The 225,157-nt window shown below is 72.6% G+C and carries 210 protein-coding genes, 3 pseudogenes and 1 riboswitch (1 of these 214 cut by a window edge); of the genes and pseudogenes, 121 read left to right on the top strand and 92 right to left on the bottom strand.

The window, feature by feature from the left end; genetic code table 11:
- Positions 1–1,187, top strand: partial view of a cytochrome P450 gene (locus KIT14_01065; GenBank protein ID MCW5889119.1) — the 3' portion only. 70 nt of this gene lie to the left of the window's left edge; the window shows 1,187 of its 1,257 coding nt (coding positions 71–1,257); its start codon lies off the left edge, out of view; it ends in the stop codon at positions 1,185–1,187.
- 6 nt (positions 1,188–1,193) lie between these two features.
- Here KIT14_01065 and KIT14_01060 read toward each other — a convergent pair whose 3' ends face one another.
- Positions 1,194–1,601: an ester cyclase gene (locus tag KIT14_01060; protein ID MCW5889118.1), complete on the bottom strand. Its 408-nt coding sequence runs from the start codon at positions 1,599–1,601 to the stop codon at positions 1,194–1,196.
- 130 nt (positions 1,602–1,731) lie between these two features.
- On the opposite strand from KIT14_01060, the gene KIT14_01055 reads away from it, so the two are divergent.
- The 9 genes from KIT14_01055 (at position 1,732) to KIT14_01015 (ending at position 11,946) form a co-directional block, all read left to right on the top strand.
- Positions 1,732–2,673 (top strand): triacylglycerol lipase, encoded by a 942-nt coding sequence (locus tag KIT14_01055; GenBank protein ID MCW5889117.1) that lies wholly within the window; start codon positions 1,732–1,734, stop codon positions 2,671–2,673.
- Complete coding sequence (locus KIT14_01050) at positions 2,670–3,665, top strand: lipase chaperone (protein MCW5889116.1); 996 nt, start codon at positions 2,670–2,672, stop codon at positions 3,663–3,665. The genes KIT14_01055 and KIT14_01050 overlap by 4 nt, the downstream gene beginning before the upstream one ends.
- 134 nt (positions 3,666–3,799) lie before the next feature.
- A complete protein-coding gene (locus tag KIT14_01045) occupies positions 3,800–5,314 on the top strand; it encodes an aldehyde dehydrogenase family protein (GenBank protein MCW5889115.1) in 1,515 nt (504 codons plus the stop codon).
- Positions 5,315–5,320: 6 nt separating this feature from the next.
- A complete protein-coding gene (locus KIT14_01040; protein MCW5889114.1) occupies positions 5,321–6,895 on the top strand; it encodes an FAD-dependent oxidoreductase in 1,575 nt (524 codons plus the stop codon).
- Positions 6,896–6,943: 48 nt separating this feature from the next.
- On the top strand, positions 6,944–7,348 hold the full coding sequence (locus tag KIT14_01035) for a hypothetical protein (protein MCW5889113.1): 405 nt from the start codon (positions 6,944–6,946) through the stop codon (positions 7,346–7,348).
- Positions 7,349–7,422: 74 nt separating this feature from the next.
- The gene (locus KIT14_01030) at positions 7,423–8,091 is read left to right on the top strand and encodes an MgtC/SapB family protein (GenBank protein MCW5889112.1); all 669 of its coding nucleotides are present in this window, start codon (positions 7,423–7,425) and stop codon (positions 8,089–8,091) included.
- Positions 8,092–8,133: 42 nt separating this feature from the next.
- Positions 8,134–8,246: riboswitch (TPP riboswitch) on the top strand.
- A gap of 34 nt (positions 8,247–8,280) precedes the next feature.
- Entirely contained in the window at positions 8,281–9,861 is a 1,581-nt protein-coding gene (gene thiC, locus KIT14_01025; GenBank protein ID MCW5889111.1) for a phosphomethylpyrimidine synthase ThiC, read from the top strand.
- Between the two features lie 203 nt (positions 9,862–10,064).
- Positions 10,065–11,627 (top strand): DUF3300 domain-containing protein, encoded by a 1,563-nt coding sequence (locus tag KIT14_01020; GenBank protein ID MCW5889110.1) that lies wholly within the window; start codon positions 10,065–10,067, stop codon positions 11,625–11,627.
- Positions 11,628–11,661: 34 nt separating this feature from the next.
- A complete protein-coding gene (locus KIT14_01015; protein ID MCW5889109.1) occupies positions 11,662–11,946 on the top strand; it encodes a hypothetical protein in 285 nt (94 codons plus the stop codon).
- Between the two features lie 9 nt (positions 11,947–11,955).
- Here KIT14_01015 and KIT14_01010 read toward each other — a convergent pair whose 3' ends face one another.
- Positions 11,956–14,319 (bottom strand): hypothetical protein, encoded by a 2,364-nt coding sequence (locus KIT14_01010; protein MCW5889108.1) that lies wholly within the window; start codon positions 14,317–14,319, stop codon positions 11,956–11,958.
- Positions 14,320–14,642: 323 nt separating this feature from the next.
- On the opposite strand from KIT14_01010, the gene KIT14_01005 reads away from it, so the two are divergent.
- The 16 genes from KIT14_01005 (at position 14,643) to KIT14_00930 (ending at position 36,184) form a co-directional block, all read left to right on the top strand.
- The gene (locus KIT14_01005; GenBank protein ID MCW5889107.1) at positions 14,643–15,068 is read left to right on the top strand and encodes a hypothetical protein; all 426 of its coding nucleotides are present in this window, start codon (positions 14,643–14,645) and stop codon (positions 15,066–15,068) included.
- Positions 15,069–15,192: 124 nt separating this feature from the next.
- Positions 15,193–15,642 carry a CBS domain-containing protein gene (locus KIT14_01000; GenBank protein MCW5889106.1) on the top strand — a complete coding sequence of 150 codons (450 nt, stop codon included), beginning with the start codon at positions 15,193–15,195 and terminating at the stop codon, positions 15,640–15,642.
- A 113-nt stretch (positions 15,643–15,755) separates the two neighbouring features.
- The gene (gene acnA / locus KIT14_00995; protein ID MCW5889105.1) at positions 15,756–18,422 is read left to right on the top strand and encodes an aconitate hydratase AcnA; all 2,667 of its coding nucleotides are present in this window, start codon (positions 15,756–15,758) and stop codon (positions 18,420–18,422) included.
- Positions 18,419–19,192 carry a histidinol-phosphatase gene (hisN, locus tag KIT14_00990; protein ID MCW5889104.1) on the top strand — a complete coding sequence of 258 codons (774 nt, stop codon included), beginning with the start codon at positions 18,419–18,421 and terminating at the stop codon, positions 19,190–19,192. The genes acnA and hisN overlap by 4 nt, the downstream gene beginning before the upstream one ends.
- Before the next feature lie 415 nt (positions 19,193–19,607).
- Positions 19,608–20,414 (top strand): hypothetical protein, encoded by an 807-nt coding sequence (locus tag KIT14_00985; GenBank protein MCW5889103.1) that lies wholly within the window; start codon positions 19,608–19,610, stop codon positions 20,412–20,414.
- Positions 20,415–20,589: 175 nt separating this feature from the next.
- Complete coding sequence (locus KIT14_00980; protein ID MCW5889102.1) at positions 20,590–23,241, top strand: tetratricopeptide repeat protein; 2,652 nt, start codon at positions 20,590–20,592, stop codon at positions 23,239–23,241.
- A gap of 3 nt (positions 23,242–23,244) precedes the next feature.
- Positions 23,245–24,129, top strand: coding sequence for a ChbG/HpnK family deacetylase (locus KIT14_00975; GenBank protein MCW5889101.1), 885 nt, complete (start codon positions 23,245–23,247; stop codon positions 24,127–24,129).
- Positions 24,122–25,204 carry a GNAT family N-acetyltransferase gene (locus KIT14_00970; GenBank protein MCW5889100.1) on the top strand — a complete coding sequence of 361 codons (1,083 nt, stop codon included), beginning with the start codon at positions 24,122–24,124 and terminating at the stop codon, positions 25,202–25,204. Before KIT14_00975 ends, KIT14_00970 begins: the two co-directional genes overlap by 8 nt.
- The gene (locus tag KIT14_00965) at positions 25,182–25,907 is read left to right on the top strand and encodes a glycosyltransferase (GenBank protein MCW5889099.1); all 726 of its coding nucleotides are present in this window, start codon (positions 25,182–25,184) and stop codon (positions 25,905–25,907) included. Before KIT14_00970 ends, KIT14_00965 begins: the two co-directional genes overlap by 23 nt.
- Positions 25,904–26,317 carry a hypothetical protein gene (locus tag KIT14_00960; GenBank protein MCW5889098.1) on the top strand — a complete coding sequence of 138 codons (414 nt, stop codon included), beginning with the start codon at positions 25,904–25,906 and terminating at the stop codon, positions 26,315–26,317. Before KIT14_00965 ends, KIT14_00960 begins: the two co-directional genes overlap by 4 nt.
- Positions 26,314–27,915 (top strand): hypothetical protein, encoded by a 1,602-nt coding sequence (locus KIT14_00955; GenBank protein ID MCW5889097.1) that lies wholly within the window; start codon positions 26,314–26,316, stop codon positions 27,913–27,915. Before KIT14_00960 ends, KIT14_00955 begins: the two co-directional genes overlap by 4 nt.
- A complete protein-coding gene (locus KIT14_00950) occupies positions 27,912–28,796 on the top strand; it encodes an NAD-dependent epimerase/dehydratase family protein (protein ID MCW5889096.1) in 885 nt (294 codons plus the stop codon). The genes KIT14_00955 and KIT14_00950 overlap by 4 nt, the downstream gene beginning before the upstream one ends.
- Positions 28,797–28,803: 7 nt before the next feature.
- The gene (locus tag KIT14_00945; GenBank protein ID MCW5889095.1) at positions 28,804–31,008 is read left to right on the top strand and encodes a glycosyltransferase family 39 protein; all 2,205 of its coding nucleotides are present in this window, start codon (positions 28,804–28,806) and stop codon (positions 31,006–31,008) included.
- 143 nt (positions 31,009–31,151) lie between these two features.
- Positions 31,152–32,597 (top strand): sulfatase-like hydrolase/transferase, encoded by a 1,446-nt coding sequence (locus KIT14_00940; GenBank protein ID MCW5889094.1) that lies wholly within the window; start codon positions 31,152–31,154, stop codon positions 32,595–32,597.
- 25 nt (positions 32,598–32,622) lie between these two features.
- Positions 32,623–35,241 (top strand): hypothetical protein, encoded by a 2,619-nt coding sequence (locus KIT14_00935; GenBank protein ID MCW5889093.1) that lies wholly within the window; start codon positions 32,623–32,625, stop codon positions 35,239–35,241.
- Between the two features lie 34 nt (positions 35,242–35,275).
- Positions 35,276–36,184 (top strand): prolipoprotein diacylglyceryl transferase, encoded by a 909-nt coding sequence (locus tag KIT14_00930; GenBank protein ID MCW5889092.1) that lies wholly within the window; start codon positions 35,276–35,278, stop codon positions 36,182–36,184.
- Here KIT14_00930 and KIT14_00925 read toward each other — a convergent pair.
- From KIT14_00925 to KIT14_00910, 4 genes are all read right to left on the bottom strand, one after another.
- Positions 36,181–37,719, bottom strand: coding sequence for a hypothetical protein (locus KIT14_00925; protein MCW5889091.1), 1,539 nt, complete (start codon positions 37,717–37,719; stop codon positions 36,181–36,183). The two genes, KIT14_00930 and KIT14_00925, sit on opposite strands and share 4 nt — an antisense overlap.
- A 30-nt stretch (positions 37,720–37,749) precedes the next feature.
- Positions 37,750–38,988, bottom strand: coding sequence for a hypothetical protein (locus tag KIT14_00920; GenBank protein MCW5889090.1), 1,239 nt, complete (start codon positions 38,986–38,988; stop codon positions 37,750–37,752).
- Positions 38,989–39,093: 105 nt separating this feature from the next.
- Positions 39,094–40,644 (bottom strand): acyl--CoA ligase, encoded by a 1,551-nt coding sequence (locus KIT14_00915; protein ID MCW5889089.1) that lies wholly within the window; start codon positions 40,642–40,644, stop codon positions 39,094–39,096.
- Between the two features lie 36 nt (positions 40,645–40,680).
- The gene (locus tag KIT14_00910; GenBank protein ID MCW5889088.1) at positions 40,681–41,556 is read right to left on the bottom strand and encodes an isocitrate lyase/phosphoenolpyruvate mutase family protein; all 876 of its coding nucleotides are present in this window, start codon (positions 41,554–41,556) and stop codon (positions 40,681–40,683) included.
- A gap of 89 nt (positions 41,557–41,645) precedes the next feature.
- Between KIT14_00910 and KIT14_00905 the strand changes: the two genes are divergently transcribed.
- From KIT14_00905 to KIT14_00890, 4 genes are read left to right on the top strand one after another with little or no spacing between them, the layout of a single operon-like run.
- Positions 41,646–42,926 carry a hypothetical protein gene (locus KIT14_00905; protein ID MCW5889087.1) on the top strand — a complete coding sequence of 427 codons (1,281 nt, stop codon included), beginning with the start codon at positions 41,646–41,648 and terminating at the stop codon, positions 42,924–42,926.
- 1 nt (position 42,927) lies between these two features.
- Positions 42,928–44,094: a lipid-transfer protein gene (locus KIT14_00900; protein MCW5889086.1), complete on the top strand. Its 1,167-nt coding sequence runs from the start codon at positions 42,928–42,930 to the stop codon at positions 44,092–44,094.
- 5 nt (positions 44,095–44,099) lie between these two features.
- The gene (locus tag KIT14_00895) at positions 44,100–44,507 is read left to right on the top strand and encodes a Zn-ribbon domain-containing OB-fold protein (GenBank protein ID MCW5889085.1); all 408 of its coding nucleotides are present in this window, start codon (positions 44,100–44,102) and stop codon (positions 44,505–44,507) included.
- Complete coding sequence (locus tag KIT14_00890; protein ID MCW5889084.1) at positions 44,504–45,592, top strand: hypothetical protein; 1,089 nt, start codon at positions 44,504–44,506, stop codon at positions 45,590–45,592. The genes KIT14_00895 and KIT14_00890 overlap by 4 nt, the downstream gene beginning before the upstream one ends.
- A gap of 4 nt (positions 45,593–45,596) precedes the next feature.
- Here the strand turns inward: KIT14_00890 and KIT14_00885 are convergent, their stop codons facing one another.
- From KIT14_00885 to KIT14_00870, 4 genes are all read right to left on the bottom strand, one after another.
- On the bottom strand, positions 45,597–46,466 hold the full coding sequence (locus KIT14_00885) for an IS1 family transposase (GenBank protein MCW5889083.1): 870 nt from the start codon (positions 46,464–46,466) through the stop codon (positions 45,597–45,599).
- 219 nt (positions 46,467–46,685) lie between these two features.
- Complete coding sequence (locus KIT14_00880; protein ID MCW5889082.1) at positions 46,686–47,195, bottom strand: winged helix-turn-helix domain-containing protein; 510 nt, start codon at positions 47,193–47,195, stop codon at positions 46,686–46,688.
- Positions 47,196–47,297: 102 nt separating this feature from the next.
- Positions 47,298–47,558, bottom strand: coding sequence for a histone H1 (locus KIT14_00875; protein MCW5889081.1), 261 nt, complete (start codon positions 47,556–47,558; stop codon positions 47,298–47,300).
- A complete protein-coding gene (locus KIT14_00870) occupies positions 47,555–47,842 on the bottom strand; it encodes a hypothetical protein (protein MCW5889080.1) in 288 nt (95 codons plus the stop codon). The genes KIT14_00875 and KIT14_00870 overlap by 4 nt, the downstream gene beginning before the upstream one ends.
- A 90-nt stretch (positions 47,843–47,932) precedes the next feature.
- Between KIT14_00870 and KIT14_00865 the strand changes: the two genes are divergently transcribed.
- Both KIT14_00865 and KIT14_00860 read left to right on the top strand, forming a co-directional pair.
- Positions 47,933–48,211, top strand: coding sequence for a hypothetical protein (locus tag KIT14_00865; GenBank protein ID MCW5889079.1), 279 nt, complete (start codon positions 47,933–47,935; stop codon positions 48,209–48,211).
- 90 nt (positions 48,212–48,301) lie between these two features.
- Positions 48,302–49,114 carry a sugar phosphate isomerase/epimerase gene (locus KIT14_00860; protein MCW5889078.1) on the top strand — a complete coding sequence of 271 codons (813 nt, stop codon included), beginning with the start codon at positions 48,302–48,304 and terminating at the stop codon, positions 49,112–49,114.
- Positions 49,115–49,129: 15 nt separating this feature from the next.
- On the opposite strand, the gene KIT14_00855 is transcribed toward KIT14_00860, so the two are convergent.
- From KIT14_00855 to KIT14_00845, 3 genes are all read right to left on the bottom strand, one after another.
- Positions 49,130–49,522: a hypothetical protein gene (locus KIT14_00855; GenBank protein ID MCW5889077.1), complete on the bottom strand. Its 393-nt coding sequence runs from the start codon at positions 49,520–49,522 to the stop codon at positions 49,130–49,132.
- A gap of 61 nt (positions 49,523–49,583) precedes the next feature.
- On the bottom strand, positions 49,584–50,663 hold the full coding sequence (locus KIT14_00850) for a dienelactone hydrolase family protein (protein ID MCW5889076.1): 1,080 nt from the start codon (positions 50,661–50,663) through the stop codon (positions 49,584–49,586).
- A gap of 33 nt (positions 50,664–50,696) precedes the next feature.
- Complete coding sequence (locus KIT14_00845; GenBank protein ID MCW5889075.1) at positions 50,697–52,265, bottom strand: MFS transporter; 1,569 nt, start codon at positions 52,263–52,265, stop codon at positions 50,697–50,699.
- Between the two features lie 119 nt (positions 52,266–52,384).
- Between KIT14_00845 and KIT14_00840 the strand changes: the two genes are divergently transcribed.
- Together KIT14_00840 and KIT14_00835 are read left to right on the top strand one after the other, a co-directional pair.
- Positions 52,385–53,554 carry an amidohydrolase gene (locus tag KIT14_00840; protein MCW5889074.1) on the top strand — a complete coding sequence of 390 codons (1,170 nt, stop codon included), beginning with the start codon at positions 52,385–52,387 and terminating at the stop codon, positions 53,552–53,554.
- Positions 53,555–53,684: 130 nt separating this feature from the next.
- Entirely contained in the window at positions 53,685–54,704 is a 1,020-nt protein-coding gene (locus KIT14_00835; GenBank protein MCW5889073.1) for a hypothetical protein, read from the top strand.
- Positions 54,705–54,778: 74 nt separating this feature from the next.
- On the opposite strand, the gene KIT14_00830 is transcribed toward KIT14_00835, so the two are convergent.
- Positions 54,779–55,159, bottom strand: coding sequence for a VOC family protein (locus KIT14_00830; GenBank protein MCW5889072.1), 381 nt, complete (start codon positions 55,157–55,159; stop codon positions 54,779–54,781).
- 131 nt (positions 55,160–55,290) lie between these two features.
- Here KIT14_00830 and KIT14_00825 point away from each other — a divergent pair, with 131 nt between their 5' ends.
- Genes KIT14_00825 through KIT14_00800 form a run of 6 tightly spaced genes read left to right on the top strand, consistent with a single transcriptional unit; the run spans position 55,291 to position 61,472 of the window.
- Entirely contained in the window at positions 55,291–55,953 is a 663-nt protein-coding gene (locus tag KIT14_00825) for an NUDIX hydrolase (GenBank protein MCW5889071.1), read from the top strand.
- A 59-nt stretch (positions 55,954–56,012) separates the two neighbouring features.
- Entirely contained in the window at positions 56,013–57,515 is a 1,503-nt protein-coding gene (locus KIT14_00820; GenBank protein ID MCW5889070.1) for an AAA family ATPase, read from the top strand.
- 48 nt (positions 57,516–57,563) lie between these two features.
- Positions 57,564–59,288, top strand: a complete 1,725-nt coding sequence (locus KIT14_00815) for a hypothetical protein (GenBank protein MCW5889069.1) — start codon at positions 57,564–57,566, stop codon at positions 59,286–59,288.
- Positions 59,289–59,295: 7 nt separating this feature from the next.
- Positions 59,296–60,018 (top strand): queuosine precursor transporter, encoded by a 723-nt coding sequence (locus KIT14_00810; GenBank protein MCW5889068.1) that lies wholly within the window; start codon positions 59,296–59,298, stop codon positions 60,016–60,018.
- Positions 60,019–60,030: 12 nt separating this feature from the next.
- Entirely contained in the window at positions 60,031–60,756 is a 726-nt protein-coding gene (locus KIT14_00805) for an SDR family oxidoreductase (protein MCW5889067.1), read from the top strand.
- Positions 60,757–60,767: 11 nt separating this feature from the next.
- Complete coding sequence (locus KIT14_00800; GenBank protein MCW5889066.1) at positions 60,768–61,472, top strand: SDR family oxidoreductase; 705 nt, start codon at positions 60,768–60,770, stop codon at positions 61,470–61,472.
- An 82-nt stretch (positions 61,473–61,554) separates the two neighbouring features.
- Here the strand turns inward: KIT14_00800 and KIT14_00795 are convergent, their stop codons facing one another.
- A complete protein-coding gene (locus tag KIT14_00795; GenBank protein ID MCW5889065.1) occupies positions 61,555–62,424 on the bottom strand; it encodes a TIGR03619 family F420-dependent LLM class oxidoreductase in 870 nt (289 codons plus the stop codon).
- Between the two features lie 156 nt (positions 62,425–62,580).
- Between KIT14_00795 and KIT14_00790 the strand changes: the two genes are divergently transcribed.
- Complete coding sequence (locus tag KIT14_00790) at positions 62,581–62,976, top strand: cupin domain-containing protein (protein ID MCW5889064.1); 396 nt, start codon at positions 62,581–62,583, stop codon at positions 62,974–62,976.
- Between the two features lie 40 nt (positions 62,977–63,016).
- The gene (locus tag KIT14_00785) at positions 63,017–64,492 is read left to right on the top strand and encodes a PAS domain-containing protein (protein ID MCW5889063.1); all 1,476 of its coding nucleotides are present in this window, start codon (positions 63,017–63,019) and stop codon (positions 64,490–64,492) included.
- 161 nt (positions 64,493–64,653) lie between these two features.
- On the opposite strand, the gene KIT14_00780 is transcribed toward KIT14_00785, so the two are convergent.
- A complete protein-coding gene (locus KIT14_00780) occupies positions 64,654–64,899 on the bottom strand; it encodes a hypothetical protein (GenBank protein ID MCW5889062.1) in 246 nt (81 codons plus the stop codon).
- 204 nt (positions 64,900–65,103) lie between these two features.
- Here KIT14_00780 and KIT14_00775 point away from each other — a divergent pair, with 204 nt between their 5' ends.
- Together KIT14_00775 and KIT14_00770 are read left to right on the top strand one after the other, a co-directional pair.
- Positions 65,104–66,267 carry a phosphoserine transaminase gene (locus KIT14_00775; protein MCW5889061.1) on the top strand — a complete coding sequence of 388 codons (1,164 nt, stop codon included), beginning with the start codon at positions 65,104–65,106 and terminating at the stop codon, positions 66,265–66,267.
- Positions 66,268–66,281: 14 nt separating this feature from the next.
- Positions 66,282–67,160 carry an alpha/beta hydrolase gene (locus KIT14_00770; GenBank protein MCW5889060.1) on the top strand — a complete coding sequence of 293 codons (879 nt, stop codon included), beginning with the start codon at positions 66,282–66,284 and terminating at the stop codon, positions 67,158–67,160.
- A gap of 46 nt (positions 67,161–67,206) precedes the next feature.
- On the opposite strand, the gene KIT14_00765 is transcribed toward KIT14_00770, so the two are convergent.
- Positions 67,207–69,444 (bottom strand): hypothetical protein, encoded by a 2,238-nt coding sequence (locus tag KIT14_00765; protein MCW5889059.1) that lies wholly within the window; start codon positions 69,442–69,444, stop codon positions 67,207–67,209.
- A 130-nt stretch (positions 69,445–69,574) separates the two neighbouring features.
- Here KIT14_00765 and KIT14_00760 point away from each other — a divergent pair, with 130 nt between their 5' ends.
- Positions 69,575–70,609 (top strand): Dyp-type peroxidase, encoded by a 1,035-nt coding sequence (locus KIT14_00760; GenBank protein ID MCW5889058.1) that lies wholly within the window; start codon positions 69,575–69,577, stop codon positions 70,607–70,609.
- Positions 70,610–70,627: 18 nt separating this feature from the next.
- On the opposite strand, the gene KIT14_00755 is transcribed toward KIT14_00760, so the two are convergent.
- The 6 genes from KIT14_00755 to KIT14_00730 form a co-directional block, all read right to left on the bottom strand.
- The gene (locus KIT14_00755) at positions 70,628–70,927 is read right to left on the bottom strand and encodes a hypothetical protein (GenBank protein MCW5889057.1); all 300 of its coding nucleotides are present in this window, start codon (positions 70,925–70,927) and stop codon (positions 70,628–70,630) included.
- 20 nt (positions 70,928–70,947) lie between these two features.
- Positions 70,948–72,027: a tetratricopeptide repeat protein gene (locus KIT14_00750; GenBank protein MCW5889056.1), complete on the bottom strand. Its 1,080-nt coding sequence runs from the start codon at positions 72,025–72,027 to the stop codon at positions 70,948–70,950.
- Between the two features lie 36 nt (positions 72,028–72,063).
- A complete protein-coding gene (locus KIT14_00745) occupies positions 72,064–72,573 on the bottom strand; it encodes a hypothetical protein (GenBank protein MCW5889055.1) in 510 nt (169 codons plus the stop codon).
- 773 nt (positions 72,574–73,346) lie between these two features.
- Positions 73,347–74,267 carry a DUF222 domain-containing protein gene (locus KIT14_00740; protein ID MCW5889054.1) on the bottom strand — a complete coding sequence of 307 codons (921 nt, stop codon included), beginning with the start codon at positions 74,265–74,267 and terminating at the stop codon, positions 73,347–73,349.
- A 253-nt stretch (positions 74,268–74,520) separates the two neighbouring features.
- Positions 74,521–76,146 (bottom strand): AMP-binding protein, encoded by a 1,626-nt coding sequence (locus tag KIT14_00735; GenBank protein ID MCW5889053.1) that lies wholly within the window; start codon positions 76,144–76,146, stop codon positions 74,521–74,523.
- A gap of 39 nt (positions 76,147–76,185) precedes the next feature.
- Positions 76,186–76,677 (bottom strand): AMIN domain-containing protein, encoded by a 492-nt coding sequence (locus KIT14_00730; protein ID MCW5889052.1) that lies wholly within the window; start codon positions 76,675–76,677, stop codon positions 76,186–76,188.
- 111 nt (positions 76,678–76,788) lie between these two features.
- Here KIT14_00730 and KIT14_00725 point away from each other — a divergent pair, with 111 nt between their 5' ends.
- From KIT14_00725 to KIT14_00710, 4 genes are all read left to right on the top strand, one after another.
- A complete protein-coding gene (locus KIT14_00725; protein MCW5889051.1) occupies positions 76,789–78,279 on the top strand; it encodes an aldehyde dehydrogenase family protein in 1,491 nt (496 codons plus the stop codon).
- Positions 78,280–78,363: 84 nt separating this feature from the next.
- On the top strand, positions 78,364–79,248 hold the full coding sequence (locus KIT14_00720) for a siderophore-interacting protein (protein ID MCW5889050.1): 885 nt from the start codon (positions 78,364–78,366) through the stop codon (positions 79,246–79,248).
- A gap of 146 nt (positions 79,249–79,394) precedes the next feature.
- Positions 79,395–79,853 (top strand): SAM-dependent methyltransferase, encoded by a 459-nt coding sequence (locus KIT14_00715; GenBank protein ID MCW5889049.1) that lies wholly within the window; start codon positions 79,395–79,397, stop codon positions 79,851–79,853.
- 81 nt (positions 79,854–79,934) lie between these two features.
- Positions 79,935–80,585 carry a response regulator transcription factor gene (locus KIT14_00710; GenBank protein ID MCW5889048.1) on the top strand — a complete coding sequence of 217 codons (651 nt, stop codon included), beginning with the start codon at positions 79,935–79,937 and terminating at the stop codon, positions 80,583–80,585.
- Here the strand turns inward: KIT14_00710 and KIT14_00705 are convergent.
- Genes KIT14_00705 through KIT14_00685 form a run of 5 tightly spaced genes read right to left on the bottom strand, consistent with a single transcriptional unit; the run spans position 80,566 to position 86,625 of the window.
- Complete coding sequence (locus tag KIT14_00705; GenBank protein MCW5889047.1) at positions 80,566–82,419, bottom strand: ATP-binding protein; 1,854 nt, start codon at positions 82,417–82,419, stop codon at positions 80,566–80,568. The genes KIT14_00710 and KIT14_00705 overlap by 20 nt on opposite strands.
- Entirely contained in the window at positions 82,416–83,519 is a 1,104-nt protein-coding gene (locus KIT14_00700; protein MCW5889046.1) for an adenylate/guanylate cyclase domain-containing protein, read from the bottom strand. The genes KIT14_00705 and KIT14_00700 overlap by 4 nt, the downstream gene beginning before the upstream one ends.
- Before the next feature lie 33 nt (positions 83,520–83,552).
- Positions 83,553–84,863 carry a hypothetical protein gene (locus KIT14_00695; GenBank protein ID MCW5889045.1) on the bottom strand — a complete coding sequence of 437 codons (1,311 nt, stop codon included), beginning with the start codon at positions 84,861–84,863 and terminating at the stop codon, positions 83,553–83,555.
- A 42-nt stretch (positions 84,864–84,905) separates the two neighbouring features.
- Positions 84,906–86,072: a hypothetical protein gene (locus KIT14_00690; protein ID MCW5889044.1), complete on the bottom strand. Its 1,167-nt coding sequence runs from the start codon at positions 86,070–86,072 to the stop codon at positions 84,906–84,908.
- Between the two features lie 7 nt (positions 86,073–86,079).
- The gene (locus KIT14_00685) at positions 86,080–86,625 is read right to left on the bottom strand and encodes a hypothetical protein (protein MCW5889043.1); all 546 of its coding nucleotides are present in this window, start codon (positions 86,623–86,625) and stop codon (positions 86,080–86,082) included.
- Between the two features lie 113 nt (positions 86,626–86,738).
- Here KIT14_00685 and KIT14_00680 point away from each other — a divergent pair, with 113 nt between their 5' ends.
- The 8 genes from KIT14_00680 (at position 86,739) to KIT14_00645 (ending at position 91,503) form a co-directional block, all read left to right on the top strand.
- Positions 86,739–87,161: a VOC family protein gene (locus KIT14_00680; protein MCW5889042.1), complete on the top strand. Its 423-nt coding sequence runs from the start codon at positions 86,739–86,741 to the stop codon at positions 87,159–87,161.
- Positions 87,162–87,228: 67 nt separating this feature from the next.
- Positions 87,229–88,167, top strand: coding sequence for an ABC transporter ATP-binding protein (locus tag KIT14_00675; protein ID MCW5889041.1), 939 nt, complete (start codon positions 87,229–87,231; stop codon positions 88,165–88,167).
- Positions 88,164–88,937, top strand: a complete 774-nt coding sequence (locus KIT14_00670; protein ID MCW5889040.1) for an ABC transporter permease — start codon at positions 88,164–88,166, stop codon at positions 88,935–88,937. Before KIT14_00675 ends, KIT14_00670 begins: the two co-directional genes overlap by 4 nt.
- 39 nt (positions 88,938–88,976) lie before the next feature.
- The gene (locus KIT14_00665; protein ID MCW5889039.1) at positions 88,977–89,225 is read left to right on the top strand and encodes a hypothetical protein; all 249 of its coding nucleotides are present in this window, start codon (positions 88,977–88,979) and stop codon (positions 89,223–89,225) included.
- Positions 89,226–89,321: 96 nt separating this feature from the next.
- Complete coding sequence (locus KIT14_00660) at positions 89,322–89,876, top strand: PadR family transcriptional regulator (GenBank protein MCW5889038.1); 555 nt, start codon at positions 89,322–89,324, stop codon at positions 89,874–89,876.
- Complete coding sequence (locus KIT14_00655; GenBank protein MCW5889037.1) at positions 89,873–90,667, top strand: SDR family NAD(P)-dependent oxidoreductase; 795 nt, start codon at positions 89,873–89,875, stop codon at positions 90,665–90,667. Before KIT14_00660 ends, KIT14_00655 begins: the two co-directional genes overlap by 4 nt.
- A gap of 27 nt (positions 90,668–90,694) precedes the next feature.
- Positions 90,695–91,096 carry a nuclear transport factor 2 family protein gene (locus KIT14_00650; protein MCW5889036.1) on the top strand — a complete coding sequence of 134 codons (402 nt, stop codon included), beginning with the start codon at positions 90,695–90,697 and terminating at the stop codon, positions 91,094–91,096.
- 14 nt (positions 91,097–91,110) lie between these two features.
- A complete protein-coding gene (locus tag KIT14_00645; protein MCW5889035.1) occupies positions 91,111–91,503 on the top strand; it encodes an SgcJ/EcaC family oxidoreductase in 393 nt (130 codons plus the stop codon).
- Between the two features lie 68 nt (positions 91,504–91,571).
- Here the strand turns inward: KIT14_00645 and wrbA are convergent, their stop codons facing one another.
- A complete protein-coding gene (gene wrbA, locus KIT14_00640) occupies positions 91,572–92,186 on the bottom strand; it encodes an NAD(P)H:quinone oxidoreductase (GenBank protein ID MCW5889034.1) in 615 nt (204 codons plus the stop codon).
- Positions 92,187–92,316: 130 nt separating this feature from the next.
- Between wrbA and KIT14_00635 the strand changes: the two are divergent.
- The 3 genes and pseudogenes from KIT14_00635 (at position 92,317) to KIT14_00625 (ending at position 96,958) form a co-directional block, all read left to right on the top strand.
- Positions 92,317–92,618 (top strand): annotated as a pseudogene (locus KIT14_00635) (low affinity iron permease family protein).
- 82 nt (positions 92,619–92,700) lie between these two features.
- A complete protein-coding gene (uvrA, locus tag KIT14_00630) occupies positions 92,701–95,619 on the top strand; it encodes an excinuclease ABC subunit UvrA (protein MCW5889033.1) in 2,919 nt (972 codons plus the stop codon).
- Between the two features lie 202 nt (positions 95,620–95,821).
- Positions 95,822–96,958, top strand: a pseudogene (locus tag KIT14_00625) (DEAD/DEAH box helicase).
- Positions 96,959–97,255: 297 nt separating this feature from the next.
- Here KIT14_00625 and KIT14_00620 read toward each other — a convergent pair.
- The 3 genes from KIT14_00620 to KIT14_00610 form a co-directional block, all read right to left on the bottom strand.
- Entirely contained in the window at positions 97,256–99,163 is a 1,908-nt protein-coding gene (locus KIT14_00620) for a peptidoglycan-binding protein (protein MCW5889032.1), read from the bottom strand.
- Between the two features lie 1,160 nt (positions 99,164–100,323).
- The gene (locus tag KIT14_00615; GenBank protein ID MCW5889031.1) at positions 100,324–101,559 is read right to left on the bottom strand and encodes an aminotransferase class III-fold pyridoxal phosphate-dependent enzyme; all 1,236 of its coding nucleotides are present in this window, start codon (positions 101,557–101,559) and stop codon (positions 100,324–100,326) included.
- Positions 101,556–102,428, bottom strand: coding sequence for an alpha/beta hydrolase (locus KIT14_00610; GenBank protein ID MCW5889030.1), 873 nt, complete (start codon positions 102,426–102,428; stop codon positions 101,556–101,558). Before KIT14_00610 ends, KIT14_00615 begins: the two co-directional genes overlap by 4 nt.
- Positions 102,429–102,786: 358 nt before the next feature.
- On the opposite strand from KIT14_00610, the gene KIT14_00605 reads away from it, so the two are divergent.
- Entirely contained in the window at positions 102,787–103,125 is a 339-nt protein-coding gene (locus KIT14_00605) for a P-II family nitrogen regulator (protein MCW5889029.1), read from the top strand.
- 54 nt (positions 103,126–103,179) lie between these two features.
- On the top strand, positions 103,180–103,899 hold the full coding sequence (locus KIT14_00600) for a gamma-glutamyl-gamma-aminobutyrate hydrolase family protein (GenBank protein MCW5889028.1): 720 nt from the start codon (positions 103,180–103,182) through the stop codon (positions 103,897–103,899).
- Between the two features lie 565 nt (positions 103,900–104,464).
- On the opposite strand, the gene KIT14_00595 is transcribed toward KIT14_00600, so the two are convergent.
- The gene (locus tag KIT14_00595; GenBank protein ID MCW5889027.1) at positions 104,465–105,952 is read right to left on the bottom strand and encodes an FAD-dependent oxidoreductase; all 1,488 of its coding nucleotides are present in this window, start codon (positions 105,950–105,952) and stop codon (positions 104,465–104,467) included.
- Positions 105,953–106,036: 84 nt separating this feature from the next.
- Here KIT14_00595 and KIT14_00590 point away from each other — a divergent pair, with 84 nt between their 5' ends.
- From KIT14_00590 to KIT14_00580, 3 genes are all read left to right on the top strand, one after another.
- On the top strand, positions 106,037–107,011 hold the full coding sequence (locus tag KIT14_00590) for a deoxyribodipyrimidine photo-lyase (protein MCW5889026.1): 975 nt from the start codon (positions 106,037–106,039) through the stop codon (positions 107,009–107,011).
- A gap of 475 nt (positions 107,012–107,486) precedes the next feature.
- Positions 107,487–108,095 (top strand): carbonic anhydrase, encoded by a 609-nt coding sequence (locus KIT14_00585; GenBank protein MCW5889025.1) that lies wholly within the window; start codon positions 107,487–107,489, stop codon positions 108,093–108,095.
- The gene (locus KIT14_00580) at positions 108,092–108,889 is read left to right on the top strand and encodes a class I SAM-dependent methyltransferase (GenBank protein ID MCW5889024.1); all 798 of its coding nucleotides are present in this window, start codon (positions 108,092–108,094) and stop codon (positions 108,887–108,889) included. The genes KIT14_00585 and KIT14_00580 overlap by 4 nt, the downstream gene beginning before the upstream one ends.
- Positions 108,890–108,896: 7 nt before the next feature.
- On the opposite strand, the gene KIT14_00575 is transcribed toward KIT14_00580, so the two are convergent.
- The 3 genes from KIT14_00575 to KIT14_00565 form a co-directional block, all read right to left on the bottom strand.
- Positions 108,897–109,271 carry a hypothetical protein gene (locus tag KIT14_00575; protein ID MCW5889023.1) on the bottom strand — a complete coding sequence of 125 codons (375 nt, stop codon included), beginning with the start codon at positions 109,269–109,271 and terminating at the stop codon, positions 108,897–108,899.
- A 65-nt stretch (positions 109,272–109,336) separates the two neighbouring features.
- Positions 109,337–110,548: a CoA transferase gene (locus KIT14_00570; protein MCW5889022.1), complete on the bottom strand. Its 1,212-nt coding sequence runs from the start codon at positions 110,546–110,548 to the stop codon at positions 109,337–109,339.
- Between the two features lie 69 nt (positions 110,549–110,617).
- The gene (locus tag KIT14_00565; GenBank protein MCW5889021.1) at positions 110,618–111,262 is read right to left on the bottom strand and encodes a glutathione S-transferase family protein; all 645 of its coding nucleotides are present in this window, start codon (positions 111,260–111,262) and stop codon (positions 110,618–110,620) included.
- Positions 111,263–111,393: 131 nt separating this feature from the next.
- On the opposite strand from KIT14_00565, the gene KIT14_00560 reads away from it, so the two are divergent.
- Positions 111,394–111,831: a response regulator gene (locus KIT14_00560; protein ID MCW5889020.1), complete on the top strand. Its 438-nt coding sequence runs from the start codon at positions 111,394–111,396 to the stop codon at positions 111,829–111,831.
- An 11-nt stretch (positions 111,832–111,842) separates the two neighbouring features.
- A complete protein-coding gene (locus tag KIT14_00555; protein ID MCW5889019.1) occupies positions 111,843–112,445 on the top strand; it encodes a DUF938 domain-containing protein in 603 nt (200 codons plus the stop codon).
- A gap of 4 nt (positions 112,446–112,449) precedes the next feature.
- Here the strand turns inward: KIT14_00555 and KIT14_00550 are convergent, their stop codons facing one another.
- Positions 112,450–113,862: an HDOD domain-containing protein gene (locus KIT14_00550; GenBank protein ID MCW5889018.1), complete on the bottom strand. Its 1,413-nt coding sequence runs from the start codon at positions 113,860–113,862 to the stop codon at positions 112,450–112,452.
- Positions 113,863–113,943: 81 nt separating this feature from the next.
- Here KIT14_00550 and KIT14_00545 point away from each other — a divergent pair, with 81 nt between their 5' ends.
- Entirely contained in the window at positions 113,944–114,615 is a 672-nt protein-coding gene (locus KIT14_00545; GenBank protein MCW5889017.1) for an enoyl-CoA hydratase/isomerase family protein, read from the top strand.
- Here KIT14_00545 and KIT14_00540 read toward each other — a convergent pair whose 3' ends face one another.
- The 11 genes from KIT14_00540 to KIT14_00490 all read right to left on the bottom strand — a co-directional run bounded on the left by KIT14_00540 (position 114,616) and on the right by KIT14_00490 (position 123,122).
- Complete coding sequence (locus KIT14_00540; protein MCW5889016.1) at positions 114,616–114,879, bottom strand: hypothetical protein; 264 nt, start codon at positions 114,877–114,879, stop codon at positions 114,616–114,618. It abuts the gene before it with no gap.
- Between the two features lie 2 nt (positions 114,880–114,881).
- The gene (locus tag KIT14_00535) at positions 114,882–115,502 is read right to left on the bottom strand and encodes a heme-copper oxidase subunit III (GenBank protein MCW5889015.1); all 621 of its coding nucleotides are present in this window, start codon (positions 115,500–115,502) and stop codon (positions 114,882–114,884) included.
- Between the two features lie 3 nt (positions 115,503–115,505).
- Positions 115,506–115,763, bottom strand: coding sequence for a cytochrome C oxidase subunit IV family protein (locus tag KIT14_00530; GenBank protein MCW5889014.1), 258 nt, complete (start codon positions 115,761–115,763; stop codon positions 115,506–115,508).
- Positions 115,760–116,299: a cytochrome c oxidase subunit 3 gene (locus KIT14_00525; protein MCW5889013.1), complete on the bottom strand. Its 540-nt coding sequence runs from the start codon at positions 116,297–116,299 to the stop codon at positions 115,760–115,762. The genes KIT14_00530 and KIT14_00525 overlap by 4 nt, the downstream gene beginning before the upstream one ends.
- A 53-nt stretch (positions 116,300–116,352) precedes the next feature.
- Positions 116,353–118,158, bottom strand: coding sequence for a cbb3-type cytochrome c oxidase subunit I (locus tag KIT14_00520; protein MCW5889012.1), 1,806 nt, complete (start codon positions 118,156–118,158; stop codon positions 116,353–116,355).
- Positions 118,092–118,793 carry a hypothetical protein gene (locus tag KIT14_00515; GenBank protein MCW5889011.1) on the bottom strand — a complete coding sequence of 234 codons (702 nt, stop codon included), beginning with the start codon at positions 118,791–118,793 and terminating at the stop codon, positions 118,092–118,094. The genes KIT14_00520 and KIT14_00515 overlap by 67 nt, the downstream gene beginning before the upstream one ends.
- A gap of 104 nt (positions 118,794–118,897) precedes the next feature.
- Complete coding sequence (gene hemG / locus KIT14_00510; protein ID MCW5889010.1) at positions 118,898–120,259, bottom strand: protoporphyrinogen oxidase; 1,362 nt, start codon at positions 120,257–120,259, stop codon at positions 118,898–118,900.
- Between the two features lie 14 nt (positions 120,260–120,273).
- The gene (gene hemH, locus KIT14_00505) at positions 120,274–121,170 is read right to left on the bottom strand and encodes a ferrochelatase (GenBank protein ID MCW5889009.1); all 897 of its coding nucleotides are present in this window, start codon (positions 121,168–121,170) and stop codon (positions 120,274–120,276) included.
- Positions 121,170–122,192 carry a uroporphyrinogen decarboxylase gene (gene hemE / locus KIT14_00500; protein ID MCW5889008.1) on the bottom strand — a complete coding sequence of 341 codons (1,023 nt, stop codon included), beginning with the start codon at positions 122,190–122,192 and terminating at the stop codon, positions 121,170–121,172. The genes hemH and hemE overlap by 1 nt, the downstream gene beginning before the upstream one ends.
- Positions 122,192–122,716, bottom strand: a complete 525-nt coding sequence (locus tag KIT14_00495) for a hypothetical protein (GenBank protein ID MCW5889007.1) — start codon at positions 122,714–122,716, stop codon at positions 122,192–122,194. The genes hemE and KIT14_00495 overlap by 1 nt, the downstream gene beginning before the upstream one ends.
- A gap of 34 nt (positions 122,717–122,750) precedes the next feature.
- Entirely contained in the window at positions 122,751–123,122 is a 372-nt protein-coding gene (locus KIT14_00490) for a hypothetical protein (protein ID MCW5889006.1), read from the bottom strand.
- Here KIT14_00490 and KIT14_00485 point away from each other — a divergent pair.
- The 10 genes from KIT14_00485 to KIT14_00440 are packed head-to-tail and all read left to right on the top strand — an operon-like array spanning position 123,121 to position 130,152.
- Positions 123,121–123,531, top strand: a complete 411-nt coding sequence (locus KIT14_00485; protein MCW5889005.1) for a DNA gyrase inhibitor YacG — start codon at positions 123,121–123,123, stop codon at positions 123,529–123,531. The genes KIT14_00490 and KIT14_00485 overlap by 2 nt on opposite strands.
- Positions 123,528–124,343: an acyl-ACP--UDP-N-acetylglucosamine O-acyltransferase gene (gene lpxA / locus KIT14_00480; GenBank protein ID MCW5889004.1), complete on the top strand. Its 816-nt coding sequence runs from the start codon at positions 123,528–123,530 to the stop codon at positions 124,341–124,343. Before KIT14_00485 ends, lpxA begins: the two co-directional genes overlap by 4 nt.
- A gap of 58 nt (positions 124,344–124,401) precedes the next feature.
- Positions 124,402–124,836: a cytochrome c maturation protein CcmE gene (locus tag KIT14_00475; GenBank protein MCW5889003.1), complete on the top strand. Its 435-nt coding sequence runs from the start codon at positions 124,402–124,404 to the stop codon at positions 124,834–124,836.
- Positions 124,837–124,842: 6 nt separating this feature from the next.
- Positions 124,843–126,831 carry a heme lyase CcmF/NrfE family subunit gene (locus KIT14_00470; GenBank protein ID MCW5889002.1) on the top strand — a complete coding sequence of 663 codons (1,989 nt, stop codon included), beginning with the start codon at positions 124,843–124,845 and terminating at the stop codon, positions 126,829–126,831.
- Positions 126,828–127,325, top strand: a complete 498-nt coding sequence (locus tag KIT14_00465; protein MCW5889001.1) for a cytochrome c-type biogenesis protein CcmH — start codon at positions 126,828–126,830, stop codon at positions 127,323–127,325. The genes KIT14_00470 and KIT14_00465 overlap by 4 nt, the downstream gene beginning before the upstream one ends.
- The gene (gene metG, locus KIT14_00460; protein MCW5889000.1) at positions 127,315–127,941 is read left to right on the top strand and encodes a methionine--tRNA ligase subunit beta; all 627 of its coding nucleotides are present in this window, start codon (positions 127,315–127,317) and stop codon (positions 127,939–127,941) included. Before KIT14_00465 ends, metG begins: the two co-directional genes overlap by 11 nt.
- Positions 127,942–128,658, top strand: a complete 717-nt coding sequence (ccmA, locus tag KIT14_00455; GenBank protein ID MCW5888999.1) for a heme ABC exporter ATP-binding protein CcmA — start codon at positions 127,942–127,944, stop codon at positions 128,656–128,658.
- On the top strand, positions 128,655–129,323 hold the full coding sequence (locus tag KIT14_00450; protein ID MCW5888998.1) for a heme exporter protein CcmB: 669 nt from the start codon (positions 128,655–128,657) through the stop codon (positions 129,321–129,323). The genes ccmA and KIT14_00450 overlap by 4 nt, the downstream gene beginning before the upstream one ends.
- Positions 129,323–130,018: a cytochrome c biogenesis protein CcsA gene (gene ccsA / locus KIT14_00445; GenBank protein ID MCW5888997.1), complete on the top strand. Its 696-nt coding sequence runs from the start codon at positions 129,323–129,325 to the stop codon at positions 130,016–130,018. The genes KIT14_00450 and ccsA overlap by 1 nt, the downstream gene beginning before the upstream one ends.
- Positions 130,015–130,152: a CcmD family protein gene (locus KIT14_00440; GenBank protein MCW5888996.1), complete on the top strand. Its 138-nt coding sequence runs from the start codon at positions 130,015–130,017 to the stop codon at positions 130,150–130,152. The genes ccsA and KIT14_00440 overlap by 4 nt, the downstream gene beginning before the upstream one ends.
- Before the next feature lie 3 nt (positions 130,153–130,155).
- On the opposite strand, the pseudogene KIT14_00435 reads toward KIT14_00440, so the two are convergent.
- Positions 130,156–130,308, bottom strand: a pseudogene (locus KIT14_00435) (VapC toxin family PIN domain ribonuclease).
- Between the two features lie 251 nt (positions 130,309–130,559).
- Positions 130,560–130,970 carry a Uma2 family endonuclease gene (locus KIT14_00430; GenBank protein MCW5888995.1) on the bottom strand — a complete coding sequence of 137 codons (411 nt, stop codon included), beginning with the start codon at positions 130,968–130,970 and terminating at the stop codon, positions 130,560–130,562.
- A 177-nt stretch (positions 130,971–131,147) separates the two neighbouring features.
- Here KIT14_00430 and KIT14_00425 point away from each other — a divergent pair, with 177 nt between their 5' ends.
- From KIT14_00425 to KIT14_00415, 3 genes are read left to right on the top strand one after another with little or no spacing between them, the layout of a single operon-like run.
- Complete coding sequence (locus KIT14_00425) at positions 131,148–131,888, top strand: hypothetical protein (GenBank protein MCW5888994.1); 741 nt, start codon at positions 131,148–131,150, stop codon at positions 131,886–131,888.
- On the top strand, positions 131,825–132,037 hold the full coding sequence (locus KIT14_00420; protein MCW5888993.1) for a hypothetical protein: 213 nt from the start codon (positions 131,825–131,827) through the stop codon (positions 132,035–132,037). Before KIT14_00425 ends, KIT14_00420 begins: the two co-directional genes overlap by 64 nt.
- Complete coding sequence (locus KIT14_00415) at positions 132,003–132,404, top strand: PIN domain-containing protein (GenBank protein ID MCW5888992.1); 402 nt, start codon at positions 132,003–132,005, stop codon at positions 132,402–132,404. Before KIT14_00420 ends, KIT14_00415 begins: the two co-directional genes overlap by 35 nt.
- 8 nt (positions 132,405–132,412) lie before the next feature.
- Here KIT14_00415 and KIT14_00410 read toward each other — a convergent pair whose 3' ends face one another.
- Both KIT14_00410 and KIT14_00405 read right to left on the bottom strand, forming a co-directional pair.
- On the bottom strand, positions 132,413–133,123 hold the full coding sequence (locus tag KIT14_00410; protein ID MCW5888991.1) for a glycosyltransferase family 2 protein: 711 nt from the start codon (positions 133,121–133,123) through the stop codon (positions 132,413–132,415).
- Between the two features lie 53 nt (positions 133,124–133,176).
- Positions 133,177–134,118: a class I SAM-dependent methyltransferase gene (locus KIT14_00405; GenBank protein ID MCW5888990.1), complete on the bottom strand. Its 942-nt coding sequence runs from the start codon at positions 134,116–134,118 to the stop codon at positions 133,177–133,179.
- Between the two features lie 109 nt (positions 134,119–134,227).
- Here KIT14_00405 and KIT14_00400 point away from each other — a divergent pair, with 109 nt between their 5' ends.
- Positions 134,228–134,509, top strand: coding sequence for a ribbon-helix-helix protein, CopG family (locus KIT14_00400; GenBank protein ID MCW5888989.1), 282 nt, complete (start codon positions 134,228–134,230; stop codon positions 134,507–134,509).
- Positions 134,496–134,840, top strand: a complete 345-nt coding sequence (locus KIT14_00395) for a type II toxin-antitoxin system PemK/MazF family toxin (GenBank protein MCW5888988.1) — start codon at positions 134,496–134,498, stop codon at positions 134,838–134,840. Before KIT14_00400 ends, KIT14_00395 begins: the two co-directional genes overlap by 14 nt.
- Here KIT14_00395 and KIT14_00390 read toward each other — a convergent pair.
- Entirely contained in the window at positions 134,837–135,742 is a 906-nt protein-coding gene (locus KIT14_00390) for a GTP-binding protein (protein ID MCW5888987.1), read from the bottom strand. The two genes, KIT14_00395 and KIT14_00390, sit on opposite strands and share 4 nt — an antisense overlap.
- A 100-nt stretch (positions 135,743–135,842) precedes the next feature.
- On the opposite strand from KIT14_00390, the gene KIT14_00385 reads away from it, so the two are divergent.
- The 6 genes from KIT14_00385 (at position 135,843) to KIT14_00360 (ending at position 142,710) form a co-directional block, all read left to right on the top strand.
- Positions 135,843–137,762 (top strand): tetratricopeptide repeat protein, encoded by a 1,920-nt coding sequence (locus KIT14_00385; protein ID MCW5888986.1) that lies wholly within the window; start codon positions 135,843–135,845, stop codon positions 137,760–137,762.
- A gap of 43 nt (positions 137,763–137,805) precedes the next feature.
- Positions 137,806–139,608 carry an FAD-binding protein gene (locus KIT14_00380; protein ID MCW5888985.1) on the top strand — a complete coding sequence of 601 codons (1,803 nt, stop codon included), beginning with the start codon at positions 137,806–137,808 and terminating at the stop codon, positions 139,606–139,608.
- 198 nt (positions 139,609–139,806) lie between these two features.
- Positions 139,807–140,709, top strand: coding sequence for an FAD-dependent oxidoreductase (locus KIT14_00375; protein ID MCW5888984.1), 903 nt, complete (start codon positions 139,807–139,809; stop codon positions 140,707–140,709).
- A 90-nt stretch (positions 140,710–140,799) separates the two neighbouring features.
- Positions 140,800–141,321: a sigma-70 family RNA polymerase sigma factor gene (locus KIT14_00370; GenBank protein MCW5888983.1), complete on the top strand. Its 522-nt coding sequence runs from the start codon at positions 140,800–140,802 to the stop codon at positions 141,319–141,321.
- A complete protein-coding gene (locus KIT14_00365) occupies positions 141,296–142,018 on the top strand; it encodes a methylated-DNA--[protein]-cysteine S-methyltransferase (GenBank protein MCW5888982.1) in 723 nt (240 codons plus the stop codon). Before KIT14_00370 ends, KIT14_00365 begins: the two co-directional genes overlap by 26 nt.
- Complete coding sequence (locus tag KIT14_00360) at positions 142,015–142,710, top strand: 2OG-Fe(II) oxygenase (protein ID MCW5888981.1); 696 nt, start codon at positions 142,015–142,017, stop codon at positions 142,708–142,710. The genes KIT14_00365 and KIT14_00360 overlap by 4 nt, the downstream gene beginning before the upstream one ends.
- 3 nt (positions 142,711–142,713) lie before the next feature.
- Here KIT14_00360 and KIT14_00355 read toward each other — a convergent pair whose 3' ends face one another.
- Positions 142,714–142,917, bottom strand: coding sequence for a hypothetical protein (locus KIT14_00355; GenBank protein MCW5888980.1), 204 nt, complete (start codon positions 142,915–142,917; stop codon positions 142,714–142,716).
- Positions 142,918–142,998: 81 nt separating this feature from the next.
- Here KIT14_00355 and KIT14_00350 point away from each other — a divergent pair, with 81 nt between their 5' ends.
- Entirely contained in the window at positions 142,999–144,297 is a 1,299-nt protein-coding gene (locus KIT14_00350; protein ID MCW5888979.1) for an ABC1 kinase family protein, read from the top strand.
- 3 nt (positions 144,298–144,300) lie between these two features.
- Here the strand turns inward: KIT14_00350 and KIT14_00345 are convergent, their stop codons facing one another.
- Together KIT14_00345 and KIT14_00340 are read right to left on the bottom strand one after the other, a co-directional pair.
- Positions 144,301–144,981, bottom strand: a complete 681-nt coding sequence (locus KIT14_00345; protein ID MCW5888978.1) for a riboflavin synthase — start codon at positions 144,979–144,981, stop codon at positions 144,301–144,303.
- Between the two features lie 10 nt (positions 144,982–144,991).
- Positions 144,992–145,309, bottom strand: coding sequence for a zf-TFIIB domain-containing protein (locus KIT14_00340; GenBank protein MCW5888977.1), 318 nt, complete (start codon positions 145,307–145,309; stop codon positions 144,992–144,994).
- Between the two features lie 87 nt (positions 145,310–145,396).
- Here KIT14_00340 and KIT14_00335 point away from each other — a divergent pair, with 87 nt between their 5' ends.
- Together KIT14_00335 and KIT14_00330 are read left to right on the top strand one after the other, a co-directional pair.
- A complete protein-coding gene (locus KIT14_00335) occupies positions 145,397–145,975 on the top strand; it encodes a TetR/AcrR family transcriptional regulator (GenBank protein ID MCW5888976.1) in 579 nt (192 codons plus the stop codon).
- 55 nt (positions 145,976–146,030) lie between these two features.
- A complete protein-coding gene (locus KIT14_00330) occupies positions 146,031–148,028 on the top strand; it encodes a hypothetical protein (GenBank protein ID MCW5888975.1) in 1,998 nt (665 codons plus the stop codon).
- Between the two features lie 128 nt (positions 148,029–148,156).
- Here KIT14_00330 and KIT14_00325 read toward each other — a convergent pair whose 3' ends face one another.
- The 5 genes from KIT14_00325 to KIT14_00305 all read right to left on the bottom strand — a co-directional run bounded on the left by KIT14_00325 (position 148,157) and on the right by KIT14_00305 (position 154,455).
- Positions 148,157–148,891, bottom strand: coding sequence for a hypothetical protein (locus KIT14_00325; GenBank protein MCW5888974.1), 735 nt, complete (start codon positions 148,889–148,891; stop codon positions 148,157–148,159).
- A gap of 140 nt (positions 148,892–149,031) precedes the next feature.
- On the bottom strand, positions 149,032–150,456 hold the full coding sequence (locus tag KIT14_00320; GenBank protein MCW5888973.1) for a thrombospondin type 3 repeat-containing protein: 1,425 nt from the start codon (positions 150,454–150,456) through the stop codon (positions 149,032–149,034).
- Positions 150,457–150,977: 521 nt separating this feature from the next.
- The gene (locus tag KIT14_00315; protein MCW5888972.1) at positions 150,978–152,351 is read right to left on the bottom strand and encodes an MmgE/PrpD family protein; all 1,374 of its coding nucleotides are present in this window, start codon (positions 152,349–152,351) and stop codon (positions 150,978–150,980) included.
- Positions 152,348–153,811 (bottom strand): glycerol kinase, encoded by a 1,464-nt coding sequence (locus KIT14_00310; protein MCW5888971.1) that lies wholly within the window; start codon positions 153,809–153,811, stop codon positions 152,348–152,350. The genes KIT14_00315 and KIT14_00310 overlap by 4 nt, the downstream gene beginning before the upstream one ends.
- 47 nt (positions 153,812–153,858) lie before the next feature.
- Positions 153,859–154,455, bottom strand: coding sequence for a Uma2 family endonuclease (locus tag KIT14_00305; GenBank protein ID MCW5888970.1), 597 nt, complete (start codon positions 154,453–154,455; stop codon positions 153,859–153,861).
- 146 nt (positions 154,456–154,601) lie between these two features.
- Between KIT14_00305 and KIT14_00300 the strand changes: the two genes are divergently transcribed.
- The 4 genes from KIT14_00300 to KIT14_00285 all read left to right on the top strand — a co-directional run bounded on the left by KIT14_00300 (position 154,602) and on the right by KIT14_00285 (position 159,301).
- Positions 154,602–155,735: a 3-deoxy-7-phosphoheptulonate synthase gene (locus KIT14_00300; protein MCW5888969.1), complete on the top strand. Its 1,134-nt coding sequence runs from the start codon at positions 154,602–154,604 to the stop codon at positions 155,733–155,735.
- Between the two features lie 64 nt (positions 155,736–155,799).
- Positions 155,800–156,018 (top strand): hypothetical protein, encoded by a 219-nt coding sequence (locus KIT14_00295; protein MCW5888968.1) that lies wholly within the window; start codon positions 155,800–155,802, stop codon positions 156,016–156,018.
- Between the two features lie 51 nt (positions 156,019–156,069).
- On the top strand, positions 156,070–157,725 hold the full coding sequence (locus KIT14_00290; GenBank protein ID MCW5888967.1) for an OB-fold domain-containing protein: 1,656 nt from the start codon (positions 156,070–156,072) through the stop codon (positions 157,723–157,725).
- A 40-nt stretch (positions 157,726–157,765) separates the two neighbouring features.
- Positions 157,766–159,301 carry a tannase/feruloyl esterase family alpha/beta hydrolase gene (locus tag KIT14_00285; GenBank protein MCW5888966.1) on the top strand — a complete coding sequence of 512 codons (1,536 nt, stop codon included), beginning with the start codon at positions 157,766–157,768 and terminating at the stop codon, positions 159,299–159,301.
- Positions 159,302–159,339: 38 nt separating this feature from the next.
- On the opposite strand, the gene KIT14_00280 is transcribed toward KIT14_00285, so the two are convergent.
- Both KIT14_00280 and KIT14_00275 read right to left on the bottom strand, forming a co-directional pair.
- On the bottom strand, positions 159,340–159,867 hold the full coding sequence (locus tag KIT14_00280; protein MCW5888965.1) for a DUF1254 domain-containing protein: 528 nt from the start codon (positions 159,865–159,867) through the stop codon (positions 159,340–159,342).
- Entirely contained in the window at positions 159,864–160,454 is a 591-nt protein-coding gene (locus KIT14_00275; protein ID MCW5888964.1) for a DUF1214 domain-containing protein, read from the bottom strand. Before KIT14_00275 ends, KIT14_00280 begins: the two co-directional genes overlap by 4 nt.
- Positions 160,455–160,571: 117 nt before the next feature.
- Here KIT14_00275 and KIT14_00270 point away from each other — a divergent pair, with 117 nt between their 5' ends.
- Positions 160,572–161,501, top strand: a complete 930-nt coding sequence (locus tag KIT14_00270; protein MCW5888963.1) for a GNAT family N-acetyltransferase — start codon at positions 160,572–160,574, stop codon at positions 161,499–161,501.
- Here the strand turns inward: KIT14_00270 and KIT14_00265 are convergent.
- Together KIT14_00265 and KIT14_00260 are read right to left on the bottom strand one after the other, a co-directional pair.
- Positions 161,486–162,676 carry a transporter substrate-binding domain-containing protein gene (locus KIT14_00265; GenBank protein ID MCW5888962.1) on the bottom strand — a complete coding sequence of 397 codons (1,191 nt, stop codon included), beginning with the start codon at positions 162,674–162,676 and terminating at the stop codon, positions 161,486–161,488. The two genes, KIT14_00270 and KIT14_00265, sit on opposite strands and share 16 nt — an antisense overlap.
- Positions 162,673–163,491 carry a hypothetical protein gene (locus KIT14_00260; protein ID MCW5888961.1) on the bottom strand — a complete coding sequence of 273 codons (819 nt, stop codon included), beginning with the start codon at positions 163,489–163,491 and terminating at the stop codon, positions 162,673–162,675. The genes KIT14_00265 and KIT14_00260 overlap by 4 nt, the downstream gene beginning before the upstream one ends.
- Before the next feature lie 108 nt (positions 163,492–163,599).
- Between KIT14_00260 and KIT14_00255 the strand changes: the two genes are divergently transcribed.
- Positions 163,600–164,202 (top strand): hypothetical protein, encoded by a 603-nt coding sequence (locus KIT14_00255; GenBank protein ID MCW5888960.1) that lies wholly within the window; start codon positions 163,600–163,602, stop codon positions 164,200–164,202.
- On the opposite strand, the gene KIT14_00250 is transcribed toward KIT14_00255, so the two are convergent.
- Genes KIT14_00250 through KIT14_00235 form a run of 4 tightly spaced genes read right to left on the bottom strand, consistent with a single transcriptional unit; the run spans position 164,148 to position 168,666 of the window.
- Positions 164,148–165,008 (bottom strand): methyltransferase, encoded by an 861-nt coding sequence (locus KIT14_00250; GenBank protein ID MCW5888959.1) that lies wholly within the window; start codon positions 165,006–165,008, stop codon positions 164,148–164,150. The two genes, KIT14_00255 and KIT14_00250, sit on opposite strands and share 55 nt — an antisense overlap.
- Positions 165,005–166,405 carry an FAD-binding oxidoreductase gene (locus KIT14_00245; GenBank protein ID MCW5888958.1) on the bottom strand — a complete coding sequence of 467 codons (1,401 nt, stop codon included), beginning with the start codon at positions 166,403–166,405 and terminating at the stop codon, positions 165,005–165,007. Before KIT14_00245 ends, KIT14_00250 begins: the two co-directional genes overlap by 4 nt.
- Positions 166,402–168,009, bottom strand: coding sequence for a glycerol-3-phosphate dehydrogenase/oxidase (locus KIT14_00240; protein ID MCW5888957.1), 1,608 nt, complete (start codon positions 168,007–168,009; stop codon positions 166,402–166,404). The genes KIT14_00245 and KIT14_00240 overlap by 4 nt, the downstream gene beginning before the upstream one ends.
- A 15-nt stretch (positions 168,010–168,024) precedes the next feature.
- Positions 168,025–168,666, bottom strand: coding sequence for a hypothetical protein (locus KIT14_00235; GenBank protein MCW5888956.1), 642 nt, complete (start codon positions 168,664–168,666; stop codon positions 168,025–168,027).
- A gap of 327 nt (positions 168,667–168,993) precedes the next feature.
- On the opposite strand from KIT14_00235, the gene KIT14_00230 reads away from it, so the two are divergent.
- The 4 genes from KIT14_00230 (at position 168,994) to KIT14_00215 (ending at position 175,060) form a co-directional block, all read left to right on the top strand.
- Positions 168,994–171,870, top strand: coding sequence for a GAF domain-containing protein (locus tag KIT14_00230; GenBank protein ID MCW5888955.1), 2,877 nt, complete (start codon positions 168,994–168,996; stop codon positions 171,868–171,870).
- Between the two features lie 107 nt (positions 171,871–171,977).
- Positions 171,978–172,895 (top strand): hypothetical protein, encoded by a 918-nt coding sequence (locus KIT14_00225; GenBank protein ID MCW5888954.1) that lies wholly within the window; start codon positions 171,978–171,980, stop codon positions 172,893–172,895.
- A 186-nt stretch (positions 172,896–173,081) separates the two neighbouring features.
- A complete protein-coding gene (locus tag KIT14_00220) occupies positions 173,082–173,888 on the top strand; it encodes a hypothetical protein (GenBank protein ID MCW5888953.1) in 807 nt (268 codons plus the stop codon).
- A gap of 356 nt (positions 173,889–174,244) precedes the next feature.
- Positions 174,245–175,060: a hypothetical protein gene (locus KIT14_00215; protein MCW5888952.1), complete on the top strand. Its 816-nt coding sequence runs from the start codon at positions 174,245–174,247 to the stop codon at positions 175,058–175,060.
- Positions 175,061–175,133: 73 nt separating this feature from the next.
- On the opposite strand, the gene KIT14_00210 is transcribed toward KIT14_00215, so the two are convergent.
- The gene (locus KIT14_00210) at positions 175,134–175,793 is read right to left on the bottom strand and encodes an alpha/beta hydrolase (GenBank protein MCW5888951.1); all 660 of its coding nucleotides are present in this window, start codon (positions 175,791–175,793) and stop codon (positions 175,134–175,136) included.
- Between the two features lie 92 nt (positions 175,794–175,885).
- On the opposite strand from KIT14_00210, the gene coaE reads away from it, so the two are divergent.
- From coaE to KIT14_00190, 4 genes are all read left to right on the top strand, one after another.
- Positions 175,886–176,491 carry a dephospho-CoA kinase gene (gene coaE / locus KIT14_00205; protein MCW5888950.1) on the top strand — a complete coding sequence of 202 codons (606 nt, stop codon included), beginning with the start codon at positions 175,886–175,888 and terminating at the stop codon, positions 176,489–176,491.
- Positions 176,467–177,594: a hypothetical protein gene (locus KIT14_00200; GenBank protein ID MCW5888949.1), complete on the top strand. Its 1,128-nt coding sequence runs from the start codon at positions 176,467–176,469 to the stop codon at positions 177,592–177,594. The genes coaE and KIT14_00200 overlap by 25 nt, the downstream gene beginning before the upstream one ends.
- Positions 177,595–177,842: 248 nt before the next feature.
- Positions 177,843–180,389, top strand: a complete 2,547-nt coding sequence (locus KIT14_00195; GenBank protein ID MCW5888948.1) for a GAF domain-containing protein — start codon at positions 177,843–177,845, stop codon at positions 180,387–180,389.
- Between the two features lie 9 nt (positions 180,390–180,398).
- Positions 180,399–181,805 (top strand): sigma-54-dependent Fis family transcriptional regulator, encoded by a 1,407-nt coding sequence (locus KIT14_00190; protein ID MCW5888947.1) that lies wholly within the window; start codon positions 180,399–180,401, stop codon positions 181,803–181,805.
- A 16-nt stretch (positions 181,806–181,821) separates the two neighbouring features.
- Here the strand turns inward: KIT14_00190 and KIT14_00185 are convergent, their stop codons facing one another.
- On the bottom strand, positions 181,822–183,888 hold the full coding sequence (locus KIT14_00185) for a GAF domain-containing protein (GenBank protein MCW5888946.1): 2,067 nt from the start codon (positions 183,886–183,888) through the stop codon (positions 181,822–181,824).
- Positions 183,889–184,240: 352 nt separating this feature from the next.
- Between KIT14_00185 and KIT14_00180 the strand changes: the two genes are divergently transcribed.
- Positions 184,241–184,753: a Spy/CpxP family protein refolding chaperone gene (locus tag KIT14_00180; GenBank protein MCW5888945.1), complete on the top strand. Its 513-nt coding sequence runs from the start codon at positions 184,241–184,243 to the stop codon at positions 184,751–184,753.
- Positions 184,754–184,804: 51 nt separating this feature from the next.
- Here the strand turns inward: KIT14_00180 and KIT14_00175 are convergent, their stop codons facing one another.
- Entirely contained in the window at positions 184,805–186,142 is a 1,338-nt protein-coding gene (locus KIT14_00175; GenBank protein ID MCW5888944.1) for a beta-ketoacyl-[acyl-carrier-protein] synthase family protein, read from the bottom strand.
- 147 nt (positions 186,143–186,289) lie between these two features.
- The gene (locus KIT14_00170; GenBank protein MCW5888943.1) at positions 186,290–188,368 is read right to left on the bottom strand and encodes a GAF domain-containing protein; all 2,079 of its coding nucleotides are present in this window, start codon (positions 188,366–188,368) and stop codon (positions 186,290–186,292) included.
- A 223-nt stretch (positions 188,369–188,591) separates the two neighbouring features.
- Here KIT14_00170 and KIT14_00165 point away from each other — a divergent pair, with 223 nt between their 5' ends.
- Positions 188,592–189,311, top strand: a complete 720-nt coding sequence (locus tag KIT14_00165; GenBank protein MCW5888942.1) for a GNAT family N-acetyltransferase — start codon at positions 188,592–188,594, stop codon at positions 189,309–189,311.
- A gap of 1 nt (position 189,312) precedes the next feature.
- On the top strand, positions 189,313–191,676 hold the full coding sequence (locus KIT14_00160; protein MCW5888941.1) for an MMPL family transporter: 2,364 nt from the start codon (positions 189,313–189,315) through the stop codon (positions 191,674–191,676).
- Positions 191,677–191,807: 131 nt separating this feature from the next.
- On the opposite strand, the gene KIT14_00155 is transcribed toward KIT14_00160, so the two are convergent.
- The gene (locus tag KIT14_00155; protein ID MCW5888940.1) at positions 191,808–192,572 is read right to left on the bottom strand and encodes a hypothetical protein; all 765 of its coding nucleotides are present in this window, start codon (positions 192,570–192,572) and stop codon (positions 191,808–191,810) included.
- 227 nt (positions 192,573–192,799) lie between these two features.
- On the opposite strand from KIT14_00155, the gene KIT14_00150 reads away from it, so the two are divergent.
- The 7 genes from KIT14_00150 (at position 192,800) to KIT14_00120 (ending at position 199,241) form a co-directional block, all read left to right on the top strand.
- On the top strand, positions 192,800–193,171 hold the full coding sequence (locus KIT14_00150; GenBank protein MCW5888939.1) for a helix-turn-helix transcriptional regulator: 372 nt from the start codon (positions 192,800–192,802) through the stop codon (positions 193,169–193,171).
- A 41-nt stretch (positions 193,172–193,212) separates the two neighbouring features.
- A complete protein-coding gene (locus KIT14_00145; GenBank protein ID MCW5888938.1) occupies positions 193,213–193,797 on the top strand; it encodes an ImmA/IrrE family metallo-endopeptidase in 585 nt (194 codons plus the stop codon).
- Between the two features lie 794 nt (positions 193,798–194,591).
- Positions 194,592–195,563 carry a transposase gene (locus KIT14_00140; protein ID MCW5888937.1) on the top strand — a complete coding sequence of 324 codons (972 nt, stop codon included), beginning with the start codon at positions 194,592–194,594 and terminating at the stop codon, positions 195,561–195,563.
- A gap of 113 nt (positions 195,564–195,676) precedes the next feature.
- Positions 195,677–196,657 (top strand): hypothetical protein, encoded by a 981-nt coding sequence (locus KIT14_00135; GenBank protein ID MCW5888936.1) that lies wholly within the window; start codon positions 195,677–195,679, stop codon positions 196,655–196,657.
- Positions 196,658–197,415: 758 nt separating this feature from the next.
- Positions 197,416–198,360 (top strand): SDR family NAD(P)-dependent oxidoreductase, encoded by a 945-nt coding sequence (locus KIT14_00130; GenBank protein ID MCW5888935.1) that lies wholly within the window; start codon positions 197,416–197,418, stop codon positions 198,358–198,360.
- A gap of 2 nt (positions 198,361–198,362) precedes the next feature.
- Positions 198,363–198,857: a low molecular weight protein arginine phosphatase gene (locus tag KIT14_00125; GenBank protein ID MCW5888934.1), complete on the top strand. Its 495-nt coding sequence runs from the start codon at positions 198,363–198,365 to the stop codon at positions 198,855–198,857.
- A gap of 3 nt (positions 198,858–198,860) precedes the next feature.
- On the top strand, positions 198,861–199,241 hold the full coding sequence (locus KIT14_00120) for a hypothetical protein (GenBank protein MCW5888933.1): 381 nt from the start codon (positions 198,861–198,863) through the stop codon (positions 199,239–199,241).
- A gap of 77 nt (positions 199,242–199,318) precedes the next feature.
- On the opposite strand, the gene KIT14_00115 is transcribed toward KIT14_00120, so the two are convergent.
- The 15 genes from KIT14_00115 to KIT14_00045 form a co-directional block, all read right to left on the bottom strand.
- A complete protein-coding gene (locus KIT14_00115; protein MCW5888932.1) occupies positions 199,319–200,041 on the bottom strand; it encodes a PadR family transcriptional regulator in 723 nt (240 codons plus the stop codon).
- Positions 200,042–200,075: 34 nt separating this feature from the next.
- Positions 200,076–200,615: a hypothetical protein gene (locus tag KIT14_00110; GenBank protein ID MCW5888931.1), complete on the bottom strand. Its 540-nt coding sequence runs from the start codon at positions 200,613–200,615 to the stop codon at positions 200,076–200,078.
- Between the two features lie 177 nt (positions 200,616–200,792).
- Positions 200,793–201,212, bottom strand: a complete 420-nt coding sequence (locus KIT14_00105; protein MCW5888930.1) for a hypothetical protein — start codon at positions 201,210–201,212, stop codon at positions 200,793–200,795.
- A 5-nt stretch (positions 201,213–201,217) separates the two neighbouring features.
- Complete coding sequence (locus tag KIT14_00100) at positions 201,218–202,507, bottom strand: DUF1329 domain-containing protein (GenBank protein MCW5888929.1); 1,290 nt, start codon at positions 202,505–202,507, stop codon at positions 201,218–201,220.
- Positions 202,504–203,100, bottom strand: coding sequence for a DUF4340 domain-containing protein (locus KIT14_00095; protein MCW5888928.1), 597 nt, complete (start codon positions 203,098–203,100; stop codon positions 202,504–202,506). Before KIT14_00095 ends, KIT14_00100 begins: the two co-directional genes overlap by 4 nt.
- Positions 203,097–204,446 carry a GldG family protein gene (locus KIT14_00090; protein ID MCW5888927.1) on the bottom strand — a complete coding sequence of 450 codons (1,350 nt, stop codon included), beginning with the start codon at positions 204,444–204,446 and terminating at the stop codon, positions 203,097–203,099. The genes KIT14_00095 and KIT14_00090 overlap by 4 nt, the downstream gene beginning before the upstream one ends.
- Positions 204,443–205,186 carry an ABC transporter permease subunit gene (locus tag KIT14_00085; protein MCW5888926.1) on the bottom strand — a complete coding sequence of 248 codons (744 nt, stop codon included), beginning with the start codon at positions 205,184–205,186 and terminating at the stop codon, positions 204,443–204,445. The genes KIT14_00090 and KIT14_00085 overlap by 4 nt, the downstream gene beginning before the upstream one ends.
- Positions 205,183–206,103, bottom strand: a complete 921-nt coding sequence (locus KIT14_00080) for an ABC transporter ATP-binding protein (GenBank protein MCW5888925.1) — start codon at positions 206,101–206,103, stop codon at positions 205,183–205,185. Before KIT14_00080 ends, KIT14_00085 begins: the two co-directional genes overlap by 4 nt.
- Positions 206,100–208,655: an MMPL family transporter gene (locus tag KIT14_00075; protein MCW5888924.1), complete on the bottom strand. Its 2,556-nt coding sequence runs from the start codon at positions 208,653–208,655 to the stop codon at positions 206,100–206,102. Before KIT14_00075 ends, KIT14_00080 begins: the two co-directional genes overlap by 4 nt.
- A gap of 121 nt (positions 208,656–208,776) precedes the next feature.
- A complete protein-coding gene (locus KIT14_00070; GenBank protein MCW5888923.1) occupies positions 208,777–211,335 on the bottom strand; it encodes an MMPL family transporter in 2,559 nt (852 codons plus the stop codon).
- Entirely contained in the window at positions 211,332–212,339 is a 1,008-nt protein-coding gene (locus tag KIT14_00065; protein MCW5888922.1) for a hypothetical protein, read from the bottom strand. Before KIT14_00065 ends, KIT14_00070 begins: the two co-directional genes overlap by 4 nt.
- Before the next feature lie 178 nt (positions 212,340–212,517).
- Complete coding sequence (locus KIT14_00060) at positions 212,518–214,377, bottom strand: hypothetical protein (GenBank protein MCW5888921.1); 1,860 nt, start codon at positions 214,375–214,377, stop codon at positions 212,518–212,520.
- Between the two features lie 131 nt (positions 214,378–214,508).
- Positions 214,509–215,477 (bottom strand): MBL fold metallo-hydrolase, encoded by a 969-nt coding sequence (locus KIT14_00055; protein MCW5888920.1) that lies wholly within the window; start codon positions 215,475–215,477, stop codon positions 214,509–214,511.
- A gap of 50 nt (positions 215,478–215,527) precedes the next feature.
- Entirely contained in the window at positions 215,528–216,409 is an 882-nt protein-coding gene (locus tag KIT14_00050; protein MCW5888919.1) for an LLM class F420-dependent oxidoreductase, read from the bottom strand.
- Between the two features lie 32 nt (positions 216,410–216,441).
- Positions 216,442–217,215, bottom strand: coding sequence for an SDR family oxidoreductase (locus tag KIT14_00045; GenBank protein MCW5888918.1), 774 nt, complete (start codon positions 217,213–217,215; stop codon positions 216,442–216,444).
- Between the two features lie 171 nt (positions 217,216–217,386).
- Between KIT14_00045 and KIT14_00040 the strand changes: the two genes are divergently transcribed.
- Together KIT14_00040 and KIT14_00035 are read left to right on the top strand one after the other, a co-directional pair.
- Positions 217,387–218,457: an MFS transporter gene (locus KIT14_00040; protein MCW5888917.1), complete on the top strand. Its 1,071-nt coding sequence runs from the start codon at positions 217,387–217,389 to the stop codon at positions 218,455–218,457.
- A gap of 49 nt (positions 218,458–218,506) precedes the next feature.
- Complete coding sequence (locus KIT14_00035) at positions 218,507–220,294, top strand: DNA mismatch repair protein MutS (protein MCW5888916.1); 1,788 nt, start codon at positions 218,507–218,509, stop codon at positions 220,292–220,294.
- Positions 220,295–220,365: 71 nt separating this feature from the next.
- Here the strand turns inward: KIT14_00035 and KIT14_00030 are convergent, their stop codons facing one another.
- The 3 genes from KIT14_00030 to xth form a co-directional block, all read right to left on the bottom strand.
- A complete protein-coding gene (locus KIT14_00030; protein ID MCW5888915.1) occupies positions 220,366–221,388 on the bottom strand; it encodes an alcohol dehydrogenase catalytic domain-containing protein in 1,023 nt (340 codons plus the stop codon).
- 80 nt (positions 221,389–221,468) lie between these two features.
- Positions 221,469–222,110 (bottom strand): TetR/AcrR family transcriptional regulator, encoded by a 642-nt coding sequence (locus KIT14_00025; GenBank protein ID MCW5888914.1) that lies wholly within the window; start codon positions 222,108–222,110, stop codon positions 221,469–221,471.
- Positions 222,107–222,883, bottom strand: a complete 777-nt coding sequence (gene xth / locus KIT14_00020) for an exodeoxyribonuclease III (protein ID MCW5888913.1) — start codon at positions 222,881–222,883, stop codon at positions 222,107–222,109. Before xth ends, KIT14_00025 begins: the two co-directional genes overlap by 4 nt.
- Before the next feature lie 86 nt (positions 222,884–222,969).
- Here xth and KIT14_00015 point away from each other — a divergent pair, with 86 nt between their 5' ends.
- The 3 genes from KIT14_00015 to KIT14_00005 form a co-directional block, all read left to right on the top strand.
- Positions 222,970–223,578 carry a TetR/AcrR family transcriptional regulator gene (locus KIT14_00015; protein ID MCW5888912.1) on the top strand — a complete coding sequence of 203 codons (609 nt, stop codon included), beginning with the start codon at positions 222,970–222,972 and terminating at the stop codon, positions 223,576–223,578.
- Between the two features lie 103 nt (positions 223,579–223,681).
- Positions 223,682–224,680 (top strand): glutathione S-transferase family protein, encoded by a 999-nt coding sequence (locus KIT14_00010; protein MCW5888911.1) that lies wholly within the window; start codon positions 223,682–223,684, stop codon positions 224,678–224,680.
- Positions 224,681–224,916: 236 nt separating this feature from the next.
- A partial coding sequence (locus KIT14_00005) for a hypothetical protein (protein ID MCW5888910.1) occupies positions 224,917–225,157 on the top strand: 241 nt, incomplete at its 3' end.

Here is a 225,157-nt window from a genome sequence, read left to right as displayed (position 1 = left end):
TGCCCCACGAGACCTTCCGCCGCCTGCGCGCCGAGGCGCCCGTCTTCTGGCATCCCGACACCAGTCCGCCCCGGGCCGCCGAGCTCGCGCGCGCGGGGCGTGGGTTTTGGGTGCTGACCAAGCACGCCGACGTCTGGAAGGTGTCGCTCGACGCCAAGACCTTCTCGTCCGAGCGCGGCACCGCGCTCCTCCCGGAGTTCACCGAGGAAGAGATGGTCCCCCAGCGCGAGCTGATGCTGAACATGGACCCGCCACGGCACACCAAGCACCGCCGGCTGGTCAACATGGGCTTCTCGCCGAAGGTCCTGAACCAGGCCGAGATCGCGATCCGCAGCCGCGCCAAGGCGATCGTCGACGCCGTCGCCAGGCGCGGCACCTGCGACTTCGTCACCGAGGTCGCCGCGGAGCTGCCCCTCCAGGTCATCGTCGAGATGCTCGGCGTGCCGCACGAGGATCGCCACAAGTTCTTCGAGTGGAGCAACACGATGGTCGGGGCCGAGGACCCCGAGTACGCCACCAGCCCCGAGGTCGGGCAGATGGCGATGATGCAGCTCTTCGCCTACGCGAACGAGCTGGCCGTCGACCGCAAGGCGTGCCCGCGCGAGGACCTGACGACGCTGCTCCTCCAGGCCCAGGTCGACGGCGAGCACCTCACCGAGTCGCAGTACGACTCGTTCGTGATGCTGCTGTCGGTCGCCGGCAACGAGACGACGCGCAACCTCATCTCGGGCGGCATGCTGGCGCTCTTCGACCATCCCGAGCAGCGCGCGCGCCTCCAGCGCGATCCGTCGCTCCTGCCGACGGCGGTCGAGGAGATGCTGCGCTGGGTGTCGCCGGTGATGGCCTTCCGCCGCACGGCGCAGAAGGACACCGAGGTCCGCGGCGTGCGGATTCGCGAGGGCGACCGCGTCTGGATCTGGTACGCGTCGGCGAATCGCGACGAGGAGGTCTTCCCCGACGCCGACGTCTTCGACGTCGGCCGCACGCCCAACGACCACCTCGGCTTCGGCATCGGGCCGCACTTCTGCCTCGGCTCGCACCTCGCCCGCATGGAGATCCGGATCATGTTCGAGGAGGTGCTGCGACGCCTGCCCGACATCCAGCTCGACGGCGAGGTGCAGCGGCTGCGCTCGAACTTCATCAACGGCGTGAAGCACATCCCCGTGCGCTTCACGCCCGAGCGCTGAGCGGCGCTACGCCCGGCGCGCCAGGCTCGCGAGCAGCGCGCCCTGGTTCCAGGTGTCCCAGGCCTCGACCAGGCGACCGTCGGCGACGCGGAACCAGGTGGTGCCGCGCGCGTGGATGGCGCGGTTCGTGGGCGGGATGTCCTGCAACGCGGCGGTGTGCGTGCCCGTGAAGCTCCAGCGCACCGAGACGCGGTCGCCGTCGACGAGGACGTCCTCCACGGTCGCCCTGAGGTCCGGCATCGCGGCGATGAAGGCGTCGAACATCGCGCGCCAGGCGTCGATGCCCTCGAGACGGCCGTTCTCCGAGTGGCCGACGCAGTCCGGGTCGGCCAGCTCGTCGATGGAGGCGAGGCGACGCTGGTTCCACACCTCCTCGAACCAACGGCGGACGAGGACGTCGTTCGGGTGGCTCATGAAGGCCTGGATGGCATCGCCGCGGGAACGCCGTCAAGACGGCGCGGCGCGCCTTGACGGTTGACCTCTGCCTGGTAGTGCGCGCACATGCGATCGCAGGCGGACGGTGATCGCCGAAGGGGGGACCACCATGAAGGGACGCATCCGCTTCGCGCACCTCGCCGCCGTCGTGCTGGGGCTCGCCGTCGCCGCCCCGCGCCCCGCCGCGGCCTGGCCGTGGGATCACACGCAGACGAAGTACCCGATCGTCCTCGCGCATGGGCTCGGCGGCTTCGATCGGCTCTTCGGCGTGTACGAGTACTGGTACGGCATCCCGTTCGCGCTCACCTCGGGCGGCGCCCGCGTCTTCGTCACGACGGTGAGCCAGCTGAACTCGACCGAGGCGCGCGGTGAGCAGCTCCTCGCCCAGGTCCAGCAGATCGTCGCGCTGACCGGCAAGCCCAAGGTGCATCTCATCGGCCACAGCCACGGCGGGCTCGACGTGCGCTACGTGGCGGCGGTGCGGCCCGATCTCGTCGCCTCGGTGACCAGCGTCGGCAGCCCGCACAAGGGCGCCGACCTCGCCGACTTCCTGCGCGCCAACGTCCGCAACGGCTCCTTCACCGAGAGCGTGGTCGCCTACTTCGCGAACGCGCTCGGCACCGTGCTCGGCCTCCTCACCGGGCACACGAACCCGCAGGACGGCGTCGCCGCGCTCGACTCGCTCACCAGCGCGGGGATGGCGAGCTTCAACGCGCGCTACCCGCGCGGCGTGCCGACGACGGCCTGCGGCGAGGGCGCGGCGTCGGTGGGCGGCGTGCGCTACTACTCCTGGTCGGGGACGGGCATCCTCACAAGCGCGCTCGACGTCTCCGACGCGGCGATGGCGCTCATCTCGCTCTTCTACGATCAGGCGAACGACGGCCTCGTCGACCGCTGCAGCTCGCACCTCGGCGACGTCATCCGCGACGACTACTTCCACAACCATCTCGACGAGGTGAACCAGGTGCTGGGGCTGGTCTCGATCTTCGAATCGAATCCGACGACGCTGTTCCGCAACCACGCCAACCGTCTGAAGAACGCCGGCCTGTGAGACGCGGCGGCCTCGTCCTCCTGGCCCTGCTCGCGCTGGCGGGCTGGCTCGTCGTGCGCGACGCGCCGCCCGCCGGCGAGGTGGCCGGCGACGCCGAGGTCGAGCCGGAGGCGGGCGGTACGAAGCCGTCGCCGCGGGCGGCGCGCGCGCCGTCCCCGACGCCGCCCGGGAAGCGGCCCGCGTCGCTGCGCGGGACACGGCCCGACGGCAAGCTCGAGCTCGACGCGCAGGGCCGCTTCCGGCCGTCGCCGCTCGCGCGCCTCTACTTCGACTACTGGCTCAGCGTCGCCGGCGAGGAGCCCGCGGCGCACACCCGTCGCCGCATCGTGAACGGCATCTGGCGGCGCCTGCCGCCGGCGGCCGCCGCCGAGGCCGAGGCCTTCCTCGATCGCTACCTCGCCTACCGCGCGAAGGCGCGCGACCTGCGCCTCCCCGACGGCACCGACCCGGCCGCGCTCGAGGCCCGTCTCGCGGCGGTGCAGGCGCTGCGCGTCGAGGTGTTCGGGGCCGGGGACGCGGCGGCGACGTTCGGCGACGAGGAGGCGCGCGATCGCGCCGCGCTGGCGCGCCGGCGGGCGCTCGACGATCCGACCCTGGATCCGGCCGCGCGTGCCGAGGCGTTGGCGGCGGCCGACGCCCTCCTGCCCGAGGACGCGCGCGCCGCCCACGACGCCGCGACCCTGCCGTCGCGCCTCGAGGCCGTCGAGAAGGCGATTCGCGCCGTCGGCGGTGACGCCCAGGCGTTGCGGCGCGCCCGCGAGGAGCTGGTGGGGCGCGAGGCGGCGTCGCGGCTCGCCGCCCTCGACCAGGAGCGCGCCGCGTGGGACGGCCGGCTGGCGGCGTTCCGGGCCGCGCGCGCGGCGATCATGGGGGAGCGCGGCCGCCCCGTCGCCGAGCGCGAGGCGATGGTCGCGGCGCTGCTCGAAGAGTCGTTCAGCGAGGGCGAGCGCGTCCGCGTCGAAGCGCTCGATCGCGTCGCCGCGGGCCGCTAGGCGGGGGCGCCCCGGCCCTCCCTCCCGGGTCGGTGGTCGACCGATCGGCCCGTCGGATCGTCGGTGCGCTGACGCGGCGGCGCCGAGGGGCGCCGCTTCCCAGCCGACCCGAACCCGCGCTAAGGAACCTCCCCATGACGACCACCGCCCAGCCGCTCGGCGACGCGTCCGACGTCCGTCGCTATCAGCTCTTCATCAACGGCAAGTTCGTCGACGCCCAGTCGGGCAAGACGTTCGAGACGATCTACCCGCACGATCGCTCGGTGCAGGCCGTGGTCGCCGAGGGCGACAAGGCCGACATCGACGCCGCCGTCACCGCGGCGCGCGCGTGCTTCGACGAGACGTGGTCGACGATGCTGCCGCAGGAGCGGGCGAAGCATCTCCACCGCATGGCCGACCTCATCGAGGAGCGCGCCTTCGACCTGGCGCGGCTCGAGTCGCTCGACGTCGGCATGCCGTCGTTCCTGGCGACCGGCATGATCATGCAGGCGGCCGAGGTGTTCCGGTACTGGGCCGGCTGGGCGACGAAGATCCACGGCTTCACCAGCCCGTCGATGCAGCCGGGCGAGTTCCTCGGCTACACCCAGCGCGAGCCGCTCGGGGTCGTCGGCGGTATCACGCCGTGGAACGGACCGTTCATCATGGCGGCGTGGAAGACGGCGCCGGCGCTGGCCTGCGGCAACACCGTCGTGCTGAAGCCCGCCGAGCACACGCCGATGACGGCGATGGAGCTGGCGCGCATCGCCGCCGACGCGGGGCTGCCCGCCGGCGCGCTCAACGTCGTCCCGGGCTTCGGCCCCACGGCCGGCGCCGCGCTCGCGCAGCACACCGGCATCGAGAAGATCGCCTTCACCGGCGAGCACGTGACCGGCCGTCTGGTCGTGCAGGCGTCGGTCACCAATCTCAAGACCGTGACGCTCGAGCTCGGCGGCAAGTCGCCGCACATCATCTTCGACGACGTCGACCTCGACACCGCCGTCGCCAACGCGATGTTCGGCCTCTTCATGAACACCGGGCAGATCTGCTCGGCCGGCACGCGGCTCCTGGTGCAGCAGTCGATGTACGACCGCTTCGTCGAGAAGCTGGTGGAGCGCGCGAAGGGCATCGTCGTCGGCGATCCGCTCGACTTCGCCACCCGCATGGGCCCGCTGGTCTCCGAGGAGCAGCTCATGAAGGTGAAGCGCTATGCCGAGATCGGCCAGCGCGAGGGCGCCAAGCTCGAGTGCGGCGGCGGCCAGCCGAAGGACCCGGCACTGGCGAAGGGCTTCTACTTCGAGCCGACGATCTTCAGCGGCGTGAACAACGAGATGCAGATCGCGCAGGAGGAGATCTTCGGGCCGGTGGGGGTCGTGATCCCGTTCAGCGACGAGGACGACGCCGTCCGCATCGGCAACGACGTCATCTACGGCCTCGCCGCGGGCGTGCAGACGCGCGACATCAAGCGCGCGCACCGCATCGCGAAGAAGCTCCAGGCGGGCACGGTCTGGATCAACACCTGGCACAAGATCGAGAGCAACTCGCCGTTCGGCGGCTACAAGCTCTCGGGCTACGGCCGCGAGAACGGGCCGACGATGATCGAGCATCTGACCCGCCTGAAGCAGGTCTGGGTGGACTTGAACGAGTTCACCATGGACCTCTTCGCGATGTAGCCCGTCGTGCCGAAGACCACGCTCGCCCACCTCCTGGCGCGACTCGTCGCCGAGGAGGAGGCGGCTGCGGGCCTGCCGTCCCTGCCGCTGCTGTCGCGGCGGCAGGTGCTGCGGGGCGCGGCGGCCACGCTCGCGCTCGGCGCCGTCGCTCGTCCGCGGCGCAGCATGGCGCAGACACCCCCGCGTACCGCCGTCGTCGGGGCCGGGCTCGGCGGCCTCTGCACCGCGGCGGCGCTCAACGAGGCGCTGCTGCCGCTCACCGTGTACGAAGCGTCCGACCGCATCGGCGGTCGCACGCGCACCGACACCGACTCCTTCACCGGTGGTCAGTTCAGCGAGCACTGCGGCGAGTACATCGATTGGGTGCACATCCAGATCCGGACGCTGATCCGCAACTTCGGCCTCAAGGTGGCGCGGTCGCGGCGCGACCAGCCCGCCGGGGCGAAGCCGATCTTCATGCTCGACGGCACGCCCTACCTGGCGAAGCAGGCGCGGCGCGACATCAAGGCCGTGATGAAGGCCGCGCGCGCGGATCGGCGCGCGGCGAAGGCGACGACGACGTACGACGAGTACACCGACGCCGGTCAGGCGCTCGACCAGATCAGCGTCTGGGATTGGATCGACACGCGCGTCCCCGGCGGGCACGGGTCGCCCATGGGGCGGCTGCTCGACGTCGTCTTCACCAGCGAGCTCGGGCTCGACACGCGGGAGCAGAGCGCGCTCAACGCGGTCTACTTCCTCGTCAACCGGCCGAACCCCAACGGCATCGGCTATCTCGGCCGGCCGGACGAGCGCTTCGTCTGCGCCGGCGGCGTGCAGCGACTGGTCGAGGCGCTCGCCGGCGCGCTGCCCGACGGCAGCGTCGAGCTGAACGCGCGGCTCACGGCCATCACGCGGTTGGACGACGGCACCTATCGCCTCTCGTTCGACGGCCGCGACGCCGTCGTCGTCGATCGCGTCGCGCTGACGCTGCCGTTCTCGGTCCTGCGCACGATCGACTTCGGCGCGGCGGGCTTCGACGAGCGCAAGACCGCCGCCATCAACGAGCTGGGCTACGGCACGGGCACCAAGCTGACGCTCCAGTTCACGTCGCGCCCCTGGCGCAAGAAAGGCCCATGGGGCAGCCCCAACGTGGCGCGCATCCTCAGCGACGCCGGCTTCCAGAGCACCTGGGAGGAGACGCGGGGGCAAAAGGGCAGCGAGGGCATCCTCGCGTGCGTGAGCGGCGGCTCGGCCGGCGCTGCGCTCGGCGACACGTCGCCGGCGGGCGTGCGGGCCGCCGCCGAGGCGTTCCTCGCCCGGCTCGAGACGGTGCTCCCCGGCGTTGCAGCGACGTGGAACGGCCGCGCCACGCTGTCGGCGCCGGCCGAGGATCCCCTCCAGCGCGGCTCGGTGTCCTGCCACCGCGTCGGACAGTACGTGAAGTTTCGCGGCGTCGAGGCGGAGCGCTCGGGCAACTGCCATTTCGCCGGCGAGCACACCTCGCTCGACTACCGGGGCACGATGGAGGGCGCCGCCGTCGAAGGCGTCCGCTGCGGGCTCGAGATCATCGGCGACTTCGCCGGCAAGACCGGCACCTGACGCGCGCCGTCGTTGCGCGGAGCGATGCGGAGTGGAATCGTGGCGGTCATGCGGCCGCTGCGCGTCCTCGCTCTGGCCGCGTCGTTCGTGCTCGCCTCGGCCCCGGCGCCCGCCGTCGACTTCGTCCGGCCCGGCAATGCGCCGGCCGTGGTCCCGGTGCCGCAGCAGCCGTCGCCGTTCGTGCAGCCGGCGCCGTCCTGGTGCTGGCTGAGCGTCCGCCTGTTCGACACCCTGCGCCACGGCCCGTTCGACTACTGCCGGCGCAAGCTGCGCTACACCCCCGGCAAGCTCGAGTGCTACACGTTCACGGACCAGGTGTGCTCGGTGCTGCTGCCCTCGGGCGAGTGGACGGAGACCCGGAACGTGGTGCAGCGCCAGCCGATCCCGTGTCCTCGCGGCCCCGAGCCGCCCGTCTGCCGTCGGCTCGACCTGATGGGGGTCGGTCCGCCGTAGCGTTCGGGTCGGACTTCGGCGCGGGGTGCTCGGCGGGTATCGCCAGCCGCGCCGCGTTGCGCCAGACTCACCGCGTGATCGCGGAGGAGCAGATCATCCTCCGGCTCGCCGTCGCGGCATCGCTCGGGGCGCTCGTCGGCGCCGACCGCGAGCGGCGCGAGCGGGCTGCCGGCCTGCGGACCCATGCGCTGGTCGGTGTCGGCGCTTGCTTGTTCATGCTGGTGTCGTCGTTCGGCTTCGGCGACGTCGTCGGTGAGAACGGCGTCACGCTCGATCCGTCGCGCGTCGCGGCCCAGGTCGTGAGCGGTATCGGCTTCCTCGGCGCGGGCGCGATCATCGTCCGCCGTGACAGCGTGCGCGGTCTCACCACCGCGGCGAGCGTGTGGGTCTCCGCCGCCGTCGGACTGGCGATCGGCGGCGGCCTCTTCATCGCCGGGGGGGCGACCACCGCGCTCACGCTGCTGGTCCTGGCGGCGCTCAAGCCCATCGAGCGCTGGTTCTTCAAGCGACCACTGATGCTGGCGGTCGTCGTCGGTCCGGACATGCCATCGGTCGCGACGCTGCGCGCCGCCGCGGAGGACACGGGGCTCGCGGTCGAGCAGGTCGACGTCCGCCCGGGCCGCGGGGGGCACACGCAGGTGCGGATGAGCCTCGGCCAGCGTACTCCGGAGCGTGACACGGCGGTCGTCGATCGGCTCCGCGCGCTGCCCGGGGTGCGCCGTGTGAAGCTGCGCTCTTCGTGACGCCGGCGGCCCTTGACCCCTCCTCGTGCCCGGACCAATGTCGGCTCCTGCTGGGGGAGTCGTCCGGAGACGACTGAGAGGGCAGGAAGCGGTCCTGCCGACCCCTCGAACCTGACCCGGGTCATGCCGGCGGAGGGAAGCGCGATGACACAGCTCGAATCGGCCCGTGCGGGTACCGTCACCCCCGAGATGCGCCGGGTGGCGCAGCGCGAGGGCGTCTCGCCGGAGACGATCCGCGACGAGGTCGCCCGCGGGCGGCTCGTCATCCCGGCCAACGTCCACCACCTCGCGGGCTCGGCGGGCGCGACGCCCGCAGGAGCGGCGCACGGCTACCCGGACGCCGCCGTCGGGCACCCGGGCGCGCGCGACGAGGCGCGGCTGTGGGTGAACCAGACGGTGGCGCAGCGCCTGGCCGTCATCCAGGACCCCGACGTGCTGCGCGGGGAGCGCGCTCCGAAGCGGCTCGACCCCACCGGCATCGGGCGCATGATCACCACCAAGATCAACGCCAACATCGGCGCCTCGCCGGTCTCCTCGAGCACCGACGCCGAAGTCGAGAAGCTGCGCTGGGCGCAGCAGTACGGCGCCGACACCCTGATGGACCTCTCGACCGGCGGCGACCTCGGCGCCACCCGGCAGGCGATCCTCGACCATGCGACGATCCCGATCGGCACGGTGCCGATCTACTCGATGATCGTCGGCCGCCGCATCGAGGACCTCACCTACGACGTCATCCTCGCCGAGATCGAGCGCCAGGCGCGCCAGGGCGTCGACTACTTCACGATCCACGCCGGCGTGCTGCGCGAGCATCTCTCGCTGGTCGGCCCGCGCGTCTGCGGCATCGTCTCGCGGGGCGGCTCGCTGCTCGCGAAGTGGATGATCCACCACGGCCGGCAGAACCCCATGTTCGAGCTGTTCGACGAGATCAGCGCGATCATGCGCGAGTACGACGTCACCTACTCGCTCGGCGACGGGCTGCGTCCCGGCTGCCTCGCCGACGCCAGCGACGCCGCGCAGCTCGCGGAGCTGCGCACGCTCGGCGAGCTCGTCCACCGCGCCCGCGACAAGGGCGTGCAGGTGATGGTCGAGGGTCCGGGGCACGTGCCGCTCGACCAGATCGGCTGGAACATGCGCCTCCAGCAGGAGCTGTGCGACGACGCCCCGTTCTACATCCTGGGGCCGCTCGTGACCGACGCCTTCCCGGGCTACGACCACATGACGAGCGCGATCGGCGCCACCGAAGGCGCCCGCCACGGCGCCGCCATGCTCTGCTACGTGACGCCGAAGGAGCACGTCGGCCTGCCGAAGGCCGAAGACGTCAAGGCGGGCTGCATCGCCTACAAGATCGCGGCGCACGCGGGCGACGTCGCGCGCGGGGTCACCGGCGCGCGCCAGTGGGACGACGACATGTCGCGTGCCCGTGCGGCGCTCAACTGGCCGAAGCAGTTCGAGCTCGCCTTCGACGGCGAGACGGCCCGTGCCCTGCACGACGAGGATCTCGAGGTCGACACCGACTTCTGCGCCATGTGCGGCCACGACTGGTGCAGCATGCGCATCTCGAAGGAGATCGTGGCCTTCGCGAGCGGCAAGGACAGGGCCTTCCAGCCCGAGAAGCGAGCCGCCCGCAGCCCGGGCGTCACCGCGGCCGGCCGCGCGATGCTGGCGAAGCGGGCCGAGGTGCTGCCGGTCGTCGGCGGCAAGCACGCCTGCCACTCCGACCACGTGCCGGAGCCGGAGCGCGCCCGGTCGGTGCAGGACGCGACGCGCTGACCCTGCCGAGCTCGGCCTGATGCGGCGGCGGCCGGGCGCCCGCTCGGGCGCCTGGCCCGGCGGATGCGCCGCTTCGCCGCGGTGTCAGGAAGGATGCCGGGCATCAAGGTGTCTATCGCTCGCGGGCGGCGCCCGCTATGTCGATCGCAGCGAGACCGCCGCGAGCGTGACCTTCGCGCGGCTTCCCTGTTTGGGAGAGTGCGATGACGGACTATCGGCTCCGATCCCCGGCCTGGATGCGTGCCACCGCGCGTGCCGTCCTGCTGACGTTCAGCACGGCGTCGCTGGTCGCGTGCGGCGGCGGCGCGAGCGAGCCTCCCGCGACCGACGCCACGCACGCCCAGGCGGCGCCCCAGGAAACGGCGACGACGCTTCCGGCGGCTCCCGAGCCCCCGCCTCCGCCGGCGGCTGCGGCGCCGCCTCCCACGCTGCCTGCGCAGCCGCCGCAGACGCTCGGCAAGGACGAGCTGCGCGAGCTCGTCGCGCCGGTGGCGCTCTACCCCGACGTCGTGCTCGCGTCCCTGCTCCCGGCGACCACGTTCCCGGATCAGGTGCACGACGCGGCCCAGTACGTCGGGCAGGCGGCGCAGGTCGACGCCATCCCGCAGGATCGCGGCTGGGACGGCAGCGTCACGGCCCTGCTCCAGTTCCCGGACGTCGTGCGCTGGCTCGACGCGAACCCGGCGTGGACCGACGAGATGGGGCAGGCCGTCACCTTCCAGCAGGCGGACGTCCTGCAGGCGATCCAGGACTATCGGCACCAGGTCGCGAACGCGGGCAACCTGAAGACGAACCAGTACCAGAAGGTCCGTACGGTCGCCGATCGCGACATCGTCATCGAGCCGGCGCGGCCGGACGTCGTGTACGTGCCGTCGTACGATCCGGTCGCGGCGGTGCAGCCGCAGCCGGTCATCGTGCAGGAGAGCAGCCCGGGCATCAATCCGTGGATCGCCTTCGGCGGCGGCGCCCTCGTCGGTGCGCTCGGCGCGTGGGCGCTCTACTCGATCTTCGACGACGACAACGTCCGCGTCACCAACAACTACTACGGCGGCCGCCGCATCCGCGGCTACGACAACTACTACTACAACCGGGGCCGGCGCCCGCCGGGCGCGGCATGGAACCCGCGGCCGCGTCCGTGGCGTCGCGCCAACGACGATTGGCGCCGGACGCAGCGTCTCCGCTACGCGTCGGCGCAGCCGAATCGGCGTGCCCGCGCGCTGCGGCCTCCGCTCCAGGCGACGACGGCGCAGGCGCCGACGCCGGCCCAGGTCCGCAAGCAGCAGCGCCAGGAAGCCCAGCAGCTCCAGCGCCAGCAGAAGCAGGTCCAGCAGCAGCAGCGCCAGGAGCAGAAGCAGGCGCAGCAGACGCAGAAGCAGCAACGGCAGGCGCAGCAGCGCGAGCAGCGCCAGCAGAAGCAGGCGGCCCAGCAGCAGCGCCAGCAGCAGCAGCGTCAGCAGAAACAGGCGGCGCAGCAGCAGCGCCAGCAGCAGCAACGCGATCAGCGCCAGCAGAAGCAGGCGGCTCAGCAGCAGCGCCAGGCCCAGCAGCGCGAGCAACGCCAGCAGAAGCAGGCGGCGCAGCAGCAACGCCAGCAAGCGCAGCGCGAGCAACGCCAGCAGCAACAGCAGCAGCGCCAGGCGCAGCGCACGCAGCAACAGCAGCAGCGCCAGGAGAACCGCCAGCAGCGGCAGGAGCAGCGGCAGGAGAAGAAGGGCGGCGGCGGTGGCGGCGGCAACAAGAACAACAAGAAGAAGAGCAACGACTGATCGGCGCGACCCCGTCGTGCCCGGAGGACCGTCCATGGCCGCCCGCGCCTTCGTTCCGGGTGCCGTCGCGCTGGCGACGGCACTCGCCACGCTGCCGCTCGCCGGCTGCGCGACGCAGGAGCCGCAGCCCGTCTACTATCCCCCGCCCCCGCCGCCGCGCGCGCTCACGATCACCGCGCAGCGCAAGCAGAGCCAGCAGCAGCAGGACCGCGACAAGGCCGACTGTCAGGAGATGGCGAGCGGGCAGGCGACGTCGAGCGACACCTGGGCGCAGATCTTCACGGCCTGCATGGGCGGCCGCGGCTACATGGTGCGCTGAGCGGGCTGCTCAGCCGCCGGGGCAGACGATCGACTGGCGCAGGACGTTCACCCGTTCCTGCACCGGGCGCAGGCCGGCGGCGAGCACGTCGATGCGCAGCGGCGACACGCCGGCCCTGGGCGCGCGCTTACGCAGCTGGGCCTCTGCCGTGCGCAGGAGACGACGGGACTGGGCGAGGCGACGGCGGGTCGGCGCGCGCTTGCCGAGCGCGCATGAGCCCTGGGCGCCGACCAGCGCCGCCCGCGCCTTGTCGAGGCGGCTCGCGACGGGCGACGCGGCGGTGCCGAGGTCGGCCGCCGAGGCGACGACCGTCCGTTGCTCGTCGAGCCGGCAGATGACCGCGGCGACGGTCGGCGCGTCGGTGCACCCCTGTGCGAGACAGGCGGGGTGGCCGAAGCAGTCGAGGTCGTCGCAATCGACGTAGCCGTCGCCGTCGTTGTCGATGCGGTCGCCGCAGACCTCGGGGATGGTCGTCGTCGTGGTCGGCGGGCCGGGGAGCGTCGTGGTCGTCGTCGTGGTCGGGCCGACGGTGGTCGTGGGGCGCTTCGTCGTGGTCGTCGTGCTCCCCGGCGGCCTGGTGGTCGAGGTGGTGACGACGGTGGTCGTGGTGGTCGACGCGGCCGCGTTGGTGCAGGCCGACAGCTCGGACGTGCTGCCGTTCGGCGCCGTCGCCGTCGCCGTGAGCACCTGGCCCGGCGGCACGGGCTCGGCGAGCGGGACCACGAAGGTCGCTACGCCGCCCGCGTTCGTGGTCGTCTGCACCGAGCCGAACGGCTGCGTGGCCTCGCCGTGGCCCGACGGGTCGCACGCAGGGTTCAGGTAGACGTCGATGGTGAAGGTCGTGTTCGGCGTGCTCGACAGCGTCCCGCCGGCGGTCGTTGCGCCGATCGGAACCACCGCGTTGAGGACGGGGAAGTTCTGCAGGTCGTTCGGGCCGGTGTCGGCGTCGCCGTCGTCGTTGGGGTTGACCACCTGGAGCGGTGCGAGGTCGATCGCGAGGCCGGTGTTCGAGTAGATGCGGTTGCTGCGGATCGTGTTGCCGGTTCCGCTGTCGACCGCGACGCCGATCTGCCCGTTGTGCGCGATCAGGTTGCCGGCGACGACGTTGTTGCTGCCCTGGATGCTGACGCCGTTGAGGACGTTGCCGCCGATCGAGGTGCCGTTCGGGCGCAGGCCGATCTGATTGCCTTCGATGCGCTGGTTGCTGGCGTTGCCGGTGAGGAAGATGCCGGAGGCGCTGTGCCCGACGATGACGTTGCCCGCGCCGGGCTCGAGACCGCCGATCCGCGTCGGGCTGAACGCGAGGCTCACGCGGATGCCGGTGCCGTTGCCGGTGACGATGCCGGTGTCGAGCGCGTTGGGGCCGATCCAGTTGCCGAAGATGCGGTTCGCCTGCCCGCCCACGCTGTTGATGACGAGGTTGATCTCGTTGCCGGAGATGACGTTGCGCTCGGCGGCGGTCGTGCCGCCGATCAGGTTGTTCACCGCCTGGTCGATGACGATGCCGGCGCCGTTCAGACGGCGCTGGACGCCGCTGGCGTCGGTGCCGATGAAGTTGCCGAGGACGGTGTTCTCCTGCGTCGTCGGGCCGACGATCTCGATGCCGACGCCGGTGTTCGTGCCCGCCCAGTTCTGCGAGACGACGTTGCGCCCGGCCGCGTTGGTGCTGCCGATGCGCGTGCGCCGCGCGCCCCCCGCGAGGACGATGCCGCGCGAGGTGTTGCCGATCGCCGTGAGCCCGTTGGCCGCGAGGCCGACGTAGTTGCCCTCGACGACGTTGTCGGCCGCCGTCGTGCCGGTGACGCGCAGACCGACCTGGTTGCCCGCGATCACGTTGCGGGCGGTCGTCGAGGCGCCGCCGATGCGGTTCTGGCCGGACCGGTCGACGAGGATGCCGGTCGGCATGGCCGGCGACGCGCCGGTCAGGCGTCCGGCGTCGGTGCCGATGAAGCACCCCTCGATCGTGCTGCCGCCGCCGGGCGTCTGGAGCACGAGCCCGGCCTGGCTGAAGCGGTTCACGATCAGGCCGCGCAGCGTGCTGCCGCCGCCGGTGACCACGAGCCCGTTCGCCACCGCGCCGGCGCCGGTGATCTCGACGAGGCGGGAGGTGGGCTGGGTCGTGCCGTCGATGACCACCGGGGCGGTGATCTCGGGGAGCGGCGTCGAGAGCGTGATCGTCGGGACGGCGTCGCCCGGGAGCGCGAAGGCGATGCTATCGGGGCCCGGGTTCGTCGTCTCGTCGTTCGCCGCCGTGATCGCAGCCCGCAGCGAGCCCTCGCCGGCGTCGTCGGCCACGGTGACGGTGAAGGTCGCGGCATCGCCGCGCGCGGCGAGCAGCAGCAGGGCCAGTAGTGGAATGAGGAGACGAAGCACGGAAGCGGGATCGAGGCTCGTGTGCCGAGCGCGCCGGGACGCTATCGACGGTCGCGGCGCACCGTCAAGGCAGGGCCTCGACGGCGCACTTGCCCATGCGGCTGCGGGGCGCACCCGGAAAGTAGGAGCAACCGCCGTGCCCGCGCGTCGCTGCGTGTGCGGTCCGACGCGCGATGGTCCGACTCGCATGCTCGACGCGATCGGGCATCGATGCACGGCGCCTCCGCCGCGCGGGCAGATGCGCAACCATCTGCGCGCCGCCGTGTTCCCGGGGGCGCACCACCGGCGTACGGTGGACCGCAGCCACCAGAGGAGAAGCACCGATGTCCCACCGTACGAGCCCTGCCGCCGTCGCCATCGCCGTCCTCGTGGCGCTCGCCGCCGGCGGCTGCGCCGCCCGCCGTCCGGTCCTCTACCAGGACGCCGCCGTCAACGCCGATCTCGCCCGTGCCGACGCGCAGGTGGGCGAGTGCGAGTCCCTGGCCTCGACCCACGAGGAGCCGAATCCTGCGCCGCAGGTGGCACAGGAGACGCTGATGGGTGCCGTGATCGGCACGGTCGGTGGGGTCGTCGGCGGGGCCGTGTGGGGCAACCCGGGCGTCGGGGCCGCGGCAGGCGCGGCCGGCGGCGCCGCAGCGTCGCTCTTCAACGCGGTCGTCTTCCGGCCGCTGGAGCCGAGCCCGATCTATCGCAGCGCGGTCGAGACCTGCCTCGCCGACCACGGCTATCGCGTCGTCGGCTGGCGCTGACGCCGCCGCGCCTGCCTGCCACGGTGCGGCATCTGCGGCCTGCATTTGGGGCTTGGCCGATCGGTGTGACCGGGACTATGACGGGTCATCTCGGGTCTTCCCCAGGACAAGCGAGGTGGTCGCCATGAAGATGGTAGAGACGATCGCGACGTTGCTCGGGAGCAAGTCCGCTGAGGTGTGGGCCATCGCTCCCGACGCGTCGGTGTACGAGGCCGTCGCGGAGATGGCGCGCAAGGGCGTGGGTGCGCTCCTCGTGATGGAGGACGGCGGGCCGGTCGGCATGCTCTCCGAGCGCGACTACGCCCGCAAGGTGGTGCTGAAGGGGCGCTCGTCGCGCGAGACGCGCGTGCGCGACATCATGAGCAGCCCCGTGATCTCGGTCGCGTCCGACTACACGGTCGACGAGTGCATGTCGCTCATGACCGCGCACCGGATCCGGCATCTTCCCGTGGTCCAGGACGACGAGGTGATCGGAATCGTCTCCATCGGCGATCTGGTGAAGTGGACGATCTCCCTCCAGGAGGAGACGATCCAGCACCTCGAGAACTACATCACGGGAAAGTATCCGGGCTGACGCGGCGCCGGTCGCGGCGGCGCTCGACGCGGCGGCGTCGAGCGCCCGCCGCGCGTCGTCGCAGGGGCGTGCATCGGCTTGGACGGGGGCCGGCGGCGTACTAAACCTCGCCCATGGCCACCCCGGACAGCTTCAAGACCCGCAGCAGCCTCGAGGTCCACGGCAAGACGCTCGCGTATCACCGCCTCGAGGCCCTGGGCGCGCGGGCCGCGCGCCTTCCCGTCTCCCTGCGCATCCTGCTCGAGAACCTCCTGCGGCGGGAGGACGGGCGCTCGGTCACGAAGGAGCACGTCGAGGCCGTACTGGGGTGGGACCCCAAGGCCGATCCGAGCCGCGAGATCCCGTTCATGCCGGCGCGGGTGATCCTCCAGGACTTCACCGGCGTCCCCTGTGTCGCCGACCTGGCCGCGATGCGCGACGCGATGGCGCGCATGGGCGGCGATCCCGCGAAGATCAACCCGCTCCAACCCGTCGACCTCGTCATCGACCACTCCGTGCAGGTCGACGCCTTCGGCACGCCGGCGGCGTTCCAGGAGAACGTCGCGATCGAGTACGAGCGCAACCGCGAGCGCTACCTCTTCCTGCGCTGGGGCCAGGGCGCCTTCTCGAACTTCCGCGTGGTCCCGCCGGGGACGGGCATCGTCCACCAGGTGAACCTCGAGTACCTGGCGCCCGTGGTGGTCGACCGCGACGGCATGGCCTTCCCCGACACCGTGCTCGGCACCGATTCGCACACGACCATGATCAACGGGCTCGGCGTCGTCGGCTGGGGGGTCGGCGGCATCGAGGCCGAGGCGGCGATGCTGGGCCAGCCCACCGTCATGCTCGTGCCGCAGGTGATCGGCTTCAAGCTCACCGGCACGCTCGCGCCCGGCGCGACCGCGACCGACGCCGTCCTCACCGTCACGCAGATGCTGCGCAAGAAGGGCGTGGTCGGGAAGTTCGTCGAGTTCTACGGCACCGGCCTCGCCGGCCTCTCGCTCGCCGATCGCGCGACCATCGCCAACATGGCGCCGGAGTACGGCGCAACCATCGGCTTCTTCCCGGTCGACGACGAGACGCTCGCCTACCTGCGCCTCTCCGCACGCCCGGTCGAGCAGATCGCGCTGGTCGAGGCCTACTACGAGGCGCAGGGCCTCTTCCGCACCGCGAGCACGCCCGACCCCGAGTTCACCGACACGCTGACGCTCGACCTCGGCACCGTCGAGCCCAGCATGGCCGGCCCGAAGCGCCCGCAGGACCGCGTGCCCCTCAAGACCAGCAAGGCGGCGTGGAAGACGGCGCTCGACGACTACCTGAAGGGCAAGCCGGCCGACGCTGCGCAGCCGGTATCCATGAACGGCCAGAGCGGCGAGCTGAAGCACGGCTCGGTCGTCATCGCGGCGATCACGAGCTGCACGAACACGTCGAACCCGTCGGTGATGCTCGGCGCCGGGCTGGTCGCGAAGAAGGCGGTGGCGCGCGGGCTGCGCGTGAAGCCGTGGGTGAAGACGAGCCTCGCCCCGGGCTCGAAGGTCGTCACGCGCTACCTCGACGATGCCGGCGTGACCAAGGACCTCGAGACGCTCGGCTTCAACCTCGTCGGCTACGGCTGCACGACGTGCATCGGCAACTCGGGCCCGCTGCCCGAGCCGGTGGCGAAGGCCGTCGAGGGCGGCGACCTGGTCGTCGCCGCGGTGCTGTCGGGCAACCGCAACTTCGAGGGGCGCGTGAACCCGCTGACGCGCGCCAACTACCTCGCCTCGCCGCCGCTCGTCGTCGCCTACGCGATCGCCGGCACGATGGACTTCGATCCCGCCACCGACCCGATCGGCACCGATCCGCAGGGCAAGCCCGTCATGTTCGCCGACGTCTGGCCGACACCCGACGAGGTGAAGACGGCGCTCGGCGCCGTCTCGGCCGAGCGCTTCCGCGAGGAGTACGCGCGCGTCTTCGAAGGCGACGAGCACTGGCGGAGGCTGCCGGTGCCGACGGGCGACCGCTACGCCTGGGACGAGGCCAGCACGTACATCAAGTCGCCGTCGTTCTGCGCCGAGATCACGCGCGAGGCGTCCCCGGTCACCGACGTTGCGGGCGCGCGCGTCCTGGCGCTGCTCGGCGACTCGATCACGACCGACCACATCTCCCCCGCCGGCTCGATCAAGGCGGACAGCCCCGCCGGCCGCTACCTCGTCGGCCTCGGCGTGCAGCCGAAGGACTTCAACTCGTACGGCGCGCGGCGCGGCAACCACGAGGTGATGGTGCGCGGCACGTTCGCGAACATCCGCATCCGGAACCAGCTCGTCCCAGGCGTCGAGGGCGGCGTCACGACGCACATGCCGTCGGGCGAGCGCATGGCGATCTACGACGCGGCCGTGCGCTACCAGCAGGACGGCGTGCCGCTCATCGTCATCGCCGGCAAGGAGTACGGCACGGGCTCGTCGCGCGACTGGGCCGCGAAGGGCACGCTGCTCCTCGGCGTGAAGGCGGTCCTCGCCGAGAGCTACGAGCGCATCCACCGCTCGAACCTCGTCGGCATGGGCGTCATGCCGCTCGAGTTCCTGCCGGGCGAGAGCGCGGCGTCGCACGGGCTGACGGGCCGGGAGACGTTCGACGTCGCCGGCCTGGCCAGCGATTTGAAGCCCAAGAAGAAGGTGACCGTCACCGCGACGGCGGAAGGCGGCACGACGAAGACGTTCCAGGCGATCGCGCGCGTCGATACGCCGGACGACGTCGAGTACTACCGGCAGGGCGGCCTCATGCCGTATGTGCTGCGCGGGCTGCTCGGGGCGTCGCGGTGAGCGATCCGGCGCTGAGAGGCCTCCTCGCCACCGCGCAGGAGGCGGCCTTCGTGGGCGGGCGGCGCACGCTCGCCTACTTCCGCACCGGCACCATGGGCGCGGAGACGAAGGCGGACCGGACGGAGGTCACACGCGCCGACCGCGAAGCCGAGCAGCTGATCCGCGACGTCATCGCGCGCCGCTTCCCGAAGCACACCGTGCTCGGCGAAGAGCAGGGCGAGACGGCGGGCACGGAGCCGTGGCGGTGGATCGTCGACCCGCTCGACGGCACCCGCACGTTCGTCCGCGGCGTGCCGCTCTACGGCACGCTCGTCGCCGTCGAGCGCGAGGGCGTGCCGGTGGTCGGCGTCTGCTACCTGCCGGCGCTCGACGAGATGATCGCCGCCGCGCAAGGCCTCGGCTGCACCTGGAACGGCCGCCCGTGCCGCGTGTCCGACGTCGACCGCCTCGACCGCGCGCTCCTCTGCCTTACCGACGAGGCCACCGCCCGCGCCCGCTCCGACGCCTTCGCGCGCCTCGCGGCCGAGGTCGGCATGCGCCGCACGTGGGCGGACTGCTACGCCTACGTGCTGGTCGCCACCGGCCGCGCCGAGATCGCCCTCGACCCGCTGATGAACGTCTGGGACTGCGCCGCGCTGCTGCCCATCGTGGAAGAAGCGGGCGGTCGGTTCACCGACTGGAAGGGCACCCGCACGATCCGCGGCAACGAGGCGGTGGCGACCAACGGCCGGCTGCACGACGCGGTGGTGGCGCACCTCGCGGGCGGCTGAGCGGGTGGTTCGACGGCGCGCGGCGGGGCCGAGGCGCGCAGCCTCGCGTATCACCGCCTGGTTCGCCGGCGCTCTCGATCCGCGAGAGCGTTGGCAGCTGTGGCGTTCCGCGGGGGCGGGCACGTGACCCGCGAGTAGCTCGATCATCTGATCCGGGTCGCGGCGGACCTAGCGCAGGACGACGCGATCGTCGTCATCGGAAGCCAGGCGCTCCTCGGACAGTTCCCGGAGGTGCCGATCGCTCGGCCACCGCTTCGCGGGCATGTCGTTCCGCCGCGCTCCGTCGCCTCGCGACCGCGGAGCCGGACTCGGCTGGACACCCTTCGATTCGCACGGAGATCTGCTGCTCGTATCGACCCGCCACCGGCGTCGCGGTGGCTTTGATTTTCGGCCGACTCGTGCAAGGTGCCTCGCCATGCGCTCACCCTTCCTCGTCTTTGGCGCCCTGCTGCTCGCGGTCGGGACCGCCGCGGCCGGCACCATCAGCATCAGCATCGTCCCGACCGCGACGCTCGAGGGCGACGATCTCACGGTCAAGCTGCGGGTGAACAACTCCGGGGACGAGGCCGCGCTGTCGGTGACGCCGAAGCTCGTGTTCCGCGACGCCGAGGTGCGCGGCAAGGGGACGCCCCGCCTCGAGCCCGGCACGGACTTCGAGGAGACGCTCAGCATCCCGGCCGGGCAGCTCACCGACGGCCGCTGGCCGTACAAGGTCGCCGTCGACTACACCGACCTGAACCAGTACCCGTTCCAGGCGCTCCAGGTGCAGAGCCTCGTCATCGGCAACCCGCCGCCGGCGAAGGTCGCGGTGGCGCGCCTCGAATCGGACGGCATCGCCGGCTCGGGATCGGTCCGCGTGCAGCTGAAGAACCTGACCGCCGACGAGCGCAAGACGACGGTGAGCATGCTGCTGCCCGAGGGACTCGAGACCGGATCGCCCCGGCAGGAGATCACGCTCGACGGTTGGGAGGAGCGCGCAGTCGACGTGCCGGTGACGAACCGCACGGCGCTGCCAGGCAGCCGCTATCCGGTCTTCATCGCGGTGGAGTACGAAGACGGCAACGTGCATCAGGGGCTCGTCTCGCAGGGCGTGGTCGCGATCGAGGTCGGGGAGACCTTTCTCGATCGACATCGCTCGAAGTTGCCGTGGATCGCCGGCGGCTTCGTGCTCCTATGGTTGATCCTGGTGACGGCCCGGGCGATGCGCCGGCAGCCCGCCTAGCGAGGCTGCGGCGCGCGTACGGCGCCGCACAAACCGGGTTTTCCTTTCTGGGCGTCTCGTGTCAGGCTGAGCGGCCGATGGCCGTCATCCTGCTCCGTGCCCCCGGGACGATCACGGCAGTGTCCGCACGCCGCGGCGTCGCGCGCCGGGCTCGCGATCGGGTGTCTCGCCGCTGATGCCCGGCACGCGAGCGTTCCGCTGGTTGCGGAACCTGATCGATCTCGCCGCGGTCGCGACCGCTGTTGGTTTCATCGCGGGCTACTTCCCCGCGGACATCATGTTCGCGGACACGCTCACGAACGGCGGGGACATGGCGTCGCACTATCCGGCCGCCGAGTTCCTGCGCGACGTGCTCCTGCCGCGTGGCGAGATGGTGGGCTGGTACCCCGGCAACTACTGCGGCTTCCCCCTGTTCCAATTCTATTTCCCGCTGCCGTTCGTGATCATCGCCCTCCTCGGCGACGTCATCCCGCTGCCGATCGCCTTCAAGCTCGGCACCGTGCTCGGCACGTTTCTCCTGCCGATCTGCACCTATCTCAGCCTGCGCTGCATGCGTACGCCGTTTCCCGGTCCGGCTCTCGGGACGCTCGGCACCCTGTGCTTCCTCTTCATGGAAGCGAACAGCATGTGGGGCGGCAACATCCCTTCCACCCTGGCCGGCGAGTTCGCGCTCTCGCTCGGCCTGGCCCTCACGATCCTCTTCTTCGGCACGCTGCGCCGCACGATGGACACCGGCCGCGGCGTCCTCGCCAATGGCGTCCTCGTCGGCCTGATCGGCCTCTCCCACGGCTACACGTTGCTCTGGGCGGGGTTCGGCTCGTTGGCAGAGCTCGTGGCCGCACGCGGATGGTGGCGCCGTTTCGGCATTCTCACCGTGGTGCACGGACTTGCGATCCTTCTGATCGCGTTCTGGCTGGTTCCGCTGATTGGGTACTCGCCGTGGACGACCGCCTACAACCACAGCTGGCCTATTCGCGGATGGCGCGAGGTCTTCCCCCCGATCCTGTGGCCCGCCGTCATCGCCGCGGTCGCGACAGGGCTCATCGAGGCGGTCGTCGCGGCGGTGAAGCGGCGTCCATATCCGCGTGACCTCGCGACGCTGTGGGCGGTGATGACCGTCGCTGCGCTGTTCTGGTTCCTCGCCTTCTCGTTTCACGTCGTCGACATCCGCTTCGTGCCGTTCGTGCAACTCGGCCTCTGCATCACGGCGGGCGCAGGCCTCGGTCATCTACTCGGTCGGTTGCCAGCCGCGGAGATATGGCCGGTGGTCGGAGCGTGCGCCGTCGTGGCCTACGTGCAGAAGCAGGTCACGTTCATCCCCTCGTGGATCCGTTGGAACTACTCCGGCTTCGAGCGCAAGGCGACATGGCCGGTGCTCAAGGGCATCGGCGAGGCGCTGCGCGGAACGTACAAGGACCCACGCGTCGTCTACGAGCATTCGCCGGACAACGAGCAGCTAGGGACGGTGCGCGCCTTCGAGAGCCTGCCGATGTTCGCGGGTCGCTCGACGCTGGAAGGCCTCTACATGCAGGGGTCGCCGACGGCGCCGTTCGTTTTCTACATCCAGTCGGAGATCGGCAAGGCGCATTCGTGCCCCTTTCCGAACTGGGGGTGCTCGCGCTTCGATCTCGACCGCGGGCTCGAGCACCTTCGCATGCTGAACGTCTCCGACTTCATCGTGCGCAGTTCCGATACGAAGGCCGCCGCGGCGAAGAACGTCGGTCTTGAGAAGGTGCGGTCGGTCGGCAACTACGATCTCTACCGCATCAGGGGGAACGATCCGCGCTACGCGGTGCCGCTCACTCAGAAGCCGCAGCTGATGCAGGTGCCGGACTGGAAGCTGACGTCGTACCAGTGGTTCAAGACCGCGGGGCCGAACGACGTCGTGCCGGTCTTCGCGAACGAGGTAACGCGGCAGGAGCGCGAGCTCTTCTCGGCGACCTCCGACGGCCTGCCCGAGTCCTTCGTGAGTGTACCGCTGCCGGATCCGCCGGCGCTCACCGAGGAGATGACGACGGACCGCATCACGGTTCGCGGCGCAAAGCCGGGGCACCCGGTGCTGATTCGCATCTCGTACCACCCGCGCTGGCAGTCGGCGACCGGCGAGCGGGTCTGGCTTGCGGGGCCGAGCTTCATGCTCGTGTTTCCGAAGGGCGAGGAGTTCGAGCTCGTGTTCGGAGCTGGGCCGCCAGTGATCATCGGGCGGGCGATGACCCTGCTCGGCTTGCTCGCTCTGGTCGGCGCGCTGCTGCCGCCGGGACGTCGCTTCGGGCGCCGCGTCGCCTCGGCGGCGCGACGCCGGCGCGCGCTGCCGCCGCTCCAGCCAGTCGATGCCATGCTCCGCGCCGCCGACGCCTGGTCGCCCGGGCGCCGGCGCGCCGCGGTCGCCGTCGGGTTGGTCGTTGTCGGTGTCGGTGTCGGTGTGTTCAGCGTCGCTGCCCGTTCGGTGCCGGCGGAGCAGGTTTATCGCGACGCACAGAACCTCTACAACGCGGGCAAGCTCCGCGAGTCCGTACCCGGCTTTCAGGAGGTGCAGCGCCTGGCGCCGTTGTCGATGACTGCGATCCACGCGCGGTACTTCGAGGCAATCGTCTACTACCGCGAGCAGGACTGGAAGAAGGCCGAGGAGCTGTTCGCGAACATCGTGCGGCAGTTTCCCGACGGCGTGAACGCCCCCGAGGCGCAGTACCACATCGGACTCTGCCGCCGAAGCCTCGGCGACGTCGCCGGCGCCATTGCGGCTTTCGAAGCGACGCGGCGACGCTATTCCGACAGTGTCTGGGCCCGACACGCCGGAGAGCGGCTCGCCGAGATACAAAAGGATTGACCGGTGCGCGTCGTGTTCCACGCCGACGATTTCGGGTTGTCGCGCGGGGTGAACGCGGGCATCGCGGAGGCGTGTGTGCGCGGTGTCCTGCGCAGCACGTCGCTCATGGTCACCGCCGATGCTGCGGAGGACGCCGTAGCGATCGCCCGCGCTACGCCCGGTCTCGACGTGGGGTTGCATCTCACCCTGGTCGAGGAGCGTCCGGCTGCACCAGCGGCGCGCATCCCGACGCTTCTGCGCGACGGGCGGCTGCTGCCGTCGCATGCCGCCGTCGCGTTACGTTGGATCACGGGACACTGGCGCGCTGCCGAGGCGCGCGAGGAGTTGGCTGCGCAGTGGGCACGCGCCGACGCGCTCGGTATCGTGCCGTCGCACGTCGACGGGCACCAGCACCTGCATCTACTCCCCGACGTGCTCCCGTCGGTGGTGGCCGAGGCGCGGCGGCGCGGTATCCGTTTCGTGCGCGCCGACTTGTATGAGCCCTCCGACCGCGGCGCGGGTCTGGTCCGGGTCGCGTCCTATGCTGCGTTGCGTGGCATCGCGTGGCGCGCTCGCCGGGCGGCGGGGACGACGGGCCTCCATCCATTCTGGACGGTCGGGTTTCTGCGTGCCGGCGGCGCGCTCGACAGGGACGGGCTGCTCACGCTGCTCGACCGAGTGCGGGCGCGGGCGGCGCCGGACGTCGTCGAGGTGATGTTGCACCCCGGCCAGCGCGACGCGGACACCGTTCGCCGTTACGGCCATTGGCGCTACGCCTGGGAGCGTGATCTCGATCTGCTCCTCGACCCGCGTTTGCCCGAGGCGCTCGTCGCCCGCGGCATCGCGGTGACGTCGTTCGGCGCACTCGCCGCGCAGGCGCCGTCCGCCGCCGAGGGCGCGCATGGCTGAACGCCCATGGCGAAGTCGTCCGGGCGGTCAGGCCGACGCGGGCGCGATCCTGGCCCTGCGCCGGGAGGTGTTCGGCGACGTCGATGCGCACAAGCTGCGCCCCGACGTGTGGCGCTGGCAGTTCCAGGACAATCCCGCGGGGGCGGGCTGGATCCGACTCGCCGACCACGAGGGCTACGTCTGCGGGCAGTATGCGGCCATCCCCACGCGTTTCCGCGTCCGCGGGACGGAGCGCACCTTCGCGCTCTCGTGCGACACGATGACCCATCCACGCTACCAGAAGCAGGGCATCTTCGTGCAGCTCGCGCGCGACCTCTACGATGACGTCGCGCGCGAGCACGGCGTCGACGTCGTGTGGGGTTTCCCGAACGACAGCTCGCGCCCCGGCTTCGTCGGCAAGCTCGACTGGTTCGACGTCCATACGTTCCCGATCTACGTGAAGCCGATCGAGAGCCGCCACGTCCTGCGGCGCTACCTCCCGAGCGACGGCCTGGCGCGTGTCCTCGGTGCGGTCGGCGATGCCGTCTACCGCACGGTCGCCCCGAAGCCGCGGCCGCCGCGCCGGGCGACGATCCGCCGCCTCACCGGATTCGACGACCGCTTCCAGGCGCTCTGGGAGCGCCATCGCGACATCGCTCCGGTCGCCCAGGTGCGCGATCCTGCGTACCTCCACTGGCGCTACATCGCGATGCCGCTATTCGAGTACGAGCCATACGAGGTGGTCGTCGATGGGCGCCTCGAGGGTTTGCTCGTGCTGCGGACGCTCACTCTCTTCGACCTGCCGTTCACCGCGCTGGTCGATCTGTTCCCGCTACCGCTCGTCGATCCGGAGGTGACACGCGAGGTGTTGGGCTTTGCGCAGCAGCGCGCAGTAGAGCGCCGGAGCGCGTTTCTCACGGCACTCGTGAGCCCGGCGCATGCGCAGTACTTGACGCGCTTCGGGTTTCTCCGCATCCCCGACTCGCTGAACCCCCGGCGCTGGTACCTGGGTGCCCGTTGCCGCCCTGACGACACTTCACTGCTCCGGGACATCGGGAGCTGGCACATCACGTATGGCGACGCCGACATCGTCTGATGCAAGGAAGCCGTTCACCATCGGGATCCCCGTCTACAACGAGGAGGCCATCCTGGTGGCGAACACGGAGCGCCTGATCGCGTTCCTCGACGGCCTCGGCCGGCCGTACGAGATACTGATCGGCTCCAACGGCTCGACCGACTCGACCACGGCGCTGGGTTTCGATCTCAGCCGCCGCTTCGCCCACGTGGAGTTCTTCCACGGGCCGCAGCGCGGGGTCGGCTTCGCATTCCGCGAGTTCGTGCGCCGCGCGCGGCACCCGTATCTCGTCTCGGTCGACATGGACCTCTCGATCGATCTCGACTTCATCCCTCGCGCGCTCGACCTGCTCGAGACCCACGATATCGTCGTGGGTTCGAAGCGACTCGGGAAACAGAAGCGGACGTTCGTGCGAAAGCTCGCGTCGGATACCTTCCTGGCCATCGCACGCGTGCTGCTCGGCATGAACTACGACGACTACTCGATCGCTGCGAAGGCCTACCGCGTAGAGACCGTGGGCAAGTTTCGCGAGCGCATCAACGAGGGCTCCTCGTACGTGATCGAGATATGCTACCTGACGAAGCGCGCCGGCGGGAAGATCGTGCAGATCCCCGTCGAGTGTGAGGACTGGCGGAAGTCGAAGTTCAACCTGTTCCACGAGGCCGTCTACAAGTACAGCCATCTCTTCGGCCTGTGGGCACGGAGCCTGGGCTCGCGCTCGTGAGCACCGCGGACGAGGCGACGCTCGCCCGCGAGGGCTCGCTACTCGGCCGCTATCTGGTGGGACGCGAGCCGTCGCCGGCACTGGTCGCGCGCTATGTCGATGCGGCGCGCACCCTCTTCGCGCCCGTGTCCGACGAACCCGTCGTCGCATGGATGCGTCGGCACCCGTGGAGTCTGCCGTTCCTCGACGCGGCCGCCGCGCTGCGCGCGCCGACGGGGCTGCTGCGCGGCAAGGTGCTCATTATGGCGGCGATCCTTGAGACCTCGCCGGAGCACGCCGACGAGTTCCTGCCCGCGGTCGTCTCGCCCGTGCGGCTCGTGTGGCAGCTTGCGCTCTCGGGCACGTCGGCGGTGCTGCAGGCGCTGATCGGGCTGCCGCTGTGGGCGATCGCGGCGCGGGGGCGCGTGTGACCGACGTCCTCGTCGTCGGCTCGGGGCCGGGCGGCGTCAACGCGTCCGCCGCGCTCCTCGCGGCCGGACGGCACGTGACCATGCTCGACTTCGGCAACCGCGACACCCACTACGCGCCGCTCGTGCCCGACGCGCCCTTCACGACGACGCGGCGGACCGACCCGAACCAGCACCGCTACTTTCTCGGCGACCGCTTCGAGGGCGTGCCCTTCGGCCCGGTGCGGGTCGGCGCACAGCTGACGCCGCCGCGCATGTACATCACCGCCAACGCGTCCGACTGGATGCCGTTCGACGCCCCGGGCTTCGCGGTGTCGATGAGCCTCGCGCGCGGCGGTCTCGGCGCCGGATGGAGCGCGGGTGTCTTCCCGTTCTCGGACGACGAGCTGCGCGACATGGGCATCGGGCTGCGCGACATGCAGCCGCACTACGACGCCGTGGCCGAGCGGATCGGCGTCTGCGGCGACGACGACGATCTCGCGCGCTTCTTCCCCAAGAGCCCGTCCATCATGCCCCCGCTCGACATCGACGGCGGCGGCGAGGTGCTGCTCGCGAAGTACCAGCGGCGACGCGCCGAGCTGAACGCCAAGGGCTTCTTCCTGGGACGCCCTCGCGTCGCGGCGTGCACGCGCCCCCACCGCGGCCGAGGGCCGTACGGCTACCAGGACATGGACTACTGGGCCGACCTGGGCCGTGCGATCTACCGCCCACAGTGGACCCTCGCGGAGCTGCTGGAGACACCCGGCTTCACCTATCTCGACCGTCGCTTCGTCGAGCGCTTCGAGGAGACGCCCGACGGCGTCCGCGTCCGGACGACGCACGCCGACACCCGGGCGGCGGAGTCGCACGACGCGCGCGCTCTCGTGCTCGCCGCGGGCACCATCGGCACCGCACGCCTCGTGCTCCGCTCGCTCGACCTCTACGACCGCTCGATTCCGATGCTCTGCAACGCGTACGCCTACGTCCCGACGCTGAACCTCGGGCTCATCGGCCGCTCGGCGCGCGACGCGCGCTACAGCCTCGGGCAGCTGACGGCCGTCGTCGAGCGGCGCGGCGCGGGCCGCGGCGGGATCCTCCAGGCACAGGTCTTCTCGTACCGCTCGTTGCTCACCTTCAAGCTCATGAAGGAGACGCCGCTCGCGTACCGCGAGGCGCGGCGCCTGCTGCGCGTGCTGATGCCCGTGTTCACGATCCTCGGTATCCATCACGAGGAGCGGCCGGCGCCCGGCAAAACGTGCGCGTTGCGGCGTGACGGCGCGTCCGATCGGCTCGACGTCGTCTACCGCCCCTCCGCCGAGGAGGAGGCGATCCAGCGCGACGACGAGCGCACGCTGCTCCGCTTCTTCCGCGGCTTCGGCTGCATCCCGCTGAAGACGATCCGCCCCGGCCACGGCGCGAGCCTGCACTATGCCGGGACGTTCCCCATGACCCCGGAGGAGCGTCCGCTCACCTGCACGCCCGAAGGGCTCCTGCGCGGCACGCGCGCGGTGTATCTGGCGGACGGTTCGATCTTCCCCTGGCTTCCCCCGAAGGGGCTCACGTTCAACATCATGGCCAACGCGGATCGCGTCGGCACCCGCCTGGGAGAGCGTCTCCGATGAGCACACGCGTCGCGGTCGTCACCGGAGCGAACGGGTTCGTGGGCAGCGTGCTCTGCCGCCACCTCGCGGCGGACGGCTGGGAGGTCCGGGCGCTGGTCCGCGACCCGGCCACCGTCGCGGGACGCGCCGACGTCGCGCGCGGCGGGCGTGCCGAGCTGCCGGACGTCCTCGACGAGACGCTGCTCGACGGCGCGTCGGCGATCGTCCATTGCGCTTACGCCACGAAGGAGACCGATCTCGCGAAGGCGAAGCGCGTGAACGAGGGTGGTACGCGGCGCCTGCGCGAAGCCGCGCGCCGGGCGGGCGTTGCGCGCTTCGTCTTCGTGTCGACGATCGCCGCGACGCCCGATGCGCCGAACTACTATGCGCGCAGCAAAGCGGAGCTGGAGCGGGTGCTCGATCCGCAACGCGATCTTGTCCTGCGTCCCGGGCTGGTCATCGGCCGAGACGGCCACGGCCTCTTCCGCCTGCTGATGGACCTCATGCAGAAGTTGCACCTCGTGCCGCTGTTCGACGGCGGCCGACAGCCGTTGCAGACGGTACACGTCGACGACGTCGGCGAGGCGCTGGTGCGGGCGTTGCGTCTGGGTGTCACCGGTGCGGTCAACGTCGCCGAGCCCGATCCGCCGACGATCGGCGCATTCCTGCGTAATGCGGCCAAGCGGCTCCGCATCCGCGTCGTCTTCCTGCCCCTGCCGTTCGGCCCGGTGCTGGCGGGCGTGAAGGCGTGCGAAAAGCTCGGGGTGCCCTTCCCGCTGCGCTCCGAGAGTCTGCTCGGCCTGGCTGGCCTACGCCGCGTGCCGGTCGAGGACGACCTGCGCCGCCTCGGGATGCACGCTCGCTCCGCGGACGAGAGTCTGGCTGCCGTGCTCGGCGGGTGAGGCGGCGGTGACGCGTCGCGAGGCGGCCGCGGTGTTGGGCGTCCTCGCGGCGGGCGCAGCCCTCCGGCTGGTCCTCTGGTCCGGCTACGGCCTCGGCGACGATCCCGGCTACTGGCATAGCTACCACGACATCTATGCCTCCGGCATCTGGAACGAGGATCGCGCCTACGACCTGCGCTTCGCGTTCTCGCTTCCGGTCGCGTGGACGATGCGCCTCCTCGGCGACGGTGAGGTCGGCTTCATCGGCTTCGTCACGTTCTGCAGCCTCTTGAATCTCCTTCTCGCGTACGGCCTGGCGCGCCAGGAGTGGGGGCACCGCTGGGCGCTGGTCGCAATGGCGATCCTCGCGACGCTGCCGCTCGACGTCCTGTCGAGCACGCTGTTCGTGATCGACATCCCGCTCGCCACCTGGTGCTTCGGGGCGTTCTGGCTCTACCGGCAGGCGTGCGCCGCACCGCCGGGGGGCGCCCGGGTCGCCTGGGGGGTGGCTGCCGCCGTCGGCCTCTTCCTCGGCTACTCGACCAAGCAGTGGGCGGCCATCGTCGGTGTCCTCTTCGCGCTCGAGGCCTTGCGCGATCCGCGCCGCACCTGGCCGGCGACGGCGGTCTGCGGCGGCGGCTTCGTCGCGCTGGTCGGCGCCTACTTCGGTTGGCAGTGGCTGCGCTTCGGCGATCCGCTGCACGACGTCACGGTCGTGCGCCGGGTGGCGGCGTTCCTGCCGCATGACTGGCACAACCAGCTCGACTACGCGCGGATGCTCTTCCTCCCCAACGAGTACGGCACCCGCTTCGCGGGCTTCGTGCCGCACCTCGCGATCGCGTTGGGCGTCCTCGTCGGCTGGCGGCGGCCGGGCTCGTGGCGCTGGCTCGCGTACTTCCTGCTCCTCTTTGTGGCCCTGACGTCGGCGCCGTCGCACCGCGAGAAGGGGCAGTGGGTCATCCTCGTGCCCCACATCTTCCGCTACCTCTGTCTGCTCGCGATTCCGATGTGCCTGGCCCTCGCGGGCGGGCTGCGCGCGCTGGCGTCGTGGTCGGTGTCGATGGCCGGCGCCGCCGTCGCGGTGAGTCTCGTTCTCGGCGTGTGGCAGTCGATCGGGCTGACGGCTCCGACGCGCGATGCGTATGCCGAAGGACGCGCGGCTGTCGCGCTCCTCGCGCAGCATCCGGACGACACGGTCCATCTCGATTACGATCTCGCCTGGCGCTGGATCGCTATGGGCCTGCGTCGGCCGGGCAGCGCGCGCGTGCGCATCCTGCGCGGGGAGACGCCCGGGGCGCGCGCCGCGGAATACCGGGCGATCGCCGACGGCATCCTCGTGACGGGTGGGGCGCGCCTACCGTGGTACGGATGCCATCGCTGTACGGCGAACCTCGACGAATACCCGATCCCCGGCACGTGGCGGCTGCTGGAGGAGCGCGCCGGAGCGCCGGCGCTCTACCGTCGCGAGCCGCTGCGCGTGTGGCGCGTCGATACGGTTGGGCCTCGGGCCGAAGACCTGCTGAGCAGTCAGCGCGACTGGCAGATGCGTGCGCGCACGTTGGCGACGCTGCTTGCGGCGAACGAGGTGGAGCTCGCGGCCGTCATGGGCGAGCGCATGCTCGTTGTGCGGCCGCCGGCGTGGCTGCCGGGGGTGCGCGCTGACGTCGCGCGTGCCTGCTTGCGCGTCGACCGCCCGCACTGCGCGCGCCGCGCGTTCGAGGATCGGCCCGCGCTGATCCTCGATCGCGATGCCCTCGTCCTGCTCGTCGAAGCGACGCAGCGCACGGCTGCCTTCGACGAGGCGCGTGCGCTCGTGACCTTGCTCCAGCGTCGCTTCCCGGACGTCCCACTCGAGCCCGCGATGACGGAGATCGCCACCGGGGTCGCCGCGGGCATAGCCCAGTATCAGGTGGGCCGCCTGTGCGACGCGCGCGCGACGCTCGAGGACGTGTGGAGCGATCCCGAGGTACCGGACGCGCTGCGCCGGCGCGCGGCGCATCACCTCGGGCTGACCCTCTACCGGCAGCGCGATCTCGCCGCAGCCGACACGCTCGCGGACGCCTACGCAGCGACGTGGGGGCGCGACGACGTCTGGATGGAGCTGCGGTACCGGCGCGGCGAGGCCGTCGCGCGGAGTGATCCGGCGGCCTCGCGAGCAGCGTTCGAAGCGATTGTCGCGGAGGCCCCGGAGTCCGTGTGGGCAGGGCTGGCGCGGCAGCAGCTCGGACGGTGAGCGCAGAACGTCGGCCGATCCGTCGGCGGATTCTGTCTGCCGGCGATTATCTCGCGTCGTGCGCTGAATCTAATTGACTGCGAGGAAGCTTTCAGGGTACCGGCGGTGCCGGATCGCCATGAAGGCGATCATGGGGGGCGACCATGGACGGCGTCCGGAAGGCGAGGGGTCGCGCGCGAAAGCTCGACCTCCTCCTCGTCATCGTCGATTCGCTGCGGGCCGACGCGATTGATGCGACGGTGACGCCGTTCCTCCATGCCCTTGGCAGGCGCACCGTCTGGTTTCGCCGCGCGCATGCGACGGAATGCTGGACGCTCCCGACGCACCTCTCGATGTTCACGGGGGCCCTGCCGTCACAGCACGGGGCACACTTTCGGGCGATGGCGTACTGGGCGAGCGGCCCCACGATGGCCGAGCTTCTGGCCGCAGAGGGCTACCGGACGACGCTCGCCACTCGTAACTCCGTGTTCGACGGCACGCTGCCCGGCGTCACGCGGGGATTTACGCACGTACTGCGGCCGCTCGGCGAGCTTACCGGATCCGCACGACCTCTCGCGACGATGCTCGCGCTCGCCAAGCCCCGAGTCCGGCGTCTCGTGCGAGAGAGCGGGTTCTTCCACGCGCTCCAGAAGGAGAACCGGGAATTTCTCGTCACGCTGGCGCGTCTCGCCGTTCCCGCCGACCACCTCGTCCTGGAGCACGCGGCGGGGCGCTTGACCAGCGGACGCGGACCGCGCCGCCCCGAGTTCCTGTGCCTCAATCTCTACGACATGCACGCCCCGTACCCGCCGACGGCGTCCTCGCCGTTGCGCTCGTGGAGGTCGCCAAAGGGGGCGATTGAGAACGTGATGCTGCCGTTCGTGCTTCCGCGCATCGCGAGCCACGCCTACCTGCGCCCGGGCTTTCGCTTGCTGCCAGGGGCTCGGTCTATGCTTCGTGCACGCTATCGCGCTGCCGCGGCGATGATCGATGTGCGGCTGGCGGAGTTCTTTTCCCACCTGCAGGCGCAGGGAGCTCTGGAGCACACGCTAGTCGTCGTCACAGCGGACCACGGCGAAGCGTTCGGCGACCACGGACTCTGGCTGCACGATGCCTCGACTTACCAGTCCCATCTGCACGTGCCTCTCTGGATCCACCATCCGGGTGTGGCGCCGGCCATCGTCGACGACGTCGTCAGCACGCGCGATCTCTTCGGGCTGCTGACGGCGGTGGGTCGGGGCCAGGGGCTGCTGGACACGATCCTCGACCCCAAACGCCGTGTGCGACGTGCCGTCGCGCTCGCCGAGCACTTTCACTATCCGCACGCCGGTCCGGTCCATGCACGATTCCGCAGCGATCAGGCCGCAGCGATCGTCGGGCGACGAAAGGTGGTGCTGCGCGACGACGGAGCTCTTGCCTACGACCTCATGTCCGACACGGCAGAGGAGTGGCCGCAGCGGGCCGACATCGAGGAGTTCGAGCGAGTGTGCCGCGCGGACGGCCATCCACCCGAAGCGATCCAGGTGGCCATGGACCATCTCCGCGGCTGGAGAGCGCGCTTCCGGTCGCGGGCAGGCGGCGATCCGGTCCGGCGTGTGGCGTTTGCATGATCCGATCCAGGATGGAGGGAAGACGATGCGTGATTTCGGTGAGCGGATGGCGATGTCGTTCGCGACCGCCCTGCTGTGCGCAGCGCTGTGCTCGGCATTTCCGGGAGTTCGTGTAGCGTCGGCGGCGCTCTCACCGACGGATGCGACGAACCTGACCGCCGCTCTGGAAACCCTGACGACGACCTGGGACAACGGCGCACTCGCGACGGCGAGCGGCATCATCGAGGACACCGACTACGATGCGTCGGACTTCGAGGCGTTCTTCGAGACCTACTTCAACACACAGGACCATCCCGTCACCGCAACGCTGGCGTTGTATCTTGAATCCAAGTCCTTCTTCTGGCCCACGGAGACGAGTCGCCAGGTGCTGCAGGAGGCGCTTATCGACCCATTGTGGACGCGGGTGACAGACATCGTGGCGGCGCACCCCTCGGACCTGGGAACCCTGATGCGTACGAACGCGAACGAGCGCGAGACGCTCTTCGAGGTCCATCGGTGGTTCGCGAAGCTGGCCAAATACGGCACGATAGATACGCCAACGCGGGAGACGATCTTCGATCGCTACGAGAGCCACATCACCACGTACCCGCAATACTGGAGCGACGAAACGACCATCGTCGCGACCCAACAGCCTCTCGTACCGCAGCTGCGTCTGCAGGTCTGGCTGAGCTTTGTGGGGATTCTGCCGCTCACGCCGACCCGGAAGACGGACATCGCGACCGCCCTTGAGCTGGGGGGCGTGTCGGCTCCGAAGCTGGACATCTGGGACGACCACTCTGTGCTAGTGGTAGAGAACAACGGCTTCAGCACGGATCAGCTCATCGCGATCGACGATCTACTCAGCGCCGTCGATCCCGACCTGCACAATCTTGGGCACATCAGCTCGATGGACACGTTCTACGCGGCGGGGTCAGCGCGGCCGATCGTCGCGAAGGGTCAGACGGGAAATCTGATCAACTACTACTTCACACTCGCCGGGAATCAGGTGGCGTTCGGCTTCGATCGCAGCAGCGGCGGACTCGTGATGGTAACGTCGTCCGCCCCCGTGGTGTCCGGCGCTTGGAACCACGTCGTCGGAACATACGACGGATCAGCGCTTCGCGTGTACGTCAACGGCGTCGCCGCCGGCAGTACGGCACTGGCGATCGGTCCCGCGACGAGTTCGACGCAGCCGGTAGCGATCGGCGGGTCGATGTTCGGGACGCACATGTTCGGCGGGATCGATGGTGTGAAGATATACTCCCGTGCGCTCTCAGGGGCTGAGGTTCTCGACGCCTTCAACGGTGATCCCGTATCGACGACGGGACTCGTCGCCCACTGGGCGTTCGACGAATCGAGCGGGACGAGCGTCGCCGATTCGTCGGGCAACGGGCATACGGGCACGAACTCCGGGGCGACCATCACCAGCGGGCAGCAGGGGAACGCGCTCCTCTTCGATGGCGAGGACGACGTCGTCAGCATTCCCGATGCGGTGGCGCTGCGTGTCTCGGGCGACATGACCATCGAAGCATGGGTGCAGGTGCTCAACGAGGTGATCTTCCCGGTCACGGCGACGGACGGGGTCAACGTGTTCGACACTGCGGTGGGAGTGCCCAGTAACCCGTTCCCGCCGGACATCTCTCCATTCTACACGGACGCGTTCACGAACGTATTAGCCCATGAGCTGAATCACGTCGTCGATGCGTTCACGGTGGTTCCCGATACGGCGCTCCAGAGCCGCAAGACCGCGCTCATCGCGCAGGCCGATGACGTGGTGCTCGAATGGCTTCGGAGCAACGTGCTGACCGGAACCGGCAACGACGCATACTTCGTGCAGTTCCCACAGGAGGTCGTCGCCGGGCTGGCCTCGGACATGTTCGCCTCCAGCGCGCATTCCCTCGCGCTCGCGCTGTTGCGCTTCGACAACGGCTATCACGAGCCGCTGAATCAGGTCCTCTACTTCCTCGATATCTACTCGCGCGGGACGAACGTCACCAAGTTCTACACCATCGACGACGAGGCCGCGGTGACGGTCGACGACGTTCCGGTAACGCGCGACGCGAACGGACATATCGACTCGCTGCGCGTCGGCGGACTGCTCTACCAGTTCACCACCGAGCCCGACGGCGACGTGACGGCCTACAACGTCTGCGGCAACGGCGACGTCGAGGCGGGCGAGGAGTGCGACGACGGCAACCTCGAGGATGATGACTGCTGCTCGTCGACCTGTGTCGCCGAGACGCTCTGTGACGACGGCGACGCATGTACGCTGGCGTCCGTCTGTCACGAGGGCGTCTGCGTCCCGGTGGCCCCGCAGTCGTGCAACGACGGGAATCCCTGCACCAAGGATACCTGCAATCCGACGACGGGATGCGAGTCCACGGCGCAGACGTGTCCAGCCGCCCAGTGCGGCAACGGCGTTCTCAACGCGGGCGAGGAGTGCGACGACGGCAATAACTACGACGGGGACTGCTGCTCGTCCCGGTGTACCTACGAAGCGTCCGGAAGTGCTTGTTTTGACGGCAGCTTCTGCTCGATCGGCGACACCTGCAACGGCAGCGGCAGTTGCGTGCCCGGCACATGTTCCGTGCCGGGGATGGCGTGCGGCGCCGTCTGCGGGCTCGACCTGACGTGCGGTGGGATGGGCGGCTGCGTGTGCCAGTGATCCGCCATCCCGGTGCCCGTGAGCGGGATGGGTCGTGCAGCGCACGCTGATCGACCTGCCGCAGTTCGGGGTCGTCGTCTCCGGCTATGGGGGCCTCTTGGCGCTCGCCGCCGCGGTCTGCCTTCTGGTCGGCCCGTGGTGGGCGGCGCGCCTCGAGGGCCTCGATCGGCGGGCAGTGCGTCGTGCGCTGCTGCTCGTTGCGGTGGCGCCGTGGATCGGCGGACGCCTGCACTTCGTACTCAACAACTGGGCTCTCTTCGCCGAGCGCCCGAGCCGGATGCTGGCGCTTACCGACGGCGGACTGCACGCCGCCGGCGCCATTCTCGCGCTCGCGCTCGCCCTCCCGCTGGGGGCACGATGGGCGGGCGTTCCGCTCCTTCGCCTTGCCGACGGTCTCACGCCGATGGTCGGGATCGGCGTCGCCATCGCTCGGATCGGATGCTTCCTGAACGGCTGCTGCTTCGGCACCCCGTGCGACCACGGGTGGTGTGTGCGCTTTCCGTCCGACACCTTCGTTTTCCGCCAGCATCTGTTCAGCGGGCTCTTGCCGCCGCGCTCGACGATGTCGCTGCCCGTTCATCCGCTCCAGCTGTACTTCGCGGCAGTCGGGCTTCTCGTCGCGATCGTCGGCATGCGGGTCCACCGCAGGAAGCGGTTCGACGGACAGGTCGCCCTCGTGGGTCTCGTCATCTTCTCGGTCGGAGCGGCCGCCCTCGAGACGCTGCGTGCGAATGCTGCACCCCGTACCTACTGGGGACCGCTCCCGGCCCTCGAATGGGTCGCGCTCGGTATGACCGCGGCGAGCCTCGCCGTGCTCGTTTTCGCGCTCGCGCAGTGGGGCGTCGTCGGGCCGGGCTCGGCGATCCCCCGGCATCGCGCGGCGAGCGGGCGCTCGAGCGGCGAGTCCACTCGCACGCAGGGTGCTTCGCACGCCGAGGTCTAGCGGGCCACTCGTGGGCTCGGTGTTCGATCGTCGGGGCGCCAGGTTGCGGGCTCGATCTCTGGTCTGCATGGCAGCGCGACGTCCAGCAGCTCGATACGGTTCAGCTGTGCGATCGCAACGGTCCTGCCCCGGGCGCCGAGCGCTGCTACGCCGAACGGATCGAGCGGCGTGATCGGGCTCAATGGGACGTCGCCGAGCGGGCGGCCGTCGAGGCCGTAGAAGGCGAGTCGGCCACGGAACGCGTCGAGAGCCACGACGAAGTCGTCGCCGAGGGCGATGGGTGGGCAGTCGCCGCGCCGGTGTGGCATCGGCGGTGTGATGCGGGCCGGAAAGCGCCGCCGTACGGCGCCGCTGCCGGCGTCGAGGAGCACGAGCTCGCCGTCGCCCGCGAGCACGAGCGTGTCGTCCACCCCGGCGAGGCCGGTCCACCGGCCTGGCGGTAGGGTGAACGGGGCGGGCGGGTCGCTGTGCAGCGCACCCGAGAGACCGTCGACGGCGAACCAGCGCCCGGCGGCCGCGGCCGCGCAATGTCGCCCGACCGGGGGCAGTCCCGCGAGCGCCCGGCGGCCCGTCTCGGCGCCGTGCTTCAGCGTGACCTCGTGCGCGTGGCGGTCGAGCACGCGCACGTCGTCGTCGGCGAGACGGACGGCGACCGGCTCCGCAACGCTGGCGCGCGTCTGGCCGAGCCATGCGAACGCGTAGCTACCGATCGTCCAGGTGTCCGCGTCGTCGGCGTCCGCTGCCGACGTCGGGCCGATCACCGTGAGCGCGTGGTTGTCGATCGTCCGGACGCTGCGCTTCGCCGCCGTGGCGCACGATGCCCACGCGATCGGTGGCTCGAGCCAAGCGCGCAGCGCCGCGAGCGCGGCGCCGCGTTCGTGGAGGGGCGTGACGATCTGGAACGGCGGTGCACCGTCGCCGGCGGGTCGCATCCTCGGATACGGTGGGATGTCGGGAAGGTCGAGCGCCCGGCGGATGCCTCCGGCACGCTCCAGACGGTCGGCGAGCGACTGCTCCCACGCCGTGGGATGGCGGAATTCCCAGACGATCGCCGCGTCGCCCGCGGCGGCAAGGCGGGTTTCGAGGTGCACGAGGCCGTTCGTCCGGGTCGCGTCCCAGCGCTGGAGGACGCGTGGGGGATCATCCTCGCGCTCGACGTTCTGGAGCACGGCGTACAACTCCAGGAAGGCCTCGGGACGACCGGCAGCGCGGGCGCCGATGCGTCCATACATGGGCACGCCGGCAGGAGAGGTCGCGTCCTCGCGCTCGCAGTCGGAGTCGAACAGCACGATGACCTCGCCTCCCGCGATCGCGCGCTGCCAACGCCGTCCCTCCTCGACGCATTGCAGGCAGGCGAGGCCGTCGCCGAAGCCGCTCTCACCGAACGGGATGGGAACGCGGCCGGCCCGCGGCAACGCCGCGGCGAGTGCCGCCAGGGTCCCGCCGCTCCACGCTCCGAGTGCGAGCAGCAGCCCGGCGGCGACGGCGAGACGCCGCGGGCCGCCTCGACGCGCGACCTCGGTTCCACGCCCCATCAGCAGGAGCCCGTGGGCTGCGAAGGCGCACTAGGCCAGATCGAGCAGGACGAAGCGCCGCGCAGACGGTGTGCTCAGCGCCGGCAGCAGGAGGCCGCCCGCCGCGAGCAGGAGCCAGATTGCATTGCGCCAGGGGTGGCGGAGGCACGCCAGCATCCCGAGCACACCGAGCAGGGCGATGGGCAGCAGGACGAGGCCGCCGTGCAGCAGGCCGGGATCGAGACCGCCGCCGACCGGCGCCGCGGGCAGACCCCAGAGGGCGCGAGGATCGGCGGCGCGTGCGGTCCAGAAGTACCGGCTGAGTGTGTGCGGCAGCTCGCGTACGACCGTCTCCCAGGCACCTTCCAGAGCCGCGAGCATCGTGGCCTCGCCGCGCGTACCGAGATACCCAGGATAGCGCGGCCAGAGAGTGAAATCGCCCGCGTGGTATGCGGCCCAGGCGGCAGCCTCGCACGCGAGGCCGGCGAGCGGTGCGCAGAGCCAGCCCCGCCGCCCGAGTCGGCCCGGTCCGCGCGTGAGACCCGACACGAGCGCGACTGCTCCGAGTAGCGGCGCGATCCGGGCGGGGAAATAGTGCCACAGGCTCGCGAAGGCGAGCAGCCCGCTCAGCACGGACAAGAGGAGGCTGCGGCGGCGGCCCGCCGCGAAGGCGACCCAGACGACGAGCAGTGTGTGGGTGACAGCGGGAATCTGCAGCCCGCCGATGCGCGCCCACGTGACCTGGAGTGGCGCGATCGTGACCAGTGCGGCGAAGGCGAGGCCGAATCCGGGCGAGACGATCGCGCGCCCGGCCGCCCAGGCGAGGAGCGAGGTGGTGACGCCCCAGGCAGCGCCCACGACGCCGGGCAGGCCGGCGAACGGCCCGAGCAGATGCTGGAAGGCTGCGTGCACGCCGAAGAGCACGGGCGATTCCTGGGCCCAAGCGACTTGCGTGTTCGTCGCCAGGCGCCGCACGCTCGCGAGAAACCCGGCGTCGTCGAGCATGCGCCCCGCCACCTGCACGGTCGACTCGGAGAAGTAGAACCGGGGCTGCTGGGGTGCATCGAGGGCGATCAGGCGCAGGCCGAGTGCGATGAGGATCACGATGGCGAGGAGCGTCGTCTCCTCGCGTGCGCCGAGCTGTGCGACCGTCCGCCCGCGCCGAAGGCCGCGGACGAGCGCGATGCCGGCGAGGATCGCCAGCGGTGGTCCGAGGTGGATGTCGATGGTCGCGCTCGCGTCGATCCATCGCAGTGCGGCGATGGCGCCGGGGCCGATCTCTTCCTGCATCGTGTGCCGGAGCCCGATAGCACCGTGCGAGCTCAGCTGAGAAGCCTCGGCGTGTGAAAGCTTGCATCTTGGCTCTTCGGTCGAGATGCAAGACCGAAGCGGGGCTCACCCCGCCCGCCCGCGCAGCGCCTGCTTGTCGACCTTGAACATCGGCGTCACCGGCAGCTCGGGCAGCACCGTCAGCCGGTCGGGTCGCTTGAAGCTCGCCAGCTCTGCGCCGACGAAGCGGCGCAGCTCGCCCAGCGTCGGCGGATCGTCGGGCCGCCGCGGCGCGACGAAGGCCCAGCCGATCTCGCCGAAGATCGCGTCGGGCATGCCGAGCACCGCGGCGCGCGCGACCTTCGGGTGGCGCGCGAGCACGTCCTCGACCTCGGCGGGGTACACGTTGAAGCCGCCGCGGATGTACATCTCGCTGCGCCGGCCGCGCAGGCGGAGGTAGCCGGCGTCGTCGAGCCAGCCGAGGTCGCCGGTGTGGACCCAGCCGTCGGCGTCCAGCACCGCCGCCGTCTGCTCGGGGTCGCGCCAGTAGCCGCGCATGGTCGCGGGCGAGCGCACGAGCACCTCGCCGACCTCGCCCGCGGCGCACGGGCCGCGCTCGGAGTCGACGATGCGCAGCTCCACGCCCGGCGTCGGCTTGCCGACCGTGGTCGCGAGCAGCTCGGGGGCATCGTCGGGCAGCGAGCCGGTCGCGATGCCGACCTCGGTCGACGAGTAGCGCACCTGCACGCGGACGCCGAGCACGTCCTGCACGCGGCGGATCAGCTCGGGAGACGACGGTGCGCCGCCGAGCAGCACGGTGCGCAGCGAGGAGAGGTCGCGTCGCGGGCGGTCGGGGTGCTCGAGGAGCAGGATCGCCTGCGTCGGGATGGCGCCGAGGTGCTCGAGGCGCTCGTGCTCGATCGTCGCCAGCACCAGCGCCGGATCGAACGTGTCGTGCACGAGCGACGACCAGGCGTTGCCGACGTGGATGGCGATGCGCGCCATCGTGCCGACGTGGGCGAACGACAGGCCTGCGGCGAGGTGGCGCAGGAAGCGCGGCGGGCCGCCGGGATGTCGGCGGCCCTCGATGTCGGCGAGCGCCAGCAGGCTCGCGTGGGCGTACCAGGCGCCCTTCGGGACGCCGGTCGTGCCGCTCGTGAAGACGATGGCCGCCGGATCGTCGGCCTGCGCGGCGACCGGCGGCGGCGGCGCGTCGGGAGCGAGTGCGGCGACGGCGTCGCGCGTGCCCGCGGCGAGCGTCTCGGGCTCGACCCACAGCACCTCGCGCAGGTCGGGCAGCTCGGCGCGCAGCGGCGCCAGCAGCGCGCGGAAGTCGGCGTCGTGCCAGCGGGTCACGGCGACCAGCAGGCGGGCGCCGGAGCGGCGCAGCAGATGGCCGATCTCGGTGCGCCGGTAGCGGACGTTGATGCCGGTCGTGACCGCGCCGAGATGCGCCGCGGCGAGGTAGCAGATCTGGTAGCAGGGCGTCGACGGCAGCAGCAGCGCGACGACGTCGCCGCGGCGGGCGCCGTGCGCGGCCAGCGTCGCGGCCACGCGGCCGGAAAGCCCGGCCCAGTCGGCGTAGGTGAGGCGCTCGTCGCGGTAGCGGAACGCCTCGGCCTCGGGATGGGCGGTGGCGACGGCGTCGAGCAGCGCGGGCAGCGTGGTCGCGGGCACGGCGTGGCTTAACCCGGGGCGATCGACGCGGTCCAGTCAGCCGCGCGGCGTGTCCGTGAGCAGCGCCGCCTCGCGTGCGTAGAGCGCGTCGAGCCCGAGCACGCCGTTCAGCGCGTCGAAGCCGAGCAGGCGGTCGCCGACGGCGGCACTCGTGCCGTCGCGGGCGAGCGCGGCGTATGCCGTCTGCAGCGCGTGCGCCGCGGCGAGGATGCCGGTCACCGGCTGTACGACGAGGCGATGGCCGGCGGCGCCGAGCGCGGCGGTGTCGCGCACCGGCGTGCGGCCGCCCTCGACCATGTTGGCGACGAGCGTCGTCGCCGCGGGCACGGCGGCGCGCACGCGCGCCATCTCGTCGACCGACTCGGGCGCCTCGACGAAGACCGCGTCGGCGCCGGCGTCGGCGAAGGCGCGCGCGCGGGCGATCGCCTCGTCGAGGCCGACCGCGGCGCGCGCGTCGGTGCGGGCGGTGACGTGGAATGCGGTGCCGTCGCGAGCCCGCAGCGCCGCCCGCAGCTTGGGCAGATACTCGTCCAGCGGCACGACGCGCTTGCCGCGCATGTGGCCGCAGCGCTTCGGGAAGACCTGGTCCTCGAGGAAGCAGCCGGCGGCGCCGGCGCGGATCAGCTCGGTGACGACCGCCTCGACGTTGAAGATACCGCCCCAGCCCGTGTCGACGTCGACGATCACCGGCACCGACACCACGGCGCACACCTGCCGCGCGGCGTCGAGCATCTCGGCGCGGCCGAGAAAGCCGAAGTCGGGCCGCCCGAGACGCGCCGCCGACACCCCGAAGCCGGAGAGGAAGAGCGCGCGAAACCCGGCCCGCTCGGCGAGCCGCGCGGACAGCGCGTCGTAGACGCCGGGCAGCGCGAGCGCGCCCTCGGCAGCGAGGAGCGAAGCGATGGAGGCCATCGCCGCATCGTCTCGGGAGCAACGGGGCGGTGTCAACGTCGCGCTGCGTGGTTGCCGCCTACGGTGACCCCTGGCAGGCTGCGGCGCCGATGCCCTCGGTGCGAATCCAGCTGCCGCACTGCTATCGAGAGCTCGACCCGGCCGTCCGCCGCGAGATCGTCGATCATCCCGCGGCCGACGGCTTCCCGCTGAGCGGGGTGCTGTATCGCCCGGCGGAGACCGATCCCGACGTCGCGATCCTGGCGATGCATCCGCGCGTCGACTTCTCGCGCCATTACCTCGTGCCGTATCTGGTCGAGGGCGGCTACGCCTTCTTCGGCGCGACCACGCGCTACCTGAACCACGACGCCGACGCGCTGCACGAGCGCCTGCTGATCGACGTCGCGGGCTCGGTCGCGTGGCTGCGCGAGCGGGGCTTCCGCACCGTCGTGCTGCTCGGCAACTCCGGCGGCGGCTCGCTGTCGGCGTTCTACCTCGAGCAGGCGGCGAAGGAGCCGCAGGCGCGCTTCCTGCGCGCGCCCTCGGGCGATCCCGTGCCGCTGCACGAGACCGCGATGCCGATGGCCGACGGCCTCGTGCTGCTGGCGGCGCACCTCGGCGAGGGCCGCTTCCTGCTCGATCGGCTCGATCCGTCGGTCCTCGACGAGAACGATCCCATCGCGACGCATCCGGCGCTCGACATGTACGACCCCGCCAACGGCTACCGTCCGATGCACGAGGGACCGTCGGCGTACTCCGCCGACTTCCTCGCCACGTATCGGGCGGCGCAGCGCGAGCGCTGCGCGCGGCTCGACGCGCGGGCGTTGGCCTGGTGCGAAGAGGTGCGCTGGCACCGCAAGCGGCTCGGCGCCATCGACCAGGTGGCGAAGCTGCCGCAGGGCGAGCGCGCCTGGCTGTCGCGCAGTGCGTTCCAGCGGCGCTACTTCCTCATCTACCGCACGCTCGCCGAGCCGCGGAACCTCGACCCGGCGCTCGATCCGTCGCAGCGGCCGCTGGGCTCGATCTTCTCGTTCGGGCGCGATCCCATCGTCGGCAACTACGGCGAGGGGCTGGCGCGCGTCATGAGCGGGCGCGGGTGGCTGTCGACGTGGTCGGGGCTGTCGTCGAAGGCGTCGCTCGAGCGCACGCTGCCGGCGGTGCGCGTGCCGACGCTCGTCGCCTGCCCGCTCGCCGACCTCGACATCTACCCGTCCGAATGTCGCGCCACCTACGAGTGGTCGGGGGCCGAGGACAAGCAGTACGCGGAGATCCCATGGGCCGGGCACTACCTCTACCCGGCCGGCGTCGAGGGCGCCGCCCTGCCGCACCCGCAGGAGCGCTGCGCGCGCGACGTCCTCCTGCCCTGGCTGCGCGAGCGCTGGCCCGTCTGACGTGGCGCCGCCCGCGGCGATCGTCGGCATCGGCCAGACGCGCTTCGCGAAGCACCTCGGGATCAGCGAGGCGCAGGTCGCGGCCGAGGCGATCCACGCGGCGCTCGCCGATGCGGGCCTCGCGCCGCGCGACGTCGACGGCCTCTGCCTCTTCGACATCGAGTCGAACACGGTGGGCGACGTCGCGGCCATGCTCGGCCTCGGCGACGTGCGCTTCTTCTCGACCCACAGCCACGGCGGCGGCTCGTACTGCGCCGTCGTGCGCAGCGCGGCGACGGCGCTCGCGGCGGGGCACGCGTCGGTCGTGGTCGCGTTCCGCGCCCGCAACCGCGGGCGCCGGTCGTCGTTCGGCAAGGGCTACACCGAGGGCGGCCGGCCGTGGGAGAAGATCGCGCCGCGCATCGCCGGCTTCTACCAGTGGCAGGTGCCGTTCGGGCTCGTGTCGCCGGTGCAGGAGATGGCGCTGATCGCGCGCCGGCACATGCTCGATCACGGCACGACCGAGGACCACCTCGGCGAGGTCGCGGTCGCGATGCGCCATCACGCGACCCGCAACCCGAACGCCCTCATGCGCGAGCCCATGACGCTCGCCGACCACCGCGCCTCGCGCTTCGTCGCCGAGCCGCTGCGCCTCCTCGACTGCTGCCTCGAGACCGACGGCGGCTGCGCGATCGTGCTGGCCTCGCGCGAGCGGGCGCGCGACACCGCCCGGCGTCCCGTCTGGATCCTCGGCAGCGCGCAGACGAACGGCCCGGCGCACCATCACCCGCACGACTGGTTCGCGTACGAGCGCCGGCGCTGGGTGACGGAGGCCGCCGCGCGGCTGTGGGGCGAGGCCGGCGTGCGCCCGTCGGACGTCGACGCGGCGATGTTCTACGACCACTTCACGCCCATGGTGCTGCTGGCGCTCGAGGACTGGGGCTTCTGCGGTCACGGCGAGAGCGGCGGCTTCGTCGCCGGCGGCGGCATCCGCTGGCCCGACGGCCGGCTGCCGGTGAACACGCACGGCGGCCAGCTCTCCGAGGCGTTCATCCACGGCTTCAACAACTGGACCGAGGCGGTGCGCCAGCTGCGCGGCACCAGCACGGCGCAGGTGCCGGACGCCGAGCTCGTGCTCGTCGCCGCGGCGTCGAGCGACCCGTACGGCGCGGTCCTCCTGGCGCGGTGACTACGATGGCCGACGTGCTCCCTCCGCTTCCCCAGCCCAATCCCGACACGCAGGAGTTCTGGGACGGCTGCCGTCGCCACGAGCTGCGCCTCCAGCGCTGCGACGACTGCGGCACCGCGCGCTTCTCGCCGCGGCCCGCCTGCCCGCGCTGCGCCTCGCTGCGTCACACGTGGTTCACCGCCGCGGGGCGCGGCACGGTCTACTCGTGGACGATCGTGCACGCGCCGACGCTGCCCGCGTTCGCGGCGCGCGTGCCCTACGCGATGGCCCTCGTCGAGCTGGAGGAGGGGCCGTTCCTGGTCGGCCAGCTGCGCGACTGCGAGCCGGCGAAGATCCGCGCCGGGCTGCGTGTCGCGGTGCGGTTCGAGGACGTCGCCGAGGACGTCGCGCTGCCGCACTGGCGTCCGGCGTGACGGCGGCCATCGCCGGCGTCGGCCAGACGCGCTTCGCGCGCCGCGGTCGGGTGACCGAGGCGGCGCTCGCCGCGCAGGCGATCGCGCGCGCGCTCGCCGACGCCCGCCTGCGCCCGGCTGACGTCGACGGCGTGGTGCGCTTCGACCGCGAGGCGATGTGGGAGTTCGATCTGCCCGGCGTTCTCGGCATGCCGAACCTCGACTGGTACGCGGCGGTGCCCTACGGGCCGGGGAGCGCGCCGGCGCTGGTGCGCCTGGCGGCGATGGCCGTCGAGCAGGGGCTCGCGCGCACCGTCGTCGCCTACCATGCGCGCCACGGCGCGGAGCGGGCGGCGGCGGCCGTACCGGCCCTGCTGCCCGGCGTCGAGCAGATGCAGATGCCGTTCGGGCTGGTCACGCCGGCGCAGGCGGCGGCCCTCGTGCTGCGGCGGCGGGGGATCGACGCGGGCGTCGTCGCCGCCGCGACCCGCGCGGCCCACGCCGCGGCGGCGAAGAACCCGCGGGCCATCGTCCGGCGCGCGCTCGACGCCCGCACGTACGCCGCCAGCCCGTTCGTCGCCGAGCCGCTGCGGCGCGCGGACTGCGCCGAGCCGGCGGTGGGCGGCTGCGCTTTCGTGGTGACCCGGCTGGAGGCGGCGGGCGGGCGTCACGCCCCGGTGCGCGTGCTCGCGACCATGCAGGCGGCGGTGCCGTCGGCGACGCGGTTCGCCGGCGAGTGGGTGCGCGCCGACGCGCCGGCGGCGATCGCGCGCGCGGCGAAGGCGATGTACCGCGCGGCGGGCCTGCGGGCCGCGGCGGTCGACGTCGCGTGCCTGCACGACGATCCCGCGGGGCTGGTCGCGCTCGGGCTCGTCGCCTATGGCCTGTGTCGGCGTCCAGCCGATGCGCGCGGCCTCGCACGGCCGCGGGTGAACCCGCACGGCGGGCAGCTCGGCGAGGCGGCCCTCGACGGCATCAACGACGTCGTCGAGGCGGTGCGCCAGCTGCGCGGGGACGCGGCGCGCCCGGTGCGCGGCGCCCGCGTCGCGTTGGTGGCGGGGTCGCTGCTCGAGCCGACGTCGGCGGCGCTGCTCGGCCGCCGGTAGTGGGTCAGTTTGAATCCGTCCCGGTCGGGCGGACCTGAGCCTCGCGCTCCTCAAGCAGCGCCACGATGTCTTTGACCGACCAGAGCCGGTCCGTGACGCCGGCCTCCATCGCAGGCGAGCACCGGATCGACTGGTGGATGCGCGCGAAGTTGTAGTGGAGGAAGTGCAGCGCGACCGAGTGCTCGTGGTTCTCGATCTTCTTGGAGAACGCATTGGTCAGGCGGGTGAAGCGACGGATGCTCATGCGCATCGTCAGGTTCTGGCGCTCGACGTAGCTCGTGCTGATGTGCGCCGGATCCGGGTTCCCCGCGATGATCTTGACGTCGGTCCCGATGCACGTCGGCGGGCTGTAGCGCGCTTCCTCGGCACGGGCCTCGCCGTAGATCTTGATGAGCATGGCGTAGTCGATCTGGTGGTTCCCGATCGCCGTGTCGACGGCATCGAGATAGGCCCGATGACCATCGGTCGTGAGCTGGATGCGCTTGCAGAGCCGGCCGGCCAGGTCGTTCATGAACTCCCAGGCGCAACCTGCGTCGCGCGTGCCGATGTGGAAGCTCGGGACGAGCTTGGTGTCGGCGCAGATCGCGGTCCACGTCCAGATGGAGCCGACGCCAGGCTTGTGGCGCATGGAGTCGGGAAGATTCTTGTCCTTCGCGTAGCAGAAGCTCCAGATCTCGTCGCACTGAATGCGCGTGCAGGGCAGGTTCCGCAGCGTGCGGTCCTGATACTCGCGAGCCGCCTCGCCCAGGTCGGCCACCAGCTTGAGCACGGTGCCCTTGGCGACGCCGGTCATGCGGCACGTCGCCCGGATGCTGTTGCCCTCCACCAGAGCCGCCACGACTTGAGCGCGGCGCTTGCCGTCCAGCCGATTCATGTTGACCCTTATGCTTGATCGATCATGCTACGTCAATCCGAAACTGCTCCCTACGAAAACCTATGTCATGGGCTGTGTCATTGGTCGTGCGTGCGCACGCACGAAGTGGATCTTGAGCCTGAGATCTGCCATCTGTTAGGCAGATCCGTGCGTCAGTGACGCAACGGGCGCAGCGCAGGGACCGCCTGGGTTTTGGACGCCCGGGCGGTCCCTACGCCGCTAATGCCGAGCGGCCCAGCCGGCGCCGGGAGTGGACTCCGACGTCGGGTTGCCACGGGAAAGCTCGGCACTACTTGAGCCACCGTTTCCGACCTGGAGCGGGAGAGTCGGCGGTCCGCCGGCCCACTCCAACAGCCCGAAAACGTTGGGCCGCTTACGCACAAACACGCGCTTCTCGTTCACAAGTCGCGCGAGGCTGCCGACGAGGGACGCCTTCTTCACGGAGCCACCGCGGTCCATGATACGCCGCATGATCTCGGTGACGTGAAGGGGGCTGCCTGCGTCCCGCAGTACGGCGATCGCAAGTCCGACCTGCGAAGTAGGCGCGAAGTGATTCTTGGCCTGCGCGCCAGTGAGGCGCTTCTCCGGGGTCAGAACAACGCGTCGAGGGGAAGGCTCAAGGCTATCGCCCTCCAGGAGGGCTTGGGCACGCTCAAGGACATCGATCTCGGCCTGCAAACGCTGAAGCGCATCCCTCTTGGCCTTAAGCACCATGCGAATGTCCTGCATCGCAGCCTCCCTAGACTGGGCTCCATTAACCACAGTAGCGACTGCGCGGCAAGCCGGTCGCGCCACTGTTCGTGGCGGATCTGGCTAGTGGCCGACCACTAGCTATTTTTCGCCGCGCTTTCGCCAGCGCGCACTTGCGGCTTTCTTGGCTATTTCACGGCGTTTCCTGGCGCTGAGGCTGGCCGCCCTGGCCTTTCCCCCCTTGAGCCCACCCAGTCGACCGAGGGCGACGGCGGCCGGGTTCTTTCCGTCGTCGCGCGGCGCGAGGTCGTCGCGGGGGGCCTCGCCGGTCGCCATGTCGACGATGAGCTTGGCGAGCTGGTTCGGGTCGCGCGGCCGGCGTGCGGGCTTCTTGGCCTTCACGGCTGCTCCCCCACGGCCGCCGGGTAGATGTGATCTGCCGGAACGCACCGGGCACCCGAGGCGGCGGCCTGCATCCGCGCCTGGAGGTCGACGTGGACCGGCATCGCATCACTCCCTTGCGCCTTCCCGAGATCGTCCATCGTTCGGACGATCGCCGCTTCGCACTCGGCGGCCGTGTCGAACGCGCCCTCCTGCTTCCATTTTGAGACGGGCACGCTCAGATCCTGCCCGTAGCTGCCGAGTCCCGGCGCCGCGCCCTCGCGCTTCTGCGGCGGCGGCGACATCAAAAGCCAGCCTGCGAGCAGCGCCGTGACCGTGCTTGACCGCTTGTGCATGGCTGAACTATGCCACGTGCTTCAAGGAGGCGGAAGCCGATGGCAGCGAAGTACATCACGACCGCGATCGAACTGAATTCCGGCGAGCAGATTAAGGTCTACGCCAGCCCCCGAATATCCGCCGCACTCAAAGAGATCATGGACGACATGCCCCTGTTCCATGGCGTGAAGCTACTCCAGGTTCTGGAAGCGGTTTACGAGCAGGGCAAGAAGGACGGCGCCGCAGGCGCCTTCGATGCCATCGAGATTGGAGTGTCGGCCGCTAGGGCAGAGGTGCCGCATCGCAACCCGGGGCGCCCGCGCAAGAAGAAGAAGTAGTAGTAGCCGTCAGACGGGGATCAAACTGACCCACTACCCGGCCGCCGGGGTGATTGACGCCTGCGTATCCGCGGACCTATCCCCCACCCGATGCCCGCCGCGATCCTCGACCGGCTGACCGTCGGCCACTACATGCTGCGGCGCTGGACGCTCGAGGAGGACGTGCGCGGGCTCGAGCGGCTCGGGTTCCGGGCCATCAGCCTCGCCAGCACGAAGCTCGACGCCTACGGCCGCGAGCGCGCGGCGGGGCTGCTGCGGGCCTCCGGGATGCGCGTCGCCCATCTCGGGTCGTACGGCAGGTTCGGCACCGAACCGGGCACGATCCGTCGCGGGGTCGACGAGGTGCGGCGGGCGTTGGCCTGGCTGCACGAGGTCGGCGGCGAGGTGCTGGTCGTGATTCCCGGCGGTCGGAACGGTGCGACCTGGGAGCGGGCGGCGGCGGCCTACGGCGACGCCTACGCGCGGCTCCTGCCCGAGGCCGCGGCCGCGAACATCCGCCTGGCCGTCGAGGTGATCCACCCGCTGCGCCAGGACCTGTCGTTCGTGAACACGCTGGCCGACGCTCGCGAGATCGCCCGCCGTGCCGGCCGCGGCGCCGGCTACGTGCTCGACGTCTGGCACTCGGGGTGGGAGCGCCGGCTGCTGGAGACGATCGCCGCGGACGCGCCGCGGCGGATCCACGCCGTGCAGCTGTCGGACTACAAGCGCGACACCATGCGCACGCTGGACCGGGCGCTGCTCGGCAAGGGCATCCTCCCGCTGCGCGAGATCGTGCAGACGCTCGAAGCCCGCGGCTACCGCGGCTGGTACGAGCTCGAGATCGTCAGCGACGACGTCGACGCGATGGGCTACGAGCCCGTGCTGCGCCAGGCGCGGCGGGCGATGGCACGGCTGGTCGCCTGAGCATGCGCGCCGCGCTCAGCTGGCGGTGACCCGGAGGGCGCGGAAGCGCCGGCCCGGCTCGGCCTCGCCCGCCACGACCACGCCGTCGGCCGCCTCGCAGCCGGGCGCGAAGCGGAGCCGGATGCGCAGGCGGTCCGTGCCGGCGCACGCCTTCCAGCTCGTGCGCACCGCGGTGACGCTGCGCGCCGGGTGGGCGACCGTCATGCGCGCCGCCGGGCAGCGCCCCGGCAGACTGGCCCGGTCACCGTCGAGGAGCAGAACCCCGCCGGGTACCGCGTCGCCTTCGACGCGGAAGCGGCCGCCGGGGCAGGGGAGGGGCGAGGAGCGGAGCGGAGGCAGGGTCCACGCTGCGAACAGTGCCGCGCCGAGTATGCATCCGGCGAGCGGCAGCACAGGCTTTCTTGCCATGATGCCCTCCTGGGTGCCGCCGAGCATGCAAGACGCTCGGCTTCCCGTCAAGGAAAAGCGATCAGGGCAGCGCGTGTTCGGTCGCGCGGACGCCCCGATCGGCCAGGAGGGCGCCGAGATCGGCGGCGAGTAGCTGCGCCGCAGCCACGTGACCGGCGAGCGTCGCGTCGAAGTGCGCCAGGCCGAGGCCGCGCACGGCGAGCTCCGCCCCCGCCGGCGGCGCCAGCTCCGCGATCGGCGGGACGCCGCCGGCCAGGCGCTCGAACAGACCCGGCGGGGGCATCGCGCGGAAGAACTCGTGCACCTGCTCGGCGCGGTCGCAGAAGTGCATGTGGTCCGTGTTCTCGAGCGCCACCAGACGGCGCGGCGCCGGCACGAGGCCGGCGAGATGCGTCGTGCTCGCGAGCGGTAGCAGCGAGTCGCGGTCGGCGACGATGAACAGCGACGGCACGGGTCGCGTCCAGTCGAAGGCGAGCTGGCCGAGCAACGGCTCGTCGGGCAGGCCGACGGGGCCGCCGGCCGGCGCCAGGGGCAGCGTCGCCGTGATGCGGCGATCACGCTCCGCGGTGGCGAGGCTGGTCCAGCCGCCGAAGCTGTGGCCGGCGATGCCGACGCGGCCGGCGTCGACGTGGCCGGCGACGTCGCCCGCCGTGCCGTCGAGGACGCGGTCGAGGAGGAAGCTCGCGTCGGCCGGGCGCAGGGGCGCGAACGCGCGCAGCTCGGCGAGCGTGTCGGGCGTCGGGCCCCCGTTGCGCTTCGCCAGCATGGCCTGGAGGACGTCGAGCACCGCGTTGCCGGTGTGGTCGCAGGCGGCGACCACGTACCCGTGGCTCGCGAGGTGGGTGCAGAGGAAGGTGCTCTGCCGGCGGTGCGAGCCGAAACCGTGCGAGAAGAGGACGACCGGGCGGCGACCGGCGCGCGGGGTGGCGTCGCGCACGGCGGCCTGGGGGATCGGCGGCAGGCCGGGCAGGAACTCGTAGGCGTCCTGGGCGGCGGGGTCGAGGTCGCGGCCGGCGTGGGCGTCGATCGCCGGGTACCAGACCTCGGCCGGCAGGGAGCGGTCGCCGCGGCGCGTGTCGGTGAGCACCGTCGAGCGCACTCCGACGGGGAAGGGGCCGCGGGCGAAGGGGTCGTACGACATCGCGGGCAACCTGGGCGGTCGCCGCGGTGCGAGTCAAGGCTGGGCGTCGGCGACCTCGGCCGTCGCGCCGTGCCGGGCCGCGGCGATCGCCGCGACGAAGAGGCCGCACGCGAGCGCCGTCACCACGATGCCGGCGAGCGTCAGCCAGTCGCCCACCTCCGCCGGCTGCGCGAGGGCCCACAGCGGCGGGCCGAGGTCGAAGCTACCGCTCGTGCGCAGCGCCTTGAGCGCCGCCAACGCCGCGACCGTCAGCGCCGTGAGCGCCGCTGCGACGACGCCCCCGAGCACCCCGCGCCAGGCGAGCCCGGCGCGCGACAGCGGCGCGCGCGCGTGCGGCGGCTCGACGGTGAACACGGGCTCGCGCACGCCCGGCGGCACGAAGCGCCACAGCAGCGCGAGGCCCGGGATGCCGGCCACCATCGTCAGCCAGAAGAACGTCCGCCAGCCGAGGGCGTCGACGAGAAAGCCGCTCACCGGTCCGGAGATCAGCCGCGGCAGGCCGAAGAGGCTCGAGAAGAGCGCGTACTGCGTCGCCGAGAAGCGCTTCTGGGTAAGGCGCAGGAGTAGGACGGAGAACGCGCCCGTGCCCATGCCGCTGGTCAGCGTTTCGAACGCGGTCGCCCCGTACATGAGCGGCCGGTTCACCGGGCTGCCGGCGATGAGCACGTAGCCGAGGTTCGAGAACAGCTGGAGCAGCCCGAATATCCAGAGCGCGTTGCCGAGGCCCATGCCCGTCGTCATGACGCCGCCGAGGAAGGTGCCGACGAGCGTCGCGCCGAGGCCGACGCTGGCGAGCGCGACCCCGCGGTCCCACTCGTCGTAGCCCATGTCGACGAGGAACGGTCGGGTGAGCGCGCCGGCGAGGTTGTCGGCCAGCTTGTAGCAGAGGACGAAGGCGAGGATCTCGAGCGCGCGGTGACGTGAGAGGAAGCCGAGGAACGGCAGCCACACCGCCTCGCGCAACGTCGCCGGCGCCGGCGGCACGTCGGCGGGCTCGGGCGCCCGCCAGGTGACGAGCAGCATCGGCAGGTAGAGCGCCGCGAGGCCGACGTTCACGAGCGGCCACGAGTACTGCCCGGCGAGCGTGATCGAGAGCCCGCCCGCGACGAACATGGCGGCGCGATAGAGCGCGGTGCGCGCGCCCACGGCGACGCCCTGCTCCTCGGGCCGCAGCACGTCGACGGCGTAGGCGTCGATGGCGATGTCCTGGGTCGCGGCCGAGAAGGCGATCGCGAGCGCCAGCGCGCCGACGATCCACGGCGCGTCGGGATGCCCGCCGACGCCGGCGAGCGCCAGCGTGCCGGCGAGGAGGCCCACCTGCGCGACCATCGCCCAGCCGCGCCGCCGGCCCATGCCGGGGAGCTGCCAGCGGTCCATCAGCGGCGCCCAGAGGAACTTGAACGTCCACGGTGCCTGCGCGAGCGTCAGCAGGCCGACGATGCGGATGTCGACGCCGATGCCGCGCATCCAGTCGGGGATCGCGATCCACACCAGCCCGAGCGGTAGACCCGACGAGAACGAGAGGAGCGCGACCGCGGCGGTGCGCCACGAGGCGAACGCTCGCCGGATGCTGCCCCACGTCCCCACTCGCTCCGACCCCACCCGCACCGGCTCGTACCAGAGCGACCCGAGCCCACCAAACGGCCCTTCCAATCCACGCCGCGTTTCTGTTAAGCGACCAGGGTCTAACGAACGATCGTTCGCTTCCTCGGAGGACCCGCATGGAGCCCGTGAACACCGACTCGCTCATCTCCGCCGACTCGCACAACGTCGAGCCGCCCGAGCTCTGGCAGAAGTGGCTGCCCGAGCACCTGCGCTCGCAGGCCCCCCAGCTCGTGAAGGACGAGGAGGGCGGCGACGCCTGGCTGTACAACGACGGCGGCGCGCCCGCGCCCCTCGGCCTCGTCACCGTCACCCGCAGCCGCCCGCGCGAGGAGCTGCGCTGGTCGGGTGCGAAGTACGCCACGATCAACCAGGGCAACTTCGAGGGCAGCGCGCGCGTGAAGGAGATGCTCGAAGACGGCGTCGTCGCGGAGGTGATCTACTCGCCCCAGCGCACCATGCGGCACTTCATGCAGGGCACCGAGGACGAGCTGCACCTCGCCGGCGTGAAGGCCTACAACGACTGGCTCGCGAAGGACTTCTGTGCCAAGGGCGAGGGCCGCCTGATCGGCGTCGGCCAGATGCCGGCGATCGGCATCGACGCGGCCATCGCCGAGATGCGGCGCTGCAGGGAGATGGGCCTGCGCGGCGTGCTGCTGTCGGCGTGGCCGAGCGGCAACGCCAGCCTGTCCGAGGCCGACGATCCGTTCTTCGCCGAGGCCCAGAAGCTGAAGCTGCCGATCAGCCTGCACATCGGCCTCGCGTCGAAGACGAAGGCGCCGCCGAAGCCGAAGAACGCGATGGAGGAGAAGTCGCGGCGCGGCGAGGGCACCGGTGGCCGTCAGGTGTCGACGCTGTCGGGCGCGGGCCTCGACTCGATGCCGCTGCTGCTCGGCGAGATCATCCTGACGGGCGTCCACGATCGCTTCCCCGATCTCAAGTTCGTCTCCGTCGAGGCCGGCATCGGCTGGGTGCCGTACTTCCTCGAGCAGATGGACGATCGCTACGAGCGCAACCGTCACTGGGCCAAGGTGAAGCTCGATCGCAAGCCCAGCACGTACGTGAAGACGAACTGGTTCTTCACCTTCGTCATCGATCACTACGGCGTAAAGAACCGCCACGCGATCGGCGTCGACAACGTGATGTGGTCGACCGACTACCCGCACCACGGCTGCGACTGGCCGCACTCGCGCAAGACCGTCGCCGACATGTTCGAGGGCGTGCCGGCGGACGAGCGCCGGAAGATCACGCACGACAACTGCGCCGGGCTCTACGGCATCACCGTCTGACTTGCGCGGAGCGGCGGGCCGTCCGGGCCGGCCCGCCGCTCCATCCCCTGCGGCGCCCAATCGGCCTTTTCGTGGTGGACCCGGTGCCGCGCCCCGTGGTAGCGCCCCCCCTCGCCCGAGGAGGGATCGCATGTCCAAGCGCGCACTCACGCTCGTCTCGCTGCTGCCCGTGGTGGTGGCCGCACAGCTCCAGGTCGCCTCGCCGGTCTTCGCGGCGGAGGGCTGCACCCCCGCACCGTCGGCCTGCCGGCTGCCGCTCGAGGCACGGCGCTCGTCGATCCTGCTGAAGGACAAGAGCCCCGACACCGCCGACGGTCTCACCTGGAAGTGGACGCGCGGAGCCGCCACCGCGAAGGCGGACTTCGGCGATCCGCTCGCCACCACCGACTACGCGCTCTGTCTCTACGCGGGCGGCTCGCTCGTGCAGGGCTGGGCGATGCCGGCGGGCGGTACGTGCGCCGGCAAGCCGTGCTGGCGCGAGTCGGGCAAGGGCTTCTCGTACGCCGACAAGGAGCTCACGCCCGACGGCCTGCAGATGCTGAAGCTCACCGAAGGTGCGGCGGGCAAGGCGAAGATCATGCTGAAGGGGAAGGGCGCGTCCCTCGGGCTCAGCGGGCTGGCGACCCTCGCGGGCACCCTCGACGTGCAGCTCCAGCGCAGCGGCGGTGGCCCCTGCTGGGGCGCCGCGTTCACGCCTCCGTTCCAGAAGCAGGACGCGACGCAGCTGAAGGCGTCGTCCGCGGCGCCGCCCCCGACCACGACGTCGACGACCACCACGACCTCGACCACCACGACGACGATGGCGCCGTCGTGGAGCGTCATCCATGCCCAGGTGATCGGCGCCACCTGCGGCGGCTGCCACGGCGGCGCGGCCGGGCTCAATGGGCTCGGCGGCTGCAACACGGGCTATGCGGCGCTCGTGAACGTGGCCGCGACCGAGATCCCGACCATGGCCCGCGTCGCGCCCGGCAACCCGTCCGCGAGCTGGCTGATGCACAAGCTCGACGGCACGCACACCGCCTTCACGGCGTCCTGCGTGAGCGGATTCTGCGGCGCGCAGATGCCGCTCAACGGCCTGCCGCTGTCGGCCGCGGTGCGCGACGCGCTGCGCCAGTGGATCAGCGACGGCGCGGTGAACGACTGCCCGTGACGCCGGAGTGAGCGCTGGCCTCGGCCGGCCGGCGCGCTGGCGCGGGGGCTGCGGTCAGCCCCCGCGCGCGCGGCTCACATGCGGTGCAGGGCGCAGAGCTTGTTGCCGGACGGATCGCGGAGATAGGCGAGATACATCTTGCCCAGCCCGCCTTCGCGCACGCCCGGCGGGTCTTCGCAGGTCGTGCCGCCGTTCGCCACGCCGGCCGCGTGCCAGGCGTCGACGGTGGCCGGGTCGGCGACCACGAACCCGACGGTCCCGCCGTTCGCCGCCGAGGCGGGCGCGCCGTCGATCGGGATGCTGACGGCGAACGCGGCGCCGGCCGGCGACAGGTAGAAGATGCGCCGGGCGTCGTCGATGAAGCCCGGTCCGATGCCGAGCGTGCCGAGTACGGCGTCGTAGAACTTCTTCGACGCCTCGAGATCGTTGGTGCCGACCATCACGTGGCTGAACATCGCATTCCTCCTTCGCGACCGCAGTCTGGCCGCCGCTGAGCGACGGTCGTTCCTCATGCCCCCGCGGTGCCGCTCGTTCAATCGTCGCGGGGCTTGCCCACGGCCCCCGACGTGACGACACTCCGCTGGCCATGAGCGAAGCCATCCCGGCGGCCACGGTCGTCCTCGTGCGCAACGGCGCCGCGGGTCTCGAGACGCTGCTCCTCCGGCGCAACTCGAAGATCGCGTTCGGCGGCATGTGGGTGTTCCCGGGCGGCCGCATCGACCCCGCGGATCACCACGGCCACGCGCCCGCCGACGAGCTGATCACCGCCCGGCGCGCCGCGGTGCGCGAAGCCCGCGAGGAGACCGGGCTCACCATCCCCGAGGCGACGCTCGTGCCGCTGTCGCACTGGAGCCCGCCGGCGATGGCGCCGAAGCGCTTTCTCACCTGGTTCTTCATCGCCCCCGCGACGGCCGCCGCGGTGACGATCGATCGCGGCGAGATCCACGAGCACGTCTGGCTCCGTCCCGCCGACGCGCTCGCGCGCCGCAACGCGCTCGAGATCGAGTTCGCGCCGCCGACGTGGGTGACGCTCGAGTGGCTGCGCGCGCACGCCGACGTCGCCGCCAGCCTGGCCGCAGCCGCCGCGCGCGACCCGGAGCGCTTCGTGACGCGCATCGCGGCCGGTCCCGAGGGGCCGGTCGCGCTGTGGCACGGCGACGCCGCCTACGACGCCGACGCGATCGACGGCGCCGGCCCGCGCCATCGCCTGTACATGCGCGCGAGCGGCTGGGTCTACGAGCGCGGCTGACGGGGGCGCGGCCGGCCCGGGTTGACAGGACGGCCCGCGCCCCTCGGTATGGACGGTCGATGACCGCCCCCAACGAGAGCCGCGCCATGCGCGTGCTGAGAGACATCGTCGAGTCGGGACGCCCGCTCGCCTACTTCCGGACGGCCGAGGAGCATCGGATCGTCGAGCTGCTGCGCGAAACGGCGTCGACGCTGTTCTCGCCGCCGGCGCCGCTGTTCGTCTGGAGCCTCACCGAGGGGCTCCGGCGCGACGGCGAGTCGGGTCGCGGCGAGCAGCTCGGGCCGCGCGCCGTGCTCGACACCATCATCGCGTCGAGCGGACCCGGCGTCTATCTCCTCAAGGACTTCCACGAGCCCATGCGCGAGGCGGCCGACGTCCGGCGCCGGCTGCGCGACCTCTACGACGCCTGCCTCGACCGGCAGAAGCTCGTCGTGATCTCGTCGCCGGTGAAGTACATCCCCGACGAGATCGAGCGCGCCGTCGCCTACGTCGAGCTGGCGGTGCCGGACCTGGCCGAGCTGACGAGCTTCCTGCGGCGGCAGGCGGAGCAGATCACGGCGTCGGGCGGCACGGTCGACGGCAGCGACGAGACCATCACTCAGCTCGGCCGCGCGCTCCAGGGGCTCACCATGGACGACGCCCAGCACGCGGTCCGCCGCGCGCTCGCCGAACGGCGCCGGCTCGACGCCGAGTCGGTGCCGGCGCTGCTGGAGGAGAAGCGGCTGGTCGTCAACCGCAGCGGCATGGTCGAGTACGTGCCGATCCAGACCGACCTCGGCGACGTCGGCGGGCTGTCGGTGCTGAAGGACTGGCTCACGGCCCGCCGCAAGCTCTTCCAGATGCGCGATTCGCTGAGCGCCGAGATCGTGCCGAAGGGCGTCCTCATCATGGGCATCTCGGGCTGCGGCAAGAGCCTGTCCGTCAAGGCCATCGCCTCGTGCTTCGAGCTGCCGCTCTACCGCATCGACATGATCGAGGTGTTCTCCGGCCGCCACGGGACCCCGGAGGGCGCCTTCGTGCGCGCCTGTCGCATGCTCGAGTCGATGGCGCCCGCCGTGGTGTGGTTCGACGAGATCGAGGCCGGCATCACCACGCAGTCGAAGGAGAGCGACGTCGGCCGCATCTTCAGCTTCTTCCTCACCTGGATGCAGGAGAAGACGGGCGGGCTCTTCGTCGGCGCCACCGCCAACCGGATCGATCTCCTGCCCGCGGAGATGATCCGCAAGGGCCGCTTCGACGAGGTCTTCTTCGTCGACCTGCCGCTCGACGACGAGCGGCTCGAGATCTTCAAGGTGCACCTCGACCGCCGCGGCGTCGACGCCGGCGGCTTCGAGATGGAGCCGCTCAAGAAGATGACCAGGGGCTGGACCGGCGCCGAGATCGAGCAGTGCGTGGTGTCGGCGCTCACCACGGTGCACCTCGAGGGGCGGCCGCTCAAGATCGCCGATCTCTACGCCGCCACCTCGCGCGTGGTGCCGCTCTCGAAGACGATGAAGGAGCAGGTCGAGCTGATCCGCAACTGGGCGTTCGATCGCGCGGTCCGGGCGTCGCCGCGGGCGTGAGGGCGGCAAAGCTGGTCATCGTGCGGGCGGAAGCATAGCTTCGCGCGGATGCCTGCTGCCGCCGGCCCGACCCGGAGATCCGCGACGTCGACACGTCTGCGGGGGGCGGTTCTGTACGCCCTCTATCTCGCGGTCTTCGTGGTCGGCGTCGCCTGGGTCGCGTACCTGCGCTACGTCCACGCGATCCGGCCGGCGCACTTCGAGGGCAACGTCGCCATCCCCGGCATCGACGCGGCGCTGTCCTCGCAGCTCGGCGCGATCCCTGCGCCGGACGAGCGCGCCCGCGCCTTCGGCAACTTCCCGCGGGAGAAGGCGCCGGGGCGGATCCGCATCGGGTGCTTCGGCGACTCCTTCACCTGGGGCTCCGAGGTGGCGGACGGCAACGACTACCCTGCGGTCCTGCAGCGGCTCGCCGACGAATCGGGCCGCAGCGACATCGAGGTGCTGAACTTCGGCAGCCCGGCCTTCGGGCTCCATCAGGCGGCGCTCCTGTGGGACCGCGTCGGCCGCGACTACGCCCTCGACCGCGTGGTCCTGCTCGGCTGGGCCCGGATGTGGACGGGCCGCGACAGCACGTTCCACTACTGGTCGCCGCCGGCGAAGAAGCTCGGCTTCCACGCCCGCTACGTCCTCGCCGGCGACGGCCTCGCGCTCGCCGAGGTCGTCGGCCTCACCGAGGAGGAGCGCTTCGACGCCTACATGCGCTTCGTGCCGCGGCTGCGCTATCTGCGCTGGGATCGACGTTCCCCGGCGTTCCTGGAGGCCTGGGTGCCGCCGTCGCGCACGCTGCCGAACCCGTTCTACTACCGGGACGACGTCACCCAGGAGATCCACGAGACGTATCGGCGCCTGCTCGGGTGGATCGGGCGCGAGGGGCCGAACGCCATGCTGATCGACATCGACGGCCTGCTGGCGTCGCTGGCCGACTCCTGTGCGGGGCCGTGCCTGCCGGTCGTGCGCCTGCCGCCGGATCTCGTGTTCCCCTACCGTATGCCCAACGAGCACTTCAGCCCGCTCGGAAACCTGCTCGTGGCGACGACCGTGCTGCACTCGCTCGATCCGGCCGCCTTCCCGTCGCAGGGCGTGATCCGCATCGGCCGGGAGCCCGTCGCGCCCGATCCGGCGCAGCCGGTCATCGCCTTGCGCGACGCGGTCGAGATCGACGTCGCGCTGAACGATCGCATCGTGGCCGGCCTGTACGCGCGTCCCAAGCAGCTGCTCGTGGAGCGCGTGAAACGCGTCGATCGTCTCCCGCCCGAGGTCCGGCGCCTCTTGGCCGTGGTCGGCAGCGACCAGACGCTGCTCGATGCGCCGCTCCTCCCGCTGCCGTCCGACGCCGGCGTTCCCGCGCTCGCGCTCGAGGCGGACGGGACGACCGTGGCGCTCGACGTCGAGGTGACGCCGGTCGGCCCCCCCGAGGTCGGGATCCTGCGGGCCCATCTGTGCGACGCCGCCGGCTTCCGTCGCGCCCTCGGCGTCGACGCGGGCGCCGCCTGCAAGGTGGTGGGGCGGATGCGGGAGCTGCCCTCGGGGCGGCGCACGCAGGTGCGCGTCGACGGCAAGCCGGCGATCGCGGTGGTCGTGAACGCGTTCGGCGCCGTGACCATGGCGCTCCTCGACGACGCGCACTACGCCGTCCTCCCCGACGGCGACCGCCGCCCCGGCGATCCCGGACCGGGCGGCGTCGTCGACCTGCGGATCGCCGACGGGGCGGGACGCCGCAGCCGGGTGCACGTAGCTCCGTTTACGCGGGTGCCGTGGACGGCGCGCTGAGGCGGCGATGACGACGCAGGCGGCGCGGGCAGCGCATCCGGCCCCGATTCGGCACCGGCGGGCGTACAAGTACTACGACCTCGTGATGGCCGCGTTCGTCACGGTGCTGCTGACGGCGAACCTGATCGGCGCGAGCAAGGTCGTCACCGTCGGCGGCTTCACCTTCGGCGCGGGCATCCTGTTCTTCCCGCTCTCGTACATCTTCGGCGACGTCCTCACCGAGGTCTACGGCTACGCGCGCTCGCGCAAGGTCGTGTGGGCCGGCTTCTCGGCGATGATCTTCGCGTCGGTCGTCAGCTGGGTGGTGGTCGGGCTGCCGCCGGCCGAGGGCTATCCGCACCAGGCCGCCCTCGAGCAGGTGTTCGGCAACACGCCGCGCCTGGTCGCCGCGTCGCTGCTCGCGTACTTCTGCGGCGAGTTCGTGAACTCCTTCGTGATGGCGAAGATGAAGGTCTGGAGCGAGGGCCGCTTCCTGTGGATGCGCACCATCGGCTCCACGCTGGCGGGCGAGGCGGTCGACTCGCTGATCTTCTACCCGGCGGCGTTCCTCGGCATCTGGGAGCCCGCGCTGGTCGTGCAGGTGATGATCGCCAACTACTTCCTCAAGTCGGGCTGGGAGGTCGTCATGACGCCGGTCACGTACCGTGTCGTGGGGTTCTTGAAGCGCGCGGAGCACGAGGACTTCTACGACCGCGACACCGACTTCAATCCGTTCACGCTGAAGGTCTGAGAAGGGCGGGACATGGCACTCGAGGGACGGGTGGTGATCGTCACCGGCGCGGGCCGCGGCATCGGCGCGGCGACGGCGTCGCTGCTGGCCGACGCGGGCGCGCGCGTCGTGCTGGCCAGCCGCACGGCGGGCGAGATCGACGCCGTCGCCGCGGAGATCGCGGCGCGCGCCGGCGCCGATCGGGTGCTGGCCGTGCCGACCGATCTCGCCGATGAGCAGGCGATCGTGCGGCTGGTCGCAGCCACGCTGTCGCACTTCGGCGACCTGCACGCGCTCGTGAACAACGGCGCCACGTTCCGTGCCGCCCCGGCCGAGGAGCTGACGGCGGCCGACTGGGACGCGGTCATGGACGTCAACGCGCGCGGCACGTTCCTCGCCAGCCGCGAGGCGCTGCGTGCCTTCCGGCGTCTCGGGCACGGCGGCGCGATCGTGAACCTGAGCTCGCTCGGCGGGTTGCGCGGGACGCCCAAGTTCGCCGGCTTCACGGCCTACTCGGTGAGCAAGTTCGCCGTCGTCGGGCTGACCGAGTGCCTCGCCGTCGAGGGCCGGCCGCTCGGCGTGCGCGTCAACTGCGTCGCGCCGGGCGCCGTGGAGACGCGCATGCTGCGCGAGGCGGCGCCGTTCCTGCGCACCGAGACGTCGCCCGCGCAGGTGGCACGGACGATCCGCTTCCTCTGCGACGACGAGGAGTCGGGCGCGGTGACCGGCGCGGTGCTCGAGATCCACAGCAACCTGTGACGGAGGCACGTATGGACTTCACCGATCGGGTGGTCGCGATCACGGGCGCCGCGGGTGCCCTCGGGCGGGTGGTGGCGCAGGCGTTCGCGGCGCGCGGTGCGCAGCTCGTCCTCGTCGACCAGCGCCGCGAGGCCTTGACCGACGTCTTCGGCGCCGCCGCCGCGGGCCGTCTCCTCGCGCCGACCGATCTGCTCGACGCGGCCGAGGTGGAGCGCACGGTGCGGGAGGCGACGGCGCGTTTCGGGCGCCTCGACGTGCTGTGCAACGTCGCCGGCGGCTTCCGCATGGGCGATCCCGTCCACGCCACCGACGACGCGACCTGGCGCTTCCTCTTCGACGTCAACGTCACCACGCTCGTGCACGCCGTGCGCGCCGTGGTCCCGGTGATGCTCCAGGGCGGCGGCGGGCGCATCGTCAACGTCGGCGCCTTCGGGGCCCAGCGCGGCGCCGCCGGCATGGGCGCCTATACGGCGGCGAAGAGCGCGGTGCAGCGGCTCACCGAGGCGATGGCCGCGGAGCTGCGCGAGCAGGGCATCAACGTCAACTGCGTGCTGCCGAGCATCATCGACACGCCCGCCAACCGCGCCGCGATGCCCGACGCCGACCCGCGCCGCTGGGTGGCGCCCGAGGACCTGGCGGCGGCGATCGTCTTCCTCGCCTCGCCGGCGGCGCGCGCCATCCACGGCGCGGCGCTGCCGGTGACGGGGCTCGTGTGAGCCTCACTCGCCGTCGCGCGAAGCGGCGAGCGCCTCGAGCTCGGCGTGGGCGGCGCGAATGCGCGCCGGGCTCCGTTGGCGCCTACCGGGTCGAGGCGATCACGTCGTCGGCGTAGCGGCGCAGGTAGTCGATCTTCTCGCCCACCGGCGTGTCCGGCATGTGGTAGGGATCGCGGAAGCCGACGATGACGTCGGTCACGCCGAGGTCCTCGAGCATGCGGATGCCGTCGGCGGTGTAGGCGTGCAGCGAGATCACGTGGATCTCGAACGGCTCGCGCTCGCGCCCATACTCGCGTCGCAGCTCCGCCAGCCGGCGGAGATATCCGACGAGGAGCTCGTGATCGCCGCCTGCGTGCATCCAGCCGTCGCCCAGGCGCGCCGCGCGGCGCAGCGCCGGCTCCGTGTGCCCGCCGATCAGGACCGGGACCGGCGAGGGCGGCACCGGACAGATCTTGATGCTCGGCACCGTGTAGTGCGCGCCCTCGAACGCGAAGTACCCGCCGCGCAGGAGTCCGCGGACGATGGCGATCATCTCGTCCATGCGCTTGCCGCGCGTCTTCCACGCGGTGCCGGTGACGACGAAGTCCTCGGGCCACGGGGAGAGGCCGACGCCGAACCCGAAGCGGCCCTGCGTCATCACCGCCACCGACGCGACGGACTTCGCCACCAGCACCGGCTGGCGGATCGGCAGCTTGACGACGAAGGTCGTGAAGCGGAGCCGGCTCGTCACCGCCCCCATCGCGGGGATCAGCGAGAACGGCTCGATGAACGGCTTGTCCTCGAGGAACTCGCGGTTGCCGTCGGGGGTGTACGGATACCGGCTGTCCGAGACCTCCGGGTAGCAGATGCTGTCCGGGACGATGAACGTGTCCCACCCGGCGTCTTCGACCGCCCGCGCGAGCGGCAGGTAGTGGGCGGGGTCGCAGAGGGCTTCGGCGTAGGAGAACCGCATCGTCGACGTCCGTAGCGCGGCCGTGGCAGCGGCGCCAGGCGTGTCGCCCCCGGGTGCCGGGGGCTCCCGGGCCCTGTCACGAAATGCCGTGCTGGGTGGTCCTGCGTGCAGCGAACGGCGATGCGCCTCCCGCACTCGCCGGAGAACGGAGGAGCCATGGACGCACGCCTGCTCGCCGCGCTCGTCGTCGCCTCGTCGATCGCCGCTGCCGGCGCCGCCGAGCCGGGGCGGGTCACCGATCTGCTGACCCGGCCGCTCGCCGGCGTGCCCGGCAAGGAGGTCACCATGATCACGGTCGACTACGCGCCGGGCGCGGTCGACCCGGTGCATCGTCACGACGCGAGCGCGTTCATCTACGTGCTCGAGGGGACGATCGAGATGCAGATGGAGGGCGGGGAGATGGTCACGCTCCGCCCCGGCGAGACGTTCTACGAGGACCCGACGCGCGTGCACCTCGTGGGGCGCAACCCGAGCGCCACCGCCCCGGCGAAGTTCGTGGTCTTCCTCGTGAAGGACCAGGGGGCGCCGATCCTGATCCCGGTGGAGCGCTGATCTGCTCGTGGTCCGGTCGAGCGTCGAGGAGCGGGCGAGCGTGTTCGATCAGCACAGGCCGCCGTCCGGCGACGGGCCGGCGAGCGCGGTGCTCGACGCGCTGCCCATCCTCGCCTGGCAGCTCGACGTCGATGCGACGGCGCGGTCGTTCAACCGGCGCGCGCTGGACTACCTCGGCCGGTCGCCCATGCCGGCGGTGACGCGTGACTGGCGCGCGGCCGTTCACCCCGGCGATGCCCCGTTGCTCGACGCGTTCCTGGCCGCGCTGGCCACGAGCCGCGAGCCGCGAGAGATGGAAGCGCGGCTGCGCCGGCACGACGGCGCGTATCGCTGGTTCCTGGTGCGCGCCGCGCGCGCGGAGGGAGGACGCGGCTGGTGGGTCGCGGCGACGGACGTCGACGAGCGACGTCGCACCGAAGACGACCTGCGCGCCAGCGAACAGCGCTCCCGCCGGATCATCGATCGCATCCCCGGCTGGGTCTGTACGATGACCGGGGCGGGCGAGCTGGAGCTCGTCAATCGCCGCATCGCCGACTACTTCGGGCTCGAGCGCGAGCAGCTGCGCGACTGGGGTGCGCTCGTGCATCCCGACGAGCGTGCGGGCGTGCTGGACGCGTGGACCCAGGCCGTGCGTACGGGCGACCCCTACGAGACGGAGCATCGTCTCCTCGGCGCCGACGGCGCGTATCGGTGGTTTCTCGCGCGGGGCCTGCCCGAGCGCGCCGCCGCCGGTGCCGTGGTCCGCTGGTATGTCCAGCTCACCGACATCGAGGACCGCAAGCGCGCGGAGCACGCGCTCCAGGCGCGCGAGCGCGAGCTCACGGCGTCGATCGCACACGAGGTGAACCAGCCCCTCGCCGCGGTGGTGAACAACGCCGAGGTCTGCCAGATGCTGATCGCGGCCCCGACGCCGGACGTTGGCGAGATCGGCGGCGCGCTGACCGACATCCTGCGCGATGCGCGGCGTGCGTCCGCGATCGTCGCGCGCGTCCGCCAATTGGCCATGACGGCGCCGTTCGAGCCCGCGGTGCTCGACCTGCGTGACGTCGTCGCCGACGTCCTCGGGCTCGCGGGGCACGAGACGCGGTCGCGCCGCGTGCGCATCGAGGCGACGCTGCCGGACGACGCGCCGCTCGTCCGCGGCGACCGCGTCCAGCTCCAGCAGGTCCTGCAGAACCTGATCCTGAACGGGCTGGACGCCGTGAGCCAGCTCCCGGAGCCCCGGCGCCGGCTCGCCATCCACGTCGGCCGGGAGACGATCGACGGCCGCCCCTGCGTCGTGACCGCCGTCGGCGACGCGGGCGTCGGTGCCGGTCCCGCGACGCTCGCGCGTCTGTTCGAGCCGTTCTACACGACGAAGACGCGCGGCATGGGCATGGGACTCGCCGTCAGCCGTTCGATCGTCGCGGCGCACGGCGGCGATCTGTGGGCGGAGGTGAACGACGGGCCCGGCATGACGTTCTCGATGCGGCTGCCGGTGGTGGACGCCTCGATCGGTAGCCGTGAATCGCGCTGACGCCACGATCCGCGCGCCGTACCGCCCTCGTCCTCCACGATCTTCTTCGCGGTGCCGTTCGACGAGATCGGTCACCTCGAGGGCGCTCGCCGGGTTGGGCCAGGCGGCCCCTTTCTCCCCCTGCCTGGCTGCAAGCCACGTTCCGGACGCGCCTTCTCGGCTCAGGTCGGAGCGTAGAAGACGACGACGAGCGCGACGATGGCGATCGCCACGAGGCAGGCGATCACCATGGCCGTGGGGACGCGCGGCGCGTCGGACGCTTGCTGGTCGCGATCCAGCAGCGGGCCTTCCGCGGACTCGCCGCCCACGGCGAGCGTGTCCTCGGGACGCGTGAAGCTGCCCTGCGTGCCGGCGTCGTCGGGCGGCGCCGCGCGCGGATCGACGGGGGATGGCGTGCGCTGCGGCATGACTTCCTGCGCGTGCAGGCCCCATGCCGGCACGCCATGCCCGCGGATACTGCGCCCGCCCACGCGGCGGCGGCTCGGATTCTACAAACTGCGCCGGGCGCGCGGATCACGGCGACCACCGGTTGGTCGCGACGCAGCGGCCGCCGTTGCATGGTCCTGGCCGGGATCGTAGGCCTGTCCTTTTCCGACGGAGGACGCCCCGCGATGAGCACGCCGCCCAAGCCCGAGCACAAGCCGACCAACCCCTGCTTCTCGTCGGGGCCCTGCGCGAAGCGTCCGGGATGGTCGCTGGCTGCGCTCGCCGACGCGCTGACGGGACGCTCGCATCGTTCCAAGGCCGGCAAGGCGAAGCTCGGGCGCGTGATCGAGCTCAGCCGTTCGATCCTGGGCATCCCGGCGGACTACCGCGTCGGCATCGTGCCGGCGTCGGACACGGGCGCGGTCGAGATGGCGCTGTGGTCGCTGCTCGGGCCGCGCGGCGTCGAGCTGCTCGCCTGGGAGAGCTTCGGGCAGGAGTGGGTGACCGACGTCACCAAGCAGCTGAAGCTCACCGACGTCACGGCGCGCGTGGCGGGCTACGGCGAGCTGCCCGATCTCGCGGCCACCGACTGGTCGCGCGACGTCGTCTTCACCTGGAACGGCACGACCTCCGGCGTGCGCGTGCCCGACGGCGCGTGGATCCCGGCCGACCGCGGCGGCCTCGCCATCTGCGACGCCACCTCGGCCGCGTTCGCGATGGAGCTGCCGTGGAGCAAGCTCGACGTCGTCACCTGGTCCTGGCAGAAGGTGCTCGGCGGCGAGGCCGCGCACGGCATGCTGGTGCTCTCGCCGCGCGCGGTCGCGCGGCTCGAGAGCGCGCCGCCGCCGCGCCCGCTGCCGAAGATATTCCGGCTCACCAAGGGCCAGAAGCTCATCGAGGGCATCTTCCAGGGCGACACCATCAACACGCCGTCGATGCTCGCCGTCGAGGACGCGCTCGACGGCCTCACCTGGGCGCAGGGCATCGGCGGGCTGCCGGCGCTGCGCGCGCGCAGCGAGGCGAACCTGGCCGCCATCGTCGCATGGGTCGATCGCACGCCGTGGGTCGACTTCCTCGCGGCCACGCCGGCGACGCGCTCGTGCACCTCGATCTGCCTCGCGATCACCGACCCGTGGTTCACGGCCCAGCCGAAGGAGGCGCAGGCGGAGGCGGCGAAGAAGCTGGCGTCGCTGGTCGAGAAGGAGGGTGCCGGCTTCGATCTCGCGTCCTATCGCGACGCACCTCCCGGCATCCGCGTCTGGGGCGGCGCCACCGTCGAGACCGCGGACGTCGAGGCGCTGCTGCCCTGGCTCGACTGGGCCTTCGCGACGGTGCGGGGCCAAGCGTGACGGCGGACGCCGACGTGACGGGGATCCTCACCGCCCGGGACGGCCGGCATCTCGCCTACTGCGAGGTCGGGGACCCGCAGGGTCGCCTCGTCCTGCACAATCACGGCGGTCCGAGCAGCCGGCTCGAGGCGCGGCTGTTCGCGGCCCCGGCGGCGAAGCACCGCGTGCGCTTCGTGTGCGTGGATCGGCCCGGCATCGGGCAGTCGAGCCCGCAGGAGGGACGCACGTACGCCGGCTGGGCGGACGACCTGACCGCGGTCGCCGACGCCCTCGGGCACCGGGAGTTCGGCGTCACCGGGTGGTCGGAGGGCGGTCCCTGGGCGCTCGCGGCGGCGGCGTACATCGACCCGGCGCGGCTGCGCCACGTCGCCAGCATCGCCGGCGGCAGCTACGGTGCGTTCGGCGACGACTGGGCGGCGCGGCACCTCTCCGCAGCCGACGCGCTCGGCGGCTTTCTCGCGCTGCACTTCGAGCCCGGCTTCCGGCTCATGTACGCCGCCATCGGGCTGACCGCCGAGCACCTCCGCGCGACCTACATCGCGCAGCTGCGGAAGGCGGTCGGCGACTACGATCGCCGCATTCTGCTCCGCCCGGACGTCGAGACGGCGTTCTCCGAGGCGAGCGCCGAGTGCTTCGCGCAGGGCAGCGAGGGGCTGGTCCGTGACGCCGAGCTGCTCTATCGCCGCTGGGCCTTCGAGGTGACGGCCATCACGCGTCCGGTCCACGTGTGGCAGGGGCTCGCCGACACGCTCGTCCCGCCCGCCGTCAATCGCGAGGTGGCCGAGCGGATGCCCGGCGCGGTGTGGCATCCCGTCGAGGGCGCCGGGCACTTCGTGGCCGTCGGCGCGGCCGACGAGGTGCTCGCCGTCGCGGCCGCGGAGCTCGGCGCGTAGCCGGCGCTCGGCACCGTGCCGGGTACGTGGGCGTGCTCGGACCTCGTCACGGGCATCGCATCGTCGCCCCGTTCGTCGTCGTCCGGCAGCCCGCGAACGCCGTGACGCCGCACTGGCCGGGCGCCGCCGCCGGCGCCCCGAACGCGAGCCGCGCCACCAGCGGCGCGCCGGCGGGGGCGGCGCCGAGCGCGAGGCCGCGGGCCTTCAGCTTCACGCGCAGCGTGCCGGCCGGCTTGATCGCCTTCACCGTCGCATTGACGATGCCGCTCGCCGCCGACGGGGCGCGATACTTCCACGCCGTGCCGCCGCCCTTCGCCGACCAGGCAGGGCCCGCGGGCGCCGTGAGGTCGGCGAGGACGACGCCGGTGCCGGTGGTGAGGACGAGGTTCATGCCGCGTGCGACCAGGTCGAGCGGCGGGGGCGTCGTCACCGCGACCGTGCCGCCGAGCTTGAGCTGATCGTCGCTCGCCGGCGTCTGCAGCTTGGTCAGGGTGAGCCGCGCGCCGCCGAACGTCGACGGGTCGGGGCAGGCGCTGGTGTCGGCGCCGCGCTCGATCTCGAGCAGCATCACCGCGTAGGGGGCGAGGTCGACCTCCTGGATCTGTGCGAGATTCGACACCAGCTGCGTGTCGAGCTGCCGTAGCCGCTCCGCCGCGATCGCCGCGTTCAACCCTCCCGCGACCCAGGCCCCATAGGCGTTGTTGTTGGCGGCGTCGATGAGCCAGCGCCGCACGCGGTAGCCGCCCGTCGAGGAGAAGCCGTCGACGGCGAGCGTCACGCGGCTCCGCTCGGTGACCAGCGCGCGCTGCCGGTAGAAGACGACCTTCATGCGCTCGAGGTGCGCCTGCTCCGAAGGCACCGCCGTGAGCGCGCTCACCGCGATGGCGTTGCCGAGGTAGGCCGCGAGTCGCGTCTGTCCACCCCAGCGCGCGAAGTCGGCGGGGCCGTACCCCATGTCGCGGAGCACCTCGACGGCCTGACGACCGGGGCTGGTCACGTAGCTCCACAGGAGCACGCTCATGCGGTCGCCCTCGACGCCAGCCATCGCGTACACGTGCGGGAAGTGCTCGTCGGCGCCGTCGGCGTGCGTGAGCCCGACGGACACGAGGGTGCGCGGCATGCGGCCGACGATGGTCTGCGCGTGATAGATGGCCTTGCGCAGGCCGTGCTTGTTCTTGTTGGTGCGCAGCCCCCAGTCGTGCGGGAACTCGAGGCTTCCGCCCCAATCGGCGTCGTCGAGCTGGTACATCGCCTGGTAGCCGCCCTCGCCGCCGTCGGCGAGGTGCGCCATGAAGGCCAACGAGTAGCTCGCGCCCATCTCGTTGTCGGTCTGCCAGCAGCCGAGAGGCGACGGCGGCGACGGCCAGCTCGGGTCGTCGCGCTGCTCGTTGGGCTCCCAGCAGGCGGACAGCGGGTTCCAGCTGCCCACGATGATCGGCAGGGGCGGAAAGCCGTTGGCGGCGAGCAGCTCGTGCACCTGCCGGTTGGCGCGCCGGCCCTGCTCGGGCGCATTGCCGAACAGATGGTAGCTGACGAAGTCGGGCCGGATGCCCTCGGCCGCCGAGAACTCGAGGAATGCCTGCATGACGGGCACCGACTCGCCGGGCTTGATGCTCTCGGGTCCGCCCGCCGGCTCCGGTCCGCCCACGCGCGCCGCGGGATCGGCGCTGCGCGCCCCCGCGACGAAGTGACGCCAGGTCTCGAGGAAACTCGCCTGGGTGTCGGTCCAGAAGCACGGGGCGTCCGGCTCCTCCCAGAACTGATACCAGACGTTGGTGAGCCCGTGGGTGACGTTGAAGTGCGTCACCGTGGCGGCGATCGCCGCCTCCCAGAGGGCCCACTTGGTGGGGTCGGGGGCGACGGTCTGGTAGGTGGGCCACTCCTCCTCGCAGCCCGGCGGCATGGCGGTGACCTGTGACTTCGAGATCCACCGCGGCATGCCGTGCACCTGTAGGAGGAACTGCGCTCCGCTCTCGGCGGTGAGCCTCGCCACGGTAGCGAGCCCGCTCTGCTGGAGGCGGTTCTGGTAGTCGGCGAGGCTGGTCGATGGGCCGAGGAGCAGCTGCGTCGACTCGACCACCAGGCCGTGGGAGCGTCCCGCGTCGACCGCAAAGTCCTGCTTCATCTGGTTGCTCGTCCAGCCGAAGAAGGCGGAGGGCTCGAACCAGGTCGGCAGCGTGCCGGCGGCCGTGTCGCCGCGCACGGTGAGCGTGATGTGCTCGGCGCGCGCCGGCAGGGCGAGGAGCGGCGCGACGAGCAGGACCAGCATGCAGTGTCTCAGCATCGTCGAAGGCCTCCTGCAGTGTCGTCGCGATAGTCCGAGACGGCGGGGCTGCCGGTCAAGGAGTTTTTTCGCGGTCGCGTTTGGCGTCCGGCGGTGCGGCGGCATTGCAACATGCCCACCGTTGCGTACGATGCCGCCGCCGATGGCTCCACCGCAAAGTGCGATTCAAGCTGGCCCCGGGCGTAGCGCCCGCTTCATCGTCCTCGAGGTGCGCCCCGACGGCGAGGAGCGGGTGCGGGAGGCGCTCGCCGCGGTGCCGAACCTGGTGCGCGCGGTCGGCCACCGCGACGAGGCGATGGGGCTCAGCTGCGTGGTGGGGATCGGCGCCGACGCCTGGTCACGCCTCCAGCCCGGGTACAGCCGACCGGCGCAGCTACATGCCTTCCGGGCGCTGGCCGACGGCGGGCGCGTCGCCCCCTCCACCCCCGGCGACGTTCTGCTGCACATCCGCGCCGAGCGCGAGGACTTCTGCCACGAGCTCGCCCGCCTGCTCCTCGAGCGTCTCGGCGACGCGGTCACGGTGGCCGACGAGACCCACGGCTTCGGCTACTTCGACAGCCGCGACCTGATCGGCTTCGTCGACGGCACCGAGAACCCGACGGGCGACGAGCGCGGCGCCTTCACGATCGTCGGCGAGGAAGATCCCGACCACGCCGGCGGCAGCTACGTCACCGTGCAGCGCTACGTCACCGACCTCGGCGCGTGGCAGGCGACCTCGACCGAGGCCCAGGAGGGCGTCATCGGGCGCACGAAGATCGACGACGTCGAGCTCGAGGACGAGCGCTGCCTGCCGACGGCACACAAGGAGCGGGCGAAGATCGTCCGCGACGGTGCCGAGCAGAAGATCCTGCGCCACAACCGCGCCTACGGCTCGGCCCGTGAGGCGGGCACGTACTTCATCGCCTACGCCCGCGACCTGTCCGTCACCGAGGGTATGCTCGAGCGCATGTTCGTCGCCGACGCCGACGGCAACTACGACCGCCTGCTCGACTTCTCGCACCCGGTGACCGGCGTCCACTTCTTCGCCCCGTCGCAGGACGCGCTCGAAGCGCTCGCCGATCCGGGGCCGGCCCCGGAAGCGGAGGCCGCCCTGGCACCGGAGGCCGTTGCGGCGCCGCCGGCGGGCGACACCTCGCTCGGGATCGGCAGCCTGCGCCCGCGCTGAGACGCGGGCGAGCCCCGACTAGCCGCTGATCCGACGGCTCACGAGGGCGGCGATCTCGCTCGCGACAAGCGACAGCTGATCGGGCGCGCTCGGCACCTGGAAGCCGAACACCGTCGTCTCGGTGGGGGCGTCGACGACCTGATACTCGCCGTCGTGGCCGCCGTCGTGGACCAGCCCGACGCGCCCAGATGTGCGGCCGAAGCGCAGTCCCTCCGTGTCGACGAGGTCCGATCCGACGGTGCCGACGGACAGCGACAGGACCATGAGTCCCGCCGCCGCGAGGCCGCGTGCACGAAGCTGCGCTGGTCTCGGCGCCATCCGGGTCGCCGACGCTCGGCTCAGCGCCCGGGGCGCACCTCGCCGAGCGACATCATGCGAAAGCCGTCGCGCGGCCAGTCACGCTCGCGGGCTCCCTTGCACAGCACGCGCGACCACGCGACCCACGCTTCCCACGAGAGGCGCTTGTCCCACGGCGTCGCCCACTGCACGAGGACGCCCTGCGCCGCCGACGCCTCGTGCGCCGCCTCGTCCCAGGCCTGCCGGTCGACGAGGAGCTGGGCGAGCAGGACGTGCGGCTCGGCGATGAACGGGTTCGCCGCGATCGCCTCGCGCAGCGCCCGCTCGGCACGCTCGCCGTCGTCCTGCAGCGCCATGTCGCACGACACCTGCCAGTAGAGATCCCGCGCCGTGACCTCGGCGTCGCGCGAGATCTCGACGCTGCAGCGCTCGAACACCGGCGGCAGCGGCGCCACGCCGCAGTGCGCCGCCCGCCGCCCGAAGCGCGAGCTCATCGCCATCCAGAGCCCCGGGCGGAAGTCGCCGGGCCAGAGCGCGTGCGGACCGCCGCGGCTCGTGCCGTCGGCCTCCGGCGTGCCGAACAGGCGATCCTGCCAGCCGAAGAACTGCTCCGCATAGTCGGCCATGGTGACGATCAGGAACACGCCGAGGTCGTGCCGCGAGAGCTGCACGCTCTCGTCACCGCCGTGCAGCCCGACACGGATGCCCTCGGCCGGCGTTTCGAGATCGCCGAAGAGCAGCTCCTCACGCCGGATCGAGCAGAACAGATGGACGAGCCGCTCCGCTTCGTCGCCGATCAGCCGGCGGAGGTCGGCGCGCTCGCCGTGCGCGGCGTCGAACACCTTCATGCGCACGACGCTGTTCGAGTAGACGCTGTGCATGAGCCCGAGCCGACGCACGTCGGGCGGCTGCCCCCAGGCGGCGAGGATGCGCCAGACCCCGAGCAGGTGCTCGTAGAACGTTCCGTGCTTGTGCCAGATCTCGTGCGCGCCCTGCCGCCCGAGCACGGCGAGCATCTCGTCGAGCCGCGGCTCCAGGCGGGCGTGGTCGTGGCGCAGGAGGTCGAGGATGTGTGGGGGGAGCTCGCCGGTGTCGACGGCGACGACGGGGGCGTTGGTCACGGGCGACGGCTCGCACGGGGGCTGGCGCCGGTCAAGCTACGGCGCCAAGCGGCGGCTACCGCTGCGGTGCGTACCGCATCGCGACCAGTCGGGCCGTATCCCGTCCGCGCCACCGCCCGCCGCTAGACGGCGGCCGAACCTGACGAGAACTACGATGACGACGAGAACTACGATGACGAAGAGCTGAAGAACCGGAGCGATAGCGAACATGCCCTGGCCGCTCGGCACGTAGCCGAGGATCAAGAGAACACCAACGGCAACGGCCATCGTCACTGCTAGTGCCACGATGATGGGTGCCCCGAGGCGTACAAGACCAGGCAGGCGGAACTCGCCTACGAGCAGACTACCGTTCGTACCGTTGGGTCGTATGACCCCTTCAAAGACGGCCCCGAACGACGAATGCGTCCCCGGCCGTTGGCGCCAGGCGTTGACGCGGCCATCGACGATGGTACCGACCGCGCCGCCGGTGACGTAGCAGTCGCGCCCGCTTCGCTTCAGGTTTACGCCGAGGCGCGAGGATGCCTCCCCGGGCGTGAGCGACGTCACCAACTGCCAAGGTACGCGTGTGCTCAACGCGTCAACGGCCCAGCGACGGCGCCCGCGGGGGCAGTGAGGCGACCGGGGTGCTCCATGGCCTACCTTCTCGGGAACACGCTGGGACCAGTCGCTTCCTGCGACGTCCCCTGACAAAAATGCATCTACCCGATCCCAGCGATTCTCGCATTCGGACCATAGCGAACTCCTCGCGCGCACCGTGAGGCAGTAGGCAACGTAGTACTGTCCCGCGGCGCCAACGAACTGCGAACGCCCCTTCATTACACTCTCGCGCTAGGCATCCCGGTTCGCGGCCCGACAACCAACACCCGGCACGCCGGCCGGCTCGCCACCGAGTCGCGAAGCATTCCAGCTTGCATACTGCCGGGGAACGTCCCTGGACAAGGGCCGCGGCGTGGCTCGCCACGCCGGATCGACGCGGTGCCGAGGGGCCTTCGCCCGCCGCGGCGCTGCGCCGGGGCCGGCGGCGTGGGCAGCAGCGCCCACACGATGTGCGCATAGTCGGGCCGCCGCCCGTCCCACTGCGAGGCCCCCGTCATCGCATCGATCGCGACGCCGGCATTCCCCGTCCGCAGCGCGGCGACGGCCTCCGCGCCGCCGCCGGCCCGCTGGTCGCACGCCGGCATCGGCGTGCCGTCCCGCCGCAGGAACTGCAGCGTCCCCGCCTCGCCCGCCACGACCGGCATCCCGTACTCGTGCACGAAGGTGTGGTGGCGCCGGCAGAGCGACACGAGGTTCGGCAGCGACGTGGATCCGCCCCGCGATCACGGCACGATGTGGTGGCCGTCGACGCGGCGGTTGGTGCAGCCCGGGAAGCGGCAGCCGCCGTCGCGCAGGTGCAGCGCGCGGCGCAGCAGGGTCGGGATGGTGCGGCGGCGCCGGCCGACGTCGAGGACGTTCCCGCGGGAATCCTCCGTCACCGCGACGACGGTCGCGTCGCACGCCAGGCGCGCGCCGGTCGCGTCGGGCAGCACCGTGCCGTCGTCGAGGGTCGTCCCCGCGTCGACGTGCACCACCAGCTCCACCGGCGGGGCGGCGTCCGCGGAGCCCGCGAGGTACGACTCGAGGACGGCCACAGCGCGTCCGCCCGTCGACATGGCGCCCCAGGGCTTTTCCGCGGAAACGTCGCCGCGCGACCAACCGCGCGACGCCGCGACCTCCAGCGCCCGCCGCAGCAGCGCCGCCTCCTCCGCCCGCACCTGGATGTCGAAGCGCACGAAGCCCGTGCCGGTCTCGCCCTCGCGGAACCAGCGCACGTCCTCCTCGTCCTCGGGCCCGGCGTCGTCGACCTGTGTCACCCGGCGGTAGCCGCGGCAGATGCGCTCGAGCTGCGACGCGGTCGATGCGCCCGCCATGGCGAGCAACGCGGCCTCGGTCTCGGGGGTGGCGACGCGCGTGAGGGCGCGTACCTTCGAGTAGCTGACCTGGCCGCGGCGGAGCGCGTCGGCGATCTGCGGGAGGTCGCGCAGCCCGCGCGCGACGCGGACGTGCTCGCGGGCGGCGCCGAGCTCGAGGCCGATGCGCCAGCCGAGCCAGTGGGCGCAGCTGAGCGCGCCTTGATCGGCCCAGGCGCCGGCGGCGTCGAAGTCGCCGATCAGGACGAGGAGGCGATGGGTGGCGGCGTCGAGGTGGGCGGCGAGCTCGGCGATCTCGTCGCCGAGGCGCTCCTCGTCGGCGTAGGTCATGCACGAGGCGTAGCATGGGGTTTTCGGACGCCGTCCGATGGCGCGAGCGGGGCACAGGCGGCCGGACGGATCGCGCCAGCGGCGCTACGCGAGGGCGCGTGTAAGCGACGCGCTGCGTGCGCGAGAAGGGACGTCTGGTGTGAGGACGGGCCGCGAAACAGGCGCCCGGCGAAAAGCTGTCGATACCTTCGTGCGGAACATGCTCGAGCGCCGGCGCGGCGGGCGGCGAACACGCGGCGCGCCGCGCCCGTCGTCACGCCCCGGCCGCGTCGCGGAGCCGCGCGCGCAGCTGGTCCTTGCGCACCTTGCCCGTGGCGTTGCGCGGCAGCTCCGCCAGCAGCTCGAGCTGCTCCGGGATCTTCTGCCGCATGACCCCGCGCGCCTCCATGTGCGCGCGCACCTCGGCAAGCGTCAGCCCGCCGGCGTCGGGCTTCAGGACGACGCACGCGCACACGCGCTCGCCGCTGGCCGCGTCGGGCACGCCGACGACCGCCACGTCGGCCACCTTCGGGTGCGCCGCCAGATCGTCCTCGATGCTCTTCGCCGAGAGGTTCTCGCCCTTGCGGATGATGACGTCCTTGCGCCGCCCGGTGATGCGGATGGCGCCGCGCGCGTCGGCGACGCCGAGGTCGCCGCTGGCGTAGAAGCCGTCGGCGGTGAAGGCGGCGTTCAGGGCCGGGTCGAGGTAGCCGACGCAGAGCTGCGGGCCGAACACCAGGATCTCGCCCTCGGTGCCCGGCGGGACGGGATTGCCGGCGTCGTCGACGAGGCGCGCCGTGGCCCCGGGGACGGGGCGGCCGTCGGTGCCGTGCAGCGTCTCCGTCGGGTCGTCGCGGCGGCCGCAGCTCAGCATCGGGCACTCGGTCATGCCGTAGGAGCGGTAGACGAAGGCGTCGCCGCCGAAGCGGGTCTGGATCTGCCGCATCAGCTCGGGCGAGACGTCGGCCGCGCCCGAGCCGCTCGTCTTCACCGTGCGCACCTTCTCGGGTGTGAAGCTCGGGGCGGCGAACATGCCCTGGAGGATCGCAGGCGGGCCGCCGGCGGTGGTGACGCCGAGGCGCTCGATCAGCTCGACCGCAAGCGCCGGGTCGTAGCCGTCCATGTAGACGACGTGCGAGCCGCGCGCGATCGGCAGCATGACGTACATGAGCAGGCCGCCGATGTGGGTCAGCGGGAACTGGAGCAGGCTGACGTCGTCGCCGCCGGTGCCGAAGATCTCGGCGTGGTAGTGCAGCACCGAGCCGAGCGTCGACGGGGTGTGGAGGACGCCCTTCGGGTCGGCCGTCGTGCCGGAGGTGTAGAAGATGGCCGACACGTCGTGCGGCCCGTGCGGCGACGGCGGCAGCGGCGTCGCCGGGTCGGCCTCGAGCGATTCGAGCCCGCGCTGGCCGTCCAGCGGCTCGGCGCGCAGCGTGACGACGTGCTCCAGCGACGGCGTCGTCGCCTGCACCGCGCGCGCCATCGCGCGATGGTCGACGCCGCGTACGACGCCGGGCACGACGAGCACGCGCGAGCGCGTCTGGCGGCAGACGAAGCCCACCTCCTGCTCGCGGTAGATGGTGATGATCGGATTCGATATCGCGCCGAGGCGGTCGATGGCCGCCGCGAGCGCCGCCGCGCAGGCCCAGTTCGGCACCTGCCACGAGACCACGTCGCCGGCCGCGACGCCGAGGCGCTGGAGCGCGACGGCGAGACGCTCGGCGCGCCGCGCGACCTCGGCGAACGTGAAGCGGCCGCCCGCGCTCTCGGTGACGAAGACGCGATCGGGCGTGCGCGCGGCGCGGTCGGCGAGCAGCGTCGAGAGGGGCGGCTGCGGCCAGGCGCCGGTGGCCTCGTGCTGCGCGCGGCGCTCGGGGGTGGGCGGGCGGGTCGGGCGCATGCCGCTGCGTAGCGCACCCGGGCGGCGCGGCGCCAATCGTCAGTGACGCCAGTCGCCGGGCAGCGTCGGGAGCGGCTGCATGTCGGCGTCGTCGTAGTCGAGGTAGGGCGCGGCGCCGGGCTTCGGCAACGTGCGGGCCGGCGCGTCCGCGGCGGGCGGGTGGCTCGCGAGGCGGATATCGAGCACGCCGCCGTCCTCCGTCAGCGTGAAGGTGGTGGGGGCGGCGAGGTCGAGCACCACGCGCGTGGTGCTCGTATCGAACTGCCCGACGCGCACCCGCCGGAGCGGCCCGGCACCGGCCGCGCCGCGCACGCCGGCGGCGAGACGCGTGCCGGGCAGGTCGACGACGATGCGTGCCGGCTGGCCGTCGCGCGGCGGCAGCTCCTCGCTGCGCGCGACGACGGCACCGTCGAGGCGCAGGCGTACCACCGGGGCGTCGCCGCCCAGCACCTCGACGTGCTGGAGCGTCGCGGCCGGGGCCGCCGTGGCCGAGACCAGGAACGCGAGCGCGCAGAGGGCACGGGCGGGCATGCCCCTTCTGGCTTAACGGGCGCCCGTCCGGGTTGCGATCACCCGTCGCAGGCCGACGAGCGGGTTGCGACCACGGCCCGCGGGTGTGGACGGCTCGCGGCGGTGCGGGCTATGCGTCCCGCCCGGAGGGATCCCGCCGTGCAGACCGCTCGCCAGCTCATCGACGGCCGCCAGGCCGACGCGTCCACCGGAGCCACGTTCGACGTTCCCAACCCCGCCACCGAGGAGATCATCGGCAAGGCGTCCGACGCGTCGGTCGAGGACATGCAGCGCGCCATCGCGGCGGCGCGCACGGCGTTCGACGAGGGGCCGTGGCCGCGGTCGTCGAAGGCGGAGCGGGCCAGGGTGCTCGAGCGCATCGCCGACGCGATGGAGCGCCGCAAGGAGGAGATGCGGCAGATCCTGATCGCCGAGGCGGCGGCCACCTACGTCACGCACGGGATGCAGGTGGAGACGCCGATCGAGGCGCTGCGGCACTGGGCCGAGCTGGCGCGCAGGTTCGAGTTCGAGGAGCCGCTGCCGCAGCGCATCTCGCAGGGGCACATGGGGCCGCAGCTGAACTCCGGCGTCGTCTACCGCCAGCCCGTCGGCGTCTGCGCGATGATCCCGACCTGGAACTTCCCGGCCTACGTCTTCGTGCAGAAGCTCGGCCCGGCGCTGGCGACGGGCTGCACGTCGGTCTTCAAGCCGTCGCCGTGGAGCGCGCTGATCTCGCAGTTCCTGATCGAGCTGATCCAGGAGGCGGACCTGCCGCCCGGGGTCGTCAACGTCGTCCTCGGGCAGTCGAACGCGATCGCCGAGACGCTGGTCTCCGATCCGCGCATCGACAAGGTGAGCTTCACGGGCAGCGTCGCCAACGGCCGCAAGATCATCCACGCGTCGGCCGAGAACCTGAAGCGCGTACACCTGGAGCTCGGCGGCAAGTCGGTCGGCATCTACCTCGACACCGACGACGTCGAGATGAACGCCATGATCGCGAGCGGCCCGGCGATGTTCCACGCCGGCCAGGGCTGCGCCATGGCGACCCGCGTCCTCGTGCACGAGTCGGTGCACGACCGCTTCGTCGAGAACATGGTCGGGTTCTGCCGCAACGTCGTCGCCATCGGCGACCCGGCCGACCCGTCGTCGATGCTCGGCCCCGTCATCCGTCCCGAGCGGCGGGCGTCGATCGAGCGTCACATCGAGATGGGCAAGGCCGACGGCGCGACGCTCGCCACCGGCGGCGGGCGGCCGAAGGACAAGCCGAAGGGCTGGTTCGTCGAGCCGACGGTGTTCTGCAACGTCCGGAACTCGCACCGCATCGCGCAGCAGGAGGTCTTCGGGCCGGTGGTGTCGGTGATCCCGTTCAAGGACCCCGACGAGGCGGTGCGCATCGCCAACGACTCGAGCTACGGCCTCGCCGGCGCGATCTACGCCAAGGACGTGAGCGCCGCGGTACAGCTCGCGAAGCGCATCCGCACCGGCGTGGTGTGGATCAACAACGGCATCAACATGCTCGACGGCCCGTTCGGCGGCTTCAAGGAGAGCGGGCTCGGCCGCGAGGGCGGCAAATGGGGCATGGAGGAGTACACCGAGATCCAGCAGATCGCCTGGAGGGTGTGACGACGCCGGCCCTGCGAAGTAGGTGCAAGCCTTTCGAGAATTCGCCAATCCCACCCACCGCGCCGCGGTGCCACGATGGGCATCATGTCGGGAGCCGTCGCCTATCGCCTCTTCGACGTGCAGGTCGTGCGTCGCACGCCGCTGTCGCCGTCGCTCTGCCGGTTGACGTTCACCGGGGACGCCGTCGCCGACATGGGACGGCGCGCCCCCGATCAGCGCATCAAGATATTCTTCCCTACCCCCGACGGCCGGCCCCCGGCACTGCCGCCGGACTGGCTGCGCGTCTATCCGACGCTGCCGCCGGCGGCGCGGCCGCCGCGGCGCACCTACACGATCCGCGCGCTGCGGCCGGCCGCGGCGGAGGTCGACGTCGACTTCGTGCTCCACGGCGACACCGGGCCGGCGTCGGCGTGGGCGACGAGCGCGGCGCCCGGCGATCGCGTCCAGATGGTGGCGCCCGACGGCCGCTTCGATGGGGATCCCGGCGGCTACGAGTGGCGTCCGCCGCCGCGGCTCGAGCGGGTCCTGCTCATGGCCGACGAGACGGCGCTCCCGGCCCTCGCCGGCATCCTGGAGGAGCTCGCCGCCATGCTCGCGCCGCCGCGCACGGAGGCCTTCGTCGAGGTTCCGTCGGCGGACGATCGCATCGCGCTGCCGATCTGGCGCGGGCTGTCGCTCGCGTGGACGGCGCGGGGGCACGCCGAGCCCGGCGCGGCGCTGGTCACCGCGGCCGCGCGCGCCGAGCTGCCGTGCACGGCCGCTCCAGCGTCGCCGCTGCCGGACGAGAACCTCGACGTCGAGCTGCTTTGGGACAGGGCTGCGCCAGCGGACGGCGGCTTCTACGCCTGGATCGCGGCCGAGGCGGGCGCGGTGAAGACGATCCGCCGCATCCTCGTCGCCGAGCGCGGCGTCGAGCGCAGCGCCGCGGTGCTGATGGGCTACTGGCGTCGCGGTCGCGCGCTGGAGTGAGGCGCGCCGGCCGGCCGGGTGGTGCGAGGGGTCGTGCTCGGCCAGGAACAGAGCGCTCGAGCGATCCGCGGTGATCGGAAGGAGCCCCTGCTACGCCGGAGGCGTGACGGGTGGCGCCGCCGGGATCGGCGGGCTACCTGGCTCCCATGATCACGATCGCTCCGGTCGCCCACGTCCGCGGCAGCCGCACCGACCTCACCGACGACGCCTGGGGCGACGTCCGGTCGCGCATCGAGCTGGTCGACGACCTCCCGGCCGAGTCGCTCGACGGCCTGGACGAGTTCTCCCACGTCGAGGTGCTCTTCCACTTCCATCGGGTGGCGGAAGACGCGGTCCACCGCGGCGCGCGTCACCCGCGCGGCAACCCGGCCTGGCCGCGCGTGGGCATCTTCGCGCAGCGGGGCAAGGATCGCCCGAACCGCCTCGGCAGCACCATCGCCCGCATCGTCGGCCGGGAGCCGCGCGCGCTCCTCGTCGAGGGGCTCGATGCCGTCGAGGGCACGCCGGTGGTCGACCTGAAGCCGGTGATGGCGGAGTTCCTGCCGCGCGGCGAGGTGCGGCAGCCGGCCTGGTCGCAGGAGCTGATGGCGCGCTACTGGCGCTGAGGCGATCCCGTACGGGACGCTCCCATCGTCAAAACATCCGATGGTCGGCGCGGGCCGGTTCGCGCTAGGGTTCTCGCCCGGATGGTCCATACGGTTCTGATCGTGGAGGACGAGGCCCGGACCCGGCAGCGCCTCGAGCGGGCGGTCGGGCGCGTGCCGGACCTCGCGCTGATCGCGGCCGTCGGGTCGGTACGCGAGGCCCGGGCGGTCCTCCCCGAGCAGGTGGACCTGATGCTCGTGGATCTGGGCCTGCCCGACGGCGACGGCGTCGACCTCATCCGCGAGGCGCGCCGGCTCGCTCCGGGTACGCGCACGATGGTGATCACGGTCTTCGCCGACGAGCAGCACGTCATGCGGGCGATCCGGGCGGGCGCGCAGGGCTATCTCCTGAAGGACGGCTCCGCACAGTACCTGGCCAATGCGATGCTCGAGCTGCTCGCCGGCGGCTCGCCCATCAGCCCGGCGATCGCGCGGCACCTGCTGCAGAGCGTGCAGCAGGCCGCGCCGCGGCTGCCCGACGGGCCGGTGCCGCAGCTGAGTGCGCGCGAGCTCGAGATCCTGTCGCTGATCGCGAAGGGGTTTCGCGTGCCGGAGGTCGCCGAGCTGCTCAAGATCGCCGACCGCACGGTGACGACCCACGTCCAGCACATCTACCGCAAGCTCGAGGTCTCCTCGCGCAGCGAGGCGATCTACGAGGCCGTGAATCTGGGTCTCATCGACCTGAAGGGCTGAGCCCCGCGCCGAGCGGCAGGCGCAGGGCGACCGTCGTGCCGCCCTCGCCGGAGCGCACGCGCAGGCGGCCGCCGAGCTCGTGGGCGCGGCGCTCCATGTTGTCGAGGCCGCGGCCGCGCCGGACGATCGGGCCGAAGCCGCCGCCGTCGTCGCGCACCGTGATGGTGAGCGCACCGTCGTCGACCACCGTCGTCACCTCGATGGTCGTCGCGCGGGCGTGCTTCACGGCGTTCGTGATCGCCTCCTGGAGGATGCGGAGCACGCTCAGCATCTGCTCGGGGCCGAGGTGCTTCGGCGTCGGCGCCTCGCCCACGCCCCAGCGGAAGCGGATGCCCTGACGCTCGAGCGCGGGCTCGAGCCGCTCGCGCAGCGACGCCAGCAGCGTCGGCACCTCGGTGAAGCCGGCGTCGAGGGAGAGGATGACGAGGCGCAGCTCCTCGAGGCCGTCGCGCAGGGCGGCGACGATCTCCGGGTCGGCGTCGTCGGCCGATTCGGCCAGCGCGAGCGACGAGACGAGGTGGCCGCCGAGCCCGTCGTGCATCTCGCGCATGAGCCGCTGGCGCTCGCGGCTCAGGATGTCGCGACGCTCGAGCTCGCGGCTGCGGTCGAACTGGCGTGACAGCTCGGCCTCGCGCTCGCGCACGCGCTGCTCGAGCGTCTCGTTGAGCGCCAGCGCCTGGCGTAGCGTGCGCACGTAGCGCAGGGCCAGCGTCGTGCCGAAGGCGAGCATCATGCACGACACGGTGTAGGGCAGCGTGTAGCCGCCGCCGCGCCAGAGCCCGAGCTGGATGCCGAGGTCGTGCGCGCTGAACGCCAGCTGCGCGAGCCAGGCGCCGAGGTAGATGCGCGCCTCGAGCGGCGACAGCGACCTGCGGTAGATCCACGAGAGCGCGGTCACGTAGGCGCCGATCAGCGTGATGGCGCAGTGGGTGACCATCATGGTCTCGGCGAACCAGGCGCGTGGCGTGAACGCCGCCGCGAGCGCCGCCACGATGCCGAAGACGACGAGGCTGCGCTCGGTGCGCGGTCGCCGCACGCCGAGCAGCCGATGGAAGAACAGCGCCAGGAACACCGCGAACTGGTCGAGCGCCCCGTTGACGAGGCGGTCCCACGCCCAGTGCGACATCGGCAGGTCGCGCACCCAGTAGTTGAGGCTGTTCACCGTCCAGGCGGCCGTCGACGCGAAGAAGCAGCCGTAGAGCGGGGCGAAGCCGGTGCTGACCCACACGGTGCCGATGCCGAGCGCGGTGACGACGGCCGCCACCGTGCCGATCTTGGCGAGCGTGACCTGGCGGAAGTACGCCCACTCGTACCGGCGCACGAGCGCGTCGTGCGGGCCGACCCAGATCGGGCCGAGGCGCCCGAAATGGTCGGCGTAGGCGTAGAGGAGGACGTCGATGGTGCTCGCCGCGTCGCCGAGTCGCGCGGCGGGGAAGGGGAAGTACAGCGGCCGGTTGAAGTTGTGCGCCACCGGCTCGGTGAACGAGCCGCCCTCGCCGATCCACTCGCCGTCCACCCAGACGGCGGCGTTCATGTTGACGTCCGGCAGCAGGATGCCGCAGCGCCCCTGCTCCCCGTCCTGCGCGGGCAGCGTGAAGCGGTACCAGGCGAAGCCGCCGGCGTCCGGAATGCGCGCCCGCCAGGCGTCGGGGAGCTGCACCGGCGTCAGCACGGCGTCGGCGGGGAGCGGTCCGCCGGTCGGGCTCGGCGCGAAGCCCGCCTCGTGCAGCTCGATCGCCGTACGCGGGCAGCCGCCGGCGCCGGCATGGGCGGCGAGCCCGAGGACGGCGAGGCAGGCGGCCAGCAGCAGGGCGCGCGTGGGCACGGGGGTCACGCGGCCGGCGCCCGCTCCACCGTCAGCAGCGACACCGGCGCGTCGAGGCCCTTCACCATGCGCTTGCCCGCGGGCGCGAAACGCAGCCCGGCGCCGCCGTGCGCGGCGACGTCCTCGGTGACGAGCAGCTCGGACGGCACCGCGAGGTCGGCGACGCGGGCGGCGAGGTTCACGATCGGGCCGTAGTAGTCGCCGCCGCGCACCAGCACCTCGCCGACGGCGATGCCGCCCCGGGGCGTGACCGACGCGTCGCCGGTGAAGCGCTCCACCAGGGTGAGGGCGACGTCGCCCGCGGCGGCGGGGTCGACGGTGATGAACATCACCGCGTCGCCGATCACCTTGACGAGCCGTCCGCCGCCGGCGGTGACGACGTCGTGCGCGGTGTCCTCGAAGCGCTCGACCACGTCGCGCAGCTCGCGCGGCGACATGCGGGACGCGAGCGGCGTGAAGCCGACGAGGTCGACGAAGCCCACCGCGAGCCGGGCGGTGTCGACCGACGCGCGCGGCCGCGCTTCGCGCAGGCGCCGCGTCGCCGCGGCCATGTGCGAGCGGAAGAGGAGCTGCATCAGGGCTTCGACGTTGCCGAGCGACTCGACGGCCCGGAGGTTCTGCTGGGCGAGCTCCAGCTCCGGGCGGCCCTCGTCGCGCATCGGGCCTTCGACGTTCACCTGGAAGAGCGACACCGCCGCTTCGGCGATGGTCGCCAGCGACGCCCCGAGCGTATGCGTGAAGCGCCGGATCGGCCCGTCGCCGAACAGGGCCTCGCCGCCGTCGAACGCGGTGAAGAGCAGGGTGTCCGACTCGGTGTAGGCCTTCTCGTGCGGGCGCACCCGCAGGCCCGCGGCCTGGCTGAGGCCGATGACGCGGTCCTCGGGCCAGCCGACCCGCGCGCCGAGTTCGGCGGCCGTCATGCGTGCTCCGGGGCTGAGCGCGAGGTCACCCGCCAGACCGGTGAGCGACGCTTCGCGGTCCGCGCGCACCATCTGCGCGATCGTGATGCCGCGCGCCGCCAGCCACTCGAGCAGCGCGAGGCGGCCGCCGGCCCCCGGCGCCGCGGGGTCGTAGAGCCCGGCGGCCTGGTACGACGCGGGATCTCCCATGTCTGCCGCGATTAGGGGCCGGCGTGGCGGGGGTCAAGGCGTGCGCCGCGGGTCGTCGAGCGTGACCGCGACCACGCCCGGCAGATGACGCGCGATCGCCGCCGCGACGAGGGGCTCCAGCATCTCGCCCGGCATGACGCAGGCCCCGGTGGCACACTCGGCGTCGCCCAGCGCGAGCCGCAGCGCGATGCGGCCGCCGCTGCGCTCGACGAGGAGCAGGTCGGCGCCGTCGCTGCGCACGAGCGCCCGGGCCGCGTCGAGCGCGGCGGCGAGCGCGGCGTCGGTCCAGGCGACCTCGCGCACGGCGGCGGCGCTCTGCATCTCGCTCTGGCACCAGCTCGGCAGCACCATCGCGTGCAGGCCGCCGAGGCCGCCGCAGACGATGGGGACGAGCTGCTCGGGACGGCTCACGAGGTGGACGCGGCCCTGCGCGTCGACCCGCCGCTTGCGACGCAGCACCGCCTGGTTCGCAGGCCGCCAGAGGTCGATCGGCTGCCAGGCGTGCTCGCGCAGGTAGGTCTGGAACGACTCGAGGCGCGGGAAGGCGCGCGCCAGCCGCTCGGCCCAGATCGGGTTCACCGCCAGCACGATCTGCCCGCAGTCGCCGGTGAGCTCGAGGTAGTAGTTGCTCATCGGGTAGGCGATGCTCTTCGCGAGCATGTAGGCGAGGTCGTGCGGGTCGTCGTTGTTGGTGTCGGCGAGCGGGAAGTTGCCCTTGCTGGCGTGGACGGTGACGACCTCCTCGCCGCGGGCGAAGCCCCGGCGCGCGGCGAGCGTCGGCCAGGGCGAGCACTCCTCCCATTCGCCGAGGCACTGCCCGAAGCGCGCCGCCTGCCCGAAGACGCTGCGCGAGGTCGCGCCGACGCGCTGCCCGCCGACGTTGCGCAGCGCCAGCGCCACCGCGCGCCCGATGGTCATCGAGCCGCGTCCCGCTGCGCCGCCGAAGCAGCCCGCCTGATGGTCGATGCCGAGCGCCGCGCGGGTCGGCCCGTTCACGAGCAGCACCGGGAAGACGCTCGAGGTCGTCGTCGTGATCGCGACCGCGTTCCACTCGGGACGCAGGAGCGCCTCGATCGCGGCGAGGACCAGCGGGAAGGCGCGCGGCTCGCAGCCGGCCAGGACGGCGTTGATCGCGAGCAGCTCGACGCTGGCCGCGCCGTGGCGCGGCGGCAGGGCGCCGAGCACGTGGTCGGGCGGCAGCGGCGTCGCCGCGAGCATGGCGAGGACGCGCGCGTCGGTCGGGGGGACGAGCGGCGCGCCGTCGCCCCAGCCCTCGGCGAGCGAGCGCGCGAGCAGCGCCTCCGGGTCGTCGTCGACGACCAGGGTGGGGCGGGTCAGCGTCATGCGCCGCTCGGCTAACACGTGCCGCCGACGGCGGACAACGCGTCAGCGCGCGAACCAGCGCCGGCGCGGTGCGGGCGGCGGCGCCAGGGCCCGGCCGAGGGCATGGGCGAGGTCGGCGTGGGCGCGGGCCAGCGCGGTGGCGTGCAGATCGCGGACGATGTCCGCGCGGCTCGCGAGTGTCGTCGGCAGGGCGGCGACCTCGTCCAGCGTGCAGCGGTCGGGGAACGCGGGCACGTCGGCGAAGCCCGCCAGCCAGAACGCCGCCTGGGTGACGATGCACTTGAAGCAGTGGCCGCAGTTGCGATCGAGCCGGCCGCCCTCCCAGCACACCCGCAGCGTCCGGCGCACGACTTCGTGCGAGGCGATGGCCAGGACCTTCTCGACGCGCGTGAAGGCGCTGCCGTCGTGCCACAGCGGCACCGCCGCGGAGCCGAGCAGCGGGTCGGTGGTGGGGTTCGAGCCCCACGGCGTCACGGCGCGCGGATAGCCGTAGGTCGAGGGGACGACGAGGTGGGTCGCGAGCGGCTCGTAGCAGGCGAGCGCCGCGGCGACCGCGATGCCGTGCGTCTCGGTCTCCCAGTCGCAGCCGAAGCGCGCCTCGAGTGCGCGCACGTCGGTCCGGAGCCGGAAGGCGCGCAGGCCGAACGCGTCGAGGCAGGTGCGCGCCGACTGCCAGGCGCCCGCGAACTCGCCGGCGCGCTCGAGCGCGATCTCGAAGCCGTGGACGAGGACGCCCGCGACCAGGGCGGTGCGGCGGTAGGTCGCCTCCGGCGGCGCGGTCGTGTGGCGCACCACGGTGAAGCAGCTGTCGGCGCCGCCCGAGAAGGCCGCCAGCGCGCCGCCGAGGTGCGGCGACGGCACGGGCGTGGGGTCGACCTCGGCGCGCAGCGGCACGGGACGGAGGTGCGGGCGCCAGCACGCGAACGCCTCCTGCCACTCCATGAGGTTCGCGAGCGTGGTCGCATCGACCGGCCGGGGGATGCGCAGCGGCGCCCCGACGCGCATCGCCGGCACCAGCGCGGCCAGGAGGAAGGGACGGGGCGACGCCGGCAGCGGCGCGCCGTCGGGGTACGTGAAGGCGAAGCCGATCGGGGCCTCGTCGCCGCCGTCGGCGGGGACGAAGGCGCCGCGCCAGCGGACCCCAGGGTCCGCGCCGGGCGCCGGCGCCGTGCGCACCGGGGGGTCGAGACGGAGGTGCGATTCCTGCACGGCCGGATCAGCCGTCGCGCGTGACGCCGAGCAGGTCCAGCATCTTCGGGTACCAGGCGTCGGCGATCGCGCGCAGCTCGGCTTCGGGCCGCGCCTCGAGGGGATAGGGCAGGACGAGCACCTTCAGGCCGTGATGGCCGAGGAACTCCGCCGTGGTGCGCGCGTGGGCGACGAACTCCTCGCAGACGCCGACGACGACCGGCTTGTGCGCCCGCTCCACGCCGATGGCGTCGCGCACGCTCCACATGGTGCACGAGCCGCAGGTGCCGAGCCCGACCACCGCGCAGTCCACGGCGTCGATCCAGACCGCGAGCTCGGCGCGGGTGCGCTCGCCCTCGGCGCCGGTCCGCTCGCCCGTCTGGAGGAGGACGGGCTCGGCGCCGTCGCCGCGCAGCCGCTCCAGCCAGACGGCCACGATCACCTGCCAGGAGCGCCACGTACCGTCCTGGCGCACGCCGACGCGCAGCCCGCGCAGGGGGCGGCCGACGCGGAACGACTCGGCCGCCGGGGCGTCGAAGGTGGCCGTCGGGCGGCGGATGGTCAGGGTCGCCATGGGCGGAAGCCGAGCGATACGACGCGGTCGCGGCGACGGTCAACGCGCATGTCGATTCCCGCCGCCGTGGATCGTCGTCGCGGCAGAACCCCGAACGAGGAGCCCGGACGAACATGACCACCCCCAAGCCCCGCAAGCTGTTCGTGAACCTGCCGGTGCGCGATCTCGAGCGCTCGGTCGCCTTCTTCACGAAGCTCGGCTTCACCTTCAATGCGCAGTTCACCGACGAGCACGCGACCTGCATGGTCGTCAGCGACGAGGCCTTCGTCATGCTGCTCGCCGAGGCGCGCTTCCGCGACTTCACGAGGCAGCCCATCGCCGACGCCACCCGGGTGACCGAGGCGCTGTTCTCGTATTCCTGCGACAGCCGCGAGGAGGTCGATCACATGGTGACGATCGCGGTCGCCGCCGGCGGCCGGCATGCCATGGACAAGCAGGACTACGGCTTCATGTACGGCTGGAGCTTCTACGATCCCGACGGCCACCACTGGGAGGTGATGTGGATGGACCCGAGCCACCTCCGGCCGCAGCCGTAGCCTTTCGGTCCCCATGCTCCGCCGTGGTTCCGTCAACCCCGCCGGCCGGGCAGGGTGCGGGCGAACGATGGCTGAACCGGGACGGCCCGTGGTCGCGATCAGGGGCCTCAGCAAGACATACGCGTCCGGCCTGCGGGCCCTCGGGCGCATCGACCTCGACATCCACCGCGGCGAGATCTTCGCGCTGCTCGGGCCGAACGGCGCCGGCAAGACGACGCTCATCAGCATCGTCTGCGGTATCGTCACGCCCACGTCGGGCACGGCGGTCGTCGACGGCCACGACGTCGTCCGCGACTACCGCGCCGCGCGTGCGACGATCGGTCTCGTGCCGCAGGAGCTGACGACCGACGCGTTCGAGACCGTCCTGGCCACCGTCAACTTCAGTCGCGGGCTCTTCGGGCGGCCGCGCAATCCGCCGTTCGTGGAGCAGCTGCTGCGCGACCTGGCGCTGTGGGAGAAGCGCAACGACCGCATCATGACCCTCTCGGGGGGCATGAAGCGCCGCGTACTGATCGCGAAGGCGCTCTCGCACGAGCCCGAGGTGCTGTTCCTCGACGAGCCCACGGCCGGGGTCGACGTCGAGCTGCGGCGCGACATGTGGGCGCTGGTCCGTCGCCTGCGCGAGCGCGGCGTGACCATCATCCTGACCACGCACTACATCGACGAGGCGGAGGACATGGCCGATCGCGTCGGGGTCATGCGCGGCGGTGAGCTGATCCTCGTCGAGGAGAAGCGGGCGCTCATGCACAAGCTCGGCAAGAAGCGGCTCGTCCTCCGCCTCGCGCGGCCGCTCGACGCCATTCCGGCGGCGCTGGCCGCCTGGCGCCTGGCGCTGAACGCCGGCGGGCGCGAGCTCGAGCTCACCGTCGCCGGCAACGACGGCGACGCCCACGTCGGCGAGCTGCTGCGTCGCATCGGCGACCTGCGGCTCGACCTGGCCGACGTGCAGACCCGCGAGACGTCGCTGGAGGAGATCTTCGTGGACCTGGTGAGCCACCACGCATGACGATTCCGTTCAACCACCGCGGCGTCTGGGCGATCTACAAGTTCGAGATGGCGCGCGCGCTGCGCACGCTCCTCCAGAGCCTGGCGACGCCCGTCATCACCACGTCGCTCTACTTCGTCGTCTTCGGCTCGGCGATCGGCTCGCGCATGAATACCGTCGACGGCGTGCCCTACGGGGCCTTCATCGTCCCGGGGCTCATCATGCTGTCGCTCTTCACGGAGAGCATCTCGAACGCATCGCTCGGCATCTACTTCCCGAAGTTCACCGGCACGATCTACGAGCTGCTGTCGGCGCCGGTGTCGACGGCCGAGGTGGTGCTCGGCTACGTCGGCGCCGCGGCGACCAAGTCGATCGCGCTCGGGCTCGTCATCCTCGCGACGGCGACGCTCTTCGTCTCGGTGGAGATCCGCCATCCGGGATGGATGCTCGGCTTCCTCGTCCTCACCGCGGTCACGTTCTCGCTCTTCGGCTTCATCCTCGGCGTGTGGGCGAACGGCTTCGAGCAGCTCCAGGTCGTGCCGGCGTTGATCGTGACGCCGCTCACCTTCCTCGGCGGTGCGTTCTACTCGATCGACATGCTGCCCCCGGCGTGGCGCACCGTCGCGTTGCTCAACCCGGTCGTCTACCTGATCAGCGGCTTCCGCTGGAGCTTCTACGGGACGTCGGACGTCGCGGTGGGCGTCAGCCTCGGCATGACGCTGGGCTTCCTCGCCGCGTGCCTGCTCGTCGTCGTGTGGATCTTCCGCACCGGCTATCGGCTGAAGAGCTGACCGCCTTGACCCGGGGTGTCCGCGTGCTAGCGGCGCCGGATGAGCGTCGAAACCCTACGCGAGGTTCTCCTGTGGTGCGCCATCGTCAATTACGGCGTCCTCCTGGTCTGGTTCGCGGCCTACACGGCGGCGCACCACCAGGTGCAGCAGCTGTGGGCGCGCTGGTTTCACCTGTCGCCGGCGCAGCTCGACGCGCTGTGCTTCGGCTCGATGGCGGCCTACAAGCTGGCGGTGCTGGTCTTCAACGTCGTGCCCTGGCTGGCGCTCGGGATCGTGGGCGCGACGTGAGCGAGGCCTCCCGCCGCCTGGGACGGGGCTGACGGCAGGTAAATCAACGACGGTCCGGTTGCGTCATATGACACTGATGGCATATGGTGTGGGCCGATGTCGTTGCGCGGGGCGATTCTCGGCTTCCTCTCCCTCGAGCCGTGCAGCGGCTACACCCTGAAGCAGCGCTTCGACGGCTCGGTGGGCTCGTTCTGGTCGGCGACCCAGAGCCAGATCTATCGCGAGCTGCACACGCTGGAGCGCGAGCGGCTCGTCGAGCCCGAGCGCCAGCCCGGCGAGGGCAAGCCGGACCGGAAGGTGTATGCCCTCACCGCCGGCGGCCGCGCGGCGCTCGACGCCTGGCTCGCCGAGCCGCTGGAGCCGCTCCAGCTCCGCCATCCGCTGCTCTTGAAGGTCGTCTTCGCGGCGGCTGCCCCGCCCGCGGCGGTCGACGCATTGCTCGCCCGCTACGCCGAGGGCATCGAGGTCACGCGGCGCGACTACGCCGCGCGTCTGAAGAGCCCGGGCATCTTCGCGCTCGCACGCTCGGCGCGCGAGCGCACGCTGTGGATCCTGGCGATCGAGCACGGTCTCGACTGGTGCGACATGGAGCTCGCCTGGATCCGCCGCAGCCGCCGTGCGCTGTCGCGCGGCAGAGGAGAGCGCACGTGACGGTGGTCATCCGCGGCAAGGTCGTCGTGGTGACGGGAGCGTCGAGCGGCATCGGGCTCGCGAGTGCGCAGGCGCTGGCGCGGGCCGGCGCGCGCGTGGTGCTCGCCGCGCGCTCGGAGGACAGGCTCGCCGCCGCCGTCGCCGCGATCACGGCCGCCGGCGGCGACGCCTTCGCGGTGCCGATGGACGTGACGTCGGACGCGTCGGTCGCCGCGGCCGTCGCGACGATCGTCGCGCGCCGGGGCCGCATCGACGTCCTCGTCAACAACGCCGGCAACGCGGGACCGCTCGGCTTCTGGGCGGCGCGCGATGGCGCGGCCACCCGCGCCATGTTCGAGGTGCACCTCTTCGGCATGGAGCGCGTGACGCGCGCCGTCCTGCCGGCGATGCTCGCGCAGGGCGGCGGCACCGTCATGAACATCGCCTCGACGCTCGCCTGGGTACCGATGCCGTCGGCCGCCGCGTACTGCTCGGCGAAGGCTGCGGTCGTGGCGCTGTCGGAGGCGCTGCGCGGCGAGCTCGCGGGCAGCGGCGTGCGCATCATGGTCTTCGGCCCACCGCACACCAGCACGGAATCGGCGATGCCGCTCGAGGGGCCGCGCGTCTTCACGCCGGACTGGGTCGGCGAGGAGCTGGTCCGCACGTTGCGGCGGGGGCGGCCGAGCTTCCTCGCGGGCGCGTCGAATCGCCTGCTGCTCTACATCCAGCGTGTGTCGCCGCGTCTCGCCGCGAAGATCATGACCGACATCGGCCTGCGCGCGGGGGAGAAGGCGGCGCGCGGTCTTGCATGACCACCGGTTCCGGCGCACAAGCCGGACATGCCGCGCGCCAACGTCGAGCTCGTCGCCCGCATCTACGACGGCTTCCGCACCCGCGACGTCCCCGGCGTCCTCGCGCTCCTCGCCGAGGACGTGACCATCGAGCAGTCCACCGAGGTGCCGTGGGGCGGGTCGTACCGCGGGCACGAGGGCGCGATGCAGTTCTTCGCGACGCTGAGCGCGAACATCGCGTCGGCGGTCACCGTCGATCGCTGGATCGACGCCGGCGACCAGGTCGTCGCCGTCGGTTGGACGCGCGGCACCGTGCACGCCAACGGGGCGTCGTTCGACGTGCCGGTCGCGCACTTCTGGCAGCTACGCGACGGCCGCGTCGTCGCCCTGCGCTTCTGCATCGACAACCCGACCATGCGTGCCGCGCTCGACGCGAAGGCGCCCGGCTGATCGCAGGAGGGTCCATGACCACGCGCGAGAAGGCGCAGGCTCCCACCGACGTCGACCGGCTCTTCGCCGAGCGCGTCAACGCGGGCGACGTCGACGGCGTCGTCGCCCTCTACGAGCCCACCGGCACGCTCATCCGGCAGGATCGCTCGTCGGCGACCGGCCACGCGGCGATCCGCGACGAGATCGCGGCGCTGGTCGCGATGCGTCCGGCCATGGTGATGAACGTGCACCACGTCGTCACGGGTGGCGACGTCGCGCTGCTCTACAATGCCTGGCAGGCGACGCTGACGCCGCCCGGCGGCGGCGAGCCGATCACGCTCGCGGGGCGGGCGCGCGAGGTGGTGCGGAGGCAGGCGGACGGGACGTGGCTCTTCGTGATCGACGACCCGGATACGAACGCGGAGTGAACCCCGCCCCGCGTGCGCGATGCCGCACGGGCGGCGGGCCGTCGCGACCGTCCCCCTGTCTGGTGGCGTTACTGCGCCACGAGCTTCTTCGCGATCTCGGTGACGTGCGTGCCCTGGTAGCGGGCCATGGCGAGCTCGTTGTCGCTCGGCTGGCGGGAGCCGTCGACCCCGGCGATCGTGGAAGCGCCGTAGGGAGAGCCGCCGGTGATCTCGTCCATCGTCATCTGGCGCTGCTCGGAGTAGGGCAGGCCGACGACGACGAAGCCGTGGTGGAGGAGCGTCGGGTGGAAGGTGAGGATGGTCGATTCCTGCCCGCCGTGCTGGGTATTCGACGACGCGAAGACGCTGCCGACCTTGCCGACGAGGGCGCCCCGGGCCCAGAGCTTGCCGGTCTGGTCGAGGAAGGCGCGCATCTGGCCGCACATGTTGCCGAAGCGGGTGGGGGTGCCGAAGATGATCGCGTCGGCGTCGGCGAGCCTATCGGCCTCGGCGACGGGGACGTGCGCGAACGTCGCGCGCGCTCTGCTGGCGCCCATCTTCTCGAGCACGTCGGCCGGGAGCGTCTCGGGCACCTGCAGCAGCGTGACCTCCGCGCCCGCGACGCGCTTCGCACCCTCGGCAACGGCCTCGGCCATGCGCCAGACGTGTCCGTACGTCGAGTAGAAGACCACCTGAACCTTCACGCCCATCGCTCGTGCCCCTCCCGTCGGCGCCGCCGTCGTGGCAGACCGCTGCGACCCTACTACGCACGGTGCGCCTGTCGAGTGGCCGACCGGTCTGTGCGCGCCGGGCAGTGCGCGCTATGGCCTCGGCATGCGGCCGTCGAAGAGCCACTCCTGGTTCACGCAGCTCGCGAAGTGGACGTCGCGGGCGGCGGGGCGGCCGACGACGTTCGTGGGCGCCGTCGGCATCATCGTCGTCTGGGCCGCCAGAACCGCGACACCGAGGCGCTCCAGGTGAAGCTCGACGAGCTGATCCGCGCCATCCGCGAGGCCGACGACGCGCTGCTCGACCTCGAAGAGCTCGACGAGAAGGAGCTCGATGCGGTCCGCGACGCGTACCAGAAGCTGGCGTCGGTGGCGCGCGACGCGAAGGTCCCCAGGGAGGACGAGTGATCGCCCGTGGGGCGGCGCCGGCGTGCGGCGCAGGGCGGTCTTGCCGCATCCGGGCGGACGCACCACACTCCCTCCCCGCATCATGCCGCCCAAGCGCGAGTTCCTCGAGGTCCGCGGCGCCGCCGAGCACAACCTGAAGAAGGTCTCGGTCCGGCTCCCGAAGCACCAGCTCGTCGTCTTCACCGGGCCGTCGGGCTCGGGGAAGTCGTCGCTGGCGTTCGACACGATCTACGCCGAGGGCCAGCGGCGCTACGTCGAGTCGCTGTCGGCGTATGCGCGCCAGTTCCTCGGCCAGATGGAGAAGCCGCGCTACGACCACATCCGCGGCCTCTCGCCGACGATCTCGATCGAGCAGAAGGCGGCCAGCAACAACCCGCGCTCGACGGTCGGCACCATCACCGAGGTCGCCGACTATCTCCGCGTCCTGTGGGCGCGCATCGGGCGCCAGCACTGCCACCAGTGCGGCGCACCGGTCGAGCGGCTGTCGGCGGCGGAGATCGTCGACCGGCTGGCGGCGCTGCCCGCGGGCACGCGTTTCCTGCTGCTCGCGCGCCTCGTCGACAACCGTAAGGGCGAGCATCAGGGGCTGATCGACGAAGCCCTCGGCGCCGGCTTCGCACGCTTCCGCATCGACGGCCAGGTGGTCGCGCAGGACGAGCTGCCCGTCCTCGACAAGAAGCGGAAGCACACGATCGACGTCGTCATCGACCGCCTCGCGATCGGCGTCGACGGCGCCTTCCCGCGCGCCCGCGTCACCGACTCGGTCGAGACCGGCCTGCGACGCGGCAACGGCCGGCTGTGGTGCCAGATCGTCGGCGGCGACGAGCGGCTCTTCTCCGAGGCGCTGTGGTGCCATGCCTGCGACCAGGGCTTCCCGGAGCCGACGCCGCAGAGCTTCTCGTTCAACTCGCCGCTCGGCATGTGCGCCGACTGCAACGGTCTCGGCACCAAGCCGGAGATGGATCCGGCGCTGGTCGTGCCGGACCCGACGAAGACCGTGCGCGGCGGCGCCATCGAGCCCTGGGCCAACGTGATGAAGGCCGACAGCTGGACCGGCGGCATCATCGCCAAGGTCGCCGCCGAGTTCGGCATCGACCTCGACCGGCCGTGGAGCGAGCTGCCGGCCAGGCATCGCGACCTCCTGCTGCATGGCTCGCGCGGCAGGAAGATCGCGATGACGATGAAGTTCGCGTCGGGCAAGCTCGAGTGGCAGCGCTCGTTCGAGGGCGTGCTGAACGAGCTCTACCGTCGCTTCCGGCAGACGAAGAGCGAGGGCATGCGCCGCTGGTACATGCAGTATCTGTCCGAGGCGCGCTGCTCGACGTGCGACGGCCGGCGGCTGCGGCCGGAGTCGTGCGCGGTCACCGTCGGCGGGCGCTCGTTGCCGGAGGTGTCCGGGCTCACGATCGCGGAGGCGCGCGACTTCGTCCTGGGCCTCCGGCTCGGCGCGGCGGAGCGGCAGATCGCCACCGAGGTGCAGAAGGAGATCGACGCGCGCCTCGGCTTCCTCCTGAACGTCGGCCTCGGCTACCTGAGCCTCGACCGGCCCGGGCCGTCGCTCTCCGGGGGGGAGAGCCAGCGCATCCGCCTCGCGAGCCAGATCGGCAGCGAGCTGACGGGCGTCCTCTACGTGCTCGACGAGCCGTCGATCGGCCTTCACCAGCGCGACAACGACCGCCTGCTCGCGACGCTGCGCCGCCTGCGCGACTTCGGCAACACGGTGCTGGTCGTCGAGCACGACCGCGACACCATCGAGGCGGCCGACTACGTCGTCGACTTCGGCCCCGGCGCCGGCACGGCGGGCGGCGAGGTCGTGCACGCGGGCACGGTCGCGTCGCTGCGGCGCGCGGCGTCGCTCACCGGGCGCTACCTTTCGGGCCGCCTCGCGATCCCGACGCCCGCGCGCCGCCGTGCGGGCAGCGGCAAGACGTTGCGCCTCGAGGGCGCGCGCGAGCACAATCTGAAGGACGTCAGCGTCGACCTGCCGCTCGGCACGCTGATCGCCGTCACCGGCGTCTCGGGCGCCGGCAAGAGCACGCTCGTAAACGCCGTCCTGCGCCCGGCGCTGGCGCGCGCGCTGCACGGCGGTCAGGACGTTCCCGGCGCGCACGACGCGCTCCGCGGCGTCGAGCACGTCGACAAGATCATCGGCATCGACCAGCGCCCGATCGGCCGCACACCGCGCAGCAACCCGGCGACCTACACGAAGGTGTTCGACGCCGTCCGCGACGTCTTCGCGATGACGACCGAGGCGCGCACGTTCGGCTACGGGCCCGGCCGCTTCTCGTTCAACGTCAAGGGCGGGCGCTGCGAGGCGTGCGAGGGCGACGGCGTGCGCCGCATCGAGATGCATTTTCTCGCCGACGTCTTCGTGCCCTGCGAGGTCTGCCGCGGCCGCCGCTTCAACGACGCCACCCTGCGCGTGCGCTTCAAGGGCCTCGACGTCGCCGAGGTGCTCGACCTGCCGGTGACGCAGGCGCTCGAGGTCTTCGCGAACCAGCCGCGCGTGCTGCCCGGGTTGCGCACGCTCGCCGAGGTGGGGCTCGGCTATCTGAAGCTCGGGCAGCCGTCGCCGACCCTGTCCGGCGGCGAGGCGCAGCGCATCAAGCTGGCGCGCGAGCTGTCGAAGCCGATGACCGGCCGCACCGTGTACGTGCTCGACGAGCCGACGACCGGCCTCCACTTCGACGACCTGCGCAAGCTGCTCCACGTGCTCGATCGGCTCGTCGACGCCGGCAACACGGTGGTCGTCATCGAGCACCACCTCGACGTCATCCGCTGCGCCGACCACGTCGTCGATCTCGGACCCGAGGGCGGCGACGCGGGCGGGCGCATCGTCGCGACCGGCACCCCGGAGGAGGTCGCGCGCGTCGCCGGCAGCCACACGGGACGCTTCCTGCGCGAGGCGCTGCGGCAGGCGAAGCCGGCCGCAACGCCCCGGGCTCCGCGGCGTCCGGCGCCGCCGCCTCGGGCGGCCGTCGCGGCGGGACACCTGGGGTAGGGCGTCGGCCCGTGACGCCGCGCATTGCACCGGAGGGCCGGGCCACGTAGGGTGGCGCCTGTTTCGTGGGCCCCGCCTCCCGTCGATCGGACGAGAGTGTTCTGCGGCGGAGTTTCGCTTCTCCCCTTCAGTCCGGTGCCTGCCTCATCGCTCGCCACTCAGGGCACCGATCCGGAGCAGCGACCTCAACCCAGGAGTACCCTTGTCCACTTTCGACACCTTTGCGCTCGACCGGCGCCTCGCCGGCTCGGTGCGCGAGCTCGGCTACGAGAAGCCGACCCCGATCCAGCAGCGCGCCATCCCGGTCGTGCTCGACGGCCATGACGTCATCGGCCTCGCCCAGACCGGTACCGGCAAGACGGCGGCGTTCGTGCTGCCGATCCTGCAGCGCCTGCTGCCCGGCCCGCGCGGCCGCCTGCGCGCCCTGATCCTGGCGCCGACGCGCGAGCTCGCCGAGCAGATCCACCAGTCGATCGTCGCGCTCGCCGGCCGCACCGGCCTGCGCAGCGCCACCGTCTACGGCGGCGTGCCGATGTTCTCGCAGCGCAAGAACCTGCGCGGCGCCGACATCGCGGTGGCGTGCCCGGGTCGTCTTCTCGACCAGATGGCCGGTCGTGCCGTCGACGCGCGCGCCCTCGAGGTGCTCGTCCTCGACGAGGCCGACCGCATGCTCGACATGGGCTTCCTACCCGACATCCGCCGCGTCGTGCGGCAGCTGCCGACGCAGCGTCAGACGCTGCTGTTCTCGGCGACCATGCCCGACGAGGTCCGCCAGCTGACGCGCGAGCTGACCACCGATGCGGTCACGGTCGAGGTCGATCGCCCGAAGCCGGCGAGCACGGTGTCGCACGCGGTGTACCCGGTCGAGGGGCATCGGAAGACGGATCTGCTGAAGGTCCTGCTCGACCGCCTCGACGTCGGCTCGGTGCTCGTCTTCACGCGCACGAAGCACCGTGCGACGCGGCTCGCGCACCAGCTGAAGGCCGTCGGCCACGCCACCGCCGCCCTCCAGGGCAACCTGAGCCAGGGCCAGCGCCAGCGTGCCATCACCGGCTTCCGCGACGGCAGCGTGCGCATCCTGGTCGCGACCGACATCGCCGCGCGCGGCATCGACGTCTCCACGGTCTCGCACGTCATCAACTACGACGTGCCGGACACGGTCGACGCCTACGTGCACCGCAGCGGCCGCACGGGCCGCGCGGAGCGGACGGGCGACGCGTTCACCTTCGTCACCCGCGAGGACGGCGGCACAGTGCGCGCGATCGAGCGCGCGCTGGGTGCGCCGCTGGCACGCAAGCGCGTCGAGGGCTTCGACTACGGCGCGCCGCCGCCGGAGCCGGAGCCGCTGCACCATGCGGCGGGGCGGCATCACGCGCCGGCCGGCGCTCGCCGCGGCGTGGCCGCAGCCGCGCTCGTACGGCGGCCCGCGCGCGCGGTGGACACGGCGGACCGCGGCCCGCCGGGAACGGATACGCGGGGCCGCGTCCGAGCGGCAGCGGCTACGGCGGCCCGCGGCCGGGCGCCGGCGGACATGCCGGGCCGCGCCACGGCGCCAGCGGCTCGCAGCCGGGCGCCGAGCCGCGCGCCGCAGCGAACGGCCCGCGCCGCCGCCGCAACAACTGGGGCTGACACCCGTTCAGTCGCGGGCCCGGACGGTGAAGCGCTCGCCGTTCCAGCTCAGCTCGGCGCGATCCGGAAGGATGCGCTCGACGACCACACCGGACGCCTCGTCACCCTCGTGCAGGGTGGCGAGGCTGCCCTCGATCTGCAGCGCGACGCTGCGCCGCTCGGCGCTCGACGAGTAGAGCAGGAAGCTCAGCCGCACCGCGGGCGCGCCGCTCGGCGCGCGCGAGCGGGTGACGGGCTCGATGGCGTCGTCGAGATCGGGCCGGGGCATGGCGGTGCGCGGCACGAGCGCCACCGCGAGACGGCCGTCGGGGGCGTCGGTGGTCGCGACGTCCGGCGTCGGGTGTGCCCACGGGCGCTCCGCCATCGCCGGCACCTGCACGGGCGGTGGCACGGGCAGCGGGGTGGCCGCCTCGGCGGGCGGATCGGGCGGTGGCGCGCCGGACGCGAACGCCGGTGCGGCGGGCGCGGCCGATGGCGCCGCGGGCGGTGCCGGCGCGGCGGCGGCCGTCTCTGACGGGTCGCCGGCGGGGCTCGCCGCGGCCGCGCCGCTCCCCGGAGTGCGGCGCTCGCGGGCGCCGTGGCGGGCGCCGGCGCGGCGCGCGCGCTCGCCGCGCCGGCCGTCGCTGCCGCGGCCGGCGGAGCGCCGCGGTCCGCGTCGCCCGTTGCGGCCGCGACCGTCTTCGCGGGCTCGCCGTCGCGCCGTGCCAGCAACGCGGCGATGCCTGCTCCCGCCACGAACGCGCTTCACCACGAGCCCGATCACGAGCGGGCGGCGGCCGCCGCGCGACGGGGCGGCAGCGGGGCGCCCGGCGCCGCGATCGGGGCCGCGTCGCCGGAGCGCTCGAGCTTCGCGAGCGCGTCGAGGATCGAGCTCACGACGCGTCCTCCTGCGCGCCCTCGGCGGTAGGCGGTGCGGCGACGCCGCCCGGCGGCGCGGCCGCGTCGTGCGCCGGTTCCGCAGCCGGTTCTGCCTCGGCCAGCGCCGGCACGTCGGCGGCGGGCGGGGCGGGTGCGCCGGTCGATGCGGCCGCCTCCGGCGTCGCCCGGCGACGGCCGCCTCCACGGCGACGGCGGGCTCCGCGGGCGCCGTCGCCTCGAGGCCCGGCGCGGTTCCGGGTTCGGCCGGCTCCTCCGCCGCGGGCACGCCGAGCAGGGACGGGCGCGGGTATCCGCCGGCGGCGGCGTACAGCACGACGCGGGTGAGCGGGCCGACGATGCCGTCGGCGACGACGTAGCGCGAGCGCTGGAAGTCGACCACCGCGGCCTGGGTGCGGGCGTCGAACTGCCCGTTGTCGGCCCCCGCGTAGTGGCCGATGCGCGCGAGGAGCGACTGCAGGCGGGCGACGCGGACGCCGCGCGAGGTCGCGTCGAGGGGCGTTGGGCCGAGGGCCTCGAAGTCACGCCAGAAGACGTGCGCCTGGCCGTACCACATGTGCTCGAGCGTGCCGGTGCCGACCGGCTCGGGTGCGCCGCCGCCGCCGCTGATGAGCGGCACGCCGTCCCGCAGGCTGACCATCGCCGCCCAGCGCGGCGCGCCGGTGCCGGGCGGGTTCAGCTCGAGCAGCGCAGGCACGTCGAGCAGCCGCAGCATGCCGAGGTTGCCGGTGATCGCCAGGTGCTCGAGGCCGCGGCGCTGGGCGACGGTGGCGAGATCACCGGTCGTCACGGGCTCGTCGGCGGCGAGCGGGCGGAGCCGCCACGCGGCGAGCACGGTGCCGAGCGCGGCGCGCGCGCTGGCGTCGGGCGTCATCGCGACCAGCCGCTCGACGAGGTCGGCACCCGGGGCCTGCGGATGCGCCGGTGCGAGCGCGACGGCGAGCATGCCCGCCGGTGCCGCGCCGGCCGCGGGTGCGGGCTGCTCGGGCGCCGTCGCCGGCTCGGCGGCTCCAGCGGCGATGGTGGTGGGCGCCGACACGGTCCCGCCCGCTGCGGCCGGGGGAGGCCTCCGCAACCGCGCCGCCCGCATCCGCGACGGCGCCCCCGGCGTCCCCGCGGCGACGACCGGCGCGCCGGCGGCCGCCCGTCTTCGCCGCCGGCGACCCGCGCTGCCGGCGGTGGGTCGTCCGACGCCACCGCCGCGATCTCGGTCGCCTCCGGTGCGCGCCAGGCGTCGAGGCCGCCGGTGGCGATCCACGCCAGCGCGGCGACGCCCGCCGCCGCCGCGAGCCCCCCCGGCACCATCCACGGGCGCGACGTGCGCCGCACCGGCAGGGGCACGCTCGCGACCTCGCGATACGCGCGCCGCACCGCGGGGAGGCCGACGGTGCGCTCCTCGCGCGCGAACGCGGCCAGCATCGCGCGATGGCAGAGCATGTTCACGAGCCTCGGCACGCCCCCCGAGCGTCGGTGGATCGCGGCCAGGGCGAGCGGCGAGAAGAGCTGCGTCACCTGGCCGCGGCTGGCGACGTGCAGCCGGTGGCGGACGTAGGCGGCGGTCTCGGCGCGGTCGAGCGGACCGATGTGCCAGCGCAGCGTGATGCGCTGGTTCAGCTGCACGAGCTCGGGGTGCAGCAGCAGCGTGCGCAGCTGCGGTTGGCCGACGAGAATCACGCGCAGCAGCTTCTCGGTGGTGGTTTCGAGGTTCGACAGCAGCCGCAGATGCTCGAGGACGTCGATGCCGAGCGCCTGTGCCTCGTCGACCACGACCACCGCGACGCGGCCCTCGCCGCGCTGGCGCAGGAGGTGCGCGTTCAGCGCGTCGATCAGCTCCTTGCGGCTGTGGCTCGACGACGGCAGACCGAACTCGGCGTTGACGGTCTGGAGCAGCTCGAGCGGCGTCAGCGTCGGGTTGACGACGTAGGCCGCGCGCACCTCGGGGGCGAGGTCGGAGAGGAAATGGCGCAGGACGGTGGTCTTGCCGGTGCCGACGTCGCCGGTGATGCAGACGAAGCCGCTCGACTCGGAGAGGCCGAGGCGCAGGTGGGCGAGCGCGTCCGCGTGCTTCGCGGAGAGGAAGAGGTAGCGCGGATCCGGCGTCAGCCGGAACGGCGCGTCCACGAGCCCGAAGAACCGCTCGTACATGCCCGGGGGAGGAGTACCATCCGTCCGGGGCGCGCGCGAACCTGACGGCGCGGGCTACGCGGGGTCGCGCGCGATCGCGGCGAACGCCTCCTCGGTGACCTCGAGCGTGCGCGCGAGCTCCGCGTCGCCGAACGCGGCCGACACGAACCAGTTGTGATGCGGATGCAGATAGACGCCGCCGAGGGCGCAGGCGGCCGCGAAGCGCCGGCTGCGCTCGAAGCTGCCCGCGTCGGCGTCGAAGGTGAGGAAGGGCAGCTGCGGCGGCCCGGTCTGGGTGATCGCCAGCCCATGCGCCGCGGCCTGGCGGGCGAGGCCGTCACGCAGGCGGGTGCCCATCGCGGCCATGCGGGCGATGGCGTCGCTCGCCTCGATCTCGGCCAGGCAGGCGAGGGCGGCGGCCATCTCGACCGCGCTGAACCAGTACGAGCCGGTGAAGAACACCCGCTGCGCCGCGGGGCGGAGGGCGTCGGCGCCCACGGCGGCGGCGATCGGGTAGCCGTTGCCGAGCGCCTTGCAGTAGCAGGCGACGTCGGGCCGCAGGCCCATGGCCTGGCCCGAGTCGCCGAGGTGCAGGCGGAAGCCGGCACGCACGTCGTCGAGGATCAGGACGGCGCCGAGCGCGTCGCAGCGGCTCCGCAGGCCGTCGAAGAAGCCGGGGACGGGCAGCTCCTGGTCGTGGAAGGCGTCGTGGCGGAACGGGGTGACCATGATCGCGGCGACGTCGCCGTCCGCGGCGGCGAGCGCGCGGTCGACGTCGGCGAGGTCGTTCCAGCGGAACCTGACGACGTTGGCCCGATCCTCCGGCATCGTGCCGCTCGGGATCGGCGCACACCATGCGTGCGTGCCGTGGTACGCGCCCTCGGCGACCAGCACCTTGCGCCGGCCCGTGGTCTCGCGCGCGACCTGCACGGCCCAGGTGCAGACGTCGGACCCGTTCTTCGCGAACACGGCGAAGCCCGCCCACGGCGACAGCGCCACCAGCCGCTCGGCCAGGTCGACCCACGCAGCGCCGGGTCCGTTGAAGCAGCTGCCCTGCGCCGCCTGCCGGCGCGCCGCCTCGTCGACCTTCGGGTGGTTGTGGCCGAGGACGATCGGCCCGTACGAGCACATGAGGTCGACGTACTCGTTGCCGTCGACGTCCCAGATGCGTGCGCCCGCGCCGCGCGCGAAGAACGCGGGGTAGGCGTCGGGGACGAGCATGCGCGGCGACTGGTGGCCGTAGATGCCGGACGGGACGACGCGCTTCGCGCGCGCCATGAGGGCGCGGCTGCGGGCGTAGCGCTGGCTCATGAGGCGGCGGCGACGCGCGACGTGCCGACGAGGTGGCGGGCGAGGAAGGCGTCCATGGCGGTGTTGGCGCGCCGGTTGGCCTCGCCGCCCCAGTCGATCTGGAAGGCATGCGGCGCGCCCTCGAGGATCAAGATCTCGCTGTCGCGGCCGGCGGCCTGGAGGGCGTCGTGCATGCGCTGCGACTCGCGCCAGGAGACGACCGTGTCGGCCGTACCGTGGACGAGCTGGACGGGCGCGGTGGCGGCGGCGGCGTGGACGACCGGGGACACGAGCCGCGTCGTGGTCGCGTCGCCGGCGCGCTGGCCGAGGAAGGCGTCGATGGTGTCGTTGCGCCGCCGGCCGAGGTCGTAGGGGCCGTAGTGCGCGATCACGCAGCGCACGTCCTCGCCGACGTCGCCCAGCTCCGCCTCGAGCCCCGCGGGCAGCGTCGGGTCGAGGGACGGGACGGCGCGGCCGAGGTGCGCCAGCATGACGAGGTGCGCGCCGGCCGAGAGGCCCAGCAGCGCGAGCCGGCCCGGATCGACGCCGAGCTCGTCGGCGTGGCGTCGCACCCAGCGCAGCCCGGTGCGGACGTCGTCGAGCGCGGCCGGAAAGGGATGGCCCGGGGCCAGGCGGTAGGAGAGGGAGACGGTCGCGATGCCCTGGCGGGCGAGGTGGAGGGCGTTGCCCGCGGCCTGGCTCGGGTCGCCCGCCGCCCAGCCGCCGCCGTGCACGAAGACGACGCACGGTGCGGGCTCGGTCGTGCCGAGCGGGCGATAGTGGTCGAAGCGCAGCGGCTCGCCCCCGGCCTCCCCGAAGACGACGTCGGTGCGCAGCTCATGGTGCGCGGAGCGGGAAGGGATGCCGGGGATCTGACGCGGGAAGCTCATCGGCGGCCCTCCTACCATGCGACCCGCGCCTTGTCCCCGGAGCCGAGGGGAGGTGCCCGGTGACTGGGCGGTGCTGCCGGCCGTACGGGCATTCCCGGGCGGCGTGCTGCTCGCCGCCGCGCCAATCCAACCGCCCGCGGTGGCACATGACTTGCCTGTCGGGACGGGAAGGAGCGATCCTCGTGTCCCAACCATCCGCCACGTCGACCGTCATCGTGTTCCCCCAGGTGCGCCGGCAGCGCACGCTGCTGGGGCGGCTGCTGACGTGGTTGCGGATCGGAGGAACGGTTCGCGAGTCCCGCCCGGCACGCCGCAGGCGGCGTCCGCGGCGGCATGTCCGCCGGGAAGGGAGAGCGTCATGAAGAAGATCGAAGCCATCATCAAGCCGTTCAAGCTCGACGAGGTGAAGGAAGCGCTCGCGAAGATCGGTATCGCGGGCATGACCGTCACCGAGGTGAAGGGGTTCGGCCGCCAGAAGGGCCATACCGAGCTGTACCGCGGTGCCGAGTACGTCGTGGAGTTCCTGCCCAAGATGAAGCTCGAGATCCTGGTCTCCGACGAGAAGGTCGCCGCCGTGACCGAGGCCATCGTGACGGCGGCGCGATCGGGCCAGATCGGCGACGGCAAGATCTTCGTCCTGCCCGCCGACGAGACGATCCGCATCCGCACCGGGGAGCGCGGGCCGGACGCGCTCTGACGGGCGGGTTCGTCCCGATTGGAACCGAGGCGGCCGGCGGGTAGGTTCGAGCTCGTGCGGCCGCTGATCGGCATCTCCAGCTACGGCAGAGCGGGAGAGCGACAGACCTTCTCCGTCCCCTGCGAGTACGTGGACGTGGTCCGGCTCGCAGGGGGCGTCCCGCTCATCCTGCCGCCCGTCGAGTGCGAGGTGCCGGAGGGGCTCGACGCCATCGCCGGCCTCATCCTGCCCGGCGGCGGCGACGTCGACCCCGCGCACTACGGCGGCGGCCACCACGACGCCAACTACGGCATCTCCGCGGAGCGCGACCGCTTCGAGCTGGCGCTGGCCCGCGCCGCGCTCCAGCGCCCCGGCCTGCCGGTGCTCTGCGTCTGCCGCGGCATGCAGCTCCTCAACGTCGCCCTCGGCGGCACGCTGATCTCGCACATCCCCGATCACTTCGGCGAGCAGGTCGTCCACCGCGCCCCGCAGCTGAAGCCCATCCAGCACGGCGTCCGCATCGACGCCGAAAGCAGGCTCGGCCGCCTCTTCGGCGAGGACCGCATCACCGTCCAGTCCGTCCACCACCAGGCCGTCGGCACCCTCGGCCGCGGCCTGCGCGCCGTCGCCTGGGCCGAGGACGGGGTCGTGGAAGCGGTCGAGTCCGAGCGGCATCCGTTCGTGCTCGCGGTGCAGTGGCACCCGGAGCTGGACGCGCTGTCGGATCGGCGGCCGCTGCGGCTCTTCGAGGAGCTGGTGTCGCGGGGGGTCGCGTACGCCGCGCGGGCGGCGTGAGGTTCCTCGCCTCGGCGCGGTCGCGTCGCCTCGGTCGGGGGGCGGGTCGCGGGGGCGACACGCCGCGCTTGGCGCCTGTCGCCCGCGTGCGGCGCGTGCTCGGGCGGCGGTCGGTGCGGGCGAGCAGCCGAGAGCGCTCCGCGTGCCGCCCCGCCGTCCCCACCCCGTCACCGACGGTCGTGCTCCCGCCCCGCCCGCTGCGCCGAGGTCCCGACCTGCACTGCGTCCGCACGCCCGCAACACGGGCGCCACCGCCGATCCGATCTCGAGACGGCAACCCCACCGGGGGTGCTGCGCGCGCATCGTGACGCCGGAAGACGTGCGCGCGCGACGTAGGGGCGGGAGAGACGTCGCGACGGTCGGCGCGCACGCGCCCCAGCGACGGGGAGGCGCCGTGAGCCCGTTGCGAGGTCGGTGGGGCGGGCGTGGGGTCGCCGCTGGAGCGACTCTGCGTTACCGGAACGCGCCGCTACGGTCTGGGCGACGCCGCCGCGGCCGGAACGCAGCCGGAGCGGAAGCGGCGGCCCCACGCCTGCCCCCACCCCGGCCCCGCACCCGCCCCCCCTCACGCCGCATCCAACCGCGCCAACACCGCAGCCCGCGGCACGAACTCGAAGTCCCCCCCCGGCCCCACCCCGAGCACGCTCCGCGCCAGCACCGGCACCGTCCGCAGCAGCATCTCCGGATCCCGCAGCAGCACCTCCGGCCCGTCGAGCATGTGGAAGATGCGCAGCAGGCCGCGGAAGACGACCGGGTCGACGCGCGTCGCCGGCAGGATGCCGCGCTCGAGGACGAACTTGACCGCGGCGGCGGAGAGGTCGGCGAGGAAGGCGGTGTCGCCGTTCGGGCTCGCCGTCTCGCCGCGCATGCGGCGGTCGGAGGCGACGGCGGCCTCCCAGAACGGGCGGATCTGCTGCTCGCTCAGCGCGTGCAGCCCGGCTGCGGCGGCGACGAGGTCGCGCGGGTGGCGGCCGAGGACCTCGTCGAGGAGGCTCGCCTGCACCATCGCGCTCGGGCAGCCGCGGCCGTAGATCGGGTTCGAGTGGTAGGCGGCGTCGCCGACGACGAAGAGGCCGGCGGCGAGCGGGCCGCCGTCGTCGACGAAGTGGCGCATGCGGTTCTTCAGCTGGCCCATGACGCGCACGGGGCCGGCGTCACCGCCGATCGGCTCCGAGACGCCGCGGGTGCGCCACGGCGCCAGCTGCGGGAAGGCGGCGACGAAACGCTCGAACTGGACCGGGTCGGCGAGGCGCTTCAGCGCCGCGTCGTCGACCGGGGTGCCGACCGTGATCGAGAACGTGTCGGCGTCGCCGGGGAAGATCGCCAGCTTCACCCAGCCGGCGTCGCCGGCGACGAGGCCGGTCGTGCCGCGCGGCGCTTTGTGGCGGCGCAGGCGGTAGAAGCGCGTGTAGTAGAAGATGCCGGTCTCGGTGGACTGCTCGCGCGGCGTGCCGGCGCCGAGCGACGCCAGCCACGCCGGCGCCGGCGAGCGGCGGCCGAGCGCGTCGACCACGAACGACGCCGGCACGACGGTGCCGTCGTCGAGGCGTACGCCGGTGATCCGCGGGCGCGCCTGCGGGCCGGGCACCGCCACCAGCCCGGCGGCGAACATGCCTTCGCGCAGCTCGACGTTCGGCAGCGCGCGCACGCTCTCGCGCAGCGCCCACTCGAAGGTCGAGCGCCGGCAGGCGAGCAGGACGACGTCCTCGTCGGCGGCGTCGGGGGTGACGAGGAGGCCGGGCGGTGCGGTCTCGGCGAGCGTGATCTCGCGCACGCCGATCTCGCGCAGGCGCTCGAGCACCTCGGGCATGTGCGCCAGCAGGACGAGGCGCAGGCGGGCGAGGAAGGCGTGCGAGTGCCGGAACTGCGGTACGCCGGGGCGCTCCCAGTCGCGGAACGCGAGCTCGGGCTCGGCGGCGTCGCTGCGCACGTCGCGCTCGAGCACGACGACGCGGGAGACGTGTCGGGCCACGAGCCGCGCCGCCGCCAGGCCCGCGACGCCGCCGCCGAGCACCACGGCGGGAGCCCCGCCGGACACGGTCGTGACCGACACGGGCGGGACGATAGACGATCGTGCCGGGCGGTGCGACGGCGCGCCGACCTTGCATCGACGGCGGCAAAGCCCGACCACCGCCGTATGGCGTCCGGCGATCCGGTGTCGCTGCATTGGTTCACCTCCGATCTGCGGCTCGACGACAATCCCGCGCTGGCGGCCGCCGCGGGCGCGGTCGCCGGCGCCTTCGTGCTGGTGCCGGCGGTGCTCGCGCGCCACGCCGCCGCGCGCCGCCGGATCGCCTTCCTGCACGCGACGCTGCGCGCGCTGGACGCCGCATTGCGGGCGCGCGGCACGCGTCTCGTCGTGCTCGAGGGCGATCCCGCCGCCGTGCTGCCGCCGCTCGCCGCGCGCCTCGGGGCGACGGTGCTGACGTATGCCGCGAGCCACGAGCCGGCGGCGCGGGCGCGCGCAGGCCGCGTCGCCCGCGCGCTCGAGCGCGACGGCGTCACGGTGCGCGCGGCGGAGGCCGCCCTCGTGCAGCCGGCCGGCTCCGTGCGCAGCGGAGCGGCGGCGCGTATCGCGTCTACTCGGCGTTCGCGCGCACCTGGGCCGAGCTGCCCGTGCCGGCGGCGGTGCGGGCACCGGCGCGCTGGGTGCCCGCGGCGGCGCTCCGTGGGGTCGGTCGCGACCTGCCCGAGCCCGCCCCCGCGTTCGTGCTCCCGCCCGCCGGTGAAGCGGCGGCGCGCCAGCGCCTCGCCGACTTCCTCGCGCACCAGGTGGCGGCCTATCCCGCGGCGCGCGACCTCCCGGCGCTGGATGCGACCTCGCACCTCTCGCCGCATCTGCGCTGGGGGACGCTGGGCGGCGCCGAGGCGGTGCGCCGCGCCCGCGCCGCGGCGGCGCGCGATCCCTCCCGCGCCGCCGGCGTACGCGTGTGGGTGCGCGAGCTCGCCTGGCGCGACTTCTTCGCCCACCTCCTGCACGCCGAGCCGGGCGTCGTCCACACGCCGCTGCGCCCGCTCGCGATCCGCTGGCGCCGCGACGAGGCGGCGCTGCGCCGCTGGCGCGAGGGGACGACGGGCGTCCCGCTCGTCGACGCCGGCATGCGCGAGCTGACCGCGACCGGCTTCATGCACAACCGCGTGCGTATGATCGTGGCGTCGTTCCTCACGCGCCACCTGCTCCTCGACTGGCGCCTGGGCGAGGCGCACTTCATGGCCGAGCTGCTCGACGGCCAGCTCGCCCAGAACGACGGCAACTGGCAGTGGGTCGCCGGCACCGGCGCCGACGCGCAGCCGTTCCACCGCATCTTCTCGCCCACCCGCCAGGGCGAGCGCTTCGATCCCGACGGCGCCTACGTGCGTCGCTGGGTGCCGGAGCTGTCGCGGGTCGCGGGCGGGCGCGTCCACGCGCCGTGGGCGTTGCCGCCGCTCGAGCGCCGCGGCCTCTGTCCCGACTATCCGTCGCCGGTCGTCGATCTGGCCGAGGGCCGGGCGCGCGCGCTGGCGGCGTTCGAGCAGGCGCGGGCGCGGCGCGGGCGTTGAACGAAACGGTGGGACTTGCCCCCGCGGCTCGGGGTAGACTCGGGCCGATGCAGCGCTTCGAAGACCTTCTCCGCGGGTTCGCCCGCTTCCGCACCAAGCACTGGGCCGAGCCGCGCTTCCGCGACCTCGTCGAGCACGGCCAGCAACCCGCGATGCTCGCCATCGGCTGCTCCGACTCGCGCGTCGACCTGGCGCTGCTCTTCGACACCGCGCCGGGCGACCTCTTCACGATCCGCAACGTCGCCAACATCGTGCCGCCGCACGCGCCCGACGCCAAGCTGCACGGCGTCTCCTCGGCGATCGAGTTCGCGGTGACGCAGCTGAAGGTGCGGCACGTCGTCGTCGTCGGGCACTCGGGCTGCGGCGGCATCCGCGCGCTGGTCGAGGGACGGCCGCTCGACACCACGCTCTACCTCGACCGCTGGGTGCACATCGCGGAGGACGCGCTCCGCGGGCTGCCCGACGGCACGCTCGCCGAACGCTGCACCGCGTGCGAGCGCGCCAACGTCGCGCTCTCCATCGAGCGCCTGCGAACCTTCCCGTTCGTCGCCGAGGCGCTCGCGGCCGGCACGCTGTCGCTGCACGGGCTGTGGGTCGACCTGCCGGGGGGACGCCTGCACCGCCTCGGAACGGACGGCTGGGACGAGGCGGGATGAGCGGCGCGCTCAAGTCGTTCGACCGCGTCGTCGACTGCTACGACGCGACCCGCGCGATGCCCGCCGACGCGGCCGTGCGGGTGACGGACGGGCTCGCCGCGGCGGTGCGCACCGTCGCGGAGTCGCCGCGCGTGCTCGAGGTCGGCGTCGGCACGGGCCGCATCGCCATTCCGCTGCGGCGCGCGGGCGTACGCGTCGCCGGCATCGACATCGGCCGCGCCATGCTGGCGCGCCTGCACGCGCACGATCCGACGGTGCCGGCGGCGATCGCGCTGGCGTCGCAGCTGCCCTTCCACGACGCCACCTTCGACGCCGCGCTGTTCGTGCACGTGCTGCACCTCGTCCCGGACGCGGCGGCGGCGCTCGCGGCCGCCCGCGCCGCGGTGCGCCCCGGCGGCATCATCATCCGCGGCCACACGCGGTACGACGACAGCCCGCGCCGCACGATCCATCGGCGCGGCAAGGAGATCGTCGCCGAGCTGCTCGGCCGCGCGCCGGAGCGGCGAGCGCCGCACGAGATCGCCGCGGTGAGCTTCGACGCCGCGGCACGGGCACTCGGCGTCGCGCCCGAGGTGACGGAGCTGGCGCGCTGGCGCGAGGCGACGACGGCCCGCGAGGCGCTCGACGCGCTGTCGCGCCGCCTCTACTCGGACACCTGGGACATCCCCGACGCGGTGATGCCCGAGCTGCTCGCGCGGCTGACGCCCGAGGCGGAAGCGCTCGGCGGCGCGCTCGACGCGCTGCTCGTCTCGGGGGTCGCGTTCGAGATGGCGGTGCTGCGCCTGCCGGGCTGAGGCTCGCTCAGGCGACGCACGCGCGCAGCGGCAGCACGCGCATGGGCTGCACGCGGCGGCTCAGCGGGTCGATCATGAGGCCGAGCGTCTCGAGCCTGACCATGCCGAGCAGCGGGGCGTCGTCGCCCTCGCCGAGCACGGCCGGGGAGACCGCCGTTCGTCCGGCGATCTCGAAGCGGCACTCGCCCCAGCTGCCGCGAGATCCCGGTGCCGTCGGCGAGCGCGAACTCCTCCCGCCGCATGGGCTGGAGGCCCATCGCCTGCCAGACGGCTTCGGGGAGGACGGTGTAGATCGCACCGGTGCGAGGAGCATCGGCAGCTCGACGGTCTCATCCGGCGCCGCGAGCGGCGCGATCTTCACGCCGACACGGGTCATCCCCATGGCCCGCGACCCTACGCCGGCCCGGCGGACGCGTCGACCCGCTGCGGATGCCTTGTCCCGCACGATCACGAGATGGCGCCCGACTCCTTCAGCGCCGCCAGCTCCTCCCACGACAGCCCCAGGGACAGCAGCACCTCCTCGGTGTGCTGCCCGCAGTCCGGCGCCGGGGCGAGCGTCGGCCGGTGCTCGTCGAACTGCACCGGATTGGCGACCAGCGTGAAGCGCGTGCCGTCGCCGCGGTCGACCTCGGGCAGGTAGCCGTTGGCGATCGCCTGCGCATCCTGGCCGATCTCCTTCGCCGTCAGCATCGGCGCCCACACGCCTTCGACGTCGGCCAGGCGTACGCGCCACTCGGCGAGCGTCTTCGCGGCGAACGTCTTCGCCAGCTCGGCGACGCACTCCTGGCGGTTCATGAAGCGGGCCATGCCGCTCGCGAACCTCTCGTCGGCGATCATGTCGTCGCGGCCGATGTGGGTGCAGAGGTCGGCCCAGAATCTGTCGGGCTGGAGCATGGAGAGGAACAGCCAGCGGCCGTCCTGCGTCGCGTAGCTGTTGACGATCGGGTTCGGCGCCTCGGTGCGCGGGAACTTCGGCATCTCCTGCTCGGTGAGCTTGGCCATGACGATGTCGGGCGCCAGGATCCACATCGCCGTGCCGAGCAGCGAGACGTCGACCACGGGCGGCGCCCCGCCGCGCTCGCGGTGGAGGAGGGCGGCGGCGATGCCGCCGGCGACGGTCATGCCGCCGGCCGAGTCGCCGAAGGCGGCGCGCTGCATGATCGGCGCCTCGGCGCCGGGCGGCGTCAGCGCGTGGCCGATGCCGCCGCGCGACCAGAACGACGCCGCGTCGTAGCCGCCCTTCTCGGCGTCGGGGCCCTGCGCGCCCTGGCCGTGGCCGCGCACGTAGACGATGCGCGGGTTCACCGCGCGGACGTCGTCGACGTCGATGCCGAGGCGGCGGCGCGCCGGCGGCAGGAAGTTGGTGAGGAAGACGTCGGCGGTGGCGACCAGCTTCATGAGCGCGTCGCGGCCGCCCGGGGTGGCGATGTCGATGCCGACGCTGCGCTTCCCGCGGTTCGACTGCTCCATCATGAAGTTCACCCCGCCGGTGTCGGGAAAGAACCCGGAGGTGACGAGCCCGCGCTGCGGGTCCCCCATGACGGGATGCTCGACCTTGATGACGTCGGCGCCCCAGTCGGCGAGGACGGCGCCCGCCGACGGTACGAACCACCACTGCGCGACTTCGACGACCCGGATGCCCGCGAGGACCTGGCTCATGCGGCGGGTCGCTAGCACGCGGCCGCCGCGGCGGGGAAGCCGCGCCGCGGCGGCCGTGCCGCGCGCGGCTCAGCCGCCGAGGAAGCCCTTCTCCTCGGCGATGCAGGCCGCGAACGAGGGGCGCGCCTGCATCGCGTCGAGGTGCTTCGCGAGCTTCGGGTAGCGCTTCGGGTCGACGTCGTAGCCGGCGTGGCGCAGGTTGGTGAGCGGCGAGGCGACGGCGACGTCGGCGATGGTGAGGGCGTCGCCGACGAAGTGGCCGCTGCCGCCGAGCTGGCCCTCGAGGTACTCGAGGCGCGGGGGCAGCTGCTCGGCGAAGGCCTGGTCGGCGCGGGCACGGTCGGGCTCCTTGCCCATGAAGCGCGGGTTCACGACCAGGTTGAAGAAGATCGGCAGCCCGATGCTCTCGACCAGGCCGGTGTCGGCGAACTCCTCGATCCACAGCGCGCGGGCGTGGTCGTAGGGGTCCTGCGGGTACAGCGCCGGCGTCGGGTGCGTGCGCTCGACGTAGGTGCAGATGATCGAGGAATCGCAGAGCGTGCGCTCGCCGTCCTTGAAGGCCGGGATCTTGCCGAGCGGGCTCATGGTCTTCCAGTCCGGCGGCGCCTGCGGGCCGAACACCGGGACCAGGTCGTAGGGGATCTGCTTCTCCGCGAGGACCACGCGGACCTTGCGGACGAAGGGCGAGAGACCGACGCCGAAGACGGTAGGCATGTGCGCGGATTGCTCCGCGATCCCCGCCGAGTCAACGATCGATCCCCGTTTGTAGAGTCGTCCGAGGGGCATCCGGCCCCGGACCGCTGCGGCAAGGGCTGCGATCGGGCACGGAAGCTGCTGAGGTGGGCATGCCGACCGTTCTCCTCATCGACGACGACCCCGAGAGCGCGCGACGCGTGTCCTCCGAGCTGGAGCATCGCCGACTGGACGTTCTGCGCGTCCGCTCGCTCGCCGCCGCCCGCCCGCTCCTCGCCCGCGGTCGCTTCGATCTCGTCGTGTGCAACCTCTTCATGCCCCAGAAGGACGGGCTCGACGCCGTGCGCGAGATCCGCGAGCACGACGCCGACCTGCCGGTCGTCGGCCTCTGCGGCGGGCCGTCGTGGAGCGGCCCGTCGCAGCACGAGGCCTCGGAGGGGCCGCTGGCGAACGACGTGGTCGCGCTGGCGCTCGACCTCGGGGCCACGGCCGTCGTCGGCGCTCCGTTCGACTGGCTCGAATTCGCGCGGGCGGTGGAGGCGGCGCTGCGCGGCGAGGGGGCGCCGTTGCGCCGGACCGGCACCCGGTAGAACGTCGGCGGGTGGATCCGTCCGCCTGCCGTCACGCCCCCGCCACGACGCGCAACCGCGACCCGCTGCTCGCGGTCCTGCGTCGCCTGCTGCCGCCCGCCGGCACCGTCGTCGAGATCGCGAGCGGGACGGGGGAGCACGCCGCCTGGTTCGCGGCCGCGCTGCCGGGCCTCGTCTGGCAGCCGAGCGATCCCGATCCCGAGGCCCGTGCGAGCGTCGCCGCCTGGTGCGACGGGCTCGCGAACGTGCGGCCGCCGCTCGCGCTCGACGCGCGGGCGCCCGACACCTGGCCGGTCGCCGCCGCGGACGCGCTCCTCTGCGTGAACATGATCCACATCGCGCCGTGGGCCGCGTGCGAGGGGCTCGTCGCCGGGGCGGGACGCCTGCTTCCGGCCGGCGCCCCGCTGGTCCTCTACGGACCCTACCGCGTCGGCGGCGCGCACACCGCGCCCAGCAACGCCGCCTTCGACGCCGATCTGCGCGCGCGCAACCCGGCCTGGGGCGTGCGCGATCTCGACGACGTGGTCGCGGCCGCGGCGCCGCACGGGCTGCGGCTCGAGGAGACCGTCGCCATGCCGGCGAACAACCTCACCGTCGTGCTGCGTCGCGCGTGACGGCTCAGTTCGCGGCGCGGTCGAGCGCCAGACTCGCCTGGCTGCAGAACAGCTGCACGAGATGCATGTCGGCCGTCGATGCGGCCGGCGGCTGCGTGCGGCCCGCGACGAGGACGCCGATGGCCCGCCCGCGCACGACGAGGGGCAGGGCCAGGAACGACGTCACCGCCGACAGGGCCGGCGTCGGCGTGCCGCTGCCGAGGCACGGCTTCGAGCCCAGCACGCACTCGGCGAGGACGCCGGCGTCGGGACGCAGCGGCACGTCGAGAGCCGCGAGCCAGCGCTTCACGTCCTCGCCGTAGCCGAGGCGGCCGACGAGACGGTCGCGCCCGGCGTTCAGCAGCGCGAAGAAGACGACGTCCCAGCGGCCGGCGCGCGCGACGCCTTCCAGCACCATGGCGAGGGTCTCGTTGATGTCGTCGTGCTCGACGATGGCGCGCGTGATCTCGGAGATGATCGAGAGCGCCGCCTGGAGGTTGGCGGCCGGCGCGTCGGCAGGCACGTCGCTCGGGGACGCGGCCGGATCGTCGGGCTCGAGGCCGAAGAGCGGCGCCTGATGGCGGAAGGCGTCGCGCGCGCTGCGGGCGGCGTCGAGGAACGGCTCGGGGGCGAGGCCGAAGAGGTTCTGGAAGCGCTTCAGCACCGAGGCGCCGACCTCCGCACCCATCTCGCCCTGCGGCGCCGTGAAGTCGGACGCCAGGTTCACGATCGCGAGCAGGCGGCCCTCGTCGGAGCGCGTCGCCAGGCGCTCGCGCTCCGACGGCGTCTCGCGGAAGTACTCCGCGAACGCGGGGGGGAAGCGCCACTTCTCGAGCACGCCCGCGGCGAGCGCCGTCGGCGGCACGCCGAGCACCTCGGTGGCGGCGTCCTCGATGCGCAGCCCGCGCCGGCGCGCGAGCCGCTGCGCCTTCTCGAAGTCGTCCGGGAAGTGGGTCGCCACCCACAGCATGCCCCAGTCGGCGAACAGGCCGAGCAGGTACGCCTCTTCGGGCATCGGATAGCCGACCTTCGCGGACAGCGCCTGCGCCAGCAGGCCGCAGTACAGCGAGCGGCGCAGGCCCTCGCGGATGTACTCGCTGGTCTGGCCGCGCTTCACGAGATCCTCGAGCAGGAGGAGCCCGGTCGTGACGTCGCGGATGGTCTCGAAGCCGAGGATGATCACCGCGCGCGTCACCGTGGAGATCGGCTCCGTCTGGTGCCGGTAGTACGCCGAGTTGACGACGCGCAGCACCTTCGACGAGAGGCCCGGGTCCTTCAGGATGATGCGTACGACGTCGAGCGCCGCGCAGTTGTCCTTCTGCACGGCGGCGTGGATCTGGCGGATGATCTGCGCGTGCGCGGGAAAATCGGAGCCGCTGCCGGCGCGGGTCAGCAGGCTGTGGAGACGGCCGTCGGTGTGATCGCCGGGAGCTGGCATGGGGCGGGATGGTCAGGGCGTATATCGGCACCCGGATGGATGGACTTGAGTCGGCCGGGTCGGGCGGGAATGACGGCCCGCATGCTGGACCTCACCCGCGACGGCGACGTCTCCATCCTGCGGCTCGACGGCGGCGAGAACCGCTTCACGCCCCCGCTGATGGAGGCGCTGGAGCGGGCGCTGGACGCGATCGAGGGCGGCGCCGGCCCGGCTGCGGTCGTCCTCACCGGGACCGGCAAATTCTTCTCCAACGGCCTCGACCTCGAGGAGATGATGCGCGCCGGCCAGGAGGGCGCGACCGCCTACGTCGGCCGCGTGCTCGGCATCGTCGGACGCCTCTTCACCTGTCCGGCGCCCACGGTCGCGGTGGTGAACGGGCACGCGTTCGGCGCCGGCGCGCTGCTCGCCCTCGCCGCCGACGTCCAGCTGATGCGCGCCGACCGCGGCTACTTCTGCATGCCCGAGGTCGACCTCGAGGTCGCGTTCCATCCCGGCATGGCCGCGCTGCTGCTGGCGCGCGTGCCGGCACGGGTGGCGCACGACCTCGTCGTCACCGGGGCGCGGATCGGCGGCGCCGAGGCGGCGGCGCGCGGCGTCGTCGACGAGGCGCTCGACGAGGCGGCGCTGCTGCCGCGTGCCATCGCGATCGCCGCGGCGCGGGCGTCGAAGGCAGGTCCCGCCATGGGCGTGCTGAAGAGGAGCCTCTACCCGCAGGTGGTGGAGGCGCTGGCGCGGCCGCTCGCGCTCGGCTGATCAGCCGGCGACGCCGCCGCGCACGAGGCGCAGCCGGCGGCGCTGGCGCCGGCGTGCCGCGGCCGGGCCGGTGCTGCGGCCGTACCACCACACGGTCGCCGCGATCGCGCCGATGATGCCGAAGGGGAGCAGCGAGAGCCCGACGGCGGTCGCGAGGTAGGCGCCGAGCACGTCGTCGCCCAGCGTCTGATAGCAGCCGGGGCAGGCGATGGCGGCCGGCGCGGCCACCAGCACGAGCCCGCCCGCCGTCGCCGCAGCACGCATGGTCACAGGTATACCAGCGTGAAGAGGAGCGGCCATATCCCCACGACGAAGTACCAGAACAGCGCCGCGGCATCGACGCCGTCGTGGCTCGTCGCCCGGTAGCGACCCGCGCGGGCGCGCCACCAGACGAAGAGGAGCAGCGCGATGCCGCCGAGCACGTGCGCGCCGTGCGTCGCGATGACGGTGTAGAACACCGCTCCGTACAGGTTCGCCGTGGCGTCGAGCCCGAACGCCAGCATGCGGATCCACTCGGTGCCCTGGACGAGCACGAACACCGCACCGAGCGTGACGGTGACGCCGAGCCACTGCGCGAGCCCGTGGCGGTCGTCGGCGCGGACGGCGCGTTGCGCGCGCCACATCGTCCACGCGCTCGCGAACAGGACGAGGGTGTTCGCCAGCGTGAGCCCCATCGGCAGGCGGGGCTGTCCCGGCGGCGGCCAGCCGCCCGCGCCGGCGCGCAGCACGAGAAAGGCGCTGATGAGCGCGGCGAAGAACATCACCTCGCTGCCGATGAAGACGAGCGTCCCGAAGACGATGCTCGGGATGCCCGGCCGCTCGGCGGGAGGCGGAGCCGGCTCGCCCGGGCGGCCGCGGCGCAGGCGGGGAGTGGCGCGCGTCGCCATGGCTCAACGGTACGCCACGTCGGGCAGCAGGACGACCCCGAGGACGATCGCCAGCACGACGGGTACGAGCGCGACCGCGTAGAGCATCGCCGGCTGACCCTTCAGGTGCATGTAGTGGCGCGCGACGAGGAACGCCTTCACCGCCGCGATGCCCATGAGGATCGCGGTGATCAGCTCGTGCGACAGCGGCAGCAGGAAGAGCGCGAGACCGGCGCCCACGAGGACGACCAGCCAGACCCAGACGGCGAGGGGGCTCGTCACGACAGGTAGAGGAGGGGGAAGAGGAAGATCCACACGAGGTCGACGAAGTGCCAGTACAGGCCGACGTACTCGACCCGGTGTCGCAGCGCCGCGGCGCCCGGCCGGCCGAGGCCGATCCACAGCCACGCCAGCGCGACGATGCCGCCCAGGACGTGCAGGCCGTGCAGCCCGGTCATGAGGTAGTAGTACGACCAGAACGCGCCGCTCCACGGCGCATGGCCCGCGCGCAGCTCGAGCAAGTACTCGACCGCCTTCAGCCCGAGGAAGCCGAGGCCGAGGCCGATGGTCGCGACCAGGAAGCGGCGCGTGCGCGCGGTCGTCGCGTCGCGCTCGGCCTGGAGCGCGAGCACGACCGTGAGGCTGCTGGTCAGGAGGAGCAGCGTGTTCACCGCGGCGATGCGCGCGTTCACGTGGGCGCGCTCCGCGCCCCAGCCGCCGGCCGCGATGCGGTTCACGACGTAGGTGATCATGAGCGCGCCGAAGACCATCACCTCGGAGGCGAGGAACCACCACATGCCCGCACGTCCGAGCGGCATGCGCGCGAAGGCGCCGCCCTCGACGTCGCGCCGCTCCGCGGCGGCGGGGGCGCTCACCGGCCGCCTCCGGCGGGGGCGTGCTGCGGCAGCCAGTCCTCGGCGTAGCCGGGCGGCGAGTACTCGTACGGATCGCGGTGCACCGCGGGCGGCGCGGCGAAGTTGCCGTGCGGCGGCGGCGACGTCGTCGCCCACTCGAGCGTGTTCGCCTGCCACGGGTTGTCGGGCGCCTGCCGGCCGCGCAGGAGCGTCCAGACGACGTTCACCAGCAGGAGGACCTGCGCGAGCATGAGGACGATCGCCGCCCTGGTGACGAGCGCGTGCTGGCCCATGAACGGCTGCAGGAAGTCGTACTGGGTCGGATCGTAGATGCGCCGCATGTGGCCCGCGGTCCCGACCAGGAAGAGCGGGACGAAGACGACGTTGAAGCTGACGAACGTGATCCAGAAGTGCAGCTTGCCGAGCGGCTCGTTCAGCAGACGGCCGAACATCTTCGGGAACCAGTAGTAGAGCCCGGCGAGCCCGCCGAAGATCACCGCGGGGAACAGCGTGTAGTGGAAGTGCGCGACCACGAAGTAGGTGTCGTGCAGGTAGACGTCGACCGCCGCCGAGCCGAGGAAGATGCCGGTGACGCCGCCGACGAGGAAGGTCGCGAGGCCGCCCAGCGCGAACAGCATCGGCGTCGCGAGCTGGATCGCGCCGCCCCACAGCGTCGCCAGCATCGCGCCCACCATGACGGCGAACGGCACGGAGATGAGGATGGTGGTGATGGTGAACGGGTTGGCGAGCCGCGGGTCGATGCCCGAGACGAACATGTGGTGTGCCCAGACGATGAAGCTGAGCGCGCCGGCGACGATCACCGACCAGACCACGGCGCGATAGGCGAAGAACGGCTTGCGCGCGAAGACGGGCAGGATCTCCATGAAGATGCCGAACCCCGGCAGCATGATGACGTAGACCTCGGGGTGGCCGAAGAACCAGAAGAGGTGCTGCCAGAGCAGCGCGTCGCCGCCGCGCCCGGGCAGGAAGAACGCCGTGCCGAGCGTGCGGTCGGCGAACAGCATGAGGCAGGCGGCGACGAGCGGCCCCACCGACAGGAGGAACAGCACCGCCGCCACGAGCTGCATCCACACCAGCAGCGGCAGGCGCCAGAGCGTCATGCCGGGCGCGCGCATGTTGACCACGGTGGTGAGGAAGTTGACGCCGCCCATGAGGAACGATGCGAACTCGAGCGCCAGCGCGACCAGCCACAGGTCGATGCCGAGGCCCACGCCCGTGTAGGCCGCGTCGGCGGACAGCGGCGCGTAGCTCGTCCAGCCCGCCGACGCCGCGCCGCCCGGGACGAAGAACGACGCCAGCAGGACGACCGACGCCAGCGCCAGCGTCCACACCGAGAGGCGGTTGAGACGCGGGAACGCCATGTCCGGCGCGCCCACCATGAGCGGCAGGAGGAAGTTGCCGAAGGCGCCGAGCAGGATCGGCATGGCGACGAAGAACACCATGATGGTGCCGTGCATCGTTACCAGCGCGTTGTAGACCTCGGGCGGGACGATGCCGTCGAACATCGTCGGCTGCGGCACCCAGCCGAAGCCGGGCACGGCGGTCTCCGGCCACGCCAGCTGCCAGCGGATCATGTAGGCGAGGAGCCCGCCGATCACCGCCATCAGCACGCCGATCGCGAGGTACTGCTTGCCGATCGTCTTGTGGTCGAGCGAGAAGACCCACGTCGTCCAGAAGCCCTGCGGCGCGGCGGGCGTGCCCGCCGGGGCGGCGCCGTGGGAATGCGTCGCATGGCTCACGAGCCGCCCCCCGCCGGGGCGGCGGCCGCCTGCGGCCACTGCTCCTGCGTCCAGAGGTCCCATTCCTCGGGCGTGTGGACGATGAGGAATCCGCGCATCGTGTAGTGCCCGAAGCCGCACAGCTCGGCGCACGGCAGCTCGAAGCGTCCCGGCCGCGTGGCGTTGAACCAGCCGCGGATCGTGCGTCCCGGGAGCACGTCCTGCTTCAGCCGCAGCACGGGGACGAAGAAGCTGTGCACGACGTCCGCCGACTCGAGCGTGAAGACGACGTCGCGGTCCTGCGGGACGTGCAGCTCGTTGTCGAGCTGCTTGTCGTCGGCGGTGCCGAAGACGCCGTCGGGGCCGGGATAGGTGAACTGCCAGTTGAACTGCTTCGCGAGCACCTGCACCCGGAACGCGTTCGCGGCCGGCACGTGCTGCTTCACGTTGGCCCACACCGGCGCGCTGCGCAGGTCGATCCAGAAGTCGAGCCCGAGCACGACCGCCGTCGGGATCAGGATCCACGCCAGCTGTCCCCAGGTGTCGCCGCGGAAGTAGAGCGCGCGGCGCCCGGGGCGGCGTCGGAACCACAGCAGGGAGAGCAGGATCAGGCCCTCCGTCACGAGGAACCACGGCGCGACGCACCAGTAGATGAGCGCGTAGACCGAGTCGATGTCGGCTCCGTACGTGGAGATGTTCTCCGGGAGCCACGAGAGCATCACGTCCTCCTGCGAGACCGGCCGCGAAACCGCGCGGGCGGATACCACGGGCCCTGCGGAGGTTCCAGCGATCCCACGGCGACCGGGATGCCCCCGGGCCGGCGCTAACGGAAGCCGAGGGCGTCGGCGGCGGCTTCGCCGCTGCGTACGCAGTCGGGGATGCCGACGCCGCGATAGGCCGCCCCCGCGAGCGCCAGCCCCGGCAGCGTCGCGAGGCGGGCCTCGAGGGCGGCGACGCGGTCGAGATGGCCGACGGCGTACTGCGGCATCGCGCGCCGGTGGCGCGCCACCCGGGTGAGCACGGGCTCGATGGGGACGCGCAGCAGCGCCTCGAGCTCCCCCCGCGCCGTGGCGACGAGGGTCGCGTCGTCGGCGTCGACGATGCCGGGATCGCGCGCCCCGCCGACGAACGCGCGCAGCAGCTCGTAGCCGTCGGGCGCCCGCCCGGCCCACTTGCGGCTCGCGAACGTGCAGGCGACGAGCCGCCGGCCCTCGGCGAAGGGCACCACGAAGCCGAAGCCGCGCAGCGCGTCGCGCACGGGCCCGGCGCGCACCGCGAACGTGACCGTCGCCGACGAGGCGTAGTCGATGGCGGCGAGGTCGGCGGCGAGGCTCGCGTCGAGCGGGGCGAGGAGCGGCGCCGCCGCCCACGCCGGGACGGCGACGATCACCGCGTCGGTCTCGACGACGGCGTCGGCGAGGTGCACGCGCCAGCCGGCCACGCCCGGCTCGAGCCCGCGCACGGGCGTGCGGAGGTGCAGCGCGCCGGGCGGCAGGCGTGCGACCAGCGCGTCGACCAAGCCGCCCATGCCGTCGCGATGGCTCGCGAAGAGCCCGTAGCGTGCACCGGCGGCGTCGCGCGCGTCGGCGGCGTGGCGAAGCCCGTGGATGACGCTGCCGTGCACGCGCTCCATCTCCTGGAAGCGCGGCATCGTCGCGGCGAGCGACAGCCGGTCCGGGTCGGCGGTGTAGATGCCGGAGACAAGCGGATCGACGACCCGCTCGAGCGCCTCGCGCCCGAGCCGGCGGCGGACGAAGGCGCCGAGGCTCTCGTCGCGGACCGGGTGCGCGGGCAGGATGAGGTCGAGCGCCATGCGCAGCTTCCCGGCCCACGAGAAGAGCGGCGAGGTGACGAGCGGCCACGGCGCCGTCGGCGCCATCATGAGGAAGCCCTCGGGCAGCGGGGCGAGACGGCCGTCGCGCACCACCCACGTGCGGCGCTCGCCGGGTCGGGTGGCGATCAGCGCGTCGGCGAAGCCGAGCCGCTCGCACAGCGCCAGCGCCCACGGCTTGTCGGTGATGAACGTGTCGGGGCCGAGCTCGATCGCGAAGCCGTCGACGTGCTCCGTGCCGATGGGGCCGCCGGCACGGGGGCCGGCTTCGTAGAGCACGACCTCGACGTCGCGCGCCGGGCGCGCGAGCAGGCGGTGGGCGGCGGCGAGCCCGGCGACGCCGGCCCCCACCACGACCACCCGGCGCGTCACCCGCGGCTGCTCCGCACGACGTCCGCGAGCATGCGCACGAAGTGCGGATGGTCGTTCGGCGTCGACGCGCGCACCAGCGTGACGCCGGCGGCGCGCGCCGTCTTCTGCGCGGCCACGTCGAGGTCGTAGAGCACCTCGACGTGGTCGCACACGAAGCCGATCGGCGCGACGACCAGGTGTCGCACGCCGTCGGCGCCCAGCTCGCGAATGACGTCCTCGACGTCGGGCTCGAGCCACGGGTCGCGCGGGTTGCCGCTGCGGCTCTGCCACGCGAGCCGCCACGGCCGGCCGCCGAGGGCCGCCGTCACCGCCGCGGCGCTGGCCTGGATCTCCTGCACGTAGGGCGACGCCGCCGCGGCCGCGAGCGGGATGCTGTGGGCCGTGAAGACGAGCGGCGCGCCGGCGGGCACGGCCGCGAGCGCCGCCCCGACCATGTCGACCCAGGCGGCGACGAAGTCGGGATGGACGTGCCAGCTCGGCGCCCAGGTGAAACGCGGCGCGCGCCCGCCGAGCGCCGTGCAGCCGGCGGCGACGGCCTCGACGTAGCGCTCGCGGCTGGCCTCGCTCGCGTGCGGCGACAGGATCAGACCGAGCGCGTCGCCGACGCCGTCGCGCGCCATCTCGGCGACGACGTCGGCGAGATACGGGGCCCAGTTGCGCATGCCGACGTAGACGGGGACGCCGGGCAGCCGCGCGCGCAGCGCGTCGGCCTGGCGGAACGTGAGCGCGTTCAGGGGCGAGCGACCGCCGATCTCCTCGTAGTGCCGGACCACCGCCTCGAGCCGTGCCGGCGGGATCGGCCGCCCGCGGGTGACGTTGGCGAGGAAGGGACGGATCTCGTCGGGACGGGTCGGGCCGCCGAAGGCGATCAGCAGGACCGCGGGTGCGGGCATCAGGCCCGCGAGGATAGCTCGTGGACGGCGTCGACGCAGGCGCGCACGTGGTCGACCGGCGTCTGCTGGAGCACCCCGTGGCCCAGGTTGAAGACGTGGCCGCGGCGCCCGCCGGCCTGGCCGAGGACCGCGGCGACGCGGCGGCGGATCTCGGGGATCGGCGCCAGCAGGGCGACCGGATCGAGGTTGCCCTGGACGCCGATGTCGTCGCCCAGCCGCGCCCAGGCGGCGTCGAGGTCGACGCGCCAGTCGAGCCCGATGACGTCGCCGCCCGCGGCGCGCTGGCACTCGAGCAGGCCCGCGGTGCCGGTGCCGAAGTGGATCACCGGCACGCCGGGCCGCAGCGCTCCGACGATGGCGCGCACGTGCGGCAGGACGTGGGCGCGATAGTCGTCGGGGGCGAGGCAGCCGACCCAGCTGTCGAACAGCTGCACCGCCTGCGCGCCGGCGTCGATCTGCAGGTTCAGGTAGGCGGCGAGGGCGCGCGCGAGCTTCTCCATGAGCGCGCGCCAGGCGCCGGGGTCGGACTGCATGAGGCCCTTCGTCCGCAGCCAGTCGCGCGAGCCGCCGCCCTCGACGAGGTACGACGCCAGCGTGAAGGGCGCCGCCGCGAAGCCGATGAGCGGCACCTTGAGCGCCGCGCGCGCGGCCCGCACCGTGTCGGCGACGTAGGCCATGGCGGCGACGTCGAGCTCGGGCAGGGCGTCGATCGCGGCCGCGTCGCGCACGGGACGGTGGATCACCGGGCCGTCGCCGGCGGCGAACTCGAGGCCGACGCCGAGCGGCTCCAGGACGAGCAGGATGTCGGCGAACAGGATCGCCGCGTCGACGCCGAGCTGCTCGGCGGCCATCACCGTCACCTCGGCGGCGACCTCGGGCGTCTTGCACAGCTCGAGGAACCCGAGCCGGGCGCGGATGGCGCGATACTCCGGCTGGTAGCGCCCGGCCTGCCGCATCAGCCAGACGGGCGTGTGCGCGGTGGGCTCGCGCCGGCAGGCGGCGAGGAACGGCGCGGCGCCCATCACGCGGCGCCCGACTGGAGCCGTCGTGCGCGCACCCGCTCGACGATCGAGAGGATGAGGCGTCCGTACCAGGCGAGCGCCTCGAGCTCCTCGGGCGGCAGCTGCTCGCCGTGCTCGAGCGCGATGGCCTCCCATCGGGGATGGACGCCGGGCGACTGGCGGAGCACCGCGTGTGCGAGCGTGGCGATGCGCCGCATGGCCTCGCCGATCTCCCCGACGCTGGTGTACGTCGGCTCCCGGGTCGCGACGCGGGAGTAGATCCGGGCGTTCGGGTTCGGATGCGTGACGCGGAACCCCATGGCGCCGTCCGCGCCGCTCTCGGAGGCGACGCGCATCGCCACCTCGCGCTCCAGCACCGCGAGCACGGTGCGCCGATCCTCGGGCGGGATCTGCGAGAACACCGCCATCCAGCGCGCCAGCAGCGGATCGTCGCGCAGCTCCCCGGCGATCGCGCTGGCGGCGTCCATCAGGGTGCTGAGCGCCTCGAAGGCGGGAACCAGATCGAGCGGCCGGGGGTCGCCCATGGGCGGCCCAAATCGTCCCTTCGCTCCGCCGCTGTCAAGGCTCGGGGTCGATGGCGTCGAGGAAGGCGATCATCTCGACATGGAAGCGGCGCAGGCTGGCCCGCTCGGCCGGCGGCAGGGCCGCGACGGCTTCGGCGATGGCGGTGCTCGTCTGCTCGGAGAGCGGATGGTCGTCCCAGCCGTGGACGATGCGCGCCGCACGCGCCGCCGCCTCCATGATCTCGCGCTTGCCCATCGGCCGGGTCGTCTCGGCCACGTCGAGGACGCGCAGGTAGAGCGTGGCGTTCGGGTTCGGGCCGAGGATGCGGTCGCCGGTGAGGGCGCCGTGCGTGCGGTCGATCAGCAGGCGCCGCTCGACCTCGCGCTCGAGCACGGTGACGATCGTCTCGCGGTCGCCGCTCGGCATGCGGGTGAAGACGTCGACCAGGCGCTTGAAGAACGTGTCGTCGACGACCTTGCGCAGGAGGCCGGCGGCGGCGGCGAGGACGTCCGCCAGGGTGGTGAGCTGTGTGGGCGTATCGGGGCGGGGTGACACGGGAGGCCCGCACCCTCGACGGGTCGGCCCCGTGCTGTCAAGCCGAGCTCGGAGGCTGGCGGCTCCCGGCCCGAGTGGCTACAGTCCGGCCGTGCGGCGAGCCCCGTGCCCCTCCTGCCGGCGCGACACCGCCTGGGACGCGAATTCCTGGCGGCCGTTCTGCTCGGAGCGCTGCAAGCTGCTCGATCTCTCGGCCTGGGCGTCGGAGCGCTATCGCATCGCCGGCGAGCCCGTGCCCGAGCCCCCCGACCGCGACGACGATCCCTCCCGCGACGCCTGACCGTGCCCGTCCATCCCACCGCCATCGTCGACCCGGGCGCGGAGATCGACCCGACGGCCGACATCGGGCCCTACGTCGTCATCGACGGGCCGGTGCGCATCGGCCCGCGCACACGCGTCATGGCCCACGCCTACCTCACCGGGCCGCGTACCGAGCTCGGCGCCGACAACGTCATCCATCCCGGCGCGGTCGTGGGCCACGAGCCGCAGGACCTGGCGTTCACCAATGCGCCGACCGGGCTGCGCCTGGGCGACCGCAACGTCGTGCGCGAGAACGCCGAGATCCACCGCGCCACGCAGCCCGACACCTGGACCATCGTCGGCGACGACAACTACCTCATGACCCGCGGCCACATCGCCCACAACTGCCGCATCGGCAACCGCACCATCGTCTGCAGCGGTGCGTTGGTGGCCGGGCATGCGGTGGTCGAGGACCAGGCCTTCGTGTCGGGCAACTGCGTCGTGCACCAGTACGTCCGCATCGGCCGCCTCGCGATCCTGCGCGGCCTCTCGCGCACCAGCCGCGACGTGCCGCCCTTCGCGATCATGGACGGCACCCACACGGTGCGGGGCGTCAACGCCGTCGGGCTGCGGCGCGCGGGTTTCGACGCGCCCCGCATCCGCGCCGTCCGCAACGCCTTCCGCATCCTCTTCCGCACGCGGGCGAACCTGCGCGATGCGCTGGCGCGGATCGAGGCCGAGGCGGTGTCGCCCGACGTCGACGAGCTGCTGCGCTTCATCCGGGCCTCGAAGCGGGGCATCGCCATGGGGGCGCCCCGCGGCGCGGTCCCGGCCGTCGACGACGCGGACTGATCGGTTCGGGCCGCCTTGCGCGGAAGGCGACCTTCTCTTAGGGTCCTTCCGCGCGCCCATGCTGAATCATCGCCGTTTCCTCGTCGGCGCCGCGCTCATCGCTGCGGCGGTCTCGTACCTGGTCTGGGCCGGCGTGCGATCGACGTCCACCTACTATTTCGAGATGGACGAGTTCGTGGAGCGACGCGCGAACCACGAGGGCGAGGATCTGCGCGTGAAGGGCTGGGTCCGCCACGGCACCGTGCAGTGGGACGCCCGCACCAACGCGCTGGCCTTCGAGCTGGCGCGCCAGGACGGCAGCGACGGCGTGCCGGTGGCGTTCGGCGGCATCCTGCCCGACATGTTCGCCGAGGGTCGCGAGGTGGTCGTCGAAGGCCACTGGGGCGGCGGCCGGATCGCCGCGCGTCAGATCATGACCAGCTGTCCGTCCAAGTACGAGGCCGAGCCGGGCGCCGACACCACCGCGCCGGCGCCGGCCCCACCCGGAGCCTGAACGCCCATGGCCGAGATCGGTCGACTCGCAATCTCGCTGGCGCTCCTGTGCGCCGTCTTCTCGATCGGACTCTCGGTGATCGGCGCCCGTCGCCGCCGCGGCGATCTCGTGCGCTCGGGTGAGCACGCGGCTTACGCCACCTTCGGCCTGGTCGCGCTCGCCACGGTGCTCCTGCTGCGCGCGCTGCTGGCGCAGGACTACTCGCTGGAATACGTCGCCGCGTACTCGTCGAGCACGCTGCCGACGAACTACAAGATCGCGGCGCTGTGGGGCGGACAGAAGGGCTCGCTGCTCTTCTGGGCCTTCGTGCTGACGCTCTTCACCACCGTCGTCGAGGTCCAGAACCGGGCGCGCAACCGCGAGCTGATGCCGTGGGTCACCGCCACGCTGATGATCGTGACCGCCTTCTTCCTCGGCCTCGTCACCTTCATCACCGACCCGTTCGAGCGCCTGCCGGTGCCCGCCACCGAGGGCGCCGATCTGAACCCGCTGCTCCAGAACTACTGGATGATGATCCACCCGCCGTCGCTCTACACGGGCTACGTCAGCGCCTCGGTGCCGTTCGCGTTCGCGATGGCCGCGCTGATCACCGGGCGGCTGGGCGACCAGTGGATCCGCACCACGCGGCGGTGGGCGCTGTTCTCGTGGTTCTTCCTGACGCTCGGCAACCTCTTCGGCGCCATGTGGGCCTACGAGGTGCTCGGCTGGGGCGGCTACTGGGCGTGGGACCCGGTCGAGAACGCCGCCTTCATGCCCTGGCTCGTCTCCACCGCGTATCTCCACTCGGTGATGATCCAGGAGAAGAAGGACATGCTCCGCGTCTGGAACATGGTCCTCGTGCTCCTCACCTTCACGCTGACCATCTTCGGCACCTTCCTCACACGCAGCGGCGTGATCTCGTCGGTGCACTCGTTCACGCAGTCGGGGCTCGGGCCGTACTTCATCGGCTTCCTGCTCGTCATCCTGCTCGGCGTCGGCGCGCTGGTCGCCTATCGGCTGCCGGAGCTGCGCACCGCCGGCACCATCGAGTCGTTCCTGTCGCGCGAGGCGGCGTTCCTCTTCAACAACCTGATCCTCGTCGGCATCGCCTTCGCCGTCTTCTGGGGCACGGTCTTCCCGGTCGTGTCCGAGTGGGTGCGCGGCGTGAAGATCACGGTGGGGCCGCCGTTCTTCAACCGCGTCAACGCGCCGCTCGGCATCGCGCTGCTCTTCCTCATGGGCGTGGGGCCGGTGATCGCGTGGCGGCGCGCGACGGCGAAGAACCTGTGGAAGGCGTTCGCCGGTCCGGTCGGCGTCGCGCTGGCGACGGGCGTGCTCTTCCTCGCGACCGGCATGCCCTTCGGCGCCGCGTGGCTGACGTTCGTGCTCGGCGTCTTCGCCACCGGCACCGTCGTGCAGGAGTTCTGGCGCGGCATGCGCGCCCGCCAGGCGCTGCTGCACGAGAGCGCGCCGCGGGCGCTGTCGCGCGTCGTCGGCAAGAACCGCCGGCGCTACGGCGGCTACATCATCCACCTCGGCATCGTGGCGATCTTCTTCGGCATCGCCGGCTCGAGCGCCTTCCGGCTCGAGAAGCAGCAGACCCTCAATACCGGCGAGCAGATGTCGATCGGCCGCTACGTGCTGCGCTACGACGGCGTCCAGTCGAAGGAGGACGGGCACCTCTCGCAGCTCGCCGCCGTGGTGACGGTGCTGGTCGACGGCAAGCCGATCGACGTGCTGCACCCCGAGAAGCGCTTCTACAAGAAGCCCAAGCAGCCGACGACCGAGGTCGCGAACCGCTCGACGCTGCGCGAAGACCTCTACCTCGTCCTCGGCTCGTACGACGACGCGACCAAGCTGGTCACGCTGCTCGCCTACGTGAACCCGCTCGTGGTGTGGATCTGGATCGGCGGGCTCGTGATGGCGCTCGGCACCGCCGTCGCCGTGTGGCCGTCGGGCCGCGAGCGCGAGGTGCGGGTGCTGGCGCCGGGCGCGGTCGGGGCGTCCGCCGAGTGAACGCCCGCGCCGCGGCGCTCTGCGTGCTGCTCGCGACGACGGTGCCCGCGCTCGCCCCAGCGGCGGCGCTGGCGGTGTCGGAGCGTCCCACGCAGGCGGAGATGGAGGAGGCGCTCACCTGCCAGTGCGGGTGCGGGCTCACCGTCCACTCCTGCAATCACCTCAACTGCGGCTCCGGCGAGCCGATCAAGAAGGAGATCGCCGAGCGGCTGGCGCGCGGCGAGACCGGGCCGGCGATCCTCGCGGCCTTCGAGGCCCGCTTCGGCGAGAAGATCCTCTCGGCGCCCACCTTCCGCGGCTTCAACTGGCTCGCCTGGGTGACGCCGTTCCTCGTCGTCTTCGTCGCCGGCTCGATCCTCGCCGTGACGCTGCGCCGCCGCGCGCGCGCCGGCGCCCCGACGCCGGTGGCGCCGTCCGCGCCGCCGCCCGCGGGCGGCGATCCCGCCCTGCGCGATCGCCTCGCGCGCGAGCTGAAGGACCTCGATCGCGACTGATGGACGCCGCCTCCGCCGCCACCCTGGTCCTCGGCAGCCTCATGGTGCTGCTGGTCGCCTTCTACGTCGCCGCGCCGCTGTTCCGCGCGCCGGAGATCCTCCAGCCCGAGGCGCTGCCGGGCACGCGCGAGCGCTGGGAGAAGCAGAAGTCGTCGGCGCTCGCCGCCATCAAGGAGGTCGAGCTCGACTACCAGATGGGCAAGCTCTCCGACGAGGACCTCGCCACCATGCGCAACCGGTTCGAGCAGCAGGCGCTCGAAGCCATGGCGGCGCTCGACCGGGAGGAGAAGCGGTCGTGATCACCATCGAGCAGTTCCAGGAGGTCGCGCTGCGGGTCGGAACGATCCGCGCCGCCGAGCCGCACCCGAACGCGGATCGCCTCGTCGTCCTGCGCGTCGACCTCGGCAGCGAGGAGCGCCAGATCGTCGCCGGCATCCGCAAGCACTACGAGCCCGAGGCGCTCGTCGGCCGCCAGGTCGTCGTGGTCGCGAATCTGGCCCCGGCGACGCTGCGCGGGGTGGAGAGCCAGGGCATGCTCCTCGCGGCCTCGCACGACGGCCAGCTCACGCTCGTGCGTCCCGACGAGGAGATCGCGCCGGGCGCCACGGTCCGCTAGGTGGCCGCGCCCGCCGTCCGCGCCGCCGGGCTGCGCCGCACGTACGGCGCCACCGCGGTGCTGGCCGGCGTCGACCTCACCGTCGCACCCGGCGACGTCGTCGTCCTGCTCGGGCCGAACGGCGCCGGCAAGACCACGCTCCTGCGCACGCTCGCGACGCTGCTGCGTCCGACGGCGGGGACGCTCGAGCTCTTCGGCGTCGACGCGACCAGGCGGCCGATGGAGGCGAAGCGTCGCCTCGGCTGGGTCGGCCACGAGAGCGGCTGCTATGCGGACCTCACCGCGGCGGAGAACCTCGCGTTCCACGCCTCGGTCCACGGCCTCGTCGACGCTGGCGCCCGTATCGCGGAGCTGGTCGCCTGGGCGGGCCTCGAGGCGGCGATGCGCCGCCCGGTGCGCGTCTACTCGCGCGGCATGCAGCAGCGTCTCGCGCTGGCGCGCGCGCTGCTGCATCGCCCGTCGCTGCTGCTGCTCGACGAGCCCTACACCGGCCTCGACCCGCACGGCGCCGCCACGCTCGACGCGCTCCTCGCCGACTGCGCGCGCGACGGCACGGCGGTGGTGCTGAGCACGCACGACTCGGCGCGCATCGCCGCGCTGGCGACGCACGCCGTGCTGCTGGCGCGCGGCCGCATCGCCTGGAGCGGGCGCGCCCCGCTCGACGCGGCGACCATCGCCGACGCCTGGCACGCCGCCGGCGTGGGGCCGCGCGCGTGATCCGCGGCGCGCTCGCGGTCCTCGGGAAGGACCTCACCGTCGAGTGGCGGACGAAGGAGAGCCTCGCGAGCCTGTTCGTGCTCGGCGTGCTCCTCGTCGTCACCTTCGCCGTCGCGCACGACGCCCCGCCCGACGCCGCCCCGGCGCTCGCGCCCGCGGTGATCTGGGTGTCGTTCGTCTTCACCGGCATCCTCGGCATCCAGCGCGGCTTCGTGCTCGAGCGCGAGCACGACTGCCTCGCCGCGCTGCTGGCGTCGCCGATCGACCCCGCCGGCATCTACCTCGGCAAGCTGCTCGCGAACCTCGTCCTGTTGAGCGTCCTCCAGGCGATCGTCGTGCCGCTCACCGCGTTGCTGCTGCACGCCGACCTCCTCGCCGCCGTGCCGGGGCTGCTCGTCGTGCTGCTGCTCGGCAACCTCGGCTTCGCCGCGCCGGCGACGCTGTTCGCGGCGATCGCCGTGCGCGCACGGGCACGCGAGGTCATGCTGCCCGTCCTGCTGCTGCCCGTGCTGGTGCCGGTGCTGATCGGTGGCGTGAAGGCGACGCAGGCGGTGCTCGCCGGCGGTCTCGACGCGGCGCACGACGCACTCGCCGTGCTGCTGGCGTTCGACGTCGTCTTCACCACGGCTGGTATCCTTTTGTTCGAGCAGGTAGTCCGGGACTGATGCGCGCGGAATCGATCCTCGGGGCCCTCGCCGCGGCGGGCATGGTGGCGACGCTGTACCTCGCGCTGCTGGTCGCACCGACGGAAGCCTCGATGGGCGACGTGCAGCGCATCTTCTACCTGCACGTGCCGTCGGCCTGGGCGACGTTCGCGTGCTTCTTCACCGTCGCCGGCGCCAGCGCCTGGTACCTGTGGAAGCGCTCGCCGGGCGCCGACCGGCTGGCGCTCGCGTCGGCCGAGGTCGGCGTCCTCTTCTGTACGCTGGTCATGATCACCGGCCCGATCTGGGCGCGCCCGATCTGGGGCGTGTGGTGGACGTGGGACCCGCGCCTCACGATGACCGTCATCCTGTGGGCGATCTACGCCGGCTATCTCCTCCTGCGCGCCTTCGGCGGCGAGGACGAGGCGGTGGCGCGCTGGGCTGCGGTGCTCGGCATCGTCGGCGTGCTCGACATCCCGATCATCCGCGTCTCGGTTCGCCTGCTGCAGGGCATGCACCCCGCCGTCATCACCACGAAGGAAGGTACCTCGGGCCTCGTCGACCCGACCATGCGCCTGACCCTCTACGTCGGCGCGGTGTCGATGCTGCTCCTCGCCGCCTGGCTGGTCATGCTCCGCATGCGTACGGAGCGGCTGTCGAGCGAGCTCGGCGCGCTCCGCCGCCAGCTCGACCTGCGCGAAGGAAGTGCCGCGTGAAGAACTTCTGGTACCTGTTCGCGGGCTACGCGGTGGTGTTCGTCGGCATCGCGCTCTACGTCTTTCGCATCGGGCGGCGCACGGCGGAGCTGGAAGAGGAGCTCGACGAGCTGCGCGAGCGGCTCGGGCGGTAGCGGTCAGACCACCTCGACCGCGGCGGCGTAGCCGCGAACCGCGGCGAGGGCGCGGTCGCAGGTGAGGAGCGGGGCGCCGAGCGTCTCGGCCAGGGCGAGGTAGGCGGCGTCGTACGCCGTACGATCGTGCCGCAGCTCCCAGACGCGAGGGAGCAGGACGTCGTGAGGATAGCGCACGACGTCGAGGCTCAGGAAGTCGTCCAGGGCGTCGCGGGCCTGTCGTCGCCGCGGACGCCGCGCGCGATCTCGTCGAGGCGTGGCTGGCGCGTCCGATGGACGATCCCGCCGCGGCGACCGACGACCTCGTCACCGACGTCGCGATGGCGTTGGCATGGCGCGATGCGCTGATCGCGGTGCTGCGCGGGGAGGATCCGCCGGAAGATCGCGGGGCGTAGCGCGGCGCCCCGTCACCTCGGGGCGAGCTGGCGGAACAAGCCTTCGACGGCCGGCGCCAGCCCCGGAAGCTCCGGGTCCTCGGGCAGCCGCTCGCCGACCGCATGCCGCGTCTCGCCGCCGTGACGCAGGACGAGCACGTCGCGCGTGCTCGGCAGGACCAGCCACACGACGCCGACGCCGTGCGCGAAGTACCACCGCGCCTTCACGCACAGCGCCGCCTCGCCCTCCTCGCGACCCTCGACCTCGACCACGAGCAGCGGCGGGACGCGCACGTAGCGACGGTCGATCGGACCGGGGTCGCTGCGCCGCCACACCGCCCCTTTCGCACCGCGCGCCTCGCGGCCGAAGAGCATCCCGGCCTTGTCGCCGCCGACGAAGAACCCCGCGTGCTCGTCGCTGAAGACGCCGGCGGTTACGGGCACGCCGCTCACGTTCTCGTTGCTTTCGGATGCCACCTGCGCCACGCCGGTGGCGTCACAGGTCGTCGCGGTCGAAGCCACGACGCTACTCGAGCAGCTGGAGCTCGTGAAGGTGAAGGGCGGCCCGAAGAGCCCCGTTCCGGCGCGCATCGACCACGTACGCTCGCCAGCAGCAGCTCGCTGCGGACGCTCTATCTGCGTGTCACGGGGGCGGGCATCACGCCCGTCACCCAACGGCGTCCCGATGCCTCGTTTGGCGCCGGTGGCCTCGTGACCACCACCTTCCCGATCGGCGCCGCCGAAGGACGCTCCCTTGCGTTGCAGCCCGACGGGAGGATCGTGGTCGCAGGGTTCGCCGGTTTCACGGGGCCGGATTCAGACTTCGTCCTCGCGCATTGTCTCGGCGACCCTGCACCGGTGTGTGGGAACGGTACGGTCGAGTCTCCGGAGCAGTGCGACGACGGCAATACGGTCGACGGCGACTGTTGCTCGCCGACCTGCACGTTCGATTCCGCCGGCGCTGCCTGCGCGGCCGATGCCGACCCATGCTCGACCGATGCGTGCGACGGCGCGCGGGCCTGCATGCATCCTTCGGTTGCCGCGCTGAACTGCCGTGCACCCAGGCTCAGCGTCAAGGGCAAGGGCGGTGCATTGATGCTTCCCGCTCTTCCCCTCGCGGCTGACCCGAGGCTCGTCGTCCAACTGCGCAGCAGCATCGGTGGGTGTTGGGGGCTCGATTCTCCGCGGCGACGCGCAACGATGGGGCACGCTTCAAGGCCAAGTCGGATTGACGACCACGGAGGGGATCGCACGCGCGTATTGACCGCCGTATGTACCGCCGTTAGCCTCGAAGGCGTATGGCCGCCGGCGCCAAGCGCATCACCGCCAACCTCCCCGAGGACCTCCTCGCCGAGGCCATGAAGGTCACGCGCAAGGGCATTACCGAAACGCTCGTCGAGGGGCTCCGGCTGGTCCGCCAGGCGCGCGGCGCTGCGAAGGCGATGGCGCTGCGCGGGAAGATCCGCCTCGACGTCGATCTGGAGGCGTCGCGTGAGCGGCGTCGTCGTTGACACCTCGGTGTGGATCGACTTCTTCGCGGGCATTCCCGTGCCGGCGATGGAGGACGCGCTCGCGCACGGCGTCGTCGTGCTGCCGCCGATCGTGATCGCGGAGCTGCTGAGCGGGGCTCGTCGCCGGCAGGATCGGGTCGCGATCACCGAGGTGCTCTCGGATCTCGCGTTGCACGACACGCCGCGGGATCATTGGCTGCGGGTCGGCGATCTGCGTCGCAGCCTGCGGGCACGCGGCATCTCCGTGTCCACGCCCGACGCCCACGTCGCCCAGTGCGCGATCGATCGCGACGCGCTCCTGCTCTCGCGCGACGCGATCTTCGCGCGCATCGCTCCGCATGCCGGCTTGAAGCTCGCCGCCGGCTGACGCCCCCCTCACCCGCGAAACAGCCCCACGCGCCACACCCCCGTCCGCCACCCCACGAACTTCACCATCGTCCACAGGGTCTTCACCCCGTACACCGCCCCCACCCGGAACCCCACCGACGACGCCTCGGTGAAATACCGCGACGCCGCCGGCACCTCGGCGATGCGCTGCCCGAACGCCACCGCCTGCGCGATCACCTCGGTGTCGAAGACGAAGTCGTTCGAGTTGCGCAGGAACGGCACGCGACGCAGGAAGGCGGCGCTGTAGGCGCGGTAGCCGGTGTGCAGCTCGGCGAAGTGCGTCCCCATCGCCGCGTTCTCGCACGTCGTGAGGAACCAGTTGGCGACCCGCTTCCAGCGCGGCATGCCGCCCGCCGCGGCGCCGCCGGGCGCCAGCATGCGCGACCCCAGCACCATGTCGGCGTGGCCCTCGAGGATCGGGCGCACGAGGTCGCCGATCAGCTCGGGCGGGTACTGGCCGTCGGGGTGGAGCATGACGACGACGTCGGCGCCACAGCGGAGCGCCTCCATGTAGCAGGTCTTCTGGTTGCCGCCGTAGCCGACGTTGTGCGGGTGCGGGATCACCTTGATGCCGAGCGACGAGGCTACCGCGACGGTGTCGTCCTGGCTGTGGTCGTCGACGAGGATCACCTCGCGCACCATCTTCGGGATGCGGTCGTGCGTGTCGCGGACGGTGCGCGCGGCGTTGTAGGCCGGCATCACGACCACGATCTTCGGCGCGGGGCCGGTGGTCGCGGCTGTGTCGGAGCTGGTCATTCCCCCTCGGGCCGTGCCGACACTACCACCGTGCCGCCGCGCCCGACCATCGACTCCGCCACGGAGAGTGCCACGCCCACCGGTGCCAGGGCGGCGAGCAGGACGGCGTCGAGCGCGCGCGTGCCGCGGCTGGCCGTCGCCACGCCCTTCAGCACGTCGTAGGCGCGGTCGCGCGGGAAGCCGGCGGCGTTGAGCGTGCTCTGCGCGACCCCGAAGGGGTTCTGCTCGAGCGACCAGGTGCCGAGCACGCGGCCGGTGAAGCCCGCCCGGCAGAGCAGCGCCAGCAGCGACGGCGGATCGAAGGCCCACAAGTGGCGCGGCGGGTCGTGGTGGAACCAGTGCCGCCGGAACAGCCGCGCCTGCCAGCTCCCGGCGTTCGGCACTGCCATCAGCAGCGTGCCGCCGGGACGCAGCAGCGTGCGGATGCGCGCCAGCGCCGCGTCGGGCCGGCGCAGGTGCTCGAAGACGTGCCAGAGCGTTACGAGGTCGTACGTCGCGGCCGGAAGCGCGAGGTCGACGAGGTCGCCGACGTGCACCGGGATGCCCTCCGGCACGCGTGCGGCGCCGTCGGCGGTGCGCTCCGTCCCCTCGACGCGGAAGCCGCGCCGCGCCAGCGCGGCGAGGAAGCCGCCGTTGCCGCAGCCGACGTCGAGCACGCGTCCGCCGGGCGGCAGCAGCCGCGTCGCCTGGCGCGCGCGCCCCTCCTGGAACCAGGCGACGCCGCGCGCGATCGGGCCGACGAACTTGCGCGCCGAGGCGCCGTAGTAGTCGGCGGCGTAGGCGCGGGCGAGGACGGCGTCGTCGGGCGGTGGCCGCAGCGCGTGCACGCCGCAGCGCGCACAGCGCACCATCGATACGGCGGTGCCGCCCGGCAGCGTCCACGCGGCGAGCGGGCGCGGGTCGGGCGCGTCGCACCAGCAGCTCGGGACGTCGGCCATGGCGGGCGGGGGTCATAGCCGAGCGGCGCGGGCAGCGGCCAGTGGTGTCCATCTGTGGTGCACGTAGATGGTTGACTCCAGTGGTGCACCATCTTAGGATCCGATGAGCATGGCGGTCCGGAAGCGCAAGGCCGTGATCAGCGCGGAGGCCGGCGACCTCGACGCCGTGGAGGCGCTGGTGCGGCAAGGGCAGTATCGAACCGTATCCGAATTCGTGCGCGAGGCCGTCAGCGAAAAGCTCGCGCGGCACTGGCGTGAGCGGCTCGGCGAGCAGGTCGACCGCTACTGCACTGCCGGCACCGACGGGGCCGACGACGAGCTCCTCGAGTGGCAGGCGATCGCCGCGACGGACCGGACCGAGGCGAGGAAGCCATCGCGTGCGAAGAGGTGAGGTGTATTGGGGGAATCCCCCCACCCCGGGAAGCGAGCGCAAGCGACGCCCGTTCCTCGTCGTGTCCGACGATGCCTTCAACGCCAACGACCGGTGGACGAAGGTCGTGGTGGTGCACCTGACGAGCGCGGCGCGAGCCGGCGGTCCGTTCGACTGGGAGGTGGAGCTTCCCCGCGGTGCGGCCAACCTTCCCCTCGCCAGCGTGGTGAAGTGCGGCGAGCCCTACACCTTCTGGAAGCGGCAGCTCGTCGAGCACATGGGAACGCTCTCGGCCGACGACATGGTCCGCGTCGACGCCGCCCTGCGCACGGCGCTCGGGCTGCGCGCCTAAGCCATCACCGCCGCGCAGCGCGCCGCCAGCTCGGCCGCGTCCAGCGTGCGTCCGATGAACACGAGCGCGCTCTCCGCCGGCGCCGGCTCGGGCGCCGCGGGCTCCAGCTCGTACCGGCCCGCCACCGCGTTCACCTGCGTCCAGCCCCAGGGCCCGTCCGTGCGCACGAGGCCCTTCACGCGAAAGACGCTCGCCGGCAGGCGCAGCAGCAGCTCCTCGAGCGCGCCCTCCGCGACCGTCGCCGCCGTGCGGAAGGTCCACGTCGCCCACGACGACGCGTGCCGGTGCGCGTCGCCCTCGGCCGGCGCCGGCGCGGATGGGCCGGCGCCGAGGACTAGGTTCCACGGCATGCCCCCGGGCGGCCCGGGGACGAGGCGCGCCGACGGGTTCAGCGCGAGGACGCGCGCGGTGGCGGCGCGGCCGCCGTCGGGCGCGAGGTCGCCCTTGCTCAGGAGGACGAGGTCGGCGCGCTCGATCTGGAGCGTAGCCTCGGGGGCCTCGGCGAGCGCGCGCTCCAGGTTGACGGCGTCGACCACCGTGACGACCGCGTCGACGCGGTAGAAGTCGACGAGGCCCTCGCGCCCGAACGTCCAGGTGACGGGCAAGGGGTCGGCGAGGCCGGTGGTCTCGACGACGAGCTGGTCGAAGCCGCCGCGGGCACGCAGCGCGCGCAGGGTGCGATCCAGATCCTCGTTGACGGCGCAGCACAGGCAGCCGTTCTCGAGCTCGACGAAGGCGCTCGCCCCGGCGACGCGCGCGCCGTCGATGCCGACCTCGCCGAACTCGTTCACCACCACCGCGATGCGCCGGCCGTGCGGCGCGCGCAGGAGCGCGTTCAGCCGCGTGGTCTTGCCGCTGCCGAGGAAGCCGGTGAGGACGGTGACGGGGACGCGTGCCGACATCGGAGGGTGCCGGCCGACCGCTTAGCCGGCGCGCCCCGGGCTGGCAATGCGCGCCGCCTCTCGACAGCACCGGGTCCCGCGGGGCACCTTCGTGCGGCCCGTGCACCGCCCCGAGCCCGCCATCGTCGCCGTCCTCGTCGTGGCCACCGCCGCGGTCTACGCGCAGACGGCGGGTTTCCAGTTCGTCAACTACGACGATCCGCTCTACGTCACCGGCAACCCGATCGTCCGGCGCGGGCTGACGGCGGACGGCGTCGCGTGGGCGCTCACCACCGGCGCCGCGCAGAACTGGCACCCCGTCACGTGGCTCTCGCACATGCTCGACGTGACGCTCTTCGGCGTCCGTCCGGGCGCGCACCACCTCGTGAACGTCGCCTGGCACGTCGCGAACACGGTCCTGTGCTTCGCCGTCTTCCGCGCCCTGACGGGAGCCGTGTGGCCGAGCGCCTTCGTCGCGGCGGTGCTGGCGCTGCACCCGGCGCACGTCGAGTCGGTGGCCTGGATCTCCGAGCGCAAGGACGTCGTCAGCACGTTCTGCTTCCTCCTGGTCGTGGGCGCGTACGCGCGCTGGGTGCGCAAGCGCTCGATCGCCAGCTACCTCGTGGTCGCGCTCGCGCTCGCCGTCGGCCTCATGGCGAAGCCGATGCTCGTGACCGCGCCGTGCGTGCTGCTCCTGCTCGACGTCTGGCCGCTGCGCCGCGTGGCGCTCGACGGCGACGGCCTGCGCCGTCTGCCCGGGCTCGTCTGGGAGAAGCTGCCGCTGCTCGCGCTGGCGGCGGCGTCGGCGGTGATGACGTTCCTCGCGCAGCGCGCGGGCGGGGCGGTGGCCGAGGTGTCGCTGCTGCCGATGGCGACGCGGCTCGCGAACGCGACCGTCGCCTACGCGCGCTACCTCGCGACCTTCGTCTGGCCGGCCGACCTCGGCCTCATCTATCCGCTCGTGATCCCGGTTCCCGTGGCGCAGGTCGTGGGGGCGGCGGCCCTGCTCGCCGCGATCACCGGGCTCGTCGTGTGGCAGGCGCGGCGGCGCCCCTGGCTGCTCGTCGGCTGGCTGTGGTTCGTCGGCACGCTCGTGCCGGTGATCGGCATCGTCCAGGTCGGCGAGCAGGCGATGGCCGACCGCTACACCTATCTGCCGTTCTTCGGGCTCGCGATCCTGGTGGCGTTCGGCGCCGCGGAGCTGGGGCGGGCGCGGCCGGCGCTCGCGGTCGCGGGCGGCGTGGTCGTCGTCGCCTGGGCCGTCCTGACGGCGCGCCAGGCGGCGTACTGGCAGCGCAGCGAGACGATCCTCGCGCGCACGCTCGCCGTCACCAGCGACAACTACCACGCATACTACGGCATGGCCGAGGCGCTGGTCGCCGACGGCCGGCCGCTCGAGGCGATGCCGCATCTGCGCGAGGCGGTGCGCATCTGGCCGGAGTATGCCGACGCGCATCTCCTGCTGGCGCAGCTCGCGTCGCAGGCGGGCGAGTCCGAGCTGGCGATCGCGAGCTGGGAGGCCGCGCTCACGACGCGGCCGGGAAACGCGGGTGCCGAGGTGGCGCTCGGCACCGAGCTGGCGGGGCAGCAACGCTTCGCCGAGGCGGCGCCGCACCTCGCCCGCGCCGTCGAGCTCGACCCCGAAGCGCCGTCGGCGCGCTTCAACCTGGCGCTCGTGCTGCTGGCGCAGGGCGAGGCGCCCCGCGGCGTCGCGCAGCTGCGGGCGGCGCTGCGGCTGCGGCCCGGCTGGCCGCCGGCGACGAACCGTCTCGCCTGGGTGCTCGCCACCAGCGCCGATGCCGCCGTCCGCCGCCCCGACGAGGCCGTCCAGCTCGCCGAGGGGCTCGCCCGGGAGACGCCCACGGCCGACGCGCTCGACACGCTCGCCGCCGCCTACGCCGCGGCCGGGCGGTTCCCCGAAGCGATCCGAACCGCCGAGGCGGCGCTCGCCGCCGCGCGCGACGCCGGCGAGCCCGAGGTCGCCGAGGTCGTCGAGACGCGGCTCGCACGCTACCGCCGCGGCGAGCCGTTCACCGAGTGACGCGCCTTTTCGCGCCCGGCGCGATGTGCTGAAACCACGGGCGATGCGCGTCGTCGTGTGCGTGAAGCACGTCCCGATCATGTCCCAGCTCCGCTTCGACCCGGAGACGAAGCGGCTCGTGCGCGACGGCGTCCGCGGCGAGGCGAGCGCCTTCGACGTACGCGCGCTCGTCGCGGCGGTCGCGCTGCGCGCGAAGCACGGCGGCGAGGTGGTCGCGCTGACGATGGGCCCGCCGGCGGCGCGGGAGTCGTTGGAGCACTGCCTCGCGCTCGGCGCCGACCGCGGCGTCCACGTCGGCGACCCGGCGCTCGCGGGCTCGGACACGCTGGCGACGGCGCGCGCGCTCGCGGCGGCGATCCGCGCCGAGGCGCCCGATCTCGTGCTGGTCGGCCGCTCGAGCGTCGACGCCGAGACCGGTCAGGTGGGGCCCGAGACGGCGGAGCTGCTCGGCTGGGCGCAGGCCACCGTCGTGCGTCGCCTCGAGCTCGATCCGGTCGCGCGCACCTTCGAGGCCGAGCGCGAGACCGACGACGGCTTCGAGCTCGTCACCGGCGCGCTGCCGGTGCTGATCTCCGTCGCCGAGGACATCGCCGAGGAGCGCTTCCCCAACAAGGTGGAGCGCCAGGCCGCGGCCGAGAAGCCGATCGCCGGGCGCAGCCTCGCCGACCTCGGGCTGGCGCCGAACCAGGTCGGCGCCGAGGGCTCACCGACGTGGGTGGCGCAGCTGGAAGAGGTGGCGGTGACGCGCGCCGGCGATATCCTCGAGGGGGGCGACGTCGCCGAGCTGGCGGCGCGGCTGCGCGAGCGGCTGCACGCGCTCGGCGCCCTCACGCCCGCGCCGCCGCGCGAGCCGTTGCCCGCGCGCACGCCGGGCAACGCGCCGCCGGTGTGGGTCGTGGTAGAGAGCCATGCGGTCGCGGTGCGGCCGGTCACGTTCGAGCTGCTCACCAAGGCCGCGCTGCTCGCCACGGCGCTCGGCGCTCCGGTCGAGGCGGTCGTGATCGGCCCGGGCGCGGCCCACGCCGCCGCGCTCGCCGCCGCGGGCGCCGATCGCATCTTGGTCGCCGACCACGAGGCCCTCGACCCGTACACCACCGACGCACACGCCGAGATCCTCGCGACCGCGATCCGCACGCGCCGCCCGCGGCTCGTGCTGCTCGGCTCGACGGTGCGCGGCCGCGACCTCGCACCGCGGGTGGCGGCGCGGCTCGGGCTCGGGCTCACCGGCGACGCCATCGACCTCGAGCTCGATCCCGAGGGCAACGTGCGCGCCATGAAGCCGGCGTTCGGCGGCACCGTCGTGGCGCCGATCCTGTCGCGCACGATCCCCGACATGGCGACGGTGCGTCCCGGCCTGCTGCACGCGGCGGGGCCCGATCCGTCGCGGCGCGCCGAGATCGTGCGGCTCGACGCCGGCACGCCGGCGTCGCGCGTCCGCGTCGCCGCGTCGACGCCGCTGCCGGCGGGCACGGACGCCGATCTCGACGAGGCGCCGATCGTGCTCGGCGTCGGCAAGGGCGTCGGCGGACCGACGGCGCTGCCGGCGATCTGCGCGCTGGCCGCGCGCATCGGCGGTGCGGTCGCCGCGACGCGCGAGGTCACCGACGCCGGCTGGCTGCCGCGCCAGCTCCAGATCGGGCTCACCGGCCGCGCCGTCGCGCCGCGCCTCTACGTCGGGCTCGGCGTCGGCGGCACGCTCGAGCACATGGTCGGGCTGCGTCGTGCCGGCACCATCGTCGGCGTCAACAAGAGCCCGAAGGCGCCCATTCGCAAGGCGGCCGACGTGACCGTCGTCGCCGACGTGCTCGAGCTGCTGCCCCACCTCGAGAGCGCGCTGCGGCCGTGACCCTGCCCGCGGCGCCCGACGTGCTCGTCGTCGGCGGCGGCGTGATCGGCTGCGCCGTCGCGCACGCCCTGGCGGGGCAGGGGGCGTCGGTGCTGCTCGCCGAGCGCGGCGCGATCGGCAGCGAGGCGTCCGGCGCCGCCGCGGGCGTGCTCGCGGCGGCGAGCGGCGACGACGACGGGCCGCGTCTCGCCCTGCGCCGTGCCAGCCGCGCGCGCCTCGACGCGCTGGCGGCGTCGCTCGAGGCGGACACCGGCATCGACGTCGCGTTCCGCGTCTGCGGCGTCCTCCAGCTGGCGTGCGCGGCGCTCGAAGCGACGGCGCTGCGCGCGATGGCGTCGCGCCAGGCCGCCGCCGGCTTCGCGGCCGAGTGGCTCGATCGCCGCGGCGCTGCGCGCCGCGGAGCCGCGGGTGACGCCCGCCGCGCTCGGCGCCGCCCGCTTCGCCGGCGACGCCACGGTGCACAGCGGCCGCCTGGTCGCGGCGCTCGCAGCCGCGGCCTGGAAGCGGGGGGCGGTGCTCGTCCCCGGCGGCGAGGTGCACGCGGCGGTGCGGGCGGGCGACCGTGTCGCGCGGGTACGCATCACCGACACCTGGGTCGCGCCCGGGACGGTGGTGCTGGCCGCCGGCGCGTGGACGCCGCGCATCGCCGGTCTCGCACCCGACGTCGGCGTCGTGCCGGTGCCGGGGCAGATGCTCGCGCTGGCGATGCCGCCCGCGGCGCTGCGCCACGTCGTCATGCACGCCGACGGCTGCCTCACGCCGCAGCCGCCCGACGAGGCGTGGTGCGGCGGCACCGTCGAGCCGCAGGGCTTCGCGCGCGCGGTCACCGCCACCGGCGTCGCGACGCTGCTCGCCGACCTCGCGCGGATCGTACCCGAGGCGGCGGGCTGGCCGATCCGGCGGCTGTGGGCCGGCATCCGGCCCTGCGCGCCCGCGGGTGGACCGCTCGTCGGCCGCGAGCCGTCGCTGGAGAACCTGATCGTGGCGAGCGGGCACTACCGCAACGGCATCCTCCTCGCCCCGATCGCGGCCGAGACCGTCGCCGCGCTGGTCGCCGGGACGCCGCCGCCGCCCGAAGCGATCCCGTTTCTGCCGGCCTGATCCCCGTTCCACCCCTCCGGACGCCGGCGGACGTACATCCGACCGATCATGCGAGCCACCGAACCGGCGGCAGACGAGGAGCGCGCCCTCATGCAACGGATCGCGGGCGGCGACGCCGGCGCCTTCGCCGCCCTGGCGGAGCGCTACACGCCCCGGCTGCACGTCGTGGCCCGGCGTCTGCTCCCCACCGCGGCCGACGCCGAGGACGCCGTGCAGCTGGCGCTGGTGCGCTGCTGGACCGCGGCGGGCTCGTACCGGCCCGAATGGGCGGTGTCGACGTGGCTGTACCGCATCCTCGCCAACGTCTGCATCGACGAGCTGCGCCGCGCCGCGCGTACGGCGCGGACCGCCGCCGCGCTCCCGGCGGGTGGCGTCGCGGCGGCGGCCGACGCCGGCGCGCTCGACGTCGATCGGGCGCTCGCCCGCGTGCCGCGCGAGGCGCGCGTGCTGCTCGCCCTGCGCTACGTCGACGGGCTGTCGCACGCCGAGCTCGCGCGGGTGCGCGGCATCTCCGTCAATACCGTGAAGAGCCAGCTCGCGCGCGGGAAGCGCATCCTGCACGCGGCGCTCGGCGAGGAGGACCGTCATGCATCCGTCCGACGCCGTGGATGATCTGCTGCGGGCGCACTTCGCGCCCACGACCCCGCCGCCCGATCTCGCCCGGCGCGCGCTCGCCCGCCTGCGCGACGAGCGCGCCGCCGTCGATCGCCTGCTGGGCGAGGTCGCGGTGACGGCGAGCGCGGCGGGCGTGACCGCCGTGCAGCCGGGCGTCCAGGTCACGCCCGTCGATCGCGCCGCGCGCCGCCACGTCGAGCGGGCGCGCGACGAGCTGGCCGCCTACCTCGCGGGGACGCGGAGCTGGTTCTCGGTGCCCGTCGACCTGTCGGCGGTGGCGCCGTTCCAGCGCCGCGTGCTCGACGCGGCGGCGGCGATCCCGTTCGGCGAGACGCGGCCCTACGCCTGGATCGCGGCGTGCGCGGGGGCGCCGCGGGCGGTGCGTGCCGTCGGCACGGCGCTCGGCCGCAACCCGGTGCCGCTCCTCGTCCCCTGTCACCGCGTCCTGCGCAGCGACGGCGGGCTCGGCGGCTACTCGCTCGGCGCCGGGCCGTCGCTCAAGGCCGCGCTGCTCGCGCTCGAGCGGCGCACACCGGCGCTCGAGGGCTGCACCACGACGCGGATCGTCTGCCGCGTCGGCTGTCCCGACCTGGCGCGCGTGCGCGGCGACCGGCGGGTGACGTTCGCGAGCGTCGCCGACGCGGGCGAGGTCGGCTACCGGCCGTGCCGCGCCTGCCGGCCGAGCGACGCATGAGCGCCGCCGACGCCGTCGCGCGCCGGGTCGCGCGGATCGATCCGGCGGCGCTGGCGCGCGATCTGGCGGTCCAGGGCTGGGCGCTGACGCCGCCGCTGCTGGCCGCCGCGGAGTGCGACGCGCTCGTGCGCACGTGGAACGACGACGCGCGCTTCCGCCGCACGGTCGACATGGCCCGCTTCCGCTTCGGCGAGGGCACGTATCGCTACTTCGCGGCGCCGCTGCCGCCGCTCGTCGCCGCGCTGCGCGCCGGGCTGTATCCGCTCCTGGCGCGCGCCTGCGGCGACGCCGACCTGCCGCCGACGCTGGACCGCTTCCTCGCCCGCTGCGCGGCGGCGGGGCAGCGCCGGCCGACGCCGCTCCTGCTGCGCTACGCCGCCGGCGGCTACAACTGTCTCCATCAGGACCGCTACGGCGAGGTCGCCTTCCCGCTCCAGGCGACGATCCTCCTGTCGCGTCCCGGCGCGGACTTCAGCGGCGGCGAGTTCCTGCTCGTCGAGCAGCGGCCGCGCGCCCAGTCGATCGCGCGCGTGGTGCCGCTCGGACGCGGGCAGGCCGTGGTCTTCCCGAACCAGCACCGCCCGGTGCAGGGCACCCGCGGCACGTACCGCGTGAGCGTGCGGCACGGCGTCGGCGAGGTGCGCAGCGGCGTGCGCTTCGCGCTCGGCGTCATCTTCCACGACGCCGCATGACGCTCAGGCCGGCGGGTCGGTGTCGGGGTCGACGACCGTACGCAGCGCCACGTCGAGCAGGCGCAGCCGCGTCCCGTCCGCGCCGGCGATCTCGCAGATGCGCCCCGCGCGCGCGACGACGGTGAAGATGCCGGGGCGCTGGAGCGTGATCACCCGTGCGCCCACGCGGATGGCGTCGGCGTCGCTCGGGTCCCCGATGGCGTCCATCCGGGGGGCTCGATAGCCGCTCGGCCCGCGCGCCCGCAAGCCGGCGTTGCGTCCGGACGGCCGTGCCCACAGACTGCGCCGATGATCTCGGGACGCCCGCGACGCTTCGCCGCCCAGGCCGCGCTCGTGGCGCGCGTGTACGCCGGCTACAAGGGCGTCCAGCTGCGCTACCGGCTCGGCGTCGGCGAGCCCGACGAAGCCCTGCACCGCCATCATCAGTGGAGCGCCGAGGCGGCGTACGACCTCGCCATCCGCCTCCAGGGTTTGCCGATCAAGGTCTGTCAGTTCCTCGGCTCGCGCGCCGACATCCTGCCCGACCAGTTCGTCACCGTCCTCTCGCGGCTCCAGGACCGCGTACCGCCGCGGCCGCTGGCGCGCCTGCGGCCGCACCTCGAGGCCGCTCTCGGCCGCTCGGTCGACACGGCGTTCGCGCGCTTCGACGAGCGACCGCTGGCCTCGGCGTCGCTGGCCCAGGTGCACCGCGCGCGCCTGCACGACGGCCGCGAGGTCGCGGTGAAGATCCAGTACCCCGAGATCGCCGACGTGGTGCGCGACGACATCGGCAACTTCGCGCTCCTCGTCGGCCTCCTCGCGCGCCTCGAGCCGCGCTTCGACTTCCGCGTGCTGGTCGACGAGGTGACGAAGCTCGTGCCGCTGGAGCTCGACTTCCTGCACGAGGCCGAGAACGCCGAGCGCATGGCCGCATGCCTCGCCGGTCGCGACGACGTCATGGTGCCGCGGGTGGTGCGCGAGCTGTCGTCGCGGCGCGTCCTCGTCACCGAGTTCGCCGCGGGCGTCCGTTGCACCGACCTCGCCGCGCTGGAGCGCATGGGCGTCGACCCGAGGGACGTCGCGCGGCGGCTCTCCGAGCTGTTCGCCGAGATGATCCTCACCCACGGCTTCTTCCACGGCGATCCGCATCCGGGGAACATCCTCGTCCAGCCGGGGCCGCGCCTCGTGCTGCTCGACTTCGGCCTCGCCAAGTCGCTGCCGCCGGACTTCCGCGAGGGCATCCTGCGGCTGACGTTCGCGATCGTGTCCGGCGACGCGGCGGCGATCGCGGCGGCCTTCCGCGGCCTCGGCTTCCGCACCCGCGACGAGTCCGACGAGAGCCTCGCCGTGCTGGGCGAGGCGTTCCTCGGCTTCGCGCTGCGCAACGGGCGCGCCTACGCCGACGCGGAGATCGTCGCCAAGTTCAACGACGAGGTGCCGGACGCGCTGAAGCGCAATCCGCTGGTGCAGATCCCCGGCGACATCCTCCTCGTGGGCCGGGTGATGGGCATCCTCTCGGGCGTCGGCAAGCAGCTCGGGTCGGAGGTCGATCCGGCCTCGGTGCTGCTGCCCCACCTGGCCGGGATTCCGCCGGCCGGCTCCGCCTGAGGCTCAGCGCGCCGAGCGGCGGGCGGGAGTGCGTCGCGATCGGGCGCGTGCCCTGGCCGGTGCGGCCTGCACCGGCGCGCGCGTGCCCGGCAGCAGCCGCGACTTCAGCATGGCCGCGATCTGCTTCAGCAGGATGTCGGCCTCGAGGTTGACCGCGTCGCCGGGGACGCGGTCGATCAGCGTCGTCGCCTTCAGCGTGTGCGGGATCAGGGCCACGGTGAACGTGCCGCCCTGGCAGGCGAAGACGGTGAGGCTGACGCCGTCGATCGCGATCGAGCCCTTCTCGACGAGATAGGGCGCGACGCCGCGCGGGGCCTTGAAGCGGTAGAGCACCCAGTCGCCGTCGGGGGTGATGGCGTCGACCCGGCCGACGGCGTCGACGTGGCCCTGGACGACGTGGCCGCCCATGCGGTCGCCGAGACGCAGCGCGCGCTCGAGATTGACGCGCCGCCCCCGGATGGCGGTGCCGAGCGTCGTGCGGCGCAGCGTCTCGGGGGAGACATCGACGGTGAAGCGGCGTCCGGTGCCGCTCGTCACCGTCAGGCAGGCGCCCGAGACGGCGACGCTCTCGCCGAGGGCCAGGCGCGGCATCGCGCGGTCGGGCCGCAGGGTCAGGCGCAGCCCGGTGCCCTGCTTCGCGATCCGCTCGATGCGGCCGGTCGACTGGATGATGCCCGTGAACACGGGGCCGGGCTCAGTCGGTGACGAGCTTCGGCTGGAAGAAGTAGCGGCCGACCCAGCCGTCGCGCTCGCGCTGCGCCAACGTCTCGATCTCCTCGGTCGCGATCCATACGCCGTGGCCGTTGGGGCACTCGTCGACGCACACGCCGTGGTGGCGCACCCAGCGCAGCGGGGCCGCGCACTTCGGGCAGATGGCCGGATGGGACGAGGCCGCCTGCTCCCGGCGCAGCTTCTCGAGCTTCGCCTTCTCCTGCTCCGCGATCCAGCTGTCTTCCGCAGCCTTCTCGCGCTCCTGGAGCTTCTTACCGAGGCGGTCCTTGGAGTCGTCCATCGGCGGGGATTCTAGGGCCGCGTGCTGACGGGGGTCAATCATGCAGCGCTTGACGACACGGTGCGTCCCGGCCCAATTCCGGGGAGCATGGACGCCCGCGAGAAGATCCTCGAGACCGCGAAGCGGCTGTTCTCCTCGCAGGGCTACGCCAACACCTCGCTGTCCCAGGTGGCGAAGGAGGCCGAGGTCTCGAAGGCGCTGATCTTCTGGCACTTCGAGAACAAGGAGACGCTCTTCCGCACCGCCGTGCAGCGCACCCTCGAGCCGTACTTCATCAACGTCGTCGACGAGCTGGAGGGGCTGTCCGAGGTCGATCAGATCAAACGGCTGATCGACGAGTACTACGCCTTCGTCTCGCGGAACCTCTACTCGGTGAAGTTCTTTCTGAGCCTCATCCTGCGCGACGAGAAGCATCCCGACGATCTCGTCGGGCACATGAGCGAGCTGCAGCGCGTCTACGTGAACCTGATGGCGGACATCATCGAGAGCGGGCGCCAGAAGGGCGTGTTCCGCGCCGGCGTCACGCCGCAGCTCGACGCCGGGCTGGTGATGAGCGCGCTGCACGGCATCCTGGTGCAGGGGTTTCTGCGCAACGAGCCGCCGGAGCACTCCGCCGAGCTGCTGGCGCACCTCAAGGCGACGCTCGTCGACACGCTGCGGCGTTGAATCGTGATCCTGCAAATCCTTGACATTTGCTTGGGATTTCCCGATAGCGCCCGCCATGCGGACATGGGCCCGGGTGCTCCTCGGCTGCGTCGTCGGAACGCTTCTCGGAACGCTCTTCCCTGCTGAATCTAGAGCGTACTTTCTAGACGCCGGCCGCAACTTCGACGTCCGCGTCCGCGCCTACTCGCAGCTCGGCATCCTCACCGAGAACTCGGAGCGCAAGGGTTGCCAGCCCGTCTACACGACGGTGAACGGCAAGCGCGGCCCGGTCCTCTTCCAGAACGATCCGCGCACCTGCCCGCCCAAGTACAGCGCCGGTACGCTGGCCCAGCACCGGAACTTCTACAATCCCGAGTTCGACGCCAAGCTCACGCCGTACCTCAACTGGATGGGCGACGTGCAGGGCCTGTCGTGGGTCGCGCCCGACGACTTCAAGTTCCGCTTCGCGTGGTGGGGCTTCTACGACGGCATCTACGACTACCTCGATCCCCTCTGGGACTCGAATCGCCGCTCGCTGCGCGGGCGTCTCTCGCAGAGCGACGACCCCGGGGTCGAGAGCGCGAAGTTCCAGGACGAGAACAAGAACCCGCGTCACATCCTCGCTTCGCGCAACCGCATCAACGAGCTCTACGTCGACTATACGAAGGGCCCCGTCTTCTTCCGCATCGGCCGTCAGGCGATCTCCTGGGGCGAGGCGGACACGATCGCGCTGCTCGACGTCTCGAACCCGTTCGAGCTGGTGAACGGCGCCCCGGGGCTCTTCACCGACGTCGACGAAGCCCGCATCCCGCTGTGGACGGCCCGCGGCACGTTCAAGCTGCTCGACAACTGGGAGTGGCTGTCGAGCCTGTTCCTCGACACCTACCTCGTGCCCGGCCCGATCGACACGACGGTGCCGACGACGCCGCTCGTCGGCGGCATCACGCCGTTCGGCCCCGACCAGGGCGACCCGCAGTGGAACCTCGTCATCGGTCCGACGCGCCGCCAGGTGGCCGACCAGAACACCCAGCTGCACACGGTGGTGGTCGACAAGCTGCCGAAGAACAACTGGGGCAACTCGCGCTGGGGCGCGCGCCTCACCAGCATCATCGCGCGCGACTACACGGTGCAGGGCTGGTTCTTCCGCACGTTCAACCAGCAGCCGGTGCCGGTGCTGCAGAACCTGGCGGCGCCGCGGCTGTACGGCGACAAGATCCGGTACCAGGTCGACAATCGCGGCTTCCGCACGCCGCTCTGTCTCAACCGGGTGAACGGCATCGGCCGCACGCCGGCGGGGCGTCGCTGCTTCAACAAGACGCCGGTCGTGACCACCCTCGAGCACCGTCTGGAGTCGGTGATCGGCCTCGCGGGCACGTGGTTCAGCCCGACGGTGAACGGCATCATCCGGACCGAGGCGGAGATCTTCATCGACGAGCCGGCGTTCATCCCGACCCGGCAGCTGAACCCGCGCACCCAGATCCCGGCCGCGCTCCGCCGGAGCCCGCTGCTCAACGACAACAAGAAGTACTTCAACACCATGCAGAAGGCGGACTACATCCGCTGGGTCATCGGCTACGACCGCTTCTTCTTCTTCCGGCCGATCAACCCCTCGAGCTCGATCGTCCTGTCCGCGGCGTTCAACAACTCGTTCAACCTGAGCGAGAAGGGCGGCAAGGACTACCGCTACCCCCAGACCAAGCCCGGCTATTTCCTCCAGGCCCAGTCGGGAGTCATCCCACGCATTGCCGCCTGCGCGCCGAAGACCGGCGCGCGCAACAACCCCCTCTGCGTGCGCGCCGTGCCGCGCAACTTCGAAGACGCCTACCAGTACGAGGGCTTCTTCCAGTTCGCGCTCCAGACCGACATGTTCCACGGCAAGTTCTCGCCGCGCCTCACCTTCATCGCCGACGTGAGCGGCATCTTCGTCTTCCAGCCCACCGGCACCTACCGCATCAACGACAACGTGCTGCTGACGGCGACCTGGGTCGGCATCGAGGCGTCGCGCAAGGCGGGGCCGGGAACGTTCCGGGCGCACGACATGTTGCAGCTGCGGGTGACGTTCCAGCTGAACTGAGCTCGGTCTCGGAGACGCGGCCGCGCCCGTGCCGGGCGGGTGCGCGTCGCTGTGCGCGTGCGTGCTCGCGGCAGCCCGGCTGGGACGTCGTCCTGCTCGCGGGTTTCGGGTGTCCGCCGCTCTCGGGGTCAGTGTCGGATGGCCCTCAGGTGGAGGATGACGGAGAGGCCGACGTAGTAGGTGGGGAAGGCGAGGCTCGCGTGGACGAGGGTCGGGTGCTTCGCCGGGAGCTGGCTCAGGGCGTAGACGAGGGCGGCGCCCCAGCAGAGGGCGAGGCCGATCGTCAGCGGGCGGAGCGTCGTCGTGCGGGACGGGTAGATGTAGCGCAGCGGGACGAAGACGCCGACGGCGAGCAGGGTCGTGATCGCGGCGTTCGTCCACGCGTCCCACTCGAGCGCCCAGAGGTAGAACGCGACGACGTTCCAGTACGACGGGAAGCCGGTGAAGTAGTGGTCCGGCGTCTTCGCCGCCGTCTGGGCGAAGCCGTAGCCGCTGGCGAGGCAGACGAGGGCGGCGACGGGGAGCGCGACGGCGGGTGGGAAGAGCTGCGTCTGGAGCATGAAGAACGCGGGCACCAGGACGTAGGTGAAGTAGTCGACGCAGTCGTCGAGGCGGGCGCCGTCGACCGTGGGCAGGACCTGCTTCACGCCCACGGCGCGGGCCATCGTGCCATCGACCGAGTCGACCACGAGCGTGTAGGCCATCCACCAGAACGCCACCGCGACGTCGCCGCGGGCGATGGCGAGCAGCGCCAGCAGACCGGCGACGGCGCCGCTCGCGGTGAAGAGGTGGACGCCCCAGGCAGCGAGCCGGCGTGCGGGGGTGGCCTCGACGGCGGGCCGCTGGAGATCGTCGCCGTTCACGCGGTTCGCCGGAGAATCGGCCGCAGCGCCGGAGGACGGAGGCCGCGGGCACGCACCACGAGGTCGGCCATGCGCGCGCTTCTACTGGGCCGACCCCGGGCTGGCAACGCGCCGCGCGCTGCCGCCCGGCGAGCGGTGCCTCACCGCCGACAGCGCAGCTTGCGCCCGCTGGCGGGCGGACAGCTGAGCGAGGTCGTGAAGGTGCGTGCGCCGATCTGCAGGTTCGCGCTGACGATCGGCATGGGCGAGCCGTCGAGCTTCACGTCGCGCGCGGTCACCTTCACGGTGTAGACGCCGAAGCGGCCGCGCTTCAGCTGGATGCGCGCGTTGCCGCCGCGATAGGCGAGCCGCCCGGGCAGACGCGCCGCGCGGCTCGCGATGGCGGTGTCGATCACGACGCCGGCGCCGCCGACGAGCATGACGCGCGCCGAGGCGGGCGACACCGAGGGGTCGAGCGCGACGCGCCCCTTCCAGCGCAGGCGGTTGCCGCGCGGCGTGAAGCGCGCCTGGAAGGCGCTGACCGCGAGCCGCTGGCAGGTCGGATCGTCGGCGTCGGTGGGCACGAGCGGGCAGGGGTCGCAGAGATCCCCCAGGCCGTCGCCGTCGGTGTCGGTCTGCGACGGGTTGGCGATGCCGTAGATCGGGTCGTCGCCGGGGCAGTTGTCCTCGGCGTCCGGGACGCCGTCGCCGTCGATGTCGGTCGGGCCCGATCCCGGGTCGTCGGGATCGGGATAGATGGCGCGCACGGCGGCGAGGTCGTCCGCGCGCAACGCCGCGCCGCGGCCGTCGAAGTGCGCGCGGTAGTACATGGTCGCGTCCTTCAGGGCCGGGATCGACTCGTCGTCGGTCTCGGACGCGTGCCCGATGCCGATGGTGTGGCCGAGCTCGTGGGTCAGGATCTCCGCGAGGTTCGTGCCGTTCCAGAAGCCGCAGCCGCCGAAGCCGTTGGCGAAGGTGATGTTGCCTTCCGAGATGCGCCGGAAGCGCACGCCGCCGACGACGTCGCCGTCGCTCGCGCGGCCGGTGACGCAGTAGCCGCCGAGCGCCAGGATGCCGCTGCACCCGTTCGGATTCGGGATCTCGCCGTAGGGATCGTTGAACACGATCTGCGAGAGGCCGTCGCACAGCAGCGGCGCCGGCGCCGTCGAGCCGCCGCGCGCGAGCACGATGCTCGCGCCGCTGGCGTTGGTCCAGGCGGCGAGCGCCGCGTCGAGCGCGCCGAGGCTCGTCGCCTCGCCGAGGGCGGGGTCGCCGCCGGCGGTGTATGCGAAGGTGACCGGCAGGCCGGCGTCGGGCTCGCGCCAGCGGCCGGCGGGCGTGTCGAGGTAGGTGAAGGCGTCGGTCGTGCGGCGCTCGAGGTTGGGCGCGGTCGCTTCGTCGGGCACCGCGACGAGCGGGCGCACCGGCTTGCCGAGGTCCGACGCGACCGCACGCCGGATCGTGCGCGCGAGCCGCGACAGCTTCAGCCGGCGGGTGCGCGAGCCGCCGAGCACCGGCTCGTGGAGCGCGCGCGTCGCCATCGTCTCGCCGCTCGCGGCGTCGTCGGTGACGACGTACTGCCCCATCGCGAGCGCCGTCGTGCGGGCGGTGCCGTCGGGCCCGGCCGAGAGGAAGAGCACGTTGCGCTGGCCGACCCTGAACTGCGGCGAGCCCGCGAGCCAGAACGCACGCTCGCCGAGGTCGCCGCCGGGCTGCTTCAGCACGATCTCGCGCGCGGTGGCGCCCTTGTAGCGCGCTGCGACCCGCACGGTGACGAGCGTGCTGATCGCGCCGTCGCGGCCGCCCACGGTCTCGATGCGCTCGACGGTGCCGGCGACGACGGCGTCGGCGGCGCGCGCGAGCGCACGCTCGGTGGTTTCCACGAAGGTCGTGGCGCGGGCCGCCGGAACGACGAGAACGCACGCGAGCAGCATGACGGCGCGACGGATCTTTCTCACGGCATCTCCTGTCGGCGCGTTGCGCGTCGATCTGAAGGCGCCGGAGCAGCAACGGGGATGCCACTCGCGCTGTCACATGTGTCAGGCGGTGCGGCTCGGCAGGATGTGCCGTGCCGCCGTGCGGCGCGCGCGTGCGCCGCGTGACCGCGTCAGCCGGCGACGGCGAGCGCGGCGAGACGGACGAGCGGCGCGTCGAGCCGCAGCGTGGTCGCGGCGTCGGCGACGCGCTCCACCGCGTCGGGCGCGAGCGCGCGTGCGGCGAGCCGGCGGAACTTGGCAAGCAGTGCCGGGTCGCCGGGAAAATTCTCCGGGTCGCCGAGCGGGAAGCGGACGTGCGCGTCATGCACGGCGCCCGCCCGAGTCACGACCTTGACCCACGCGGGCCACACCTGCGGGTACGCCGCGTCGAGTGCCGGGTCGCGCCGCGGCTCGACGCGGTCCATGAGCGTCGTGATCGTGGCGTCGCCGAAGACCGACGGTACGAACTCGTCCGGCGACGCCTGCCCGCGCAGCAGCGCGACGGCGACGCCGAAGGGCAGGCTGAACTGGGCGTCGACCACCGTCGCCGGGCGGCGCTTCGCGTCGAGCGGCTCGCAGACGATGGGGAAGCCGGCGGCGACGATGCCGACCTCGATGCGCTCGACGTCGCCCGGGCGCAGCCCGTGTGCCGCGCGCAGACCCAGCACCGCGTCGATCGGGGCCTGCATGTAGCGGCAGCACGCGTGCGGCTTGACGCTCGTGCGCAGGACGACCGGCTCGGGGCCGTCGTCGAGCTTCGCGACCTCGGCCGCGTCGGAGTAGGCGTGCAGCGTGCCGAAGCGGCCCTCGAGGATCGTCGCCGGCGCGCGGAACCCGGCCGCGGCGAGCGCCGCCGCGTGCAGCCCGGCGTGCGCGGCCCAGCCCGGGTGGAAGCGCTTCGTCCAGGTGCCGTCGGCGAGGAACTCCATCGAGCCCGCCGCCTGGCTGCCGGCGATGCCGAGCGCGTTCGCGACGCCGTCGGCGTCCTGCCCGAGCAGCAGCGCGGCCGTGGCCGCGGCGCCGAACGCGCCGCAGGTGCCGGTGGGATGGAAGCCGCGGCGGTAGTGCGCCGCGGGGTCGAGCGCCATCGCGAGGCGGCCCGTCACCTCGTAGCCCGCGGCGACGGCGCGCAGCGCGGCGTCGAGCGTCGTCTCCGGGCGCCGCGCCGCGGCGGCGAACGCGGCCGCGAACATGGTCGCGCCGAGGTGGATCGAGCCTGCCTGGTGGGTGTCGTCCATCTCGAGCGTGTGCGCGGCGGCACCGTTGGCGAGCGCGGCGTGGATCGGCGCGAAGCGCTCGCAGGTGCCGAACGCCGGGGCGTCGCCGGGCGTGCCCAGCAGGGCGAGGCCGCGGCGCAGCGCGACGCTCGACGGCTCCGGCGCGCCGCCCAGCGTGACGCCGAGCCAATCGAGCAGGAAGGCGCGCGTGCGTGCGACGACGGCGGCGTCCGGCGTAGCGTCGCGCCAGGCGACGCAGGTCGCGGCGAGCCGCTGCGCCGCGGTCACGCCGGCACCTTCGCCGCCGGCAGGTGCTGCTGCCACGCGGCGAAGCGGACCTCGCGCTCGGCGGCGGCGAGGCGCGGCTCGAAGATGCGGTCGCGACGCCAGGCGTGCGCGAGGTCGGCCGCGTCGCTCCACACGCCGGTCGCGAGGCCGGCGAGATAGCCGGCGCCCATCGCGGCGGCGTCGAGGACGGCCGCGCGCTCGACGGGGATGCCGAGCGCGTCCGCCTGCGCCTGGAGCAGGACGTCGTTGCGCGCCGCGCCGCCGTCGACCCGCAGGGTCTCGGGCGGCGGGAAGGGACAGTCGGCGCGGAGCGCGTCGTAGACCTCGCGGCAGCGCCAGGCGATGCCTTCCAGCAGCGCGCGCACGACGTGCGCCTTGGTCGTCGCGCGCGAGAGGCCGCCGACGACGGCGCGCGCCGTGGTGTCGAGGTGCGGCGTCCCGAGCCCCTGGAACGCGGGCACGACCCAGGCGCCGCCGGCGTCCGGCACCGAGGCGGCGAGCGTCGCCGTCTCGGCCGGGTCGGCGATGACGCCGAGGCCGTCGCGCAGCCACGTCACCGCCGCGCCCGCGGTGATCGCGGTGCCCTCGAGGCAGTAGGTGACGACGCCGTCGCGCCGCCACAGGACGAGCGGATATGCGCCGCGCGACGAGAAGAGCAGCCGCTCGCCGGCGTTCAGGTCGAGCATGGCCGCGGTGCCGTAGGAGATCTTCACCGTGCCCGGCTCGAGGCGCAGCTGCCCCATCATCGCCGCCTGCTGGTCGCCGATGATGGCGGCGAGCGGGACGCCGGGCAGCCCCAGCGCCGGGTCGAGCGGGCCGAGCGCGACGCTCGAGTCGACCACGTCCGGCATGGCGGCGAGCGGGATGCGCAGCGCGTCCAGGATGCCGTCGATCCAGGCGCCGCCGATGAAGTCGAAGAGGCCGCTGCACGAGGCGTTCGAGCCGTCGGTGGCGACCACGGCGCCGCGCGTGAGCCTGGCGGCGAGCCACGACTCGAGCGTGCCGCAGCGCAGGCGTCCGGCGCGGACGGCGCTGCGATCGGGATCGGCGCGGTCGAGCAGCCACTCGATCTTGCTCGCCGCCATGAGCGGCGTCACCAGCATCCCCTGCGCGAGCAGCTCGCCGCAGCGGGCGACGGTGCGGTTGTCCTGCCACGAGATCGCGGCGTGCGTCGGCCGCTGCGTCGCCGTCTCCCACACGACCGCGGTCGAGCGCTGGGTCGCGAGGCCGACGCCGCGAATGCGGCCGGGCGTGACGCCGGCGATCGCACGCCCGAGCACGTGCGTGACCCCGTCCCAGAGGGCGTCGAGATCGTGCTCGACGAGCCCCGGCCCCGGGTGGGCCGGCAGCGTCTCGCGGTAGGCCTCGGCCTCGATGCGCCCGTCCGCGTCGATCACCAGCGCGCGCACCCCGGTGGTGCCGACGTCGAGCGCGAGCACGGCGGGACCGGAGGCGGGCATGGGCGGGCCTGGTCTATGGCGAACGGCCCGGGAGGCGCAACGGCAGGCTAGACCGAAAGCTCCGGGAGCAGGGCCCGGACGGGGGCGAGGTCGAGCACGAACCCGGGCACGGCGGCGCTCGGGTAGGCGTCGCCCGGCGGGGTGACGTCGATGTAGCGGCCGTCCTCGAGGCGCCAGAGCTGGGTCGTCGCGTCCTCGGGGTCGAAGAGCCAGTACTCGAGGACGCCGTGGCGCTCGTACTCGGTGCGCTTGGTCTCGCGGTCGTAGCGCCGGTAGCCGGGCGAGACGACCTCGCAGGCGACGTCCGGGGCCCCGGTGACGTAGGCGGGCAGGACGGCGAACCGCTCCCGCCGCACGTAGATCAGGTCGGGCCGGAAGACGAGGTCGCGGCCGCCGACGCCGCGACCAAGGCGCACGTCGACCTCGAAGAACGCGAAGCCGATGGGGTTGGAGCGCAGGTACGCCTGGAGCTGGAAGAACACCTCTCCCGACACCGCCTGGTGGCGCAGGACCGGGCTCGGCGACATCACCACCACCCCTTCCACCAGCTCGTAGCGCTCGCCGTCCGGGGGGAGGGCGAGGTACTCGTCGGCGGTCATGCGCAGCCCGGCGTAGCCGGGCGCGGGGCGGGTCGCCGTATCCATCGCAGGGGGACGCTACGCCCGGGCGGCGACGGCGACAAGGCTGGCGCGGAGCACCGCGAACCCCGCAGCCGCCCCTTGACCCGCCGGGCGTCGTGGGGTTTCCATGGCCGGTCCGGCCCCGGCCGGCCCAAGGAGATCCCGCACCGATGCTCGTCAAGATGCGCCCCGATGCCACCTCCGATGAGGTCCAGACCGTCGAGTCCAAGCTGCACGACCTGGGCTTCAAGACCGGCAAGATGGTCGGCGAGGCCATCACGCTGATCGGGGTCTACGGCGACATCTCGAAGCTGCCGCAGGGTGAGATCGCCGAGCTGGCGGGCGTCGAGCAGCTGATCCCGATCTCGCGCGCCTACAAGCGCGCCGCGCAGAAGGGCACGCCCGAGCGGCCGATCCACCAGACGGTGAAGATCGGCGACGTGGTGTGCGGCGGCGGCGACCTCGTCTTCATCTCCGGCCCCTGCTCCGTCGAGAGCGAGAAGCAGATCATGGCCGCGGCGCAGATGGTGAAGGAGGCGGGCGCGCACGCGCTGCGCGGCGGCGTCGTCAAGTACCGCTCCAGCCCGTACAGCGGCTGGGAGGGGCTCGGCGCCGACGACAGCGAAGCCCTCAAGAAGGGCCTCTCGCTGATCGCGAAGGCCGGCAAGGAGTTCGGCCTGCCGACCGTCGTCGAGATCCTCGACCAGGCCGACGTGCCGCTGTTCGAGGACACGGGCATCGACTGCCTGCAGATCGGCGAGCCCAACTCGAAGAACCAGGCGCTCCTGAACCGCCTGCGCACGACACCGCTGCCGGTGATCCACAAGCGCGGCAACTCGCTCGACACCGAGGCCTACCTTCTGTGGGTCGAGCGCATGATGTCGACCGGCAAGGAGAACGTGATCCTCTGCGAGCGCGGCATCGCCAGCGCCAACCGCTACACGCGCAACACGCTCGACGTCGGCTCCATCGCCGCGTTCCGCTACCAGCTCTCGGGCCTGCCGATCGCCGTCGACTCGTCGCACGCGACCGGCGTGCGCGACCTCGTCCACCCCGCGACGCTCTCGGGCATCATGGCCGGCGCGTCGATCGTCCTCGTCGAGGCGCACCCGAACCCGCTGATCGCCAAGTCCGACGGCCACCAGGGGCTCTTCAAGGAGCAGCTCGTGGCGCTGGTCGCGGCGTCGAAGGCGGCGTGGGACCTGCGTCGCACGCTCGACGCGTCGTACCTCCCGTCCGCCGCCGTCGAGAAGGCCTATCTGGCGCGCATGGACGAGGACAAGACGCGCTTCTTCAAGAGCTGAACCGGCGGCACGTCCCTTGCTCCGTCTCCGACCCGAGGGGGTCGGGGGGCAGGAGGTTGGGACGATGGTGCCGGTTCCGTCAGGGCTGATCCCGCTGGCCGTTCCGCCGGCGCCGGGCATGGGGCCCGGGCTGGTGCTCGACGTGTCGGGCCTCTGCGCCGCGTTCGCGGTGCTCGTGCTGGGGCTCGCGGCTGCCGTCGTCGTGGGCACCGCGGAGCGGCGCCGGCCGCCGCCGCGGCGTCGCACGACGGTGACCCTGCGCGCGAGCCCGCGGCGCGCGTAGCGGTTGCCCCGCGACGGGCGGGCAGAGGATATCTGCGGCGTGCATCCGTTCATGCCGCTGCCCGCCCTCGAGCCCGACAGCGAATTCTACTGGCGCGCCGCCCGCGCGGGGCGCCTCGAGATGGCGCGCTGCCAGACGTGCGGCTGGTGGATCCATCCCGCGCGCCCGGTGTGCGCGCGCTGCCGCGGCCGCGACGTGCGGCCCGAGGTGCTCTCGGGCGACGGCGTCGTGTGGACCTATACGATCAACCATCAGGTCTGGATGCCCGGGCTCGAGGTGCCGTACGTGGTCGCGGTCGTCGCGCTCGTCGAGCAGGAGAACCTGCGTCTCACGAGCAACGTCGTCGACTGCGCACCCGAGGACGTCTACGTCGGCATGCCCGTGCGCGTGCGCTTCCGCGAGGCGTCCGACGAGGTCGCGCTGCCCGTGTTCGCGCCGGCCGACGAGCCGGTCACGCCGCCGCCGACGCACGTGCCGCTGGTCACCGACACGGCTCGGGTCGCGGCGCATCCGCTGCGCCGGATCGGGGAAGCCGAGCGCCTCGAGCGGCGCGCGATCATCGCCGGCGTCGGCCAGTCGGCGATCGGCCGCCGCCTCATGCGCACCGACATGGATCTCACCGTCGAGGCCGCGCTGCGCGCGATCGCCGACGCGGGGCTCGAGCCCGACGCGATCGACGGCATCGCGTCGTACCCGGGCGCGATGGTCGCGGGGCCCGCCGGCTTCGCGGGACCGGGCGTGATCGACGTGCAGGACGCGCTCGGCCTCTCGTGCACGTGGCACCACGGCGGCATCGAGGTGCCGGGGCAGCTCGGCGCGGTGATCGCGGCGACGCTCGCCGTCGCGGCCGGCCTCGCGCGCCACGTGCTCGTCTACCGCACCGTCAGCGAGGCGAGCGCGGCCGCGGGCATGGGCCGCCGCGGCATCGGCGCGGGCTCGCGCGAGATCCCCGGCTTCGGCCAGTACCTGATCCCCTACGGCGCGATGTCGGCGGCGAACTGGATCGCGGCGATGTGCGTGCGCCACATGCACGAGTTCGGCACCACGCGCGAGCAGCTGGCGCAGATCGCCACCACCGCGCGCCGGCACGCCGGATGGAACCCCGACGCGATCTATCGCGACCCGATGTCGCTCGACGATTACCTCGCCGCCCGCCTGGTCAGCTGGCCGTTCGGGCTCTTCGACTGCGACGCGCCCTGCGACGGCTCGACGGCGCTCGTCGTGTCGCACGCCGACGTCGCGCGCGACCTTCCGAAGCCGGCGGTGCGCGTGAACGCCGTCGGCACCGCCATGCGCTCGCGCCCCAGCTGGGACCAGTGGCAGGACCTGACGACCATGGCCGCGCGCGACGCCGCCGCACAGCTGTGGACGCGCACGGAGCTCCGGCCGGCCGACGTCGACTGCGCGCAGCTCTATGACGGCTTCAGCTTCCTCGCCCTCGCCTGGATCGAGGCGCTCGGCTTCTGCCCGCACGGCGAGGGCGGCCGCTTCGTCGAGGGCGACACGCTGTCCCTCGGCGGTGCGCTCCCGTTCAACACCTGGGGCGGCCAGCTCTCCGGCGGCCGCCTCCACGGCTTCGGCTTCCTCGCCGAAGCCGTGCGCCAGCTGCGCGGCGAGGCCGGGCCGCGGCAGGTGGCCGACTGCGAGGTCGTCGCGGTCGCGAACGGCGGCGGCCCGATCGCGGGCTGCATGCTGCTGACGCGTTGACTTGCGCCGACGCGCCCGCATCGGCGAGGAATCGACCGGCATGCGACGACTCCCGATCCGTCTGACGACGCTTCTCCTCGGTCTCGCCGCCGTGCCGGCGGCGCACGCGGCGTCGTGCGAGGCGCTGGCCATGCTCGTGCTGCCGGACACGACGATCACGGCGGCCGAGCGTCCCGCGGGTACCGCCCATTGCCGCGTCGCCGGCGTGATCGCGCCGCAGGTGCAGTTCCAGGTGTGGCTGCCCGACGCGTGGAACGGCAAGTACCTCGGTGTCGGCAACGGCGCGCTCGCCGGCTACCTCAACCTGCCCGCGATGACGAAGGCGGTGGAGCGTGGCTACGCCAGCGCGAGCACCGATACGGGGCACGTGGGCAGTCCCATCGAGGGCGCCTGGGCCGTCGGCCGCCCCGACCTGGTCGAGGACTTCGGCCACCGCGCGATCCACGTGACGACCGTCGTCGCGAAGGCGCTCGTCGCCGCGTACTACGGCACCGCGCCCGCCCGGAGCTACTTCGCCGGCTGCTCCACCGGCGGACGTCAGGCGCTGGTCGCGGCGCAGCGCTATCCCGACGACTTCGACGGCATCGTCGCCGGCGCGCCGGCGGCGCACATGACGCGCCTGACGTCGCTCGGCAACTGGGTGTCGCAGGCGGTGCACGACGACCCGGCGAGCCGCATCCCGGGCGCGAAGGTCCCGGCGCTCGCCGCCGCGGTGCTCGCACGGTGCGACGCCCGCGACGGCCTGACCGACGGCCTCGTGTCCGACCCGCTGCGCTGCCGCTTCCAGCCGCAGGTGCTGCGCTGCGCCGGCGCCGAGACCGACGCCTGTCTCACCGACGCGCAGATCGCCGCGCTCGCGAAGCTCTACGACGGCCCGCGTACGTCGAAGGGACGTCGCATCTATCCCGGCTATCCGCCCGGCGGCGAGCTGGGCAGCGGGGACGAGCCCGGCCCGATCAGCGAGCCGAGCATCGGGGGGTGGGAGACGTGGCTGGTCGGCGAGCTGCCCGGCATCGCGCACTTCATCCAGGACGCCTTCTTCCGCTTCCTCGTGTTCGAGGACGCGACCTGGGACTGGCGCCGGTTCGATTTCGACCGCGACGTCGCCCGCACCGAGGCGAAGCTCGGTCCGGTGATGGATGCGGTCGATCCCGACCTGCGCGCGTTCCGCGCCCGGGGCGGCCGGCTGCTCGCGTTCCACGGCTGGAGCGACTCCGCGATCCCGGCGACGGCGACCGTCGAGTACTGGCAGCGGATGGTGCGGCGCATGGGCGGCCGCAAGCGCACGCGTGCCTTCGCGCGGCTCTTCCTCGCGCCGGGGATGCAGCACTGTGCCGGCGGTCCCGGTCCGAACAGCTTCGACGCGATCGGCGCGCTCGAGGCGTGGGTGGAGCAGGGCACGGCGCCGGCGCGGCTGGTGGCGTCCCACGCCACGGACGGCGTCGTCGACCGCACGCGTCCACTGTGCCCGTGGCCCGAGGTGGCGCGCTGGGACCGGCGCGGCAGCATCGACGCCGCGGCGAGCTTCGCCTGCCGGCCGCCGCGCCGGCAGGCTCGGGCGGCGGCACGGTACTGAGCGACCACCTCGGCGTCGCGCCGCGCGGCGGCCGCGGCTCACGCCAGCGGCGCGCAGGTGAAGCGGCGGCGGACCGCGTCGAGCTCCGGCAGGCGTGCCTCGTCGATCACCAGCGTGCGCTCGAGGATCACCCCGCGGGTGGTGGGCACGTCGACGCGCACCGCGCCCGGCGGTAGCGTCACGGCGGCGCCGGGCGCGGCGACCACGACGTCGACGCGGTCGCCGTTCGCCTGGCGGTCGCTCAGGACGAAGAAGTTGTCCGTGTCGGCGGCGAACATCGAGATCGACCAGTAGGTGTCGCGCGGGACCTCGGCGGTCACGTGTACGGGCCCGCCGGACACGTCGAACGTGCACGCGGAGTAGAGCAGGTCGGGGCTCGGCCGCACGACGGCGCGCGCGGTCGCGTCGACACGCGGCGGGTGCACGGCGTGGTTCGGGCCGCCCGCGTGCGCCATGATCCGCATGGTGTAGCGCATGATCGCCCACGGCAGGAGCCGGATGGTGAGCGTGTGGACGACGGCCGCGCCGACCAGCGCGGCGAGGATCCAGGGCAGCGCGCGCCTCACGCGCAGCCCTCGGCGTGGATCGCCGGCAGCGGCGTCCCGACGAGGTCGTCGGCCACGCTCGCGTCCGGCTGGTAGAGGCGCAAGGTGAGCGAGATGGGCTCGCCCGGCGGCCCGGTCGCGATCCAGTTCGCCGGCGCCGGCGCGCCGCCGACGCGGATCGTGAAGCGGCCGTCGGGTGCGCGCTCGGCGCGCGTGCGGTCGACCGAGTAAGCGTGCTGCGGGTTGGGAATCAGGTAGCTGTCGGCGGCGTAGGCGGTGATCGACCACCAGCGCGCGGGCGGATCCGTACCCTCGATGCGATAGCGGCATCCGGAGCGCAGCGGCGCGCCGGCCTCGTCCGTGGTCGCGGTGTAGTAGACGGTCTCGCTGCGGTTCAGGGCCAGCAGCCCGGTGAGCGCCACGACCGCCCGCAGCGACGGATCGGCGCTCGCGGCGCCGATGTCGGCGCTGGTGCGCCAGGGGCCGTTGGCGAGCGCGTGCGCCTCGACCTGGGCGCGCACGGTGCGCAGTGCGGAGCCGACGCCCAGGATCAGCGCGGCGGCGGCGGTGGCCAGCACCTTGACGACGAGTCCCCATCGCGATCGCATCGCCGACACAAAGCACGCCCAGGTCCCCGACGCAGCCGTCGCCGGGCGAGCCGTCGGAGCGGGGTGCCGTCCGGTGCTCGCCGGGGGCGCACGGCGGGGCTATGCCCTGCCGTGCCGATGACGGTCCGCGTGCGCCCGATCGCTCCCGCCGACGTCGCGCCGGTCGCGCGGCTGCTCGCGGCGCGGCACGCGACCGAGCGGCGCGCGGAGCCGCTCTTGCCTGCCGGTCCGGCGGACGACGGCCGCGCCCGGGCGCTGGTCGAGGCGACGCTCGCCTGGCGCGGCGCCGTCGGGCGGGTGGCAGAGATCGACGGCGTCGTGGCGGGGCTCCTCGTCGTCGCGCCGGCCCTCGCCGGACCGGGGCGGCCGCCCGCGACGTTCGTAGCCGCCACGGCCCATGCGGCGACGGACTCTGCGGCGCTCGCGGCGCTGCTCGCGGCGTGGGACGACGCCGGCGAGCGGCACGTACAGGTCGGCGTCCACGACGCGGCGGGCAACGCCGCGGTCGCCGCCGTGGGCTTCGAGCCGCTGCTGGACGTCGGCGTCGCGCGGCTGCCGCTCGCGCTCGGCGACCGCGCACCCGGGCTGGCGATCCGCCAGGCGGGCGCGGAGGACCTCGAGGCCGTGCTCGGGCTGGCGGCCATGCTGCGCGCCGAGCACGCGTCGCTCGGCGTGCCCGACGCCGGGGCCGAGCGCGCCCGACAGCGCGTGCGCCTCGCCGACCTGCGTACCGGCGTGTGGCTCGCGCTCGTCGACGGCGTCGCGCTCGGCATGGTGGTGCTGCAACCTCCGGGCACGGTCGTCTCGCCGCTGCACGCGCCCGCCGACGCGATCCACGTGCCCGATCTCGTCGTCGCACCCGCCGCACGCGGCCGTGGCGTGGCCGCCGCGCTGCTCGCCGAGGCGCTCGGCTGGGCCGGCGCGATCGGCTACCGGCACGTGACCCTGCACGTGCACGCCGGCAACGTCGCGGCGGCGCGGTTCTGGCGCGCGCGGGGCGTGCGCGTGGTCGCCCGGCAGTGGCGGCGGGATCAGTGCCCGAGGTAGCGCTCGCGCACGGCGCGCCAGTCGTCGGTCTCGATCACCTTCAGCAGCGCGCCGTTCACCGTCCTGCGCAGGTCGTCGCGCGGCGCCAGCGCGAGGGCGTAGAACTCCTGCTCCAGGAACGGCGCCGTCACGAGCAGCTGCTCCGACCACTGCCGGCGCACCAGCCAGCGCATCACCGGCACCTGGCCCACGACCGCGTCGACCTCGCCGTCGGCGACCGCCTGCAGCGCCGCCTCGATGGTCGGGTACGTCCGCGCCGTGATCTGGTGGTGGCGCAGGAAGTTCTGCCCCGTCCCGCCGTCGACCGCGCCGAGGTGCATGCGCCGGAGGTCTTCGACGCTCTCGATGTGCGAGCGCATGTTCGCGAGCGTCACCATCGACACCACGCTGGCGGTGAACAGCGAGATCACGACGATGCTGATGAACATCCAGACGAGCGCGATCACGCGTCCGCCGCGCGTGTGTGGGAGCGTGTCGCCGTAGCCGACCGTGGTCATGGTGACCGCGGCCCACCAGATGCCCGCGCCGATCCCCTCGTAGGCCCGGCCCCCGAAGTGCTGCGCGTTGCTGCGCCGCTCGAACATCCACATGCAGGCGCCGGCGATCACGATGGAGACGCTGACCCCGAGAAGGATGACGAAGAGGTGGCGCGTGAAGATGCGGCGCGCGGCCGTGAAGACGTCGAGCCCGTCGCCCCGCACCACCGTCACGCCGAGCTCGCCGCTCAGGAACGGCGCCGAGAAGTCGACCGTCCGGGCGCGCTCGGCGGTGATCGCGACCGGCCCGAGCGCCACGTCGAGCCGCCCGTCGGCGAGCTGCGCGTAGGCCTCCGACGTGTCGATCGCCACCCAGTCCCACTTGCGCTCGATCTCGCCGGCGACGACGCGCCAGAGCACGACCGCGAGCCCGGTCCAGGTGCCGTCGGAGTCCAGGTAGGCGAAGGGCGGCGCTTCGATGACGCCGACCCGCAGGGGCGCGGGGTCGAGCACCGGCGGCGCGCTGGCCGGGGCCGCCGTCGGCGGCGCGGCTGATCCGATCGGCGCGGGCGCGGGTGCGGTCGGCGGCGGCGCCGGCGCGACGGTCGTCGTGGTCGCGGGCGGCGTGGTCGGCGGCGTCTGCGCGGCGGCGAGGGTCGCGGCGCAGAGGAGGGCGAGGCCGAGGACGGCGCGGATCATGCGTCCTCCGCCGCCAGCGCGGCTGCGCCGAGCGCGCCGCAGAACGCGCCCTCACGCAGGAAGACGGGCCGATGCCCGAAGAGCGTCGTGATGCCGCCGACGATGGTGGCGAGCGCGAGGTTGCCGTCGAGCGTCGAGCCGCCGAACACGATCGTCTCGATGCCGGCGGCGCGGGCGAGCCCGCCGCACACGAGCGCGACGTTCTCGCCGACGAGGCCCATGAGCGCGTGCGCGAGGTCCTCGCGTCGCGGCGCGGCCCCGGCCTTCGCGAAGCTCGCCGCGGTCAGCTCGCGCAGGAGGGGGCTGGCGGTGTCCTGGTAGACGTCCCCGACCAGCAGGTCGACGCGGCGCCGGTCGCCGGCGGCGGCGAGGGCGGCGATGCGGGCGAAGTCCGACTCGCCGAGCAGCAGGCGTCCCAGCCCGAGGACGGTCCCGCCGCCCAACGCCGTTCCGCCGGCACGCGCGACCGGGCCGTCGCCGAGGTGCAGCACGGACGTGCCGGTGCCGAGCGAGGCGAGGAGGTAGCGCGCGGGCAGGGTCGTGCCCTCGGCGCCCGCGGCCAGCCCCGCCCCCGCCGCCCAGGCGTCGAACTCGCCGACGGGGTGCAGCGCCAGGCCGTCCAGCGCGGCGCCGAGCCGCGCGGCGCCGCCGCCGGTCACGCCGACGCGCGCGGGCTCCCACGCTGCGATCTGGGCCCGGACGGCGGCGAGGTCGGACGACGGTACGCGCGCGACGTGTGTCGCGGCGTCGCGGCGCACGATCTTCGTGAGGGTGGCGCCGGCGTCGATGCCGACGGTGACGGGAGGGGAGGGCACCCGGCGCCGGTTCATAGCCCGCGGCCGCCCGCCGGCCAACTGCGCGCCGGCGCCGCGGTTCACGATCGCTGGCGGCGCGGCGCATGCCGCTGTAGACGGCGCGCACCCGTGCCGTCGCCGCGCCGTCCCTCCCGCCTGCCCGCGTTGCTCGTCGATCCGGAGCTCGACCGTCTCGCGTACCGTTGCCATCCCGACGGCTGTCCGCGCGACCGCACCTGCTGCGTCGGGCTCGTGGTCGAGGCGTCGCGACGCGAGGTACGCGTCATCGACGCGCTCATGGACGAGCTCGCCGCGCTGAAGCCGTCGCTGCGCGACGCCGACGGCTACGCGAGCGTCTTCGTGCCCGATCCGCCCGGCTGGGTGATCGAGAGCGACGACCACGGCGCGTGTCCGTTCCTGCTGCGCACGCGGCGTCGCGCCCTGTGCTCGATCCACACGCTGGCGCTGCGCACCGGTCGCGAGGTCGCCGCGGTGAAGCCGGCGGCGTGCCGGCATTGGCCGCTCATGCTCGACGTCGTCCGCGGCCGGGTACGCGTCACCGTGCAGCCGCACGCACGCGCCATCGGCTGCGTCGCGCCGCGCGCGGCGCTGCCGGGGCAGCCGAGCGTGCGCGAGGCGTTCGCGGCCGAGATCGCCGAGCTCGGCCGTGCCTCCGGTCAGCCGGCGGGCGGCCGGTCCGGCATGCCGAAGGCGCGGCGCACGGCGCGATAGCCGTCGGTCCAGCGGCCGGCGTGGTCGCGCACGACGAGCGGCGCTTCGACCGCGGGCGGGCCGTCCGCGGCGGCGCGGCGGCGGAGCGCGTGCACGGCGAGGAGCGGCGACTTGCCCGCGCGCGGCACGACCGCCCGCCGGCACACGACGACGAGGCCGGCGGCGTGCGCCGCGGCGTCGACGCGCCCGTCCTGCGTCCCGCCCGCGCAGGTGACGAACCAGCCGTCCGGTGCCAGCAGGTGCGCGGCGGCGCGGGCGTAGTCCTCGATGCCGCCGCGCTGCTCGACGTGGCACGGCCCCCACTGCGGCCGCGCCGACTCGTGCGCGGTGCCGGGCGGCAGGTACGGCGGCGTCGCCGTGACGAGGTCGAACGACGCCGCACCGGCGAGGACGGCCGGGTTGCGCAGGTCGCCGCCGACCACGCGGCAGCGGTCGGCGACGCCGTTCCACGCGATCGAGCGGCGCGCGAGCCCGACGCTCACCGCCTGCGCCTCCACGCCGACGCCGTACGCCTGCGGGAAGCGCCAGGCGAGGAGCAGCAGCACCGTGCCGATGCCGCAGCCGAGGTCGGCGTGGCGCCGGGGCGTCGCGACCTCGGCGGCGAGCCACGCGGTCGCGAGATCGTCGAGCGACCAGCGGTGGCCGCGACGCAGCTGGAGGATGCGCCAGTCGCCGGCGAGCGCGCAGAGATCCTCGCCGGCGGACGGCCAGCAGACGGGATCGTCGGGCGCCGCGGGCGCAGGCCCGGGCGCGCGCCAGCCGGCGGGGCGGCGTGCCGGCCGCACGACCCCGCCCGCCGCGGTCACGAGCCCGCGCCGAGCAGCGTGCCCGGGTTCAGGATGCCGGCGGGATCGAGCGCGCGCTTGAGCGCCCGCAGGATCGGATAGGCGGTGCCCAGCTCCTTCTCGAGCCACGGCACGCGCAGGCGGCCGACCCCGTGGTGGTGCGCGATCGTGCCGCCGCCCGCGAGCGTCGTCTGCATCACGCGGCCCCAGGCGTCGAGGTAGATATCCTCGGCACGGGCCCAGTCGTCGGGCTTGAGCGCGAAGGTGATGTAGAGGTTCGTGCCCTCGGGGTAGCCGTGCGAGGTGTGGGCGCTCGCGGCGAGGATGCCGGGGACGGTGTTCAGCGAGGCGATGACGCCGTCGTAGAGCTGCGGCAGGCGGTCCCAGGTCGCCGCGATCTCGATGGTGTCGACGACGATCTCCTTGTCGAGGAAGAAGTCCCACGACGGCACCATGTTGCGATGCCCGAGCCAGTGCTCGCCGGGCGCGGCGCCGTAGCCCTTCGTGCCGGCGATCGCGGCGACGGCGGCCATCTCGGCGGCGACCAGCGCCGCCGGCCCCTCCGACACGACGAGCAGCGCGCAGCTGCCGTCGGTGAGGCCCGCCGACGCGAAGTTCCGTCCCGACTCGAGCCCGTCGTAGAGCCGCAGCACGGCGGGCCGCCAGCCGACGCGCAGGATGCGGCGGATCGCGTCGAGCCCCGCGGCCATCGAGGGGAACGGGAAGCAGTCGGTGACCCGCGTCTCGGGCAGCGGATACACGCGCTGCGTGACCTCGGTGATGACGCCGAGCGCGCCCTCGCTGCCGAGGAAGAGCTCGCGCAGCGACGGCCCCGCCGCCGCGCGCGGCACGATCGGCCCGAGGCGCACGATCTCGCCGCTCGCCAGCACCACCTCGAGCCCGAGGAGCAGGTCCTCGATGTTGCCGTACTTGGTCGAGAACTGGCCCGCCGAGCGCGTGGCGACGAGGCCGCCGACGCTGGCGCGGTCGATCGACTGCGGATAGTGGCCGGTGGTGTAGCCGCGCGCCGCGAGGAGCTTCTCGTACTCGCCGCCGAGGAGCCCGGCCTGCGCGACGGAGTAGAGCGCGGTCTCGTTCAGCTCGAGGTGACGGTCCATCGCCGTCAGGTCGAGGACGATCGTGCCCCCCGGCGGCACCGCGCCGCCGAGCACGCCCGAGGCGCCGCCGAACGGCACCACCGGCACCCCGTGCCGCTGCGCCGTGCGCAGGGTCGTCGAGACGTCGGCGGTCGACTGCGCCGTGACCACGCACGCGGGCGGCGGCCCGAGCTCGCCGCGGCGCTCCCGCAGGTGCGCCAGGACCCAGTAGTCCTTGCGGTGCGCGGCGATGACGGCGGCGTCGGTGGAGACGCGATCGGGGCCGAGGACGTCGGTGAGGGCGCGTGCGATGTCGCTCATCGGAAGCTCCGCAGGCCGTCCGCCAGGCGGCGGTAGCCGTCGATCTCGGCCGCGGTGCGCGCGGCGTTCCATCCCAGGCGATCCGCGGCGATCGCCGCGACCGCTTCCACGCCGTCGAGGCCTTGCCGGCGATCGAAGAGCAGCGCGCGCGTGCGGCGCTCGAGCACGTCTTCGAGCGTCAGCGCCAGCTCGGCGTCGAGCGCGTGCTCGATCTCGGCGCGCAGCACGCCGGGCAGGCCGGGAATCGGCTCGCCCGCGCGCGGGTCGGCGGCGATGCGGGCGAGCAGCGCGTCGCAGCCGCTGCCGTGCAGACGCCACAGGCGCTCCGCGCCCTCGCGGCCGAGCGCGGGGAGGCGTGCGGCCAGCGCCGCCGCGTCGGCGACGCTGCCGGGCTCGCCGCCGGGCAGCGGCACGTCCCGGCTGCGCGAGCGCAGGTCCCGCTTGCCGAGCTTCTCGCAGACCAGGTCGACGATGCGGCGGGCCATCTTGCGGTACGTCGTCAGCTTGCCGCCGGCGATCGACACCAGCCCGCTCGGGTCGGTCATGATCTCGTCCTTGCGCGAGATCTCCGACGGCGCCTTGCCCTCCTCGGCGAGCAGCGGCCGCAGCCCGGCCCAGGCGCCGAGCACGTCGGCACGCTCGAGCGGGCGGCCTGCGAAGGTGCGATTCGCGGCCTCGAGGAGATAGTCGGCGTCGTCGCGCGTGACGCCCGGGTGCAGCTCCGGCGACGGCGACAGCGTGTCGGTCGTGCCGAGGTAGGTGATGCCGTCGCGCGGGATGGCGAACACCGAGCGCTTGTCGCGCGCGGTCATGACCACACTGTGCGCGATCGGCAGGCGCGCGTGGTCGACGACCAGATGGATGCCCTTCGTCAGCTGCAGGCGCTGCGTGCCGCGCGTGCCGGCGCGCTGGCGGACCTGGTCCACCCACGGGCCGCCGGCGTTGACGACGACGCGCGCGCTGGCCTGCACGCTGCGCTCGCCGAAGGCGTCGCAGATCGTGACCCGGCCGCCGTCGATGGCCGTGACCTCGGCGTGGTTGACGCAGATCGCGCCGGCGTCGGCGGCGCCGCGCACGGTGGCGAGCACGAGACGGGCGTCGTCGGTGAGGTACTCGACGAAGACGGCGGCGCCGAACAGGCGATCCGGCGCCAGCGACGGCACCTCGCGCAGCGCCGCCGCGCGGTCCCACATCTCGTGGCGCTCGTCCCTGCCGACCGACGCGATCTTGTCGAAGGCCCACAGCCCCGCCTGGAGCTTCATCTGGGTGGCGCGCCCGTAGGTGGGCATCACCATCAGGATCGGCTGCGTGAGATGCGGGGCGAGACGGCGCAGGACGGCGCGCTCGCTCGCCGCCTCGCGCACCAGCGCGACGTCGCCCTGCTGGAGGTAGCGGACGCCGCCGTGGATTAGCTTGGAGCTGCGGCTCGACGTCCCGGCGGCGAAGTCGACCGCCTCGACGAGCGCGACCGACAGCCCGCGCAGCGCGGCGTCGCGCGCGATGCCGGCACCGGTGATGCCGCCGCCGACGACGAGCAGATCGAGATCGGCGTGCGGCAGGGCCGCGAAGCCTGCCTCACGCGTCGCCGGCGAGAGCCCCCCCATGCCGGCGCGAGCGGGCTAGGGCTTGGCCCCGAGGTCGGCGAGCACGGCCTGCGCCTCGGCCACCTTGTCGGTGCGGCCCTCGTCCTTGGCGATCTGGAGCGCGCGCTGCGCGTAGGCGACGCCCTCTTCGGTGTCGCCGCGCCACTTGCACGCCTTGGCCAGGACGATGCGCGAGTTGACGGCGTTGTCGTCGAGGTGGACGACCTTCTTCAGCATCTGCTCGCCCTTCGGCACGTCGCCGCCGAAGAGGCGCGGGAGCTGCACCAGGAGGGCGCCCTTGGTCGCCAGGGCCTCGACGTGGTTCGGGTCGAGCGCGAGCGTCCTGTCGAGCTCGCGCATCAGGTCCTTCAGCTTGAAGACCGAGGTGATCTTCTCGCCGTCGACCCGGAGCGACTCGCCGAGGTTGCAGAAGCGGCCGTAGTGGGCGTCGACGAGGCCGTCGTCGAGGGCGATGGCCTTCTCGGCGAGCTCCTGGCCGCGGGTGAAGAGCGCGACCTTGCCGGCGCGGTCCTTCGTCTTCTGGCCGGCCAGGCAGTCGGCGATCGACTGCTTGGCGAGCTCCTCGGCGGAGGGACCGGCCCAGGCGGGTGCGACGGCGAAGCACAGCAGCAGGGCTGCGAGCGCACCGCGGACAGACGAAGAGACGGGGGCCGTCACGACCTCGAACCATGCAAGACCCCCGGTGCGGTGTCAACGCGGACCGAGCTCCCGCCTGCGGGACGGCCGGGCGACGTGGATGCGGCGCCGAACGCCCTTCGTCGGATGGCGCAGCCGCCGTGCGCGCGCCGAAGAGTCGGGGCGGCGCGCCCCGCGGAACCTCGCGAGCGCCGTGGCGTCGCGCGCGGCCATGGCGTTGTGGTGACGCCGCGCCCGCCGCGGCGTTCGTTCGTGGACGCTCGGCCGCCGCGGCGCGAGGCTCCATGCGGGTGCTGCACGCGCCGCGGTCGGCATGAGGGTTGCTCGTGCGCTCTCGGGGGTCGTCCGATGCCGATGTTCCGCAAGATACGCCGCGCACGTCCACAGGCGGGGGCTGCCGAGGAGGGGGCGCGCGAGGTCGCCGACGCCCCCGTGGTGCCGGTGGGCGCGGTCGTGCGTCGCGGGCCGAACCTGGCGGCGCAGCTGCGGGCCATCGCCGAGCAGGCGACGCTGCCCGAGGACGCGTTCGAGCCGGCCCTCCAGGCGATCCTCGAAGCGACCGGCGCGTCGGCCGGGGCGCTGTGCCTGTTCGACGTGCGCTACGGCATCCTGCGTCTGACCACCGAGGTCGGCCTGTCGGACGAGGGCTGCCGCCGGCTGCGCTCGGTGCGGCGCGGCGACCCGGCGTCGTGGGACATGCCGCTGCACGGCCTGCTCAACCGGCGCGCGTACCTCATCGAGAGCGCGGCGCGGAACCGCTACGTGCCGCGGCTGCTCACCGCCGGCGCCCCGGTGCGCACGGTGGCCTGCGTGCCGCTGTATGCGGAGACGACCCCGCTCGGCAGCCTCGTCCTCGTGACGGTCGCACCGCGGGCGTTCGTCGAGCGCGACATCCAGGCGCTGTGGCGGCCGCTCGCCGAGCTGGTGCGGATGATCGAGGCGGTGCGGCGTCAGGTGGGCGCGGGCGGGTCGGAGATCGGGCACGACCTGCCGCCGCCGCCGCGGCGCTTCGTGCCGACCCCGGACGTGGTCACGCTGACGGCCGAGCGCGATCGGCTGCTCGGCGAGGTCACCGCGCTGCGCGCCGATCAGGAGCGCTTCGCGGTGATGCTCCGCGAGCACGCGCAGGAAGTCGAGTCGCTGCGGACGGCGGTGGCGGAGTCGGGCGCGGAGCGCGATCGGCTGCGCGGCGAGGTCGAGCGCGCGCGCAGCGACGACCGCGTCGCCCGTCTCACCGCCTCCCTCGAAGCCGCGGAGCGCGAGCGCGAGCGGCTCGCCGCGGCGCTGGAGGCGGCGGCGTCGCTGCACAGCGACCAGGTGAAGCGCGAGAGCATGCTCGACGAGGCGCGGCGCGAAGCGCAGCGGCTGGCCGAGACGCACGCGCACGAGCTGGAGCGCGTGCGCGCGGCGGGCGACGAGCGGGCCGTGGCGAGCGAGCGGGTCGCGCGCGAGCGGCAGGAGGAGATCGAGCGCCTGCGCAAGCGGAGCGCGGAGCTGGAGACGCAGCTCCAGGCGGAGCGCGATCGCGAGCACGGGTTCCAGGCCGAGCTGGCGCGGCTCACGGCGGCGCAGCAGGCCGCGGCGACGCGCGAGAAGCAGCTGCACGAGGAGCTGGAGCGCGTGTCGGCCGGCCGTGCGGCGGAGGATGCGGACGTCGCGACCGCTCGATCCTTACCGCGTCGCGCTTCCCATTTTTCAATAAGGCCATCCTTGACCCAAAGCGCGCGGCGGCCGAGGGCTGGCGGCGGCGACCGCGACGGAGCTCGCGACGACGCGCGCGGCGCTCGAGGCGCTCGAAGGGCGAGCGCGCGGGCGCAGGCCGAGATCGCGCGGTTGGAGGACGGGCAGCGCGCCGCGGCGGCCGAGCAGGAGCGGCTGGCCTCGCTCGTCGCGACCCACGTGGCCGCGGTGCGCGAGGCGTGCGCCGAGCGCGATCGCCTGGCCGCCGAGCTGGCGGCCGTGCGCGAGGACTACGAGCGCAGCGTCGCCGGATCGCGCCAGCGCGAGGCCGAAGGCGCGGCGGTGGGAGCGCGGCTCGAGATGCTGGCCGCCGAGCGCGACCAGCTGCGCGCCCTGCTCGCGACCGCGGAGGAGGAGCGCGAGCGGGTGCGCGCCGAAGCGGGTACGCAGCTCGCGACGCTGGAGAGCCAGCTGCGCGGCGCGCAACGCGAGCACGAGGCCGCCCTGTCGAGGCTGGTCGCGGAGCGCGATCGACTGGCGCTGGAGCACGACCGGCTCCTCGCCGAGCGCGAGGCGCTCGAGTCGAAGCTCGCGGCGGCCGAGGCCGACGTCTCGCCGCTCGAGATCCCGGCGCCGGAGGCCGAGGGCGACGACGACGTCGCCGCAGACGCCGACGGCGAGGACGACGTCGCCGCGGCGATCCCCATGCCCGAGCCGGGCGCGCTCGACGACGCCGAGCCCGACGATGCCGTCATCGCGATCGCGGTCACCGACGCGGTCGCGCAGACGCCCAAGGTCGAGCCCGGCAAGACCGCGGTCGTCGTGCTCGACGTCCAGGAAGCCTGGGCCGACGCCACGCTCGCCGAGCATCAGGTGATCGTGCTGCCTCCCGACGGCGGCGCGGGCGAGCACATCGCTGCGGTCGAGCCCGAGCGGGTCATCGTCAACCTGGCCGCGCCCGGGGCGCTTCAGGCGATGATGGCGCTGCGCGCCGCCGGGTGCAGCGCCCGCTTCTGGGGCTGCATCGCCGATCCCCGCGCGGGACACGGGCTCGCGCTCGGGCCGGTGGAGCCCGCCGTCGCGCCGCTCGACCCCGACGCGGTCATCGAGACGCTCGGGCTCTACGCCGGGCAGGGGGGGCGCGTCGTGACCACGGGCGCCGACGTCGACGCGCTCATGAGCCTGCGCCAGGCGCTGTCGCGGCGCCGCGTCTCGGTGTCGATGGCCTGGGACGGCAAGCAGGCCGCGGAGCTGCTGTCGGTGGTGAAGCCGCTGGCGGTGGTCGTCGATCTGGATCTGCCGCGCCGCGACGGCTACTCGGTGATCGCGGCGCTCGGCGCGATCGAGCCGATCCCGTACGCGGTCGTCGTGGGCGGCAGCGACGACGCGCCGGCGGCGTTGCGCGCGCAGCTGACCGACGGGACCAACGCGCGTCGCTTGATCCCGCTGGCGCAGATCGTCTCCGATCTGCTCGCGCGCATCGAGACGACGCCGGTCGTCGAGCGCAAGCAGAAGGTGCGGGTCATCCAGGGCACGGGACGCTGAGCCTCGCGTCGCGCGCAACCCAGTCCTGAATATTGACAGGGTGTGGGTCGGTCCGTACCCTGCCGCGCATCCCGGAAGGCTCCCAGACGCCGTCGGAGCGCACCCACGTGATCGGGCTGCTCGACGAGCTCCAGGCGGCCGAGCATGCCGGCGCCGATGCGCTCGCTCGGTGGATCGCCTCCTGTCGTGATCCGCGTCTGCGCGGCGGGATGCGCGTCATCCAGGCGCGCGACGCGGCGCACGCCCGTCTCGCCGTGGCGCGACTCCACGCCCTCGGCGGACGTCCCACGGCGACCCCGACGCGCAGCCTGACGTCGCTCTGCGGCGTGCTCGCCGCGCAGGCGGTCTCGGATCGCTCGAAGCTGTCGATCCTGATCGCGCGCTTTCCGGCCGCCACCGACGATCCCCTCGCCGGCCTCGGCGGCGTGCTCGAAGGCGATCCCGAGACCCGCGCGTTGCTCGAGGCGGTGCGCGACGACGATCGCGTCAGCCTGGGCTGGTTGCGCGGACTCGCCGACGTCGGACCCGAGCCGGTGGTCGCCTCGGGGCGCGGCGAGACGGCGTTCGCCGCAGGCTTCTGCGACGCCCTGCGGGCGGCCGAGGCCGCGTCGGCGGAGGTGGTCGAGGCCTGGGTCGCCGTCTGCCGCGCGGACGGGCTGCGGGGCGGGCTGCGCGCGATCGCGGCGCGCGAGCGGGTGCACGCCGCGCTGCTCACCGAGCGCCTGGCCGAGCTCGGCGGTACGCCGCGGATGCAGGTCCCGGAGGCGTCGCGGGCGGCGGCGCTCGCACGCTGGGGCGTCGCCGACGTCGCCGACGAGAGCAAGCTCGACGGCATGCTGGCGCGCTACCCGACCGACGACGTCGTCGCCCGTCCGCTCGGCGCGGTCGCCGCCGCGCTCGCCGGCGATGCCGAGACGCGCGAGCTCCTGCGGCTCCTCGCGGCGGCCGAGGTGTCGACGGTCGCGTGGCTGCGCGCCTACCGCGGCGGGCTCGGCGGCGACAGCGCGCACGCCGTCGCCTGCTGACGCCCGGATCGTGCGTCCCGGCACGACGCTCTGCGGCGCGAAAGCACTCCATCGCGCGGGATGGGAAGAAACCTGTGCGCGCAGCTCGAAAATCATTGACGCCGCGCCGCCGGTGCCCTACCCCCTCCGAGCGTCGCGTGGACCTTCGGGAAGAGCGCGACGACTTTGGACAGGGGGACGATGAACATGCAGAGAGGAATTGGTCGATTCGCACTCGCCGCCGCGCTGGCGGCCGGCACGGCGCTCGTGGCGGCGCCCGCGCTGGCGCAGCCCGCGGGCGTCACCAAGAACGAGGTGAAGTGCGAGTCGGGGACGGGCAAGACGCTGTCGAAGCTGGCCGGGGCACTGGGGAAGTGCGCCCAGAAGTGCCTCGCGACGGCGCGTAAGACGTCGGGGCCCTACACCGAGTGCTTCCCGCCGTACACGGGTGCGATGGCGGCGTGCGTGAACGATCCGGTGAAGGGCGCCACGACGAAGGCGGCGGCGGGCATCGTCAAGGCATGCACGGCCGACTGCCCCGAGTGCTACCCGGCGAGCGTGTGCACGTCGGGACAGCCGTTCGTGAACAACACGAGCGGGCTGCTCGGAACCTTCGGCACGCTGGTCTACTGCATGGAGGCCGCCGGCCAGTCGCCGTCGAAGGACCAGGCGAAGTGCGCCGACGGCGCCAGCAAGACGCTCGCGAAGTTCGCCGCGTCGAAGTCCAAGTGCTACGATAAGTGCCAGCAGAGCGTCTTCAGCGGCAAGCTTCCCGAGGGCAGCTGCAATCCGCCGACGCCGACCCATGCCGCGACCGCGGCGTGCATCCTCAAGGCCGAGCAGAAGTCGGTGGCGACGATCGACAAGGGTTGCGCGGTCGCGAAGCCGACCTGCTGGGACGGTGTCGTCATCCCGAACTCGGGCACCGGCTGGACGGCGCTCGCCGAGGCGGCCGTCGACATCCAGGTGCCGATCATCGGCTGCGGCTCGCCGAGCGGCGCGTTCCTCGACTGAGCGACGCGCAGCCAACGCAGCACACGGGGGACCGGCCGCGAGGCCGGTCCCCCGTTCGCGTTTCTGGCTCCGGCGCGCGAGTGCCGTGCCGTGGCAACCGGCCGCGTCGGAACACCGGCAGGCCGGCGCGTCGCCGTGCCCGGCGTGCGCGCCGGCGGCCGGACGTGCGACCTTGGTCGCAGGCACCGAGGCATGATGCCCCGGGATCGCACGCGATCACCTGGCGGCGACTCGTTTTGCTCGACCGTTCGGCGTCGAGACGCATTGACGTCCCGGAGGGCCTCGCTAAGCCGGGGGTGGACGTCGCGTCCGTGGGAGTGGGGACGCGGCTACGACCACAGGGGGGTACGAAGAACATGTCGACACGATTCCGTTTCCGCAGCCTCACGCTCGCCGCCGCCGCGGCGTGTGTGGGACTCGCCGCCGCGCCGGTCCTGGCGCAGCCGGCGGGTGTGACCAAGGACGAGCAGAAGTGTGAGTCGGGCACCGGCAAGACGCTGTCGAAGTTCGTCGGCGCCAAAGGCAAGTGTGCCCAGAAGTGTCTCGCCACCGCGCGGAAGACGTCGGGTCCGTACACCGACTGCTTCCCACCGTACGGCGGCGCGACGCTGAGCTGTCTCGAGGACCCGGTGAAGGGTGCCGAGGCGAAGGCGGAGAAGGGCATCATCAAGGCGTGCGCGAAGGACTGCCCCGAGTGCTACGGGCAGATGACCTGCGACACGGGTCAGCCCTTCGTGGACAACACGAGCACGCAGCTCGATGCGTTCGGCACGCTCGTCTACTGCACGGAGGCCGGGGGCAATACGCCGGATAAGCCCCAGGCGAAGTGCGAGGACTCCGTCGGTAAGACGCTCGCGAAGTTCGTGGCGTCGAAGACGAAGTGCTACGACAAGTGCAACGCGAACGTCTTCAAGGGCAAGCTTCCGGAGGGGAGCTGCAACCCGCCGACGCCGTCCGATGCCGCCACCATGGCGTGCATCCAGAAGGCCGAGAGCAAGTCGGTCGCGACGATCGACAAGGCGTGCAGCGCGGCCGGTGCGAACCCGGCCTGCTACAACAACGCGCCGGCACCGAACACGGGCGCCGGCTGGACCGCGTTGGCCGAGGCGGCCGTCGACGCGCAGGTGCCGATAATCGCCTGCGGCTCGCCGAGCGGCGCGTTCCTCGACTGATCCAACCACCACACCATTCCCCGATGCGACGGGGGGCCGGCCGTGGCGCCGGTCCCCCGTCCGTCGTTTCGGCTCAGCGCGCGAGCGCGGCGAGCCAGTCGCCCACGACCGCCAGCACCTCGTCCGTCACCTCGGCCGGCGTGCGGCCGCTGCGCTTCGCGGCCGCGAGCGAGTGATCGGCGGCGGCGATCTCGTGCAGCGTCGCGCGCGGCAGCCCGGCCAGCACGGTGCGGAGCAGCGCGCGCTCGGCGAGCGCGTCGTGCTCGCCCTGCACGAAGAGCATCGGCAGATCGAGCCCCGGCAGATGCGCGGCACGCTCGACCGCCGGCTCGTCGGCGGGATGGAGCGGGAAGCCGAGGAAGCAGAGCCCGTGGACGCGCGCGTCGCCGGCGACGACGTGGGAGGCGATGCGCCCGCCCATCGAGCGCCCGCCCGCGACGAGCCACGCCGGCGCGAGCGTGTCGGCCGTCCAGTCGAGGAGGGCGCGCGCGGTCGCGTCGAGCACGGGACGGCGATCGGGGAAGCGGCGGCGCGCGTCGCGGTAGGGGAAGTTGTACGTGACCACGGCGAACCCGTGTGCCGGCAGGTGCTCCTGGAGCGCCACGAGGTGCGGATGCGCGAGATCGCTGCCGGCGCCGTGACCGAGCACCACGGCAGGCGCGCCGGCGCCGGCGCGCGCGACGCGGCCCGACACCGCGGCGCCGGCGGGGAGCGGGATGCGGACGTCCTCCACGCCGCGGTTCCTACGCCGCGCGCCGCGCACGCGCCATCGCGGGCGGTGCGATTCCTCGACTTCGCGGGCCGATTCCGGTAGCCCCCGCCCCCATGCAGGCGCGGCCCGTCATCGGGCTCACCGGCGGCATCGGCGCCGGCAAGAGCACCGCGGCGAAGATCCTGGGCGAGCTGGGCGCGTACGTCATCGACGCCGACAAGGTCGGCCACGACGTCTACGCGCCGGGCACCGGCGGCTTCCGTGCCGTCGTCGAGGCCTTCGGGTCCGAGATCGTGGCTGCGGACGGCACGATCGATCGGCGGCGGCTCGGCACGACCGTCTTCGCCGATCCGGCGCAGCTGCGCCGCCTGAACGGGCTCGTCCATCCGTTGATCGGCCTCGCCATCCGCGAGCGCCTGATGGCCGCGCAGGCCGAGGCGGCGCGCACGCCCATCGTCGTCGAGGCGGCGATCATGATGGAGGCGGGCTGGACGTTCTTCGACGAGGTCTGGGCGGTGATCGTCGAGCCCGAGACCGCGATCGCGCGCGTCACGGCGTCGCGCGGGCTGTCGCGGGTCGACGTCGAGCAGCGGCTCGCGGCCCAGATGACGAACGACGAGCGCGTGCGCCGGGCGACGCGCGTGATCCACAACGACGGGACGCCCGCGGCGTTGCGGGCGCAGGTGGAGGCGGCATGGCGAGCGGTCGGCGGCTCCTGACGGCCCTCATCGGTGCGGCGACGCTGCTCGCCGGCGCCGGCGCCGGCGCCCGCAGCGCGGCGGCGGCCGGCGCCTGCGACGCGGAGCGCGCCGTGCTCGGACTCGGGCTCGCGATCCGCGGGGGCACTCTCGTCGTGGGCGAGGTCGACGCGGGGTCGCCGGCCTCGCGCGCGGGATTCCGCGTCGGCGACGAGCTGCTCCAGGTGAACGCCACCGTGCCGCGGTCGTGCGCGCAGTGGGCGAGCACGCTCGAGGACGCGCGCGACGAGCGCATGGCGGTGCTCGTGCTCGTCCGCCGCGGCCGCATCGATCAGCCGTTGTTGCTGCCGCACACGCTGCTCTCTCCGCCGCTCGAGCCGGCGGAGCCGGCCGAGGTCGCATCGGCGCCGCCGGCGACCGTGCCTCCGCCCGGCGTCGCTCCGGTCCCCGTCCCGGAGCCGACCACGGGCTCCGCACCCGTCCCGGCCCCGGCGCCGGCGGGCTCCGCTCCGGCCGCGGTCCCCGTACCGCCGCCGGTGCCCGAAGCCGATCGTCCCGGTCCGCCGCTCGACCGCCCCGGCGCGCCGGTCGCGGCCGAGGCGAAGCCGCCTGCGATCGCGACGCCCGCGCCCCTGCCGTTCGACGTGCCGGTGTCGCTCGAGGCGGTCGTGCGCGGGCTCGCCGACCTCGGCACGGCCGAGGATCCGCCGCGCGACCTCACGAGCCATCGCGAGGCCGTCGACGAGGTGCGGCGGCAGATCGAGACGCTCGCCGTCCGTCAGGCGGCGCCGGCCGACGTCGTCGTCGAGCTGCGTCGCATCGGCCGCTACCACGCCGCGGCCGTGGTGGCGTGGAGCGCGATGCAGGGGGATCAGGACCTCGACCGCCGCAGCCGCCGGCTGCCGGTGGCCGAGGGGGCCACGGTCGACTTCTTCGGCGACTCGCCCGCCGCCGGCATCGTCGACGAGTACGCCTTCCTCGAGGCGACCGTGTCGCGCCAGCCCGCGCGCGGGCCGATGGGCCTCGAGCAGTCGGGGAAGTGGCGCCCGGCGTGGGCGCGCATCCTCCTCTGGGAGCGGGCGGCGCAGGAGCTCGAGGCCCTGCGCGCCCGGACGGGAACCTAGGGCCGGGCGGCGGTCCCGTCGGCCGCGAGTCAGGGCTTCTTGGCGGCGGCGCGCTGGCGGCGCTTCTCCTTGGCCGTCTCGCGCTGCTTCAACCGGTTGGCCTCCTTGCGGCGCTTGCGCCGCCGGCGGATCTCTCGCTGACGTTCCGATGCCATGGTGCCGGGGCTCTATACCGGGGTGCTGCGGCGGGGCAAGCCGGCGGCGCGCTGGCGCCGGGCCCGGCGGAGGGGTTAGGAACCGTCTGGCCCATGGCGGAGGGCTTCCCGACCACGCCCCGCGCGGCGACCACGGTTCGGCTCGCAGCCATCGTCCTCGGCGTGCTCGCGATCGCGCTCGCCACCCGCACGACGATCACCAGTGCCGAGTGGGTCGGGCGCACGTTCCCGGGCTTCCTCCTGCTGCCGAATCGGGTCGTCGCATCGATCGGGCTGGCGGACTGGAGCGGGCCGCAGGAGCTGTATCAGAACGAGGTCCTCGCGGTGGACGGGCGGCCGGTGGCGAGCACCGCCGACGTCTACGACTACGTCGCCGAGCTCGCCCCCGGCACGGCGGTCCGCTATCGCGTGCGCTGGCGCGGGGCCGACCGCGACGTCGTCGTGCCGACCAAGCGCTTCGGCGCGCGCGACTGGGTCCTCCTCTTCGGCGCGTATCTCCTCAACTCCGCCGTCTACCTCGCCTCGGGTCTGGTCACGTGGACGTTGCGTCCGCGGGCCTCGCTCGGGCGCGCGTTGCTCGCGTTCGGCACGCTGTCGACGCTGTGGATGGTCACGGCGATGGACCTCTACGGTCCCGCGACCTTCGTGCGCCTGCACCTCGTCGGCGAGTCCCTGTTCCCGGCCGCGGGCTTCCACCTGGGGCTGCTCTTCCCGTCCCCGCACCCGTGGGCGCCGTACGCGTGGGTCTTCTACGCCCTCGGGACGGCGCTGCTCATCCCCTACGAGCTCTTCCTCTACACGCCGGCGCTCTACACGCTGATCCACAACGCCGCGATGGTCTACCTCGGCTGCGCGGCGCTCTTCTTCGGCTGGCGCCTCGTCCTCGAGTATTGGCGCGGCCGCTCGCAGCTCGATCGCCAGCGCATCCGTGTGATGACGCTCGGGACCCTCATGGGGTTCGCGTTGCCGGGCGTGATCTTCCTCGCCTCGGCGCTCACGGCGGGGAGCGTCGCCGTCAACAGCGGGGCGTTCACGGGCTTCCTGTTCGCGATGGCGCTCGCCTACGCCGTCGTCAAGCACGACCTCTTCGAGATCGACGCGATGGTGAAGCGGGGGGCGTACTACCTGCTCCTCACCGGCGCCGTCGGCGCCGCGTACGTCGGGTCGGTGCTCGTCTTCAACCTGGCGTTGCCGGGCGACGTCACGGGATCGCCCGCCTTTCCCGTCGCCTTCACGCTGGCGGTGCTGCTGCTGTTCAACCCCTTGCGCAGCCTGCTCCAGGGCATCGTCGACCGCGTCTTCTTCCGCACCGCGTACGACGGCGCCGCCGTGCTCGACCGGGTCGGCGGGGCGCTCGCCTCGGCGCTCCAGCGCGAGCAGATCGCACGCCTGGTGCGCGACGGCGTGCAGGGGGCGATCCCGAACGCGGGGACGCGTCTCTTCGTCGGCACGGCGGCGGAGGGACTGCACGAGGTCGGCGGCGACGCGACGGTGCCCGCGGCGCTCGTGCCCGCGCTCGGTGCCGGCCGCGTGCTCACCGCCTTCGACTCGGCCGAGAGCTACGCCGAGCCCGCGGCGCTCGACGTGGTGCGGGCGGCGCTGACGGCGCTCGGCGCCGAGCTGGCCGTGCCGCTCCTGCTCCGCGGCGCGGTGGTCGGCGTCCTGACCGTCGGTCCGAAACGCTCCGGCCTCTTCTTCACCGCGGGCGACGCGGGCTTCCTGCGGGCGCTGGCGAACCAGGCGGCGATCGCGCTCCAGAACGCCGCCTCGTACGAGGCGCTCGTCGCCCTCAACGCCAGCCTCGAGGAGCGCGTCGCCGAGCGCACCGTGCAGCTGGAGACGTCGAACCGCGAGCTGCACCACGCGCTCGGCGAGCTGCGGCAGGCGCAGGTGCAGCTCGTGCAGTCGGAGAAGATGGCGTCGCTCGGCCGGCTCGTCGCGGGCGTCGCGCACGAGATCAACAACCCGGTCAGCTTCATCGCGACGAGCGTGTCGCCGCTGCGCCGCCGCATCGAGCGCGCCGCCGCCGCCGGCTCGCCCGACGTGCAGAAGCTCCTCGGCGAGGCCGACGAGATCGTCGGCATCATGGCGCGCGGCGCCGAGCGCACGGCGGCGATCGTGAAGGACCTGCGCACGTTCTCGCGTCTCGGCGAAGCGCAGCGCAAGGCGGTCGATCTGCACGACGGCCTCGAGGTGAGCCTGCGCCTCCTCGAGTCGCGCTGGCGCGACCGCGTCGTCGTGCATCGCGAGCTCGGCACGCTGCCGCCGGTGGAGTGCGATCCGGGGCAAATGAATCAGGTCTTCATGAATCTCCTCGCGAACGCCTGCGACGCCATCGCCGGGCCGGGGAACCTCTGGATCACGACCCGCGCCGGCGGCGACGCCGTCGAGATCGCCATCCGCGACGACGGGGCGGGCATGCCGGCCGACGTGCAGGCGCGCGTGTTCGAGCCCTTCTTCACCACCAAGGACGTCGGGGCCGGCACCGGGCTCGGCCTGGCCATCAGCCATGGCATCGTCACCGCCCACGGCGGCACGATCGCGATCGAGAGTACGCCGGGCGCCGGCACCACGGTGCGGCTCCGGCTCCCCGTCACCGCGGGCGCCTCGCTTGACAGCGTCGCGAGCGCGGGTCGATAGACGACGCGCGTGGCGCTCGACTACCGCCAGTTTCCGATCCTCGTCGTCGACGACGAGCCGGACATCCTGCGGGCCTTCGGCTTCAACTACGGGGACGAGTTCGAGGTCGTCACGGCGGAGTCCGGGGCGCGTGGGCTGGATGTCCTGACGGAGACCGACGTCGCCGTCATCGTCGCCGACCAGCGCATGCCGGGCATGGGCGGCACCGAGTTCCTGGAGCGCTCGATGGCGATCCGGCCGGACGCCACGCGCATCGTGCTCACCGGCTACACCGACGTCGAGGCGCTGGTGCAGGCGGTGAACGCGAGCCGCATCTTCCGTTACGTGCAGAAGCCGTGGGAGCCGGACGAGCTGCGGCTGGCCCTCTTCCGGGCCATCGAGCTGTTCCATCTGACGCGCGAGAACGCGCGTCTGGTCGAGGCGCTGCGCCGCGCCAACGAGCGGCTCGCGGTCGAGAACGCCTACCTGCGCGAGGCGGCGGTGCCGGCGGCCGAGATCGTCGGCGTGAGCGCCGCGGTGAAGGACGTCCTCGGGCTCGTCGCGAAGGTCGCGCCGTCGCGCAGCACGGTGCTGGTGCAGGGCGAGACGGGCACCGGCAAGGAGCTGGTCGCGCGCGCGATCCACGCGCACAGCCCGCGGCGCGACGAGCTCTTCGTGCCGGTGAACTGCGCCGCGCTCACCGAGGGTTTGCTCGAGAGCGAGCTCTTCGGGCACCGCAAGGGCTCCTTCACCGGCGCGGTCGCCGACCGCAAGGGCCTGTTCGAGGTCGCCGACGGCGGCACGCTCTTCCTCGACGAGATCGCCGAGACCGAGCTGGGCTTCCAGGCGAAGCTGCTGCGCGTCCTCCAGGAGGGGGAGGTGCGTCCCATCGGCGACAGCCGCACGCACGCGGTCGACGTGCGCGTCGTCGCGGCCACCAATCGCCGGCTCGACGAGGAGGTGCGCGCCGGGCGCTTCCGCGAGGATCTCTACTACCGCCTGAAGGTCTTCCCGATCACGATCCCGCCGCTGCGCGAGCGCCCGGAGGACATCGCGCCGATCGCGCGCCATCTCGTCCGGCGGATCGCGGGTCAGATGAAGAAGCCGGTCGGCGAGCTGACGCCCGAAGCCCTCGCGGTCCTCCAGCGCGCCCCGTTCCGTGGCAACGTGCGCGAGCTGGCCAACGAGATCGAGCGCGCGATGCTGCTGGCCGAGCCGGGCGGCCCGCTCGGCGAGGAGCTGCTGTCGACGGAGCTGCTCGAGTCCGCCGAGGCGGATCGGCCGCCGGGCATGCTCCAGCAGAAGACCGACGACTTCGAGCGCCGCCAGATCCTCGAAGCGCTGGATCGCCACAACGGCGTCAAGGCGCGGGTCGCGGAGGAGCTCGGCATGAGCTACCGCGGCCTCATGAAGAAGCTGCGGCGTCTCAAGCTCTGAGACGCCGCCGGCGGCGCTACGTCCCGGTCGCGCGCAGCGGCGTCGCGGCGGGCAGGCGGACGCGGAAGACGGTGCCGCGTCCCGGCGTGCTGTCGACCGCGATGTCGCCGTCGTGCTCGACGACCATCTGGTGGACGAGCGGCAGGCCGAGCCCGGTGCCGCTCTCCTTGGTGGTGAAGAACGGCTGGAAGATGGCGTCGAGGCGCTCGGGCGGAATCCCCGGGCCCTGGTCGGCGACGGCCAGCTCGACGACGTCGCGTGCCGCGGAGAGCGAGAGCGTCACGCCCGCGCCGCGCGGGCTCGCTTCGATGGCGTTCAGCAGCAGGTTGAGGACGATCTGCTTCAGCTGGTCGGGATCGCCCCAGACCGGCGGCAGGTTGCGTTCGGCCGCGAGCGTGACCTCGACCCCGCTCTTGCGCGCGGTCGATTCCATCAGGCGCAGCACCGGCTCGAGCGTCACGTCGAGGGCCACGGCACAGCGCTCGGCGCGCGGCGACTTGCCGAGCGTCAGGAGGTCGCTGATCAGATCCGTGACCCGCCGCAGCTCGCAGAGGCTCAGGTCGCGGAAGGTGCCGAGGAACTCGGGGTCGTTCAGCCGGTGCGGCAGCAGGTCGAGGAAGGTCTTCACGGCGACCAGCGGGTTGCGGATCTCGTGCGCGATGCCGGCGGCGAGCATGCCGAGCGCCGACAGACGGCTCGCGCGCCCCACCTCGGCGCGCGATTCCCGTAGCTCCTCGTAGAGCCGCGCGTTCTCGAGCGCGATGGCCACCTGGCTCGAGACCGTCGCCACGAGGCCCAGGTCGTCGTCGGTGTAGACGCGGCCGTCGCCGCGCGGGCCGAGCGCGAGCAGGCCGACGAGGCGGCCCTTCACGCGCAGCGGGACGGCGAGCTCTATGTGGGCGGCTTCGAGGAGGCCGGCGTCGCGCGCGGAGCGCTCGGCGCGCAGGACGGGCCCGGAGGCGTCCGCGAGCAGCGCCAGCAGATGCGGGTCGGTGGGAGGCGCGTCGCCGGCGGGATCGAGGCGTCCGAGGCGCTCGTCCTGCCAGAGCCACAGCCGCGGCTCCGCGTCGCCGAACGCCCGGCCGAGCGCCGTGCGCGTGACGACGGCGAGCGTCGCGAGGCTCAGCACGGTCGTCACCTCCTCGCCGAGCGCGCGTACCAGCCGTCGCTCGTCGGCGCGGGCGCCGAAGCAGAGCTGCTCGAGCGACTGCTCGGCGACGACGCGCAGGCGGGGGAACCCGAAGCCGGCGATGACGAAGAGGCCGGCGGTGACGACGCTGTGCCACAGCTCGATGCGCCCGGTCAGCGCCAGCTCGGCGAGGAGCGAGAGCCCGAGGCAGGGCACGAGCAGCACGCCGAGGAGGCCGACGGCGACGATGCTGCGACGGGCGGCGGTGGGTAGATCGAGGAGGCGCGTGTGCGCGACGGCGTAGATCGTCGCCCCGCACGCGAGGACCGTCCCGAGCGGGAAGAGGAACGCGCGGTGGGCGCGGAAGCCGAGCGGCTGGAGCACCGCCAGGTCGACGAGGCCGAGGGCCGCGTTCGCCGCCACCCCGGCGAGGAGGTACTGGAAGCGGATGCGGCGCAGACGGTCGGTCGTGCGCCGCATGGCCCGGATCGCGATCGCCAGCGCGGCGAGCAGCCCGGTGAACATCGTCGCCATCACCGGGACGAAGAGCGGACCGCCGACGCGGTGGAAGTGCGGCGGCTCGAACCGCGCGCCCGCGATCACGAGGTCGGTGGCGGCGAGGAGTCCGACGCCGATGCCGGCGGCCGCCCCCGTGGCGGCCGCGGCGACGCGATGGAGGCGTGCCCCCGGGTCGTCCAGCTGGGCGGTGAGGCGGTGCACCGTCCACGGCAGGAGCAGCAGCGCTCCGTACGTGGCGCGGATGGCGAGGTCGGCCTGGGCGACGTTCGGCGCCAGCAGGACGCACACCTCTCCCCCGAGCCAGGCAAGGAGATTGGCCGTGACCAGCGCGACCGCGGTGCGCAGGGGGTCTGGACGCGCCACGAGGAGCAGGGCGGCGAGCAGGAGTCCCACTGCACCCACGGCGGCGATGTAGACGTAGGGATCGCCACCCATGACGTGCGTGTCCCGCCGGCGTCGTGCGGGTCCGGGGATCCGTGGAGCAAAGCCGGTGCCTCGCAGAGTCGCCCTCGAGCGAAGGCCTTTGGGCGGGGGAACGCGTCAGCCTGACCCAGGCGGCACAGGACGGTGTGTCGTGCGTGGCACAACGCGGCCGATGCTCTGCGGGTTGCGCGGCGGGGTGCAACGGTCCGTCGCGGCACGATGGTGACGGCAGGCGCTGCGCACCGCCGCGTGCGGGCTGCGTTGACCCGGGCGCCTCGCGCGCCTACGAGGTGGGCTGCGTGTGGCATCCCGCCCACGCGGAATTCCCGCCGGGTGCGACCAGCCCCGGCACGAGGAGAAGACGATGCACCGACACCTACGTTGGTGGGCCCGCCACGGCGGCGCGCCTGCCTGGGCCTTTGCGGGCGGTTGCAGCCCCGTCCGCGACCACGAGGGCGGCCACGAGCACCGCCATGTCGATCGGGACTGGATCGCGGCGTTCGCGTCGCGGATGGACGCCGGCGAGCTCGGCGGCGGCGACTTCGGCGTCCGCCGGCCGCTGCGGTATCTCGCCCACAAGCTGGAGCTCGACGAGGAGCAGACCGCCGATCTCGCCACCATCCTGGGCGACCTCAAGACCGAGCGGGCGCAGGCCGAGGTCGACACGCGCCGGGCCATGGCTGCGTTCGCCGACGCGGTCGCGGGCGACACCTACGACGTCGCCCGCGCCGGCGAGGGCGGCACGACGCGCGTGCGCAGTGCCGAGCGCTTGCGCGAGGTGGTCGAGCGGGCGCTCGGCCGCATCCATGCGCTGCTGCGGCCGGAGCAGCGCCGGCGGCTCGCCTACCTGATCCGCTCGGGGACGCTGCGGCTCTGACGCACCGGTGCCGGAGGGTCGGCGGCTCGCGGACCCTCCGGCACCGCAGGCTCAGGCGGCCTCGGCGCCGCCGAGCAGCAGCGAGGTCGTGTTGCCGCCGAAGGCGTGACTCTCGACCAGCGCCGTCCGTACGTCCTCGCAGCGGGAGCCGCCGTGCACGACGTCGAGCCCGCACGCCGGGTCGACCTGCTCGCAGTTGCGCGTGGCCGGGATCCGCCCCGTCGCGATGGTGCGCAGCGCGGTCGCCACCTGGAGGATGCCGGCCGCGGCCAGCGGATGGCCGAGCGCGCCCTTCACCGACATCACCGGCACGCGGCTGCGCCGCGGGCCGAGCAGCGTCGCGAGCCCGTGGGCCTCGGCGAGGTCGGTCATCTGGATGCCGGTCGCGTGCGCGCACACGAGGCCGACGTCGTCGACGGTGCGGCCCGCCTCCGCGAGCGCCTGGCGGCCCGCCGCCGCGAAGCCCTGGCCGGTCGGGTCGACGTCGCCGAGGAACGTGGGCCGCGCGCGGGCCACGCCGGCGCCGAGGATCGTCCCGAGGATGCGGGCGCCGCGGGCGCGGGCGTGCTCCTCGCTCTCGAGGACCAGCATGGCGCCGCCCTCGCCGAGAACGAAGCCGGCGCGCCGGCGATCGAAGGGTCGCGCCGCGCTCGCCGGCGCGTCGTTGTCCGCCGACAGCAGCCCGCAGCGAGCGAAGCCGGCGAAGAGGAGGGGCGTCAGGGGCGCGTCGGCGCCGCCGGCGACGGCGACGTCGATCGTGCCGCTGCGGATCGCGCGCGTCGCGTGCACGAGGGCGTCGAGCCCCGCCGGGCACTCGGTGGATACGGTGAGGATGGGGCCGACGATGCCCCAGTCGCTCGCCGCCAGCGCGGCGGCGGCGTGCGGCGAGGCGACGAGGGGGAAGGTCCGGCCGACCGAGCCCGGCCCGCGGCGCTGGAAGACCATCGACTGGGCTTCGTACAGCTCGGCCGCGCCCGATGCGGTGCCGAGGAAGAGCCCGGCGCGGGTCGACGCCAGCGCGCCGTCGGGCACGCGCGCGTCCTCGACCGCGAGCCGCGTCGCGGCGACCGCGAGCTGGCAGTAGCGGCCGCCGCCGCGGGCGCGCATGCCGGTCATGAAGTCGCGCGGCCGGAAGTCGGGGACCTGGGCGGCGATCTGGACGGCGTAGTCGCTGACGTCGAAGCTGCTGAGGGGGCGGACGGTCGAGCCGCCGTCGACCAGCGTCTTCCAGAGCGCGTCGATGCCGATGCCGCTGCTGGCGACGAGGCCGATCCCGGTGACGACGACGCGCCGGGACGCGGGCCGCGCCTCGCTGCGCGGCTGCTCGAAGCGGATCGCCGGGATCGTGTTCGGGTGGGGCGCGACGCTGGTGCCTTCGATGAACTGCATGGGATACTGCCGAGCAACCCTCATGCCGTCCTGCATGGGCGGTGCGACGTGGTGCGGCAGGGAACCCGGGTTCCGCTCCGCGCCGTTGCGGTCCCGGGGGTTCCCATTCGGCGGCGTGGGACGGGTGCGCCGGAGGCCGCGGCGAGATCAGGTGCCGGTGTCGCGGAGCACGAGATGCGCCGCCAGCGGGAACGTGATGCGGAACGCGCTGCCCCGGCCGACGTGGCTCTCGACGTCGATCTCGCCGCCGTGCTCGGTGACCATCTGGTGTACGAGCGGCAGGCCGAGTCCGGTACCGCTCTCCTTGGTGGTGAAGAAGGGCTCGAAGATCGTCTCCAGGTGCTCCGGTGGAATGCCGGGACCCTGGTCGCGGACCTCGAGCACGACCGTCGACGGCGTCGCGAGGTGGACGTCGAACTGCACCGCGCTGCCCGGGGGGCTGACCTCGATGGCGTTCAAGAGGAGGTTCAGCACGATCTGCTTCATCTGGTCGCTGTCGGCGAGCACCAGGGGCAGGTCGGGCGGCAACCGGGCGATCACCTCCACCTGGCGCTTGCGGGCGGTCGATTCCATCAGGCGCAGCACCGGCTCGAGCGTGGTCGCGAGCTCGATCGGCCGCCGTTCGGCGGTCTTCGACTTGCCGAGAGCGAGGAGGTCGCTGATGAGGTCGGTGACCCGCTTCAGCTCGCTCTGGCTGAGCTCGCGGAAGCGCGACACGAAGTCGGCATCGTCGAGCCGCTGCGGCAGCAGGTCGAGGAACGTCTTCACGGCGACCAGCGGGTTGCGGATCTCGTGCGCGATGCCCGCGGCGAGCATGCCGAGCGAGGACAGCTTGCTGGCGCGCTGGAGCACCACCTCCGAGCGGCGCAGCTCGCGCGACAGACGGCTGTTCTCCAGCGCCACGCTGGCGCCCGCGGCGACCGTCGCGATCAGCTGGAGATCCTCCGCCGACATCATGTTCTTCTCGCGGTTCTCGCCCAGGGCGAGCACGCCGATCAGCCGATCGTTGACCCGCAACGGCGCGAGCACCTCCCAGTAGTGCGCCGCGGCGTACGCGGCGGCCTCGGGGGAGGGGCCTTCGAGCTCGCCCGCGAGCACCGGGCCGTACGACGATTCGAGCGCCGCGACCAGGCTCGCGTCGAGCGGCTGCGGCGTGGTGGGCACCGGATGGGCCAGCAGCAGCTCGCTGCCGTCGGCCTCGCGGGCGAACACGTGGCAGTGCTCGAGCTCGAGGATCTCCGTCAGCGTGTCGCCGAGCCGGCGCAGGAGCTGCTGCTCGTCGAGCTCGTGTACGAGCGTGGTCGCGAACTGGCGCAGCCGGCGACGGTAGTCCCAGCGGTCCGGGAAGAAGGCGCGTTGGATGCGCGTTTCGAGGGCGCGCTGGAGCATCGGCACGAGGACTGCCGCGCAGAGCGCGAGCAACGCCGCCGCGGTGCCGATGCCGAGCGGATCCTCCGCGTGGAGATGCTGGCTCAGTCCGGCGACCGTGAGCGCTCCGGGCACGAGCACGACCGCCGCGGCGAGCGTGAAGCTCAGCACCTTGCGGACGACGAAGTCGACGTCCATCAGCCGGTGCCGCACGATCGCGTAGGCGAGGGCACCGGTGAAGAAGACGTTGCCGAGCTGCCCGAGCGGATACATCTCGACGCCGTAGAGCGGCAGCAGGTTCGTGAACGAGAACGGCACCTGCACGAGCGCGCCGAGGAAGAAGAGCTTCGCCTGCGCGCGCTGCCGGGCGGACTCGGGATGGAGGTAGCGCGCCCACATGACCCCGATGGTGAGCAGCATGTAGACGGCCACCACGACCGTCACGCCGGCGTAGGCAGGCAGGATGCGCGGGTACCAGCCCCAGACGTGCGGCTGGACGCCGGCGACGAGCTGACCCTGCAGGTTGACGAGCGAGAGTACTGCGGCGGAGAGGTAGCCGACGCCCAGCGCGGTGTCCCAGGCGCGACCCCGGAAGCCCGTGATGAGCACCGCCGTGTGGAAGCCGGCGACCGGCGCGAAGCACATCCCTACCCGTGCCAGCCGGCTCCACCACTCCGCGCGGGCGGGATCCTCGAAGAAGTAGAGCGCGAAGATGCCGAGGTCCCACGCCGCGATGGTGAGGGTCATGGCCGCGAACACCCAGGCCATGCGGTCGCGGCGGCGCCGCCACAGGACGGCCCCGCAGATGACGACGTTCGCCACGGCGGCGAGCAGCGGAACGAGCCAGTCGTAGCGCATCCGGACGCCTCGATTCTGTGGGTCGCCCGCCGGACTCACAAGCCGGTGGCGGCCCTTCTCACGGCGTTCCGGACTGACGGGAAACGTCCGGATGGGCCCCAGAGGGCCCTGGGAACGGTGGTGGGAACCGCGGTTCCTGCCCCGCAAGTACCGAAAAGCATGCGGGGACGGCTGCATGGCCCGCGGCACAGGCGTTGCACAGGCAGATGGCCTGGAGGGTCACATGCAGTCCGGTCCGGTCCAACTCCCGCCCAGCGACGCCCCCGAGGACGAGGCTTTCAAGCGCGGTCTCCTCTCCGGGTACCGCTTCTCCCTCTGCTCGACGCCGGAGGCGATCTCCCGCGCGATCGACGTCCGCCGCCGGGTCTACGTCCACGGCAACGGCTACGACGTGCCGGTACCCGACGCCTACGATCCCCGCTCCTGGTTCCTCCTCGCGGAGGACGTCGAGACCGGGACCGCCTGCGGCACCGTCCGGCTCACGCCGCGCCGCGCCGGGCCGCTCGAGTGCGAAGAGTACTTTCGGCTGCCGCTGCCGCTGCGCAACGCGGGCGCGGTCGAGATCACGCGCTTCGCGATCCTCCCCGAGTACCGCAAGGGCAAGACGTTCCTCCCGGTCGTGTCGCTCGGCCTCTTCAATCTCGTGAAGCAGGTCATCGACCGCATCGACGCCCGCAACCTCGTCATCTGCGCCAAGCCCGAGCGCGTGTGGACGTACGAGTGGATGCGCTTCCAGCGCACCGGCCTCAGCGCGCGCTACGAGAAGCTCGCGGGCGGGGAGCACGAGCTGCTCTACTTCGACCTGCGGCGGGTCGCGGCCGACCTGGCGGATCATCCGTTCCGCCCGTTCCTCGTCGGCGAGGCGTTCCCGGAGTCGCAGCTGGCGGAGATCCTGCCCGAGCTCGGCTTCCCGGCGCCCGAGCGGCTCTGCGTGGGGGCGTGAAATGACGCGGCTCGAGCGTCTGGCGCGATGGGTGGTGCGGCGGCGGCTTCTCGTCCTCGGCACCCTCTGCGCGATCACGCTCGGGCTCGGTGTCGCGGCCACGCGTCTGCACGTCGAGGTCGACCCCGACGCGCAGCTGCCCCAGGGGCATCCCTACGTCGAGACGCTCGACCGCGTGCACACGCTGTTCGGCGACAAGAACCTCGTCGTCGTCGGGCTGTTCCCGCACGACGGGCAGGTCTTCACGCCGGCGTTCCTCCACAAGCTGGCACGGGTCACGGAGAAGCTCCGTCACGTGCCGGGGGCCAACCCGGCGCTGATCCAGAGCCTCGCCGCGCCGCAGGTGAAGGCGATCGGCGGCAACGCCGACGGGCTGGTCGTCGAAGCGGTGATGCCGGAGCCGCCGACGGACGCGGCGGGCGCCGCCGCCGTGCGCGCCCGGGCGTTCGCCAACGACGCCTGGATCGGCACGCTCGTGGCCGCCGACGGGTCCGCGGCCGCGGTGCAGGCGAGCTTCGAGCTGACGCCGGCAACGCCCGGCTATCGGCAGCTCGACGCCGCCGTGCGCGCGGCCATCGCGAGCGAGGACGACGGCACCTTCACGTGGCGCTTGTCCGGTCCGGTCGCCTTCCTGTCGCAGCTGAGCGCCTACTCGAGCCGCATGGCCTACCTGTTCCCGCTGGCGCTGCTCGTCATCGGGCTGGTCCACTACGAGGCCTTCCGCACGCTCCAGGCGCTCGTCCTGCCGCTCGCGACCGGGCTCCTCTCGGTGCTGTGGGCGCTCGGCCTCATGGGCCTCGCCGGGGTGGCGCTGGATCCCTTCAACACCACCACGCCGGTCCTCATCCTCGCGGTCGCCGCCGGGCATGCCGTGCAGGTCCTGAAGCGCTTCTACGAGGAGTACGACCGCTGCGGCGACGTCGAGACGGCGGTGGTGGCGTCGCTGCGCACCGTCGGTCCGGTGATGCTCGCCGCCGGTGCGGTCGCGGCGTTGTCCTTCGCGTCGCTGGTGACGTTCGGGACGGCGAGCATCCGCACGTTCGGTATCTTCACGGCGTTCGGCATCGTGTCGGCGCTCGTGATCGAGGCGACGCTGATCCCCGCAGTGCGCGCGATGCTGCCGGCTCCCGCGCGGCGTGAGCGTGAGCGCGAGGCGGCGGCGCACCCGATCCTCGATCGGCTGCTCGGCGGGGTTGCGGCGCTGGCGACGCGTCGGCCGTGGCGCGTGCTCGGCGCCGCCGGTCTCCTCGTCGCCCTCTGCGGGCTCGCCGCCAGTCGGCTCGCGGTCGACATGAGCGTGAAGCGCCAGTTCCGCGAAGGCGAGGCCGTGCGCGTCGACGACGCCGCACTGAACGACGCCTTCGCCGGCACGAGCACGCTGATCCTGCTGCTCGACGGCGGCCGCGACGGCGGGCTCGAGGAGCCGGGCGTGCTCGCCGGGCTGTGGAAGCTCCAGGGTAAGCTGGCGGCGGCGCCCGGGGTCGGTAAGGTGACGTCCTACGTCGATTTCGTGCGGCGCATGCACCTGGCGCTGAACGCCGATCGCGCCGACGCCGGTGAGCTGCCGGCGTCGCGCGAGCTGGTCGCCCAGTACCTCTTCCTCTACGGCCTCTCGGGCGGCGCCGACGACTTCGACGTCATCCTCGATCCGACCCATCGCTGGGCGAAGGTGCGGCTGCTCGTCCGCGACGACAGCACGCACGCCGGCGAGGCACTGATCGCGCGCGCGGCCGCGCTGGCAGCGACGCACCTGCCCCCGGGGGTCGACGTCGCGTTCACCGGCACCATCGCGTCGATCGCCGCGTCGACGGAGGTGATGGTGCACGGGAAGCTGCGCAACATCCTCCAGATCGCCGCCATCACGGTGGCCGTGTCGGCGCTGCTCCTGCGCTCGTTCCTGGCGGGGCTGCTCGTCGTGGTGCCGCTCGCGCTGACGGTGGCCGTGAACTTCGGCGTCATGGGATTGCTCCGGGTGCCGCTCGACGGCATCACGGCCACGATCTCGGCGATGGCGGTCGGCATCGGCGCCGACTACGCCATGTACCTCCTCTTCCGCGTGCGCGAGGAGCGCGCGACGAGCGGCGATCTCGCCACCGCGCTGCGCCGCGCGCTCGACACCTCGGGCAAGGCCGTCTGCTTCGTCGCCTCGGCCATCGCCGTCGGCTACGCGACGCTCTGCCTGTCGGGGTTCGCGCTCCACGTGGAGCTGGGGGCGCTGGTGGCGCTGGCGATGCTGGTGTCGGCGGCGAGCGCGCTGGTCGTGCTGCCGGCCCTGCTCACGGTCCTGCGACCGGCCTTCGTCGAGGCCGGCGCCGGCGCGCGGCCGGTCGTGGCGGCACCGGAGGCGGTCGCGGCGCACGCCTGATCCAGCCGGCGGCGCGCCGGCGCCGGAGCCCGTCCGGGAAGACGTGCCGCCCCCGGCTCGTTCCCTCCCCAAGGATTTCTCGGACGGGCTCCGGCGCCGGCGCGCCGCCAGCCGGATCAGGCGATCACTCCTCAGCCGGACGTGTTCGGGCAGCAGTCGAACCGCGGCCCGTGCTCGGTCCCGAGCTTGCCGTCGGGATCCCGCACCATCACCTGCACGTCGCGGCAATCCCAGCGCACCGTGACCTCGTAGCGCCGCTCGCCGCGCTGGCGGACGTCGGTGGTCGTGGTGCCGCGGCGTTGGCGCAGCGTCTCGCAGTCGATGGTCGCGAGGACCTCCGCGGCGACGCCGTGCGCCTCCGGCGAGAACGTCCGCGCATCCATGCGGGCCAGCTGGAGGAACAGCCACAGGCAGCCGACGATCAGCAGCACCGGGACGCCGGTGACGAGGCGCGCGAGGAGCGGCCGGGTCTCGCGCATGGGCCGCCACCAGGTCTCCGTCAGCACGAAGGCGCTGAAGACGTTGAAAGCACCGCGGCCGAGGAAGACGAACGCGAACATGCCGATCTTGAACGCCGACCCCCACTCGAAGAGCAGGTAGACGTAGCGCGCCGGGCTGACGACCATCCACGCCGGCCCGATGTACGTGAAGGTGACGAGGAAGAAGAGGCCGGCCGCGGCCCGGGCGAAGGCGATCGCGGGCAGGGCCCGGGCATCGGTGAGGTAGGCCCGCAGGTACCAGGCGTGCAGGGCGACGTAGCCGAGCACGAAGAGCGGCTGGTCTCCGTAATGCTGCCGGTAGGTGGGGTCGAGGACCCAGGACCCGAGCACGGCGAGGGCGCTGGCGAGCGTCGCCACCAGCCCCAGCGCGTTCATCCAGCGGACGGCGCGACGCATGCGGCGCCCTCTTATCGAAGCCGACTGCGGCCGCCTAGCGGGCGCCGCCGGTGGTGCCCGGTGATGTCCGTCTTTGAGCGCGAGTGTCCGCGTTTGAGCGCGCGAGTGTCCTAAGTCTGGGGGGCTAGGCACCTGTCCTGTTCAGCGCCCATCACTCTTGACGGCGGGGACTTCAGCCGCTAAGCTTAACGTGAATCACCGTCCGATGCGGGCGGAGGGAGGAAATCATGGCGGAGAAGTTCGGTGAACTGCTTCGCAGGTGGCGAACGAAGGCGGATCGAACGATGGGGGACCTGGCGGAGCACCTCGGGGTCTCGGTCGCATACATCTCGGACGTCGAGCGCGGGAACCGCGCGCCGCTCACGGCTGATCGGCTGGCGCGGGCCGTGGCGTTCCTGAACATCGCGGATCCGAACCCGCTCTACATGGCGGCCGCGGATTCTAAGGGGGCTTTCGAGCTGGACGTGGCGGATGTCAGCCCGACCGCAAGGGAGGTGGGGGCCGCGCTGATGCGTGGCTGGCCCGACTTGTCTGACGATGATCTGGAGCTGATCCGCAACGTCCTACAGGGCCGCGGGCGGCGGGGAGGGAAGCCGTGACTCGTGGACTTCAGGCCGACCGTGGGCTCGGGTACGTCGAGGTGGAGCGGGCCGCCCGCTTCGCGCGATCGGTGATCCTCAAGGGGGTGTCGCCCACGCAGCAGTTCCCGGATGTGCGCGCGTTCGAGAGGCTCGACGATCACTACATCAAGGCTTCCGGGCGGCCGGTTCGCCTCGACTACGCGGTGAACCCGCTGCCTCCCGGAGTCGAAGCGCTCGCGGTGTATGACGAAGGTCGCGATCGTCTGCTGGTGGCCGTGTCGCCCGAAACATACCGCGGGCTACAGGCCGGCTATCCGCGAGCGCGCTTCTGTCTCTGTCACGAGATCGGCCATGCCTGCCTGCATGGTGAGCAGCTCGTCCGGCTGGGGCGAATCCCTCACCAGCGGGCCGTCAGCATGCTGCGAGGCAAGGCGGAGCATCCTCGGTATCGGGACACCGAATGGCAGGCGAACGCCTTCGCGGGCGCACTCTTGATGCCTGCCGTCGGCCTGGCCGAGCTGGAGAGCGCCGGCGGCGTCTTGACCGCGTCACGCCTCCAGCGTGTCTATGGCGTTTCGGCGCACGCGGCGCAGATCCGTTTGCAGGTCTTCACGCAGCGGCGTCGTGAGCTGCTCGCGGCGTAGTCGAGCTAGATCGAATTCGCGAACGAGGTACGCACTGACGATACGATAAAATGAAACGGCCGAGGCGACGGTAGGACGTCGACCCGGCCGCGGAGCCTGGTACAGAAGGCCCTCTTGCTAACCGCCTTCTTAACCCCTCGGGGCCTCCGTCACAAGCACCCCCGCGTCCAGGGCGGTGATGCGGAAAGGAGGCCCCACATGGCCAAGCGCATCCGCGTACCCCCCGGGTACCGCCTGATATTCCGCCCCTGGCGCCGGACTCGCAGCGGCAAGATCGTGTACCCGAAGAACGGGCGCGTCTTCCCGATGCTCGTGCGGAACTAACCCTCAACCAGCCCGGGCCAGCTTCATCGGCCCGGGCATCTTCACGGCGGCGGAGGTGGGCGGTGCGGTATCTCGACCGCGCGATAATACCCTAGCCGGGCTTCTGCCCGGCCTCACGAAGCCCGAGCGAGCGGAGCCAGGCGGAAACGTCGAGGCCCGCTCGCTCGGCGGCTTCGACCATGACGCGCTTCTGCTCGGCCGTGACCCGCAGCCGGATCACGTCCTCTTTCCGTTGCGCCTTCGCCTTCCGGCGTTTCATCACGCGGCCTAGTGTAGCGACATCAGGCCGTCTCGTAAAGGACTTGACGACGTGCCTACAATGTGGCTACATTATGTCCCGTGACGCAGTAACGAAAACGGCCCCGCCCCCGGCGGCAACCGGAGACGGGGCCTAGAACACCGGACGGGTTGCCCCACCCAGCGCTCCACAACGACAGGATGGGCCCCGAGCCGGAGAGGCGCAAGGGCTCATGAACATCCTCCCGTTTGAAAAGCAGGTTCAGGTGATCGCGGCGTTGACCGAGGGGTGCAGCATCCGGGCGACGGAGCGACTGACGGACGTTCACCGCGACACGATCATGCGGCTCGGTGTCCGCGTCGGCGAAGGCTGCGCCCGCCTCCACGGCGCGATGATGCGCAACCTTCAGGTGAGCCTCATTGAGATGGACGAGCAGTGGGCGTTCATCGGCAAGAAGCAGAAGCGCGTGAAGATCGACGACGCGCCCGACATGGGAGATTGCTACGTGTGGGTCGCGCTCGACGCCACGACGAAGGCCGTTCTCTCGTACGTCGTTGGCAAGCGCACCGGCCGCGAGGCGCTCGCTATCGCGACCGACCTGCGGGCGCGCATCCTGAACCGACCGCAGATCACGGCGGATGGCTTCGGCCCCTATGTCGGCGCGATCGACTATGCGTTCGGGCGCGATGTCGACTTCGCGCAGATCGTGAAGGACTACGCGGCCGTCACCGGGAACGATGCCGCGCATCGCTACTCCCCGGGAGAGGTTATAGCCACGACCAAGACGGTTGTGTGCGGAAACCCCGACCCGACGAAGATCAGCACGAGCTACGTCGAGAGGTTCAACCTGAGCACGCGCATGCACATGCGCCGCTTCACACGCCTCACGTCGGGCTTCTCGCGGAAGCTGGAGAACCACCAGGCCGCGATCAGCCTGCACTTCGCCTTCTACAACTTCGTGCGTGTCCACGAGACGCTGCGCGTGACGCCTGCGATGGCTCTGGGCGTGACGGATCACGTGTGGACGATCGGGGAGCTGGTGCACGCCGCGCTGTCTGCGCCTGAGCCGTCGCCGCTGCCGGGGCCCGGTCAGCAGACGCTTCCGGGACTCACCGCGGCGCAGGCCAAGGGTGAGACTCGCGGCAGCTACCGCGGTCCCCGCGGCCCACGAAAGCTGCGCCTCATACCCGGAGGGCGCAGCTAGGCGGGGGGTTGCATTTCGCACTTCAAGTCGAATACGCCTGGTATCTATGTTTGGCCACAAGCACTACGTGCCTATTCTGAAGGGGAAGCGCGCGGAGTTTCCGGCTTCGCGACGTGGCCGATCACGAGTGGCTAACGCCGATCGTGGAAGTCATCCCTGGCTCCGAAGCGGCGTTCGTCCCTGAGCAGATGGGGAAGAGTTGGCGTTCGGAGCGCCCGTACTTCATCGACGGGCTCTTCCTGGACGACGAGGACTGGCCCGACGACGACGCCGAGGAACATCCGATCTTTGAGTGCTTCCAGGAAGTAGCCAGCCGCCAGCAGGCAGCTATTCCCATCACCGGGACCGGCCGATCCGAAGCCTACCAGGAGGCAGTTGCGACTATCGCGAGGGATCAGGGTCGCGGGTGCGGCCTAAGACTCGTGCGAGACGACTTCGATGACGAGGACGAGCTGGAGGCGATCGTTGCGGCTTTGCTGGAGCGCGTGGGGCTAGATGCGCCGAGCGTCGATGTGTTCATTGATCTCGGCAGCGTCGCAGGAGAGCGGTCCGCAGCGGTCACGAGCATTATGCGCGCGACCCTCGATCTGGTCCCGCGCGTCAGCGAGTGGCGGACCTTGACGGTTCTCTCGGGTGCATTCCCGCTCGGCCTCGGGCCGCTCGTGAGCGGCACCTGGAACGCGGCGGACCGATCGGATTGGGGTGGTTGGCGGCGGGTTGTGTCCCGGCCGGATCGCGTCCCGCGCCTGCCGTCATACGGCGACTACGGGATAGGCCATCCCGATCTGCCACCCACGGGGCGCGCTACGATTCTCGCCCAACTGCGCTACTCGATCGACACGCAGTTCATGATCTGGAAGGGCGGCAACGTCTTTAAGCAGGCGCAGGGCTACGGACAGTTCCTGGCGATCTGTCGAAACCTGATCCGGCAGCAGTGGTACGATGGCCGGACGTTCAGCGCTGCGGACGCGGAGATATACGAGAAAGCAACCGTCGGCGGTTCTCCTGGAAACGCTGAGACTTGGCGGCGGATCGGGCTGAACCATCACCTCGAAAAGGTGAGGGCCCAGCTCGCCAGTCTCCCCGTGCCTTGAGCCTCGCCCGAACAAGCTCTCGGAGGATCGGCACGGGGACCTGATCGGCAAGGCGTCCCCAGAGCGCCCAGCGAGTCGTGGAGCGCAAGTCCTGGGCGAGGTTGAGGCTCGCCAGGATCGCCAGTGCTTCATCACGCCAGAGCAGTCGCGCGAGAGCCAGCGGGCGGACTTTCGGGTTCGGCTTTGCGTGGCGGATAACCCGGAACGTGATGGCACCCTCCGCCGTCACCGCTGCTTCCTGAATGCCCCACCACCGAGGGGTCGACTTGCGCAGTTGGGGGACGTGCGAAGGTGAGGCCACGACCCACACGTGGTCGAGGGTCTGACTGTAGATCGACCGCTGGCCCGGTAGCCGATCGAGCGTGTCCCGTTCGCTCTTGATCTCGTAGCCTGAGAGCGAACCGTTCACGACCGCGAGGTCAACCCGCGCCTCGCCCTGGCACAGGCCCAGTTCCTCCAGGATCAGGCTGTCGTCGTCCGCGTGCTGGTCGCGCAGCCACCCGAGCAGCGCGACGCGAATGTCGCGGTCACGCACGGGTGGTCGTGCGGTCTGGCGTCGGCATCCGGTTCCCTCCCGAGCCACAGAGTCACCCCTGCGCTCGCGGGCGCCAATACAGAAAATTTGGCCCAGGTGCGAGTGGCCGGTTTTCACCGGCGGGGTGTCCTAATCCGGCCATCACCCGGTGCCCGGTCGCCTTGACAAGGCGAAGCGGCCTGGGGCAAACGACCCGGATTGTCCACATTTCAAAGGAGGCGTTCTGATGCTTCTCGAAGGTAAGGTCGCAGTCATCACCGGAGCGGGCCGGGGCCTCGGTCGTGAAGAGGCGCTGCTCATGGCCAAGCTCGGCGCGAAGGTCGTCGTCAACGACCTCGGCGCGCACTTCGACGGCACCGGCGCCCCCACCGGCTCCCCCGCGCAGGAGGTCGTCGCGGAGATCAAGAAGAACGGCGGCGAGGCCGTCGCCAACGGCGACAGCGTCACCGACTTCAACGCCGCCAAGCGCATCATCGAGTGCGCGATCGACACCTTCGGCAAGGTGAACATCGTCGTCAACAACGCCGGCATCCTTCGCGACCGCATGATCTTCAACATGGACGAGGAGAGCTGGGACGCGGTCGTCGCGGTGCACCTGAAGGGCACGTTCGCGATGTCGCGCCATGCCTGCGAGTACTGGCGCGAGGAGCACAAGAAGGGGAACATCCTGAACGGCCGCATCATCAACACGGCCTCGGATGCGGGCCTCCTCGGCAACGTCGGCCAGTCGAACTACGGCGCCTGCAAGGCCGCCGTCGCGGTCATGGCCATCATCATCGGCCAGGAGATGAAGAAGTACGGCGTCACGGCGAACGCGATCGCGCCCGTCGCCCGTACCCGCCTCACGACCGATGCCACCCCGTCGACCGCCGGCCTCCTCGGCGGCGAGGTGAAGCCGGGCGACTTCGACGCCTGGGGTCCGCAGAACGTCGCGCCGCTCGTCGCCTGGCTCGGCAGCGACGACGCCGCCGGGTGCAACGGTCAGGTCTTCCGCGTCGCCGGTCGCAACGTGTGGCCGATGAAGGGCTGGCACTCCGCCGGCAAGGTGCAGAACTCCGAGCTCGCCACCTGGGACGCCGCCAAGCTCGGCACGGCGCTCAAGGCGGAGCTCGCCAAGGGCAACACCAAGGCCGAGTCGATGGCCGACATCTTCATGGGCGGCATGTGACCATGACGGCACCCGCCGGCCCCGCGCGCCGGCGGGTGCTCATCGTCTGTCACGCCAACACGAGCCGCAGCATCATCGCCGAGGCGCTGCTGCTGCGCATGGTTCGCGAGCGCGGCCTGGATCATCGGCTCGAGGTCGGCTCGGGAGGCATCGCTCCCTATGCCCGCGACGGCAGCCTGGTCTCGCTGGATGCCAAGTTCGTGCTGCGCGAAGTGGGCATCCCGGACCCGCCGAAGCCGGGGGCGACCGACCTCAAGCGCAACACCCATCTGATCGCCGCCGCCGACGTCATCCTGGTCATGACGGACGAGCAGCGGCGCATGCTGGCCGCGTTCCCCGAGGCCGAGGGCAAGCGCGTCTTGACCCTTCGCGAGTTGGGTGGCACCTCGGGCGACATCGCCGACCCCGCCATGCAGAGCGACGACGTCTTCCGCCAGTGCCGGATCGACATCGCCGAGTGTCTCGAGCGTGGGCTGGATCGCCTGCTGGAGGATTGAGGGATGCTCGGGCTCTTCAAGAAAACCCCCAAGCTCGAGGCCACGTTCACGCCGACCCTCGCGGTTGCCCGCGAGCTCAAGAAGGAGGTCGAGGTGAACGGGGAGCTGGTGGTGCGGAACGTGGGCAAGGACGTCGAGCTCACCGACCTCGAGGTCGTGCTGATCGCCGGCGGCACACGGCGGATCGACATCGATCTGCCAGCGGGCTGGAGCGGGGCGAAGAAGATCCCGGCCGGGGGGGAGCTGCGTGCCACCGTCGCCTGGAAGGTCGCGCTCGCGGCACCGTGGCGCGCGCCCCTCGCCGCCATCCAGGTGCAGACGAAGGCGGGCGGGAAGATCACGCCGCTCGCGCTCAGCCCGCGCTTTCCGGTCGCGAACGAGTAGCGCGTCCCGCCGCGAGGCGCGCGACCGAGGCTGCCGGGCGGCAGCGTCGAGTCGCACCCCCGGGACGCGGGCGCCGGTCAGCCGACGCCCGCGCGCGGGTAGAGGAGGGACGAAGAAGCGGTGGCGGGGTGGGACCGCTCACCGCGCGGGCGCGGTGCCGTGGTGATGCAATCGGGCACCGGCGCGACTTCGCCGAGCCAGGTCTCGTAGGCGTCGCGGAGCTCGTCCACGAGGGCCAGGTCGGCCGTGACGTGGCGCAGCCGACGTCCCAGAAGGATCGGCAGCACCGGAAAGCGATCGGGATGCTCGGCGGCCGCCGCCTGGGCGGCGGTGCGTGCCTGCTCGAGCTGCTTCGCGCGGCGACAGAGCTCGTCCGTCCAGCGGTCGAGCAGGCGCCGGGCGACGTCGGGGCTCACCTCGGCGAGGAACAGGATGCGTGAGGAGAGCTGGTCCTCGGACGCCGTGTGCGTCGGCGGCGTGTTGGTGTCGGCGAACCACTCGTCGAAGCTCGCCGCCCCCGTCGGCGTGATCGCGTAGGGCGCCTGTCGGGCATCGGCGCCGTCCGCACGCTCGACGGTGCGGACCCAGCCCTCCGTGACCAGGCGCTGGAGCTCCCGGTAGAAATTCCCGGTGCTCACCTGCACGCCCACCTGGTCGCGGTAGGCCTTCATGAGTGCGTACCCGTGACGGGGCTTGCCGTCGCGAAGAAGTCCGAGAACGACGTAGCGAAACACAGTGACTCCCGAGTTAAGGACGCCGGCCTCTGGCGACAATGAACTCAGAAAATCGCTGCCGGGCATCCATTCGCGCGCGACGCCCGTAGGACGTGGCGGTTCAGGGCGTTCGCGACGGCGTGCGCCATGCCTCCCAGGCACGGCGCAGCTCGGCGAGCGTCGCGAGATCGGCCGCCACGCGCTCGAGCAGGCGCTCGAGCAGGGCCGGACGCACGGCGATCTCCTGCGCGGAGGATGCGGCGTCGGCGACCGCGGCCGTTCGTGCGCGCTCGAGCGTGCGGGCGCGCTCCCAGAGCTCGCGCTCCCAACGCCCCAGTAGCTGCGCTGCATCGGCCGGGGACACCTCGCCGAGCAGCAGCAGGCGCGACGTCACGCGCTCGTCGTCGTCCTCGTCGATGGCCGCTGGTGCGGTGAGCCAGATGTCGAAGGCCGCGGCGCCGTCGGCACCGAGACGATACGCCGGGGCCGCGGCGCCGCCGGCGACGTCGAGCACGCCCTTGGCCACGAGGTGCCTCAGCTCGGCATGGAGCGCCTCCCGATCCGGCGTTACGCCCGTCCGCTCCCGATACGCCGTGGCGATTCCGTCCTGGGACCGCGCCACACCGTCACGCAACAAACCGATCACCAGCCAACGATGCACGCGCTCGGCTAACAACGGGCGCGGGAGGCTGTCAACGCACTGCACTACCACGCATGTATCGCTGCGGTGCAGCGACCGGGGCGTCGGGGCACGCCGGACCGCGGATCGTGACGCGGCGGCGTGACAGGCACGCCGCGCGCACCACAGCGACTCGATGCGAGGCGCCGAGCGACGCGCCTACGGCTCGGGCGGGGCGTCGACGACCGCGACCCGGTACGTCGCGAAGGGCGGGGTCTCTTCGGCGAGGAAGGAGCCGCGGAAGCGCTGTGTGGTGCCGGGGGCGAAGGGCTTCAGCTTGCCGGTCTTCGCCGCGTCCTCGGGCTTCACCTCGGGGACGCTCAGGATCTCGGCCGTCTCGTTGTAGGCGTCGGTCGAGGCGACGACCTTGCCGTGGTCGTCGAGGGCGTCGATGCGCAGCTTCACCCAGCGCACCGCCGCGGAGCCGTCGTTCTCGAGCGTGCCGACGACGTTGTAGAACTTCGCGCCGTAGCCCGACTCCCACTTCCCGCCGTGCTCGAGCACCTTCACCGCCGGCGCCCCCGCTGCGACGGTGGTCGCAGCGAGGAGCGCCAGCAGGAAGGCGGGGAAGCGGGGCATCCCGCTCAGTCGGTGAGGCGTGTGAGCGTGCGGAGCGAGAAGTAGTTCGGATCCCACTTCCGCTCGACGAACGAGGACTGATAGCGACCGCCCAGCGCGGCGCGGTTCGTCTTGTCGTTCACGCCGATGACCAGGTTCGGGTAGACGGCGGAGAACGTCTCGCCGTCCTTCACGAAGTGGTAGCCGCAGGCGGCGGTGTAGAAGTACTCGCCGGCGCGATTGTGCACGAGCTTCCAGTAGATGCGGTAGATGTCCTTGTCGAAGTACATGATGACCTTGCCGAAGTTGTAGTACGGGTCACTCGACTGTCCTTCGATGATCCACACCGGTCGCGGCACGAAGACGAGATTGTCCTGGATCCACCACGGCGCACCCTTGCTGCCGGGCTTCTCGTAACCCGCCTGCATGTAGGGCGTGTTGATGGTGAAGCGGGACGGTCCCGCGGGCGTCATCGGGAACGGCTCGGGGCGCAGCACCGGCGCGAGGATGGTGCCCTCGCCGACGAGCTTCCACTGATAGTACTCGATCTTCCCGGCGTAGCAGTTGAGGTCGTCGGAGAAGATGTCGAGGCCCGCGACCGGATCGGAGCGCGAGGCGGCGTTCACGCGGCGCGCGCGGCGGGTCGACGGCACGTAGGCCCAGATCGCGTCCTGGCTCTCCCAGTCCCAATAGCGCTTCGTGAGCGTCGAGACGCCCTCGACGTCGATCGGCTCGATGGCGGCGCCGATCGCCTGGCCGGCGAGATTCTCGGGGTTGTTCTCGATCTTGCCGTCGATGCGGCCCTGATAGCCCATCGCATGGATGAACGCCTTGACCTTGCGGAACTCGCCGCCGGTGTCGACGCCGTTCAGGCTGAACGTCGCGCCGCCGCCGCCGCCCTGCGAGCCGGCGAAGGCGAAGTTCTGCGCGATCTTGCAGGCGACCTCGGGGTCGTTCTTGTCGATCTTCGGGAACGGCAGGCCGATCAGGAAGTCCGGGATCTTGCCCGTCTCCTTGTCGCGCAGGCCGCAATTGGGACCGAGGTCGTACTTGCCTTCGTTGGACGCCGTCTGATCCCAGAACTTCTTCGCGTAGTTGTTCTTGTATGCGACGGGGTCGACCGGGACGACCTTGAACCAGTACTGGCCGTCCTGGAGGCGCTTCAGCACGGGCTCCGGCAGCAGGTCCTTGCCCTCCTGCCAGTTGTTCGCGTCGAGGATCCACGGCTTGTCGTCGGCCGCGCCCGGCGACACGGCCGCAGCGACGATGCCGAGCGCCGCGACGAGCGCGAGCGGAAAGCGGGCCGTTCTCTTCATGGGACCTCCCTGCGGATCGGGGACTCGGGTGGGGACCCTCGTTCGCCCGTTTCTCCTGCGGTTGTCAAGGTTTCCGGGATGGGTTCCGCGTCGCGCAGCTTGCGCAGCTCCCAGTGCAGCAATGCGCCGACGAGGAGGACCTCGCTCGTGCCCTCGCGTCGCACGTAGACGCCGGTCCAGGCCGGATTCCGCTTGCCGAGGTCGAGACGAAGCACGGCCTCGCCATCGGCTCCGAGGACCTCCAGGCGCGACGCGTCGGCACCAAGACCGTACTCGCCTAGCGTGGTGGTATCCGCGGAGACGACCGCGACGGGCCGAAGCGTCGTGAGGGCCTCCAAGAGGTCCCCCGGCGCGTTCGATCGCCACGGGCGCCCCGCGACGTCGATCCAGCCGCCGGGCGCGCGCACGAGAATGAGACGCCTGCCGCGATCGACCCATTCGAGCCGCGTCACCGACGACGGCGCTGCCGCGAGTAGCGGCGGTGCATCGATTGCCGGCGCGCCCGGCGGCGGCGCGCTGCGCTCGCCGATCCACACGAGCGCCAGCAGCACGACGAGCACGGCGACGAGCCCGAGCGTGCCGCGCACCGTCATGCGCGTGCTCCGCGACGCACCGCGACGAGGCCGCCGAGCGCGAACAACAGCGCCGGACCCGCGACCGCGACCCAGAAGACGATGCGCGCCTCGCGCGCCGTGAGCGCGAGCCCGGAGAACACGCCCTCCGCCGCGGGCCGGCGTCGCGGCGCGGTGACGAGCTCGTCGCGCGCCGTGAGGCTCGCCAGCAGGCCGAGCAGGTCCCGGTTGCCGAGCACGCTCAGGTGCAGGTTGGTCATGAAGTCGGCGTCGCCGAGGACGACGAGGCGTCCCGGCGGCGCGTCGCCGCGCTCGACGGTGACGACGGCGCCCACCGGCAGCGGTCCGCGGCGGTCGACGCCGGGACGGAACGGCGCCACGCCGCCCCCGGTGCGCTTGTCGACGTCGGCCCAGGTCTGCTCGCCCGTGACCGCCAGGTACTCGCTGCGCATGCCGGGCACGTCGGCCAGTCGCAGCGACTGCGCGAGCGGCAGCAGGGCCTCGGCCGCCGGCTCGCGCGGCACGAGCTGCTGGTTCAGATAGGCGATGCGCGCCGCGAGCCCGTCCGTGCCGAAGAGGCGCGCCTGGTCGTCGACGACGAGGTCGTTCCCGAGCTCCACGCCGAAGCGCCGCAGCAGCCCGTCGATGGACGGCGGCGTGCCCGGATCGGCGAAGACGAGCAGATGCCCGCCGTCCTTCACCCAGGCGGCGAGCGCGTCGACCTCGGGCGGGCGCAGGTCGCGCGTTGCGCCGGCGAGCACGACGAGATCGGCGTCGGCCGGGATGCCGGCAGCGCCCGTCAGCCGCTCGACGCGGAAGCCCTCGGCCGCGAGCGCGCGTGCGGCCTCGCCGGCGCCCAGACGGTCGTCCGTGTTGCGGATGTCGCGCTCGCCGTGGCCGCCGACGAAATAGGCGGTGAGCGTCGGCATGCCCGCCACCTCGAGGAGGGCGGCGGTGACGTTGTCCTCGTTCACGAGGTCGATCTGCGTGCGGCGGACGCCGGACTCGCGCGGCGCTTCGACCACCGCGACGTTGTAGTCGCTCACCCCGAGGCGCTCGGCGGCGCCCGGGCTGCGATCGAGATCGAGCATGTGGAGGCGGACGCGCGGCGAGGCGTCGCGGTAGAGCGTCAGCAGGTCGGACATCGCGCGCCGGATCGCACCCTCCTGGCTCGAGTAGAAGACCGTGATGTCGACGGGCGCCTTCAGGCGCTCGAGCACGTCGCGGGTGTAGGGCGACAGCGTGAAGCTGCGCTCCGGGGTCAGGTCGAGACGCGAGGGATTGCGCACGGCGAGGAAGAGGACGCAGGCGAGGATCGCGAGCAGCGTCGCCGTCTGCACCACGAGGAGGACGACCGCGCGCCTCATATGGTGCCCCGCCAGGCGCGGGCGCCGAGCGCGCGATGCGCGAGGAAGGCGAACAGGACGGTGACGGCGAGGAGGTAGGTGACGTCGCGGACGTCGATCACGCCCTGCGCGAAGCCGTAGAAGCGGTCGAAGAGCGAGCAGAAAACGAGGATCGGCGCGACCGCGTCCGGCAGCGCGGCCTCGTTCCAGGTCGCGAACCAGGAGAACACGAGAACGCCGTACGCCAGCATCGCGGCCACCACCTGGTTCTCCGTGATCGCCGACGCGGCCAGGCCGACGGCGATGAACGCGAGCCCGAGGAGCAGCATGCCGGTGTAGCCGGCGAGCACCGGGCCGAGCGCGAACGGGTGCAGCGACCAGAGCGCGAGCGGGCCGGCAAGGGTCGCGGCGAGCATCGTCACATAGACGATGGCGGCGGCCGCGAACTTCCCCGCCAGCACGTCGCGGTCGCGCACCGGGAGCGTCCAGAGGAGCTCCAGGGTCCCGAGCTTCCGCTCCTCGGCCAGCAGTCGCATGGTGAGCAGCGGCACCACGAGCAGGGCCACCAGCCGGAAGTCGAGGAAGACGTAGCGCCACAGGCCGGCCGGCAGGTTGCTGCCGCCGAACAGGACGAAGAATGCCAGGTCGGCCCAGAAGAAGTACCCGCAGAGCAGCGTGAAGACGGCGGCGAGCACCCAGGCCAGCGACCCGCCGAAGAGCGACGCCAGCTCGCGCCGGCAGATGCGCCACGCGACCGTCACGCCGTCAGGGCGAGGAACGCCTCCTCCAGAGAGGGCTCGATCGGCACGAGGCCGTACAGCGGCCATCCGGCGCCGGCGATCGCCTCCGCGATCGCCGGGCGGGGATCGCCGCCCGGCTCGAGCTCGACGCGACAGCGCGCCGGCCCGGGCCCCGGCGCGAGCGGCGTCACCGTACGGACGCCGGCGATCGCGCCCAGCGCTGCCGCGAGCGCCTCACGCGGGGCGCCGGCCTCGACCTCGACGATCGTCGTCGAGCGCAGGCGGGCGGCGAGGTGCGCCGGCGTGTCGGTGGCGAGCACGTGCCCGCGATGCAGGATGACGACGCGGTCGCAGAGAGCCTCGACGTCGGCCAGCAGATGGCTCGACACGAAGACGGCGTGATCGGCGCCGAGGCGGCGGATGAGGGCGCGGGCGTCGGCCGCCTGCGCGGGGTCGAGGCCCGCCGTGGGCTCGTCGAGCAGGAGCGCGGGCGGATCGCCGACGAGCGCCGTCGCGAGGCCTACGCGCTGGCGGTAGCCGCGCGACAGGGTGCCGATACGCCGTGCGCGCACCTCGCCGAGGCCCGTGTCGTCGAGGACGCGTGCCACCGCCGCCCGGACGTCGCCGCCGGCGCGCAGCCCGCCCACGAACGCCAGCTGCGCTTCGACGGTCATGTCGGCGTGCAGGGCCGGGCGCTCGGGCGCGTAGCCGAGCTGCCGGCGTGCGCCGAGCGGATCGTGGGCGAGGTCACAGCCCGCGACGACGGCCTGCCCGCTCGTCGGCGGGAAGACGCCCGCCAGGATGCGCAGCGTGGTCGTCTTGCCCGCGCCGTTGGGGCCGAGGAACCCGCACACCTCGCCCCGCGCGACCGCGAGCGACACGTTCTCGATGGCGGTGCGGCCGCCGAAGCGCTTGGTGAGTGCCCGGGCTTCGATCACCCGACCGCGAGTCGTGCGGAGGGCTCGGCGTCGGCTTTGGGCCCGCGCTTCGTGAGGAAGCGGGGCTTCAGCACCTTGATCCACGCCGGCACCAGCACGAGCCCCCCGAAGGTGTTGAACGCCATGAGCAGCGCCAGGAGGAAGCCCATCTCGGCCTGGAACTTCAAGTCCGAGAACCACCAGAACAACGAGCCGACGATCATCGTGCTCGCCGTGAAGATGATGGCCTTGCCGGTGGTCGCGGTCGCGCCGTCGACGGCGTCGTCGAGGCTCTGCCCCTCGTCGGCGAGGTCGATCATGCGACTGAAGTGATAGATGCCGTAATCGACCCCGACGCCGGCGCCCACCGCCGCAACCGGCAGCGAGTTCACGTTGAGGTCGATCTGCATGAGGTACATGAACGCTTCGGTCGCGAACTGGGCCATCAGCACGGGGATCATCAAGATGATCGTTCCGACCAGCGTGCCGTAGGTGAAGAAGAGGAACAACGCGACGGCGCACATGACCAGCGCCAGCGTCGTCCAGTAGGAGTCCTCCACCGCCTCGTTCACCGCCGCGAGCACGCCGAACAGGCCGCCCGCGAAGAGGAACTTCACCCCGCCGTCGCTGTGCTGCGCCGCCCATTCCTGGCCGGTGTTGATGGCGTTCATGATGATGTCGTGGGAGTAGCCGTGGAAGAGCGTGACCACGGTGCCGTAGCGCATGTCGGCGGAGAGGAAGCGGTCGAGGTCGCCGGCGCCGCCCGTCTGCGTGAACTGGTAGAAGAGCTCGGCGATGTACTTCTGCTTGTCGGGGATGAACGCCCACTTGGGCTCGCCCTCGTGGAAGAGCCGCGAGAGCTGCTTGATGATGTCGATCACGGTGACCGACGCGCCCGCGCCTTCCGCCGACTCCATGTGGTCGGCGAACTCCTCCATCGTCGTGAGCGGCTCGACGTTCTTCATGCCGTCGGGCTTGCCGGTGTCGGCGATGACGACCAGCTGGTTCGCGCCCAAGAACTTCTCGTTCAGCTTCGCGTAGGCGATGTTGTATGGATGGTCGGCGAAGAGCAGCGCCGCACCCGGCGTCATGTCGGCCACCTTCAGCTGCCAGCCGTAGTACGGACAGACGATGAAGAGGGCGATGGTGAGGCCGACGCCCGCCCACTTTCGCCACCCGGCGCTCGCCGCGATGATCGCGTCGGTGAGGCCCTGGTATATCTGCTCGTGGCGCAGGTACAGCGCCGCGGCGATGAGGCACATGACGATGGTCTTCGTCGTGCCGAGGAGATCGTGTGCCGCCTGGAGCGAGACGTACGCGAACGCGACGAAGCCGAGCGCCAGCGTCGCCTTGCCGAGCCAGCGCGCCCACGCCGGAAACGAGCTCGGCGCGCCCGGCGGGTTCGTCGCCGAGAGGATGATCGGGTGCAGCGTGACGACGCTGATCAGGATGGAGAAGATCCAGAAGCACGAGAACAGCGCGACCTTCTGGATGAGCGGGATCGGCGCCATCGTGACGAGGAAGATGCCCGCGGCGTCGTTCAGGATCGACGCGATCGCCGGCGGGAACAGGTGCGAGTACGACTCGACGATCGCCGTGTGCTTGTCGTGGGTGCGGTGGTACTCCTCGTGATACCGGTCCATCGACTGCACGGAGTGCGACAGCGCTCGGGCCGAAAGGAAGACGGGCACCACGAGGATGAGCGGATCGAGATTCAGCCCGAGCAGCGGCACGAGGCCGAGCGCCCAGATGCCGGAAAGGATGCCCGAGAACATGGGCACCCAGACCCCCGGCCACGATCGGAAGTAGTTCCAGAGCAGGAACGTCAGCGCCGCGCAGGTGATGATGAACACCTGCTGCACCTCGGGGATGTAGCGCAGGATCGACGTCTGCAACCACGGGAAGCCGGTGATGTAGACGGTATGGTGGTCGTCCTCGACGAGCTGCTTCAGCTCCATCATCCGGTCGTAGAGGTAGCCGGCGTCGACGTCCTCCTCCCAGAAGCCGGCATGCACGAGGGCCGCGCTGTCGTCTTCGGCGACGTAGATGCCGCGGATCCCCTTCGTCGCGTAGACCGCGAACTTCACGCGGTCGGCGTCCTCCTGGGTTTTCGGGACCCCGGGGTAGTAGACCTCGCGCACCTGGATCGCGCCCTGCACGGTCGTGATGCTCTTCATCTTCGCGTGCGCGATCGAGGTGATCTGGTAGGGCACGACGCCCTTGGTCTCGACGATCCAGCGCGTCATCTGATCGAGCTTCTGGAGCGTCGTCGGGTTGTAGATGTCGCCGTCCTTCACCTCGAGAATGGTCGTCAGCACGTTGGCGCTGCCGAACATCCGCCGGAAGTCGTTGTAGATGTTGATGTAGGGATGCCCCTGCCGCAGCGTCACTTCCTTGCCGAAGAGCGAGATCTTCGTGGCGCTGGGGTAGAAGTCGATGAAGTTGGCGATGATCTTGATGCGCGTACATTCGTACGTGAAGAAGACGGTCATCACCGCGATCGCCAGCGTCACGAGCAGGCGGTTCCGCAGTAGGAACCGCAGGTAGCTCTCGACCCATCGCTTCGGGATCATTCAGGTGCCTCGCGCTGCCGGCTCATGAGGAAGACTGCCGTCGCGACCATACCGCCGGTGGTCACGCCGCGACGACGCGCGGGACGGGCGAATCCCGTTCCCGCGTGCAAGGGGCGTCCGGTCACCCGGCAGCGAGCGGCACGGGTGCTGGTGTGCCGATCGTCCGGGCGGGCCGGTTGGTGAGGAATCGAGGTCGGACGACCTTCATCCATGCCGGCACGAGCACGAGCCCGCCGAAGGTGTTGAACACCATCAGGAGCGCGAGCAGGAGGCCCATCTCCGCCTGGAACTTCAGGTCGGAGAACCACCAGAAGATCGTGCCCGCGAGCATGGTCGTCGCGGTGAAGATGATGGCTTTGCCGGTCGTCGCCGTCGCTCGGTCGACCGCTTCGTCGAGGCCGAGGCCCTCGTCGACGAAGTCGATCATGCGGCTGAAGTGGTAGATGCCGTAGTCGACGCCGACGCCCGCACCCGCGGCCGCGATCGGCAACGAGTTGACGTTGAGGTCGATGTTCCACAGCCACATCGCGCATTCGCAGGCGAGCTGCGAGAGGATCACGGGGATCATCAGCAGCAGCGTCGCGACGAGCGAGCCGTAAGTGAAGTAGAGGCAGGCCGACACGGCGACCATCACCAGCGCCAGCGTCATCCAGTACGAATCGTCGACGGCTTCGTTGACGGCCGCCAGCACGCCGAAGAGGCCGCCCGCGAACAGGTACTGCACGCCGTCGTCGGAGTTCTGCGCGGCCCACGCCTTCCCGTCGGCGATCGCGTTCATGATGATGTCGTGCGAGTAGCCGCTGTAGAGCGTGATGATGGTGCCGTAGCGCATGTCCGTCGACATGAAGCGGTCGAGGTCGCCGGCCTGGCCGGTCTGGGTGAACTGATAGAAGAGCTCGGCGATGTACTTCTGCTTGTCGGGGATGAACGCCCACTTCGGCTCCCCCTCGTGGAAGAGCCGCGAGAGCTGCTTCAGGATGTCGATGACCGTCACCGACGCGCCGGCACCCTCCGTCGCCTCCATGTGGTCGGCGAATTCCTCCATCGCCGTGAGCGGGGCCACGTCCTTCATGCCGTCGGGCTTGCCGGTGTCGGCGATGATGACGAGCTGGTTCGCGCCGAGGAACTTCTCGTTCAGCTTCGCGTAGGCGACGTTGTACGGGTGGTGCGGGAAGAGCAGCGCCGCGCCGGGCGTCATGTCGCCCACCTTCAGCCGCCATCCGAAGTAGGGGCAGATCAGGTAGAGCGCGATCGTCAGGCCGACGCCGACGAAGCGCCAGCCGCCGTTCGATGCGGCGATCGTCCAGTGCGTGGCCCGCTCGTAGATCACCTCGTGCCAGCGGTAGAGCACGAACGCGATGAGGAGCATCACCGCGACGCCACCGTAGCCGAGCAGCGAGGTGGCGAGCCAGAGCGCGTACCCGAAGAACAGCGCGCCGCCGACGGCGAGCGTCAGGTTGCCGAGGAGCCGTGCCCAGCCCGGGAACACGCCATGGGCGCCCGGCGGGTTCGTCGCCGAGAGGATGATCGGGTGCAGCGTGACGACGCTGATGATGATCGAGACGATCCAGAAGCTCGAGAACAAGGCGCACTTCTGGATCAGCGGGATCGGCGCGATGGCCACGAGCAGGATGCCGATGCCGTCGCTCAGCACCGACGCGATCGCCGGCGGGAACAGGTGTGAGTACGACTCGACGATCGCCGTGTGCTTGTCGTGGGTGCGGTGGTACTCCTCGTGATAGCGATCCATCGACTGCACCGAGTGCGACAGGGCGCGCGCGGACAGGAAGATCGGGATCACGAGAACGAGCGGGTCGAGGTTCAGCCCGAGCAACGGCACCATGCCGAGTGCCCAGATCGACGAGAGGATGCCCGAGAACACCGGCACCCACACGCCCGGCCAGCTGCGGAAGTAGTTCCACAGCAGGAACGTGAGGGCGGCGATGGTGATGACGAAGACCTCGCCCACCTCCGGCACGTAACGCTGGATCGACGTGTACAGCCACGGGAATCCCGTGATGTAGACGTTGTGATCCGCGTCCTGCACCTCCGCCTGGAGCTTCGTCAGGCGGTCGTAGAGGTAGTTGAAGTCGAGCTCCTCTTCCCAGAAGCCCGCGGTGACAAGGGCGGCGGTGTCGTCCTCGGACACGTAGAGGCCGCGGATGCCCTTGGTCGAGTAGACGGCGAACTTCACCCGCTCGGCGTCTTCCTGGGTCTTCGGCAGGGCCGGCCAGTACACCTCGCGGATCTGGATCGCACCGCCCGCGTTGGTGATGCTCTTCATCTTGGGGTGCGCGATGGAGAGGATCTGGTACGGCACGACGCCCTTGGTCTCGGTGAGGGCGCGGGTGACCTGGTCGACCTTCTGGAGGGTCGCCGGGTTGTAGATGTCGCCGTCCTTCTTCTCGACGATGATCGTCAGCACGTTCGCGCTGCCGAACATCCGGCGAAACTCGTTGTAGATCTGGATGTAGGGATGGCCCTCGCGGAGGGTGACCTCCTTGCCGAGGAACGAGAGCTTCAGCGGGCCCGGATAGAAGTCCAGGAACTGCGGGAGGACCTTGATGTGCGTGCATTGCCACGCGAAGAACGCCGTCATCACGGCGATGACGACGGACACCGCGACGCGGTGCCGGAGCAGGAAGCGGAGGTAGGCTTCGACGAGCCGCTTGGAGATCATGAGGGGGCGCCTTCGGGGCGGTCCTTCACTTGCTCGAGGCCCTTCTCGTCGACGCGCAGGATGAGCCCCTCGGAGCCCACCGCGAGACCGGCGCCATCGGGCTGCATCCAGATGTCGCGAATCCAGTTGGCCGCGAGCTGGATCGGCAGCTGCTCGACCAGCCAGGTGCGGCCACCGTCCTGGCTCTTCAGCACCGTCCCCGACTCGCCGACGATCCAACCCCGCTGCCCGCTCACGACGACGTCGTAGAGCGAGCGGCCCGGGATCGGAGCCGGCGTCGGCGTCCAGGTGACGCCGCCGTCGTCGGTCTGGAGGATCATCGAGTCGATGCCCACTGCCCAGCCGCGCTTCGCGTCGGCGAAATACACGCCGAACAGCGTGCTCTCGATCGGCGCCATTTGCTGCTGCCAGGTGAGGCCGCCGTCGGTGCTCGCCATGACGATGCCGAACTCGCCGACGATCCAGGCGTGGTCCCGATCGCCGTACGCGATGCCATAGAGGTTGACGTCGCCGGGCTCGACGCCGGTGTCGAGCGCGATCTCCGGTAGCTTCACCTCGGGGGGCACGTTGTGCACCGTCCAGGTGGCGCCGCCGTCCTCGGTGTGCACCATCGAGCCGTAGTCGCCGGCGGCATGGCCGCGCTGGGCGTCGGCGAACTGGAGGGCGAAGATGTGCCGGGGAGAGCCGGTCTTCTGGAGCTGCCAGCTGCTCCCGCCGTCCTTGGTCGCGTAGATGATGCCTTCCTTGCCCGCGATCCAGGCCGTCTTGCCGTCGAGGCAGGACATGGCGAGGAAGGGGCGCTTCGTTCCGGCGTCCTGGCGGTCCCAGGTCTTGCCGCCGTCGGCGGTGCGGAAGATGCGACCGAGCTCGCCGACCATCCAACCTTCGGAGTCGCTGGCGAAGCACGTGGCGAAGAGGTTCTGTCGAACCTCGCCGAGCCGGACCGGCTCGGCGAACGCCGTCACTGCGGACAGCGCCGCGGCGGCGGCGAGTAGGCGATGCATGGGGGTCTCCTACGGGCGGGCGTCGAACATGGGTAATTGCACGCGCGGTGCACGTTGGCCCGGGCGCCGGGCCATCGGGGCAATTACCCGGCCGCCGAACGCGGTGTCAACGGCCCGTTGCGTCAGACGGGCCTCGGTGTGGACGCGACGGCGAGCCGTCGCGTCCACACCCGGTGCCTCAGAATACGTACTCGACCTGGAAGCGGACGTTGTCGCGGTCGCGCGCGGCGCCGAACTGCCCGGTCGGCGCGGCGGAGATGCGCGAGTAATCGAACGTCACCCGGAAGGGGTCGCGGACCAGCGTGACGCCAGGCTGGAACACGAGGCCGCCCTGCCAGTCGTAGAACATGCCGTAGAACGGCACGATGCGGCCGCCCGAGTAGGACGTCGTGATGAGCAGGGTCTGGAGGATGCGGTCGTCGGCCAGGCTGAAGAAGCGCGGCTCGGAGGGGCAGCCCTTGCTCTTGAAGCTGCCGTCGGCCTGCTTCTTGCGGTTGCAGCCCGGGTTGCCGGCGATGAGGAAGCTGTTCTTCGGATTCACCCGCAGGTTCCGGAACGGCACGGGCAGCACGAGATCGCCCGGCGAGTCGAAGACGTGCTTGTAGAAGACCTGCGTCGAGAAGAAGAACGTCTGCGTCGGGTTGAGCCAGCGGATGAAGCGGTTGACGTCGAAGCCGACCGACAGGTTGAAGGTGTCGAGCTGGAGGACGCGACCCCAGAACTGGTTCTGGCGATCCGTGCGGTAGAAGCCCGGGTACAGGAACGGGTCGACGCCGCCGACCATGTTCCCCGCGCGCCACAGGCGGCGATACCCCGGCGTTCCCGGAGCGCCGACGCTGTCCCGGTTGAGCCCCTCGCCCTGGCGGCTCATCGGCTCGCCCTGGAAGTACGCCACCTCCGAGCGGACGATCGTGTACAGGCTCGGGACCGGGAAGGTCGCCGACAGGCCCGTGATCGGCACGCGCGGGAAGCGGGCATAGGCGGTGATCGGGTTCTCGAACACCGGCAGCGACGTGCCGTTCGGGCCGATGCCCGGCAGCCGGTACTGCGTCCCGGGAATGTCGAGGTACGTGTAGTAGTGGGCCAGGGTGAAGGTGACGTCCTTGGCCGTGAACACCAGGCGGGCGCCGCCGCGGACGTCGGTCGCGTCCGGCACGGTGACGACCTGGTTGATCGACGTGTTCGGGCGGCCGATGCCGCCCGGCGACCAGGGCGAGCCGGCGGGGGTACCCGGAACCTGCGAGACGACGTTGCCTTCGGCCGCGAAGCCTTCGACGAAGATGTCCGCGAACGGGCCGATCGAGCCGAAGTTCCAGCTCGCCCGGACCATGTCGAGCGGCACGCGGCGCTCGTCGAGGGCGATCAGGAAGCCGCCGAAGCTGTCGTCGAGCGGGTTGATGTTGTCCATCAGGCGGAAGATGTCGGTCTCGCCCCAGGCCAGGATCTGGCGGCCGACGCGGGCGAAGAACGGACCCTTCTCGAAGTCGAAATAGGCGAGGAAGAGGCGCTGGCGGATGCGGGCGCGCCGGTTCAACCGGCTGACGCGGCGATCGATGTACTTGTCGGGCAGCTCACGGCTGACGAGGCCCGGGACGTTGGGCAGGTCGGCGCGGAACTTGCGCGTCGTGCCGCCGGGGTCGCTGTACTCCTCGGGGCCGTAGTCGTAGATGCCCTCCCACTCGCCGCGGTACTGGACCGTGTACTTGAGCAGGTCCGCGTCCATCCAGCGGAAGGGCATCATGAGCCCCCAGCTGTCCTTCGCGAGGCGCCGGAGGTCGTGCTCCCAGTCGATCTGCAGGAAGTAGCGATGCTGGCGTACGTGGCCGGCGGGCGACACCGGCCAGTTGAGCGGGTTGTCCGAGCCGCCGATGCGCTCGGTGCCGACACGGACCGCCGTATACGCGCGCAGTCCCAGTCGCATCTCGCCGCGAGGATCGATGTCGTATGCCGACACCGGTGTGACGGCATCCACCGCCAGGGTGATGGTCAGCGTCGTCAGGGCGAGGAGGAAGCCACCCCGGATCCGCGTCGTCGCCATCGTGTCCGACCCCCTTCTCCGACGCAGAAGCGCCGCTAATCTCGCGGAAAGCGCGCGCGTCATAGCGAGAGGGCGTCGAAGGTGTCAAGGATGTTGCAAGGGCATACGCCCCAGCGACCGCGTGAACGGCTCTACCAGGGGCGCGTCTCGCCCGGAGACGGCGTCCAGATGCGTGCCGGCTCCACACCCTGCGCCACCGCGGCCGCGTGGAAGCGGCGGGGCGGTTCGTCGACCGGCTCGTCGGTCAGATCGAAGGTGCCCCAATGCACACCGAGGAGCCGCTGCGCGCCGACGTCGAGCCCGGCCTGGAGCGCTTCCTCGGGATTCATGTGCACGGGCTGCATCATCTCGGCCGGCGCGTAGGCGCCGATCGGCACGGCGGCGAGCTGGAAGGGCCCGAGCCGCGCGCCGATCTCGCGGAAGCTCGTGGTGCTGCCGGTGTCGCCGGCGAACCAGAAGCGGCGGGTGGGGCCGACGACGGCCCAGCCGCTCCAGAGCGTCTGGCTGAAGTCGGTGAGGCCCCGCTGGCTCCAGTGGCGTGCCGGGACGCAGTGTACCGTCACACCGCCGACGTCGCGGGACTCCCACCAGTCGAGCTCCTCGACCGGCCCGATGCCTTCTGCACGCAGCAGCGCACCGACGCCGAGCGGTACGAAGAAGCGTGTGCCGCGTGCGGACAGCCGGCGCAGCGTCGGCAGGTCGAGATGGTCGTAGTGGTTGTGCGAGACGACGACGAAGTGGAGCGGCGGCAGGTCGTCGAGGGCGAGCGCGGGCGGCACGAACCGCCGCGGCCCGAGGAACGACACCGGGCTCGCCGTGTCCGACCAGATGGGATCGGTGAGGAAGGTCACGTGGTCCATCTGCACGAGCACGGTCGCATGTCTGATCCACGTGACGGTGGGCGAGCTGTGGCGGGCGTTCTCGCGCAGCGCCGCGCCGTCGTTCGCGATCGGCGACGGCGCGCCGCCACGGCCGACGATGCTCGCGCCGATCCGGCGCAGGAAGAAGGGTACGGTGACGAGCGGTCCGGCCCGCTCCCACGGCTCGAGGTTGCGGAATCCGCCGCCCGGATCGTGATGTGCGGGCCGGTCGTTCGCCATGCCGGAAGCACCGCCGAGCGCCAGGACGAGCAGCGCGGCGACGAGGGGCCTCACGCCAGCAGCGCCTCCGCCAGTCGCGTCCACTCCTCCATCGGCACCGCGGTCTGATTACGCCCCAGCACCTGCAGGCAGACGTGGTCGGCGCCGGCGTCGTGGTGCGCGCGCACGCGCGCGACGACGGTGTCGACGTCGCCCCAGGCGATGAGCCCGTCGACGAGGCGGTCGCTGCCGCCGTTCTCGAGGTCGGCGTCGTCGTAGCCGAGCGAGCGCCAGTTGCGATTGTAGTTCGGCAACGGGAGGTAGGTCGCGAGGTGCGTGCGCGCGATCTCGCGCGCCACGGATGGATCCGTCTCGAGCACGACGCCCTGCTCGGGCGCGAGCAGCGGGCCCTGGCCCATGATGCCGCGGGCGCGGGCGGTGTGCTCCGGCGTCACGAGATAGGGGTGCGCGCCGCGGGTGCGCTCGGCCGCGAGCTTCAGCATGCGCGGGTGGAGCGCCCCGATGACGGTCTCCGGCGGCGTCGCGGGGCCGGCGGCGGCGAACGGCGCACGGGCCATCGCCTCGAGGTACTGCTCCATGAACGAGTACGGCTTGCGGTAGTCGTGCCCGCGCAGCATCTGCACGAGCGGTGCGTGGCTGACGCCGATGCCGAGGAGGAAGCGATCCGGCCACGCCTCGGCGAGCGTGCGCTGCGCCGCCGCCGTCGCCATCGCGTCGCGCCCCCAGACGTTCGCGATCCCGGTCGCGATCGGGATGCGGCGGGTGCCGCCGAGGAGGATCGCGGCGTTGGTGAAGGCCTCGCGGCCCATCGCCTCGGGGAACCAGATGGCGCCCCAGCCCTGCGCGTCGAGCTGGGCGGCGACGTCGCGCGCCTGGGCGGAGGGAAGGAGGTCGAGCTGGAAGGTCCAGATGCCGACGCGGCCGATGTCCATGGCAGGGTGGTTAGCCCGATCGTCGCGGCGAGTCAGCCGCCCCCGCCGAAGCGGGCCTGGAGGCGGCGCATGCCGCGGATCCAGCGTTCCGGGTCCTCGGCCTTGCGGCGCACGTATTCGGCGACGCTCGGGTGGGGCAGGATGTGGAAGCGCTCGTCGCAGAGCCCCTCGACGACGACGTCGGCGAGCTGCGCGGGCTCGAGCATGCCGTCGACGCCGGCCACGCCGCCGCCCTCGAAGTCGGCCGTCATGGCGGTGCGTACCGCCTGCGGGCACAGCACCGAGACGCGCAGGCCCTGATCGCCGTAGGTGATCGACAGCCACTCCGCGAAGCCGACCGCCGCGTGCTTGGTCACCGAGTAGGGCGCCGAGCCGATCTGCGACAGCAGCCCCGCCGCCGACGCGGTGCTCAGGAGATAGCCGCCGCCGCGGGCCAGCATGCGCGGGACGAGGTGCCGTGCGGCGAAGACGTGGGCCATGACGTTGACGTCCCAGATGCGCTGCCAGTCGGCGTCGGCCACCTCGGCGCCGCCGACGAGGAGAATGCCGGCGTTGGAGCAGAAGAGGTCGATGGGGCCGACGCGGGTCTCGACCTCGTCGACGACGCGCGCCACCTCGGCGTCGCGGCCGACGTCGGCGCCGAGGCCGATCCCGCCGACCGCTTCGGCCACCGTTCGCGCGCCGCCGGCGTCCCGGTCGACGGCGACCACCGTGCGCGCGCCCTCGGCGGCGAAGCGCTCCACGAGCGCGCGGCCGATGCCGCTCGCTCCTCCCGTGACGACGCAGACGCGATCCCGGAGCTCCACGCGAACCTCCTCGCGGCGCGGCCGCGCCGACGTGGGCCGTCGTAGCCGCTTCGCACCGGACACGCCACGGCTGCGCTTGCCGGCCCCGGAGCTTCCTGCGACACGCCGCCCATCCGGTCCGAGCGCCGCACCGTCCTCCTCGCGTACTTCGCGGTCTTCCTCGGTGCCGGCGTGTGGCTGCCGTACGTGCCGCGCTGGCTCGCGTGGCTCGGGCTCGACGGCATGCAGATCGGGCTCCTCGGCGCGCAGCAGCCCCTCCTGCGCTGGGTGAGCGCGATCGCGCTCGCGGCGGCGGTCGATCGCTGGCGCGTGCGGCACCGTCTGCTCGTCGTCACCGCCTGCGCCGGATCGCTCTGCTTCCTGGCGCTCGTCGGCGCGACGCGCTTCGAGACGCTGCTCGTCGTGTTCGCGGCGATCGCGCTGCTGCACGGCTCGCTGATCCCGCTCGTCGACGCGACCGTGCTCGACCACCTGCCTCGGCTCGGCGGCGACTACGCGCGGCTGCGGGTCGCGGGCAGCGTCTCGTTCGCGGTCGGGGCGCTGGCGAGCGCGCCGATCCTCGCGGCCTGGTCGCCCGCGGCATTGCCCTGGCTCCTCTTGTCGGCTCAGGTCGTCGTCGCACCCGCGCTGCTCGGGCTGCCGCGGGCGCAGCTCGGGCACGCGCACGAGGTGCGCCCGCCGTGGCGGCTCTTGACGCCGCCCATGCGCGCCTTCCTGGCCACCGCGTTCCTGCTCCAGGTGAGCTGCGGCGCCTGGGGCGGTTTCTTCGCCATCCACACCGCGGCGCTCGGCCTGTCCGACGCGGTGCCCGGCCTGGCATGGGGCCTCGGCGTGGTCGCCGAGATCCTGCTGTTCCGCTTCGGCCGCGGCCTCGTCGGCCGCTTCACCGCGACGCAGCTGATCGGCTTCACGCTCGTCGTCACCGTCGTGCGCTGGGCGGCGACGGCCGTGGCGACGAGCGCGCCGGCGGTGGTGGCGCTGCAGCTGGGGCACGCCGTCACGTTCTCCGTATTCCACCTGGCGACCATGCTGCTGCTGCCGCGGCTCGTGCCGGCGGCGAGCAGCACGAGTGGGCAGGGTCTCTACGGCTTCGTCGGCTTCGGGCTCGGCGGCAGCGCCGGGTTCGCGCTCGCGGGGCTGCTCGTCGACCGCATTGGCACGGCGGCCCTCTTCGGGCTCGAGGCCGCGATCGCGGCGCTGGCGTGGGCGCCGGCGTGGCGCCTCGCGCGGCTCCTTCGTTGAGCGCCTCGGTGGCGCTGCGGCGCAGCGCCAGGTAAGCGCGCGGGCGACGATGACGGACGTGCAGGTCGGGCCGGCGAAGACGTATGCGGAGCGGCTCGCCGCGCGGCGCGCCGAGGCGGAGACCGCCGACCGCCGCGACGAGCGGCTCGGGTGGGCGCGCTTCGCCTGCCTCGTCGCCGCAGGGATCGTGACCTGGATGGCGTTCGGCCGGCACGTGCTGCCGGCGTGGAGCGTCGGCGTGCCGCTGGCGGCGTTCGCCGCCCTGGTGCTCCGGCAGTGGGGCGCGACGGCGGCGCGCGAGCGGGCGCAGCGCGCCGCGGTGCACTGGGCACGCGGCCTCGCCTGTCTCGACGGCACCTGGCCGGGCGGCGGCACGAGCGGCGACCGCTTCCGCGATCCCGAGCATCCCTATGCCGACGATCTCGACGTCTTCGGGGCGGGCTCGCTCTTCGAGCGCCTCTGCACGGCCCGGACGCCGGCCGGCGAGGCGACCCTGGCCCGCTGGCTCGCCGCGCCGTCGGACCCGGCGGACGTGCGCCCGCGCCACGCGGCGATCGGCGAGCTGCGCGACCGCCTCGACCTGCGCGAGGACCTCGCCGTGCTCGGCGGCGACGTGCGACGCGGCGTCGATCCGACGGCGCTGCGGACGTGGGCGTCCGCGCCGGCGATCGTCTTCGCCGCCTGGGAGCGGTGGGTCGCCGCGTCGGCGGCGCTGCTCGCGGTCGGCGCGGTCGTCGTCTGGCTCATGGGCGACGCGCGGCCGCTGCTCGCCGTGATCGCGGCGGAAGCGGTGCTGGCCGTCGCCGTACGGAGACGCGTCGCCGCCGTGGTGGCGGCCGTCGATCGGCCCGGACGCGAGCTGCCGCTCGTGGCGGCGCTGCTCGGACGGCTCGAGGCGGAGACCTTCACGTCGCCGCGTCTCGTCGCCCTGCGCGCCGCTCTCTCGGCGGCCGGCGATCCGCCGGCCGCCGAGATCGTGCGGCTGCGCCGCCTGGTCGACCTGCTCGACGCGCGTCGCAACCAGTTCTTCGCCCCGATCGCCTTCCTGCTGTGCTGGTCGCTCCAATGCGCGGCCGCGATCGAGGCCTGGCGGCAGCGCTGCGGTTCGGCGCTCGCCGCGTGGCTCGACGCGGTCGGCGAGATAGAGGCGCTGATGGCGCTCGCCGCCTTCGCCTTCGAGCATCCCGATCTGCCGTACCCGGAGCTGCTCGACGACGGGCGCGTGCTCGACGGCGAGGGCCTGGTCCATCCCCTCCTCGCGCGCGACGCCGTCGCCAACGACGTCCGGCTGGGCGCCGCGCCGCGCGTGCTCGTCGTCAGCGGCTCGAACATGTCGGGCAAGAGCACGCTGCTCCGCACGGTCGGCATGGCGGTCGTGCTCGCCCAGGCGGGCGCCCCGGTGCCGGCGCGCAGTCTGCGCCTCTCGCCGCTCGCGCTCGGCGCCTCGATCCGCGTCCAGGACTCCCTGCGCGACGGCCGCTCGCGCTTCTACGCCGAGATCACGCGTCTGAAGCAGCTCGTCGATCTCGCCGCCGGGCCGCGCCCCCTCTGCTTCCTCCTCGACGAGGTTCTCCACGGCACCAACTCCCACGACCGCGCCATCGGCGCCGAAGCCGTGGTCCGCACCTTCGTCGCCCGCGGCGCGATCGGTCTCGTCACGACCCACGACCTGACGCTGGCGAAGGTCGCCGACGCCCTGTCGCCGCTGGCGCGCAACGTCCACTTCATCGACGACCTCGCCGGTGCCCAGCTCCACTTCGACTACCGCCTCCGCGACGGCGTGGTCACGAAGAGCAACGCCCTCGCCCTGATGCGCGCGGTCGGGCTCGACGTCTGACGGGGGGCGCGCGTGCTGCGCGGACGCGTGGCGGCCGGGGGCCCACGTCCCGTCCGGCATGCGCGGAACACCTACGCCCCCCGCAGGAAGACGGGCTTCATCGGGCCCGCGAGCAGCACCTCCGGCGCCGACTCCCAGGGGTGCACCCCCGTCATCACCGGCCGCGGGTCGAGGGAGCCGTCGGCGACGTGGCGGAGCACGTCGGGCATGTCCGCGCGGGCGTTGGCGCGGCCGGTGACGAAGTGGATGCCCTTGCCGTACATCTCGAGCATCGGCAGCGCGACGTCGGCGAAGAAGACGCCGACGCAGGTGCACGTACCCCACGCGTCCGTCGAGCGGATGGCGCAGGCGAGGCCCTCGGCATCGTTGCTGGCGTCGACCGTGACGGCAAAACGGCCGAGGCGGTGGGCGCGTTCGGCGACGACCTCGGCGCCGAGTGCGGCGGCGACGCTGCGGCGGTCGGCGTCGGCGTCCTGGTAGACGACGCGGGACGCCCCGAGCGCGCGTGCGGCAGCGACCGCGTACAGCCCGATGCTGCGCGCTTCGCCGCCGAGCACCAGCACCTCGGCGCCGGCGGCGTCGCCGCGGAGATACGGAGCGACGGCGCGCCAGCCGTCGCAGAGGTTGTCGCTGGCGCAGGCGACGATCTCGGGCGCGACGCCGTCGGGCAGCGGCAGGAGCATCGCGTCGGCGAAGGGCACGCGCAGCAGATCGGCGAAGGCGCCGCCCCATTGCGTCCCGCCGATCGGGCCGAGCCCGTAGGCCGAGCGGTGGGGCACCGCGCGGCAGGCGCCCGTCTGCCCCCGCGTGCAGCGGTCGCAGCGGCCGCAGCTGATCTGGAACGGCACCACGACGCGTTGGCCGGGACGGACGTTTCGCACGGCGTCCCCGACGGCGACGACGTCGGCCACGAACTCGTGCCCGAGCGGGAACGGGCCCGGGATGGGAACGGTGCCCTGGACGAAGGCGTGGTCGAGGTCGCAGGTCGTGACCGCCACGGCACGGACGAGCGCGTCGTCGGGCCCCTCGAGGCGTGCCTCGGGAGCGTCGGTCCATTCCACGCGGCCGGGTTCGACGAAGGTGAGCTCACGCATGGGTCGTGTCCTCCTATGTCACCGCTGGTGACATTGATGCCGGGGCAGGTCAAGCGACGCCCGCGCCGCGCTGCTCGGCGTCAGCGCGCCGGTGCGGCGAGCCCGCGCAGCAGCGGCGCCAGCAGCTTCACGAGATAGGACGTCGCCACGCGGGGCGAGCGCACCTGGATGCGCCCGCGCAGCACCATGTCGGCGTAGCCCTGGAGGAAGCTCCACAGGGCGATGGCCATGTCGGTGGGCTTCGCGCCGGCGAGGCGCCCGGTGGCGATGCCGTGCGCCATCTCGCGCACCAGCACGGCGAGCACCTCCTGGGTGGCGGCGTCGAGGGAGGGAAAGCGCCCGTCGAGGTTCACGCGCGGTCCGAACATCAAGGCGAAGCGCGCCGGGTCGTCGTACGCGAAGCGCAGGAAGGTCACGGCGAGCCGCTCGAGGCGCACCGGCACGTCGTCCGCGGGCACGCGCCGGAGCGCGGTCTCCAGCGTCGCGATCAGCTCACGGTAGCAGGTCTCCGAGAGGCCGGCGACGAGGGCGCGCTTGTCGGCGAAGTGGCGGTACACGGCGGCGTGGTCGACGCCGACCGCGCGTGCCACCTCGCGCAGGCCGATCTGCTCGGGCCCGCGCTCGGCGAGGAGTGCCCGCGTGGCGTCGAGCAGCGCGCGCTTGAGGTCGCCGTGATGGTAGGTGGCGCGCCGGCGCCGCGGCCGTGCCGGCCTCGCGCTCATGCCCGGCGCAGCTCCACCCATACCGGCGCGTGATCGCTCGGCTGCGCGCCCTTGCGCGCGTTGCGGTCCACGCCGGCTGCCGACGCCAACGCGTCGAGCGCCGGCGTGAGGAAGATGTGGTCGATGCGAAGCCCGCGGCCCTTGGGGAACGCGAGCATGCGGTAGTCCCACCAGGAGAGGCACGGTTGGCCCGGGTTGAGACGGCGCACGACGTCGACGAGGCCGGCGTCCTGCCGCAGCGTCTCGAGCGCCTCGCGCACCTCGGGGGTGAAGAGGACCGTGTCGATCCAGCGTGCGGGGTCGTGGACGTCGAGCTCCGCGGGTGCGACGTTGAAGTCGCCGCACAGCGCCAGCCGCGGCGTCTCCGGCACGATCCGGCGCAGCCAGGCGCCCAAGCGCGTCATCCAGGCGAGCTTGAAGGCGTACTTGTCGGAGCCGATCGTCTCGCCGTTCGGAACGTAGGCGCTGACGACGCGCACGCCGCCCGTCGTCGCGGCGATCAGGCGGGCCTGGGCGTCCTCGACGCCGTCGTCGAAGCCGCGCTGCACGGCGTCGAGCGGCGTCCGCGACAGGATGGCGACGCCGTTCCAGCTCCGCTGGCCATGGATCGCGACGTAGTACCCGAGCTCGGTGAACGCGTCGTGGGGAAACGCGTCGTCGGCGATCTTGGTCTCCTGGAGGCAGAGGACGTCCGGTCCATGCTCGCCGATCCACGCGCGGACGCGCTCGAGGCGGGCGCGGATGCCGTTCACGTTCCAGGTGACGAGGCGCATCGGGCGCGAGACTCTATGGCCGGGCCGGGCGACGGGCAACCGAGTATTGTGCTTTGCACACCGACTGCAATAAGTTTCGCCGCGCCATGGCCGGCCCCTCTACCGCGTCCCGCGTCGACGGCCGGCTCGCCCGCGGCGAGCGCGCCCGCGGGGCCATCGTCGACGCGTTGCTCGACCTCCTCGAGGCCGGCGAGCTGCGGCCGAGCGCGGCACGCATCGCCGAGCGGGCGGGCGTCTCGCTGCGCTCGGTGTTCCAGCACTTCTCGGACGTCGAGACGCTCTTCGCCACCGCGGCCGAGCGCCAGAAGGTGCGTCTCATGCCGCTGGTGCGGCCGATCTCGCTCGACGGCCCGCTCGCCGAGCGCATCGCGGCGTTCGCGAGCCAGCGTGCGAAGGTGCTCGAGGCAATCACGCCGGTGCGCCGCGCGGCGATCCTGATGGAGCCGTTCTCGCGCGAGCTGCACGTGCGCCTGGCGAGCTTCCGCAACGACAAGGGCGCCGAGGTGCAACGCGTCTTCGCGCGCGAGATCGCGGCGCGGCCGTCGGCCTCGCGCCGGCCGCTGGTCGCGGCGCTGGTGGTCGCGAGCGGCTGGACCACCTGGCAAGGGTTGCGCGAGCATCAGGGCCTCGATCGCACGCAGGCCCGGCGGGTGCTCGCCCATATGCTCACGGCGCTGCTGCACGAGGAGCGCTGAGGGAGCTCCTGCGCATGTCCGACGAGCACTTCACGAAGCCGTGTCCCACCGCCTTCGGCGACGGCGATCCGATCGCCATCGCCCGCGGCTGAGGAGGATCTCGATGACCACCTCGTATCGCATCTTCGGCTCGGAGCTCTCCCCCTACTCGGTGAAGGTCCGCTCCTACTTCCGCTACAAGGGCATTCCGCACGTCTGGACGCCGCGCACCATCCAGAACCAGGCCGAGTTCGACCAGCACGCGAAGCTGCCGCTGATCCCCCTCGTGCTCGGCGACGACGGCACCGCGATGCAGGACTCGACGCCGATCATCGAGAAGATGGAGGCGCGCGTCCCCGAGCCGTCGATCACGCCGGCCGACCCGGTCGCAGCCTTCGTCTCCGTCCTGCTCGAGGAGTACGGCGACGAGTGGGGCAACAAGCCGATGTTCCACTACCGGTGGTTCTACGAGGCCGACGCGCAGTCGGCGGCGGAGCGCATCGCCCGCGACATGAATCCCGAGCTGCCCGCCGACGCCTTCGAGACCGTCGTCGGCGCGGTGAAGGGCCGCATGGTGCCGCGCCTCGCCTTCGTCGGCTCGTCCGAGGCGACCAAGGACCGCATCGAAGGCTCGTACCGCCGCCAGCTCGCGCTCCTGGAGAAGCACCTGGCGACGCGGCCCTATCTCTTCGGCGGCCGTCCGGCGTTCGGCGACTTCGGCGTCTGGGCCCAGCTCTACGAGTGCTCGACCGACCCGACCCCCGGCGCCATCGTGCGCGCCGAAGCCCCGGCGGCGCAGCGCTGGATCGACCGCATGCTCGACCCGAAGGCCGAGGGCGTCTTCGAGCCGTGGAGCGCGCTCGCGCCGACGCTCGAGCCGTTCCTGCGCGACGAGGTCGCGGCGACCTTCCTGCCGTGGACGGTCGCGAACGCCGCCGCGCTCGCGGCGGGCGAGAAGGAGTTCACGGTGCAGATGGGCGGCGCACCGTTCAGGCAGGAGACGCAGAAGTACCACGCGCGCTCGCTGGGAAAGCTGCGGGAGAAGTACGCGGCGGTCGCGGACCGGGCGGCGGTCGATGCGATCCTCGAGCGAACGGGCTGTCTCGCGGCGCTGCGGGGGTAGCCCCGCCGGAACGCCGGCACCGCTCGCGCCGGCGGCGGCCGACCTCGGCGACGGCCCCACCGCGTCGGCGAGCCCCCGCGTCCTCGAAGGCGGAGAGCCGGTGTCGGCCGACGGCACCTCGGGCCACCGGTAGCTGGAGTAGCCCGCTGCGAAACGGATCGGGCTCGCCGCGCGAGTGTGGGATCGCTTCAAATCGCACCGCCTCGACGGATAGAATGCGCGCGCAAGGGGGGCGCATGCGGATGTTGGTGGTTGCGGTGGTGTCGGGCGCGCTGGCCGGAGGGGCGGCGTTCGGGCAGGAGGCGTCGTCGATCGTGGGCTGCGTGCACCGGAAGTCCGGCGCCGTGCGCATCCCGCCGTCCGGCGTCTGCAAGCCGAAGGAGCGTCAGGTCGCGCTCCAGATCGCGGCCATCCCCGGGCCGACCGGCGCCCCGGGCGCGGCGGGCCCGACCGGTGCCGCCGGCCCGACGGGAAGCG

The organism is bacterium, from assembly GCA_026129405.1.
Taxonomy (GTDB): Bacteria; Desulfobacterota; Binatia; order DP-6; family DP-6; genus JAHCID01.
The sequence above is the reverse complement of the archived record's forward strand: the minus strand, read 5'-3'. Positions and strand labels throughout refer to the sequence as shown.

What these genes read in the sequence shown, in the direction of transcription:
- KIT14_00070 (MCW5888923.1), bottom strand. Translation starts at nt 211,335, where the DNA reads ATGATCTCCAAGCGGCTCGTCGAAGCCTACCTCCGCTTCCTGCTCCGG.
- KIT14_00380 (MCW5888985.1), top strand. Translation starts at nt 137,806, where the DNA reads ATGCGCGTCGTCGTGTGCGTGAAGCACGTCCCGATCATGTCCCAGCTC.
- KIT14_00285 (MCW5888966.1), top strand. Translation starts at nt 157,766, where the DNA reads ATGCGACGACTCCCGATCCGTCTGACGACGCTTCTCCTCGGTCTCGCC.
- KIT14_00270 (MCW5888963.1), top strand. Translation starts at nt 160,572, where the DNA reads ATGACGGTCCGCGTGCGCCCGATCGCTCCCGCCGACGTCGCGCCGGTC.
- KIT14_00685 (MCW5889043.1), bottom strand. Translation starts at nt 86,625, where the DNA reads ATGGCGACCCTGACCATCCGCCGCCCGACGGCCACCTTCGACGCCCCG.
- KIT14_00810 (MCW5889068.1), top strand. Translation starts at nt 59,296, where the DNA reads ATGACGACGCAGGCGGCGCGGGCAGCGCATCCGGCCCCGATTCGGCAC.
- acnA (MCW5889105.1), top strand. Translation starts at nt 15,756, where the DNA reads ATGGCCACCCCGGACAGCTTCAAGACCCGCAGCAGCCTCGAGGTCCAC.
- KIT14_00880 (MCW5889082.1), bottom strand. Translation starts at nt 47,195, where the DNA reads ATGCAGGACATTCGCATGGTGCTTAAGGCCAAGAGGGATGCGCTTCAG.
- KIT14_00700 (MCW5889046.1), bottom strand. Translation starts at nt 83,519, where the DNA reads ATGGGAGATCCCGCGTCGTACCAGGCCGCCGGGCTCTACGACCCCGCG.
- KIT14_00055 (MCW5888920.1), bottom strand. Translation starts at nt 215,477, where the DNA reads ATGGCGAACGACCGGCCCGCACATCACGATCCGGGCGGCGGATTCCGC.
- KIT14_00765 (MCW5889059.1), bottom strand. Translation starts at nt 69,444, where the DNA reads ATGCTGAGACACTGCATGCTGGTCCTGCTCGTCGCGCCGCTCCTCGCC.
- KIT14_00180 (MCW5888945.1), top strand. Translation starts at nt 184,241, where the DNA reads ATGCACCGACACCTACGTTGGTGGGCCCGCCACGGCGGCGCGCCTGCC.
- xth (MCW5888913.1), bottom strand. Translation starts at nt 222,883, where the DNA reads ATGCGCCTCGTCACCTGGAACGTGAACGGCATCCGCGCCCGCCTCGAG.
- KIT14_00790 (MCW5889064.1), top strand. Translation starts at nt 62,581, where the DNA reads ATGGACGCACGCCTGCTCGCCGCGCTCGTCGTCGCCTCGTCGATCGCC.
- KIT14_00910 (MCW5889088.1), bottom strand. Translation starts at nt 41,556, where the DNA reads ATGGCCTCCATCGCTTCGCTCCTCGCTGCCGAGGGCGCGCTCGCGCTG.
- KIT14_00400 (MCW5888989.1), top strand. Translation starts at nt 134,228, where the DNA reads ATGGCGGTCCGGAAGCGCAAGGCCGTGATCAGCGCGGAGGCCGGCGAC.
- KIT14_00840 (MCW5889074.1), top strand. Translation starts at nt 52,385, where the DNA reads ATGGAGCCCGTGAACACCGACTCGCTCATCTCCGCCGACTCGCACAAC.
- KIT14_01055 (MCW5889117.1), top strand. Translation starts at nt 1,732, where the DNA reads ATGAAGGGACGCATCCGCTTCGCGCACCTCGCCGCCGTCGTGCTGGGG.
- KIT14_00090 (MCW5888927.1), bottom strand. Translation starts at nt 204,446, where the DNA reads ATGAGGCGCGCGGTCGTCCTCCTCGTGGTGCAGACGGCGACGCTGCTC.
- KIT14_00825 (MCW5889071.1), top strand. Translation starts at nt 55,291, where the DNA reads ATGAGCGAAGCCATCCCGGCGGCCACGGTCGTCCTCGTGCGCAACGGC.
- KIT14_00295 (MCW5888968.1), top strand. Translation starts at nt 155,800, where the DNA reads ATGGTGCCGGTTCCGTCAGGGCTGATCCCGCTGGCCGTTCCGCCGGCG.
- KIT14_01045 (MCW5889115.1), top strand. Translation starts at nt 3,800, where the DNA reads ATGACGACCACCGCCCAGCCGCTCGGCGACGCGTCCGACGTCCGTCGC.
- KIT14_00830 (MCW5889072.1), bottom strand. Translation starts at nt 55,159, where the DNA reads ATGTTCAGCCACGTGATGGTCGGCACCAACGATCTCGAGGCGTCGAAG.
- KIT14_00355 (MCW5888980.1), bottom strand. Translation starts at nt 142,917, where the DNA reads ATGGACGCCATCGGGGACCCGAGCGACGCCGACGCCATCCGCGTGGGC.
- KIT14_00575 (MCW5889023.1), bottom strand. Translation starts at nt 109,271, where the DNA reads ATGGGGATGACCCGTGTCGGCGTGAAGATCGCGCCGCTCGCGGCGCCG.
- KIT14_00580 (MCW5889024.1), top strand. Translation starts at nt 108,092, where the DNA reads ATGAGCGGCGCGCTCAAGTCGTTCGACCGCGTCGTCGACTGCTACGAC.
- KIT14_00720 (MCW5889050.1), top strand. Translation starts at nt 78,364, where the DNA reads ATGTCGGGAGCCGTCGCCTATCGCCTCTTCGACGTGCAGGTCGTGCGT.
- KIT14_00950 (MCW5889096.1), top strand. Translation starts at nt 27,912, where the DNA reads ATGAGCACACGCGTCGCGGTCGTCACCGGAGCGAACGGGTTCGTGGGC.
- KIT14_00665 (MCW5889039.1), top strand. Translation starts at nt 88,977, where the DNA reads ATGAGCGTCGAAACCCTACGCGAGGTTCTCCTGTGGTGCGCCATCGTC.
- KIT14_00815 (MCW5889069.1), top strand. Translation starts at nt 57,564, where the DNA reads ATGCCTGCTGCCGCCGGCCCGACCCGGAGATCCGCGACGTCGACACGT.
- KIT14_01060 (MCW5889118.1), bottom strand. Translation starts at nt 1,601, where the DNA reads ATGAGCCACCCGAACGACGTCCTCGTCCGCCGTTGGTTCGAGGAGGTG.
- KIT14_00985 (MCW5889103.1), top strand. Translation starts at nt 19,608, where the DNA reads ATGCGCTCACCCTTCCTCGTCTTTGGCGCCCTGCTGCTCGCGGTCGGG.
- KIT14_00330 (MCW5888975.1), top strand. Translation starts at nt 146,031, where the DNA reads ATGCGGACATGGGCCCGGGTGCTCCTCGGCTGCGTCGTCGGAACGCTT.
- KIT14_00410 (MCW5888991.1), bottom strand. Translation starts at nt 133,123, where the DNA reads ATGCCGGCCTACAACGCCGCGCGCACCGTCCGCGACACGCACGACCGC.
- KIT14_00100 (MCW5888929.1), bottom strand. Translation starts at nt 202,507, where the DNA reads ATGAAGAGAACGGCCCGCTTTCCGCTCGCGCTCGTCGCGGCGCTCGGC.
- KIT14_00200 (MCW5888949.1), top strand. Translation starts at nt 176,467, where the DNA reads ATGGCGAGCGGTCGGCGGCTCCTGACGGCCCTCATCGGTGCGGCGACG.
- KIT14_00805 (MCW5889067.1), top strand. Translation starts at nt 60,031, where the DNA reads ATGGCACTCGAGGGACGGGTGGTGATCGTCACCGGCGCGGGCCGCGGC.
- KIT14_00795 (MCW5889065.1), bottom strand. Translation starts at nt 62,424, where the DNA reads ATGCGGTTCTCCTACGCCGAAGCCCTCTGCGACCCCGCCCACTACCTG.
- KIT14_00405 (MCW5888990.1), bottom strand. Translation starts at nt 134,118, where the DNA reads ATGGCCGACGTCCCGAGCTGCTGGTGCGACGCGCCCGACCCGCGCCCG.
- KIT14_00610 (MCW5889030.1), bottom strand. Translation starts at nt 102,428, where the DNA reads ATGAGCTTCCCGCGTCAGATCCCCGGCATCCCTTCCCGCTCCGCGCAC.
- KIT14_00140 (MCW5888937.1), top strand. Translation starts at nt 194,592, where the DNA reads ATGAACATCCTCCCGTTTGAAAAGCAGGTTCAGGTGATCGCGGCGTTG.
- KIT14_00220 (MCW5888953.1), top strand. Translation starts at nt 173,082, where the DNA reads ATGCAGAGAGGAATTGGTCGATTCGCACTCGCCGCCGCGCTGGCGGCC.
- KIT14_00160 (MCW5888941.1), top strand. Translation starts at nt 189,313, where the DNA reads ATGACGCGGCTCGAGCGTCTGGCGCGATGGGTGGTGCGGCGGCGGCTT.
- KIT14_00365 (MCW5888982.1), top strand. Translation starts at nt 141,296, where the DNA reads ATGCATCCGTCCGACGCCGTGGATGATCTGCTGCGGGCGCACTTCGCG.
- KIT14_00300 (MCW5888969.1), top strand. Translation starts at nt 154,602, where the DNA reads ATGCTCGTCAAGATGCGCCCCGATGCCACCTCCGATGAGGTCCAGACC.
- KIT14_00390 (MCW5888987.1), bottom strand. Translation starts at nt 135,742, where the DNA reads ATGTCGGCACGCGTCCCCGTCACCGTCCTCACCGGCTTCCTCGGCAGC.
- KIT14_00115 (MCW5888932.1), bottom strand. Translation starts at nt 200,041, where the DNA reads ATGCCCGGCAGCGATTTTCTGAGTTCATTGTCGCCAGAGGCCGGCGTC.
- coaE (MCW5888950.1), top strand. Translation starts at nt 175,886, where the DNA reads ATGCAGGCGCGGCCCGTCATCGGGCTCACCGGCGGCATCGGCGCCGGC.
- KIT14_00150 (MCW5888939.1), top strand. Translation starts at nt 192,800, where the DNA reads ATGGCGGAGAAGTTCGGTGAACTGCTTCGCAGGTGGCGAACGAAGGCG.
- KIT14_00905 (MCW5889087.1), top strand. Translation starts at nt 41,646, where the DNA reads ATGCCCTCGGTGCGAATCCAGCTGCCGCACTGCTATCGAGAGCTCGAC.
- KIT14_00605 (MCW5889029.1), top strand. Translation starts at nt 102,787, where the DNA reads ATGAAGAAGATCGAAGCCATCATCAAGCCGTTCAAGCTCGACGAGGTG.
- KIT14_00870 (MCW5889080.1), bottom strand. Translation starts at nt 47,842, where the DNA reads ATGTCGCCGCCGCCGCAGAAGCGCGAGGGCGCGGCGCCGGGACTCGGC.
- KIT14_00320 (MCW5888973.1), bottom strand. Translation starts at nt 150,456, where the DNA reads ATGGGGCAGTACGTCGTCACCGACGACGCCGCGAGCGGCGAGACGATG.
- KIT14_00710 (MCW5889048.1), top strand. Translation starts at nt 79,935, where the DNA reads ATGGTCCATACGGTTCTGATCGTGGAGGACGAGGCCCGGACCCGGCAG.
- KIT14_01035 (MCW5889113.1), top strand. Translation starts at nt 6,944, where the DNA reads ATGCGGCCGCTGCGCGTCCTCGCTCTGGCCGCGTCGTTCGTGCTCGCC.
- KIT14_00495 (MCW5889007.1), bottom strand. Translation starts at nt 122,716, where the DNA reads ATGGGCGACCCCCGGCCGCTCGATCTGGTTCCCGCCTTCGAGGCGCTC.
- KIT14_00060 (MCW5888921.1), bottom strand. Translation starts at nt 214,377, where the DNA reads ATGGCGACGACGCGGATCCGGGGTGGCTTCCTCCTCGCCCTGACGACG.
- KIT14_00670 (MCW5889040.1), top strand. Translation starts at nt 88,164, where the DNA reads ATGACGATTCCGTTCAACCACCGCGGCGTCTGGGCGATCTACAAGTTC.
- KIT14_00545 (MCW5889017.1), top strand. Translation starts at nt 113,944, where the DNA reads ATGCTGGACCTCACCCGCGACGGCGACGTCTCCATCCTGCGGCTCGAC.
- KIT14_00585 (MCW5889025.1), top strand. Translation starts at nt 107,487, where the DNA reads ATGCAGCGCTTCGAAGACCTTCTCCGCGGGTTCGCCCGCTTCCGCACC.
- KIT14_00065 (MCW5888922.1), bottom strand. Translation starts at nt 212,339, where the DNA reads ATGCATCGCCTACTCGCCGCCGCCGCGGCGCTGTCCGCAGTGACGGCG.
- KIT14_00535 (MCW5889015.1), bottom strand. Translation starts at nt 115,502, where the DNA reads ATGGCGACGCGCGCCACTCCCCGCCTGCGCCGCGGCCGCCCGGGCGAG.
- uvrA (MCW5889033.1), top strand. Translation starts at nt 92,701, where the DNA reads ATGCCGCCCAAGCGCGAGTTCCTCGAGGTCCGCGGCGCCGCCGAGCAC.
- hemE (MCW5889008.1), bottom strand. Translation starts at nt 122,192, where the DNA reads ATGGGCGCCGCGCCGTTCCTCGCCGCCTGCCGGCGCGAGCCCACCGCG.
- KIT14_00920 (MCW5889090.1), bottom strand. Translation starts at nt 38,988, where the DNA reads ATGCAGGAAGAGATCGGCCCCGGCGCCATCGCCGCACTGCGATGGATC.
- KIT14_00835 (MCW5889073.1), top strand. Translation starts at nt 53,685, where the DNA reads ATGTCCAAGCGCGCACTCACGCTCGTCTCGCTGCTGCCCGTGGTGGTG.
- KIT14_00775 (MCW5889061.1), top strand. Translation starts at nt 65,104, where the DNA reads ATGAGCACGCCGCCCAAGCCCGAGCACAAGCCGACCAACCCCTGCTTC.
- KIT14_00095 (MCW5888928.1), bottom strand. Translation starts at nt 203,100, where the DNA reads ATGACGGTGCGCGGCACGCTCGGGCTCGTCGCCGTGCTCGTCGTGCTG.
- KIT14_00650 (MCW5889036.1), top strand. Translation starts at nt 90,695, where the DNA reads ATGCCGCGCGCCAACGTCGAGCTCGTCGCCCGCATCTACGACGGCTTC.
- KIT14_00075 (MCW5888924.1), bottom strand. Translation starts at nt 208,655, where the DNA reads ATGATCCCGAAGCGATGGGTCGAGAGCTACCTGCGGTTCCTACTGCGG.
- KIT14_00965 (MCW5889099.1), top strand. Translation starts at nt 25,182, where the DNA reads ATGGCGACGCCGACATCGTCTGATGCAAGGAAGCCGTTCACCATCGGG.
- KIT14_00735 (MCW5889053.1), bottom strand. Translation starts at nt 76,146, where the DNA reads ATGCGCCCGACCCGCCCGCCCACCCCCGAGCGCCGCGCGCAGCACGAG.
- KIT14_00895 (MCW5889085.1), top strand. Translation starts at nt 44,100, where the DNA reads ATGGCCGACGTGCTCCCTCCGCTTCCCCAGCCCAATCCCGACACGCAG.
- KIT14_00125 (MCW5888934.1), top strand. Translation starts at nt 198,363, where the DNA reads ATGACGGCACCCGCCGGCCCCGCGCGCCGGCGGGTGCTCATCGTCTGT.
- KIT14_00310 (MCW5888971.1), bottom strand. Translation starts at nt 153,811, where the DNA reads ATGCCCGCCTCCGGTCCCGCCGTGCTCGCGCTCGACGTCGGCACCACC.
- KIT14_00185 (MCW5888946.1), bottom strand. Translation starts at nt 183,888, where the DNA reads ATGGGTGGCGATCCCTACGTCTACATCGCCGCCGTGGGTGCAGTGGGA.
- KIT14_00240 (MCW5888957.1), bottom strand. Translation starts at nt 168,009, where the DNA reads ATGGGGGGGCTCTCGCCGGCGACGCGTGAGGCAGGCTTCGCGGCCCTG.
- KIT14_00215 (MCW5888952.1), top strand. Translation starts at nt 174,245, where the DNA reads ATGTCGACACGATTCCGTTTCCGCAGCCTCACGCTCGCCGCCGCCGCG.
- KIT14_00360 (MCW5888981.1), top strand. Translation starts at nt 142,015, where the DNA reads ATGAGCGCCGCCGACGCCGTCGCGCGCCGGGTCGCGCGGATCGATCCG.
- KIT14_00290 (MCW5888967.1), top strand. Translation starts at nt 156,070, where the DNA reads ATGCCGCTGCCCGCCCTCGAGCCCGACAGCGAATTCTACTGGCGCGCC.
- KIT14_00740 (MCW5889054.1), bottom strand. Translation starts at nt 74,267, where the DNA reads ATGACCTACGCCGACGAGGAGCGCCTCGGCGACGAGATCGCCGAGCTC.
- KIT14_00615 (MCW5889031.1), bottom strand. Translation starts at nt 101,559, where the DNA reads ATGAGCCAGCGCTACGCCCGCAGCCGCGCCCTCATGGCGCGCGCGAAG.
- KIT14_00725 (MCW5889051.1), top strand. Translation starts at nt 76,789, where the DNA reads ATGCGTCCCGCCCGGAGGGATCCCGCCGTGCAGACCGCTCGCCAGCTC.
- KIT14_00195 (MCW5888948.1), top strand. Translation starts at nt 177,843, where the DNA reads ATGGCGGAGGGCTTCCCGACCACGCCCCGCGCGGCGACCACGGTTCGG.
- KIT14_00675 (MCW5889041.1), top strand. Translation starts at nt 87,229, where the DNA reads ATGGCTGAACCGGGACGGCCCGTGGTCGCGATCAGGGGCCTCAGCAAG.
- KIT14_00865 (MCW5889079.1), top strand. Translation starts at nt 47,933, where the DNA reads ATGGCAGCGAAGTACATCACGACCGCGATCGAACTGAATTCCGGCGAG.
- KIT14_00780 (MCW5889062.1), bottom strand. Translation starts at nt 64,899, where the DNA reads ATGCCGCAGCGCACGCCATCCCCCGTCGATCCGCGCGCGGCGCCGCCC.
- KIT14_01000 (MCW5889106.1), top strand. Translation starts at nt 15,193, where the DNA reads ATGAAGATGGTAGAGACGATCGCGACGTTGCTCGGGAGCAAGTCCGCT.
- KIT14_00980 (MCW5889102.1), top strand. Translation starts at nt 20,590, where the DNA reads ATGCCCGGCACGCGAGCGTTCCGCTGGTTGCGGAACCTGATCGATCTC.
- KIT14_00230 (MCW5888955.1), top strand. Translation starts at nt 168,994, where the DNA reads ATGCCGATGTTCCGCAAGATACGCCGCGCACGTCCACAGGCGGGGGCT.
- KIT14_00105 (MCW5888930.1), bottom strand. Translation starts at nt 201,212, where the DNA reads ATGCCCCGCTTCCCCGCCTTCCTGCTGGCGCTCCTCGCTGCGACCACC.
- KIT14_00695 (MCW5889045.1), bottom strand. Translation starts at nt 84,863, where the DNA reads ATGACGCTGACCCGCCCCACCCTGGTCGTCGACGACGACCCGGAGGCG.
- KIT14_00155 (MCW5888940.1), bottom strand. Translation starts at nt 192,572, where the DNA reads ATGCGTCGCGCCGTCCGCTGGATGAACGCGCTGGGGCTGGTGGCGACG.
- KIT14_00885 (MCW5889083.1), bottom strand. Translation starts at nt 46,466, where the DNA reads ATGAATCGGCTGGACGGCAAGCGCCGCGCTCAAGTCGTGGCGGCTCTG.
- KIT14_00420 (MCW5888993.1), top strand. Translation starts at nt 131,825, where the DNA reads ATGGCCGCCGGCGCCAAGCGCATCACCGCCAACCTCCCCGAGGACCTC.
- KIT14_00175 (MCW5888944.1), bottom strand. Translation starts at nt 186,142, where the DNA reads ATGCAGTTCATCGAAGGCACCAGCGTCGCGCCCCACCCGAACACGATC.
- KIT14_00015 (MCW5888912.1), top strand. Translation starts at nt 222,970, where the DNA reads ATGGCCGGCCCCTCTACCGCGTCCCGCGTCGACGGCCGGCTCGCCCGC.
- KIT14_00520 (MCW5889012.1), bottom strand. Translation starts at nt 118,158, where the DNA reads ATGGGACCTCTGGACGCAGGAGCAGTGGCCGCAGGCGGCCGCCGCCCC.
- KIT14_00800 (MCW5889066.1), top strand. Translation starts at nt 60,768, where the DNA reads ATGGACTTCACCGATCGGGTGGTCGCGATCACGGGCGCCGCGGGTGCC.
- KIT14_00730 (MCW5889052.1), bottom strand. Translation starts at nt 76,677, where the DNA reads ATGCCCGCCCGTGCCCTCTGCGCGCTCGCGTTCCTGGTCTCGGCCACG.
- KIT14_00970 (MCW5889100.1), top strand. Translation starts at nt 24,122, where the DNA reads ATGGCTGAACGCCCATGGCGAAGTCGTCCGGGCGGTCAGGCCGACGCG.
- KIT14_00050 (MCW5888919.1), bottom strand. Translation starts at nt 216,409, where the DNA reads ATGGACATCGGCCGCGTCGGCATCTGGACCTTCCAGCTCGACCTCCTT.
- KIT14_00515 (MCW5889011.1), bottom strand. Translation starts at nt 118,793, where the DNA reads ATGCTCTCGTGGCTCCCGGAGAACATCTCCACGTACGGAGCCGACATC.
- KIT14_00335 (MCW5888976.1), top strand. Translation starts at nt 145,397, where the DNA reads ATGGACGCCCGCGAGAAGATCCTCGAGACCGCGAAGCGGCTGTTCTCC.
- KIT14_01015 (MCW5889109.1), top strand. Translation starts at nt 11,662, where the DNA reads ATGGCCGCCCGCGCCTTCGTTCCGGGTGCCGTCGCGCTGGCGACGGCA.
- KIT14_00305 (MCW5888970.1), bottom strand. Translation starts at nt 154,455, where the DNA reads ATGGATACGGCGACCCGCCCCGCGCCCGGCTACGCCGGGCTGCGCATG.
- KIT14_00855 (MCW5889077.1), bottom strand. Translation starts at nt 49,522, where the DNA reads ATGGCAAGAAAGCCTGTGCTGCCGCTCGCCGGATGCATACTCGGCGCG.
- KIT14_00755 (MCW5889057.1), bottom strand. Translation starts at nt 70,927, where the DNA reads ATGGCGCCGAGACCAGCGCAGCTTCGTGCACGCGGCCTCGCGGCGGCG.
- KIT14_00550 (MCW5889018.1), bottom strand. Translation starts at nt 113,862, where the DNA reads ATGCCAGCTCCCGGCGATCACACCGACGGCCGTCTCCACAGCCTGCTG.
- KIT14_00170 (MCW5888943.1), bottom strand. Translation starts at nt 188,368, where the DNA reads ATGCGCTACGACTGGCTCGTTCCGCTGCTCGCCGCCGTGGCGAACGTC.
- KIT14_00715 (MCW5889049.1), top strand. Translation starts at nt 79,395, where the DNA reads ATGATCACGATCGCTCCGGTCGCCCACGTCCGCGGCAGCCGCACCGAC.
- KIT14_01005 (MCW5889107.1), top strand. Translation starts at nt 14,643, where the DNA reads ATGTCCCACCGTACGAGCCCTGCCGCCGTCGCCATCGCCGTCCTCGTG.
- KIT14_00525 (MCW5889013.1), bottom strand. Translation starts at nt 116,299, where the DNA reads ATGCCGCTCGGACGTGCGGGCATGTGGTGGTTCCTCGCCTCCGAGGTG.
- KIT14_00340 (MCW5888977.1), bottom strand. Translation starts at nt 145,309, where the DNA reads ATGGACGACTCCAAGGACCGCCTCGGTAAGAAGCTCCAGGAGCGCGAG.
- KIT14_00560 (MCW5889020.1), top strand. Translation starts at nt 111,394, where the DNA reads ATGCCGACCGTTCTCCTCATCGACGACGACCCCGAGAGCGCGCGACGC.
- KIT14_00030 (MCW5888915.1), bottom strand. Translation starts at nt 221,388, where the DNA reads ATGCGTGAGCTCACCTTCGTCGAACCCGGCCGCGTGGAATGGACCGAC.
- KIT14_00570 (MCW5889022.1), bottom strand. Translation starts at nt 110,548, where the DNA reads ATGAGCCAGGTCCTCGCGGGCATCCGGGTCGTCGAAGTCGCGCAGTGG.
- KIT14_00680 (MCW5889042.1), top strand. Translation starts at nt 86,739, where the DNA reads ATGACCACCCCCAAGCCCCGCAAGCTGTTCGTGAACCTGCCGGTGCGC.
- KIT14_01020 (MCW5889110.1), top strand. Translation starts at nt 10,065, where the DNA reads ATGACGGACTATCGGCTCCGATCCCCGGCCTGGATGCGTGCCACCGCG.
- KIT14_00820 (MCW5889070.1), top strand. Translation starts at nt 56,013, where the DNA reads ATGACCGCCCCCAACGAGAGCCGCGCCATGCGCGTGCTGAGAGACATC.
- hemH (MCW5889009.1), bottom strand. Translation starts at nt 121,170, where the DNA reads ATGCCCGCACCCGCGGTCCTGCTGATCGCCTTCGGCGGCCCGACCCGT.
- KIT14_00935 (MCW5889093.1), top strand. Translation starts at nt 32,623, where the DNA reads ATGCGTGATTTCGGTGAGCGGATGGCGATGTCGTTCGCGACCGCCCTG.
- KIT14_00475 (MCW5889003.1), top strand. Translation starts at nt 124,402, where the DNA reads ATGCTGAATCATCGCCGTTTCCTCGTCGGCGCCGCGCTCATCGCTGCG.
- KIT14_00025 (MCW5888914.1), bottom strand. Translation starts at nt 222,110, where the DNA reads ATGAGCGCGAGGCCGGCACGGCCGCGGCGCCGGCGCGCCACCTACCAT.
- KIT14_00940 (MCW5889094.1), top strand. Translation starts at nt 31,152, where the DNA reads ATGGACGGCGTCCGGAAGGCGAGGGGTCGCGCGCGAAAGCTCGACCTC.
- KIT14_00540 (MCW5889016.1), bottom strand. Translation starts at nt 114,879, where the DNA reads ATGCGTGCTGCGGCGACGGCGGGCGGGCTCGTGCTGGTGGCCGCGCCG.
- KIT14_00265 (MCW5888962.1), bottom strand. Translation starts at nt 162,676, where the DNA reads ATGATCCGCGCCGTCCTCGGCCTCGCCCTCCTCTGCGCCGCGACCCTC.
- KIT14_00660 (MCW5889038.1), top strand. Translation starts at nt 89,322, where the DNA reads ATGTCGTTGCGCGGGGCGATTCTCGGCTTCCTCTCCCTCGAGCCGTGC.
- KIT14_00120 (MCW5888933.1), top strand. Translation starts at nt 198,861, where the DNA reads ATGCTCGGGCTCTTCAAGAAAACCCCCAAGCTCGAGGCCACGTTCACG.
- KIT14_00485 (MCW5889005.1), top strand. Translation starts at nt 123,121, where the DNA reads ATGCGGGTGAAGACGTCGACCAGGCGCTTGAAGAACGTGTCGTCGACG.
- KIT14_00925 (MCW5889091.1), bottom strand. Translation starts at nt 37,719, where the DNA reads ATGGGGCGTGGAACCGAGGTCGCGCGTCGAGGCGGCCCGCGGCGTCTC.
- KIT14_00165 (MCW5888942.1), top strand. Translation starts at nt 188,592, where the DNA reads ATGCAGTCCGGTCCGGTCCAACTCCCGCCCAGCGACGCCCCCGAGGAC.
- KIT14_00860 (MCW5889078.1), top strand. Translation starts at nt 48,302, where the DNA reads ATGCCCGCCGCGATCCTCGACCGGCTGACCGTCGGCCACTACATGCTG.
- KIT14_00590 (MCW5889026.1), top strand. Translation starts at nt 106,037, where the DNA reads ATGGCGTCCGGCGATCCGGTGTCGCTGCATTGGTTCACCTCCGATCTG.
- KIT14_00565 (MCW5889021.1), bottom strand. Translation starts at nt 111,262, where the DNA reads ATGCCTACCGTCTTCGGCGTCGGTCTCTCGCCCTTCGTCCGCAAGGTC.
- ccsA (MCW5888997.1), top strand. Translation starts at nt 129,323, where the DNA reads ATGCGCGCGGAATCGATCCTCGGGGCCCTCGCCGCGGCGGGCATGGTG.
- thiC (MCW5889111.1), top strand. Translation starts at nt 8,281, where the DNA reads ATGCGCCGGGTGGCGCAGCGCGAGGGCGTCTCGCCGGAGACGATCCGC.
- KIT14_00350 (MCW5888979.1), top strand. Translation starts at nt 142,999, where the DNA reads ATGATCTCGGGACGCCCGCGACGCTTCGCCGCCCAGGCCGCGCTCGTG.
- KIT14_00035 (MCW5888916.1), top strand. Translation starts at nt 218,507, where the DNA reads ATGACGGACGTGCAGGTCGGGCCGGCGAAGACGTATGCGGAGCGGCTC.
- KIT14_00760 (MCW5889058.1), top strand. Translation starts at nt 69,575, where the DNA reads ATGCCGCCGCCGATGGCTCCACCGCAAAGTGCGATTCAAGCTGGCCCC.
- KIT14_00010 (MCW5888911.1), top strand. Translation starts at nt 223,682, where the DNA reads ATGACCACCTCGTATCGCATCTTCGGCTCGGAGCTCTCCCCCTACTCG.
- KIT14_00275 (MCW5888964.1), bottom strand. Translation starts at nt 160,454, where the DNA reads ATGCGATCGCGATGGGGACTCGTCGTCAAGGTGCTGGCCACCGCCGCC.
- KIT14_00850 (MCW5889076.1), bottom strand. Translation starts at nt 50,663, where the DNA reads ATGTCGTACGACCCCTTCGCCCGCGGCCCCTTCCCCGTCGGAGTGCGC.
- KIT14_00490 (MCW5889006.1), bottom strand. Translation starts at nt 123,122, where the DNA reads ATGCCGAGCGGCGACCGCGAGACGATCGTCACCGTGCTCGAGCGCGAG.
- KIT14_00645 (MCW5889035.1), top strand. Translation starts at nt 91,111, where the DNA reads ATGACCACGCGCGAGAAGGCGCAGGCTCCCACCGACGTCGACCGGCTC.
- KIT14_00245 (MCW5888958.1), bottom strand. Translation starts at nt 166,405, where the DNA reads ATGAGCGACATCGCACGCGCCCTCACCGACGTCCTCGGCCCCGATCGC.
- KIT14_00470 (MCW5889002.1), top strand. Translation starts at nt 124,843, where the DNA reads ATGGCCGAGATCGGTCGACTCGCAATCTCGCTGGCGCTCCTGTGCGCC.
- KIT14_00370 (MCW5888983.1), top strand. Translation starts at nt 140,800, where the DNA reads ATGCAACGGATCGCGGGCGGCGACGCCGGCGCCTTCGCCGCCCTGGCG.